At 43.2% G+C, this 184,124-nt stretch carries 150 protein-coding genes, 2 tRNA genes, 1 pseudogene and 2 riboswitches; of the genes and pseudogenes, 76 read left to right on the forward strand and 77 right to left on the reverse strand.

All coding sequences use genetic code 11. From position 1 onward, the window contains the following. Window positions 1-116 precede the first annotated feature (116 nt). The 4 genes from AAEY72_RS07660 to AAEY72_RS07675 form a co-directional block, all read right to left on the reverse strand. Window positions 117-629: an Rrf2 family transcriptional regulator gene (locus tag AAEY72_RS07660; RefSeq protein WP_352310103.1), complete on the reverse strand. Its 513-nt coding sequence runs from the start codon at window positions 627-629 to the stop codon at window positions 117-119. Between the two features lie 70 nt (window positions 630-699). Next, complete coding sequence (locus tag AAEY72_RS07665; protein WP_352310104.1) at window positions 700-1,941, reverse strand: NnrS family protein; 1,242 nt, start codon at window positions 1,939-1,941, stop codon at window positions 700-702. 304 nt (window positions 1,942-2,245) lie between these two features. Next, window positions 2,246-2,683 (reverse strand): DUF3429 domain-containing protein, encoded by a 438-nt coding sequence (locus AAEY72_RS07670; RefSeq protein WP_352310105.1) that lies wholly within the window; start codon window positions 2,681-2,683, stop codon window positions 2,246-2,248. A 69-nt stretch (window positions 2,684-2,752) separates the two neighbouring features. Continuing rightward, window positions 2,753-4,120: a DASH family cryptochrome gene (locus AAEY72_RS07675; RefSeq protein WP_352310106.1), complete on the reverse strand. Its 1,368-nt coding sequence runs from the start codon at window positions 4,118-4,120 to the stop codon at window positions 2,753-2,755. 198 nt (window positions 4,121-4,318) lie between these two features. On the opposite strand from AAEY72_RS07675, the gene AAEY72_RS07680 reads away from it, so the two are divergent. Beyond that, the gene (locus AAEY72_RS07680) at window positions 4,319-4,567 is read left to right on the forward strand and encodes a hypothetical protein (RefSeq protein ID WP_010201084.1); all 249 of its coding nucleotides are present in this window, start codon (window positions 4,319-4,321) and stop codon (window positions 4,565-4,567) included. A 124-nt stretch (window positions 4,568-4,691) separates the two neighbouring features. Here the strand turns inward: AAEY72_RS07680 and AAEY72_RS07685 are convergent, their stop codons facing one another. After that, window positions 4,692-6,176: an aldehyde dehydrogenase family protein gene (locus AAEY72_RS07685; protein ID WP_352310107.1), complete on the reverse strand. Its 1,485-nt coding sequence runs from the start codon at window positions 6,174-6,176 to the stop codon at window positions 4,692-4,694. A gap of 377 nt (window positions 6,177-6,553) precedes the next feature. On the opposite strand from AAEY72_RS07685, the gene AAEY72_RS07690 reads away from it, so the two are divergent. From AAEY72_RS07690 to AAEY72_RS07720, 7 genes are all read left to right on the forward strand, one after another. Continuing rightward, complete coding sequence (locus AAEY72_RS07690) at window positions 6,554-7,156, forward strand: TetR/AcrR family transcriptional regulator (protein ID WP_189584752.1); 603 nt, start codon at window positions 6,554-6,556, stop codon at window positions 7,154-7,156. 259 nt (window positions 7,157-7,415) lie between these two features. Further along, window positions 7,416-8,627: an iron-containing alcohol dehydrogenase gene (locus tag AAEY72_RS07695; RefSeq protein WP_352310108.1), complete on the forward strand. Its 1,212-nt coding sequence runs from the start codon at window positions 7,416-7,418 to the stop codon at window positions 8,625-8,627. Between the two features lie 336 nt (window positions 8,628-8,963). Then, window positions 8,964-10,013: an NADPH-dependent curcumin/dihydrocurcumin reductase gene (curA, locus tag AAEY72_RS07700; protein WP_352310109.1), complete on the forward strand. Its 1,050-nt coding sequence runs from the start codon at window positions 8,964-8,966 to the stop codon at window positions 10,011-10,013. A gap of 174 nt (window positions 10,014-10,187) precedes the next feature. Continuing rightward, window positions 10,188-10,865: a type 1 glutamine amidotransferase domain-containing protein gene (locus AAEY72_RS07705; protein ID WP_010201076.1), complete on the forward strand. Its 678-nt coding sequence runs from the start codon at window positions 10,188-10,190 to the stop codon at window positions 10,863-10,865. Window positions 10,866-10,895: 30 nt separating this feature from the next. After that, window positions 10,896-11,531: a glutathione S-transferase family protein gene (locus AAEY72_RS07710; protein ID WP_201592867.1), complete on the forward strand. Its 636-nt coding sequence runs from the start codon at window positions 10,896-10,898 to the stop codon at window positions 11,529-11,531. Window positions 11,532-11,724: 193 nt separating this feature from the next. Beyond that, window positions 11,725-13,413: an MFS transporter gene (locus AAEY72_RS07715; protein ID WP_352310110.1), complete on the forward strand. Its 1,689-nt coding sequence runs from the start codon at window positions 11,725-11,727 to the stop codon at window positions 13,411-13,413. An 89-nt stretch (window positions 13,414-13,502) separates the two neighbouring features. Continuing rightward, window positions 13,503-14,780: an HlyD family secretion protein gene (locus AAEY72_RS07720; RefSeq protein ID WP_352310111.1), complete on the forward strand. Its 1,278-nt coding sequence runs from the start codon at window positions 13,503-13,505 to the stop codon at window positions 14,778-14,780. 298 nt (window positions 14,781-15,078) lie between these two features. Here AAEY72_RS07720 and pdxH read toward each other — a convergent pair whose 3' ends face one another. The 5 genes from pdxH to cysS form a co-directional block, all read right to left on the reverse strand. After that, the gene (gene pdxH, locus AAEY72_RS07725; RefSeq protein ID WP_352310195.1) at window positions 15,079-15,732 is read right to left on the reverse strand and encodes a pyridoxamine 5'-phosphate oxidase; all 654 of its coding nucleotides are present in this window, start codon (window positions 15,730-15,732) and stop codon (window positions 15,079-15,081) included. 239 nt (window positions 15,733-15,971) lie between these two features. Continuing rightward, entirely contained in the window at window positions 15,972-17,339 is a 1,368-nt protein-coding gene (gene glmM, locus AAEY72_RS07730) for a phosphoglucosamine mutase (protein WP_352310112.1), read from the reverse strand. A 196-nt stretch (window positions 17,340-17,535) separates the two neighbouring features. Next, the gene (gene guaB, locus AAEY72_RS07735; protein WP_352310113.1) at window positions 17,536-19,008 is read right to left on the reverse strand and encodes an IMP dehydrogenase; all 1,473 of its coding nucleotides are present in this window, start codon (window positions 19,006-19,008) and stop codon (window positions 17,536-17,538) included. A 697-nt stretch (window positions 19,009-19,705) separates the two neighbouring features. Further along, on the reverse strand, window positions 19,706-21,700 hold the full coding sequence (locus AAEY72_RS07740; protein WP_352310114.1) for a mechanosensitive ion channel family protein: 1,995 nt from the start codon (window positions 21,698-21,700) through the stop codon (window positions 19,706-19,708). Between the two features lie 183 nt (window positions 21,701-21,883). After that, window positions 21,884-23,320: a cysteine--tRNA ligase gene (gene cysS / locus AAEY72_RS07745; protein ID WP_502945358.1), complete on the reverse strand. Its 1,437-nt coding sequence runs from the start codon at window positions 23,318-23,320 to the stop codon at window positions 21,884-21,886. Window positions 23,321-23,583: 263 nt separating this feature from the next. Here cysS and AAEY72_RS07750 point away from each other — a divergent pair, with 263 nt between their 5' ends. Then, window positions 23,584-24,225 carry a cob(I)yrinic acid a,c-diamide adenosyltransferase gene (locus tag AAEY72_RS07750; RefSeq protein ID WP_194619959.1) on the forward strand — a complete coding sequence of 214 codons (642 nt, stop codon included), beginning with the start codon at window positions 23,584-23,586 and terminating at the stop codon, window positions 24,223-24,225. Window positions 24,226-24,387: 162 nt separating this feature from the next. Here the strand turns inward: AAEY72_RS07750 and AAEY72_RS07755 are convergent, their stop codons facing one another. Then, window positions 24,388-25,356 carry a hypothetical protein gene (locus AAEY72_RS07755; RefSeq protein WP_194619961.1) on the reverse strand — a complete coding sequence of 323 codons (969 nt, stop codon included), beginning with the start codon at window positions 25,354-25,356 and terminating at the stop codon, window positions 24,388-24,390. A gap of 425 nt (window positions 25,357-25,781) precedes the next feature. On the opposite strand from AAEY72_RS07755, the gene AAEY72_RS07760 reads away from it, so the two are divergent. From AAEY72_RS07760 to AAEY72_RS07790, 7 genes are all read left to right on the forward strand, one after another. Then, window positions 25,782-26,510: a glycerophosphodiester phosphodiesterase gene (locus tag AAEY72_RS07760; protein WP_352310115.1), complete on the forward strand. Its 729-nt coding sequence runs from the start codon at window positions 25,782-25,784 to the stop codon at window positions 26,508-26,510. A 450-nt stretch (window positions 26,511-26,960) separates the two neighbouring features. Beyond that, entirely contained in the window at window positions 26,961-28,139 is a 1,179-nt protein-coding gene (locus AAEY72_RS07765; protein ID WP_352310196.1) for an acyl-CoA desaturase, read from the forward strand. 280 nt (window positions 28,140-28,419) lie between these two features. Then, window positions 28,420-29,886, forward strand: coding sequence for a protein adenylyltransferase SelO (locus AAEY72_RS07770; protein WP_352310116.1), 1,467 nt, complete (start codon window positions 28,420-28,422; stop codon window positions 29,884-29,886). Between the two features lie 352 nt (window positions 29,887-30,238). Beyond that, a complete protein-coding gene (locus AAEY72_RS07775) occupies window positions 30,239-32,563 on the forward strand; it encodes an NADP-dependent malic enzyme (RefSeq protein WP_352310117.1) in 2,325 nt (774 codons plus the stop codon). 164 nt (window positions 32,564-32,727) lie between these two features. Beyond that, window positions 32,728-33,930, forward strand: coding sequence for a tRNA nucleotidyltransferase/poly(A) polymerase-related protein (locus AAEY72_RS07780; RefSeq protein WP_352310118.1), 1,203 nt, complete (start codon window positions 32,728-32,730; stop codon window positions 33,928-33,930). 33 nt (window positions 33,931-33,963) lie between these two features. After that, window positions 33,964-34,770: a pteridine reductase gene (locus tag AAEY72_RS07785; RefSeq protein WP_352310119.1), complete on the forward strand. Its 807-nt coding sequence runs from the start codon at window positions 33,964-33,966 to the stop codon at window positions 34,768-34,770. An 83-nt stretch (window positions 34,771-34,853) separates the two neighbouring features. After that, window positions 34,854-34,930 (forward strand) — tRNA-Ile (locus AAEY72_RS07790). A 115-nt stretch (window positions 34,931-35,045) separates the two neighbouring features. Here the strand turns inward: AAEY72_RS07790 and AAEY72_RS07795 are convergent. Together AAEY72_RS07795 and AAEY72_RS07800 are read right to left on the reverse strand one after the other, a co-directional pair. Further along, window positions 35,046-35,207, reverse strand: a pseudogene (locus tag AAEY72_RS07795) (IS1595 family transposase); the annotation flags it as partial. A gap of 80 nt (window positions 35,208-35,287) precedes the next feature. Then, window positions 35,288-35,719, reverse strand: a complete 432-nt coding sequence (locus tag AAEY72_RS07800) for an Lrp/AsnC family transcriptional regulator (RefSeq protein WP_010199089.1) — start codon at window positions 35,717-35,719, stop codon at window positions 35,288-35,290. Between the two features lie 168 nt (window positions 35,720-35,887). Here AAEY72_RS07800 and ocd point away from each other — a divergent pair, with 168 nt between their 5' ends. The 3 genes from ocd (at window position 35,888) to AAEY72_RS07815 (ending at window position 39,673) form a co-directional block, all read left to right on the forward strand. Beyond that, window positions 35,888-36,988, forward strand: coding sequence for an ornithine cyclodeaminase (gene ocd, locus AAEY72_RS07805; protein WP_352310120.1), 1,101 nt, complete (start codon window positions 35,888-35,890; stop codon window positions 36,986-36,988). Between the two features lie 225 nt (window positions 36,989-37,213). Continuing rightward, complete coding sequence (locus AAEY72_RS07810) at window positions 37,214-38,173, forward strand: arginase (RefSeq protein ID WP_352310121.1); 960 nt, start codon at window positions 37,214-37,216, stop codon at window positions 38,171-38,173. Between the two features lie 96 nt (window positions 38,174-38,269). After that, on the forward strand, window positions 38,270-39,673 hold the full coding sequence (locus tag AAEY72_RS07815; protein WP_352310122.1) for a YjiH family protein: 1,404 nt from the start codon (window positions 38,270-38,272) through the stop codon (window positions 39,671-39,673). A gap of 396 nt (window positions 39,674-40,069) precedes the next feature. Here AAEY72_RS07815 and AAEY72_RS07820 read toward each other — a convergent pair whose 3' ends face one another. Beyond that, window positions 40,070-41,752 carry an NAD-dependent malic enzyme gene (locus AAEY72_RS07820; RefSeq protein WP_352310123.1) on the reverse strand — a complete coding sequence of 561 codons (1,683 nt, stop codon included), beginning with the start codon at window positions 41,750-41,752 and terminating at the stop codon, window positions 40,070-40,072. A gap of 270 nt (window positions 41,753-42,022) precedes the next feature. Between AAEY72_RS07820 and AAEY72_RS07825 the strand changes: the two genes are divergently transcribed. After that, entirely contained in the window at window positions 42,023-42,187 is a 165-nt protein-coding gene (locus tag AAEY72_RS07825) for a hypothetical protein (protein ID WP_352310124.1), read from the forward strand. 252 nt (window positions 42,188-42,439) lie between these two features. Here the strand turns inward: AAEY72_RS07825 and AAEY72_RS07830 are convergent, their stop codons facing one another. From AAEY72_RS07830 to AAEY72_RS07855, 6 genes are all read right to left on the reverse strand, one after another. After that, window positions 42,440-43,471: a DcaP family trimeric outer membrane transporter gene (locus tag AAEY72_RS07830; RefSeq protein ID WP_352310125.1), complete on the reverse strand. Its 1,032-nt coding sequence runs from the start codon at window positions 43,469-43,471 to the stop codon at window positions 42,440-42,442. Between the two features lie 195 nt (window positions 43,472-43,666). Then, window positions 43,667-44,137: an acyl-CoA thioesterase gene (locus AAEY72_RS07835; protein WP_352310126.1), complete on the reverse strand. Its 471-nt coding sequence runs from the start codon at window positions 44,135-44,137 to the stop codon at window positions 43,667-43,669. Window positions 44,138-44,259: 122 nt separating this feature from the next. Further along, window positions 44,260-45,966 carry a fatty acid--CoA ligase gene (locus AAEY72_RS07840; RefSeq protein WP_352310127.1) on the reverse strand — a complete coding sequence of 569 codons (1,707 nt, stop codon included), beginning with the start codon at window positions 45,964-45,966 and terminating at the stop codon, window positions 44,260-44,262. 168 nt (window positions 45,967-46,134) lie between these two features. Then, entirely contained in the window at window positions 46,135-47,337 is a 1,203-nt protein-coding gene (locus AAEY72_RS07845; RefSeq protein ID WP_352310128.1) for a 3-oxoadipyl-CoA thiolase, read from the reverse strand. Between the two features lie 69 nt (window positions 47,338-47,406). Further along, a complete protein-coding gene (locus AAEY72_RS07850) occupies window positions 47,407-49,020 on the reverse strand; it encodes a 3-hydroxyacyl-CoA dehydrogenase (RefSeq protein ID WP_352310129.1) in 1,614 nt (537 codons plus the stop codon). A gap of 143 nt (window positions 49,021-49,163) precedes the next feature. Next, entirely contained in the window at window positions 49,164-49,940 is a 777-nt protein-coding gene (locus tag AAEY72_RS07855; protein WP_352310130.1) for an enoyl-CoA hydratase, read from the reverse strand. Window positions 49,941-50,255: 315 nt separating this feature from the next. Here AAEY72_RS07855 and AAEY72_RS07860 point away from each other — a divergent pair, with 315 nt between their 5' ends. From AAEY72_RS07860 to AAEY72_RS07870, 3 genes are all read left to right on the forward strand, one after another. Next, window positions 50,256-51,410, forward strand: a complete 1,155-nt coding sequence (locus AAEY72_RS07860) for an acyl-CoA dehydrogenase family protein (RefSeq protein WP_352310131.1) — start codon at window positions 50,256-50,258, stop codon at window positions 51,408-51,410. A gap of 147 nt (window positions 51,411-51,557) precedes the next feature. Beyond that, on the forward strand, window positions 51,558-52,823 hold the full coding sequence (locus tag AAEY72_RS07865; protein ID WP_189584682.1) for an MFS transporter: 1,266 nt from the start codon (window positions 51,558-51,560) through the stop codon (window positions 52,821-52,823). 491 nt (window positions 52,824-53,314) lie between these two features. Then, window positions 53,315-54,160 (forward strand): IclR family transcriptional regulator, encoded by an 846-nt coding sequence (locus tag AAEY72_RS07870; RefSeq protein WP_010199717.1) that lies wholly within the window; start codon window positions 53,315-53,317, stop codon window positions 54,158-54,160. Between the two features lie 147 nt (window positions 54,161-54,307). Here the strand turns inward: AAEY72_RS07870 and AAEY72_RS07875 are convergent, their stop codons facing one another. From AAEY72_RS07875 to speB, 5 genes are all read right to left on the reverse strand, one after another. After that, a complete protein-coding gene (locus tag AAEY72_RS07875; protein WP_352310132.1) occupies window positions 54,308-55,819 on the reverse strand; it encodes an aldehyde dehydrogenase family protein in 1,512 nt (503 codons plus the stop codon). A gap of 158 nt (window positions 55,820-55,977) precedes the next feature. After that, complete coding sequence (locus AAEY72_RS07880; protein WP_352310133.1) at window positions 55,978-57,384, reverse strand: YjiH family protein; 1,407 nt, start codon at window positions 57,382-57,384, stop codon at window positions 55,978-55,980. Further along, window positions 57,365-59,179 (reverse strand): D-lactate dehydrogenase, encoded by a 1,815-nt coding sequence (gene dld, locus AAEY72_RS07885; protein ID WP_352310134.1) that lies wholly within the window; start codon window positions 59,177-59,179, stop codon window positions 57,365-57,367. The genes AAEY72_RS07880 and dld overlap by 20 nt, the downstream gene beginning before the upstream one ends. A 53-nt stretch (window positions 59,180-59,232) precedes the next feature. Continuing rightward, window positions 59,233-60,966 carry a 5-guanidino-2-oxopentanoate decarboxylase gene (locus AAEY72_RS07890; RefSeq protein WP_352310135.1) on the reverse strand — a complete coding sequence of 578 codons (1,734 nt, stop codon included), beginning with the start codon at window positions 60,964-60,966 and terminating at the stop codon, window positions 59,233-59,235. 110 nt (window positions 60,967-61,076) lie between these two features. Beyond that, window positions 61,077-62,045: an agmatinase gene (gene speB / locus AAEY72_RS07895; protein WP_010199708.1), complete on the reverse strand. Its 969-nt coding sequence runs from the start codon at window positions 62,043-62,045 to the stop codon at window positions 61,077-61,079. A 247-nt stretch (window positions 62,046-62,292) separates the two neighbouring features. Between speB and AAEY72_RS07900 the strand changes: the two genes are divergently transcribed. Then, entirely contained in the window at window positions 62,293-63,213 is a 921-nt protein-coding gene (locus tag AAEY72_RS07900) for a LysR family transcriptional regulator (protein WP_010199705.1), read from the forward strand. A 191-nt stretch (window positions 63,214-63,404) separates the two neighbouring features. On the opposite strand, the gene AAEY72_RS07905 is transcribed toward AAEY72_RS07900, so the two are convergent. From AAEY72_RS07905 to AAEY72_RS07915, 3 genes are all read right to left on the reverse strand, one after another. Then, window positions 63,405-65,189 (reverse strand): potassium/proton antiporter, encoded by a 1,785-nt coding sequence (locus tag AAEY72_RS07905; protein ID WP_352310136.1) that lies wholly within the window; start codon window positions 65,187-65,189, stop codon window positions 63,405-63,407. Window positions 65,190-65,463: 274 nt separating this feature from the next. Then, window positions 65,464-65,799: a GlpM family protein gene (locus tag AAEY72_RS07910; protein WP_240215896.1), complete on the reverse strand. Its 336-nt coding sequence runs from the start codon at window positions 65,797-65,799 to the stop codon at window positions 65,464-65,466. A 194-nt stretch (window positions 65,800-65,993) separates the two neighbouring features. Beyond that, the gene (locus AAEY72_RS07915; RefSeq protein WP_352310137.1) at window positions 65,994-67,664 is read right to left on the reverse strand and encodes an alpha-keto acid decarboxylase family protein; all 1,671 of its coding nucleotides are present in this window, start codon (window positions 67,662-67,664) and stop codon (window positions 65,994-65,996) included. 260 nt (window positions 67,665-67,924) lie between these two features. Here AAEY72_RS07915 and AAEY72_RS07920 point away from each other — a divergent pair. Next, a tRNA-Gly gene (locus tag AAEY72_RS07920) sits at window positions 67,925-67,999 on the forward strand. 97 nt (window positions 68,000-68,096) lie between these two features. Here AAEY72_RS07920 and AAEY72_RS07925 read toward each other — a convergent pair. Next, complete coding sequence (locus AAEY72_RS07925) at window positions 68,097-69,149, reverse strand: TRAP transporter substrate-binding protein (RefSeq protein ID WP_194619999.1); 1,053 nt, start codon at window positions 69,147-69,149, stop codon at window positions 68,097-68,099. A gap of 478 nt (window positions 69,150-69,627) precedes the next feature. Between AAEY72_RS07925 and AAEY72_RS07930 the strand changes: the two genes are divergently transcribed. Then, on the forward strand, window positions 69,628-69,939 hold the full coding sequence (locus tag AAEY72_RS07930; protein ID WP_352310138.1) for a DUF1244 domain-containing protein: 312 nt from the start codon (window positions 69,628-69,630) through the stop codon (window positions 69,937-69,939). An 87-nt stretch (window positions 69,940-70,026) separates the two neighbouring features. Here the strand turns inward: AAEY72_RS07930 and AAEY72_RS07935 are convergent, their stop codons facing one another. Both AAEY72_RS07935 and rluF read right to left on the reverse strand, forming a co-directional pair. After that, window positions 70,027-70,470, reverse strand: a complete 444-nt coding sequence (locus AAEY72_RS07935; RefSeq protein WP_240215895.1) for an SRPBCC family protein — start codon at window positions 70,468-70,470, stop codon at window positions 70,027-70,029. 101 nt (window positions 70,471-70,571) lie between these two features. Further along, complete coding sequence (rluF, locus tag AAEY72_RS07940) at window positions 70,572-71,576, reverse strand: 23S rRNA pseudouridine(2604) synthase RluF (protein WP_352310139.1); 1,005 nt, start codon at window positions 71,574-71,576, stop codon at window positions 70,572-70,574. Between the two features lie 303 nt (window positions 71,577-71,879). Between rluF and AAEY72_RS07945 the strand changes: the two genes are divergently transcribed. Continuing rightward, on the forward strand, window positions 71,880-73,682 hold the full coding sequence (locus AAEY72_RS07945; RefSeq protein WP_352310140.1) for an FMN-binding glutamate synthase family protein: 1,803 nt from the start codon (window positions 71,880-71,882) through the stop codon (window positions 73,680-73,682). Window positions 73,683-73,765: 83 nt separating this feature from the next. Next, window positions 73,766-74,587, forward strand: a complete 822-nt coding sequence (locus AAEY72_RS07950; RefSeq protein WP_352310141.1) for a phosphodiester glycosidase family protein — start codon at window positions 73,766-73,768, stop codon at window positions 74,585-74,587. A 198-nt stretch (window positions 74,588-74,785) separates the two neighbouring features. Here AAEY72_RS07950 and AAEY72_RS07955 read toward each other — a convergent pair whose 3' ends face one another. The 5 genes from AAEY72_RS07955 to AAEY72_RS07975 form a co-directional block, all read right to left on the reverse strand. Further along, a complete protein-coding gene (locus tag AAEY72_RS07955) occupies window positions 74,786-75,982 on the reverse strand; it encodes a globin domain-containing protein (RefSeq protein ID WP_352310142.1) in 1,197 nt (398 codons plus the stop codon). A 309-nt stretch (window positions 75,983-76,291) separates the two neighbouring features. Then, entirely contained in the window at window positions 76,292-77,515 is a 1,224-nt protein-coding gene (locus AAEY72_RS07960; RefSeq protein WP_352310143.1) for a vWA domain-containing protein, read from the reverse strand. An 81-nt stretch (window positions 77,516-77,596) separates the two neighbouring features. Next, entirely contained in the window at window positions 77,597-78,460 is an 864-nt protein-coding gene (locus AAEY72_RS07965) for an AAA family ATPase (RefSeq protein ID WP_352310144.1), read from the reverse strand. A gap of 354 nt (window positions 78,461-78,814) precedes the next feature. Further along, window positions 78,815-79,459, reverse strand: coding sequence for a hypothetical protein (locus AAEY72_RS07970; RefSeq protein ID WP_201593495.1), 645 nt, complete (start codon window positions 79,457-79,459; stop codon window positions 78,815-78,817). Between the two features lie 270 nt (window positions 79,460-79,729). Continuing rightward, the gene (locus AAEY72_RS07975; RefSeq protein ID WP_010199666.1) at window positions 79,730-80,050 is read right to left on the reverse strand and encodes a YcgL domain-containing protein; all 321 of its coding nucleotides are present in this window, start codon (window positions 80,048-80,050) and stop codon (window positions 79,730-79,732) included. A 237-nt stretch (window positions 80,051-80,287) separates the two neighbouring features. Continuing rightward, window positions 80,288-80,459, forward strand: a riboswitch (glycine riboswitch). A gap of 54 nt (window positions 80,460-80,513) precedes the next feature. Next, window positions 80,514-80,677: riboswitch (glycine riboswitch) on the forward strand. A 168-nt stretch (window positions 80,678-80,845) separates the two neighbouring features. Here AAEY72_RS07975 and gcvT point away from each other — a divergent pair. The 5 genes from gcvT to AAEY72_RS08000 all read left to right on the forward strand — a co-directional run bounded on the left by gcvT (window position 80,846) and on the right by AAEY72_RS08000 (window position 87,392). Next, on the forward strand, window positions 80,846-82,018 hold the full coding sequence (gene gcvT, locus AAEY72_RS07980) for a glycine cleavage system aminomethyltransferase GcvT (protein ID WP_352310145.1): 1,173 nt from the start codon (window positions 80,846-80,848) through the stop codon (window positions 82,016-82,018). A 69-nt stretch (window positions 82,019-82,087) separates the two neighbouring features. Continuing rightward, window positions 82,088-82,468, forward strand: coding sequence for a glycine cleavage system protein GcvH (gene gcvH / locus AAEY72_RS07985; protein ID WP_010199661.1), 381 nt, complete (start codon window positions 82,088-82,090; stop codon window positions 82,466-82,468). Window positions 82,469-82,763: 295 nt separating this feature from the next. Beyond that, window positions 82,764-83,522: a nitroreductase family protein gene (locus AAEY72_RS07990; protein ID WP_189584601.1), complete on the forward strand. Its 759-nt coding sequence runs from the start codon at window positions 82,764-82,766 to the stop codon at window positions 83,520-83,522. Window positions 83,523-83,584: 62 nt separating this feature from the next. Next, window positions 83,585-86,482 (forward strand): aminomethyl-transferring glycine dehydrogenase, encoded by a 2,898-nt coding sequence (gene gcvP / locus AAEY72_RS07995; RefSeq protein WP_352310146.1) that lies wholly within the window; start codon window positions 83,585-83,587, stop codon window positions 86,480-86,482. Window positions 86,483-86,702: 220 nt separating this feature from the next. Beyond that, complete coding sequence (locus tag AAEY72_RS08000; protein ID WP_352310147.1) at window positions 86,703-87,392, forward strand: esterase/lipase family protein; 690 nt, start codon at window positions 86,703-86,705, stop codon at window positions 87,390-87,392. On the opposite strand, the gene AAEY72_RS08005 is transcribed toward AAEY72_RS08000, so the two are convergent. From AAEY72_RS08005 to AAEY72_RS08020, 4 genes are all read right to left on the reverse strand, one after another. Further along, window positions 87,382-88,707: a ribonuclease D gene (locus AAEY72_RS08005; RefSeq protein WP_352310148.1), complete on the reverse strand. Its 1,326-nt coding sequence runs from the start codon at window positions 88,705-88,707 to the stop codon at window positions 87,382-87,384. The genes AAEY72_RS08000 and AAEY72_RS08005 overlap by 11 nt on opposite strands. Window positions 88,708-88,858: 151 nt before the next feature. Further along, entirely contained in the window at window positions 88,859-89,452 is a 594-nt protein-coding gene (recR, locus tag AAEY72_RS08010) for a recombination mediator RecR (protein WP_010199654.1), read from the reverse strand. Window positions 89,453-89,569: 117 nt separating this feature from the next. Next, on the reverse strand, window positions 89,570-89,899 hold the full coding sequence (locus AAEY72_RS08015) for a YbaB/EbfC family nucleoid-associated protein (protein WP_189584573.1): 330 nt from the start codon (window positions 89,897-89,899) through the stop codon (window positions 89,570-89,572). Window positions 89,900-90,008: 109 nt separating this feature from the next. Next, window positions 90,009-91,283 (reverse strand): O-succinylhomoserine sulfhydrylase, encoded by a 1,275-nt coding sequence (locus AAEY72_RS08020; protein ID WP_352310149.1) that lies wholly within the window; start codon window positions 91,281-91,283, stop codon window positions 90,009-90,011. Window positions 91,284-91,692: 409 nt separating this feature from the next. Here AAEY72_RS08020 and AAEY72_RS08025 point away from each other — a divergent pair, with 409 nt between their 5' ends. From AAEY72_RS08025 to dusA, 3 genes are all read left to right on the forward strand, one after another. Further along, entirely contained in the window at window positions 91,693-93,336 is a 1,644-nt protein-coding gene (locus AAEY72_RS08025; protein ID WP_352310150.1) for a phospholipase D family protein, read from the forward strand. A gap of 225 nt (window positions 93,337-93,561) precedes the next feature. Further along, the gene (locus AAEY72_RS08030; protein WP_352310151.1) at window positions 93,562-94,866 is read left to right on the forward strand and encodes an MFS transporter; all 1,305 of its coding nucleotides are present in this window, start codon (window positions 93,562-93,564) and stop codon (window positions 94,864-94,866) included. Window positions 94,867-94,974: 108 nt separating this feature from the next. Then, window positions 94,975-95,946 carry a tRNA dihydrouridine(20/20a) synthase DusA gene (dusA, locus tag AAEY72_RS08035; protein ID WP_352310152.1) on the forward strand — a complete coding sequence of 324 codons (972 nt, stop codon included), beginning with the start codon at window positions 94,975-94,977 and terminating at the stop codon, window positions 95,944-95,946. 68 nt (window positions 95,947-96,014) lie between these two features. Here dusA and AAEY72_RS08040 read toward each other — a convergent pair whose 3' ends face one another. The 4 genes from AAEY72_RS08040 to AAEY72_RS08055 form a co-directional block, all read right to left on the reverse strand. Continuing rightward, window positions 96,015-96,806 carry a CPBP family intramembrane glutamic endopeptidase gene (locus AAEY72_RS08040; protein WP_352310153.1) on the reverse strand — a complete coding sequence of 264 codons (792 nt, stop codon included), beginning with the start codon at window positions 96,804-96,806 and terminating at the stop codon, window positions 96,015-96,017. Window positions 96,807-96,897: 91 nt separating this feature from the next. Next, window positions 96,898-97,788, reverse strand: coding sequence for an alpha/beta fold hydrolase (locus AAEY72_RS08045; RefSeq protein ID WP_010199629.1), 891 nt, complete (start codon window positions 97,786-97,788; stop codon window positions 96,898-96,900). Between the two features lie 243 nt (window positions 97,789-98,031). Next, window positions 98,032-99,087, reverse strand: a complete 1,056-nt coding sequence (sppA, locus tag AAEY72_RS08050; protein ID WP_352310154.1) for a signal peptide peptidase SppA — start codon at window positions 99,085-99,087, stop codon at window positions 98,032-98,034. 250 nt (window positions 99,088-99,337) lie between these two features. After that, complete coding sequence (locus tag AAEY72_RS08055) at window positions 99,338-102,364, reverse strand: ComEC/Rec2 family competence protein (protein WP_352310155.1); 3,027 nt, start codon at window positions 102,362-102,364, stop codon at window positions 99,338-99,340. A 305-nt stretch (window positions 102,365-102,669) separates the two neighbouring features. On the opposite strand from AAEY72_RS08055, the gene AAEY72_RS08060 reads away from it, so the two are divergent. Then, window positions 102,670-103,245: a DUF2062 domain-containing protein gene (locus AAEY72_RS08060; protein ID WP_227679593.1), complete on the forward strand. Its 576-nt coding sequence runs from the start codon at window positions 102,670-102,672 to the stop codon at window positions 103,243-103,245. A 36-nt stretch (window positions 103,246-103,281) separates the two neighbouring features. Here the strand turns inward: AAEY72_RS08060 and AAEY72_RS08065 are convergent, their stop codons facing one another. From AAEY72_RS08065 to AAEY72_RS08075, 3 genes are all read right to left on the reverse strand, one after another. Next, window positions 103,282-103,590: a hypothetical protein gene (locus AAEY72_RS08065; RefSeq protein WP_010199620.1), complete on the reverse strand. Its 309-nt coding sequence runs from the start codon at window positions 103,588-103,590 to the stop codon at window positions 103,282-103,284. A 379-nt stretch (window positions 103,591-103,969) separates the two neighbouring features. Next, window positions 103,970-104,650: a lipoprotein-releasing ABC transporter ATP-binding protein LolD gene (gene lolD, locus AAEY72_RS08070; RefSeq protein WP_010199619.1), complete on the reverse strand. Its 681-nt coding sequence runs from the start codon at window positions 104,648-104,650 to the stop codon at window positions 103,970-103,972. Window positions 104,651-104,766: 116 nt separating this feature from the next. Next, the gene (locus tag AAEY72_RS08075; RefSeq protein WP_010199617.1) at window positions 104,767-106,002 is read right to left on the reverse strand and encodes a lipoprotein-releasing ABC transporter permease subunit; all 1,236 of its coding nucleotides are present in this window, start codon (window positions 106,000-106,002) and stop codon (window positions 104,767-104,769) included. A 447-nt stretch (window positions 106,003-106,449) separates the two neighbouring features. Here AAEY72_RS08075 and AAEY72_RS08080 point away from each other — a divergent pair, with 447 nt between their 5' ends. Continuing rightward, window positions 106,450-107,430 (forward strand): hypothetical protein, encoded by a 981-nt coding sequence (locus AAEY72_RS08080; RefSeq protein ID WP_189584545.1) that lies wholly within the window; start codon window positions 106,450-106,452, stop codon window positions 107,428-107,430. A 158-nt stretch (window positions 107,431-107,588) separates the two neighbouring features. Here the strand turns inward: AAEY72_RS08080 and AAEY72_RS08085 are convergent, their stop codons facing one another. Continuing rightward, the gene (locus tag AAEY72_RS08085; RefSeq protein ID WP_010199611.1) at window positions 107,589-107,978 is read right to left on the reverse strand and encodes a hypothetical protein; all 390 of its coding nucleotides are present in this window, start codon (window positions 107,976-107,978) and stop codon (window positions 107,589-107,591) included. A gap of 865 nt (window positions 107,979-108,843) precedes the next feature. Here AAEY72_RS08085 and ccoN point away from each other — a divergent pair. From ccoN to AAEY72_RS08115, 6 genes are all read left to right on the forward strand, one after another. Continuing rightward, entirely contained in the window at window positions 108,844-110,322 is a 1,479-nt protein-coding gene (gene ccoN, locus AAEY72_RS08090) for a cytochrome-c oxidase, cbb3-type subunit I (RefSeq protein ID WP_010199609.1), read from the forward strand. 9 nt (window positions 110,323-110,331) lie between these two features. Then, entirely contained in the window at window positions 110,332-110,970 is a 639-nt protein-coding gene (ccoO, locus tag AAEY72_RS08095) for a cytochrome-c oxidase, cbb3-type subunit II (protein ID WP_010199607.1), read from the forward strand. After that, complete coding sequence (locus tag AAEY72_RS08100; protein WP_010199605.1) at window positions 110,970-111,152, forward strand: CcoQ/FixQ family Cbb3-type cytochrome c oxidase assembly chaperone; 183 nt, start codon at window positions 110,970-110,972, stop codon at window positions 111,150-111,152. Before ccoO ends, AAEY72_RS08100 begins: the two co-directional genes overlap by 1 nt. After that, window positions 111,149-112,297, forward strand: a complete 1,149-nt coding sequence (gene ccoP / locus AAEY72_RS08105; RefSeq protein ID WP_352310156.1) for a cytochrome-c oxidase, cbb3-type subunit III — start codon at window positions 111,149-111,151, stop codon at window positions 112,295-112,297. The genes AAEY72_RS08100 and ccoP overlap by 4 nt, the downstream gene beginning before the upstream one ends. Before the next feature lie 489 nt (window positions 112,298-112,786). After that, a complete protein-coding gene (gene ccoG / locus AAEY72_RS08110; protein ID WP_194620049.1) occupies window positions 112,787-114,196 on the forward strand; it encodes a cytochrome c oxidase accessory protein CcoG in 1,410 nt (469 codons plus the stop codon). A 175-nt stretch (window positions 114,197-114,371) separates the two neighbouring features. Next, the gene (locus AAEY72_RS08115; protein WP_010199599.1) at window positions 114,372-114,953 is read left to right on the forward strand and encodes a FixH family protein; all 582 of its coding nucleotides are present in this window, start codon (window positions 114,372-114,374) and stop codon (window positions 114,951-114,953) included. Window positions 114,954-115,216: 263 nt separating this feature from the next. Here AAEY72_RS08115 and ttcA read toward each other — a convergent pair whose 3' ends face one another. Next, the gene (ttcA, locus tag AAEY72_RS08120) at window positions 115,217-116,293 is read right to left on the reverse strand and encodes a tRNA 2-thiocytidine(32) synthetase TtcA (protein WP_413191369.1); all 1,077 of its coding nucleotides are present in this window, start codon (window positions 116,291-116,293) and stop codon (window positions 115,217-115,219) included. 342 nt (window positions 116,294-116,635) lie between these two features. On the opposite strand from ttcA, the gene queC reads away from it, so the two are divergent. The 12 genes from queC to AAEY72_RS08180 all read left to right on the forward strand — a co-directional run bounded on the left by queC (window position 116,636) and on the right by AAEY72_RS08180 (window position 130,404). Continuing rightward, on the forward strand, window positions 116,636-117,352 hold the full coding sequence (queC, locus tag AAEY72_RS08125) for a 7-cyano-7-deazaguanine synthase QueC (protein WP_265087668.1): 717 nt from the start codon (window positions 116,636-116,638) through the stop codon (window positions 117,350-117,352). Window positions 117,353-117,581: 229 nt separating this feature from the next. Further along, a complete protein-coding gene (locus AAEY72_RS08130) occupies window positions 117,582-117,911 on the forward strand; it encodes a hypothetical protein (RefSeq protein ID WP_189584517.1) in 330 nt (109 codons plus the stop codon). Between the two features lie 158 nt (window positions 117,912-118,069). Next, the gene (locus tag AAEY72_RS08135; protein ID WP_194620064.1) at window positions 118,070-118,567 is read left to right on the forward strand and encodes a peroxiredoxin; all 498 of its coding nucleotides are present in this window, start codon (window positions 118,070-118,072) and stop codon (window positions 118,565-118,567) included. A 132-nt stretch (window positions 118,568-118,699) separates the two neighbouring features. Continuing rightward, window positions 118,700-120,196, forward strand: a complete 1,497-nt coding sequence (locus AAEY72_RS08140; RefSeq protein WP_352310157.1) for a dihydrolipoyl dehydrogenase — start codon at window positions 118,700-118,702, stop codon at window positions 120,194-120,196. A gap of 151 nt (window positions 120,197-120,347) precedes the next feature. Further along, window positions 120,348-121,535: a mechanosensitive ion channel family protein gene (locus AAEY72_RS08145; RefSeq protein WP_227669940.1), complete on the forward strand. Its 1,188-nt coding sequence runs from the start codon at window positions 120,348-120,350 to the stop codon at window positions 121,533-121,535. A gap of 401 nt (window positions 121,536-121,936) precedes the next feature. After that, the gene (locus AAEY72_RS08150) at window positions 121,937-122,464 is read left to right on the forward strand and encodes a peroxiredoxin (RefSeq protein WP_194620071.1); all 528 of its coding nucleotides are present in this window, start codon (window positions 121,937-121,939) and stop codon (window positions 122,462-122,464) included. A 599-nt stretch (window positions 122,465-123,063) separates the two neighbouring features. After that, window positions 123,064-125,406 carry a bifunctional 23S rRNA (guanine(2069)-N(7))-methyltransferase RlmK/23S rRNA (guanine(2445)-N(2))-methyltransferase RlmL gene (gene rlmKL, locus AAEY72_RS08155; RefSeq protein ID WP_194620073.1) on the forward strand — a complete coding sequence of 781 codons (2,343 nt, stop codon included), beginning with the start codon at window positions 123,064-123,066 and terminating at the stop codon, window positions 125,404-125,406. 254 nt (window positions 125,407-125,660) lie between these two features. Beyond that, window positions 125,661-126,236, forward strand: coding sequence for a TerD family protein (locus tag AAEY72_RS08160; protein WP_189584499.1), 576 nt, complete (start codon window positions 125,661-125,663; stop codon window positions 126,234-126,236). A 294-nt stretch (window positions 126,237-126,530) separates the two neighbouring features. Continuing rightward, window positions 126,531-127,595: a DUF475 domain-containing protein gene (locus tag AAEY72_RS08165; protein WP_352310158.1), complete on the forward strand. Its 1,065-nt coding sequence runs from the start codon at window positions 126,531-126,533 to the stop codon at window positions 127,593-127,595. A gap of 480 nt (window positions 127,596-128,075) precedes the next feature. After that, window positions 128,076-128,651, forward strand: coding sequence for a TerD family protein (locus AAEY72_RS08170; protein ID WP_110922674.1), 576 nt, complete (start codon window positions 128,076-128,078; stop codon window positions 128,649-128,651). 222 nt (window positions 128,652-128,873) lie between these two features. Beyond that, window positions 128,874-129,626, forward strand: coding sequence for a TIGR00266 family protein (locus AAEY72_RS08175; RefSeq protein WP_189584490.1), 753 nt, complete (start codon window positions 128,874-128,876; stop codon window positions 129,624-129,626). A gap of 169 nt (window positions 129,627-129,795) precedes the next feature. Continuing rightward, complete coding sequence (locus AAEY72_RS08180; protein ID WP_010199561.1) at window positions 129,796-130,404, forward strand: TerD family protein; 609 nt, start codon at window positions 129,796-129,798, stop codon at window positions 130,402-130,404. Between the two features lie 139 nt (window positions 130,405-130,543). On the opposite strand, the gene AAEY72_RS08185 is transcribed toward AAEY72_RS08180, so the two are convergent. Next, entirely contained in the window at window positions 130,544-131,842 is a 1,299-nt protein-coding gene (locus tag AAEY72_RS08185; protein WP_352310159.1) for a TerD family protein, read from the reverse strand. Window positions 131,843-132,387: 545 nt separating this feature from the next. On the opposite strand from AAEY72_RS08185, the gene AAEY72_RS08190 reads away from it, so the two are divergent. Further along, window positions 132,388-133,530 carry an ATP-grasp domain-containing protein gene (locus AAEY72_RS08190; protein ID WP_352310160.1) on the forward strand — a complete coding sequence of 381 codons (1,143 nt, stop codon included), beginning with the start codon at window positions 132,388-132,390 and terminating at the stop codon, window positions 133,528-133,530. A 251-nt stretch (window positions 133,531-133,781) separates the two neighbouring features. On the opposite strand, the gene AAEY72_RS08195 is transcribed toward AAEY72_RS08190, so the two are convergent. Both AAEY72_RS08195 and AAEY72_RS08200 read right to left on the reverse strand, forming a co-directional pair. After that, window positions 133,782-134,522: an MHYT domain-containing protein gene (locus AAEY72_RS08195; protein ID WP_352310161.1), complete on the reverse strand. Its 741-nt coding sequence runs from the start codon at window positions 134,520-134,522 to the stop codon at window positions 133,782-133,784. A gap of 121 nt (window positions 134,523-134,643) precedes the next feature. After that, on the reverse strand, window positions 134,644-135,351 hold the full coding sequence (locus tag AAEY72_RS08200) for a hypothetical protein (protein WP_352310162.1): 708 nt from the start codon (window positions 135,349-135,351) through the stop codon (window positions 134,644-134,646). Between the two features lie 859 nt (window positions 135,352-136,210). Between AAEY72_RS08200 and AAEY72_RS08205 the strand changes: the two genes are divergently transcribed. The 6 genes from AAEY72_RS08205 (at window position 136,211) to AAEY72_RS08230 (ending at window position 143,768) form a co-directional block, all read left to right on the forward strand. Continuing rightward, the gene (locus tag AAEY72_RS08205; RefSeq protein WP_352310163.1) at window positions 136,211-137,443 is read left to right on the forward strand and encodes a S1 family peptidase; all 1,233 of its coding nucleotides are present in this window, start codon (window positions 136,211-136,213) and stop codon (window positions 137,441-137,443) included. A gap of 55 nt (window positions 137,444-137,498) precedes the next feature. Continuing rightward, window positions 137,499-139,142: an NYN domain-containing protein gene (locus AAEY72_RS08210; RefSeq protein ID WP_352310164.1), complete on the forward strand. Its 1,644-nt coding sequence runs from the start codon at window positions 137,499-137,501 to the stop codon at window positions 139,140-139,142. After that, window positions 139,135-140,481, forward strand: a complete 1,347-nt coding sequence (locus tag AAEY72_RS08215) for a phosphoribosyltransferase domain-containing protein (RefSeq protein WP_352310165.1) — start codon at window positions 139,135-139,137, stop codon at window positions 140,479-140,481. Before AAEY72_RS08210 ends, AAEY72_RS08215 begins: the two co-directional genes overlap by 8 nt. Window positions 140,482-140,523: 42 nt before the next feature. Further along, window positions 140,524-141,348: an HAD hydrolase family protein gene (locus AAEY72_RS08220; protein WP_352310166.1), complete on the forward strand. Its 825-nt coding sequence runs from the start codon at window positions 140,524-140,526 to the stop codon at window positions 141,346-141,348. Between the two features lie 32 nt (window positions 141,349-141,380). After that, window positions 141,381-142,607: a cysteine protease StiP domain-containing protein gene (locus AAEY72_RS08225; RefSeq protein WP_194620087.1), complete on the forward strand. Its 1,227-nt coding sequence runs from the start codon at window positions 141,381-141,383 to the stop codon at window positions 142,605-142,607. Window positions 142,608-142,676: 69 nt separating this feature from the next. After that, on the forward strand, window positions 142,677-143,768 hold the full coding sequence (locus AAEY72_RS08230) for an HpcH/HpaI aldolase/citrate lyase family protein (protein WP_194620089.1): 1,092 nt from the start codon (window positions 142,677-142,679) through the stop codon (window positions 143,766-143,768). A gap of 112 nt (window positions 143,769-143,880) precedes the next feature. Here AAEY72_RS08230 and AAEY72_RS08235 read toward each other — a convergent pair whose 3' ends face one another. Next, window positions 143,881-144,693 (reverse strand): alpha/beta fold hydrolase, encoded by an 813-nt coding sequence (locus AAEY72_RS08235; protein ID WP_194620091.1) that lies wholly within the window; start codon window positions 144,691-144,693, stop codon window positions 143,881-143,883. A gap of 369 nt (window positions 144,694-145,062) precedes the next feature. On the opposite strand from AAEY72_RS08235, the gene AAEY72_RS08240 reads away from it, so the two are divergent. Continuing rightward, entirely contained in the window at window positions 145,063-145,860 is a 798-nt protein-coding gene (locus AAEY72_RS08240; RefSeq protein ID WP_240215857.1) for an enoyl-CoA hydratase/isomerase family protein, read from the forward strand. Between the two features lie 119 nt (window positions 145,861-145,979). Here AAEY72_RS08240 and AAEY72_RS08245 read toward each other — a convergent pair whose 3' ends face one another. The 4 genes from AAEY72_RS08245 to acnB form a co-directional block, all read right to left on the reverse strand. Beyond that, on the reverse strand, window positions 145,980-146,423 hold the full coding sequence (locus tag AAEY72_RS08245; protein WP_194620095.1) for a PACE efflux transporter: 444 nt from the start codon (window positions 146,421-146,423) through the stop codon (window positions 145,980-145,982). Window positions 146,424-146,539: 116 nt separating this feature from the next. After that, entirely contained in the window at window positions 146,540-147,502 is a 963-nt protein-coding gene (gene kwaB / locus AAEY72_RS08250) for an anti-phage protein KwaB (RefSeq protein ID WP_352310167.1), read from the reverse strand. A 4-nt stretch (window positions 147,503-147,506) separates the two neighbouring features. Then, entirely contained in the window at window positions 147,507-148,085 is a 579-nt protein-coding gene (gene kwaA, locus AAEY72_RS08255; RefSeq protein ID WP_352310168.1) for an anti-phage protein KwaA, read from the reverse strand. Window positions 148,086-148,337: 252 nt separating this feature from the next. After that, the gene (gene acnB, locus AAEY72_RS08260) at window positions 148,338-150,941 is read right to left on the reverse strand and encodes a bifunctional aconitate hydratase 2/2-methylisocitrate dehydratase (protein WP_240215855.1); all 2,604 of its coding nucleotides are present in this window, start codon (window positions 150,939-150,941) and stop codon (window positions 148,338-148,340) included. A 368-nt stretch (window positions 150,942-151,309) separates the two neighbouring features. Between acnB and lipA the strand changes: the two genes are divergently transcribed. Next, entirely contained in the window at window positions 151,310-152,356 is a 1,047-nt protein-coding gene (gene lipA / locus AAEY72_RS08265; protein WP_189584448.1) for a lipoyl synthase, read from the forward strand. A gap of 144 nt (window positions 152,357-152,500) precedes the next feature. Here lipA and AAEY72_RS08270 read toward each other — a convergent pair whose 3' ends face one another. From AAEY72_RS08270 to AAEY72_RS08280, 3 genes are read right to left on the reverse strand one after another with little or no spacing between them, the layout of a single operon-like run. Continuing rightward, the gene (locus AAEY72_RS08270; RefSeq protein ID WP_352310169.1) at window positions 152,501-154,543 is read right to left on the reverse strand and encodes a TRAP transporter permease; all 2,043 of its coding nucleotides are present in this window, start codon (window positions 154,541-154,543) and stop codon (window positions 152,501-152,503) included. Beyond that, window positions 154,515-155,060: a DUF1850 domain-containing protein gene (locus AAEY72_RS08275; protein ID WP_352310170.1), complete on the reverse strand. Its 546-nt coding sequence runs from the start codon at window positions 155,058-155,060 to the stop codon at window positions 154,515-154,517. The genes AAEY72_RS08270 and AAEY72_RS08275 overlap by 29 nt, the downstream gene beginning before the upstream one ends. Next, complete coding sequence (locus AAEY72_RS08280; protein ID WP_201591607.1) at window positions 155,038-156,063, reverse strand: TAXI family TRAP transporter solute-binding subunit; 1,026 nt, start codon at window positions 156,061-156,063, stop codon at window positions 155,038-155,040. The genes AAEY72_RS08275 and AAEY72_RS08280 overlap by 23 nt, the downstream gene beginning before the upstream one ends. 496 nt (window positions 156,064-156,559) lie before the next feature. Here AAEY72_RS08280 and AAEY72_RS08285 point away from each other — a divergent pair, with 496 nt between their 5' ends. Then, entirely contained in the window at window positions 156,560-157,033 is a 474-nt protein-coding gene (locus AAEY72_RS08285) for a GFA family protein (RefSeq protein WP_352310171.1), read from the forward strand. Between the two features lie 133 nt (window positions 157,034-157,166). Next, on the forward strand, window positions 157,167-158,060 hold the full coding sequence (mtnP, locus tag AAEY72_RS08290; protein ID WP_352310172.1) for an S-methyl-5'-thioadenosine phosphorylase: 894 nt from the start codon (window positions 157,167-157,169) through the stop codon (window positions 158,058-158,060). A gap of 312 nt (window positions 158,061-158,372) precedes the next feature. Here the strand turns inward: mtnP and AAEY72_RS08295 are convergent, their stop codons facing one another. The 6 genes from AAEY72_RS08295 to AAEY72_RS08320 form a co-directional block, all read right to left on the reverse strand. Beyond that, window positions 158,373-159,416, reverse strand: a complete 1,044-nt coding sequence (locus tag AAEY72_RS08295; protein ID WP_194620101.1) for a methyltransferase domain-containing protein — start codon at window positions 159,414-159,416, stop codon at window positions 158,373-158,375. A 98-nt stretch (window positions 159,417-159,514) separates the two neighbouring features. Next, a complete protein-coding gene (locus tag AAEY72_RS08300) occupies window positions 159,515-160,162 on the reverse strand; it encodes a TIGR04282 family arsenosugar biosynthesis glycosyltransferase (RefSeq protein WP_352310173.1) in 648 nt (215 codons plus the stop codon). Between the two features lie 17 nt (window positions 160,163-160,179). Further along, entirely contained in the window at window positions 160,180-160,893 is a 714-nt protein-coding gene (locus tag AAEY72_RS08305; protein WP_352310174.1) for a TIGR04283 family arsenosugar biosynthesis glycosyltransferase, read from the reverse strand. A 14-nt stretch (window positions 160,894-160,907) separates the two neighbouring features. Beyond that, complete coding sequence (locus tag AAEY72_RS08310) at window positions 160,908-161,753, reverse strand: DUF547 domain-containing protein (RefSeq protein ID WP_352310175.1); 846 nt, start codon at window positions 161,751-161,753, stop codon at window positions 160,908-160,910. A 12-nt stretch (window positions 161,754-161,765) separates the two neighbouring features. After that, entirely contained in the window at window positions 161,766-162,764 is a 999-nt protein-coding gene (gene arsS / locus AAEY72_RS08315; RefSeq protein ID WP_352310176.1) for an arsenosugar biosynthesis radical SAM (seleno)protein ArsS, read from the reverse strand. Window positions 162,765-163,034: 270 nt separating this feature from the next. After that, window positions 163,035-164,150, reverse strand: coding sequence for an FAD-dependent oxidoreductase (locus AAEY72_RS08320; protein ID WP_352310177.1), 1,116 nt, complete (start codon window positions 164,148-164,150; stop codon window positions 163,035-163,037). A gap of 302 nt (window positions 164,151-164,452) precedes the next feature. On the opposite strand from AAEY72_RS08320, the gene AAEY72_RS08325 reads away from it, so the two are divergent. From AAEY72_RS08325 to AAEY72_RS08350, 6 genes are all read left to right on the forward strand, one after another. After that, entirely contained in the window at window positions 164,453-165,394 is a 942-nt protein-coding gene (locus tag AAEY72_RS08325) for an alpha/beta fold hydrolase (RefSeq protein ID WP_352310178.1), read from the forward strand. 165 nt (window positions 165,395-165,559) lie between these two features. Continuing rightward, complete coding sequence (gene dapD, locus AAEY72_RS08330; protein WP_010199491.1) at window positions 165,560-166,381, forward strand: 2,3,4,5-tetrahydropyridine-2,6-dicarboxylate N-succinyltransferase; 822 nt, start codon at window positions 165,560-165,562, stop codon at window positions 166,379-166,381. Between the two features lie 226 nt (window positions 166,382-166,607). Then, window positions 166,608-167,339, forward strand: coding sequence for a 7-carboxy-7-deazaguanine synthase QueE (gene queE, locus AAEY72_RS08335; protein WP_352310179.1), 732 nt, complete (start codon window positions 166,608-166,610; stop codon window positions 167,337-167,339). A gap of 178 nt (window positions 167,340-167,517) precedes the next feature. After that, window positions 167,518-168,654, forward strand: coding sequence for a multidrug resistance efflux transporter family protein (locus AAEY72_RS08340; RefSeq protein ID WP_352310180.1), 1,137 nt, complete (start codon window positions 167,518-167,520; stop codon window positions 168,652-168,654). Between the two features lie 14 nt (window positions 168,655-168,668). After that, window positions 168,669-169,304 carry a trimeric intracellular cation channel family protein gene (locus tag AAEY72_RS08345; protein ID WP_352310181.1) on the forward strand — a complete coding sequence of 212 codons (636 nt, stop codon included), beginning with the start codon at window positions 168,669-168,671 and terminating at the stop codon, window positions 169,302-169,304. An 89-nt stretch (window positions 169,305-169,393) separates the two neighbouring features. Beyond that, a complete protein-coding gene (locus AAEY72_RS08350) occupies window positions 169,394-170,059 on the forward strand; it encodes a trimeric intracellular cation channel family protein (protein WP_010199481.1) in 666 nt (221 codons plus the stop codon). A 93-nt stretch (window positions 170,060-170,152) separates the two neighbouring features. Here the strand turns inward: AAEY72_RS08350 and recJ are convergent, their stop codons facing one another. Continuing rightward, complete coding sequence (gene recJ / locus AAEY72_RS08355; RefSeq protein WP_352310182.1) at window positions 170,153-171,964, reverse strand: single-stranded-DNA-specific exonuclease RecJ; 1,812 nt, start codon at window positions 171,962-171,964, stop codon at window positions 170,153-170,155. A gap of 320 nt (window positions 171,965-172,284) precedes the next feature. Here recJ and AAEY72_RS08360 point away from each other — a divergent pair, with 320 nt between their 5' ends. From AAEY72_RS08360 to AAEY72_RS08370, 3 genes are all read left to right on the forward strand, one after another. Next, a complete protein-coding gene (locus AAEY72_RS08360; RefSeq protein ID WP_010199475.1) occupies window positions 172,285-172,800 on the forward strand; it encodes a hypothetical protein in 516 nt (171 codons plus the stop codon). 179 nt (window positions 172,801-172,979) lie between these two features. After that, entirely contained in the window at window positions 172,980-173,369 is a 390-nt protein-coding gene (locus tag AAEY72_RS08365; protein WP_352310183.1) for a hypothetical protein, read from the forward strand. A gap of 114 nt (window positions 173,370-173,483) precedes the next feature. Then, window positions 173,484-175,145 carry an alkaline phosphatase D family protein gene (locus AAEY72_RS08370; protein WP_352310184.1) on the forward strand — a complete coding sequence of 554 codons (1,662 nt, stop codon included), beginning with the start codon at window positions 173,484-173,486 and terminating at the stop codon, window positions 175,143-175,145. A 136-nt stretch (window positions 175,146-175,281) separates the two neighbouring features. On the opposite strand, the gene AAEY72_RS08375 is transcribed toward AAEY72_RS08370, so the two are convergent. The 10 genes from AAEY72_RS08375 to AAEY72_RS08420 form a co-directional block, all read right to left on the reverse strand. Then, window positions 175,282-175,656 carry a hypothetical protein gene (locus AAEY72_RS08375; RefSeq protein WP_352310185.1) on the reverse strand — a complete coding sequence of 125 codons (375 nt, stop codon included), beginning with the start codon at window positions 175,654-175,656 and terminating at the stop codon, window positions 175,282-175,284. Window positions 175,657-176,673: 1,017 nt separating this feature from the next. Further along, window positions 176,674-177,702 (reverse strand): sialidase family protein, encoded by a 1,029-nt coding sequence (locus AAEY72_RS08380; protein WP_352310186.1) that lies wholly within the window; start codon window positions 177,700-177,702, stop codon window positions 176,674-176,676. Window positions 177,703-178,725: 1,023 nt separating this feature from the next. After that, entirely contained in the window at window positions 178,726-180,492 is a 1,767-nt protein-coding gene (locus tag AAEY72_RS08385; RefSeq protein WP_352310187.1) for a DUF927 domain-containing protein, read from the reverse strand. A 154-nt stretch (window positions 180,493-180,646) separates the two neighbouring features. Next, complete coding sequence (locus AAEY72_RS08390) at window positions 180,647-181,276, reverse strand: hypothetical protein (protein ID WP_352310188.1); 630 nt, start codon at window positions 181,274-181,276, stop codon at window positions 180,647-180,649. A 109-nt stretch (window positions 181,277-181,385) separates the two neighbouring features. Next, window positions 181,386-181,994, reverse strand: a complete 609-nt coding sequence (locus tag AAEY72_RS08395; RefSeq protein ID WP_352310189.1) for a hypothetical protein — start codon at window positions 181,992-181,994, stop codon at window positions 181,386-181,388. Window positions 181,995-182,159: 165 nt separating this feature from the next. Further along, window positions 182,160-182,501, reverse strand: coding sequence for a hypothetical protein (locus AAEY72_RS08400; RefSeq protein WP_352310190.1), 342 nt, complete (start codon window positions 182,499-182,501; stop codon window positions 182,160-182,162). Further along, a complete protein-coding gene (locus AAEY72_RS08405) occupies window positions 182,494-182,769 on the reverse strand; it encodes a hypothetical protein (RefSeq protein ID WP_352310191.1) in 276 nt (91 codons plus the stop codon). Before AAEY72_RS08405 ends, AAEY72_RS08400 begins: the two co-directional genes overlap by 8 nt. Continuing rightward, a complete protein-coding gene (locus AAEY72_RS08410) occupies window positions 182,759-183,292 on the reverse strand; it encodes a KilA-N domain-containing protein (protein ID WP_352310192.1) in 534 nt (177 codons plus the stop codon). The genes AAEY72_RS08405 and AAEY72_RS08410 overlap by 11 nt, the downstream gene beginning before the upstream one ends. Window positions 183,293-183,294: 2 nt before the next feature. Continuing rightward, window positions 183,295-183,585 carry a helix-turn-helix transcriptional regulator gene (locus AAEY72_RS08415; protein WP_352310193.1) on the reverse strand — a complete coding sequence of 97 codons (291 nt, stop codon included), beginning with the start codon at window positions 183,583-183,585 and terminating at the stop codon, window positions 183,295-183,297. Window positions 183,586-183,721: 136 nt separating this feature from the next. After that, a complete protein-coding gene (locus AAEY72_RS08420) occupies window positions 183,722-183,922 on the reverse strand; it encodes a hypothetical protein (protein ID WP_352310194.1) in 201 nt (66 codons plus the stop codon). Window positions 183,923-184,124: the final 202 nt, after the last annotated feature.

Raw genomic sequence — 184,124 nt, forward strand, 5'->3', positions numbered from 1 at the left:
AAAGGACTGAGCCCTGTACAATACAGAGCTCAGTCCTATCTTTAATTAAACCGTCCAAGTTTCGGGGGTCAGTTCATTTTGGTAGCCCTTTTTTATGTTTTGAGGTAGCTACAACCTTATCTAGATAACAAGGTCGCCAGCTCGTCCTCATTATTGATGATATCTGCCAACGTATAGCGTTCAAGTACGGTGATAAAAGCAGTGAGCGCTTCAAAAAACACCCCTTTTAATTGGCAGACTGGACTAATTACACAGCCCAAAGTAGGCGGCGGCGCTGATTCCGCTATCAAGGTGATGGGTAAGCCTGTTGAATGAGGTTTTGTCTCGGTATTGGGCAACTGCGCGGCAAAACATTCTACCAACGCAAAATCTGGTTCGATTTGTTTAATCAGTACGCCTAAGTTGATATCTTTTGGGGCGTAAGCCAACCGAATACCACCATTTTTGCCACGAACGCTATCAATGTACCCAAGCTGACCCAGCTGATGAATAATCTTAGTTAAGTGGCTCTTAGAAATATGATAGCTGTCTGCTATGTCACTGATATTAGACAGTGAGTGCTGATCTGGCTTCACTGCTAAATAAATTAATGAGCGCAGTGCGTAGTCACTATAATTGGTTAATCGCATTGATTCACGCTCCTGTCTGATTTGAGAGTATTAAAATTTTACGGTTTCAACATTGATGAGCTAAAGCACGTTACCCAAATAAGCCGTCTGGTCTCGGTCGTGTCAGCATCGGCAAATAACTGATGCAAAATAATACAAAGCAAGCAATCCACGCGCTTTGAGCCACCATAATCCATGCTAGATAATGACTCATATCAACCAGCGGTAATAACACTCGGCTGATAAATACTAAGACCATCAAACCGTACATAACGTTTACCGTTTTTGGTGGCTGATGAATACTGCGACCCGTGTGTCCAAGCGATACTCTAGTCATCATCGCCACGGTCATCATACCAACACCAGCAATTGCCAGTCCATGCATAGCAATGCTGTGCGGATAACCGAGCCAAGGCTGTAATGCATACAATAAGAAACTCAGACACATTCCTAAAAACGCAATATACAATGACCACAACAATGGCTTTTGCCAAATACCGTGATTATACCATCCTAGCAAACGAATGATATTGACCATGGCTACGCCAAGTGCCGTGATCGTCAGCAAGTACTTATTAGGATAAAACAAATCAGCCATAAAAAAAGCGAAGAAAAAAGCCAAGCTGGCAATATCTTGAATTTTACTATTTCGTAGCGTTACATTGTCTGTACCACCCCCACTTAATCCGCGCTCAATAAAGAAAGGAACTACCCGTCGACCAATCGTCAGCACTAACCCGATGATCAAATAGAACCCAAGATAAATGCCTATCTTGGTAATGGCCATATCAGCACTAATAATGCCCCAGTAGTACAGCCCATTGCCCAATGTTAATAGCGCCAGCTTTGCCAAAATCCCCATTTGTTTGTATTGCTTGACTTGTAGCACTGCACGACATATGACAAAGGCCATCGCTCCGATGAATAACATATCAAATAGTGCCGCTGCATATAATAGCCATGCACTACTTCCTGCAATGGTGACGCCAATCCCAAAAGCCAACCATGCTAAACGCGCTAGCAACCAACAAGTAAAGATTGCCAGTAGCTTATAACCATGCGGCATCATCACCCCTGTCCAAGTCTTCACCGCTGTTAGCAAAAACCCAGCAATCACTGCGAGTGCATAACCATAAATCATCTCGTGACCATGCCAATACAACGGATTCAATACCTGTGCATCGATATCCGTGTGACCAGTAAACACAAAAGCCCATAGCAGCATCGTTGCCACAGCAAATAGCGCAGCAGCGCTGAAAAATATGCGAAAGCTCAAATTAAGGATAGGATGCGGAGAGCTTGGTGGTTTGCTAGGTAACTTGATAGATTGCATAGCCATCTTCTTAGAGAATATAGATGGCTTTAACTATAACATTCATTTTAAATGAATGTTATAGTTATTTAGTCTGATTATTGAAATATTCTATCCATTAAAGTGCAGCGCCTACGGAAATCTCTAGAAGCAAAATCTCAAGTATAGTTGAATTCAAATAATTTCGATACAAGGAAACCGAGCGCAAGTTATACATTAGTATGCTTAGCTAGGATGACGATGTAGCGGATTTATATGGATTTGACTATATAAAAATAGAGAAAGCCAACTGACTATTATTTGGCCATGACTTAGTTAATACCACTTACAACTGTAATGCTGCAACGACTAACGACATGACCACTATCGCCGTGACATACTGCCTAATTTTAAAGTAAGCATGACTGATAATCTGAGCTCGATGCAGACTATAATCGATAACTAGCAGGCTTATAAAACCAATCACTAATAGCCAAATAAAACTACTGGTTGATAAGCTCAAAAAACCAAGCCAAAGGCCAAGCGCAATGGCATTGCTGTAGATAGGAAGTTTAACAGCCCACTTATGGTCATCAGCCAAGTTCAAATGATTACCCCAATGCGCGCCTGCCATAAACGATGCAATTACTAGACCATAAGCACTTAATATATTGGCTACTGAGCCAAGTATAGGCACGGTAACAACCTCTACCATCAATAAAAATGCACAGGCTATAAATGGAATCGTACCTGCAAAAGTTAGATAAGGACTGGGCTTTTTCATCGTTTAAACCTATCTTATGATTAGTCTAATAATAGTTGTCACCTGTTGAGTGGAAGTTTTCAACATACATTAATCACTCTTTTGAGTGTTGCCTTGCCACTGACGAATAAATTCACCGTTTGGATCATATTGCTGGGTTTGCTTGTCGAGATTAAATTGTCTGCATCCTCTTGGGTCAGCGCCCACGCCTGCCAGATATTGCCAATTGCCCCAATTACTGCCAACATCATGATCAACCAAATGTTGCTCAAAGTAAGCTGCCCCGTAACGCCAATCAAGCCCTAGCTCATGGATAAAGCAGCTAGCAACCAGTTGTCGCCCGCGATTCGACATATAGCCTGTCGTGCGCAATTGGTTCATGCAAGCGTTGACGATAGGATACGATGTTGTACCGTTTTTCCATTGCGCTAACAGATTTTTGTCCAATTGAGTTAAAGGCGCGTGCTGACCGATACCTTTAAACCAAAATAACTTTTCCTGATGGGTGACAGCATACCAATAGAAATACTCACGCCATAGCAGCTCAAACCAAATCCAGTAGGTAGAGTCATTTGCGATAATATCGCGCTCATAGCGACGTAGACGATTCAATATTGTGTTTACAGATAGTGAGCCGTTTGCCAGCCATGCGGAGAACTTCGTAGAATGTGTCCAGTCATCTAACGCGTTTCGGGTGGTTTTATAAGTGCTAGGTGCATCGGAGTCAAAATAAGCATCTAAATGCTTCAAGCCGCTTGACTCACCACCTTTAAAATTAGATTGTTGCTGTACTTGCTTATCAAATACCTGTGCTGCAAAAAAGTATTCGCTTCTGTTTAGCATGGCCTTAGGCATTGGCGAGAGCGATTCTGGCGTTGGATAAGTAGCTATATCTTTCTTTGCATGCAGCAAATCATAATCGGCTTCGATTTGTTTACGAAACTGTGTAAAGCTTTTGGGTAAGTGCTCTAGAGGTAACTCGTCAAACAAAGTCGCTGTTGTTTGAATGTGCCACTGTATCTCTGGATATTTCGCCTGTAAAAGGTCATATACTTTGTTTTGATTATAATCTGCCGTTTGACTGATGCAGATATCTGTCACTTGTTGCTGCGCTATTAGATTACTCAACTGAGTAAAGACGTTCAATGCTTCATCGCCTTTCTGTAAATACAGCAATCTATTACCACGCTGTATCAGTGACGCATTTAAATCAGCCAAGCTCTCATGCAAAAACTGCTGGCGGGCTTGGCCAATACTGTCGTAACGATAGGCATCGTAATGGTCTTTATCATCTAATATATCTGTCAACGATGACGCGTAAACCAATAGCAGCTTTCCATTAATGGATATCTTAGATGCTTTCAATAAAGTGGCATTGTCCGCCACTCTCAAGTCATTATGAAATAGTACCAATGTGACATTGTTGTTCTCTGAGTTGTTCGCTGCCTGATTTGACATACCCTATCCTTCTGGCTGTTTAACGCTTATTTTAGTCTTTAACCTTGAAATATCGTATACAGTGTAAAACATACTTAGCATTCAACTTTGATGCTAACCTAATACTTGTAAGGCAATGCGCTCAGCCCCAGAAACCACTTATAAGCATTGACTCTCATGTGTCTGACTGCTTAAATGGCTTACCTCTAGGAGAACATCATGACTCAAAATAATACTACGACTGAAGAAAATAAATCAGATGAAAAGCGTAAACTTATTAATCGATTTTTGATGAGACTGACAAAAGAGCAGCCTCAAATGTATTACGCGACTACCTCTGAGATATCGCGGAGTATTCATACGATGATAAAAGAACATACCAATCGCTTGTCGGTAGAAGAACAAGCACTGGTGAGACGTATGACTATTGAAGAGATTGAAGGATTACTGGGCTTTCATGCCAGATGAGTTATTGACTAACTTCAGATACATCATTCTCAGTAAGTTGCCAAATATCACACAAAAAAAGACCGCTATCAAAGCGGTCTTTTTTATTAGCTATCAGCTAGATTTAATAGCTAATTTAAGACAATTAGAACGGATATTCACGTGGCTCATTTTGCATTGAGATCCAATGTGTTCTGGTGAACTCTTCAAGTACCCACTCGCCATTAAAGCGGCCAATACCTGAGTTTTTCTCACCACCGAATGGCGTATTGCTCTCATCATTGACTGAGATGTCATTGATGTGAGTCATGCCAGCTCTGATACCGCGAGCGAAACGCAGACCTTTTTGCATATCAGCAGTGAACACGGCACTAGACAAACCATACATAGAATCATTGGCGATTGATAGTGCATCGTCTTCATCTTTAGCACGGATGATACCGACCAGTGGTCCAAACACTTCATTACGTGATAGATCCATTTCGCGAGTCACTTCAGTAAAGATATGCGGTGGTACTACTTGGCCTTCAATCTCGCCACTTAGTATCATTTTTGCGCCTTCTTCCTGCGCTTTAGCAATTTTTTCTTTGAGTGATTTAACTTGCTTGGCATTGATAATCGGACCAACAGCAGTGTCTTGCTTATTAGGATCACCGACGTTCAATGTTTTGACATGCGCTAAGAAACGCGCTACGAAGTCATCATATATCTCGTCTTCAACAATCACTCTGTTAATCGCGATACAGATTTGACCTTGATGCAAAAACTTACCAAAGGCAGCCGCTTTTACTGCTTGCTCGATATCAGCATCTTTTAATACCACAAATGGGCTGTTACCGCCAAGCTCTAGTGCCACTTGTTTGATGTATTCACCACCATTTGCTAGCTCACCGATACGTTTGCCCACTGAGGTCGAACCTGTAAACGACACTAGGCTTGGCGCTTTGTGTTCAACGATGGCATCGCCTATCTCGCTACCTGAGCCGACCACCACGTTTAATAGACCTTTTGGCAGACCTGCTTCTTCAAATACTTTGGCCAATAGCAAACCACCTGTCACTGGCGTATCGCTAGCAGGCTTAAGTACCACTGCGTTACCAAGCGCTAGGGCTGGTGCGATAGAGCGCTGAGTCAAATGTAGCGGAAAGTTCCATGGGCTAATAACTGCTACCACACCGATAGGCTCACGATAAATAAAGTTCTCTTTACCAGGAGTATTCGATGGGCGAATCTCACCATGGACACGATTAGGGAATGTCGCTGCTTCAAGCGTAATCGCACGCGTCGCACTGAATTCGACCATCGCTTTGATACGGGTGCTGCCCGACTCTTTGATTAGCCAATCAACGATTTCTTCTTGGCGCTGATCTAGTATGTTGACCACTTTATATAACACTGCGGCTCGCGTTGCAGGCGTTTGCTTAGCCCATGCTTCTTGAGTTTGGCTCGCAGCATCGTATGCTTCATTAAGCTGATCCTTGGTCGCTTGCTGAATTTCTACGAGCGTATCGCCATTATAGGGATTGGTATTAGTATTGCTGCTATCGTCCTTACCTGTTTGCCATTCACCAGCGATGAACTGCAAATGGAAGTCAGTATATGCACTGGTAGTTGTATTATTGGTTGACATAATTAGCCTTATTTTTGGTTTGTTGTGCTGAATGTTTATTTTCGATTATTTGAATAAAATTATTAAGTCGGAGATATCTCAATTAAAAGCATATCTTATAAGTAGTAAGTCTGAAGTTATGGTTAAACCATTAATTAAAAGCCATCATTTAAAATAGAGACGCTGTGATAACGGATAACAACAAAACCTACCTTGCTAGACGACTGGTCTAATGCTACCATAGCTATCAATAAAACAAGACTATTTTGTCAGTAAATATTGTTGATAAAACGTAACACCTATAAATATATCCTATTACAATACGCTATCAACATGACGTTCAAATGAACGCTGACTATCTTATATAAATACTGCTACTAAAGGAGAACATCCTACCTATGTCTAACATAACAGACACTACTACACCCGATACCAAAGCTCATTTACTTGCGACTGGCTACCAATTAATAGCCAAAAAAGGCTTTACCGCTGTTGGTATCAAGCAAATATTGGATACTGCAGGGGTACCCAAAGGCTCGTTTTATCATTACTTTGCCTCAAAGGAAGCCTTTGGCGAGTCGATTATCAGTCACTATTTTGTCAATTATAAGAATCGTTTAGAAGCGATCGGCGGGCAAGATGTGAGTGCGCAGCAAAAACTGTATAACTATTTTCAGAATTGGTACGACACCCAACAGAATGGCTGTGACCACGAGAAATGCTTGGTCGTCAAGCTCAGCGCCGAGGTGGCAGACATGTCAGAGACGATGCGTGAGGCGTTAAATGCTGGCTATCAGCAGACCGTCACTTGGCTAGCCACACAAATAAAAGCGGGCTGGGTCGATGGTTCTGTACCACAGCCTGACAATATCGCTGCCGAGAGTATGGCTAAGCGCTGGTATTTTGCATGGCTCGGAGCCAGCTTAATCGCTAAGACCAGTCAAACCAATACGCCGCTTGCGGAAGTTTGGCAAATGACGACTTCACAAATGGGGCGCTAACGGTCGTTATCTATTCTCAGTCGCTGGTCTCAATCACTAGGTGTTTTCAATGTAAAGCGCCTTAAGTGAAAAGCACCTTAATAGTAAATAACAGTTCATTGGATTCATATCATTTGGTTTACGATACTTTTGTAATTATTTACAGAAAATACTAGACGACCGGTCTAATTAATGTACAATGCCTGCAGATGTTTAAAACAAGCATCACGAATTTTAGCTTTTAATTTCAGACATACACTCTACAACTTTTAGGAAAATTATGAATAACTTTCAATATTACAACCCAGTACGTATCGTTTTTGGTGAAGGTCAAATTGAGCAATTATCAGATCTAGTTCCTACTGATGCCCGTGTTCTTATTACTTACGGTGGCGGTTCAGCACAGCGCACTGGTACATTAGACGAAGTAAAAGATGCTTTGTCTGCGAGCGGAAACCGTACTGTCTTTGAGTTTGGTGGTATTGAGCCAAATCCAGAATTTGTCACACTATTAAAAGCTGCTGACATGGTTAACGAGCACAATATTGATTTCTTATTAGCAGTCGGTGGCGGTTCGGTCATTGATGGTAGTAAGTTCGTGGCACTTGTGGCTTCATTAACAGAAGAAGACGGTACTGTCTCACGCGATCAAGCATGGGATGCCTTGACAAGCTATTGCAGAAATATCGACTCTGCCGTTGACCTAGGTGCAGTCTTGACTATCCCAGCGACTGGTTCAGAGATGAACTCTGGCGGCGTTGTTAACTATAGCGAACGCCAAGCAAAACTACCGTTTGGTAACCCACTTGCCTTTCCTAAGTTCTCAATCTTAGATCCTACTAAGACATTGACTTTGCCTGAGCGTCAAGTAATGAACGGCGTTGCCGATGCCTTCGTCCATGTGATGGAGCAATACTTAACGTATCCAGTCAATGCAAAAGTGCAAGATGCCTTTGCTGAGAGCTTGCTGAAAATTCTGATTGAAGAAGGTCCAGCAGTCAAAAAAGACCCAGAAAACATGGAAACGCGTAAAAACATTATGTGGACAGCGACCATGGCACTGAATGGTCTGATTGGTACTGGTGTGCCACAGGATTGGACGACGCATATGGTTGGTCATGAACTGACTTCATTGCACGCTATCGATCATGCACGTACATTGACCATCGTTTTACCATCAGTGATGCGCGAGCTAAAAGAAAGCAAAAAAGAGAAATTGCTTCAGTATGCACGCAACGTATGGAACCTCATCGATACTGACCAAGATGATGACACCATCATTGAGACAGCGATTGTCAACACTGAAAACTTCTTCCGCGAGCTTGGCTTGCCAGTAAGCTTAGAAGATGTTGATTTAGACAATGCTGCCATTGATCCTATTATCAAACAACTTGAAGCTCATAACATGGTCAAGCTGGGTGAGCACGGCAAAAACGATCTTGATGTATCACGTCGCATCTTGGACCGTGCGGTTACTAGCAAGGCTTCGTAAACAATGAATACAGCAGACAAATGCGATGTTAGGTTAAATAGTATTTGTTTGTGATTGTCCTCCTTTAAATGACACTATCCGAAATGATATTGTCGTGAAAATAAAAGTACCGTCAAAATAAAATTACCATGAAAATAACAGTATCGTGAAAATAAAAGTAACTATTCAACAGTGAGTAGTTACTGCCCTCTTAATCAGTCATTAGTTTTCAATCAGTAATTAGCCAATAACTATTAAAAAATGGCTATGCAATACCCAATGATTAAACAGTTAACTTTCTAAGTATTAGTCATTAACTGACAATCAACACTCAATAAATAAAAAAGGAGCTTTACTATGAGCTTTGAAAAACAACAAAACCAACAAAAAAATCGTCAAATCAAACTGGCCAGTCGTCCTACTGGTGAGCCAAAAGCTGAAAATTTTGACATGGCTACTAGCGACATCCCAACACCCAATAACAATGAGATGCTACTGCGTACGGTCTATCTATCATTAGACCCGTATATGCGCGGACGTATGAGCGATGCCAAAAGCTACGCTGATCCCTTAGAAGTTGGTGATGTCATGATGGGCGGCACAGTCGCTCAAGTCGTTGAATCCAATGTCGATGGTTTCTCTAAAGGCGATTTAGTGGTCTCAAACTCAGGCTGGCAGGATTACAGCGTCAGCGATGGCGAAGGTGTGCTTAAACTAGACAAAAATATGTCAAACCCTTCTTACGGCTTAGGCGTGTTAGGTATGCCAGGCTTTACTGGTTATATGGGTTTGACCGATATCGGCAAACCACAAAAAGGCGAAACTTTGGTTGTCGCAGCGGCTACTGGTCCTGTCGGTGCAACTGTCGGTCAAGTGGGTAATAAATATGGTCTGCGCACTGTCGGTGTCGCAGGCGGCAAAGAAAAATGTGATTTTGCGATCAACGAGCTTGGCTTTGATGTCTGTATCGATCACAAAGCCGATGATTTCGCTGAGCAACTAAAAGCAGCATGTCCAGATGGTATCGACATCTATTACGAAAATGTTGGCGGTAAAGTGTTCGATGCAGTATTACCACTATTGAACGCGCATGCCCGTATCCCAGTATGTGGTCTAGTATCACAATATAACGCCACTGACTTACCTGACGGCAAAGACCGCTTGGGTATGCTAATGGGTCAAGTATTGGCCAACCGTTTAACCGTCAAAGGCTTCATCATCTTTGAAGAGTATGGCGATCACTTCCCAGAATTTTTAGAAACCATGAGCAAATGGGTAGAATCAGGTGATGTCAAAACCAAAGAATATATTGCTGATGGCTTAGATAATGCACCAAATGCCTTCGTTGACATGCTCAATGGTGATAACTTTGGTAAGACCGTCGTAAAAGTATCTGATGTCGAATAAATCGATTGGATAACGAGTTAACAACATAATTTGTTAAGACAACCACTGAAAATGACATCTTAACCATGAATACTGTTGGCAGTCATCGCTATTATTGACTAAGTACGATTGGTTAAAGATGGCTGCTAACAATAAATCATTTAAAAACAACGTTAATAATAAATAAGGACAATCATGAATATTTTAATGGTACTAACTTCACACGATAAATTGGGCGATACTGGTAAGAAAACAGGTTTTTGGCTAGAAGAATTTGCCGCACCTTACTATGCTTTTCTTGATGCTGGCGCCAATGTCACGATCGCCTCTCCTGCTGGTGGTCAGCCACCGCTAGATCCTAGTAGCGACACACCAGATGCGCAAACAAAAGATACCACCCGTTTTAAAGATGATAAAGACGCTCAAGAGCATTTAGCCAACACCAAAAAACTGGCTGATATGAAAGCTGAAGACTTTGATTCAGTCTTTTACCCTGGTGGTCACGGCCCATTGTGGGATTTGGCAGTTGATGAAAACTCTATCAATCTGATCGAGACCTTTGTAAAACAAGATAAGCCTGTTGCTTTTGTTTGTCACTCTCCTGCCGCGCTTAAAAACGTCAAAGTTGATGGTGAGTACCTAGTGAAAGGCAAAACCGTTACTGGTTTTACCAATTCAGAAGAAGACGCAGTTGGCCTTACAGATGTAGTGCCTTTCTTAGTAGAAGATGCGCTTAAAGCCAATGGCGGTAATTACGAAAAAGCGGCTGATTGGGAATCGTTTGTGGTAGAAGATGGCTTGTTAATCACAGGTCAAAACCCAGCATCGTCAGAAGAAGCAGCTAAGCGTCTAATGGCAAAGCTTAACGGTTGATCTAATTAACAAAGTAAAAAGGCTACTATTATGATTCGTTTACACCATCTCAACCAATCACGGTCGCTACGTACTTTATGGCTTTTAGAAGAGCTTGGCGTCCCTTATGAGATCGTCAGTCATCAGCGCGATGCTAAAACGCATCTGGCACCTGATAGCTTAAAAGCTGTGCATCCTCTTGGTAAATCACCGGTCATTGAAATGGATGGTGAAATATACTCGGAGTCAGGGGCCATTACTGAGCTCTTGATCGAACGCTTTGCGCCAGATCGTCTACGCCCTGCTCCTGATAGCACCGATTACGGGCATTATCTACAGTGGATTGACTTTGCTGAAAGCTCGCTGATGTTGCCATTGATGCTTGAATTGTTTACCAAAAAAGCAGGTATCAATGACAATGAGTTTTTGAACGGTTATATAGAGATAGAAAAAACCCGACTGTTCAAATATCTGGACACCTCAGTTGAGGGTAAGTCGTTTATTGTGGGTGATAAATTGAGCGGTGCTGATTTTATGCTGTCGTTTGACTTGATTATTCTTGCTCAACGTCAAAAACTAGACGCTTATCCACATATTAAACAATATGCTGAAAAGCTGGCCAGTCTTGATAGCTATCAACGTGCGATGAATCTTGAAGCTGAGCATGACGAGTCAAAGCAAGCGTAAACACGCTTCATAATAAATGCTCAATAAAAAATATGATAAAATAGCCCAAGTCTATCTTGGGCTATTTTTGTGGTTTTATTCCATTAATAACTGTACTAAGATCAGTTACTGACACGCTCAGCTAGCGCCGCCAATCATAGGGGAGCTGTACCATGTCCTTACTCTATTCACTCACACAAATCATCATACGACCATGAGTACTGAATACCAGTTTAAGCCCCACGAACAACCAATGATGGTGGGCTCTCCAGCCAACCCTGACCATCCTGTACGCCGTAAAGTATTTTATTTACTGATTGGAATTTTCGTTGGTCTCACAGCCAGCTTCCAAAATGGTCTACTTGTCGCAAATCTTACTCAAATTCAAGGCCAATTGGGATTAACGCCTGCGGAAGGTGGTTGGATATCTGTCAGCTACAATATGACCAATGCCTGTATTACCGTTCTACTGTACAAAATTCGCCAACAATTTGGCATGTCACTGTTTAGTAAAATCACCCTATTTTTTCTGTTAGCCGCCACGAGTCTACAGTGGCTGATCAGTAGTCACTTATTAGATACGCCTAACATTGGCATCGAGCCCTATTACCTAGAGATTGTCGCAAGGGGACTTAGCGGTATGGTGGCCAGTGGCATGACCATATTGGGCTTATTTTATTGCTTGCAAGGTATGCCAACTGTCAAACGTACTAGTGGCCTAATATTGGGCTTTGGCTTGGTACAGTTCGGTATTCCATTATCCCGCATCATCTCGCCCTACCTCACCATCGATGGTCAGCTCGAAAACTTGTTTTTATTCCAATTTGGTTTGGCACTGATTTGCTTTGGGCTGATTAACATCTTAGAGCTACCACCAGGTAATACAGAAAAAGTATTTGAGAAACTCGATTTTCTCAGCTTTGGGTTTTTTGCCAGTGGTCTGGCTGCATTAGCGGTCATTTTGGTGCAAGGTAGGATTCTGTGGTGGACGACACCTTGGCTTGTCTATCCACTGATGATTGCCATTATTGGAATCAGCATCGCCTTATGGATTGAAACGCATCGCAAAAACCCAATGCTGCAAGTTCGCTGGATGCGTAGCCGCAATATTATCGCTTTTATGATTACGGGCGCTGTCATGCGAATTTTGCTATCTGAGCAAAATGTCGGTGCGGCAGGATTACTTGCCAACTTAGGCTATGGTAATGATCAGCTCATTACTTTTTATGCGGTCATATTGGCTGCCAGTGTGTTGGCTTTGGTGATTAGTATTTTTAGCACCAATCCGATGGATTTACGTCGACCCGTTATTTTTGCAGTGGCATTGATTGCATTAGGCTCTTGGATGGATGTGGGTGTGTCTATTAATTCTGCACCCTATATGTTTTATCTCAGCCAATTTTTGATTGCATTTGCCGCGGTGTATTTTATGGGGCCTCTGGTTTTTGAAGGATTTTTGCGTGCGATTGCCAGTGGTCCTGCTTATATTATTAGTTTTTCCGTTATTTTTGGTATTTCACAAACGGTGGGCGGCTTGGCAGGTGCAGCGGCAATTCAGGCATTTACAACCATTCGTACGCAAGTGCATTATGCCGATATGGTCAGCTCACTGAATTTGGGTGATCCTACGTTCAGTGCTCAAATTGCTGGTACTCGTAGTGTATTGTCAAACCAAACGACGGACGCAGCGCAAGCGAATGTAGTTGCAATAAGCCAAGTTTTGCAAGGGATTCAGCGCCAAGCAACGGTCTCCGCTTATGGTGATTTGTTTTTTATCATGGCCATTCTATCAACTGTGGCTACTGCTATGTTATTACTCAATTATTTTTACTATCGTTATCACAAACGCAATCCTCTGGCCAAAGAGCTTGCTGTTATTGCAAAAATGCGTGAACCAAAATAATGCCTTTTATTGCATGAGTGATTTTTCACTTTGTTGATTTATCGCCACACCGTTTAAGTATTTGCTAATTAAACATTTAGGAGCGCGTCATGAGCCAAAAGAAACCCAGTGAACTGAATCAAACACCTCAGACGTCAACTGATGCTCCCATAACAGACGCACGTATTGCGTCAAATACCGATACCAATCAGGCCGAAAATCCTACAATAGAGCAAACGGATACCTCTGAGACAAATCCAGCTACTGACATACAAAAAGGCTCACGTGATGAGACGCCTATGCCACCAAAAGAACCTATCGCAGCGGCTACTGGCTGGTCGCCAAAGAAAAAATCCTATCTGAATTTAGGATTATTGGTTGTAATGATTGTCATTGGTGTGGCATTGATTTTATATGCATGGAAGCTGCCACCCTTCACGCCTACTGTGCAGCAAACCAACAATGCCTTTGTAAAAGGACAAACCACCATTATTAGCCCGCAAGTATCCGGCTACGTCACCGAAGTAGCCGTACAGGATTTTGCCAACGTAAAAGCGGGTGACTTACTAGTAAAAATTGATGATCGTAGCTTCCGTCAACAGCTTGAGCAAGCGCAGGCCAATATAGAAGTGGCCGTTACTAACCGCTCTAGTAACACTCAAGATACTCAATCAAGCCAAGCACAAATTGAAGCACGTGAAGCCGATTTATATAGTGCCAAAGTGAGTGTTGAAAGTGCTCGTGAAGATGTCAATCGATATCAAGGTTTGGATGCTATCGGCGCAGTATCAAAGGCAGAAGTTGCTCATACAAAAGCACAACTTGCGCAAGCACAGGCAGGCGTCCAGCAAGCTGAAGCTAACTTACAAGCAGCTCGCGAAAACCGCAAAAAAACCAGTGGCAGCCGCTCCTCTTTGGACGCGAACATAAAAAATGCTGAAGCAGGTCTCAAGCAAGCACAAATTAATGTAGACAATACCATCATCACCGCGCCTGAAGCGGGACAGTTGAGTCAGGTCAGTGTCAAAGAAGGTCAATACGTTAGTGCTGGCACCCAGCTGATGTATATCGTTCCTAAAGGCGTTTGGATTATCGCGAATTTTAAGGAAACGCAAGTCGCTAATATGGCAGTTGGTGAACCTGCAACCATCCATGTTGACGCGCTTGGTGGTGCCAAATTCAGTGGTCATGTCAGCAATATCTCACCAGCGACTGGTAGTGAATTTAGTGCAGGGGCAGCCAACCCTGCGACTGGCAACTATATTAAAATAGCCCAGCGTATCCCCGTGCGCATTGACTTAGACCAAAATCAGGCTGAGCTTGCTCAATTACGTCCTGGTATGTCGGTCTCTGTCGATGTAGATACTAATATCAAAGTAAAAAGCTAGATTAAAGCGAAAAACTATAGTCAGTGAAAAATAATATCGATACATCACGCACTGATGATATAAATTTTTCTTGCTTGCTGTGCCTGTGCAGACAGAGGCTACAAAAAATTGATATCATCAGTATCGTCGCGTTTTTGGGGTATCTTGACTATAGATTAAAGCAAAAAACTGAGGCATATTAAGTACGCCTCTGCATAAAAAAACCCTTTAAATACCAATATAAAGGGATTTAAAGGGTTTTTTGTTTAGCGTTAAAACAAGCTGACATCTATCAGCCTTACACCTATTAATTTAACGTCTAAGGTAATAAGCGCTTAGTTGTCCAACCTGCATTGTCCTCGTTGCTATCTTGGGTGTACACAATACGGTCATGCATGCGATTGGCACGACCTTGCCAAAATTCAATTTGTTGAATCGTAATCTCATAGCCACCCCAAAACGCTGGTGTTGGCACTTGGCTGTTTTCGGGATAATCAGCTTGTAGCTGGCCAAAGGTCTGTTCCATAACTTCTCGGTTAGCAACTTCACCGCTTTGTGGTTGGCTGACCCATGCGCCTACTTGGCTGTCGTGTGGACGCTTTTGGAAGTACGTAGCTGACTTATTGGCATCTATTTTTGCAATGCTACCACTGATACGGACTTGCCGCTCAAGCTCATGCCAAAAGAACAGCACTTCTGCATTGGGGTTCTCAGCGATATCTTGACCTTTAGCACTTTCATAGTTGGTATAAAATACCACACCAGTCTCAGTAATCTCACGCATTAATACAATACGCACGCTGGGCTTGTTGTCTGCCCCGCAAGTAGCAAGACTCATCGCATAAGGCTCTTGCACTTTTTGCTCGGTCGCATCGCTAATCCAACTTTTTAATAGCTCAAATGGTGATGTAGGAATCGACTGCTGGTCAAGAGCGCCTTTTTCGTACGATAAACGTTGATCGGTAAAGTCCATACTCATAACTATTCCTTGATTGCGTTATATTATTAAGCCCTTTTTAATGACCCATTTATCGAGACTATTAAGGCGTATCTTCATTTCAAAAATGGTGATAAAAATGAGATAAATTGCCGTCAAACAAGAAAAATAGTGCAGATAATATCGGGATATTAACCAGCTATTTGACGATGTTTGGCAAGATTTAGCCATTTTTAGCCCATTTAGATGACTATCGAGTGAATTGAAGACACGCCCTAGCCCAATACTGCCTTAATCTGCTCAGCCAAATCATTGGCCATCACATCACACTCTATCTCATCATCTGACTCGACCATCACTCGAATCATCGGCTCAGTGCCCGATTGACGAATCAAAAGACGACCACGACCCTCTAGAGTAGCACGTGCTTTATCAAAAGCGGTGACTAACTCTTTATGCTCAAAAGGATCTTGCATGGTAGATAAGCGTACATTGACCAGCTTCTGCGGCAATACTTCAAAGCCTTCTGTAAGGTCACTTAGGGCTTTATTTTGCGCTTGCATAACGGCCAATACTTGTAAGCTTGCAATGATCGCATCGCCCGTACGGCTCTTGTCTAAGCATAATATATGCCCAGATGGTTCACCACCTAGTATCCAGTCGTGAGCGGCAAGCTCTTGCATGACATAACGATCGCCTACTTTTGCACGAGTAAAGGCAATACCTGCCTCCTTCAATGCCAACTCTAGACCCATGTTAGTCATGAGCGTACCAACCACTCCTACCGCAGGCGTTTTGCCTTGGGTGGCAAGCACGTATAAAATGCCATCGCCATCGACCAGTTTACCCATCTCATCGACCATCACGATACGATCACCGTCACCATCTAAGGCAATACCGACATCCGCTTCATGCTCAAGTACGGCTTTTTGCAAGCTCTCTGGATGGGTCGAGCCGCAGTCAGCATTGATATTGATACCATCTGGCGTATTATTAATAGCAATCACGTTGGCACCAAGCTCACGCATGACTCTTGGAGCAACGCTATAGCCTGCGCCATTGGCACAATCGACAACGATTGTTAAGTGAGCTAGGTCGTACTGATAAGGGAAGCTGCCTTTACAGAATTCAATATAGCGACCTTTAGCATCATTAATTCGGTTATTTTTACCCAATTGTGCTGGATCAAGAATAGGCATGAGCACATCGCTGCCACTAGAGTCGCTCATAATGGCTTTTAATTTGTCATTAATCGCCGTTTGCATCTCATCGGTGAGTTTTTTCCCGTCAGCTGAAAAAAACTTAATGCCGTTATCATAGTATGGATTATGAGATGCTGAGATAACAACGCCTGCATCTGCATGAAAGCTGCGAGTTAAGTGAGCGATAGCTGGCGTTGGTAATGGGCCAAGCATGTTTACATCGACCCCTGCTGCGTTAAAACCGGCCTGTAGCGCCCCTTCGATCACATAGCCTGAGAGACGAGTATCTTTACCAATGACCACGCTCGGCTTACGGCTAGGATTGTCATTATTTTCTATGAGCACCAGTCCAGTCACATAACCTAACTTTAGAATAAAATCAGGGGTGATCGGTAACTCACCAAATTTTCCGCGAATACCATCAGTGCCAAAGTAGCTCATTACAAATGTTCCTCAAGTCTAAAAATGAAACGCCAGACGTACGCGCAGGCAAGGCAATAGTTATTATAATCTATTGGTGTATTTTACAAAAAAAACAGCCAACAATGACGAGGCATTGTTGACTGTTTGTATCCTGATGTCACTGTCATACTGTCTGTTAGTGACTATCGACGTTCTTAGGACTACAGTGTTTTAATTAATCCACTCGATAGTTCGGTGCTTCTTTGATGATTTGCACATCATGCACATGCGACTCTTTCATGCCCGCAGACGTCACCTTGATGAACTGTGGTTTGGTACGCATATCTTCGATAGTCGCACAGCCAGTATAGCCCATTGATGAACGTAAACCGCCTACCAATTGATTCACGATACCTGCCACTGGTCCTTTATAAGGAACACGACCTTCGATGCCCTCTGGAACCAGTTTTTCTACGCCATCTTTGGCATCTTGGAAATAGCGATCTGATGAGCCATTCTGACCTGACATCGCACCTAAGCTACCCATACCGCGATACGCTTTATAATAACGACCTTGGAACAGCTCAACTTCGCCTGGGGCTTCTTCAGTACCAGCCATTAATGAGCCGACCATGATACAAGAAGCACCAGCTGCGATGGCTTTTGCCATGTCACCTGAGAAGCGAATACCACCATCAGCAATCAATGGGATACTGTCTTTCAGGGCGCTGGCCACATTATCAATGGCTGAGATTTGTGGTACACCAATACCCGCGATGATACGTGTGGTACAGATAGAGCCAGGACCGATACCAACTTTTACCGCATCAGCGCCCGCATCACGTAACGCTAGAGCTGCATCACCGGTAGCAATGTTGCCACCGATAACTTGTACATGAGGGAAGTTTTTCTTGATCCAAGAGACTTTTTCGATCACGCCCTTTGAATGACCATGTGCCGTATCGACCACGATAATATCGACATCAGCTGCAATCAATGCTTCAACGCGCGCTTGCGTATCTGCACCCGTACCGACAGCAGCGCCGACACGTAAGCGGCCTTGCTCATCTTTACAAGCATTTGGGTTGTTTTCAGCTTTGGCAAAGTCATTGACCGTAATCAGACCGCGCAGACGAAATTCTTCATCAATCACGATTACTTTTTCGATACGGTGCTCATGCAGCAATTTTTTGATGTTTTCATTGCTTTCACCTTCTTGCACGGTGACTAGCTGCTCTTTTGGCGTCATGATATGGCTAACTGGTAATGACAGATTGGTCTCAAAACGCCAGTCACGATGTGTGACGATGCCGACGACTTTATCCGTGCCCTTCTCTACTACAGGCACACCTGAGATATTGTTGCTTTGGGTCAATCTTAATAATTCACCAATCGTCATTTCAGGATGCACAGTGATAGGATCGACTACCGTTCCTGCTTCAAATTTTTTGACGCGGCGTACTTGTGTGGCCTGCTTATCGATATCCATGCTCTTATGCAAGATACCCAAACCACCCAGCTGTGCCATGGTGATAGCCATTTCAGATTCAGTGACGGTATCCATAGCAGCCGAGATTAGCGGCAGATTCAGTGTGATACTTTTGGTCAAACGCGTGGACAGATCGGCAGATTTTGGCAAGATTTCAGAGTAGGCTGGTAACAATAAAACGTCATCAAAGGTGAAGGCTTCATCGACAATTCGTAACATACAGACCCCTAGTGGTGGTTATTTTGATGGGTGGGATTTTCGCATTAAGACAATCAATCAAGATCACCATTATGACTTTACGACGTTCAACCCTTGTTTGTTAAAGGCTTTGAATCATAGAGCTTTAGATAATAAGCAATGTACCAGTCGTTATTTATAATCAAACATTATTTGTCATCAAATAAAGACACTAGAAAACTGCTATTGATTTATCAGTGGTAAGAAAACGCAAATACTGCGCAGCCTTATCTTTAATCGCTCAGTTATCCCTTAAAAATAACGCCATATTATAACAAATAAGCAAGCAAATCGCATGTTATATTTGTCAGTGGGTTTTACTCACAGCTGTCTATCGATAGTGACGCTGTGCATTCAATTTTTTTAAGCGTCAAACTAGGGTCTGTTGAACATTAAGATGTGGAACTGGCAGTGGCTATTTTTTAGACAATACGCAGTGAAATTTTTGACGCCTAGTCATTCTAGGTTAGACAATTTCGCCATGTATTGGCAAAAAATAGCCCTGCCCCTGCTTGTATACTTGGGACTGATACTAAAATCAACCCAAACGTTGTTATAAACCTAGCTAAGGTCTAGACATTATCGTCGGTTTGCGCCTGATTTGATAAAAGGTTTGGTGCGATTTTAGCGATCAGCAGTCCTAATATTTGAATGTTCAACAGACCCTAATAGACATTGACTACTTTTGTCTCAATACAAGGTGCTCAGCTGGTAAATAGTGCTTTTGTTCACGGTACAAATAATCAAGCATCTGCTCACGTATCTCACAGGCCAGTGTCCATGCTTCTACAGGGCCTACCGCTGAAACAGCGCCACGCAGTTGAATAGTCTTTTCAGTCACCTCAACGACAAATATTTCAGGCTCAGTCTTGTTGTCCCAAAGCTTGTTGTCTTTCACCACCGAAATAAACTGCTGCCGAATGGCATCAATATCTGCGCCGTAATCGATATATAAGAACACAGGACAGGTCTGATGTACTTCTGTATGCGACCAGTTCTCTACCATTTCGGTGATCAATTCGCGCATCGGCACGATTAATCGACGTTCATCCCATGTTTTTAGTACCGCATAAGTGTAACGCAGGTCTTCAACGGTACTAAAGTTGCCATCCATTATCACACTGTCGCCAATTCGTACGGGCTGGGTCACTGCTACCTGTACTCCAGCAATGATGTTACCCAGTATTGGTTGAGCAGCGATACCAATGACCACGCCAGCAATGCCAGCCGAAGTCACTAAGGTTTTGCCAAAGCCTTCCATGTTGGCAAACTCACTCAGACCTATCCAAATACTGCCCAACACCATGACAAATACGAAGACGCGGCGAAATATCGATACATAAGTTCGACGACGGCGCACTTTGTCAAACTGCTCCTCTCCTAGGTTTTCAATCTGCATATCTTGATAGCGGTTGGCAAAAAAGTTGATAACACGTATACCGAGCCACATGGCGCTAAAGACCAATCCAATCCAAATAATCGGACGTATAGAGGAAGCGACTGCATCCAAGTAAGGAAAGCCACCCGACACCAAAGTAAATACCGATGAGAAGCTGATGGTAAAGGTTAGCGGTACTGTCAGCTTATTGACCAAATCTTCCACGCTATTATGGTGGAGCGTACTCAGCCGATTGCCGGCTTTATCTTTGACATACCAATTGAGAAGCTTGCCAGCACCTTTACTGAGTAACCAGCCCACTCCCATGGTAAAAGAGAAGAAAACAAGTAATGCTAAAAACTCCCAGATGGCGATACTAAACAACTGTAATTTTGTCCACGCTGGTAAATAACGCTCAAACTTTGCAGGATGATATTGCTCATAGAGGTTATCGATATTACCAACCGTTTGGGCAGAAAATATCCAAAAAGGCGCACTATCATCAACGCGCACACGCTCTAGATGTATGGGTACACGGCGCTCACGATAATCGATATAACCAAGCTGGATAGAGCGTCTAGGAATGCCTTGAATACTGTTCGTGCTACCAAGCGGTGGCTCAATCAAACCGTCAGGACGATCTGGCAATTCATCAAAAACATAGAGCTTTTTTTCAATCAACAGAAAATCAAGTTGTTTAGCCAGATCTATCGCCCGACTACGCTGCAACTTACCATCAATCAAATTCATATTGAGCGCGTAAGCGGCCAAATCATACTGCTGCTTCATGACGGCTGACTGAAAAAATTCTAAGGTGGCAAGCGGCGTGGATAAATTTGGCGGTTCAGCGAGCGGTGGCAATCCTGCATTTAGTTTGTTTAAGGAATAATAGCTTTCGTTATAATCACCAGTGAGACCCGCATCTCCTTGCAGTACACCTGCTTGTTGTACTGCATCCTTATCTAAAGGATTGACGACCTCATCTGCAATTTCCGAGACACTAATGCCTTCTTTTTTAAACTGTTCAATTTTCTGTGCCGTGTAATTCGCCAAGTTTTCTGGCTTCGCAAGCACAGTATTTAGTGCATCGCTTTGATTTTCGACTGCCGTATCGTTGTTGGTAGCCGCTGTCGCAGGAAGATAAAACACACTGCATACCATAACCAGCATGCTGAGTAAAAGTGTCAGTCTACTATGATGGCGCACAGCACTGCCACCAACATCGTAAATAGTGTTAGGTTTATCATTGACGTTGTTAACGTGCGTAGTGTCTAGAGAATGAAGGAAATTTTGCATAAGAGAAATCTTGGCCTCAGTGTGTTTCTAACCTAATGCAGTCTACAAAAAAAAGCCAGCGCAATGCTGACTTAATTTATTAGGGCGTGTCCTCATTTTAAAAATGAGGATAAAAGTGAGGTAAGTTGACGTAGTTTATGGTTGATACCATCTATGTTGAGCAAAGCACTATTAAGCACAGCATTAGGCACGGCGCCAAGTCGTACCAGCACGGCTATCTTCAAGCTCAATGCCTGCCGCTTTTAATTGCTCACGCACCTCATCGGCACGCGCAAAATCTTTATTGGCTTTAGCCTCTGCTCGCTCAATGATTAGACCATCAATAACCGCATCAGTTAACCCGTCATCTGCTTGATCACCGACGACTGCTTGTAAGAACTGTGACACTGGTTGCTGTAGTACATTTAATACCTGTGCCAAGGCTTTGAGCTGCTGCGCCCATTGCCAAACACTCGCCACGTCTTCAGCTTTGATGGCTTTATTGATATCACGGGCCAGCCCAAACAACACGCTAATTGCCGTCGAGCTATTAAAGTCATCATTCATGGCTTTAATGAAGTCTTGGCCAGCCGTGCTACTGTAAGCGTCGTTTATTAACGCCTCATTGATTACCAATGCTTCACCTTTTTGCTGTTCAGCCAGCTTTAAGGTATTGTATAATCTGCTTAGGCTATTATGCGCTTCTTCCAAGGCACTATCAGAGAAATTTACCTGACTGCGGTAATGGCTGGATAATAAGAAAAAGCGCAACGTTTCAGGATGGAAGTGCGCAATGACATCACGAATGGTGGAAAAGTTATCTAATGACTTAGACATTTTTTCGCCATCGACATTGATAAAACCAACATGCATCCAATTACGTGCATACTCACAGCCAGTCGCTGCTTCAGACTGCGCAATCTCGTTTTCATGATGCGGGAACTGTAAGTCATGACCACCGCCATGAATGTCAAAAGTATTGCCCAAGCACTTGGTCGACATCGCCGAACATTCAATATGCCAGCCTGGACGCCCTTGACCCCATGGTGACGCCCATTGTGGCTCATCAGGTTTTGCTGCTTTCCATAATACAAAATCAAACGGATTGCGCTTATCGTTCTCGACATCGACGCGCGAGCCTGCCTGCATATCATCAAGATTGCGCTTGGACAATTTGCCATAGTCAGCAAAACTATCCACGGCATAATAAACATCGCCATTGTCGCCAGCATACGCGTAGTCACCAGTAACCAACGTCTCAATCATTTGCTGCATCTCGTCGATGTGGTCAGTTGCCCGCGGCTCGGCATCAGGCGTCAAGCAGCCAAGTGCAGAGAAGTCTTCGTGCATCGCTTTAATAAAACGCTCAGTCAATACACCAATCTCTTCGCCATTTTCGGCAGCGCGCGTGATAATTTTGTCATCGATATCGGTGATATTACGCACATAATTGACGTCATAGCCCAATTGCGTCAGCCAGCGTACTGCCATATCAAAGCCAATCATCATGCGTGCATGACCAATATGACAATAATCATAAACAGTCATGCCACATACATACATACCTACTTGCCCGGCTTTGAGTGGTACAAACTGACGTTTACCGCCAGTCAGTGAATCATAAATGGCAAGCTGAGACATCGCATCGGCAAGAGGTGTGGTCATGGTATAAAAGCCTTTTAATTAGAACAAGATAGATAAATTGAGATGACGATAAAATATGAGTACCGTACTATTAGCCACCAACCGCGACTAATGAGATGATAAATTTAAAAGTTACCGCTTTATAAAAAATAATCACTTTATAAAACTTAACCCATTATCTTAGCGAAATCAGCCGGAAAATACTACAATGAGCGCACAACTAACCCTATTCAATGATAAAAACCGCTAAGGATGTAGAAATGGCCAATCGCTTGAGCAAAATATATACACGCACCGGAGATGATGGTAGTACCGGTATGGCAGATGGCAGCCGCGTGAGTAAAGCCGACAACCTATTTAGCGTGATGGGTGATATCGATGAGCTCAACTCACACATCGGTCTGGTACGCGCGCACTTGGCACAAGCTGCCCATAATAATGAAAACGCAAATCAACAGCAGTTGCCTGAACGCTTACAACAGCAAAAGGAATTAGACTTTGCTCAAGCCTTAGTCATTATTCAGCATTTATTATTTAATATCGGTGGCGAGTTGGCCATGCCAGAATATGAAGGTGTCAATGCCACTCATATCGAATGGTTGGAGCAACAAATTGACGCGATGAACACGACCTTACCACCGTTAAAAGACTTTATTCTACCGACAGGCTCACTATTGGTCAGTCAGCTGCATATAGCGCGTACTGTTTGTCGCCGTGCTGAGCGCCAAGCGGTACTCTTACAGCAACAACGTCCACCAGCCATTCGCGGTACTGCGATTAGCTTTATAAATCGCTTATCTGATTGGTTATTCGTCGCGGCGCGTTTTTGCACCGATCCTGCCCAAGTCTCTGAAGTGCTGTGGGACAGTCAGGTCTTGCAAAATTTCACTAATGATAAATAATCACTCACAACACAACACAACACAGCACAGCACAGCACAGCACAGCGATATGAGGCTATATGCCACTCTATCGATAAGCCAATAGCTCATATAGAAAAGCCCGCAGCGTAAAAGTTGCGGGCTTTTTTGAGATGCTATTAGCAACTGCTTCGTCTTGACGACTTAATATGTAGCGCTATCATCTTCGACGATGACCATATCAATGCTGTCATCATTAGGCACTAACTTTGGCGTTGTTTGTGTTGCTGGCTTTTTGGCGTCAGCACTTGCCGCGGCGGCTTGGTTGTTTTCTGTAGCGCTACTCTGACTGTTGCTTTGGCTACTGCTTGGATTATTAATGGTCGGCGGCGTAGCAGGCTCTACTGGACGAACAGGGGCGGTTGGCGTCACTATTCTTGGCTGACGGGTTGGCGCTGATTGATCGTTGTTATTGTTCTGTGCAGCGTCACGGCGACTTTCAGCCTGTTGAGCGCGCTGCTCATCAACCGCTGACTTAAACACCGAGCCTGCCATCACATCTGCCACAACAGTCAATAGTGCCGGTTGTCCAGCAATACGGGTACGAACTTGACCACCTTGAGTGCCGACGACATACGTAAAAGCGTCGTCAACGAGCATATTATTATTGATACGAATATTGTTTTGCGCTAATCGAGACTGCAAGCTTGGTTGGTTACCAGCCGCTTGTACTTGACTTGCTTGATATAAGTCTTCGCTTGGCAAAGTCATACTAACGCTTGCCTGACAAGTCGTCATACCATTGTTATTGGCTTCTTGTAAGATCGCAGCATTTTGCACATCGATAATAATGCCATTGATTTTGTCAGTGACAACACCACCGTTTAGACTGATTTCTGCCTCATTGGCATAATTGGCAGCCAACGTTTGGGCTTGCTGATTGAGCGTGTTTTTCAGCGTGGATTTCAAGCGATCTTGTACCAGCGGATCATCACAACTGACGGCAGGAGCGATTACGTTATCGTCAGTCACTGGTTGATCTGCCGTTGCTGCTGTCGTTTCAGCGCTATCGTCCTTATCTGAGCGATCACAACCTGTCACGGCCAAACCACATATCAGACTAATACCCGCAACGTGCTGCCATTTGATCCACTTGCTTTTTGCTACGCTCATACTCAATTTACTCCCAATTTACTAATGCTTACCGCCTGCGATGGACGGTATTTGACATTCAGATCGCAACATTTGCCGCGATAGATTTGAAAATCAGATTATTATACGGTGTTTGAATAGGATGGTCATTAGTGTAACTCCCTACTGTACAAATAATGTCCAACATTGTACCCAAAAGCCGCGTTTGGTTGCAAAAACATAACAAATACATACTTATATCATCAGTACAGAATTTTTAATGAGAATTAAGCAGTAGCAAAGATGATTAAAAACCTTCTTTGCAGTATCTATTAGACACACACTTATTTTTTATATTGCCACTCTCTACGGCAACGCCTGAGCAAAAACTATTTTGCAAATTTCGTTAGATTCTGTTGGTTGGACGCTATATCATTACTCGTAAAAATAGCCGACAGTTCCTCATTATGATAAATCTTAACAACACGCTTTTGCTCGGTCATCGCGGTGCACGCGGTGAAGCAGTCGAGAACACCTCGGCAGGTTTTGAGCATGCACAGCATTTACGAGCACGGGGTTTAGCGGGGGTTGAGTTTGATGTTCAGCTAAGTGCTGATGGACAATTGGTTGTGTTCCATGACGATAACTTAGAACGCATGTGTGGTCAGCAATCGCATATCGACCAGTTAACGCTCGCTGAGATTAAACGCTATCGGCAGTATGGATATCCAGTCATGACTTTAGCGTGCGCTTATGATGTACTGACCAATTTTCGCTATATCGAGCTTGAGATAAAGACCCATGAGCGCACCAATTATACGCAGTTGGTTAACGCGCTAGCACACAACCTCATTGACACGCCACTTGCCAGCTTACCTATTGTCCTTACTAGCTTTGATGTCGAGCTGCATGCTCGCTTGCAACGTCATCCGCTATTGATGCATACCCCACGCGGCTTGCTTATTCGCACACCTGACGCCTTGGCAACGGCGCCCAATACCGCATTGCAACTGGGCTGTAGTCGACTGGGTATCCACTACCCGCTCCTAACCCAGTCCGTCATTAAAAATAGCCATCGTTATGGTTTACCTGTTAGTGCGTGGACGGTCAACGACATCGATACCATTAAATCACTAATAACGTGGCAGGTTGATGTAATTATTACGGATTTTCCAACCTACCTATTGGTACACTAACGGCCCGATACCCCTCTTGAAAAAACCTCACACCCCCTACATATCTGTCATGCTACTTACACTTTTACGCTATGCCTGATAAGTCACCGGTTATTTACAGCAATGAATACTATAATTGATACAAGTTATTGTTATTTAGCAATATTTTTATAGTGTATAAGTGTTCACTTTACTTAGTTTTTAAGGTACTATGGTGTCTTAAATTAATACCGTTAGGGATATTATATGATTGCAAAAAAAGCACTTGGCTTACCGCTTAAAGGCTTACGTTTCGCTATCAAATCTGGCGACACGCTTGTAAAAACTGCCAGCACTCAAGTAACGCGTTTTAAAACTCGTTTTGACGAAAAAAAGGCGCAAGCTGCTTTTGATGAGCAACCTGTAGCAAAACGCAACTATGCGACAGATTCTGCACAAACTGACGTTTCTACAGAAGAGCAAAGCATTGATATGCGTGAGTTTGAGTTCACAAAAGCGCCGATCAACTGGATTCCAGCGACTATCTTGGTAGCCACACCAATTGCTGCCGCCATTATTACGCCATGGTACTTATTTACGCATGACGTGAGCGCGCCTGTTTGGGGCGTATTTGGTGCCTTTATGGTATGGACGGGTATGAGCATCACAACCGGTTACCATCGCCTATTGGCACATCGTGCTTATAAAGCTCATCCAATTGTCAAAAACTTCCTATTGCTTGGTTCTACTTTAGCGGTACAAGGCTCTGCATTTGACTGGGTATCAGGTCACCGTACTCATCATCGTCATGTAGACGATCGTTTGGATGATCCATATTCAGCAAAACGCGGTTTTTGGTTCAGCCATATTGGTTGGATGCTACGCAACTACCCTAGCGGCAAGTTTGACTATAAAAACATTCCTGACTTGACCAAAGACAGAACGTTACAGATTCAGCATAAATACTACGGTCTATGGGTCGTTGCCTTGAACGTTGGTATGGTCGCTGCTATTGGTTGGTTATTGGGTGATGTCTGGGGTACGCTGGTTATAGCTGGTTTGCTACGTTTGGTATTGACGCATCACTTTACGTTCTTTATCAACTCGTTATGCCACATGTTTGGTAGCCGTCCTTATACGGATACTAATACAGCCCGTGATAACTTCTTCTTGGCCATATTTACATGGGGTGAGGGTTATCATAACTATCATCACTTCTTCCAATACGATTATCGTAATGGCGTGAAATGGTGGCAGTATGATCCAACCAAATGGTTGATTGTAGGTTTATCGAAACTTGGTCTGACAACAGATCTACGTACAGTAGATGACACGACCATCAAGCATGCTGAAGTGCAAATGCAGTTTAAGGCAGCACAACAGAAAATTGATACAGCAACCGTTGGCGGCATTGATCTACCTCATGCAATGAAGAGCTTCCAAGATCGTATCAAGTTTGAATATGATGCGTTCACCCAGACAGTAGAAGAATGGCAGGCACTAAAAGCCAAGACGATTGAGATGAAAAAGACAGAGTTTGCGGATCGCTTGCATGAAGCTGAAGATATACTGAAAAATGACTATGCCAAGATTGAACAAAAAATCCTTGAGCATAATAGCAATTTAAAGACGGCATTTCGCTCTATTGGTCATAACGCCAAAGCGGCTTAAACGTTAACAGTAATCTGACTTTTCTATTTTGACTTTTTTCCTTCCCTTTATCTGTAATAGATAGAGGGATTTTTTTATCTAACGTTTATTCACAGCACTTATTTATTTATGAGATTTATGGAATCGGACAGGATTCATTAGACAGTCTTGAGAGGCGCAGATTACAAGAGATGGACAGAGTGAAACGCTGCAATGGTAAGGCTATGCTATAGTAAGCAAGTCACTCAAATAAGTCACTTAATTTATAATTCGATTATATCATTCGATGGGAAAGCCTTGCATGCGCTATCAAAACACCTACGTCAATCTAGACACACGTCTTTATCATAAACAGCCTCCTACGCCACTAGACAATCCACGGATTGGTCACTTCAATATACAGGTGGCACAGCAATTGGGCTGGGCAGACGATGAAGACTTAATGGCACGCTGGGTTGAGATACTCGGTGGTCAATACCTGCCAGCAGATTTTAAACCGTTAGCCATGGCTTATGCGGGTCATCAGTTCGGGCAATGGGCTGGTCAATTGGGTGATGGGCGCGGATTATTGATGGCGCAAGTGCTCGATAATAACGACCAACCACAAGACTTACATCTTAAGGGTGCTGGCCTGACGCCCTACTCGCGGATGGGAGATGGACGGGCAGTGTTGCGCAGTACCATTCGTGAGTATTTATGCGGTCATGCGCTTACGCAATTGGGTATTCCCTCCTCTAACGCTTTAGGATTTGTGGTCTCTGATACCAGAGTACGCCGTGAGCGCATAGAAGCTGGTGCGGCATTGATGCGCGTGGCTGACAGTCATATTCGATTGGGTCATGTCGAGTGGATTGCCAGCTTCGCTCCTGATGTACTCAGTGAATTTACTGACTATATGATTGACACTTACTACCCAGAGTGCCGCCAAAGTGAGACACCAGTATTGGCGTTTTTGACCGCAGTGGTTGAGCGTACCGCACGGATGATTGCCGACTGGCAGCTGATTGGCTTCGCCCATGGCGTGATGAATACAGATAACTTATCTATCACGGGCAGTACCTTGGACTTTGGGCCGTTTGGCTTTATGGAGCGCTTCAATCCTGCATGGATTAATAATCACTCAGACCATATTGGGCGTTACGCTTATCAGAATCAGCCCGCTATCGGACATTGGAATCTAAATACTTGGCTACCACACTTCATGCGCTTAGAGGGAGTAACGCGTGAGACGCTGGCTGACTGTTTGGCACCTTACGAGGCGACCTTTATGCAGCACTATCAGCAGGGGCTATGCCGTAAACTTGGATTGCCGCATCAAAGAGACAGTCTCAGCTTAGCCTTTGAATGGCTCACTTTTCTCGAAGACAATTTACTCGACTATACCAATAGCTTTCGGGCGTTATTGGCTCTCGTAGCGCCAAACGATTATCCTTATGAGCAGCAACTACTGTCTACCATGATGGCAGAGCTCAACGACGAAGCAAATAAAGTTTGGCAAGACTGGTCAGCACGTTATCTGGCGCAATTACAGCCCTTGTCTATGGAACAAGCGTTCAATGACATGCAAGCGAACAATCCTGCTTATGTATTGCGTAACAGCATGGCTCAGCGTGCGATCACTGCTGCAGAACAAGGTCAATTCGAGGAAGTTAATCGTGTATTCGAGCTACTTGCCAATCCTTATGATGTCCAAGCTATCGCTACCGATCTAGATAGTGCGCCGCCTGCACCTCACGCACCGCAAATGCCCATTAGCTGCTCGTCTTAATACATCTACTGTTCGATAGTATTTTAAAACATTATAAAATTAAGGTTGATATTTGGCTCTGTTCTTTGGCATTATCAACCAGCTAAATAATGAATATCATTTTATTATATTGTTCGGACAATTCACGGCTATTGACTAGGCGCGAATTGTCAATAGTGCTAGAATAACTATTTTGCAAAATTGCTTTTTTCGCTGCAATCTAAGCGCCAATCATTACCTTTTTATCGATCATTACCTTTTTTAGTGTAACTGTGCCCTCTTCTTATCATATCTCATGGTTTTTTGAGGGTTCGGCGTTAGTTTTTTATCACCATTTAATCTATTCCAATTTATTCCAACCATGGCAATTATTATGAATGACGATATCACTTTGAATACGGATAACCCTAATACGGAAAAAGAGCAGTTTGAACAAGCTGCCCTCCATTACCATGAGTTTCCAAGACCAGGTAAAATCTCAGTTACCCCTATCAAGCAATTGGCCAACCAACGCGATCTAGCACTTGCCTACTCTCCAGGTGTTGCTGTACCGTGTCTTGAAATTCAAAGAGACCCAGCATTAGCGGCCAAATATACAGCGCGTAGCAACTTGGTCGGTGTCATCACCAATGGTACTGCCGTACTAGGTTTAGGTAATATCGGCCCGTTGGCGTCAAAACCAGTCATGGAAGGTAAAGGGGTTCTGTTCAAAAAGTTTGCGGGTATTGATGTTTTTGATATTGAAATTGCACAAAATGATCCAGACAAATTCATTGAAGCCGTCGCTTCTCTTGAGCCAACATTTGGCGGTATCAACCTAGAAGATATCAAAGCACCAGAATGTTTCAAAATCGAACGTGAATTGCGTAAGCGCATGAACATTCCCGTATTCCATGACGATCAACATGGTACCTCAATCATTGTTGCCGCAGCCATGCTAAACGCTCTGTTGATTACTGGCAAAAAAATCGAAGAGATTAAAATTGTTTGTTCAGGCGCTGGCGCAGCAGCCATTTCTTGCTTAGATATCATTTGCGCCCTTGGTGTTAATAAAAACAACATCATTGTTTCAGATTCACGCGGTATTATCAGTACTAACCGTGAAAACCTTGATGAAACCAAACAGCGCTATGCTCGTGATATCACAGCTACTTCTATCGAAGAAGTCATGGACGATGTCGATATGTTCCTAGGTCTATCAATGCCAGGCACACTATCAGAAGATATGGTACGCCGTATGGCAAAAGACCCTATCGTCTTTGCACTTGCCAACCCAACACCTGAAATCATGCCAGAATTGGCACATGCGGTACGTCCAGACGTCATCATGGCAACTGGTCGCTCAGACTATCCAAACCAAGTAAACAACGCGCTATGCTTTCCATACATCTTCCGCGGTGCATTAGATGTTGGTGCAACAACTGTCAACGAAGAGATGAAAGTCGCTTGCGTAAAAGCAATCGCTGCGATGGCACACGTCGAAGCTACTCCAACTACCAGCGCTAGAAACATCGAAAAGATGCAGAGTTTTGGTCGTGACTACTTAATCCCAGGCCCTTTAGAGCCAAATCTAATCATTGAGATTGCCTCTGCTGTTGCCAAAGCAGCAATGGATTCAGGCGTTGCCACGCTACCTATCGATGATATGCAAGCATATCGTCAGCGTCTGTCTGAGTTTGTTTATAACTCAGCGTTTGTGATGAAGCCAATCTTTGCTCGTGCTAAAGCTGATCCAAAACGTATTGTGTATTGTGAAGGTGAAGACAACAATATCTTGCTCGCTGTGCAAGTCGTCGTGGATGAGAAGCTAGCACAACCTATCTTGGTTGGTCGCCCTTCAGTTATCGAAGCCAATATCAAAAAACTGGGCCTACGTCTAAAAGATGGCGAGAATATTACCATCGTCAACATTGATGACGATCCTCGCTACAAAGACTACTGGCAGGGCTACTACGAGAAGAACAAACGCCGCGGTGTGAGCATTGAGCTTGCTCGTCGTGATGTTCGCCGTAAGACGACTTTGATTGGTTCTTTACTGGTCGAAAATGGTGCGGCAGATGGCATGGTATGTGGTACGTTTGGTCATTACCAGTTGCATTTAAAATACGTTGAAAGCGTCATTGGTAAAAAAGAAGGTATGAACGACTTTTATGCGATGAATGCCGTATTGATGCAAGATCGTAACATTTTCATCGCGGATACCTATATCCACGAAGATCCAACGGCTGAACAGTTGGCTGAAATGACGGTCTTGGCAACTGATCAGTTACGTCGTTTTGGTATCACGCCACGTGTCGCGCTAGTTTCTCATGCTAACTTTGGTGCTTCAAACCGTGCCAGCGCTGTCAAAATGCGTAAGGTTCATGAGCTACTAACCAATATGAATGTCGACTTTGAATTCGAAGGCGAAATGCAAGGTGATGCCGCGCTTAACGAACATATTCGTCTAAACGATATGCCATCAAGCCCATTGAAAGGTGCAGCTAACCTGCTTATCTTGCCAACACTTGATGCATCAAACATTGCTTTCAACCTACTTAAAACCGCAACTGGCAGTGCTTCTATTGGCCCTATCCTATTAGGTACTAATAAGCCAGTACATATTTTGACGCCATCAGCGACAGCACGTGGTATCGTCAACATGACTGCACTGACCGTTACTGAAGCTCAAGATTTAGAGAACGAAGCTCAGAAATAGCTCAACGATAGTATGAGTGTGTTATTAGCACCATCACTGTAATTTATTTATGAAGATGGTCTGCTATACTAAAACCAGTCAGTGCTTTATTAAAAGCGCTGACTGGTTTTTTTTGTCAATCACCCTTTCATTAGTGTCAATTAAGTCAATAAATAGGAGCTATTATGCAAGTTTATCTCGTCGGCGGCGCAGTACGTGATCGACTGCTAGATCGTCCTATTAAAGACAAAGACTTCGTCGTCGTTGGGGCGACAGTAGCAGAGATGATTGCTGCTGGATTTCAACAAGTGGGCGCTGACTTTCCTGTGTTTTTGCATCCTACCAGTCATGAAGAGTATGCGCTAGCACGTACCGAACGCAAGCAAGGACGAGGCTATCAGGGCTTTAGTGTCCATGCCAGCCCTGAAGTGACGCTGTTGGAAGATTTGCAACGACGCGACTTAACCGTCAATGCCATGGCAATCGAAGTCACGAGCCTCACTGACGACACTCCTATCAGTGGCGAAGTGGTCGATTATTATGGTGGACTGAGTGACATAAAAAGCAAAACCCTACGCCATGTCTCCAGCGCTTTTAACGAAGATCCATTACGAGTGCTTAGAACGGCGCGCTTTTATGGGCGTTATTATGACTTAGGCTTTACGATTGCTGATGAGACCTTGGCATTGATGCGCCAGTTGGTCAGCTCAGGCGAACTGTCACATTTGAGTAGTGAGCGCATTTGGCAAGAATCGAGCCGTGCAATGATGCAGGTCTCTCCTCAGGTATACTGGCAGCAGCTGTTCGAAATCGATGCTTTAACAGAATACTTTGCGCCCTTACATCAGACGTGGAGCGCTAATGGTCACATACGAGAGACTGTACAGACCGCGCTGTATTTCGCGGGTCAAATGCAATTGAACTTGTCACAACGCTGGGCGTTATTACTGTCCAGTCTTAATCCAGCGTTATTTGGTTTAACACCCCGTGAAACGATGCCTGCCACAAAAGCTATTATTGAAATAGGCAATACCGCCAAAGTACCAAAGGCTCAAACTCAGTTTGCGACTTTATTCGTGCAGCAAGGCGAAAAATTAAAGCGTATAAATGAGCTTAGCGCGAGTGAAAAAATAGACCTTATCCAATCCTGTAGCGCCCATAAAGAGCCTGATAAGCTCTCGCAACTGCTAGTGACCAGCCACGTGTTACAGCTTGCCTCTCAGCACCGTGAGATGATGCTAGCCTTAGGCAGCTTCCATGCTATCGGTGTCAAAGATATCGAATCAGACCTCAAAGGCCCAGCGATTGGTGCGGCATTGCGACAAGCCAGAATTGAACATTTACAAGCGCACGATATGTCTTTAACACCCTCTGAAAAGATGGCTTAAAAATCACTCTCAAATGTCTACTAAAACTTAACTATGAATCAAAAAATTAACACCTCTTTAGCAGAAAGTACCGTTGCACCAGTGATGCTCGTGACTGGCAGCGCCAAGCGTATTGGTGCCGCTATTATTCGTGCCGCACACTATAAGGGCTACCGTGTCATTATCCATTGTCATCATAGTGAGCAAGAAGCCAATGCCCTAGCCGATGAGCTTAATGAAAATCGAGCCGATAGTGCCGTGGTAATCGTCGCTGATTTAGCAATCGTTAATGACAGCTCAGCTCTTAGCCAGTTCATCCAAAATATCATGGAAAGTTTTGGTCAGCTTGATGTGCTAGTACATAATGCGTCACGGTTTTATCCGAGTGCGCTTGGTAGTATCGAAAAAGCACAATGGGACGAATTGTTTTTGACCAATGCAAAAGCGCCCTTACTATTAAGCCAAGCGTTATATCCGTATCTGAAAGCACGGCAAGGTTGCATCATTAGCCTACTCGATATCCATGCGCACAATAAACCATTCAGCACTTATACCGTCTATAACATGGCAAAGGCTGCACATCGGATGATGGTACAATCTCTCGCACTCGATATGGCACCTGATGTGCGCGTCAATGGTGTTGCCCCTGGGGTCAATATTTTACCTGAGACTGATAGCGACCAAGCGCTTGATAATGAGCAACAACACAGCATTATCGACTCTATTCCTATGCAAAGAATAGGCAAACCAGCTGACATTGCCCATTGCGTGCTCTATTTGGCTGAGGCAAGTTATGTGACTGGCGAGATTATCGCGGTTGATGGCGGGCGTAGTTTGACCTTGGCTGGTGGCAGTTATTAACAAGCCATCAAATACTCTGCGCTACTTGTTAACTTTTACTTGAAAAATTCAAAAAATAAGGTATCATTGTCCGTCTAGCGTTAGGGCCCATAGCTCAGTTGGTTAGAGCAGAGGACTCATAATCCTTTGGTCGTAGGTTCAAGTCCTACTGGGCCCACCAAATTCAAACCCCGTAAATGCACTGTTTACGGGGTTTTTTGTTGTCTAAAATTCAGAAAAATATAATATATAGTTAGTTCAATATAAAATCGATACAGTCCATGTCAGATAACCATTTATCTAGGGGCTACCCTAGATAAATGGTTCAGTTCCTTTTTAACCCACTTTTTTAGCTGATGTAATTGACGTTTTGGATTACTGTCGTTAAAACGCCTCTCACATTCCTTTAAAAATAGATGGAAATGCTCTTTTGGTATGCCATTATATTTACGCATATGTCACTTGGCTTGGTTCCTCCAACAGTGCTGAACGTATTTTTCTAGATAGTTCTGAACATATTTGTCTTAATATAATTACCTTACAAACTCGAAAGCAGAACACTGGTTTCACTATTCAGAATGCCGTCAATTTCTCTTACTTGACGCAGTACTTCATCAAACTCTCTCAAGCTTGTCGTGTGTATTTCTGCTACCAAGTCCCATGCCCCATTGGTCGTATGTAGCTTAATCAGTTGCGGGATACCTCGTAACTTCCTAATCACCTGTGACGTAGACTTTCCTGTTACTTCAATCATCATCATCGCTTTGACGGTTTCTTTGTCTAGTGCCTCATGCACTCGAATCGTAAATCCTAAAATAGCGCCGTTATGCATCAGTCTGTCCAATCTGTTTTGGACAGTGGCACGAGAGACTTTGAGTTTTTTAGCAAGGTTTGAGATGGTTGCTCGACCATCTTGTCGAAGTTCAGATATCAGTTCGCTATCTAAAGAATCATAAGTGTAATACGCCATAAAAACGCTTCCTTCATTGAATTTTGACATTATGCTAAGTAGTACTTAACAATATGTCAAAAATACGTCCATATTTAATAACTTATTGACATTTTAACTGACAATTATAGTTGGTAGGATATTAATTGTCGGTTCAACAAACAATATTCATGAAAAGGAACAGCATTAGTGTCTAAATTTATCGTACCACCCAAGGAAGGGGTTCCATTCGTTAGTGTACAAGCGATGGCTAAAATGATTCATGATTATGGCGTTGAGCAATGTATTACAGATTTAGTAGATGCTTTAGAGCAAGACTTTCTTCGTTGGGATCAATTTGAAAAATCTTCCCGCTTTGCTTCGCATTCCAAAGACGGTGTCATCGAGTTGATGCCAGTCAGCGATGGAGAGATGTTTGCCTGCAAATATGTCAATGGTCATCCGATTAATACCACACGAAATTTGCAGACCGTAGCGGCGATGGGTATCTTGTCTGACGTCGAAAATGGCTATCCTATTTTACTGACAGAGATGTGTATCCTGACGGCATTACGTACGGCTGCCACATCAGCTATGTTGGCCAAGCATTGTGCGCCAAAAGGCGTTACAAAACTGGCGTTAATAGGAAACGGCGCTCAGTCTGAATTTCAAGCGTTGGGTATGAAAGCCATCATGGGTATTTCTGAAGTTCGTTTGTATGATGTTGATCCAGCGGCCTCGCAGAAAACCGCTGATAACCTTGCAGACTCAGGTTTGAAAGTGATTATTTGTCGCACTTTAGAAGAAGCTGTTTTAGGTGCAGAGATCATTACTACCTGTACGGCTGATAAAACCAATGCCACTATTTTACGCGACGATATCATCACAAAAGGTGTTTATATCAATGCGATAGGCGGTGATTGTCCTGGTAAGACAGAGCTGGATAGCAATATATTAATGCGCGCAGATCGTGTGATTGTAGAGTTTGAGCCTCAGACACGCGTTGAGGGTGAGATCCAAAATCTATCAAGCGACTTCCCTGTTATTGAGTTTCATCGCATTCTTAAAGGCGAAGTGCAGGCTCGAACGTCAGATGATGATCTAGTAGTGTTTGATGGTGTTGGTTTTGCATCAGAAGACTTTACGGCTTTGGTATTTTTACGTGACTTGATCAAAAAGCAGGGAGGGTATGAGATTTTAGATCTAATACCTCAGCAAGCTGACCCTAAAAACCTATATTCGGTAGTGAAAGAGCATAGCAAAGATCGCAGCACAGTGACGAATGAAGCTGAAACTGTGGCTATGTCGTAAGTAAGCAATACAAAAAAAATAAGCGCTTCTTATTTTGTGTAACGTTTAAAACCAACATCGTTTTTTAAATTTTATCTATATTTAGCAAGGCTCTTGGACAGTTACGGATATGTTTATTATTTAAATCTATCTACTGATCTTCAAGAGCTTTAATATATAAAAATGAATTTAATTTAAAATTTAAATGATGTAAAAAATATTTTATTTAATTTAATAGAGAAAAAAATGACTGATATGATGAAAAATATAAGAATAGTAGAAGTTTATTCAGATATTGCAGGATATAAAAAAGGCGCCTCTTTAGGAATTGATGCACTAAAAGCGTCATCAAAAGAACTCAATGCAGATTATTTTGAAAAATTGCAATTCGACAGTATTGAGGATGACAGTAATAGTGAAGGGGAATCACAATTTACGCACGCAAAATATGCTGATGTGATTGAACCAATTATCTCTAAGTTAGCACATAAAGTAAGAGATATAAGAAATGAGAATAAATTCCCCATTGTTTTAGCTGGAGATCATTCTAGTTGTGCAGGAACGATGCATGGCCTTAAGATGGCGCATCCTGATTCTGAAATTGGTGTGGTCTATATAGACGCACACGCTGATTTTCATTCACCATATACCAGTGGATCAGGAAATATGCATGGCATGCCTTTAGCGATGGCTTGTGCGATTGACAATCTGGAATGCCAGCGTAATGAGCTTTCTGAAAAAGAAAAAGAGTATTGGGAAAAATTAAAATTCATGGCATCTGATGAACCATCTATCAAGCCAGAAAATGTGGTCTTTTGTGCCGTTAGAGATTATCAAGAAGAAGAAATGGATTTAATTAGAAGACATAAAATCCCTTTATATAGCGTTGCTGAAATCACTCAAAAAGGCATCAGTTCCACAGTAGAGGAAATCTTTAAGAAGCTAGAATATTGTGATCATATCTATGTCTCATTTGATGTTGATAGCGTTGACCCTTTGTATGTGCCAGGAACCGGTACGCCTGCAATGAATGGCCTGTCATACGAACAAGCAATGCAACTTAATATAGAGCTAATCAAAAATAAGAAAGTATGCTGTTGGGAAATGGCAGAAATCAATCCTTTGTATAACAACTCAAAAGATGACTCGACCAGAATATTTAAAATTTTAGAAAAAGTGACGCAGTCCCTTTTAAAGAATTACTAATATTAAATATTAAAATGAGTTAAAGCATCTAGCCTAAATGTATTGATTGCGAATATTTTTAGGCTAGTTAAAAAATGGACTGCGAGTAACAATAATATGGACATTATTAAATCTAGTTCTTCAAGTCAAGATGTTAGCAGTATCAATATCAGACAGTTTTTAAAATTCTTTATACCCTCTATAATAGGTTTGATGCTCTTTGTATTTCCAATTCCCTATGTAGATGGGAAGTTTGTATCATATGCAGAAGGGTTTACCATTCCTATCTCTGTGTTAAAGGATTATATACAAGGTTACATGGGTGATATTTTACCATTGCTTGTTGTAATCTCAATTATGATTACACTGTGTTGTACGTTGTATACTAAAATCATGAAACCTTCATTGATTTTGAATAATGCATTTTTAAACAACTTACTGAACGTCACAACACCTTGGCTTATTATTAGAATGCTTGGTGCATTTTTTGTTGTCGTTACCTATTTCAAATTTGGGTTTGAGGCAATATATTCAGACAATATTGGCGGCTTAATATTATATGAGTTAATGCCAATACTTTTTATCGTATTTTTCTTAGCTGGATTATTGCTACCGTTATTGCTCGATTTTGGCTTGTTAGAATTTTTTGGTGTTCTATTGAGTAAAGTAATGCGACCTCTATTTGGCTTACCCGGTAGGTCATCTGTAGATTGTTTAACATCGTGGTTGGGTGATGGAACTATCGGCGTATTGCTAACTGATAAACAGTTGGAAGGTGGGTTTTATACCAAAAAAGAAGCAGCCGTTATTGCTACCAGCTTTTCAGCAGTTTCGATTACATTCTGTTTGGTTGTCATCTCTCAAGTTAAACTAGAAAGCTATTTTCTTAATATGATTGGGGTCGTGGCTTTATGCGGGATCGTTTGTGCTTTAATAGTACCAAGATTACTGCCTTTATCTAGAATTGAAGATACGTATGTAGTAGAAAACAGTGATAGAGATCATGAGACTATCCCTGAAGGAAAAACATTATTTACCCATAGTCTACATAAAGCCGTTCACAAAGCAGAAAAAAGTCCAAGCTTTTCTACTTTCTTAAAGGATGGGTTAAAGAATATTTTGGATATGTGGATCGGAATATTACCTGTCGTTATGGCAATCGGGACGATGGGCTTAATCGTTGCAGAAGAAACACCTGTATTTGATTATTTAGGTATGCCGTTTATCCCATTCTTAGAGTTATTGAATATACCTTTTGCAGCAGAAATGTCAAAAACGATCATGGTAGGTTTTGCCGATATGTTTTTACCTGCTATTATCGGCTCTTCAATAGAATCAGAATTAACTCGGTTTGTCATCGCTTGCTTGTCAGTTTCTCAATTGATCTATATGTCAGAAGTAGGTGGACTAATTTTAGGCACAAAAATTCCAGTAAGCTTCTTACAGTTATTAGTAATCTTTCTATTAAGAACTATTATCTCATTACCGATTATTGCATTATGTGCGCATATGATTTTTTAATAATATTAAATTGCAATTTTTGCTTCGCAAGAGGATTTTCTGAAAGCCTGATACACCGATTCTGAACAAAAGATCAGCAGCAAAAAACCACCTTGACAGGTGGTTTTTTATTGCTGATATCAATCTACTCACAAGATTGTCGGTTTGCAAAACCAACTACCCTCTCCGACATAATAGGCTCATCAACTGCCTTTTTTCATTTAGTATTTTACTTAGGTGATGTGCTTAATATAGTCAAAATACCCCAAAAACGCTACGATACTGCTGATATCAATTTTTTGTAGCCTCTGTCTGCACAGGCACAGCAAGCAAGAAAAATTGATATCAGCAGCGCGTGATGTATCGATTTTACTTTTCACTGACTATATTAGGATTTGTTATATCTAATTTATAAAACTAAAAAGAAGTACGACGATAGTTGCGGTATTTAGGCAACCAAAAATTGGCTTTTAATTGACGTTCTAAGTTCTCTGCCGTGACAGGTAGTGCCAATTTATCTTCAATCGCTTGTCGTGCGACTGCATAGGCTATTTTTTCACTGATCTCTCTAATGACTCTAATGGGCGGTAATATTGCACCTGGTGCTTTTTCATATTCCATTGATATATCGGCAAGTGCTTGGCTTGCCGCCATTAGCATATTATCGCTGATGCCCGTCGCACGCGATGCTAAAACACCTAGACCAATACCAGGGAAAATATAGCTGTTATTACACTGCGACACTTCGAAAGTCTGTCCTTCAAAAGTAGTATGAGGAAAAGGACTTCCGGTTGCCACGATTGCCTTACCACGACTCCAGTTTGTTACTTCTTGCGGTGTTGCTTCAACACGAGATGTTGGGTTTGAAAGCGGTAAGACAATCGGATGCTCAGTATTCACACATAAAGCTTCGATCACCTCTTGGGTGAACAGACCTTTTTGTCCACTGACGCCGAATAATACGGTTATTTTTGCTTGTTTAACCACTTGCGCCAAACCAAGTTTTTTACTTCTATCCCAGCTTGCAATAGCCGATTCTTTTTGTACTAACGGTTCTTGGAATTTTTGTAGCTCTGTCATGCCATCAGTAAGCAAGCCATAACGGTCCACCATAAATACTTGGCTGCGAGCCTGCGCCTCCGTTAAGCCTTCACGCTGCATTTGGCGAATGATATGCTCAGCAATACCGCAACCAGCAGATCCTGCACCTAAAAACGCGATATTCTGTTGGCTAAGCTTTTGACCTTTATTCAAGCACGCTGCAATCAAGGTACCGACTGACACAGCAGCGGTGCCTTGAATGTCATCATTGAAACAGCATAATTGGTCACGATATTTATTCAATAATGGTGTCGCATTCTCTTGGGCAAAATCTTCAAACTGTAATAATGCCTCAGGCCAACGACGTTTAACGGCTTGAATAAACAAGTCTACAAACTCATTATATTCGTCACCCGAGATGCGTGGATTTCTCCAGCCCATGTACATAGGGTCGTCAAGCAATTGCTGATTATTGGTGCCGACATCTAATAAGATCGGTAGGCAATAAGCGGGGCTAATACCACCACAAGCCGTATATAACGACAATTTACCAATGGGAATACCCATACCGCCAATGCCTTGATCCCCTAGGCCTAATATACGTTCACCATCGGTGACAACGATTACCTTGACGTTTTGTTTGGTGGCATTTTGCAGCATGTCATCGATTTTGTGACGCTCAGGATAAGAGACAAACAAACCCCGTTTGCGGCGATAAATCTGAGAGAATTTTTCACATGCTTGGCCAACGGTTGGGGTATATATGAGCGGCATGACTTCTTCAATATGCTGCTCAATCAAATGATGAAACAAGGTTTCATTAGTATCTTGAATATTACGCAGATAAATATGCTTATCCATATCATTAGTGAATGAACGTAGTTGATGATAAGCACGTAATGACTGCTCTTCAATCGTCTCAATGTTATGAGGCAGTAGGCCTGTTAAATTAAAGCTATCGCGCTCTTCTGATGAAAAAGCGCTACCCTTATTTAGTAAAGGGGTTTCTAATAATGCAGGGCCTGCAAAGGGAATATATAACGGACGTTTGGTTTGCATAATAAAATCTTCTTGTTAGAGGCGTATGAGTGAAAAAATTAATGGGTTAAATATTTTACTTATTCATTAAATTCACAGTCATTATTTACATTTATTGAGCGATGCTGAAAAAATCATGGCAGTAAACTTGATCAAGCAACCACTCGACGATAAGTGTATCATGACCAAGAAAATACAGAGCGATAATACGGAATTCAAAGTAGAATCGGTCAAAAGATAGCAAATAATAATGCTAACTAGATTGCAACTGCTCAGCAATTAGGAAAAGCGATGCAAAAGCTACCCAATTGGCAGAACAAAACCAATCGAAGCAATATTGTCGCCACAGAACCCTATTATACTGGAGTTGTGGTAGCTCTTGAAGGAATCAAGCAACTCAAACGCCAATTAAAAATAGCTGAAGAAGAACAAGAGATATTAAATAAGGAAAGATGAAGCGAGGCACAGCTTTGTCTCTACATAAGATGAAAGCTGTGCTCGCATTGGAATTCAGAAGGGTTTGGGCTTTAAAGCACCAAGGCAGAGGTGGTTTGCTTATTATCTCTCAACATATTACAGTCAAAATACCCCAAAAACGCGACGATACTGCTGATATCAATTTTTTGTAGCCTCTGTCTGCACAGCAAGCAAGTAATATTGATATCATCAGTGCATGATGTGTCCATATTACTTTTCACTGACTATAATTTAGAAGTTATATTTGGCCATTACTTCAACTTGCTGACCTTTTTTTACCTGTGATAGCGTTTTGTCGCTACGATCTCTCCACTCGATACCAATGTCTAGATCTGGTAGATACTCATAGACAAGGTTGATACTTTTTACATTTACAGAAGTATCTGCCTCATCATCCACCATAATTTCACCATAGCGCATGTTGCTTATCAGTTTCTCTGTGAACTTGTGCCTGTAACCGACCGTGTAGCCCGTTTGCGAGACAAGCTTACCGTCTTCCGCATCGCAATCTAAATCGCCCGTCGTGCCAAGGGCTCTTCCAACACAGACGGTAGAATAGACGCCCATCCCTTTACCGTTATATACGCTCGCATGTAGCGAGTCATTGCCCAGTTTCAGTTTACCTGCCAAAGAGACACCGACGCCTATATCCAAATCATCTCCATTTTTGGCCTCACGAGCAGTGACCGCCACGTTATAGCTAAGATCAGATATATTATTCTTGTAGCTAACAACCATGTCAGGCAGATTAGCTTCGTCATAAACAGGGTCTTGAGCGGTAAAACGAAATCCTTTATGAGTGTAGTGCACCGTCAAATCTGGACGAATATCAGCGCCACCACCAGATATAGTACCCAATCCCGTGCCCCGAAAGTCAAGCTGATCAGTCAAAAGTGGATAGACCGCTAAGAACTGACCATTCCACGTTTTACCGATGGTCAAATCATCGACCTGAACATAAGCATGGCGGAGCCGCAAGTCTGAACCGCCGTTTGCGGCATTGCCATAAAAGTCGCCTTCAATAAAACCCGTTAGCTTTTTATCCTCTACATTCTTTGTGGTTTTAACATTAATCCGAGATTGTCGTCCACTTCCTTTGAACTCAGACTCCCCTTCATCGGGAGAATAAAATATGCCTTCCGCTTTAACATAACCACCGATACTTAAAGTAGTATCACCATTGGTGACAAGATCTATCGCTTGTGCCTGTACGCATGCTCCAAGAACAGCCAAACCAAAAGACAACTTTTTGATATAAAGCATAACCTACACATTCCTTGTGTTGTTTTAAAATCCATTTAAGTTAATTTAAATTCATTAAAATCTCTGCTGCTACCGTATTTTTCAATCTTATAAATACCAGCACCACCTCCTTATATAAAAAACTGCCTCCTAACTTAGGGCGTGTCATCCATTAGCACATTGATATATTTAGTGGTCTTAAAATGATGACGTACCCTAGTTAAAACTTTCAAAAGCAGTAATCGCAGCTTTTTTGGTGTCATCGATGTTTTTTTTCTGCCCACTCGCTTTATCAAGATACACCAGTACGGACTCACCCTTAGCAACAATGGTATTCAACACCGTACTATAATAGGTATATTCATGAATCAAACTGGCATTGCCGATTTTCTTGACTCGGACACCGATCCATAAGGTATCGGGGTGAGTCACGGGTTTAAAGTATTGACAGGATGATGCTGCCATGACGGAAAAAGTGTTTTCATTAAATAGATTTAATTGACTGTTATAGTAAATCCGAGCGTTTTGAGCATAAGTGTAATAGACCACATTGTTGACGTGACCAAAAGCATCCATATCGCCCCACGCTACTTGTTGAGAGTAGATAACCGCAAAGCCGTGCATAGGATGATGTTTGTCTTTATTAAGCGTCTCTTGTATTTCCGGTAATATCGCTAAAGCCTTCATAGTTTTCTCGTCTCGTCATGCCAATGAACGTACGTGTTATTGACACATACGTTAAAATTATCAGTAAATTCAGGTGATTTTTTTGCAGTTATCTTTTGCAGTCATCGATAGAATTTTTTGGGTTAAATCAAATTTTCTGCGCACATCATCCGCATTCTTTTCTTATCGAGCTTACCCACACTGGTTCTTGGCATTTCTACTAAAAACTTGATTTCGCTTGGCACGCCATACTTTGGTAAATGGCCTTTCTCTACCGCTTGATGACCTAAGGCTAAAATATCATCCGCTTTAGTATCAGCATATTCAGGTTTTAGAACCACTAATGCTAAAGGACATTCGCCCCATCTTTCATCTGGCACCCCAATGACGGCAACATCAGCGACGCTTGGATGAAAGGATAAAATAGTTTCGACCTCAAGCGAAGACACCCACTCACCACCAGACTTAATAACGTCTTTAAGTCTATCCGTAATGCTGAGAGTGCCGTCAGAGGTAATACAGGCAATATCTTGAGTATGCATCCAGCCACCGCTCCATAACTCATTGCCAGCATCTGGGTTTTTAAAATAACTCTGGGTCAGCCAAGGCGCTCGAATCACAAGCTCCCCTGTCGATTCACCATCCATTGGTAGTGGCTTGCCGTTTTCATCCCAAATTTCCATTGAAACCAGCATAATGGGTGAGCCAGACAAACAGCGATAATTGAGCTGATCCTTCATCTCCATTGAATCAGTTTTATCATCGAATACCGCTCTCGATAACACAGGGCAAGATTCTGACATCCCAAACCCAGACATAAACTCAATACCGCTTTCAATGGCCGCTTTGGCCAAGCCTTCATTGAGCTTTGAGCCACCGAGTAACAACTTCAGACCATCAAACTTACGTCCTCGTGCTGCCATCTCTTTTAATAGCATCTGTAATATCGCTGGAACGCCATGTGAAAGCGTGACTTTGTGCTGCTCGATTAAATCCACTAACGTGGGAGCTAGATAGCGCCCCGGATATACTTGCTTAAGCCCTATCATGGTTGCGCCATACGGCCAACACCAAGCATGCACATGGAATAATGGCGTCATTGGCATGTAGACATCATTGTAGCGCGCGCCTTGACCTTCGGCATTCAGCGCAGATGCTAGCGTACTTGCCAGCGTCTGCAATACGATCTGTCGATGGGTAAAGAAAACCCCTTTTGGGTCGCCTGTTGTGCCACTGGTATAAAATGTGGTGGCGATGGTGTTTTCGTCGAAATCTGGAAAATCAAACGCATCACTGGCCGCGGCTAGCATCACTTCATACTCACCTTCGACATAATCTGGCATGCTAACTTGCTCAGTTTTTGTATCGTTTTTTGTATTGTCTTCGCCGTACTGCGTGTCATCGAGCCAAACAATTTTCTCGATAGAAGGAGCTTCATGACGATAATTTTTTGCCATTGGCTCAAATTCAGCATTTAGGAGCAAGGCTTTGGGTTTGGCGTGGTTGATTGTGTATAACACTTTGTCTTCAGCCAAACGCACATTGACCGTTTGCAAAATCATGCCAGACATCGGCACGGCAAAATACGCTTCAAGGTAGCGATGACTGTCCCAATCCATAACCGCGACTACATCACCTGCTTGCAACCCCATATTTTTAAGTACGTTTGCCAAGCGATTAACGCGCTTAAAAAATTCAGCATACGTATAAGTGACCTTATCCGCATAACTAATGGTTTGATCCGTAGAGGCAATTTTTGCACGGTTTAGCAGCTGTTTGATAATCAAAGGAAAACCATACGCTTCTTGAGCTTGCTGGTAGTCCTCATGTTGGTTGAGTATAGAAGTCATTATTGTCGTCCTTGATAATAAACGTGATACTAAAATAATATGGCGAGGGTATATATGGTCGGTTCAATATAATTTGGATACAACGAAGCCGAGTGAAAGTACTACAAATAGTAGACTAAGCGAGACTGACACCGTATCTAATTTATAATGGATTGACTATAGAAAGGGTTAGACTCGTTCAATCACCATGGCAAGCCCTTGCCCAATGCCAATACATAAACTGACTACCGCGTATTTTTCGCCCGTGCGCTGTAGCTCTCGTGCCGTACTTAACGCAAGTCTTGCCCCTGATGCGCCAAGCGGATGACCGACAGCAATTGCTCCGCCATTAGGGTTGACGCGCTTGTCCTCAAAGTCTATGTCCAGACCTTTTAAGCAACCGAGTACTTGCGAGGCAAATGCTTCATTAATCTCGATGATGGACATATCATCAAGGGTCAAATTGGCACGTTTCAATGCCAATTTAATGGCTTCAACAGGGCCTACGCCCATAATATTTGGCTCAACACCCATCGCACCAGATGAGAGAATTTTGGCAATAGGTTTAAAGCCTAGCTTCTCTTCTGCTTGTTTTGAGCCAATAATAAGCGCCGCAGCGCCATCATTGATACCTGACGCATTACCTGCTGTGACCACCCCATTTTCATTTAAAGGTTTCAGTTTTTGTAGCGCCTCCACAGTAGAGTTGGCGCGAGGATGCTCATCTTCTACTATCGCCTTTTCTGGCAACTTTCTACCTTGCGATACCATAATTGGCGTTATCTCATCATCAAAAAAGCCAGCTTGTTTGGCCGCTTGATATTTAGCTTGCGAGGCTGCTGCGAATTTATCCGCCTCTTCACGAGTGATATCGTATTTGCGCGCAACATTATCACCCGTTTGCGGCATGGTATCGCTACCAAACTGTTTTTCGATGATAGGATTGGGGAATCGGCTGCCAATAGTGGTATCAAACACTTTAAATTCACGACTAAAAGGCTGCTCGGTCTTAGCAAATACAAAGGGCGCGCGGGTCATTGACTCAACGCCACCTGCTAAAAATATGTCACCCTCGTTACAAGTAATACTACGAGCAGCATCGATGACGGTAGACAGTCCTGAGGCACATAACCGGTTGACGGTTTGTCCAGGGGTTTTTACATCTAGTCCTGCTAGCAATGCGGCATTGCGGGCAATGTTGCGTGAGTCTTCACCTGCTTGATTGGTATTACCGATCAGTACTTCATCAAAGATATCATTGGGTAATTGGTGTTTTTCGACCAAATTCTTTATTACTGTGCCAATCATGTCATCAGGTCGTACGGTTGCTAATGCGCCACCATGGCGACCAAAAGGGCTTCTTAATCCGTCATAAATATAGGCATCTAACATAACTGTTCCTTGTTGTGTTTTGAGAATTTGCATTATTGAAACATAGGGTTTATTAAATTGGTCTAGCTCTTAGCGTTGACAATTGCTTTGTTGAGTAAATAATGAGACGCCTAACTTGGCACGGCGCTGTAACCACGGGCTTGGACGGTAACGTGGATCACCTGTTAACCCATAGATACGCTCTAAGATAAGTAAAATACGCTCGGCACCAAGCTCGTCCCCCCATGAGATAGGACCATACGGATAACCCAATCCAAGCTTAACGGCATTGTCGATATCCTTTGGTGTGGCAATACCTTGCATCGCAATATCACAGCCTAAATTAATCACCATCGCCACGACTCGCTGCGCCACAAAGCCAGTACTTTCGGCAATTAGCGTGGCATCGACAGCAACCTCTGAGTCCTCATCTGAGCTTTTACCGAGCTTATTATTTCTACCAAATAGGGCATAAGCTTGCGCCACAAAATTATCCTCTGTGACGATACTTGGCATGAGAGTACGATGCTTGGATAAGTCAGTCAGCATATCAATGGCGACCGCTTGTTTAGGATTCACCTGATAGCGAATAGCCGCATTGGTGGTATCTTCGCCATAAATTGACAGTAATATTAAACTGTCAGAATTTGGCTGATCATTATCGTCGATAGTAATACCATTAGCGTTTAGATGATCAATCAGCTGTTGTTTGTCTGTTGCTAAATCTGCACCAATCCAAACTGAGAGGCTTGAGGTATCAGCATCGACCACTTTTTGAGAAAATTTAGCTTTAGAAACTGATGCTTCAAACGATGACTGTTGATTTGTATTTGATGTCACTTTTTGACCGTTTTTGTACTGGTAGAAGCCTTCACCAACTTTACGACCAAGCTTGTTACCCGTTAGCATTTGACGGGTCAAGGGGTGCGGACGATAGCGAGGCTCGAAGTAATATTGATTATAAATCGACTCCATCACTGGATGAGAGACATCGATACCAGTGAGATCAAGCAGCTCGAATGGCCCCATGCGAAAGCCAGCGCCATCACGTAAAATACGATCGATACCCTCAAAACTAGCGATCCCCTCGCCTAATATCTTTAAGGCCTCTGTACCAAAAGCTCTACCGCCATGATTGACGATAAATCCTGGGGTATCTTTTGCCACTACCCCTAAATGTCCCATGCGTTTGGCTAGAGTTGTAAGCGTTTCTACTACTGAAAGTTTGGTAGAAATTCCCGGAATTACTTCAACGATTTTCATTAAGGGTACTGGATTAAAAAAGTGAAATCCTGCCACGCGCTCTGGGTGCTCGCAATCGGAGGCTATCGCCGTCACCGCTAGCGATGAAGTGTTGGTTGCCAAAATCGTCTCGGCAGGGACAAGGCTTTCTAACTGTTTAAAAAGCTGTTTTTTTATGTCTAAATTTTCAATGATTGCTTCAATAACGACATCAACCTTGGCAATTTTGGCTATATCTTCAATCACGGTTAGATTAGATAAAGTAGACTGTAGCTGCTCATCGGTGAATTTGCCTTTAGCCGCTAGCTTCTCTAACATAGCTTGAAGCGATTGACGTCCTTGCTCGGCAGCGCCTGCTTTGGAATCAAATAAAAGCACTTGAATGCCTGCTTGGGCGGCGATTTGGGCAATACCCATACCCATAATACCGGTGCCAATAATGGCTAATGATTTAACAGTCATGATAATCCTTTATATGGTCTTGTTAATTTATATGCTCTTATCGAATAGTCTCGTTTTCAAAGTATATGTGCTGTTTCTTTCTATGCTTTAAGAAATCTATGCTTTGAGAAGTCTATGTTTCGAAAAGTCTATGCTTTGACAAGCTACTGACCTTTATAGTTCGCGTCACGTTTTTCCAAAAAGGCTTTCGCGCCTTCTTTTTGATCTTCGGTATCAAATAAAATCTGAAAGGCTTTACGCTCCAAAGCTAAGGCAGCTTGTAGCGGCATATCCACCCCAAGATTGGCGACTTCTTTAATTTGGGTTAAAGCAATAGGCGAGTAACCTGCGAGTTGTTCAGCAATCTCGATGGCTCGATTAATAGTCGCCTCATCTTCGACCACTTCAGAGACCAGCCCCATTTGATCCGCTGCATCAGCGCTTATCATGTCGCCTGTTAGTATCAACTTCATGGCTTTATGCTTGCCAATCACGCGAAACAAACGCTGTGTGCCCCCTGCTCCGGGCATCAGTCCGATTTTTATTTCTGGTTGTCCAAACTTAGCAGACTTGCCAGCGACGATGATGTCGGCATGCATAGCAAGCTCACAGCCGCCGCCAAGCGCATAGCCATTGACCGCTGCGATAATAGGCTTGCGACAATGGGTGATGGCATCCCAATATCGTTCGCTGTGACGGACATACATATCAACCGTTTTCGCGGTCAAGAAATCATTAATATCAGCACCAGCTGCAAACACCTTATCACCACCCGTCAGCACGATAGCTTTGGTCTTTGGGTCATCATTTAATTTGATAAAAATCTCTGCCATTTTTTCGCGTAGTTCAGTGTTTAAGGCATTGCGAACTTTAGGACGATTGAGTGTTATCAAACTCACGCCATTGTCTAACGTTTCACAAATAATGATTTGCTCTTCCATGATGCTGTCCTTTAAGTAATGTCCTTAGGTAAACTGCCCACCCTTAAAACACACTAACAATTATGATTTTTAATACCGCATAGCGATATTCAGTACCAATATATACTGTTTATTTTCTTTTGTGAAGAGTAAAATCCAGTTAAATTGATAAATAATTAGTTCATTAATATGTCACTTCTTTTATAAATACCGCATTGCGGTTTTTTAAACCAAAAGTATTGTAATTTAATAAACTATCGATTATGCTGTTTGTTCGAATTAACCATAAAGTCCCTATTAGCACTATTAGATATCATTTCAACAAGGAAGAACTACATGATTAGAGATAAGGAAGTACTCGACCATATCGTCCAAACCATTCGTCAATTTGTGGATAACCAACTCATACCAAAAGAAGATTGGGTGGCAGAAAATGACCGCCTGCCAGAAGAGATTATTAGTCAAATGCGTGAGTTGGGTCTATTTGGACTGACCATTCCCGAAGAGTACGGCGGGCTTGGCGTTACGATGGAAGAAGAGGTCACACTGGCATTTGAGTTAGGGCGCACCTCGCCTGCTTTTCGCTCATTAATAGGCACTAATAACGGTATTGGTTCTTCTGGCCTTGTCATCGATGGTACTGAAGCGCAAAAACAAAAATATCTACCAAGGCTCGCCAGTGGTGAAATCATTGGCTCTTTTTGCTTGACCGAACCTGAGTCAGGCTCCGATGCCGCATCGCTGCGAACCACTGCAATCAAAGACGGCGATACTTACGTACTCAATGGCACCAAGCGTTATATCACCAATGCCCCTCAAGCCGGTATCTTTACGGTGATGGCACGCACTGACCCTGAAAACAAAAGATCGGGCGGTATTTCAGCATTCATCGTTGAAAGCGACACCCCTGGTATTACGCTTGGTAAAATCGACAAAAAAATGGGTCAAAAAGGCGCACATACTTGCGATGTGATTTTTGACAATTGCGTCGTACCTGCTGATGCGTTGATCGGTGGTGTAGAAGGCGTAGGTTTCAAAACCGCCATGAAAGTATTGGATAAAGGCCGCTTACATATCGCTGCAGCGAGTACAGGCGCAGCGACTCGCATGTTAGACGATGCCCTACGCTATGCCGTTGAGCGTAAACAGTTTGGTCAACCCATTGCCAATTTTCAGCTGATTCAAGCGATGCTTGCTGACTCAAAAGCAGAGATTTATGCGGCAAAATCTATGGTATTAGATGCTTCACGCCTGCGTGATGACGGCAAAGATGTCGTTACCGAGTCGTCATGTGCCAAGATGTTTGCCACCGAAATGTGTGGCCGTGTTGCTGATAGAGCTGTACAAATTCATGGTGGCGCTGGTTATATCGCTGACTATGGCATTGAGCGTTTTTATCGTGATGTGCGCTTATATCGTTTGTATGAAGGCACGACCCAAATCCAGCAGATCATCATTGCCCGCAATATGATTAAAGAAGTTAGTGAGTAGTTGTCATTTATTTGAGTGCTATTTGTTTGAATAGTAAAAGATATTCACACTATTAAAACGTATCGAGGTATTTGCTAGGACGCAGATACCTGACTTATGTCGCTATTACTATAAAATTTCTTTCTCACAACAATAAGGATATAAATTGTGAAAAGTGCCGCTATAACGTCAAATCCAAGCTCAGATTCTACCCAAAAGCAACCTTGGAAATTGGCCTTCTTTTTTTGTTTTCTAGTGCTGTTATGTGATGGGGCTGATATTGGGATTCTCGCCTTTACTCTATCAAGTCTCAAGCTAGAGTTTGGATTGACCAACATACAAGCTGGCGCTTTGGGCAGTTGGTCATTATTTGGCATGGCAATCGGTGGATTTTTCGGTGGTTGGGCTTGTGATCGTTTTGGCAGAGTACGTGTTATCGTGATTGCAACAGCGCTCTTCTCCGTGCTATCTGGATTTAGTGGCTTTGTACAGAGCTACGAGCAGTTTATAGCATTACGGTTCACCGCGTGTTTGGGTCTTGGCAGTTTATATATTGCCACTAACACCCTGATGTCTGAAATGGTACCTACCAAACATCGAACGACGGTACTCGCAGCATTGATGACAGGTTTTACCTTAGGGTCTTTAGTGATCACGAGCATTTCAGCTTGGATTATTCCCGTCTATGGTTGGCGCACCTTATATCTTTTAACGTTCCTACCTATCATTCTCTCGATATCGATGTATTTCCTTATCCCTGAACCACAGTCTTGGAAAGAGGCTCGTGCCCTCAAACTTAGCGGCGCGAAGAACTCACTCACAAAACCTGAAAATCCTTATAAAGCCATATTTGAAAACCCCAAACATCGCATTATGTTCATTTTATGGTCGATGAGTTCAGGGCTGTTACTATTTGGCTATTTTGGCGTAAGCAACTGGCTACCGTCTTATCTAGAAACTGAACTGGGTATCAAGTTTAAGGAGATGGCACTATATATGGCAGGTACTTACTTGACGATGATGTTTGCTAAAGTCGTGGCAGGTTTAGTGGCTGATAGAATTGGTCGCAAAATAGTATTTGCCTTCGGTACTATGGGCACAGCGCTATTCATTCCAGTGTTAGTCTATATGCATACCCCAGAAAACATCGGTTGGTTGATGATAACCTTTGGTTTCTTATACGGCATCCCTTATGCTATCAATGCCACCTACTTGACGGAAAGCTTTCCTACCGCTATTCGAGGTACGGCTATTGGCGGTGCGTTCAATATTGGACGACTGGGCTCAGTTATTGCACCGGTTGCCATTGGTTATATGGCCATGCAAAACTCTATCGGTGCAGGTTTGTTGCTTATGGCAGGCGCGTATTTCTTATGTGGCCTTATTCCAACGTTGTTCATCAAAGAGCAGCAATATGATCCACAAAAGGCGTGATACTATTAGATACATATATACCGCATAGCGAAATCCTTTATATTTATAATAGCTGATATTTATAATAGCTATGTTAATAGTTTCAATGTACATTAATAGAGTGTTATTAAAAGCAACAAATTATTATAGTCGATTCAATTTACAAGTAGTACAAGGCAACCGAGTGTAGATGTATATGTGATACTTCAAGCGAGGTTAACGCTGTAATACTTTTATAGTGGAATGACTATATCAGCGTACGACTATTGGCTTACAAAGTACTAGGGCGTGTCTTCATTTCAAAAATGGTGATAAAAATGAGATAAATTGCCGTCAAACAAGAAAAATAGTGCAGATAATATCGGGATATTAACCAGCTATTTGACGATGTTTGGCAAGATTTAGCCATTTTCAGCCCATTTAGATGACTATCGAGTGAATTGAAGACACGCCCTAAAAGTAGTGAATTTTATGCTATTTAAATTAACGTAATTGAGAGCAATAAATCTTATATGACAACTAATATCCTTGATGATGAAGACTCTAATAAATCAACACACATTGAGCTGTTAGAGCCGATTAGTGACATGAGAGATAAAAACGATAGGCAGTTTATTACCGCTTTGGCACGCGGCTTAGAGCTGCTGCGTTGTTTTACCCCGCAGCGCCCTTATTTGGGTAATCAAGACTTAAGTCAATTGACTGGCCTGCCTAAAGGGACGATCACGCGACTGACTTATACTTTAGTCAAGTTAGGATATCTAAAGCAATCGACCAACAGTAGTAAATATCAGCTTTCTGCCGGTGTGTTGGGGTTTGGCTATACGATGATGGCAAATATCTCTATCAACAATTTAGTCACTCCGTATATGGAAGAACTGGCAGATTATGCCAATAGTGCGGTCGCTATGGCAACCCGTGACCGCCTGAGAATGGTATATCTAAACGTCGTGCAAGGGTCTGGCACGACGACCATGCGACGTAATGTCGGCTCATACCTCCCCATTCATTTGAGTTCGATGGGACGCGCATGCTTAGCCAGTATGCCCGCTGCTGAGCAAGAATTTATCCTTGATGCCATTCGCAGTAAGTATAAAGATGATTGGTTAAAGATTAGACGCGGACTGGATAAAGCCTTTAGAGATTATGACGACTATGGTTATTGCTTCTCGATTAGTGAATGGCAAAAAGACGTCAACGCTGTCGCTACCGCCATCATGCACCCGACCGAGGGCTTACTGACTTTTAATTGCGGCGCACCAAGTTTTGTTCTTAGTCGTACTAAGCTAGAAGAAGACATTGCCCCTCGGTTACTTCATATGAAGAATAATATTGAGAGTAATATTTACATCAGCTAAGGCGGATGACCCATTAACGTGGCAAAAATTGAAAACTCAATCGTACTACTGTCGTTCATTATCCAAAGTTAATCGTTTTTGAAACCCCTTTAAAATTTAAAGGGGTTTTTTAATGGGTAATCGATAAGCTTAAAATATTAGACATATTTAGTCAGATAACAATACATGCTTGCTCTTTTGGTAAGCGGACAGACCGCCCCCACCTAACTCACGACCGATGCCGCTTTGCTTAAAGCCGCCCCACCCTGACTCAGGCAGCACGATTTGTTGTTCATTGATCCAAACATGACCCGCTTCAATCTGTAATGCCATCGCCAATGCGACCTTTTCATCAGTACTGACAATGGTCGCTGCCAACGCATATTTGTTGTCATTGGCCAAACGAATGGCTTCTGCATCGTCTTTGAAGGTTTTGCTAACCAATACTGGTCCGAACACTTCTTCGAGCCACAATTGGCTGGTTTCAGGAACATCGATATAAATAGTGGGCGCGGCAAAATACCCTTGACTAGCTGATATTTCTCCACCAGTCAGGCAAGTAAGGTTTTCGGCAGTCGCAATATCACAGTATTTTTTTACTTGCTTAAGCTGTTGCTCGCTGACCATTGGACCCATCTGAGTGCCTGTATCAAAACCATCACCAACTTGCAGGCTTGCGGTTTTCACTTTCAACGCTTCAAATAAAGTCGGTGCGATATCTTCATGAACAAGCAATCTAGAGGTCGCTGAACATATTTGACCAGCATTGGTAAATACACCGCCAATGATAAGGTCACAAGCGTAATCGATATCGGCATCCGCGCGCACCACAATAGCAGACTTGCCACCAAGCTCAAGACTGACGTCTTTGATGCTCTTTGCCGCTTGGGTCATTACCTTTTCACCCACCACATTACTACCCGTAAAAGAGACTTTATCAATCAGCGGATGACTGGTCATGGCAGCACCAACTTCGGCAGCACCGGGCAAAATATTAACCACGCCTTTTGGCAGCTCGATACCAGACAATACATTGCCCAGCATCAATTCTGGCAATAAGGTCACCTCAGAAGGCTTTAATACCACTGTGCAGCCTGCTGCTAGCGCTGGTGCCAACTTCCAAGAGGTCGTCACCATTGGAAAGTTCCAAGGTACAATCAATGCGCACACGCCAACGGGCGCAAAAGTCTTTAGCAGACGAATGCCAGATTCATTCGTGGATACTTCCGACCACGTTTCTTGATCTGTTATCAGGTTGGCATAATAGCGATAACAAGCGATAGCATCACCGACGTCTATTTTTGCCTCTTCGATGGGCTTACCATTGTTTAAAACAGACAATCCAACCAATTTATCAAATTGCTGCTCCATAGCGTCAGCAATCGCATGCAGATAATGCGCACGCACGCTTACTGGGGTTTGCGACCAATTTGCATAGGCGTCAGAGGCAGCATTGACCGCTGTTTCTACATGGGCACTGGTACATAAGCGTGTCGATGCTAACACCTCACCAGTATTTGGGTCATATAGATTCTGCATATCAGTGTCTTCGCTATCAACCGATGATGCTTCGATGGCAGTCCATTTACCATTGATATAGGCCGCATTTAATACCACTTCATTTTGCATTGTCTCTTTTGCAATTTGTCTGGTTATATCAGTAGCATTTGTCGTTTCCATGATGGTATGTCCTCTCTCATTGTTTATTCGTAGCGTATTTATTGATAATGATTACGGGTGATTGACGCTACTGCCTACCTACGCTGTCATTGTCATCAATCACCCGCCAAAAATCACTGTCGTTTACCCTATCCTACCTTTGTCACGGGGTCTTCTGATTAATACAGGAGATGCGCTACTGAGGTAATAATCACTAGGCTAATCAAAGTACGAAGGATGAAAATCATGAACAGCTCTAGAACATTAAGCTTAATGTTTGACTTCAAAATCAGCGCACCCACTTCAGACATATAAATAATCTGCGTAATAGAGCATGCCCCAACGATGAATCGTGTCATTTCGCTCTCAATACTCTTACCGACCAACGCTGGTAAGTACATATCAGCAAAGCCCATAATCATGGCAGGCGCCGCTTCTGCCGCTTCTGGAATTTGTAGCAATTCAAGCAAAGGCACGAGGGGCGCAGATATCCAGTTAAATACTGGCGTGTACTCTGCCAGCCCTAGACCAATGGTGCCAATAGCAAAAATAACAGGAATCAGACCAAAGTAAATATCAAATAAATTCTTTAGGCTGTGTTTGAACACACTTGCCAGACTTGGCATAGAATACGCACGCGTCACAGCACGATTTAGCGCCCACTGCGGCATACTATACTGAGTAGGAATCTCTTCATCTAGCATACATTTGCCAGAATGATAGGTGTCTGCTTTCAGTGATAATGGCGGGATGCGTGGCATGATAATGGCTGCTATAAAACCAGTCAACGCGATGGTCAGATAAAAGAAGACAAAGTTGTTGTCTACGCCAATTGTTTTCGCTACGACATAAGTAAAAGCGATTGAAGTTACCGAAAAAGTTGTGGCAATAACCGCCGCTTCACGCTGGCTATAATAACTTTTGTCATACTCTTGCATGGTCACTAGCAAGCCGATAGAGGCCGCGCCAAACCAAGAAGACATCGCATCTACCGCTGAGCGTCCGGGTAGTTTAAATAGTTTGATAAAGACTTTGCTGGCTAACGTTCCCAAAAACTCCATCAAACCAAAATCTGTTAAGAACGGCAAGGATAAGATAGCGAAGAAAAATAAAGGAATCAAAATCGGAATCAAATCTTCAAAAATAACGCCGCCGGTATTACGGTTAATAATAAACTCGGGGCCTACTTGTAAAAATATCATCCAGATAAATACTGCGCCCAAAAAACGGGCACCAAACCACAGCCACTCAACATCGAAGAGCTTCTTTATCATAGAGTCTTCGTGCAAGGTAGGTCGTAACAGCTTGACTGAGAGTGCGCCAACAAAAGAGATGGTAACGATCACCAGTGCCACGTAAGCCACATAACCGCCTATCCAGCCTTGTAGTGCATCGGTCAATACGCCCAATAAAATAGTAACCTTGCCATCCCATTGAAAGGGAATGATAAATAGCGCGATACCAAGGGCTGAAAATAAGAGAAATTTCCACAATGACGCTCGCCATTGCTCGCCCTGTGGTGTTTTTGGATCGACAGCATTATTACCTAAGACTGGCTGCTGTGACTTACTGATATGACTCGTCATTTAATTCCTCCATGATAGGCGACGACCGCCAATTTTTCCATTTTGCTGTCTGACCAATGCCTGGGTTTAGCGAATTGGTCGGATCTAGTTTTTTATAAAAATTATGTAGTGCAGGTTTTGCGGTATAGACATGTCCCACGTTGTGCTCAGCAGGGTACTCTATACGACGTCGATCATAAAACGCCAATAGGTCATCCTTGAATTTTTTTGCATCCACTTCAGGGTATAACAGATAGTCTTGGTGCATGACATGACAGAAAAAATGCCCCAAATAAAAGGTTTTACTTACCTGCTTTTGCAAGTCAGTAGGTAGCACCTCATCCCAATCTACGGCATTCCTTGGTAAGGCAATATCAGTCGCTAATAGCTCGCCAAACTTTGTGTGGTTAAGATTGTGATAACGAAACATGGCAGCGGTTGCCGCACTGCGAAACACCAATAATGCTTGGGATTCTTCGGCTGTACAAAGATGTACGACGCCTTGATGCTGCTGCATATGGGACTGTAGAAATGCTTGAGCAGCGGCAATATGCTGATTACTAGCCTTAGCACTGTGATTATCATCGTCACTATCACTATCACTGGCATTCGCGACTTTTATGATCAAATGATAACGGTACGAGAACGCTTGCGTGCTTAAAGGCGCAGGCAATGACGGTGGCATGAAGACACCAGTCATTTGTAGCACCCGATCTGGTAAAGTCTGAGGCAGTCGCCATTTATCCAAATAATAGCCAATCTTGGCTTGTAACCGATACAACGCGCCTATCTTACTGGCTGGCAGTTTGCGCATACTTAAACAAGTATCGCGGCCATAGCGCATGGTTATATCGTTATAGTCTTTGTGCATGTATTCTGCCAAAACAGGCAGGTTCAGCTCGCTTTTTAACCACTGCTGCCTGAGTGTGGTCAAGGTATCAGCGTCATTGGTAGAGATATAGAATGTTTGCTCTTGCGCTGGTTTGGCAAATGTCGCGACTCGAACCGCAAAGACGATGACTTTGCCTGCTGAACCAGAGGCTTCATACAATCCGTTAGGGTCATTGTTAAATCTGGCAGGTGTGTCTGCCTCGCAATCACGCACTTTGTGTTGATAATGATGGTTTGTACAGGACTTACTGTTGGCACTATCTGGATTTTTATTGAACGTGCCAGCTTGTAGGTTTCCAAGCATCTCTTCTGGATCGACACCTAAATCAATGCCTAAGTGATTGATTAATTCAAACTCACCCATAGCATTACGTTTGGCAAATAGTGACATCTCGGTATACGCCGGACCACGCTGCACCAACATACCGCCAGAGCTGTTGCAAATACCGCCAATCACCGAAGCACCAACACAACTAGAGCCCAGCACTGAATGCGGCTCACGCCCCAAAGGTGCAAGCTTGTATTCTAATTGCTGAAGGGTCGCCGCTGGCAAGGCAATAAGCTCTGCTGCGTCATTGAGCAGATGAACACCGCCCAATAGTTGCGTAGAAATAACGATGACTGGTCTGTCATACTTCCCATACGGCGTGGAGCCTCCGGTCAACCCTGTGTTAGCAGCCTGAGCGATAATGATCACATCAGATGCTGCACAGAGGTTAATGACGCGCCATAGTGCCACAAGAGAATGAGGGGTCACCACTGCCAAGATAGCATCTGTGATAGCAGCAATCGCCCCTTGTATATACGACTGCTGCTGACTCGGCTTGGTCAATACATTGGGCGCGCCAGCAACGGCTGCTAAGTCTGCTAACAAACTCGCCTGCGACGCATTCCAACTATTAGACGAGTGGTTAGAATTTAGCATTGCAGACATTTTTCCTTGAGTGACCAGCCTTTAGTACAGTTAAGTAATTATCATCAGCTGAAACAGGTAAAGTCCTTACCTATCTCAATCAGAAAATCATCGGCTTCATCAACTTCATAAATGAAAGGCTGCTTGCCGTTGATATCGTTTTGCAAGGCATCTAGCAGTTGCTGCTTTTCGGTAATTCGGCGATAACCTGCACCAAATCCTGCTGCTAATGGCTCAAAATGTGGCGTCTTAATATTGACCCCAATCAGTGGTAGACCACCCTCTTCCATATAACGACGAATCTCGCCATAGCCTTGGTTGTTCCACAGCAGCACAATCAATGGTAGCTCAAGCTCGGCAGCGCAGATGAGTTCTGCAATCGTAAACTGAATACCGCCATCGCCAATAAGACTAATAACTGGCGATTTTGAGCCAATCATGGCACCTATCGCGGCAGGCAAACCGTAACCTAACGTGCCAAACCCAGTCGACGAGTTAAACCATTTTCGGGTTGCCAGTGCTTCAAAACCAAGATTGCCACTATAGACAGGCTGCGTTGAATCTCCAACAAATATGACGTCTTTTACTTCATCTCGAATCAGCTGAAGTAGTGCATTTTGACCCGCAAAATCTGGTGTCATTTCTGCTAACAATGCCTGTTTTGCCTCGGCGACTCGTGACACCGCTTTATGATTTAACGCTTGGTTTTCTAGACGTGTGCAAAGGCCACTTACAGCCATTTGCGCATCGGATAATACGGCGATATCCGCTCTAAAAGGACGCTGCAATTGCTGAGCATCGCAGTCGATACGAATCAGCTTACCGTTGATTTTAAACTCGCCATTAAAAAACACATCATAATCAGTCTCACCAAGCTCAGTACCAATCGCCAATACCAAATCGGCTTCAGTAATAACGGCTCGACCTGCTGCTAATGATTGATTGCTGCCCAAACTTAACGGATGAGCGGGTGGTAGCAGACCTTTGGCATTAATGGTCAAAAATGTCGGCGCATCGATCAGCTCTGCCAGTTTTTGCGCATCTTGATTGACATCGACGCAGCCACCACCATAGAGCAATACTGGGTTTTTTGCGGTTTTGAGAGATTCGATAATTAAATCAAGCTGTGCAGGATTGGGCAGCGGTCTCATTACTCGCGGCAGCGTTGAACTATTTGCATCAGTTTGGCTGGTTGCCGGACTATTCAAATAAGGCGTTAAATCAGGCGGCTTGGCAACATGACTGGCATCAGCAGTGATCACATCGATTGGCAGCTGGATATGCACTGGCCCCGGACGTGCACCATTGAATAAGGCAAAAGCTTCTGCGATGACCTTGGGTAGCGACTCAGGCTTCCAGATGGTTTTGCTCGTGAGTGCCACCTTGCTGACCATACCTTGCTGATCATGCAATTCATGCAAGTGCCCTTCACCGCTGCCCGTATCTGCTACTTTATTGACACTAGAGATCACCAGCATCGGTATAGAATCAGCCAATGCTTGTGCCATGGCAGTCATAATATTGGTCATGCCAGGGCCGGTAATGATAAAGCAAACGCCAATCTTGCCCGAAGCGCGGTAATAGCCGTCCGCCATAAACCCAGCGCCTTGCTCGTGACGCGGCGTCACATGGCGGATATTGGTGTTTGGCAGACCACGATATAGCTCGACCGTGTGCACACCGGGTATGCCAAACACGGTCTCTACGCCATAGTATTCTAACCACTTTACCAACAGCTCACCGCATGTCAGAGATGGGGTTGCAGGTAATGAAGAAGACGCTTGCGTCAATTGGGTCATGAGTCAGTTATCCTAAAAAAGTTCAATCGCGTTTAAATAAGTTGTTTAGCAGTATACTCAAACTACCCTTTCCCTAAAGGGTAAATCACTATTCGTATCATGAGTGATTATTAGTAAACAGCTTTGACCTTATCGTCATAGCGCACACCCGGTAAAATACATAGCATCTCAAACAATAAGTTCGCTGCCAGTACTGAGGTGTTACCGAATGGGTCATACGGAGGTGACACTTCTACCAAATCGCCACCGACTACTTCCAGTCCGCGCATACCGCGAATGATTTCTATGGCTTGAGTTGAGGTCAGACCACCGATTTCAGCAGTACCCGTACCCGGTGCAAACGCTGGGTCAATACCATCGATATCGAAACTTAAATAGACAGGTCCATCGCCTAGCTTTTCGCGCACTTCTGCCATTAATGGTGTTAGCGACTTGTACCAGCATTCCTCAGCAGGTACAACGCGAAAGCCTTGCTGGGTTGACCAGTCAAACTCTTCGGCGCTATAGCCTGTACCACGTAAGCCAATCTGTACCACACGGTTGCCATCGATTAAGTTCTCTTCGACAGCACGGCGGAACGGTGTACCATGAGCGATTTTTTCGCCAAACATATCATCGTTGATATCTGCATGCGCATCGATATGCACCATACCGACAGGGCCATGTTTTTTGGCAAGCGCACGCAAAATAGGCAAGGCAATGGTATGATCGCCGCCTAGTGTTAGAGGAATCGCGCCATGTTTGACGACTTTTTCTGTATAGAATTTTTCGATGATATCAACGCTTTTCAGCAGGTTGAAAGTATTGATAGGTACATCGCCAATATCAGCAACTTGTAAGGATTCAAAAGGCGCAGCACGAGTGGCCACATTGTAGGGACGAATCATGCGTGATTCATCGCGTATCTGTCTTGGTCCCAATCTAGCACCACTACGGTTTGATGCACCGATGTCCAAAGGTACACCAACGAAAGCCACATCTAATCCTTCTGCATCAGCCTGAGTCGGCAGGCGCATCATAGAAGCAAAGCCGCCAAATCTTGGCATGTCGTTGCCGCTTAATGGTTGATTGAATTTCATAAATCACATCCTTGTTTTAGTGTGTCGGTATAGCCAATTTGTTATATGTCACTTTTTATATGACTCTGACAATACCTAAATAATTGAATACAAACCATGGTAAAATTTAGAAGTAAACTTCTGGTTTTTCGTAGTAAGTTAGATTTAACCGTTATTATCAGAAGTTTGATATAAATTTTATGCTAAAAAAGTGATGAATAGAAAATTCATTTTGATAAACATCACAAGTGCTGAGGGATATTTACTGATGCTAGATGAATTGATAAAAATAGACATCAAAACCTTGCGTAGCTTTATGGCGATTGTAGAGTGTCAGGGCGTGACAGCCGCCCAGTCGCGCTTAAATGTGACGACGTCTGTCATTAGTGGTCATTTGACCCATTTAGAAGACCGCTTGGGTATGACGCTTTGTCATCGTGGACGTGCGGGTTTTAAGCTGACAGAAGATGGTGCAGCAGTATATGAAGCCTGCTTGAGTTTTACCGAAGCGGTTGCCAGCTTTCAACATCAACTGCACTACATTCGTCAATTAGACTCCGTGCATGGCGGTCATATTCGACTGTGTCTCATTGATCAAATGCCGACATTTTTTTATGATGCCTTGCGCCAATGCTTGGCTGCTAGCTATCGTGACAATCCCCTTATCCACTTTTCTATCGACGTGCAAAGCCCTGAAAGCATGTTAGAGAAGCTACTAAGCAACGAGAGTGATATTGGTGTGGGATATTTTGGCAGTTTTCCACCGCTACTAACGTTCCAGCCAGCATTTATTGAAAAGCAGGTAGTTTGCTGTGGGCGCGAGCATCGATTATTTTATGAATCAGAAGGGCTAACTTTTGAGGATTTGGAACAAAACTATCCATGGATAAAACGAGGCTATATTACTGATTTGAGTATCAATCATGTCCGCCCAAAAACTTTGAGTGCCACCACTTATCATATGGAGGCGACCGCGCAGCTGATTTTGGCAGGTCATCATGTTGGTTATCTGCCCAATGACTTAGCCAAGCGTTATGAAGAGATGGGACTGATGAAAATACTACTGCCCACCGAGGCCAGTTATGAGGTCAAGCATCATTGGGCTTACCGAGAAAACTTGCACAAACAGGTCGCTGATTTTTTAAGTCAAATGATGCGTCTATTATCAAAAAGCTCGCCAAAGCTGTAAATGACTAAGGCGTTTCCTAGTATGAGCCAGCTAATATAAGCCAGCTTAAATCATGGCTCATCACCAGCGACGATAAGTGGCTATATCGCTATAGTCGGTTCAATTTAAAAGTGGTACAAGGCAACCGAGTGTAGATGTATATTTAATACTTCAAGCGAGGTTAACGCTGTAACGCTTTTATAATGGATTGACTAGATTGGTTGCTCCTGACGCTTTAAGCCAATGGTTCTTAGCTTGCCTTTATCATCCATTTCTTTGATGACCAATGACCACTTATCATTAATGGCAACGGTATCTCCTGAGACCAGTGCTGTACCTAGATTTCCTGTCACATATTCAGCGACCGTTTGTTCCCACATGCTTTTTGGGCTGTCATTAGGATCAGACTGTAGGCTGTCTACCAGTGATTCAGATTGCATCATAGCCGTAAAGAAGGGTAAATCTCCAAGCTTGACGCTAGGTGATAGTAGCCAGTCGCCATAAAAATCATCGATGGCTTTACGATCCAATGTCGTATCATTAAAAATTTTAGCGATTTTTCTGGCATGATCGCCGCGCATGGCGTACCAGACACCGTCACCAAATTTCAGCTTCGTGTCTTCGTCAATGACCACGATTCTCTGCCTACGTACCAGCGCAAACACACTAATCTCATCAGAGCTAATGCGTTTAGAGATATCCATCGGATGACGACCAATCGCAAATGCCCCTGATTGAACTTCGAATTCATACAAAGTAATACTTGCCTTATCCGACACCCAAACCTCATGCTCCTCTTTTGGATCATCATTGGTCGGAATCCGCACCTTAAACAAATTGGCCATGATAGGAATGGTTGTACCTTGCAAAATCAAGGACAAAACCACGACCCCAAAGGCAATATCAAACAGCATGAAGGCGTTATCTATCCCTGCCATAACAGGCAATATCGCAAGGGTAATAGGTACTGCCCCGCGCAAGCCAACCCAAGAGATAAAGCCTATCTCTCTGTCTTTAAACTTAAAAGGCTTAACGCTGGTATAGACGGCGATAGGACGGGCAACGAAGATCATAAAGGCGGCAATCGCGACTGAATAATGCCAGACATTGATGACGTTTGATGGGGTGACCAATAGTCCTAACACTACGAAAAGCACCGCTTGTGATAACCAAGCAAAGCTGTCCATCACTCGCATCACATGCTCGGTGGAGCGTACCTTGTGATTGCCAATCATCACACCCGTGAGATAAACCGCTAAAAATCCACTACCGCCAATTAGATTGGTCGCGGCAAAGACGGACAAGCCAGCAGATAGTATCAAAATAGCATACATGCCTTCTGCTAAATGTATCTTGGGCAATAATCGAGATAGCAAATAACCGAATAGCAAGCCCATCCCTAGCCCAAAGCTCAACTGCTGGAACAGTAATATCAAAAAGCCAAATACTGTCTGTCCCGCTGGATCAACATTTAGAGCGATAAGACCCGTAACCAATAAAATAGCCAAGGGATCGTTGGCACCAGACTCTAATTCGAGTGTGGCTTGGACGCGATCATTGAGCTTGACACCGCCATTACGCAATAGTGAAAATACCGCTGCCGCATCGGTTGAGCCAACGATAGCTGCCATCAATAGCCCAAAGCGCCAATCGACATCGAGTAGCCAAGTCACGAATACGCCCAGTATCATGACAGTAGCGAGGACACCCCAAGTAGCGAGTGTAACGGCAGGCTTAAGACCAACCCGAAACGATTTAAAAGAGGTGCGCAAACCACCATCTAACAAGATACAAGCCAAAGCTGCCTGCCCAACGAAATTGGCAATACCATATTGAGAAAACTCAATACCTAAAATACCCTGCTCACCTGCCAACATCCCTACCATCAAAAACAACAGCAATAATGGAACGCCCAAACGCGCGGATAACGTACTGGCCATGATACTGGCAAAAATCAACAATGCCCCTACGAGGTATAGGATATTTAAGGTATCCATCTTTTTTAAGCCCTATTTTTATCAATGGTAATGAATTAAGTTGGTGCGAAAATATTACAATTTAATCTTTTATCTTTACCAGTAGACGCCACATCTGAATATTAAAAATATCATTAAGAATAACATCTACTATCATTTCTACAAAAACTATCTATAAAGATTTTTACTAATACTTGCTCTCATTTTAGTCATGATGATACAAGTGAGTTTGATGACATGCCCTCAGTCCTATAAATACAGTTGAAACTGTTTGGCATACTCTTTTCAATACTGACTAAGCCTGAATGTATTGCCAAGTAAGGACTAAAATTGCCGCCGCTATTGTCCAAGCGACAACGCCGAGCAGTAGTGCCTTATATAAACTGATATAGCTGATGCTAAAGAACACCACAAAGGTATAAATAAGGTGCGGGATAACGCCAAGCATACTAAATATCAATGCGACCCTTAAATCAGCAGGACTACGCTCAGTGCCGACGATGAAGTGACTGATTAATGTAAAAGTAGGGAAAAGTGGCGCAAGTGCCGCCAAATAAAAAAATCGAGTTTGCGCAAATAATTGAATTGCCAGTACCATTAAAGCGCCAATAAGCATTTTTAACCAAATCACGACGGGATCATCTCCTGTTGAATGCTAAGGGCTGAACATAGCCCAATCCACCATGATACTAAAGTCTGCAAAGCGATATAAGAGGAACAACAGCTTAATTGACTTACATCATAAAAAGGCTCAAAAAAACCCCACCTAGCAATGGTGCTAAATGGGGCGATGACTGATAATTGTTGATGCTGTTTGCGAACTAATTAATCATTTTTTGGCTTTAGCGCGGCACTGATATCTGCAAGTAATGGCGGGATATCATGCTTATCCGCGATCACCTCGATCATCACTAATTTATCCGTGGTAGCAGCGGCCTTGTCGAGGGCAGATTTTAGCTCACCTGCCGTTTCTACTTTGAGTATGAGACTGTTCTCTTTGTTGGCACCAAAGGCTTGTGGCATGATCTGCCAGTCGCATTTAGGAATATCATTGTAGTATTGGTTTTCGCCATGAATCGCACGCTCCACGGTATATCCATCGTTGTTAATTAAGACGATGACTGGATTGATACGCTCCTGAATCATGACTGCCAGTTCTTGAATAGTCAATAATGCTGAGCCATCACCAATCAATAAAACACTGCGCTTGTCTGGCGATGCGATAGCAGCACCTAAGCTGGCTGGCAACGTATAGCCAATCGACCCCCACATTGGTTGCCCATAAGAGGTAACCCCTTCTGGCAGACGCACATCACTGATACCAAAATAGGCCGTTCCTTGTTCTGAAAAAACCAAATTATTATGATCTAAGCGCGCAGCGATGATATGCCACAGATCGTCTTGGCGGATAGCCTCATCATCTTTGCCATTTTGTTCATGAGGATTAACCGGCTCACAGAAAGATTTTGGTACGATATTGATGCCAGAGGTCATCACTTCATGTAACGCTTGCAGCGCATCTTTTAGCGCAATCGGTGCAAAGTTTTGACCGCTGATAGAAGCCCGTTCATAATGCAAGTCTACGACCACATCCTCATTGATATCTTGGCTGAATCCTGCGGTAGTCGTATCGGTATACTGCACCCCTACTTTGATCAGGCATTCACAGTTTTCTACCGCATCTTTGACCACAGGACGCGAGGCAACACCTGCATAAGTTCCTGCCCAACGCTCACTATTTTCATCAAGCAGCGTTTTGCCCCAAGACAGCGTTGTATAAGGAATGTCAGTATCAGCGATAAGTGCTTTGAGCTGATTTTGCAATCCTAAACGATGCACCATCAAATCTGCCATAAGCATCATGGTTTTGTTTGGCAAAAACTCCGTCAATGCTTGTTTGAAATCTGCCAGTGCCGCTTGACTGGTGATATCTTCTTGGCTGTCAATCAGCTTGGTGGTTGGTGGATAGATAGGCTGACGCGCAACATCAGGCGATAGTAACAGATAGCCGGGGCGATGCTTTTTAAGGATTAAACGAATGACACGGTCAATCTCTGAAGCCGCGTTTTCTGGTGTAATTTGCGCCCGTGCCACGGTCACAGGCTCGACCATTTTAATAAAGTGATTGAATACACCATCACCAAGCGAGTGATGAATACGGCGCTTTGAGTCTTGTAGAGCGGTACTTGGTGCTCCTACGATATGCAATACAGGCGCGTACTCAGCAAAAGAGCCTGCCGTCGCGTTAATCGCTGATAACTCGCCCACACCAAAGGTCGTCACCATCGCAGCAAATCCACGCTCGCGTGCATAACCATCAGCAGCATAGCCGGCATTTAGCTCATTAGTATTACCTACCCAGCGCAGCTTATCAGATGCGAGAACATTGTCTAAAAAAGTTAGATTAAAATCACCAGGTACGCCAAATATCTCAGATGCGCCCGCTTCTGCGACACGATCAAACAAATAATCGGCGATGGTATAGTGTTGACTCATTGTATATCCCTATGACTTATCTTTATAAGTATTGATAACTGTGAATGTAATTGAGGTTAAATTATAAAGTGCATCCCAGCTTATTTATGTAATGCAAAGCTTTTGGAATACATATTATAATAAACTGTTATAACATACATTTATGGCTAGAAGACACGCCTATTTTACTAACTTTGGTTTTTTTCGTCATGGGTGTTGACACACCAAAAAAACTGCGTATAATACGCCATCATCAACTGACGATAGTTAATTGATAATTAGCGGGAATAGCTCAGTGGTAGAGCATAACCTTGCCAAGGTTGGGGTCGAGAGTTCGAATCTCTTTTCCCGCTCCAAATACTTAAAAATCCTCACTTAACAGTGAGGATTTTTTTTGTCTAATTTTTGGGCTTTATAGGAGATTTTATGACACGCCCTAATATTAAAAAATAATTAGACCTTACAGGCTACACTAGCAGCTTTTGCTTTTTCATAGACACTTTCAGCATCGAGTCCTAATGCGCTTACATCGTCTAAGTATTTCTGTGTTCCTTTTAGCAGAGGTCCTTTCCAATCTGGATCATTAAGTGGATCTGGAATATCAATGATCTCATCACCTCTATCTTTAGCAGCTTGCAAACCTAATAAATCAGTTCTATCCCACATCTCACCAACTTTCTTAGTAAGAGCCATACCTGAGTTATCATCAATGACCTTTTTTAAATCATCAGGCAAACTTTCATATTTATCTTTATTCATAGTCATCATCAGAGCAGAACTATAAAATGGGATATTGGTATGATATTTGGTTAACTCATCAAGCTTGAAAGTTGTGATCGCCTCCCATGGAAAGCTTAATCCATCAACCACACCGCGCTGTAGAGACGTATATATATCATTGGCAGGTAAACCCACAGGAGAGGCACCCATACTTTCGATAATATCACCTGCTACAGCAGATGGCCTGCGGATACGCATCCCTTTCATATCTTCGGGAGTTCGAATAAGCTTATCAGCACTATGTAATGTACCAGGGCCGGTAGCGAACATAAAAAGGAGATGTGAATCTTCATATTCGCTAGATATAGTGCCATTTTCATAAAGGGTTTGCAGCATACAACCTGTCTGTGTTGATGAATTAGACAAACCGGGAAGCTCTGCAATCTGGGTCAGTGGAAAGCGACCACTAGTATAACCCTGTACTTGAGAACCGATGTCAATCGTTCCCTTTACTGTGGATTCATAAGCGGTATCTGCTTTACTGAGTGTTGCCGATGGATATACCTCAACCTTAAGACGACCATTAGAATCTTCTCCAATTTTTTTGGCCCATGGCTCAAAGATTTCTTTATTAACATCAGCAGTGGCGGGATAAAAATGGGAGAAACGTAGAACGGTAACTTCTTGATTTGAGGCAACTTCGCTACTGTTATCAGATTGGCCAGAACAACCAAAAAGGCTAATAGCTGCTAGTGCACCTATCGAAAAAAAAGGTGCTAATTTCATTATCAATTCCTTTTGATAGCGATTATTTTTTTGACATTTGATTGATATTAAGACTTAATTAATCTGCTTCAATAGACATAAGCACTTTAAATTAAAACTGCTTAATATTCAAAACGCTACTTAAAATTAACAGCTAAAATGATAACAGTCAAATCATTTAACGACGATTCTCTAGAAGTGATGATATAGCTGATACTACGTAAAATGGGTACACGACATTATGATGCGTGACTGGCAAAAAAATTATTCATGAATTCAAAGAAGAAACTTAGCTCACGATTGACCAACGAGCAGATAGGAATGAAGCGTGATTTAATATCATGATTAAAAGGCTTTAAGTTGATAAACCTTACTATGATAAGTTTGCCAAGTTTGCTTGTGCGATTTTTTAATATAGATCATGACAGGTTGCGCAATATTTATATCGTTAGTATCATCTCAGTTTTGAGATGACTCAATTACAATTAGGAAAAACCTTATGGCAAAATTAGAATCAAACATCGAATTAGAAGCAGCGGCATTTCGTCGCTTACTAGCTCATTTAGACGAGCGTAAAGATGTACAAAATATCGAACTGATGAACCTTGCCGACTTTTGTCGTAACTGCTTATCCAAATGGTATAAAGCGGCTGGTGAGGAGCGTGGTATTGAAATCGAATACGAGGATGCGCGCGAGCTTGTTTATGGTATGCCTTATGCTGAGTGGAAAGAAAAGTATCAACAAAAAGCAACACCAGAGCAATTAGCGCGCTTTAACGAGATTGAAGCTGTTAAGAAAAAATCGGATTAAAACTAACAGTGATGGCTCAAATAAAATAAACCATCACTAGGGCGTGTCCTAAATAATTATATCAAAAAACCCAACATTGCCGCTAGATTAGCGGCTTTCTATAGATTTGAGTATGCTGCTAAACCCTATGGTTCCTTGTTTCTGCATTTGACGGTCAAATAGGCGACCGATTAATGGCAATGGTACCGTCAATCGACCCTCAGATATCCAAGTCACGTGTGTGGTGCCATCGCCCAAGTCTTTTAAATCAATGACGCCTTTATCATGTTGCATTTTTATAGGTTTAGCTTTTTCGATTTGGTATTGCATATGAGTAGGACGCTCAAACGCCGTAATTCGCTCCCAAAACTTAACAGGTCCCGTTTGAATGCTACGTAAAGCCCCAACGCCATTGCGCTCCTCGTCACCTTCATTCACCAACTTAGCTACACCTACTGCTTTAAATGAGCCATAACTGGCGTGGTCACTCAGTGCTTCAAACACCTCATCAATCGGTTTTTTGACAATGCGTTCTACTTTTATTTTAAACATAATATTATCCCGTTAAGATCAAAGTTGAAATTATTTAGCTTACTGACATTTAAAACATGAATAAAGCAGTCGCACGTCAAAAACTTATGATCGCGAAACTACTACCGTTTAGACCCTCGGCCTTTTGAAGGACGCCTGCCATTTGTAGCAGGTTTGCCATTGCCTCCAGACTTACCATTACCCCCTGACGGCTTACCACGACCAGCAGGACGCCCATCCCTACCTTTAGAACCCGCTGGTTTTCTAGCATCATCCTTGGAGTATTTTTTATTTCCCTTTGCTGCACCCGCTGGTTTTGAAGACGACTTTGCTTTTGACGAGTCATCGGCACGAGGGTTTTTGCGTGGTACATTACGAGATTTTTTAGCCGGTTTACTGTCTTGCGAAGAAGAATCTTCTACAGATTTAAGTAAAACAGATAGCTCTTTTGGCGTCAAATCTCGCCAGTCTCCAACGGGTGTACCCTTGAGACTGACATTCATAATCCGCGTACGCTCAAGTTTCACGACTTCATAGCCAAAGTGCTCACACATACGGCGAATTTGACGGTTCAGACCTTGCACTAGCGTGATGTTGAATACGTTGGGCGCTACTTTAGTTACTGGGCATTTTTTCGTCATTTTGCCAAGCATCGGCACACCGCCCGCCAAACCCTCAATAACACTGTCGGTTAACGGCTTATTGACCGTGACCAGATACTCTTTTTCATGGTTATTACCAGCACGCAACACTTTATTAACCAAATCGCCATTATTGGTCAGAAAGATTAAACCTTGAGAATCTTTATCCAAACGACCAATGGGGAAAATACGTAAGCTGTGTCTCACAAAGTCGACAATGTTATTTTTCTCAGAGCTTTCTGTGGTGCTCACAATGCCCACTGGCTTATTCAAAACAATAAACACAAAATCATCTGCCTCTCGTGGCTCGATGAGCTGCCCGTTAACTTTCACCGCATCTCCAGCAACCACTTGCGCGCCTACTTGAGCACGCTTGCCATTGACGTACACATTACCTTGCTCAATAAAGCGGTCAGCGTCGCGCCTAGAGCAAATGCCGCTTTCGCTGATGTATTTATTTAAACGAGTCGAGGAAGCGTTAAACATAAAGCACCGTTTTACCTGATAAGAAGCCTTTTTTACTAAGAAAAAAGCCTAAATTGAATGGATCGTCAACAACGAAATAGCTCACATTATATAGGAAATTCAATGTCCCTTTGAGGAGAGATGGGTAAGAACCTATAAACATATCCAGAATCGTATAAATCGCAGCGGTTGACTCAATAAAGCCAACGTTAGCACACCGTTACTCAATAATCATTAAGCCATGATATTATTGGCGTATGATATACACGATAAATTTGAGCATCTTATCTATACTATATTTAACCATTACTATTGAGCCTCGTTATGCCCCAATCTCGTACCAATCTAAACCCTGAACCCAAAACCAACTCGCCTTATTTAGTCGGTGTGCTGTTACGTTACAGTACTTTTGCCGCTGCTGTTTTGCTGTTTTTAGCAGGGCTATTATTGATGAATTGGTGGCTGATTATTCTTGGCGGGTTTGGGGTATGTTTGGGGATTTATGACGTTATACAGTCAAAGCATGCCATCTTGAGAAACTATCCAGTGGCTGGGCATATCCGCTACGTACTTGAAGACTTCCGTCCTGAGATTCGTCAGTATTTGTTAGAAAACGATAAAGAGCAAGTACCGTTTTCACGCCAGCAGCGTGCCTTGGTTTATCAACGCGCCAAGAACGTTAGTGATACCAATGCTTTTGGCACACTAGACAATCTCTACACCCATGGTAAAGAATGGTTTTTGCAATCCGCCATCAGCCAGCCTTTAGAAAACCAAGACTTTCGCATTATGGTGGGCGGTGAGCGTTGTCAGCAGCCGCATGATATGTCGGTATTTAATATCTCGGCGATGAGTTTCGGCAGTCTGTCAGCAAACGCTATCATGGCGCTTAATCAAGGCGCAAAAATAGGCGGTTTTACTCATGACACGGGTGAAGGTGCCATCAGTCCTTATCATCGCAAGTTCGGTGGTGATTTGATTTGGGAGCTAGGTACGGGTTACTTTGGTTGCCGCGATGAAAACGGTGATTTTAGTCCGCAATCCTTTACCGAAAAAGCCGTCGATCCACAAGTGAAAATGATTGAGATTAAGCTATCTCAAGGCGCAAAGCCTGGTAAAGGTGGCGTCTTACCATCCAGCAAAATCACTCAAGAAATCGCTGATACACGTCAAGTGCCGATGGGGCAAGACTGCGTTTCACCCTCTTCGCATACGGCATTTAGCACACCGCGTGAGCTAGTCGCCTTCTGGCAACAACTGCGCGAGTTATCTGGTGGCAAGCCGGTTGGCTTTAAGCTATGTATTGGCCAACCTTGGCAGTTTATGGCCATCGTCAAAGCCATGATAGAGACGGACAATTATCCTGATTTTATCGTTATCGATGGCGCAGAAGGTGGTACGGGTGCCGCCCCTGTCGAGTTTATGGACAATGTTGGCATGCCAATGGTCGAAGGGTTTTTATTGGTACACAATACCTTGGTCGGTGCAGGCATTCGCGATAAAATCAAACTTGGCGTGAGCGGTAAAATCGTCTCTGGCTTCGATATTGCCCGTATGATTGCGTTGGGCGCAGACTGGTGTAATTCAGCGCGCGGCTTTATGTTTGCCGTTGGCTGTATTCAATCACGCTCGTGTCATACCAACACTTGCCCGACTGGCGTTGCCACCCAAGACCCGTATCGTCAAAAGGCGTTGGATGTACCGAGCAAAGCTGAGCGTGTTGCAAGTTTCCATAAAAACACCCTAAAATCGCTTGCCAGTATCGTGGGTGCGGTCGGCTTACAACACCCAAGCCAATTACAACCTTATCATATCGCTCGACGCCTCGATGACGGGCAGATAAAGCTATTATCGAAATTCTTTTATTTCACTGATAGAGGTGCCTTGCTTAATAGTAGTGCCCGCGCGGACGTGTTCAATCAGATGTGGGTAATGGCGAACCCTGATAGCTTTTTAGCCAATGATGATGCCCTCATTGCTTATAATAAAGACTCACGAGATAAAGGTAGAGAAACCACCACATCAGCGGAACAGAGTCTTGGGAACTTTGCGAGTATCAGTGGCGGTGGGCAGTTAATCGGCAACGTCAACAATACTTTTCGTGAATTTCCACCTAGCAATGACTGAAAATAGTATTGAAAAATAGTGATGAGTATTTCACTATCCGTGAGCGTTTATATTTTACTCTTTATCAAAAAGACAGATGATTGATGCCAAGTTCCGTTTTCACCTTACCGCACACTCTACTGACAGCAGCGCTTATTACGTTAAGCGTTAGTGCTTGCCAGCCCATTACCAAACAAGATTCTGATAGTAATACAGGAATTTGGTCATGCCAGACGCAAAACTCACCGTTTACTTACAGCGTCTGTCGTGTTGATGCTGATGCGTTAAATAGCGAACGCTCTTCTCTACAGCTTTTTTGGCAGCCCTCTGATAGCAGTCAGCCGCTACTGACCTTTGACAATTTATTAGCGACTTTGCCAGCCAACCAAACACTTACCTTTGCCATGAATGCGGGCATGTATAACGACAATTATGCACCGATTGGCTATACTGTCATCGACGGTAAAGAGATTCGCGCGTTAAATACCAAAGAAGGTGGCGGCAATTTTCATTTACTGCCCAATGGTGTGCTGTGGTGGGATAAAACGGGTAAAGTACAAATCACAGAAAGCAATGCTTTAAATGAGCAGCTTAAAAATGATGAGGCAGAGCCTAGGTATGCCACTCAATCAGGTCCTATGCTGGTCATCAATAACGAGATACACCCGCAATTTAACCCTGATAGTACCTCACTCAAGATTCGTAATGGCGCAGGTGTTTGTGACGACGGTAGCATACAGTTTGTTAATAGCGATGAACCAGTCACGTTTTATCAATTTGCATCGTTGTTTAAGGATGACTTAAGCTGTCCAAACGCGCTCTTTTTAGATGGTGGGATTGCGTCAGCGTTATATGCGCACAGCATTGATAAGCACGATAAAAAAGAGATGGGCGTGATGATTGGATTGGTTAAAAGTAAAGATTAATTTGCCTTTATATTTCAAAGTTAATATCTAATCAACTGCCTGCCCTCATATAGTTATGTCAATATAAAAGAGATACAGCATGGTGTCCTGTATGCATTTTATTTAGTATCGACTATAGTATGTCGCATAAAAAGCACTTGAGACGACTTTGTCATCCAAGTGCTTTTTTTATTATTAGCAACAGTCAATAGCTAAAAACTAGCCGCCCAGACTCATCTTGGGACCAAACGGTTCGTAATGGACACTATCGACACCGTGATCTAACGTCACTAGCCCATCGATCATACTTTCCATAAATGGCATCGAGCCACAGACATAAATATCAGCAGGCTCAGGCAAGGTAACAAGCCATGCCTCATCTAATAATTGTCCCGACTCAAAATAGAAGACATGCTTTTCTACAGTCTCAGCCTTTTTTAATAGCTTATTTACTTCGGTATTAAAAGCATGATGCGCTTCACTTTGGCAAGCATAAACCCAGATAATAGGACGTTTTGGATTGGCTAATACTTGTGCCTCTAACATAGATAGCACAGGGGTTATACCAACACCCGCACTCATCAATACCAGCGGAATCTCACTCTGCTGTACCAAATCTTGCTTGAGCGCAAAGTCGCCCGCTGGTGCCGATAATAGAACTGTGTCACCCACTTCTAATTGGTCGTGCATATAGTTAGAGACCAAACCATGATGCTCATTGCGATTGTCGCGTCTGACTGCAAACTGAATGCCTGTATCGGTACTAGCGGAATACAAAGAGTAATGACGTAGCGCAACATGGTCACTGTCTTTTGGGTCTGTTTTCACCGTGATGTACTGACCTGCGGTTAAAGTCAATTTGCTCAGGTCGATCTCTTGATGATTTTCTGCATTATCATTGACTGGCACAACTGTAAAAGCAGCAATATCCGTAGCGGCTGCTATCTTTTTAGTCACTGTAAAAGGCGCAAAACCCTGCCACATCGCCTCTTTATACATGCCATGTTCAATCTGAATAAATACTGAGGCAATCTCATCATAAGCTTCTGTCCAAGCATCGATGATATCGTCATTGGCAGCCTCGCCCAATACTTCCTTGATTGCACCGATTAAGTGCTTACCAACGATGGGATAATGCTCGGGCAAAATTTGTAAAGCACGATGCTTATGGCTGATTTGGGTGACTTGTGGCAATAATGTCGCCAATTTATCCAAGTGCTTAGCAGCGGCTAATACGGTCGTCGCCAGAGCCGTCTGTTGACGGCCCAATTTTTGATTGGTTTCGTTAAATATATCCAACAGCTCGGGATGCTCTTCAAACATGTTTTTATAAAATACCGTGGTGATTGCCGTTCCATGCTCTTCAAGGACGGGAACAGTTGCGGTGACGATTTCTAACGTTTTTGGTGAGGCCATGTTATTTCTCTTAATAAATGATGGTATTGATCAGTTTAAAAATGGAAGATAGAGATTTTAAAATAAAGGACTTAAATAAGTGGCGCCAACAAAGTTTAAAATTCTGTCGTCAAGCTTTGTTAAAGCCATCAACCTATCTATAACATTCATTTTAAATGAATCTTATCATATTTTACTGAGCATACCAATGCCGCATTGCTATAAAGCTGATTTTTAGCCAAAAAAGCAGCCGTTATGCTGTCATAACGGCTGCTATTATCCAAAAACATAGGAATCAATAGGTTTTACAAGTTGGTGAAAACGCCAAAATTACCGCGCTAAATAATTGGTCATCTCTTCTACGCCATGCAACGTCATCGGATACATCTTATGATCCACTAATTTTTTGATCTCAACGATGGTTTGGGTATATTGCCAGTAAGAAGGCGCTTCAGGATTCAGCCAAGCCACTTTATCAAAATGATCAAGTACCCGCTTCAACCAAACAATACCCGCCTCATTATTCATATACTCAACGCTACCGCCTACTGTCATCAGCTCATATGGCGACATTGAGGCATCACCGACGAAGATAACACGATACTCGCGACCGTATTTGTTGAGCAGCTCATACGTTGGCATCGGCGCACTGTGGCGACGGTTATTGTCCTTCCAGACATAGTCATACAGACAGTTATGAAAGTAAAAAAACTCTAAAGTTTTAAATTCATTTCTGGCCGCCGAAAACAGCTTTTCTAGAGCTTCGACATGAATATCCATACTGCCGCCAACATCAAACAGCATCAATACTTTGACGCGATTGCGACGCTCCGCTTGCATATGGATATCGAGCACGCCTTTTTTGGCGGTGCGTTTGATAGTCTCATGAATGTCTAGCTCATCCGCGCTACCAGTACGAGCAAACTGGCGCAAATTCCGTAACGCCATCTGAATCTGACGGGTGCCAAGCTGACTGTCGTCATCGAGATTACGATATTTACGCTGCTCCCAGACTTTAGCCGCGCTACGCTTACGCGACTCACCGCCAACGCGCACCCCTTCTGGATGGTCACCATAGGCACCAAATGGTGACGTACCGCCAGTGCCAACCCATTTACTGCCACCCTGATGACGCTCTTTTTGCTCCTTGAGACGCTCTTCTAAGGCTTTCATCAGCTCCTCTAACGAGCCGTATTTTTTCAGCAATCGGCGCTGCTCTTCGGTCAGATTTTTTGGATCGAGCTTTAAATCTAACCATTCTTTGGGCACGTCTGTGAGCTTAGACAATAGCTCATCCATATCCAGACTGTCGACACCCTCGAAATAATCTGCCATTGCCCGATCAAACTTATCAAAATGGCGCTCGTCTTTGACCATGCACAATCGAATCAACCGATACATGTCTTCGCGACTGGCAAAGGTAGTCAATGCTGGATCTTCAGGATGCGGGTGCATCATCAGCCCTTTATCTAGCGCAGCATTTAGATCAAGCAGCTCGCGCGTACTGACTGGCACACCGTAAGTACGTAAGGTATAGAACAATTTGATAAACATAAGAGTCGCATCGCTTATTGGCTGATATGGTGACGAATGAAGCCGTCTTATTAACTTCAATCATGACAAATGGTCTGTTGCTTAACGACGCATCATATTAGCAAAGCGTTGCAACAAGCTCACATCGGCTTCATTTTTGAGCAGCGCACCATATAACGGCGGAATAGATTTTTCACCGCGTAAGTTTTCTTCCAGCTCTGCTTGTGCCATATCATCAGCCAGTAGCAAAGTTAACCAATCGACAAGCTCAGACGTTGATGGCGGCTTTTTAAGCCCTTGAACATTACGCAGCTTATAAAAAATATCGAGCGCATCATTGACCAGTTTTTCTTGGATATTAGGGAAATGAACGTCGATGATTTGACGCATGGTTTCTTCTTCTGGGAAGTCAATATAATGGAAGAAGCAACGACGCAAGAAAGCATCAGGCAGCTCTTTTTCATTGTTCGAGGTGATGATAACCACTGGACGCTGTGCCGCGGTAATGGTCTCACCTGTCTCATAGACATAAAAAGACATTTTGTCCAGCTCATGTAGCAAGTCATTTGGGAACTCGATATCGGCTTTATCAATTTCATCAATCAATAGCACACTACGCTCGTTACTGGTAAAGGCCTCCCATAGCTTACCGGGCTTGATATAGTTGCCAATCTCATACACCTTATCATCACCCAACTGCGAATCACGTAAGCGCGAGACCGCATCATATTCATACAGACCTTGCTCCGCCTTGGTGGTTGATTTGATATGCCACGTAATCAGCGGCATACCCAAACTCTCAGCCACTTCTTCTGCCAATAACGTCTTACCAGTACCCGGCTCACCTTTAATCAGGAGAGGCTTTTGTAACGTCATCGCTGCGTTAACCGCCAGCTGCAAATCGTCAGTGGCTATATAGTTTTGCGTACCGGTAAAGCTTTTCTTCGTTTTATCAGTCGTGGTCATAATCAAGTCTCAGTTATTGTTATAGATTAAGGCTATCAAGAGCCTAAAAGCAATCGATGGCAAATAAATAATCATTTAGATTAGCACAGCATGATTGATTGCCAAAATACTCATGCGTTCGCAATTGCTAATAAACAATATATATAGGAAGCGCCTTTTAACTATTTATTCTCTCAATCATAAAACGTTTTTTCATAAAAAAAGACACGCATGGTGTCTTTTTTTATTCATAATATCTTTTATCTATTAACAGTGTCTCTTATTCATAGCGGCTTTGATTGTACTTACCATAAGCCTAAAGCAAAGACCCAATCACCTCTAGCAAAATTTTGATATCACTTTTCTGATATCACTTTACCGCTTATCAAGCTTTTCAACATCGGGTTGCTTAGCTAAGCTGCTGTCTTTTTTTAAGCTAATATCTGCTTTAGGATTAGCCGCTAAAGGCGTTTTATTAGACTGCTCAGCGACAGTAGGCGGATCCATCAAAGTCGCGTTTTCTGTCAAATAACTGCCCGTCGTCAGCTGCATGGTCGCTTGCGTATCTTCTGCGGTACGACTGCGCGCTTTGTCTAGACTTGACTCAAACGCACCGCGAATAAGCTGCCAAACAAAGCCAATAAACAAGCCTGATACCAAGACAACCAATATCGGTAACATGTTGGTAATCGCGCCAGCTGTGTCTTTCATCATAATCGCATAGACCACAGAGATACTGGCCGGTGCAATCACACTTGGGTCGCTAAGGGCAGTGCCAGGTGCCAACAACACGGCAAACAACATCATCCAACTCATACCACCCAACGGTCGCGGCAGCATACGAGCGACCAACAACCACAATACCAACACAATAACGACACCACCAAGATACGCATACATTGGTAAGTCTGCGGGTGGCACGTCTTTTACCAGCTGTCCCCACCAAATAGCAATCTCACCGAGAATATCGCTAATGGCTTCCAGCGGTAAGCTGTTTATAATACCTTTTAACCAGTCCATGCGTGTGTAATTACCTGCGTTTATAAATTGTGCGTCGCGTTGTTGCGCTTAATGATAGACAGTGTGCTATTTCAACGAACCATAATATCGAAAGAAGCCTTGGAGACAAAACTACTCACCTTGCCATTCATCACTCATTGATAGCCTGCTAGTTTATCATGACTTTCTACCAAAATGCATGAGCGCAAATGTGTCGTAAACTTTTTCTTAGTGGCTTTTATTCAACATATCAAAGAGATAGCTATCAAGAAAATTTTTCAAAAAAACGTATCAATCGTAAATGTTGTCTTGTGCCTCGCGCGCACGTAATTCCGCTTGGCGGCGCATAACGTCTTGCGGTGGCATTTGTACAAAATACCCTTGCGACTGTAATTTTGCGAGCACCTCTTCTTTATCAACACGTGCAAGCGTTGGCGTGGTTGCCAAATCCAGATGCATCACAAATTTACTGCGACCTAAGCTTGCGCGGAAGTCTTTTGGTAGCACACCCAGCCAGTCCTTAATCTCGTCAGTGTCATCAGGATAATCAGGGCGGGCAATATAGACATACATGCCGTCATGTTTAGAAAATTTATAAATATCACAATGCATAAAAACCACCTGTCAGAAACTATAGGCGTAGGTTAGCATAATTTAGCCAAATTTCAGTAGTTGCTTTACGTTTTGATATAAGCAACCGCTCTAAAACTCAGATGATAAAACAGCAATAAAGGTACTCGGTTTATCGCGGAAGTGCATAATTATCCTCACAAACAGGCACTTTTGCCGAAATTATCCATTTTAATGGCGTTGATGACTTGTAAAAGCGCCCTGAACCTTTCATAATAAAAGCGTTTTTCAGGAGAGAGTTTGTGAGCATAGTTATACTATAATATATAGTTATAACATAAAAAATATCGTATCAAACCGCATTGGTCATACGACGTATATAATTGCTACACGACCACCGAAGGCGCATCCACCCTGCCAATCGCTCAGGTAAAAGGACTGAAAAACGCATGTCACGACTGTTTCGCTGTCTACCGTCAATCGCGTAGCACATCCAAACATAGGGCATAACAAATCTGGAGAGCGGTAAGGACGGACGACGTCTTACCCACCGAAGGGGAGAAAATGCGACATCATTTGATTTGATTTGATTTTTTGAAGCTTATGCTTTAGAAACTAACAGTGATGGTTCGTGTTGAAAATCTCAGGTTACAGGACAGATAGGGCTTTTGCTTAAACTGACGTTCAGCGTCTGTTTGGCTGGCGGCTTTATCTTTTTTTTCTGTGCTACCCTTGGTTGCAATGCTTGCACCCTGCAACGTTGCTTCTCGCTACTATGATACTGCGCATCGCTCATTACTCTACCGAGTATGACTAATGTACACATAAGGATTTGTTATGACCGACTCTCAAAACATCAATACCTCAGCCCCTAAACGCACGCCCCTTTACCAGTCTCACGTTGATAGTGAAGGCAAGTTAGTGGATTTTTCTGGTTGGGAATTGCCGATTCATTATGGTTCACAAATCGAAGAGCACGAAGCGGTACGTACTGACGCCGGTATGTTTGATGTCTCACATATGGTTGTCGCAGATATTAAAGGCGCTGACACTAAGGCATGGCTACAAAAACTGCTCGCTAATGATGTCAATAAACTCAAGACTGCTGGCAAAGCGCTGTATTCTGGCATGCTAAACGAGCAAGGCAGCGTTATCGATGATTTGATCGTTTATCTTATGAATGCAGATGAAACCGAATATCGTATTGTCTCAAACGCCGCCACTCGCGATAAAGATATGGCGCAGTTCAATAAAGTCGCAGAAGGTTTTGACATCACCATCACTGAGCGTCCAGAGCTTGCTATGCTGGCAGTTCAAGGGCCACATGCGGTCGAAAAACTGGCACAAGCCAAACCAAGCTGGGCAGAAACGTTAGCTGAACTCAAACCTTTCGTCGGTGCTGACTTGACTGATATCGAAGGCGCTGATTGGTTCGTCGCTCGTACTGGCTACACTGGTGAAGATGGTGTCGAAGTGATCATGCATGGCGATGATGCACCAGCGTTCTTTGAGCTATTAAAAGCCAATGGTGTAAAACCAGCGGGTCTTGGCGCTCGTGATACCTTGCGTATGGAAGCGGGCATGAACCTCTATGGTCACGATATGGACGAAACCATTAGCCCTTACGAATGTAATATGGGCTGGACGCTCGCGCTAAAAGATGAGCGCGACTTCGTTGGTCGTGCAGCGTTGGTTAGCAAACGCCAGCAGTCAAAAGACGACAATACGGCCATGAAGCAAGTGGGTCTCCTATTGACGACGCGCGGTGTGTTGCGTGAAGGCATGACGGTCACCATCAATCAAGGCTCAGACAATGAGCAGACTGGCATTATTACCAGTGGTACATTCTCCCCTAGTCTAAAAAACTCGATTGCGATTGCCCGTGTTCCTGCCAGCGTATCAGAGGATGATAATGTCCAAGTTGATCTACGTGGCAAAGGCAAGTTCGTTGATGTACGCGTTCTCAAGTTACCGTTTGTCCGTAATGGCAAGCAGCAGTTTGACTCATAGGCATTATAAACTCTATTATTAGCTTTCACTTTTTTTGTTAACCATCCTCTATCACTTAGGAGAGAGACCATGAGTAATATCCCAGCAGAACTAAAATACATTGCCAGCCACGAATGGCTACGTCTAGAAGACGACGGTACAATCACTGTCGGTATCACAGACCATGCTCAAGACTTGCTTGGTGACGTGGTGTTTGTTGAACTTCCTGACGTGGGTGACATCATCGCCGTTGATGACGAAATCTCAGTCGTTGAGTCGGTAAAAGCCGCCTCTGACGTTTATGCCCCGATCTCAGGTGAAGTGGTTGAGATTAACGAAGCGCTAGAAGAAGATCCAGAAATTATCAACTCTGACCCATATGGCGAAGGTTGGTTCTTTAGAATGAAGCCTGACAACATCGCTGACTACGAAGCACTAATGACGGCTGATGAGTACGAAAACGATCTATAGTCCAAGCTTTATTTTGTAATCAATATTTAGCTTATATTCGATAGTCATATGACATGAAAACATGACAGATACTGGTGCTAACTGGTATCTGTACGCTTTATTTTAGACGCACTTATCATTTCAAAATATCCAGCAACTGTGCTAAATACGCATACTGCCATGAAAGATTGTTACTCAATGTTATTACCCCATACGCTCGTTAATGTATTTGCCTTATCTATTTGACTTGGTCTACAAAAAATCTGCCATCGGTAATAAGCAAATTAATCACTTAATCCCCAGCATGGATCTTAATATGACTTCCAACTCTGATAACAACGATAACATTGCCACACCCGAACACACACCGCAGTTGCAAGCGTTTCGTGAGGTGGTCGAGTCACGTCGTTCAGTCCGTCGTTTTACTGACACGCCGATACCTGACGATGTGTTAGCAGATTGTCTGCGTTTGGCCATGCTAGCGCCGAACTCAAGCAATCTACAGCCGTGGGAATTTTATGTGATTGACAATGCTGATAAGCGCAAACGTACCGTCAAAAACTGCATGAATCAAAACGCAGCAAAAACAGCAGCGCGCTTGATCGCAGTCGTCGCCCGTACTGACATTTGGCACGACCACGCTCAGCAGATCTTACGTGAGTATCCTGAGACGCCAGTACCAAAGAAAGTTAAAGACTATTATACCAAAGTCGTTGCCATGGACTTTTTACGTGGACCTGCGAACGTCGTATCAGCGGCTAAATGGAGCGCAACTCAAGTCGTCAGACGGGTAAAAGGGCCTATTAAATCGCCTTACTATACTTTTGAAGACACCAAAAACTGGGCGACCAACAATACCGCACTTGCTGCCGAAAATCTTATGCTAGCACTACGCGCGCACGGCTTTGATAGCTGTCCGATGGGTGGCTTCGATGAGCCTGCCATGAAGCGCTTGTTAGGCTTAAGCAATGATCAGCACATTATCATGATGATTGGTGCTGGCGAACGCGCCGACAATGGCATTTACAACAGCCAGTTCCGCTTTGATCAAAAGCAATTTGTACATTACGTTTAATGCATCGCCATATTACTCTATTTAAATAAACCCTTTTATTACTCCCTTAACCAAGGATTGTCATGACTATTTCTCAAAACCCGACGTTTGATACCTTTCAAGGTTTATTCAACGAAGCTGAATTTGTCTATCGTCATTTAGGCTCAAATGAGACCAAACAAGCTGATTTACTCAGCAAAATTGGTTATAAAGACATGGCGAGTTTTATCAATGATACGGTGCCTGAGCCCGTACGCTTGCACAAAGACTTAGATTTGCCATTGGCAATGAGTGAGCATGCAGCGTTGGCTAAATTGCGCGCCATGGCAGATAATATCACCGTTAATAAAAGCTACATCGGCCAAGGCTATTCGCCTGTGCGTATGCCTGCGGTCATTCAGCGTAATGTCCTTGAAAATCCAGGTTGGTATACGGCTTATACGCCGTATCAAGCTGAAATCGCCCAAGGTCGTCTAGAAGCTTTGCTTAACTTCCAGCAAGTTTGTATCGATTTAACGGGTCTAGAAATGGCTGGCGCATCGTTACTTGACGAAGCAACAGCCGCCGCTGAAGCCATGGCGATGTCTAAGCGGGTAAGCAAAAGTAAATCAACGCAGTTTTTCGTTGATGATCGTGTTTATCCACAAACGTTAGACGTTATCAATACTCGTGCTAAGTACTTTGGTTGGGAAATCGTCGTTGGTGATTTTGAAACCGCCAAATCTGGTGATTATTTTGGCGCTCTCTTCCAGTACGTCGGTGTTGAAGGCGATGTTAAAGATTTAACTGACGTTATCGCTGCAGTTAAGAAAAACAAAACTTATGTCAGCGTCGTCAGCGACATCATGAGCTTGGTGCTGTTAAAATCACCAGCGGATATGGGCGCAGATGTCGCGTTAGGTAGCACTCAGCGCTTTGGTATCCCAATGGGCTTTGGTGGTCCTCATGCCGCCTACTTTGCATTCTCTGATAAAGCCAAGCGCTCAGCACCTGGTCGTATCATTGGTGTCTCAAAAGATTCGCAAGGTAATACCGCCCTACGTATGGCATTACAAACCCGCGAGCAGCATATCCGCCGCGAAAAAGCCAACTCAAATATCTGTACGTCACAAGTATTGCTGGCTAACCTCGCTGGTATGTATGCCGTTTATCATGGTCCAGGTGGCGTAAAGCGTATTGCCACTCGTATCCATGCTTTTGCCACAGCGTTTGCTAATGTCATTACAGAAGCCAACGATAGCAGTCTAAGCGTAGTACATGATCAGTTCTTTGATACCGTCGTTGTCGATTGCGGTTCAGAAAAACTGGCGACGCAAATTTTTGCAAATGCCGATAATGTTGGTTATAACTTATGGCGTCTAGATGATAACAAACTGGGTGTCGCTTTTAGTGAAATCAGCGACCAGCATGACTTTACGGTGTTAACCCAGCTATTCGTCAGTAAATCACATGACTTGCCTGAGACTGCCAGCCTGTCACTTGATAGCGCACATTTGCGTACCGATGACATCTTAACCCATCCAGTATTTAACTCGCATCATACCGAGCATGAGATGCTGCGCTATTTAAAGTCGCTTGAAGACAAAGATTTGGCGATGAATCGCAGTATGATTTCATTGGGTAGCTGTACCATGAAATTGAACGCAACCAGTGAAATGATACCGATTACGTGGCCCGAGTTTGCCAATGTGCATCCTTTTGCACCGCGCGATCAAGTCACTGGCTACATTGCGATGATTGATAGTCTACAAGATCAACTTAAAGCCATCACTGGTTTTGATGATGTGTCGATGCAGCCAAACTCTGGCGCTTCAGGTGAATATGCTGGTCTGCTAGCGATTCGCCGCTATCATGAATCATTGGGCGAGACCAACCGTGATGTTTGTCTCATTCCAATGTCAGCGCATGGTACCAACCCTGCGACTGCCATGATGATGGGTATGAAAGTCGTCGTGGTTAAAACCGATGAAAACGGTAACGTCGACATCGAAGATTTGACCGCTAAATGTGAAGAGCATAGCGAGCACCTAGGTGCCTTGATGATCACCTACCCGTCGACGCATGGCGTGTTCGAAGAAGGCATCCGTCATATTTGTGATTTGATTCATAAGCATGGCGGCCAAGTCTATATGGATGGCGCGAATATGAATGCGCAGGTCGGCATGATGCAGCCTGCGGATGTTGGTGCAGATGTATTACACATGAACTTGCACAAAACCTTCTGTATCCCACACGGTGGTGGCGGTCCTGGCATGGGTCCTATCGGTATGAAGGCACATTTAGCACCATTTATGGCCAACCATACCTTAAGCCCTGTGCATAATGCGCAAAAAGACTGTTCAGCTGTATCGGCAGCGCCTTATGGCTCAGCCAGCATCTTGCCAATCTCGTGGATGTATATTGCCATGATGGGCCGTGATGGTTTGCTTAAAGCCACTGAACTGGCGCTGTTAAATGCCAACTACGTCGCCGCTCAGCTAAAAGATCACTACCCTGTTTTATACGCTGGTAAAAACGGCCGCGTCGCGCACGAATGTATCATCGATATTCGTCCATTAAAGGATGAAACTGGTATCAGCGAAAGCGATATTGCCAAGCGCTTAATGGATTATGGTTTCCACTCACCAACCATGAGCTTCCCAGTTTCAGGTACGTTGATGATTGAGCCAACTGAGTCTGAGTCAAAAGAAGAGTTAGATCGTTTTATCAGTGCGCTAAAATCTATCAAAGCCGAAGCGATGAAAGCCAAAGCAGGCGAAGACAATTGGACGCTAGAAGACAATCCACTAGTCAATGCACCGCACACCGCTTCTATGATCACCAGCAGCGAGTGGACGCATCCATACAGCCGTGATGTTGCCGCATTCCCATTGCCTTATGTACGCGCTCATAAATTCTGGCCAAGCGTTGCTCGTATCGATGATGCTTATGGTGATAAAAATCTGATGTGTTCGTGCCCAAGTATCGAAAACTATCTGTAATCGAAGTCTTCGATAAATCATAAGTAGCTTTTTATAGAAAAACAAACCTCCAAGTCAGTAGCTGATTTGGAGGTTTTTATTTTGCTTACTTTTTATCTATCAAATTAACAGGTAACATTATTAATGGATAAGTGATAAATAAAGGCTTATACCGATAACAAAATATTTATCTTAAATCTTTGAAGCCGTAAATTTTTGAAGCAATTACTTGGATCTTACTATGCAACAAAAAAACCGCGTTATTCTGATTCATGGTCTGCATCAAACCGCTTGGATCATGCGACCACTGGCAAAGCGCCTGCAAGCAGCAGGCTTCGATACCCATCAATATAGCTACCGCAGTATGCGTGATGGCATCAAAACCAATAGCGCAGGCCTTAATACTTGGCTAGAAAAGCATCATCAGCCTGATCAGCCGATAGATTTGGTCGGTCATAGTTTGGGTGGTTTGATTATTCGTGATTTCGTCACTCAGTATCCCAAGTGGCAGATTGGACGTTGCGTGACGCTTGGGACACCGCATGTAGGAAGTGTTTGTGCAGATTATATCTGGCGCTTAAGCCCCGCTGTAGTAGGACGCTCATATGTCGATGCTTTAGATGGAACAGTCCCACCATTACCAGCACATATTACCTTGGGCGTGATTGCAGGAAATCGTCCGTATGGATTGGGGCAGTTATTTTTGCAGTATCATAACCGTAAACTGCGTAAAGCAGACAATATGCCATCAGCAGAACATCTGCTACACGATGGCACAGTATATATAGAAGAAACCAAAATAGAGGCAGCCACTGATCATATTGTTTTACCAGTTTCGCATACTGGGATGCTGGTCGATAAAGGTGTCACCACACAAGTGATATATTTTTTACAACATGGACAGTTTGAGCATAAAAAACTTAAACATTGATACCCATACCCTGCTGCAATTCGGTTTTGTGCTTGTTAATTACAGGTATCAAAGTCTGTATCACCCACTCATTGCGCCAGCCTTTTAAGCCTTCTGGTAGCTCGCTTAGGTCTTTATCAAACGCAATCACTTCATACAGCTGCCCTAGCCATTTTTTGCGCATCAATACATTAGCAGGTACACCAATAGCTTCTGATTGCTCATCAATCGCTTGTTGCACGGCTTTTGACAGCACTTTATTTTTTGAGCGATACGGCGGCAATAGACAGTCTGGATATTCAGCAGGATGCAGGTTTTTTGCCTCTTTTATTACCTTAAGCAGCTCTTCGCCGTATAGGCGCAACATACTGCGATGCATCGTGGTTTTGTGCGCAAGCTCTCGCATATTGCTCGGTTTTTCAGTGATAATCTCACGTACGGCTTGTTTTTTAATCACAAAAGTACGCGGCTGATTGGTCGAACGCGCTAGCTCTTCTCGCCACGTCGCCACTCCTTTGAGTATCGCCATTTGCTGCGAGTTATAGCGATAATCAGCCATCGTTAGGTACATCGCTTCGTCTTCAACATGCTGAGCGTCGTACAAATCGCTGGCATAAAGCTGGCAATCCGCCCATACATATTCAAACAGTCCTTGCTTTTTTAGCTCGTATTCGAGGCTCAAGTAAAGCGCTGGCAAAAAGCGTACATCATCAATCGCATATTGCTCTTGCTCATCTGAGAGCGGACGCTGTAACCAATCTGATTGGCTTTGTTCTTTATCGATATGCATATCTAACTGATCATCAAGCGCCTGCTGATAGCCCATTTGCAACTGTCCCGTCAAATAAGACAACGCAATTTGCGTATCAAAAATATTGGTCAACGGTGGGCAACCAGACAATAGATAAAAAATCCCTAAATCTTCACCACAAGCATGCCAAATCGCCACGTCAACTTCACTGAGCGCTTGCCAAAAATCACCCAGTTGCAACTGTGGGGCATCTAGTAAATAGATGTGATTGCCTGTATTTAGCTGTACCAGTGCCAAGCGCGGGTAATAAGTATCGCGCTTGATAAACTCGGTATCTAATGCCACTCGTCCGCAAATCGCCAATGCATCGATAACTTCAGCCAAACCATCTTGCTCACGCACCCACGTGATGGCAACTTCATCCGCAATATCCAATAATGCATCGATATTTGGTTCAGGCGGCACAGCTGCTGACGCTATTTCAGTATTAACTGATTGCTTTGATGAATCGTCAATAGCAGCAGCGTTGTCTGCAAGGTTTGATTGGGTGGCAGCGCTTGAAGCGGTTGGAACATGGTTAGACACGGGCAGATACCTGCATAAATAGGGGGAAAGAAAACGCCAAACTGCGTTTTAATAAAAAAAAACGAGAAAAATAGTGGCAATTAAGCAATTATAACAAGTTCATAAAATAAAATGGGCAAGATTTGGGTTTTATAGAGAACTTATAAAATTGCTATAGGAATGAACGATTTTGCATCGCTTGTCCAAGGGTCATACTATCAAGGTATTCCAGCTCGCCACCCATCGGTACGCCTTGCGCCAAACGTGTGACTTTATTGACATGACGACTGACCGCTTCGCTGATAAAGTGTGCGGTGGTCTGCCCTTCGACAGTTGTACCAGTCGCTAATATTAACTCTTCAACAGGCTCTTGCTTAACCCGCCATACTAGCTGATCGATGTTTAAGTCGTCGGCACTAATCCCATCAATCGGTGATAAGTGACCACCTAAAACAAAGTAGCGTCCACGATAACCTGCCGTTTGCTCGATAGCCATCACATCTGCCGCCGTTTCGACCACGCATAATAGGCCATCATCACGCCTTGGATCTTGACACAGCGGACAAACGACCTCATCACTAAAGCTGTGACAACGCTGGCATTCGACGATATCACGCATCGCCTCATCAAGTGCTTGGGCGAGTGCCATGCCTTGTGGGCGCTTTTTGGTAAGCAAATGCAGCGCCATACGTTGGGCACTTTTTTGACCCACACCCGGCAAAATACGCAGCTGTTTGACCAGCTGATCAAATTTGGCTGTCAGCAAAGCATCTTCCTTTATTTAACTTAATTTAACTTAATTTATAAACCGTAGCTATAAAAATGGGGTCGTATCGTGTCGATAACAACCCCATTTTTGTCTTAAGTATGAAGTATTTAACGCTTAAAACATACCTTGCATACCTGGTGGCAGACCCATACCTGAGGTCGCGCCAGCCATGGTTTCTTCGTATAGCTCATCCGCTTGACGCACCGCATCATTGATAGCAGCAGCGATTAAGTCTTCGATCATATCTGGCTCATCTTCAAGCAAACTTGGATCAATGGTCAAACGCTTAACCACATGGCGACCCGTCATGGTGACTTTTACCAGACCACTACCCGCTTCTGCGTGAACTTCTTTATTGCCTAGCTCTTTTTTAGCATTTTCAACGTTTGCTTCGACTTTCTTTTGCATCGTTTGGGCTTGTTGCATCAATGCTTGAATATTCATAATTGCCTCTTTGTCTTTTATAGTAATGAGTAATATAGTAATGAGTAATTTTTATTAACGTAAATCATAACGTAAATTTTATGCGTTAACGGTGATTATACCGTTATCTTTACAAACTGTCTAAACCACGCGCCAAATCTTTAATGATATCTTCTACATCTTCCAAACCGACAGACAGACGAATAAGACCATCTTTGACGCCTGCTTCTGCCCTCGCCTCAGCGGTCAAGCGAAAGTGGGTAGTCGTCGCTGGATGGGTAATCGTGGTTTTGGCATCGCCCAAATTATTAGTAATAGAAACCATTTGCGTTGAGTCTATCACATGCCATGCAGCGGCTTTTGAATCAAGGCTAGCAGATGGCTTGACTTCAAAACCCATGATAGCACCATAACCACCTTTCATATGATGTTGATGCGTCGCCAGTTCATGAGCCGGATGATCGCTCAACCCTGAGAAATGCACGGTACTGACATTGGGGTGATTGACCAAGAAATCCGCCACTTGATTGGCATTTTGACAATGCGCTTGCATACGCAATTTCAGTGTCTCAAGCCCTTTGGTAAACACCCACGCATTAAACGGACTCATGCTAATACCGCCTGAGCGTACCACGGTAAACGCTTCTTGCATGAGCGCATCGCTACCAACCAAGGCACCGCCTAATACTCGACCCTGACCATCCAAATACTTGGTTGCAGAATGAATCACCACATCAGCACCCAAGTCGAGTGGACGCTGCAAGGCTGGCGTGGCAAAGCAATTATCTACCACCAATAAGATGTCATTGGCTTTGCACAGCTTACTTAAATACTCAATATCACAAATCTGCGCCAATGGATTGCTAGGGCTTTCGCAATAAATAACCTTGGTATTCGGCTGAACCGCTTTTGCCCAAGCGTCATTGTCGAAGCAATCAACGTAGCTGACCTCAACATCAAACTTGGCCATATAATTATTGAATAGACCGATGGATGAACCAAACAGCTGATTGGCAGCCAGCAGATGATCGCCTGCTTTTAGATACGCCAAGCACATGGTCAAAATCGCACCCATACCCGAAGCTGTCGCAACAGCGCGCTCACCATTTTCAAGCGCTGCCAAACGACGCTCAAAGGTACGCACGCTCGGATTGGTATGCCGCGAGTAGACGTTGCCCGTCTTATCTCCGTTAAAATGAGCGGCGGCATCTGCCGCTGAGGTATAAACATACGAGCTGGTAGTAAAGATAGCCTCTGAGTGCTCACCTTCATCCGTGCGATGTTGCCCTGCTCGTACAGCGATGGTCTGCATGCCATAATCAAGCCCTAAATCTAGGGCGTCGTTACGCCAGTTTGGATCTAACTTACTCACCTTGCTCTCATTCTGCGTTTGCGACTGACTCATAAATCTTCCGTTACTTTTGTTAATAGTAAAATGTGTTGGTAATAGAATGGCTGCTTGTTTTTAATTATGGATACCATTTGTCAGCGTTATCATAGCATGTCAACTTATTCCAAACATCTGGTTTCAGAGCCCTACTAAACATTATTTTTGAATACGTCTTGATATAACCACCAAGTCTATAATCAGAATAAAACGCGAGATTAGTCAAGCGCATAAACTAAAAAAATAACGTATTTATAATAGGCAGATAGGACGACAGCTGCTAAGCTTAGCGACCATTTAGGCTTTGTCCTACGCTTTGTCTCGAGTGTTATTTTTATAAGCATTATAATCATCGCTATTGTTTGAAAATAAACGAAAATACTCAGCAAAATTTCAATAAATCAAGGCTTATTAGGGTTAATCAGTTATGTCGATGCTAAATATAGAACCAAGCAGTTTATCGCTGAGCCTAACACTCGGGTTGACCTTAGGACTGAGTGGATGTCAGATTTTGCCCGAACAGCCCCATTTGCCTGAAAGCCAAGCCTTGTCAGCGCGAGTGAATGCTTTATATCAGCAAGAAAGCAACCAACAGCCTAAACAAATTGCAGCGACTGACACCAGTAATATCGATTTGGTATCCGCTATCAGTGCGCAGAATGACATTCACCCTGATTTGTCAGGCTATCACCCGATAGTGACTGGGGCAAATGCCTTTGCCGCGCGCAGTATCTTGACAGATATGGCCACACGTAACATCGATGCACAGTATTATATTTGGCATAATGACCAAGCCGGTCAACTACTGTTGAAAGACCTTTGGGATGCAGCTGAACGCGGCGTTATCGTGCGCTTGTTGCTCGATGATTTTAATAATAGCGCGAAGTTCGATCAGCATTTATTACGTTTTGCCAGCCATCCAAACATTGCGGTGCGCATTATTAATCCGTTGATGCATCGTAAATTTCAAACCTTGAACTTTGTCACAGGATTGCCGCGTATCAATCGGCGTATGCATAATAAAAGCATGACCTTTGACAAGCAAATCACCATCATTGGTGGTCGTAATATTGGTAACGAATACCTGAGTAATGATCAGAGCAGTCAATTTGCGGATTTGGATGTGTTACTTATTGGCAAAGTCGTCGCAGATATCGACAACAGTTTTGCCAGTTACTGGTCATCACCTTTATCATTTGATATCGAAACGTTGGCAAAATTTGATGATGATGTGACACCTGATTTTCTATCCGCATTGGATAAGCTCGGTCTCGACGAAGACAATAACGAAGGCAGCAGTTTGACGGTCTATAAAGCGGCGATCAAAGACTCTACTATAGACAGTGATCTGATCAATAAACGGGTACCCTTTCGTTGGACAGATATGCAGTTTTTGAGTGATGATGTCGGTAAACTGAGCAAAACGGTTCCTACTGACACCAATTTGGTACATCAGCTACGCACTTTGCTCGGTAGCCCAACCAAAAAGCTGACTATCATCTCTTCTTATTTCGTGCCGACTAAAGATGGTGTCGATACCTTGGTCAAGCTGGCCAAATCTGGTGTTGATATTAAGATTTTGACCAATTCATTTGATGCGACGGACGTCACTGCCGTTCACTCTGGCTATAGTCAATGGCGACCCAACTTGCTTCGCTCAGGCGTCAAAATATACGAGCTAAAATCAACGGCTGCCGAAGAAGAACGTGAAAACAAGCTGTGGCGAGCGCGTAGCCAATCATCAACCAGCTTACATGCCAAGACTTTTGCCGTGGATGATTATCAAGTCTTTATTGGCTCATACAATGTCGATCCGCGCTCTGCCAATATCAATACCGAAATGGGTGTCATTATTAACGATGAGGAACTAGCAAGCCAGCTGCACGGTGCACTCAGCGATGATTTGTTAAATCAAGCTTATGAAGTCAAGTTGCTAGAGAGCGGCGCTTTGCAATGGCATACCATGGAAGATGGTAAAAAAGTGATTTATAATTCGGAGCCACGCGTTGATATGAGTGATCACATTTGGCTCACCATCATGTCATGGTTACCAATCGACTGGCTGCTATAAAGACGTAAGACCTTTTACTCACTGACCCTTAAAATTTCAGGATTTCGGATTTAGTTTCTGTTAAATCAAACCCCTGCAACCAAAATTATTAACACAAAATACCCAAACCTACTGTTTCGGCAAATCATTATCTATCTACGTTGATTTGCCGGTTTTTATGATGAGCGGTTATCCAAACGATGACCGTCTTAATGACCACTTTACTCTGTGGATGCGTGATCTATTATGCCGTCTCGTTCTCAATATGCGTTAATGTCTGCTAGAGACAAAAATGTAGTGCTGTTTATTAGCTTTACCAGCGCTGTGGTGTTTTTTGATTTTTTGATTTATTTGTACATGGCAGATATCATCTCGGCTGCATTTTTTCCTGCGAACACCAACCCTCAAATTGTTAAACTACAAGGGCTGGGACTTTTTGCTGTTGGTTATTTAGCACGTCCAATTGGTGGTATCCTCTTTGGTCGATACGGCGATATAAAAGGTCGAAAGCCCATATTGTTGCTAAGTCTGATAGTGACCGCTGCAAGTTTATTGGCGATGGCGTTTCTGCCCAATTATGCACAGTGGGGATGGATTGCGCCCGCTTTATTTATTTTCCTAAGGCTTATACAGGGTATGGCATATGGCCTTTATGTCCCCTTGGCCTGGGTTTTTGTGGCAGAGCATGTACCACGGCAATATTTATCAGTAGCCTGTAGCTATGTCACTGCCAGCTTTTTAGTAGGTGTGCTATTTTCAAATGCATTCTTTATGTGGCTCTCTACCTTTATGACGACGGATCAGTTGACTGATTATGGATGGCGTTTGCCATTCTTAGTTGCCGCTGTATTAAGCTTTTTGCCATTATTGATGTGGCGACTCGTCGGAGAGACACCATTCTTTCTTGCACTGGACAAGTCAAAAATTGGCACTAGCGCGAGCGAACCATTTACCATACTTTTTAAACATTGTAAGCATTCTATATTTGTTGGTATGGTACTGACGTTGGTCATTTCTAGCATTACCTCTGTTGTCATTCTACTGCTACCAGACTTAATAGAGATAAACTTTACTTTAGATAGTGACCTATTTGGGTTTTCTCATAGTTTGGCCATCATATTTATGATTTTTGGCTGCATATTTTATGGCATGGTGTCTAACCATGAGAACTTTGGTAAAATTTTAGTTGTTGGTTCTGTTCTACTCATTGCTCAAATGCTGGCCTTCTTTTACCATTTGCAGGCAGGTGGTGATTACATATTAATCATGTATGCGCTATTAGGCTTCTGCGCTGGCATCGTCGGTATGGTACCTGCTATCCTTGTGCAATTGTTTCCGACCAATGTGCGCCTCACAGGAATGGCTTTTTGCTATAATATTACCTACGGTATCGTGGGCGTATTAGTACCTTTCGGTCTAGGCTATGCCACTACTCTAATAAGCTTCTCACCAGCACTATACATTACGTTTATCGGCTTTATTGGTATTATCATGGGGCTTTATTTTTATAATCTGCCTGAATACAAAAAAATTGATCACGTGATCTCGTAAATAGCTGACCAGTATCCACATCAAGATTGAAACTAAGGTGCAATGGTATGTCTCATCCATTGCACCTTATCCATTTATTTAAGACACAAATATTAAGGCTTAATACCCATGGTTGATATGACCAATAAGCGACTGTCCGTTGCCCCGATGATTGATTGGACGACCACCGACTACCGTTATTTTGCACGGCTGTTTAATCCACATACGTATCTATATACCGAAATGATCAGTACTGGTGCGCTCATACATGGCAATCGAGCTCGGCATTTACGCTTTGATACACTTGAGCACCCACTTGTCCTGCAACTTGGCGGTGCAGATATTGGTGAGATGACCCAGTGTGCTGAATTCGCCCAGCAGCATGGCTATGATGAAGTCAATATCAATGTTGGTTGCCCATCAGATCGGGTACAGCATAACAAAATTGGCGCTTGTCTCATGGCCGAGCCAAACACTGTCGCCGATTTAGTCAAACATATGCAAGCGGCTGTCGATATCCCAGTGACGGTTAAACACCGCATTGGTATCGATGATTTTGACAGTTATGAGTTTATGGCAGATTTTGTGCAGAAAGTCGCTGCTGCAGGTTGTAGCCGTTTTATCGTTCATGCCCGTACTGCGTGGCTAAAGGGTCTTAGTCCCAAGCAAAATCGCGACATTCCGCCACTGCGCTATGAGGATGTGTATCGTCTCAAACAAGACTTTCCACAACTCGATATCGAGATAAACGGTGGTATTGAGACAGTTGCAGATATTCAAGCGCACTTACAGCATATAGACGGTGTGATGATTGGCCGCGCGTTTTATCACAACCCTTATCTACTGGCAGAAGCCAACAGCTTATGGGGTGAGCCAGCACCTAAGCGCTCAGACATTTTGACGCAGCTTTATCCTTATCTAGAAGAAAAAGTCGCCAAAGGTGAGGCACTACCCACGATGACGCGTCATTATTTAGGATTGTTTCAAGGGCTGACAGGTGCTCGAAAATGGCGTCAATCACTGAGTGGCAAACCTCAACTAACGCTTGATGATATTAAACGAGCGGCAGATGAGGTGTTATCGTTAAATTCTGACGCATAGCCAAATCCTGATATACCAATAGTTTGATAGAGTTCACATACTAGCCATCGGTATGGCGCTCATGTCAGCTAAGCTGTTTGCGCTAAATACTGCCACATCGCTGCGCCATTATTCACAATATGTAGCAGCATTGGTAGTAACAGCGAGCCAGACTTGACACGTGCGTAGCAGAATATCAATGCCAACACCACGATAGTGCTGATTTCATAAACGCCATATTGCAAGTGAATCACCGCAAATATCAAACTGGTGATAATACTGGCAATGATCGCCCCACGCTGCTCTTGACTTGGTGAGGCAACGAATTGCTCAGCAATGGCAGACCATACTATGCCGCGAAAGACCAGCTCTTCGTATAATGGCGCAACGATCACCATCGCAAACACCAGTAGCCACACTGAGCTGACTGACTGATACAGCGGGTCTACAAATACCAATGGTGATTTATCGAGCCAGTAAGTCAATGCCTGACTGCCAATCATAAATATCAATAGCAAGCCCAGCATACCGACACCCACCGTTACCGAAAACGGTTTGAGCGCTAGATACTGTTGCCAATTACCACCTCTTAATTGAATCAGCATAACGATGAGGGCGACTAGCAAGATACCGCCAATCATGATCGACACACTCACGACCGTACCATTATTACTGCCAAAGAAAAATACATCAGCCACGCTTGAGCTTTTAGCTGCTGGTAATAACAGCTTGCCTGCAACATATACTCCTAACAATTGACTGATAAAAAACGATATGACCATTCCTACGGTCATTGAAAATGCACCGAAGCGTGAAAATAACGGCAAACGCTCGGGCGCATTTATAGACGGGTCATTAGTAGCACTAGGTTGGTTTGGCATAAGGCGGTGACTCAAAAAAATAAACGAGCAATGCTCCTGACAGCTTCATATAGTTATTCATATAAGCCGTTAAATAAGTAGCGAGCATCATTCATGTTGGGAGTTGTTGCTTGATTAAATCCAATACTTGCCGTGACACAGACTCTGGATGCTCAAGCGGGAACATATGACCACCCGCATGGGTTGCATAAGGAATATTGAGTCGGGATTTGATTTGCTGCGGGAAGCGGCGTTTCAGAAAGATACTGTCTTGACCAATAATCAATGTGACAGGTACTTTGGGCCCTCGATTTGGTGCCAGCCAATACCATGATGGATTGGTTCGAAAGACCGCCACTTCGCTTGCTTTCGGAATCGCCAATGTTACCTTGCCATCCGCACGCTCATGTAAGCCGTGCTCGATATATCCTTGAAAACTACGCTCATCAAAGTTTTTAAAAAAACCTTTATGCCGCATTTTTTCATACGCGTCGGCTCGGCTGTCCCACACATCGCGGCGATGCTTAGACACGCCAGCTGGTGACAGCTTGTCCATCAAACGATTATTCATAAGAGGCAATCTGTCTGCTGTCTTTGCCAAATGCCACAAAAAACTGACTTTGCCATAAATCCAAGGCGGATCCATTAATACCGCCTGAGCAAAATGCTGAGGCGCACGGTACAGCGCCTGTAACGTACACATAGCACCCAGCGAGTGCCCAACAGCCACGACTTGCGAGATGCCATGCTTCTCACAGGTGCTTTTTACACTGTCGATAATCTGTTGAGTCAGTCGACGCCAATGATCATCCACTGGATAATCAGGCGTATTGCCTAACATCGGGATATATTCAATGGTAAAAAACTCTGCTAAATGCTCAAAAAACGGCTGATAAACGGCACTTGGCATCCCATTGGCATGGGCAAAATGTATAACGGGCTTATTGGTTTTTTTGGAGACAGGTAGCGCTGCAAAGGTCTGCAAATTTATTTCATCTCTCATAACAGGCTCTCGTGGGATGGTTTATGTTATATATTATTTTTAATGATTGAACCTTATAGCATTCTTAAGCTAAATATCACCAATATAGCAAAATTGATAGCTATCGCGACATTGATAACGACTTAGTCTTAAAGATTTAGTCTTAAATAAGATATTTATTTAGCATTACATACAATTGAGGCTGAGCATAATTACATGCCCAGCCTCAACAATCATACACAGTATATCTAAAACATTAAACGCTTAACGCATCTTTACGTTACCTTCTTCTTGTGGTAAAAAACCATCAAGACTAACGCTAGAGCCAATGCCTGCACCCAGTTGCACGGCAAAACGATCCATAAACATTTGGAACGGATCAGTTGGGCTATAGCTAATCACAGTATCAAGATCTAGTTGCTTACTCAGGCTTGTGATACTACCTGTCTTGTCTGCCAAACCTAGCTCAATAGACTGCTCGCCTGTCCAAAACAACCCTGAGAACAGTTTGTTTTGCTCAGGGTTTTTCAAGCGGTCTCCGCGACCTTCTTTTACAGCATTAATAAAATGCTTATGCGTATTTGCCAGTACTTTTTCGACATGATTTTCTTCATAATCAGTCAATGGGCGCGACAAGCTTAAAATGTCTTTGTACTCACCAGCCGTAATAGTACGATCTTCTACACCGACCTTGTCCATCAAACCTTTGACATTGTAGCTTGGCATAATGACACCGATAGAGCCAACCAAACTTGATGGATTGACATAAATCTCATCTGCCGCAGAAGCGATGTAATAAGCACCTGAAGCACCAATATCACCGATAACAGCATAAAGCTTTTTATCTGGGTACTCTTTGCGCAACTCCATCATAGTCTGCCAGATTTCATCAGACTGTACAGGTGAGCCGCCAGGTGAGTTGATATCTAATGCCACCGCTTTGGAATTACTATTCGCAAAAGCATCTCTCAAAGCTTCATTGACATCATAAGCATTGGCAACATCGTCATTACTGATGACGCCTTGCAGCTCAACCACGGCCAAATGCGGCGCGCTGGTATCGACTGCATCCATACCCGTTGGCGAACTACTACACCCACGACCAAGGGTCAAAAATATCAATAAGATATAACCAAAGGTCAATAATTTAAAGAAAATACTCCAGCGACGAGCGCGGCGCTGCTCAACCACACTAGCCAATAAGGTATTTTCAATCAGGCGCCATTCTTGTCCGCTTGGCTGGCTTGACTGTGGCATCTGTGTTGGCTGATTTGCCGAATTGTCAGAACGTTTGTTAGGGTCTGGTGGCCAGTTGGGCATATAACTTCCTAAGTCAGAAACAGTCTAAAACGATAAAAGAGATGATATAGAAAATAAATACAGCGAGAAATCAAATTTTCTCACTGTAGGGGTCATCTATATTAATAGAGTACTAAGTATGGTGCTATTTCGGTTATGGTTCAAGAGTGTAACCGTGAAATATCACCATATTATAACGCTGCTACGGTTAAGATGATTTTTAGAATGTATTGTCAAAATAAGATGTCGCGTCCAAATATTATTCTAAGACTCAATGAGCATTCAGAGACAGTGCCGCCTCAAGTGCATTATCATCATAAGTAATGACCTCATTGATACGCTGGCGCTTAATATCATCGGTCGCTAGGTGTGAGGCGCTGTGCCCAAGCCAAGTATGATGACCATAGGCTCTATTATCAAATGGTTCAGCTTGGCAGAGCAGTGACCACAGTTGCCAAACGCGCTGATGGGTATCGGCATCAACAACGATACGTGATGGCAAAGACTGAGCTTGCATAGTAAGTTCTTGGTTATTTGGTTGCGTATTTTTTGCTGTAGAGGGAATTGCCGTTAGTAGTTGAGAGGTGGCCAGCGGTGAATTAAGTGGATCAGCTGCATTATACTGCAATATTTGTATCGGCAACCTGCTATCGATGGCAATTGTACAGTCCCACACACTGGCATCATCTATCTTACTCCAGCCCGTCATTGCTTGTAATGATAAATCCCCGTTGGGGAGCTGCCATGAGTCATTTTGCTCACAGCTTTTAGGGCTGATATACGTTTTGGTGGTGACATGCGCTGCATTGTTAGCACTGTTAGATTCGCTTGTTTCTCTATAAAGTTTTTCTCGCTTAAACCAACGATCACTACGCCCTGCTTGCCAATACTGGTTGGTCGGTAGGCGCTGACTTATTCTGGCAACAGTCATCGGCAACAACTCTGAGGCGTTAGGTTTAAATGTATTGCTGGCATCGTTAGTCGTGAGCGTATCGGTCAATCCTGCACTGCTGGTCTGTACTACGAGCCCTTCTAAGCGTTTAATCGATAAGGTGCGTAATTGCTGCTCTAATATCGCGGACAGCTTCTCTGCCGTCAAGGTGCTTGGCATGGTACGCGTAGCACTAGGCCTGTGGTCTGCCAAAAACAACCAACTCACGCTTCCCTTCGCGGACTGCGCCTGATTGTCCTTAGCCCCAACCTCGTTATCCATTATAGGATATTGCAGCACCGCCGCGCTTATATAGCGATCTCCAGTGGGTAATATATATAAAGTTGGTGACGTGGCTAATGACTGCTGGTTGGCATATACCGTCATCATTAATAGCGTCAAAGGCGGTAGTGCCAGCCAACGACTGATAAGTCCACGTGGTAATAACCAAGGCAACATCGCTAGCAATACCATCAGTAATATTGCCATATTCACTGGCGTATACAGCCACGCCTCTGACAGCGCTGGTAATGACGTCAGCCACGTAATCAAATCATGTAAATTACCGATGATTGCGCTGACCAACACCCAAATGCTATCAGCAAGCGCAGGCCATAATAAGTAGCAAAGCCCAGCTAGTAGATTGAGTGGTACGATAACCCAGCCAAATAAACCAATGGCAAATAAATTGATGACTAGACCCCATAGTGAAGCTTTGCCAAACAATAACAACGTAATGGGTAGCAACGAGATAAATAACCAGAACTGCAACTTAAAGACACGCTTAGCTATGAGCCATACTTTTATAAGTAAAATACGGCTATATTTAATATCATGCTGAGAGAGAGGTTTCTCTGATTGTGATAACACTGAGTTATTTTGCGACTGTGAAGCACTATCGTATTTTAGCAACAGCGCCACAGCGATAAAGGACAACCAATAACCAGCTTGCCAGAGCACATAAGGATCAAACCATGCCATCAAGACTGCCAGAGCTAACAATACTCGCATCGTACTAATCGGTAGCAAGGTTAATCGTACTAGACCTATCGCCAATAACATCCAGGCAGTACGAGCAGCGGGTACATCGAAACCAGTGAATAGCGCATAAATAAAAGCGGCACTGATCATCACCCACCAGCGCACTTGCCAACGTGGTATGTGCCGATATAAGGCTGGATACAGACGATTGAGCAAGAATACAACTGCCCCTGCCAGCATAATCGCTAAAAACAACACATGAGTGCCCGAGATAGCCAGCAAATGTGAAATACCAGCCAATTGATACAGATCTTTGGTATCGCGATTGATTAAGCTGCGATCGCCTGTGAGCAAACTTAGAGTCACCGCTTTTGCTTGCTGCGTGGCTGTAGTTTGTCCCGCCCACTTTTGATAAAAATGCTGTCGCAATTGCCAACGCCCTTGGTCAATCCGAGTACGAAAGCGCTTAAGATAGGAGCGAGAATCAGCTTCCAATGCAGACGACTCATCGAGCGCAAAAGACGACGTGCTGGTCGTCACTATATTTGCCACCCCATCGATATGACGACCTCGCAACCAGCGATAACTGTCAAACCCAGAGGGATTATTAAGAGCTTGCTCAGAGGTAGCAAGCGGTGCGAGCGTTAACGTCATAAACAGTTGATTACCCGGTCGCAACTGATTTAGATCAGCGACCTGAGCGCTTTTAGAGCCTTTTTTTGGATAAGCATTGAGTAGCACTCGATATTCAATATTGCTGTCACTACTTTCATTTGAAGTATCATTAAAGAAATTATTGCTTAGGCTATTTTCCATACTTGTGAAATAATTGACCTTAGCACTATCTAATTCTTGAGCCGTCAACTCAGATATTAAGGGCGATATATGACTGACGGTAGCGACTTGTCGATAACCGCTATTGGTGACCCCATCGTAAACGCTATCACTAATACCCTCGATAGTGACCAAAGCCTGTACACGCATAGATTCAGTAATTTTGGTCGCTTCAGCCTGCTGATAACCCATCAAGGCTTGCAATGCGCTACCCATCACCAGCCCCATGGCCAGTATCATTATCAGCAAATAATTGACAATTCGAATGGGAAATTTAGAGGAAGAAGAAAAATATTTAGACGTGTCTTGAGAAAAAAAAGGTTGAGAAGGTTGGTGTTTAGAAGAAAGCTTTTGGACGTTAACTGATTTTATAGACAGCGCTTGACGCTGATTAATAGCTATCAAGACAATAGCAATAATGACTAATAATAGCAGCCAACTGTTAGCGTTATGCAGCTCTATTAATGAGTTGATTGGTATCGCCAGACTATCCGCGACTGCCAAAACGCCCATCATAGCGATAATCACCAGACTACCAAGTAACCAGTACACCAGCGCTCCTTGCTTAATGAGCTGACTGTTTAAATACAGTCAATTTTAACGGATTATTGTTGCTCACAAAAATGGGCGTGAGTATATCGTTTCACTCTAGCAATGACGACTGTCTCATTGGTCAAGCGATAGCATTTATTTTAGTATTGCCCTATACTGATGAGAGGTATTACAATAATAATTATTCGACACTATTACCCTTTTTTTCTGATACTATTCCCACCCGTATTTTATTCCTAATATCTCTTTATATCAGCCCATCAATATGATTGAGCCTGCGGTTGATAACGATTAAAGGCGATACTGTGCCCCAAAAACGTCTTAAAGACTTGCTGCCCACACCAGAGAAAATTCTAGAAAGCCGCATTTTGAAATTATTTGCACCGCATTTGGCTGATCCGCGTTTATGGCATTTTAACCGGCACAGCTTAAATAAAGCGGTCTATATCGGTGTACTCAGTGCATTTTTTCCACTGCCCGGACAGATGCTATTGGCATTAATTGGTTCGCTAATTTTTCGTGCCAATGTCCCTATGGCGCTTGGTTTGACGTGGATCACCAACCCCGTCACTAGCCTGCCTATCTTTTATGCTGGTTACTACATCGGTGCCAAAATTATTGATGTGCCGATGATCAGTTTACGACTTATCGGCAGGATGATTGCTGATTTTAGCTTGTGGGTACTATCTGATGGCGCTAACCCCTTTATCACTTATCACGGTACTGTTTCATTAACCGCGTTTTGTGTGGGAAGCGCCATACTCGCTATTATTACCAGCATCATTTGCGGATTGGCATTTAAAGCTATTTGGCGTTATAAAACCGTGTCAAGCTGGCAAAAACGTCAGCACACTGCTCAAGAGAAACCGCCTAAACGATAATCTGCAACCTCAACACATACGGCTCATTGAATCCAATTACTCGTCTTCTTTGTCTTTTTCTATCGCTGCTAGGACATTGTCTGTAAAGCTGCTATCCATCACAAAGATATCGACCACTTTTTCGTCTTTGAGCAGCGTATAGCGTTTGCCAGTGGCGCTATCCTGCGCTTTTAAATCGTAATCAACACCTGCCAGCGTAATAGAATCAAAAACTGAAGTAAGTAGTTCAATCTGTGCATCTTTGTCGACGGTGTCAAACAACGTTGGATCAATATACGGTTTCAATGGCTCATTGCCTTCTTCGGCACTGCCAAAAGCAGCGATTGGATCTTCATCTTCATTCATTGTCATTATCCTTGTTCTATTAAATAAGGCTACTACAGCCGATTCTATATAAAAAATACATCAGATACATTGTTAGGATTACTCTGTCTGCACTACTCTTTACTGCATCCAATTATACTCAGCAAACTATAGTTGGCAACCTATTTTTTATACTCTACTTCATGGTATTTCTTCTAAAGCGTGTCATCATTTTAAGCAGGGTGATAAAAATGAGCCACATTGTAGCCAAACAAGAAAAAAAGCGAAGATAATATCGAGGTATTAACTGGATATTATCTTCGCTGTTTGGCAAAATTTAGCCATTGTTAGCTTATCTATATGACTGTTGATTGAATTGAGAACATACCTTAATACTTAGGATACCTCATACTTAAGCCATTTAGTATTGTTCCCAATGACCATTACGCAGTAACAGCTGACGATCCGCTAATGCCGCCAAGTTACGGTCATGCGTCACCATCAGTAGTGCCGTTTGCATGGTACTTTGCAGCTCTGATAGTAGGCCAAAAACGCTTTGCGCATTGTCATAATCCAAGTTGCCCGTTGGCTCATCTGCCAATATGAGCGAAGGTTTGGTGACGAGCGCACGAGCAATGGCCACGCGTTGACGCTCACCACCTGATAGCTCGCCAGGTCTATGCGCCAAACGATGCTCTAGACCAACGCTCTCTAATATCGCTATTGCTTGATCTCTCGCCTCAGTCGTTGATACTTTTGGGCGTAGTAGTAATGGCATGGCGACGTTTTCAATCGCTGTGAACTCTGCCAATAGATGATGAAATTGATAAATAAACCCCAAGTGCTTGTTGCGCATCGCACCGCGTTCGGTTTCATTCATACTGTTTAATAGCTGACCATGCAACCAGACTTCACCACTGGTTGGCGTATCCAGTCCACCCAGCAAATGCAGCAAGGTGCTTTTGCCCGAGCCGCTGGTACCAACGATAGCGATGCGTTCACCCGCGTGGACGGTCAAATCCAATCCTGTCAATACTTGGGTGCTAACTGCACCTTCATCATATATCTTATTAATATTGGTCGCCTTTAGAATGGCAGACATAGCGCTTCCTTTATTTTATTTATACCGATATTCATGATTTTTTTAAACCTGACTAAACATTCTAGCCTTGAGCGCGCAAGCAAATCCGCGGCTCAATCCCTCGCTTACGGCTTCAATTATTCATAGCGCAGTGTTTGTGCAGGCTGAATTTTAGCCGCTCGGCGTGCTGGATAAATCGTGGCCAAAAAGCTCAATACAAACGATGCACCAGTAATCAATACCACGTCCGTCAAGCGCAGCTGTGATGGTAGGTAATTGACAAAGTAAGCATCAAAAAGGTTGAGACCGAAGGCTTGATTAATAAAGCCTAGAATGTCGCTAACCGTGAGCGCAAATATAACGCCCAGTATCGTACCCGCAATCGTACCGATGACGCCGATGACCACGCCTTGTACCATAAATACTTGGGTAATCAGACGAGGTGACGCGCCAAAGGTTTTGAGAATCGCAATGTCTGCTTTTTTATCCGTGACCAGCATCACCAAACTTGAGACAATATTAAATGCTGCCACTAGGATGATTAAGAACAGTAGCAATCCTACCATGGCTTTTTCCATTTGGATCGCCCCAAATAGATTGCCATGCGTTTGCGTCCAGTCATTCGGATAGAGTCGATCAGGGGCAATGGCAGCCGCTTTTTGAGCAGCGATGGGCGCGGTAAAGATATCATTTAGCTTCATACGGATACCTTGAGCACCAGCTGGCAGACGTAACAATTTGCCAGCATCACTCATCGGAATAAAGGCCATGAGGCTGTCCACTTCTGGACTGATACTAAAAATACCCGTGAGGGTAAAACGCTTAAAGCGCGGTATCACACCAGCAGGTGATGGCGATGCTTCTGGCAATACCAAAGTCACCTTATCACCGATACTTAAGCCCAGCGATTGCACCATCTCTTCACCCAGTACAATACTAAAATCACCAGCTTGTAGCGTATCGATACTGCCTTCAGTCATGTGATCGTTGATGATCGAGACATTTTTTTCGTACTGAGGGTCGACACCAGTGACCATAATGCCTGCCACTTGGCCATTCGACGTCAGCATGCCTTGTAATTGAATGAAGGGTGCCACAGCAGCCACTTCTGGATCTTCTTTGATACGATCTGCCAATTGTTCCCAATCGCCAATCACCTCACTTGAGATGACCGTTGCTTGCGGCACCATGCCCAAAATACGGGTTTTTAGCTCGCGGTCAAAACCATTCATGACCGACAGTACCGTAATCAATACGGCAACCCCAAGGGTCAAACCTATCATCGAGATCAGCGATATAAAGGAAATAAAACCATTACTACGCTCTGCTCGGGTGTATCGTAAGCCGATAAATAACGCTAAAGGACGAAACATATTCAAACTCTTTATCTTATCTACGTGCGACTTTTATATGCGCCAAAACGAGCAGCGACAAACGCCTTATATATGGCGTCTGCCATACCAACATATAAATCGAACACAAAAATAGGGTTTAAAATAGGCCAGATTTGGCCATCAAAAGGGAGCTAGTTTGACACAATTTGGCAGATATGTGCCAGTCATTAGCAAAAACTGCGCGTATTTTTTAATAAAAACAGGGTTTTGTTATTATTTTTTATGAGGGGCTTGCTATTACTTGCGTCTATACCTATATATTGTATGCTAAGGACAATTGTCACTAACCCCTCATTGTTGTTTGCTGACCCTGTGCTGCTGACATTGCTGTCTATCATAGACCAATAATTGTAAATATTGGATGCTAGATAAGCAATCACAGCGTTAGGTCCAAACTTCATCGCTGACTTAAGTTTGAGTATTTTCATGACCATTAATTATCAGTATAAAAACATCCAATCTCCTACCAAAATCACATTATCCGACGAGCAAGCTGCGGGTCATGCCGATCATTGGCGTATTTTAACCGATGACATGAGTCAGGACGTGCCAGAGTGGCTACAAAAAATGATCGAAAAGGCGGCCATGCCCAAAGGTCTTAACCCCAACGTCAGCGCCAAAGACAGTTGTTTGTTGTTGTCTGAAGATCAGCCTTGTCACATCAACCAAGTACTGGCAATGAAAGACGGCAAACCAGAACGTTTTATCAACGCCTACCCTTGTGTTGACAGTCCTTATGGGCTGCATTGCAAAATAGAGCGTATCATCGCCAATGACAACTCGCACGACGCAGTACTGCGCCTACGTACGGCTGATGGCAGTATTATTTATGCCTTTGACCAGCTTTATACCGCCAATCGCCACTTATACCAACGCGACAGTTCGTATTTTGCGAATTTCAGTGCTTGGGCGCATGAAATTAAGCTGAGCGAACAGCAAGAAGTCATTATGGTAGAAGATCAAGAAGCCATCCGCTATCACCGCGCGTTTAATGACATCGTCGCTGCCAATGATGGTCAGATACCAGACGATCTACAAGAGCAGATCAAAGAATGGAAGCCTGAAACCAAAGAACAAATGGCTCCTGTAGAGATTAACTTGGGTCATATGTGTGCGTATCTGTTCGGTGATACTTTGGGACAAGAAGACGAAGCATGGTGCCAAGGTCAAGTGCTTGGCAAGCAAGAAACTCTCTTTAATGGCAAATCAATTATCTTGTTTGATGTGGTAATACTACGTGAGCAAGATGCCGATCCATTCGTGGTACGTATTGGCGCGCTCAATACAATAGAGACCGCTTCTATCAAAGTACATGACTACATTCAGGCAAATGTTTGGCTACAAGCCGCCATTTACAAAGAAAATCAAAAGTCACAAGACGCGACGGCGCAATCAAAAGCCAGCTAAGCAATTTAACAACTCTCCTTAACTATACGTCATCGTGACAGTCACCGATCATAAAAAATCCCCTAACATAGCATTAGGGGATTTTTTTATGGTCAGTGTGAATGAGATTGATCAAAACTAACCGATTGGGAGAATCTAGAGAATACAGGCTTAAGCCGTTAAGCCATCGTCGTCATTGATTTGATACGCTTGTACAATTCTTTCTGCTCAGCACTTGGACGCGCAGTTTGTACCGCCATCAGTTGTGACATGTCACCTTCGACACGAATTTTGCCACCCATAAACGCACCCATAATTTCATTAGTGTCGAAATCAGTGATGATAGATTGCAAGATACTACGGTCAAGCAAGAGTGTCGTGGTCGCATTATCATTCAAGCCGCGATGCAACAAGCCATCAGCAAAGTTGGCTTCGATGTCTTTGTCCGTGTCGGACACTTTTAGGTTAATAATCATATTAGCCAGCGCTGGCGGCAAATTTAGCTCACCGGCTTCACTACCTAACTTCTCAACGTCATCGAACCATGCATCTGTCAAAAAAACTGCCATCTTATTATCCTTAATGAATGGGGTACTGGGGTCACCTTATGGATTACCGCCGCCCAATTGTGTCCAAATGATTAAAATCGTTATTTTGTCATTGTTGTCATAACAATGGATAGGAAATCTACTATCGATATTCTTCAGCCTCATTATAAGGGGCGATTTGATGATAAGTAAAACCTATTTATAAGGCTAATGTTGCCATTGTTACAAAAATTTCTCTAGAGTTTGTCCTTGTACCCTGCAATTCGTATCATTTAACCCTCTAGAATAGTCTTAAAATTGGGTATAAAATAGGCTCCTAGCATAACTACAAAGAGTTGCCTGCCTATATTTTTACCAAAGAGTTTGTATTTTGCCGCATAGTTCTGATGATATTTGATTAGGATTGCGTTACAATACCCTTAAACAGAGTCGGGAGTTTTAACTAAACATTACGTTAATCTGTTTTTTTGTCAGCCGCCGCTAGCATACATCAATGGTCAATAATATTTTATTACCAGATGGATACCAGTATCTATCTTCGTTAGTGCTGTTATTTTCAGTAGTAATTAAGATAAATCCTTAGCATCGCTAGATGTTTGATGCTTAATTATACGGCGCCACTCCTTATTCCCCTTAACGAGTTATTAACAATCCTACTATCAACTGGTTGTAAGCGAGATATTTTTCTAGCGCTTCCCCCTTCCTCTTTGCATCAGTAGATACCAAGTGGAAGCTTAGCTTGATAGTTAATAACCTTAAGATGATAAATGAGTCAAAAAACAGCATGTACCGCAGTCACTATTTGCTTGCATCAATTTATTTGATACAGATAGCGCGGAGAGTTAGTTAATTCTGTTGATAATTCGGGCTGTAAAGGAATCATCCAATGAGTTTACAAAACACAGCAGTCGCCCCAGTTGACCGTGAGTACGAAATTACTGTCGTAAGATTTTTTACGATAATGGCCGTTGTATGGGGCATCGTCGGCATGAGTCTTGGCGTGTTCATTGCTTCACAGTTGGCATGGCCAGCACTCAACTTTGACATCCCATGGCTGACCTTTAGCCGTCTAAGACCGCTACATACCAATGCGGTTATTTTTGCGTTCGGTGGCTCTGCCCTGTTCGCAACGTCTTACTACATCGTCCAGCGTACCTGTAAGACACGCTTGTTCGCACCGTATTTGGCTTGGTTTACCTTTTGGGGTTGGCAGGCTGTTATCGTTTCTGCTGTCATTACATTACCACTAGGTTTGACCTCGAGTAAAGAATACGCTGAGCTTGAGTGGCCCATCGACATATTGATTGCGTTGGTGTGGATATCTTATGCCATTGTTTTCTTCGGAACACTCATCAAACGCAAAACCTCACATATCTATGTGGCTAACTGGTTCTTTGCCGCTTTTATTATTACGATTGCGTTACTACACATCGTAAATAGCATGGCGATTCCGGTTAGTGCGTTTAAATCATACTCGTTATTTGGCGGTGCAACCGATGCCATGGTGCAGTGGTGGTACGGACATAACGCGGTCGGTTTTTACTTGACGGCAGCTTTCCTTGGGATGATGTATTACTTTGTCCCAGTACAGATTGGTCGTCCTATTTATTCGTATCGTTTGTCTATTGTTCACTTTTGGGCATTGATCGCGTCTTATATGTGGGCTGGTGGTCACCATTTGCATTATTCGGCGCTTCCTGATTGGACGCAGTCATTGGCAATGGTGTTCTCCATCATCTTATTCGCGCCTTCTTGGGGTGGTATGATTAATGGTGTCTTGACGCTATCTGGTAGTTGGGATAAGTTACGTACCGATCCGATCATTCGCTTTATGATTGTGGCACTGTCATTCTATGCCATGTCGACATTCGAAGGCCCAATGATGTCTATCAAAACCGTTAATGCGCTATCGCATAATACGGATTGGACAATTGGTCACGTACACTCAGGTGCACTTGGTTGGGTGGGCATGATTACTATTGGTTCGCTATATGTACTGTTGCCTCGTATTTATAATAAGCCAAAAATGTACTCTATCAGCTTAATCACCACGCATTTCTGGCTAGCGACGGCAGGAACTATCTTTTACATCGTATCAATGTGGATCTCAGGTATTGGCCAAGGCATGATGTGGCTGGCTACTAACCCAGATGGTACTTTGGTATATAGCTTCGTTGATACCGTTGAGTTCTCACATTTCCCATATATTGGTCGTGCTTTTGGTGGCTTCTTATATGTGTCGGGCATGTTTGTGATGGCATATAACGTTTATAAAACACTTAAGATGCCTGAAGGTAAGCCTGTAGATGTTGCTGATCCTACGGATCACGAATCTAGTGTCAATACCTCGACAGCTAAAGTATAAGGAGCGATCATGGCTGGTACACCGCATGAAATTATTGAAAAAAATACAGGCTTGTTGGTCATCGGTATCGTTATTGCGATTAGTTTTGCAACGTTAGTTGAAATCGTACCGCTGATTTATGATAACAAGGGTCCAGAAGAAGGTGGCGTGAACGCCCCACTACCTTCTATGGAGCCATGGACTGCGCTTGAATTTGAAGGTCGTGATATTTATATTCGTGAAGGTTGTCACGTCTGTCACACGCAGATGGTTCGCCCATTGCGTGCTGAAGTTGAACGTTATGGGCCGTATTCACGTGCCGCTGAATCAACATGGGATCATCCATTCTTATGGGGTTCAAAACGTACAGGGCCTGACCTAGCACGTGTTGGTGGACGCTATTCAGAAGACTGGCAAAAACAACATCTCATTGCGCCACGGTCACTAGTACCTGAGTCAGTGATGCCAGGTTTCCCTTGGCTTGCGACTAACGAAGTCAACGGTACGAACGTACAAGCGAAAATGCGTCTATTCCGCGATCGTTTTGGCGTACCTTACACTGAAGAAGATATTGAAGGTGCTCCTGATGCTGTGCTTGGTGCAACTGAGCTTGATGCTTTAGTCGCCTACCTTCAGCAGTTAGGCACCGCAATGGAAGGACAGCGCTAATGGGTATTGGTGAATTACAAACAATTGCGACCGTCTCTGCCTTTGTTGCCTTCGTAGGCGTTGCATGGTGGGCGTATTCGCCAAAAAACAAAAAACGCTTCGAAGAAGATGCACAACTTGCGCTTGATGACGAGGATATAAAGTCTCTGTCTGAAGAGCAGCGCAATAAGGATAAACGATGACATTTTTTTGGAGTTCTTGGATCACGCTATTCAGTTTCGGCTGCTGGCTTTTTATTCTTGGCGTTCTACTGTTTGTATTAAAATACAAGCCAGACGTTGAGGAAGACGGTACCACTGGTCATGAATATGATGGTATCCGAGAATACGACAAACCACTCCCTAAGTGGTGGTTAGTGATATTTTTTGGCTCAATCGTTTGGGGTGTCGCTTACTGGGTATTTTTCCCAGCAATGTTCCCAGCACACTGGGAAGGCATCGCCACCGTAGAAGTCGATGGCGAAACCGTACCATGGACCTCTAAGAACGAGCTATTCAGTGAGCTTGAAAGCAATAATAGAATCTTTACCGATAATTTTGAGCAAAGCATCTTGGTAAAAGCAGATGCAGCGGGCGCGACTGCGACATTGGGCACACTTAATGAGTTGCAAGCAACCATGCGTCGTAGTGAGACACCACCTGCAGATTTGCAAACACAAATTGACGGAAAAATTGCTGAGCTTGCCCCTTATATTGAAAAGCTGTCTGAAAATCCGAACGCACTAAAAGTCGGTAGCCGTTTGTTCTTACAGAACTGTTCGGTATGTCATGGCTCGAATGCGAAAGGTGCCACGGGCTACCCTAACCTAACTGATAATGATTGGTTATATGGCGGCGAAGCACAAAATATTTTGACCACGCTACACAATGGCCGCGTTGGTGGTATGCCAGCATGGCGCGATCAGATCGGTGAAGACGGTGTGCGTGCAGCATCAGAATATGTATTATCGTTGTCGTCAAATAACGGTAGTAAAAGCAACGGCAAGCTTGATCAGACATTGGTTGCTCAAGGTTCAGCTATCTTCCAACAAAATTGTGCGTTATGCCATGATAAAGATGGCAAAGGTATGATTTCAGCGGGTGCGCCAAACTTAACTGATACCATTTGGTTATATGGCGGCGAGCGCGAAACGGTACGTAATACTTTACGTTACGGACGCGCAGGTGTGATGCCGCAGTGGGAAACGAAGCTAGGTAATGAGCGTATTATGCTACTTGCTGCTTATATTTACTCTTTGTCAGACAAGCCAGCTAAGGCCACTCAAGCCCTACCTGTTACTGCTACTGCGCCAAAAGCAGCAGCACCGGCAGCAGCTACCGTTAACTAAGACTACTCTAGTCAGTCGTTATAGGATAAATGGATAAGATCGAAAAAAGGGAGAACTGTTATTGCAGTTCTCCCTTTTGTTTGGCAATTTGGCTGAAGATTTTAGTTTAAGCGCTTTCATGTCTTTGTCATGATACTTATTTACTCTGCAAAGCCAGCTGTGCAGGCGACTCGACGACAACTAGTCGGTCAATATAATTTGGATACAATGATTGTTTTTGAGCATTATTACCCCATTTATAGTAGGGATAATGCTAAAATAGCACGATTTGAAAACCACGAATCGATCGCCATTTTTAGTATGAATGGTTCAATCGTAATTGGCTATTTACAATCGCTCATTTGGTAGCAGGGTTCGCTGTTTTTTACAGTGATTATCCTACTCAGCTACTTACTGACATTGATAACATCGCACATCCCGACATCTTTTTATTATAGGTGTTTGTTCATCATGCCAGCAGACTGATTCTTTTTTTAAAGAGGCACGTTTATGTCAGCACCACAACCCAATAAAATCCCTGTACAGCAGATTGATCTTGATGCCACCAAGCATCGTATTCATCCTCGATTTATCACGGGTTTTTATCAAAATATCCGCGTCGTTAGTATGTATGCGTTTTTGGCGCTGTTTTTGTTACTGCCATGGCTGCGTTATAATGATAGGCAGGCAATATGGTTTGATGTGCCCTCGCAACATTACTATATTTTTGGCATGACTTTTTTGACTCAGGATTTTTATTTCATTGCCGCCTTTGCGTTGATTGCCGCTTTTACCTTATTTATGGTAACGGTATACGCTGGTCGGGTATGGTGCGGCTATGCGTGTCCCCAAACGATCTGGACGCATCTATATCAGTACGTTGAAAAATGGGTGATTGGTGACCGTAATAAGCGCATGAAGTTCGATAAAGAACCAATGAGTGCAAAAAAAGCCTTTAAACGTGGTTTGGTATATTTTATTTGGTTTGTTTTTTCAATGATTACGGCGACTACATTCGTCAGCTACGTCTCCGGCACTGATAGCTTATATCATAGTTGGCAGATGATAGGCGTTATACCTTTCCCTGATTGGCCTACGTGGATTTGGGTATCTGTCTTTATCTTTGCTTTTTCTACCTATGTGAATGCCGGCTACATGCGTGAGCAGATGTGTGTTCAGATCTGTCCTTACGGGCGTTTCCAAAGCGTTATGTTTGATAAAGATACACTGATTGTCTCCTATGATTATGAGCGCGGTGAGCCACGAGGCGCGCGCAAAAAAGGGACCAATCCGGAGCATTTAGGCGACTGTATCGAATGTCAGATGTGTGTGCAAGTATGCCCTACTGGTATCGACATTCGTGATGGCTTACAAGTGGCCTGTATTCAATGTGCCGCGTGCGTCGATGCCTGTAATGAAGTCATGGATAAAGTGGGTTATCCCCGTGGTTTGATTCGCTATACGACAGAACGGCAACTGGCAGAAAAAGAGAAAAGCCGAGTATTTCGCCCACGGTTTTTTGCCTATTTAGCGCTACTGACCGTGCTTTGCGGTGGTGTCGTTTATGCCTTGACCGATCGTGTCCCCTTAGAGATTGACATTCGCCGTGACCGTAATCAGTTGTCATCGATCAATACTCAAGGCATGATTGAAAACAGCTATATCGTCAAGCTGACCAATAAAACCCAAGAGCCGCATACCTACAAGATAACCCTTGCCCCGCAAGAAGGTCTGAGTTTGGAATTGCGTTTTAATGATGTACCATTAGAAGCGGGTGAAAGCTTTGATATGCCCGTCAGTATTTATGGTGATCCTGATGTCATTGAATCTGGTCAAACACTTGTTACCCTAAATGTGAACAGCAATGATGGTCAGTACATGGTCAGCAAACAAAACGTCTTTACCACCCAAGGTCAGTAAACGCTTGCGTGTGGCAAGTGTAGACTCATATATTTCACCCGTTAGTCATCGACGAGCGGGTTATAGATTATCATTAAACTGACAGCCGTTAGCCGTCAATTTATCCGTCGATACCACTGTATAGATATCCGATAACTGGATATCTATAAACAGCTATTTGATTAACAGGTATTTTATGTCTACTCCAGCACCAAATTTTAAGCACCAAGATAGCCAGCCATGGTATAAAAACTATATGGTGGTTATCTTTGTGATTGGCATGCCAGCCTTTGTGGTGATTGCTTGCCTCTGGTTTGTTTATTACTCCTATCAGATCCGTGACAGTGTGGTTCGTGACGATTGGTATATGGATGGCAAGACGCTTTATCATGATGTGTCCCGTGACAAGCTGACTTATGACTTAGACCTGCATGGCGAGATGCAGTTTGCCGATGACGGTAATATTGTGTTTTATTTGAATTATCCTGAGCAAAGCTTACAATCGGGCAAATTACTTAATGGCACCCCGCTTACTTATCCTGATAAATTAGATTTATCAATCTCCCATGCGACCGACATTAAAAAAGATCGTGATGTGGTGTTACAGCACCAAGAAGGTAATAAATATAGCGCTAAGGTAGATATTGACCCCGTAAAAGCCAAGTACTATTTGCAAGTGAGCAATGAAGGCAAAGATGATTGGCGTATGCAAGATGTGGCAAAATTGCCACGTTCAAAGGTTAGTTTTGACCCGCTACCAGTATTTGCTGAGAGTTAACTTATACAAATATAGACTTCGTAGATTCAGCGAATAATCAATTCATTAAGACATAAAAAAACCAGCCATTAATAAGCTGGTTTTTTTTGGCTATTATTTGGCTATAGTGAGTAAAAAGTGATATCGAACCATCACGCACTGCTGATATCCATTTTTCTTGCTTGCTGTGCCTGCACAGACAGAGGCGACAAAAAATTAATATCAGCAAAATTTAGCCATTTTTAGCCCATTTATATATTCATCGATTGAGTTGGAGACACGCCCTAGATAACAGGATTAATTGTTGGAATCTTCTGTGTGGGTCGACTGCTTTCTATCGTTTTATCTGACTGTTGCTTACTGGCAAACTTTGGATTAAAAGTTTGCGTTTGTGGCGCTATTGGTAAGCCAATTTCAGCCAAGCTATCGGTCTGCCCTGCCTGAATATTATCCCCTTCAAACAAACGCTTATTATCATCACGATCGAGACTTAATCGCTCAAAATCAAACAATTCACGGTCTGCTAGTTGCGACGGTGCCACGTTTTGCATCGCCTTAAAGATAGAAGCCAAACGCTGTGGATGAGCATCGTCCCATTCGCGTAGCATGTCATTAATAATAGCGCGCTGTAGATTGGTCTGGCTACCACATAAATTGCACGGGATAATCGGAAAATCTTTTAGGTGTGCATATTCAATGATGTCTTTTTCTTCAACGTATGCCAATGGACGAATGAGCATGTTTTGCTTGTCATCGCTGAGCAGTTTCGGTGGCATGGATTTTAGCGTGCCACCATGGAACAAGTTTAAAAAGAAAGTCGCGAGCATGTCATCACGGTGATGACCAAGAGCAATTTTAGTCGCGCCAATTTGTTTGGCAAAACCATATAATGAGCCACGACGCAAACGCGAACATGCCGAACAATATGTCTTACCTTCCGGCACCACGCTTTTGACGATACTATAAGTGTCTTTTTCTAAAATATAGTGGGCAATGCCCTGCTCGTTTAGATACGCTGGCAAAATGTCTTCTGGATAGCCGGGTTGTTTTTGATCCAAATTAACCGCGACGATATCAAAATTAATCGGTGCAATACGTTTTAGCAGCAATAGAATATCCAATAAGGTATAGCTGTCTTTGCCTCCTGAAACACAGACCATCACCACATCACCCTCTTCGATCATATTAAAATCACGAATCGCCCAAGATACTTGTCTACGCAGTTTCTTCTGTAGCTTGCGAAACTGTGCTGATTGAGTAGGTGATAACTGCTCAGCCATCAAATCATCCTCAGCGGCATCATCATCTTCCATACTATCAATCTCTAAAGTATAGTCAGCCATACCTGCATCAGCAGACATCTCATCAAACTCTGGCGTAATTTTTGGTGTAAACAAGGTCGCTGCGGTCATAAGTTACTCAATATCTTTACAAGGGTGATTTTGCTATACAGCAAACTGCTATTACAGTGCTGTCATACATGATGGGCAAGCGTTAACACTGATGCTTTAAAAGCAGGGATTATAACAAAATTTGCTAACAGTTTGAAAAGAGGACATTAAATAATGGCTGCATGGTTCTGTAATGGTTGGATTTTTGCTAAAATAACCGTTTTTCGTAAACCAATAATAGATAACACTATGACTAACGTTACTTCGCAAAGCACCTCCAATAATCAAGCCTCCGATACTGACTTAAATGCTCTGCATAAAAGCCAAAATGCCGTTGTGCTACTGTCGGGCGGGCTTGATTCGGTGACTTGTTTGTATTGGGCCAAGGCACGTTATGCATCGGTGACTGCGGTCAGCTTCAACTATGGTCAACGCCATAATAGTGAGCTTGTCGCCGCAAAAAATATCGCCGAAACGGCAGCGGTCAACCATCGCATTATCGATATTGATATCGCTCAGCTTGGTGGCTCATCATTGACGGATCACAGTATGATGGTTCCTGATGGGGATGCGGAGAAGTTCCCTAATAAAAACCGTGATGAGATTGATAACGATGCCATCCCAAACACCTATGTACCGGCTCGTAATACCATATTTTTATCTTATGCCTTAGCCGTCGCTGAAGTGACCGACGCCAACCATATCGTTATTGGCGTCAGCTCAGTCGATTATTCAGGTTATCCAGATTGTCGTCCTGAATACATTGCCGCTTTTGAGCACATGGCAAACTTGGCGACAAAAGCGGGCGTTACTGGCCATCATTTATCCATTCAGACACCATTACAGCAGCTGTCAAAAGCAAAAACCATCGAGCTTGGGCTGTCATTGGGTGTCGATTATGGTCAGACGATTTCTTGCTATCAAGCCGATGCAAATGGTCTTGCCTGCGGTGTTTGCGATAGCTGTACCTTGCGTCGCCAAGGATTCGCCCAAGCAGGTATCGCTGATCCTACTCATTATCAACCTTAACAGTTTAAGTACTCATAGCGACAGACAGTATAACTAAACATTAGCGAAACATTCGCTTGCATTAACACAGCACGCCGCCGTTGTATTTTAATTACGATACTTGCTATGGTATGGACGATTCTCTCTGTCATCAGATAGACAACTGATAGAGAAATACCCTTATTTACCTCAGTAATTTAATTTTTGAGTAAAAATCTACAAAATTGACGCTACCCTTGAGAGGATGTTTATGAAGTTTTTGCCAGTATTACCCCTAGCCTTAGCGGCTCTTTTTGCCATACCACAGGCCAATGCTACCGATATCGAGCAAGACAATATTAATACCTGTGTGAGCGGGGCCGTCAAATATAAAGTTGCTGATAAAAATAACGCGACCAAACTGTGCAATTGCACCATTGGCGTTCGTAGCAACATGACGATCGGTCAAATGTGGGAAATTGAAAGCTACGCCCAAGACAAGAAAGACCCGTCAGGCCTATCTTACGTGAAGGAAATGCAAAAAGACTTGCAGCAATGCACCGTCGGCTTAGATCTAAAGAAACCACAAAAACCGGCATAATTGATAAAAGGTTCAACACAAAAAAGACTGGTCATTACCAGTCTTTTTTGTTGCCAATGAATAAGTGAAGTGTAAAACTGAGTATTTATTTCTGCTAATCTGCCTATAATAAGACAATCATAACTCAAACAAACATTAAAATGACTAAGGACTTTACCATGGCTAAACCAACCACAGAAACTATCGCCCTGCCCGACTTTCCAGTGACGATGGTGCGTGAGCTCGATGGTCACTTTATTCATGATGACATTGACCTAAAAGACTTGGTTGCGCATACCGACAAAGGACTGATCCTTTATTTTTATCCAAAAGACAGCACTCCAGGCTGCACCACACAAGCGACAGAATTCACGGCGCGTCTTAGTGAGTTTGATGATTTGGGCTATGATATTGTCGGGGTCTCCCGTGATAGTGTCGAATCTCATGAAAGGTTTATCGCGAAATATGATCTACAGATTCCACTGATCAGTGATAGCGACGAAAAACTATGCCAGTACTTTGAGGTCATAAAAGAAAAAAACATGTACGGTAAGATAACGCTAGGTCTGGTACGCTCAGCTTTCGTATTCGATAAAGACGGCAATCTCACGCATGCGCAGCGCAATCTACGCGCCAAAGATTATACTGAGCGTTTACTGACGATATTGGCACCATAACTTTTATTATAATTAGTGGCACTAATTATTGGTCATAAAATAGCGTTTATTGAGTCGCTGAGCACAAACGATTAAAAGCCAACGTCTTATCAGTCACTCACATCCTATAAAATATAACTACTTGAGAACAATATGAAAAACCAGTCCGACACCGCTGTCGATAGCACAAACCATCAAGTCACCCGTAAAGTCTCTGTTGCCATCATTGGTGCAGGTACAGCAGGACAAAACGCCTTTCGCCAAGCCAGTAAAATCAAAGACGATGTTGTCATTATTAACGAAGGCTTTTGGACGACGACTTGTGTCACTGTAGGCTGTATGCCTAGCAAACTATTGATCGCAGCGGCTGACCGTGCACATGATGCCAACCATTCTGCTGAATTCGGTATTCACACAACTGTGCAAATAGATGGCAAACAAGTGATGGGGCGCGTACGCGACGAACGCAGTCATTTCGAAAGCTATCTCGAAGAGCAAGTAGATAGCTGGCCTGATCACAAAAAAATAGCGGGTCACGCTCATATCAATAAACAAGGTATGATTGAGGTCAATGACGAGGTGATTGAAGCAGAAAAAATCATCGTGGCCACAGGTAGCTCCCCTTTTATTCCAGAAGGTTGGGCGGACAAGCTTGGTGATACCTTGCTCACCTCTGATACCGTTTTTGAGCTGCCAGACTTACCAAAATCTATGGCGGTCGTTGGTGCAGGTGCCATTGGCTTGGAGCTCGCACTAGCATTTAATCGCTTGGGTGTGGATGTGACATTATTTAATCGCGTCAAAAAGGTGGCTGGACTGAAAGATCCAGACATTAGCAATAAGGCCATCGACTGCTTAAGCCGCGAGCTGATGATGCACTTAGGTAGTAAAATTAACGATGTCGGTGTACAAACGGCTGAAGGCAATAAAGGTTCACTCGCTTTTATTGACTATGAAGACAGCGCAGGTGAGACACAGCAGTGGCAAGGGGAATACGTACTGGTCGCGACAGGTCGCCGTAACAATATTGACGAGCTAGGCGTTGAAAACCTAGGCGTTGTACTCGATGAAAAAAACCGCCCAAAAGATCTGAGCAAGAAAACCGGTCAAATTGGTGATTTGAATGTCTTTATTGTTGGCGATGCCAATGCCAATATTCCACTGTTACATGTGGCCAGTGATGAAGGTTTTAGTGCAGGTAATATGGTCTGTGACAATAAAGACGCTGCCTATATCCGTCCACCAGCAGTGCCCTTTTCTATCGTGTTTTGTTCGCCCCAAATCGTTAATGTCGGTATGTCTCTACCAGAAATACAACAAGATCCAGAATTGGAGTATGTCATTGGTCGCGTCAGTTTTGATAACCAAGGTCGCAGTCGTGTGATGGGTGTCAACTGTGGTCTGTTGCATATCTATGGATGCAAAAAAACCGATAGAATCTTAGGCGCTAGCATGGTAGGTCCTGATGCCGAGTATATCGGTCATATACTCGCTATGGCAATTACCAATGACTTGAGTATCAAAGCCATGCTCGATACTCCTTTCTATCATCCAACGATACTAGAAGGTTTGCGTACCGCGCTACGTGATGTCCAGTATAAGATGGAGATACCTTTCCAATCTCAAGACACACAAAAAGATAACTCTTAATGGATACCTCAGTCACACTTTCCAAGAAGTGAGGGCTTAGTCTCAATCACCACTCATGTTATGTTTGATTGCTTTGATAACTTGAGGTAGTTTATAGCCAAGCATCTCGTGTACAAAACTTTGTACAAACACACCCTGCATGGACGAAAAAATGCCAATCGCCAGTGTTACCGACTTTTTTAAAGAGATTATTCGTGACCTGCACACCAGCCTTTACCTCGCTTTGGGCGGCTCTATAGACGAAGAGTCATTCGATTGGACATCGCAAGCAGTAGAGTTGGTTAGCACTGGTATCAAAATCCTAATACTGCTTGCGGTATTGGGGTTTTGTTATTGGTTGGCTATTTATATTGTCAAAAAAAGCAAATCTCGCATTCGACTGAATGAGCGCCGTGCCAAAATCGTCCGTTCCGTTTTGCGTTATATCTGGATAGTTACCAGCTTGATTGCCATTATGAGCCAAATTTACTTTGAGCCAGAGACTATCAAGGCCACTGCAAAAGCCAGTACATGGGCGGGTATTTATTACGTACTTTGGACGTCATCTGGACAGATTATTCACAGAGTGCTACAGCATTATGGTCTCAACGCTTCTATAGAGCAGCTGCTTCAAAACATCTTGTCAGTGCTGCTATTGGTACTCGGACTTGCCAGCGTCATGGCGCAATTTGGTTTTGATATTGTCTCATTGGTCGCAGGTTTAGGGATTGTGGGCTTGGCAGTCGGTTTTGCTGCCCAATCAACCCTTGCTAATTTCATTGCGGGTATCACCATTTTGCTCGAACAATCTTTTCAGGTTGGCGACTGGATTCATATCAATGACAATGAAGGTCGTGTCGTACTCATTGCATTACGCACCACCCATATTTTGACTCGAGACAACATCACCGTCATTATTCCCAACTCTAACGTTGCCTCTTCTGAAGTTACCAATTTAACCTCCAAGAACTTTATTCGCTTCGATATTCGTGTGCGTATCGCTTTTGAAGATGATGTCGACACTGCTCGCAAGGAAATTTTGCAAGTCCTTGCTGATACTGAAGTGGTGCTCAATCGTCCTGAATGCTCAGCTACCGTGGATGAAATTGGTGAGTACGGAGTGTTTTTTATCGTGCGTTTTTGGGTCAAGCCTGCCGCTGTCGCGCGCATGCCCAAAATCAAGGAAGGTCTAAAAGAGGATATCAAGCGTGCCTTTGATGCCGCCAATATCTCCACCCCTTACCCGCATATGCGCTTACTGATGCCAAAAGACGTCGATTATCCTATCGCTACCAAACCCTTTGCGACCACAACGCAGGTCGTATCAGAAAAACGGCCGCTAACCAAGGATAATAAATAACGTTTATTAAGGAATGCCCCTAATCTGGAAAAGTAAATTCAAAAATCTTAAGCGACAGAGACTACTTCAAACATAGCTCTCTATGATATGGCCAAAGCAGCTAGCGTAGCTTGTAAGGTCTAAAAAAAGCTCATATATTTTGATAGCTTATATAGTCAGTCCGATATGAAAAAGATACAGCGGGACTGGGATGAATTTTTTGCAGCCTCTGTCGGCATAGGCACAGCAAGCCAGAAAAATTTATAACAGTTTCGCGTTATTAAATAACTTATCCATTTTATTTAGTATTAACTATATAGTGAATATAAGCCTAAAGATTTGCTTATGGATTACTATAACTATTATCATATAAATGCAGCATTTTGAAAACAAAAAGACAATAACCCAAATCGGAGTAAATAATGATTACCCATGTACCTGATGTGACTTTCAAAACTCGTGTTCGTGATGAATCTATTGGAGGAGATAACCCATTCACATGGTATGACCTCACCACAGATGAGTTATTTGCCAATAAAAAAGTGGTTGTGTTCTCACTACCAGGTGCCTTTACGCCAACTTGTTCGACCAGCCACCTACCTCGTTATGAAGAGCTTTACAATGAGTTTAAGGCGTTAGGCGTAGATGAAATCGTTTGTATTTCTGTCAATGATGCCTTCGTCATGTATCAGTGGGGCCTAAAGCAAAACCGCGAAAACGTTTTTTTGCTGCCTGATGGCAATGGTGAGTTCACTCGTAAAATGGGCATGCTGGTTGATAAGAGTAATCTTGGCTTTGGTATGCGCTCATGGCGTTATTCGATGCTTGTCGACAACAAAGCCATCAAAAAAGTGTTTAAGGAACCTGATTTTGGCGACAACTGTCCAATAGACCCATTTGAAGTATCAGATGCAGACACTATGTTAGATTATTTGAAAAGTAAGGCTTAATCACAATGCTTAAGTACATTGGCTCTTGACTGGTATTATCAGGCGTCGATAGATGCTTAAGTACTGAGGCTCAAATACTGCCAAACTGCCAAACTGCATAGTCCTTGAACATAAGGGCTACGCAGTTTTTTTATGTTTTTTACAAGAACCTCTATCTCTGAGCTTTGTTATTTTCCTTGTTTGACTGTAATTTATCTCATTTGTATTACCATTTTAAAATGAGGACACGCCTTAGATTAAAAACCAATAATGAGCCATTTTTTTAATCTGACGCTATAGCCAAAATATCCTAAAAATGCGACGGTATTGCTGATATCAATTTTTTGTAGCCTCTGTCTGTGCAGGCACAGCAAGCAAGAAAAATGGATATCAGCATTGCGTGGTGTATCTGTACTACTTTTCACTCACTATAGTTTTCACTCACTATAGATAGCAGTAGTTTTAATAACACCTTAACGCCAAAATTTTAAACGCCGTCTTTTAATCAAAGCCACTTAAACCATCCATAGCGTAATTATGGTAAAATTGACGGTTAAACATCTTATCTTATGATGTGCCTTATTTATCATTACTTATCAATTTAGCCCACAGGTATCCGTATGACCGAAACAACCGCGCCAGCCCTTGCCGCCGCATCTTCACCAGCGTTGTCAGAAGCACTTTCACCAGCGATCTCAGCAGAGTTGTCACTTGAGCTGATTATCACTTGTGCCGATGGGCTTGAGGCACCACTACAGACTGAGCTGACGAGTTTTGGTATTGCAAGCGATATCAAAAGTACGGGGCGTCTGACCGTTACGGGTACGTTGCGTGACTTATATACTATTTGCCTATGGTCGCGGGTAGCGTCACGGGTATTGATGTTAATCAAACGCAGAAACATCAATGCTGAGTATGATGTGGCCGAGCAGCTTTATGGTTTGGCAAAATCGGTCAATTGGACGGAGCAATTCAACTTAGAGCAAACCTTTGCCATCCGTCTATCCGTCGACAAACGCGTCGCTGTCAGTCAACAGTTTGCGATGCTACGTATCAAAGATGCCATTGCTGATACCTTTAATGAAGTTTATGACAGTCGCCCTAACGTCGATAGCAAACATCCGGATTTTGCTATTTTTGCGACGGTTAATGACAAGCAAGCTGAACTGTATTTAGATTTGTCAGGCACCAGTTTACACCGCCGTGGCTATCGCGTGGCGATGACCGAAGCACCATTAAAAGAAAACTTAGCAGCAGCTTTGCTTTATAGCGCAGGCTGGCATAAGAAAAATGATGCTGGCGACGCGCCTTTTTATAATGCCTTAGTCGATCCAATGTGTGGCTCTGGCACCTTTATCATTGAAGCGCTACTCATGCATTGTGATTATGCGGTGGGTATCGACAAAGCCGCCAATCAATTTGGTTTTTACCAATGGCAGCATCATGACGAGACGCTATGGCAGCAGATGATTGATGATGCCCAGACACGTTTCCGTGAAGGCTTAGCAATCGCTAACGAGCAGCCAGATACCCTACCGCTCATTTTGGGTTTTGATGCCGATAGTGGCGCGATTATCGCCACAGAAAAAAACCTTATTGCCGCTGGTTTACAGGACTTGCTACCGTTACTCGACATTGAAACCCGCGCCCTTGACCAGCTAAGCAGTGTGCTAAAGCCGTTGGTCGATGATGGTCGATTGAGCAATCCTCTAATTATCACCAACCCACCTTACGGCGAGCGTTTGGGTGATGAAGAGATGATTAAGCCCTTGTATCAAGCGATTGGGCTTATATTGCAAGACAGCTTTGCTGGTAGTGGTGTCGATCCGATGCTTGGTATATTGGCCTCTCATGTCGAGCAAGTCGATATCTTACCAATTAAAGAACCAAAAACCTTACGCTGTCATAATGGTGCCATTACCGTTTATTTCCGCTATGGCAAGTTGATTGCAGGGCAAACAGGTAATCTTGTGAGCCGTTTTGAAAAGCGTGAGATTGAAGTAGAAGACGGTCAAGACTTTATCAATCGCCTGCAAAAAAATCTTGCCAAACTCAAGAAACTGGCCAAAAAAGACAATGTGAGTAATGTGCGTGTCTACGATGCCGATTTGCCTGATTTTAAAGTGGCTATCGACTTATACGGTGACTATGCGCACGTGCAAGAATATGCACCACCAAAAACCATTCCACCCGAGACCGCCAAAAAACGCTTTAATCTAGCTTTGATGGGTATTCGTGAAGTGTTTGATATTAATCGCGAACAAATCTTTATCAAAACTCGGGCACGCCAGTCTGGTAATGATCAGTATAGTAAGCAGAACACCACAGAAAAGCGTGGCAAGTTTCATGTTGCTCGCGAAGATGGCGCGTATTTCTACGTCAACTTTACCGACTATCTCGATACCGGTTTATTTATTGACCATCGTAATATGCGCGCTCGGATTAAAGACAACAGTCGTAATAAATCAGTATTGAATTTATTTGCTTATACCTGTACGGCAAGTGTACATGCGGCATTGGCTGGCGCGAAAAAAGTCACCAGCGTTGACTTGTCGCAGAACTATCTCGATTGGGGCAAGCAAAACTTTGTCCTAAATGGTTTGGATGTCAGCCGCAATAAATATCAATTCGTTGCTGCCGATATTTTTGAGTGGATTAAGGAAAATACCGAGCAATTCGATATCATCTTCATTGATCCACCGACCTTTTCAAACTCGAAAAAGTTCCAAGGTACTTTTGATGTGCAGCGAGATCATGCCGCTATTATTAACCGCGCGATGAACCGCTTGACCGCTGATGGCGTCTTATACTTCTCAAACAACTTTACCCGTTTTGAGCTCGATGAGCAGTTAATCGAGCGCTATGACATCGTTGATATCACCCAAAAAACCATTGGCTTCGATTTTAATATCAAAAAACCAATCCATCAAAGTTTTGAGATTCGTCACCGTCAAAGCCTGTAATCAAGCGCTTATCGATACAAAAGTGCTAGACAAATAGAGAAATTCATCTCAGCAGTCTAGCTCCTCAAAATTTGGGTTTTTTGCCCAATGACGATGAAACACAATAATGACCCAATCTACTTTGATTGGGTCATTTTTTGTTGTTATGATAGAGCGTTATCAAGCGATGGTCTTGCACCAATTTTGGTTCAACATCGCTTTTATTTTCATTACTTCATACCAAAAATTTTTACGCTAACAACAGGGACAATCTCATGGCATTATCACTTAATAAAGGCGGTAATTTATCGCTAACCAAAACGGACCCAAATTTAACCAAGCTACTTATCGGTCTTGGCTGGGATGAGCGTGCTACTTCTGGTGCCGAGTTCGACCTTGATGCCAGCGTATTTTTATTAAACACCGCTGGCAAAGTACGCGGCGATCATGACTTTATCTTTTACAACCAACTCAAATCTGACAATGGCGCGGTTGAGCATACTGGTGACAACCGTACTGGCGAAGGTGACGGTGATGATGAAGTCGTCAAAGTAAACCTAACCCAAGTACCTGCCGATGTCGATAAAATCGTCGTCACTGTCACCATTCACGATGCAGCAGCTCGCAGCCAAAACTTTGGGCAAGTAGCCAATGCTTTCATCCGTGTCGTCAATGAAGATACTGGCACCGAAGTAGTACGTTTTGATTTGGCAGAAGACTACTCTGTTGAGACCGCAATGGTATTTGGTGAAGTCTATCGTCATAACGGCGAATGGAAATTCCGCGCCGTTGGTCAGGGCTACTCTGGCGGCTTGCAAGCCATGTGTCAGCAATACGGCGTTGATATCTAAACCTGTGTTTAGATTATATCATTATCGTAATTGGGGTGATAAGCACTGCTAAAACTAGCATTCAAAGTACCTTTATTAGTTAGCTATGCTAAGTAGCTTTGTAGAGTTCTGAATAAGCTAATGAATAACGTACTTTTAGTTGCAAAATAGCCACAATTATTGATAGCTAAACAACCAATAATGCTTTATGTTTCGTTTAGAATTATGCATAAAAAAGTGGTTAGCGATAACCGCTTTTTTATGCTTTGTCTATAATAGACAACCTTAGCTTTACGCAACTAGACAGGATGTGTCATGAGACATTTTTATTTAGACTTTATCTTCACGGCCATTGCCTTAGCAGTCGCGGCGTGGTGGGGATATTCACATGGTGGTATGGGCGGTTTGATAACCACCCTATCTATTACTGCTATTTTGGCCGTCATGGAGATTTCATTATCCTTTGACAACGCAGTGGTCAATGCCTCAGTCCTAAAGGGCTGGGACGAATTTTGGAAAAAGATATTTTTAACGGTTGGTATTTTAATCGCCGTATTTGGTATGCGCTTGGTGTTCCCCATTGTCATCGTCGCGGTCACCGCTGACCTTGGTATGATGCAAGTTATAGATTTGGCATTGAACGATCCTAAAGAATACTCAGCAAGACTAATGGCACATCATGCTGAAATTTCAGCATTTGGCGGTATTTTCTTACTACTGGTCTTCTTGAACTTTATATTCGATGAAAAAGAAGTGCATTGGTTTGACTGGCTTGAAAGTCGTCTTGCAAAGCTAGGTAAAGTGGATGCCATGAGCGTCTTCGTTGCGCTTATTGTCTTGATGATTTCAGTATCTTGGGCTACCGCTGAACAAGCTTCTGCTGTATTGATTGCGGGTGTTTGGGGTATCTTGGTTTATCTAGGTGTACAGGTAGTCTCTGGTATGCTTGAAGGTGATCTTGAAGAAGAACTAGACACTCAAGGTAACAGTACTGGTGCTGCAACTAGCGCGATTATGAAAGGTGGTATTATTGGTTTCTTATACTTAGAAGTCCTTGATGCCTCATTCAGTTTCGATGGTGTGATTGGCGCATTTGCGATTACCAATGACGTCATCGTCATCATGCTAGGTCTTGCTATTGGTGCGATGTTCGTGCGTTCGATGACTATCTTCTTGGTCGATAAAGGCACACTTGATGAATATGTCTATCTTGAGCATGGCGCCCATTATGCCATCGGTGCTTTAGCCATTATTATGCTGCTATCGGTGAAGTTTCATGTACCAGAGCTTATCACTGGCCTTATCGGTATTACCTTTATTGGCTGGGCGTTTGTCGCGTCACTCAATTATCGTAAGCGAGAAGCAAAATCTATTAACTGATAAACAGTGAGTTTGAAGCGTAGTAAGCATCAAACGTCATACATTTTGTTTAGCATAATACGTTTTAATGACAGGTTATACCAAGATGTTGGTATAACCTGTTTTCGTTTATGAGCATTTTTTATTTACGGTATGCAACTTTTACAAAGTTTTTCAGCTGCTTATTATCTGACCCTTTAGCCAACTTCTGAAGACTCATAAAATACTTTGCGATAACAATATCTTAACCACTGTTACTAGGTTTGTTAAAAAGTATCAGAGTTGCAGCACTGATATGTCCCTTAGTAACCATCTGGTAAGTGCACAAAATACGCCTTGCTTACTGAGCAAACGCTTAGTATAGTAAAACGTAATGATATGCAGGGTATGGCATACAGGTAGTTTTTTTATGATTTACCCACATATATCAGTCACTGCATAATTTTAGTTCATTTATTTCACAACCCAATCCACTTAATTATTAATCTAAAGGATATCTATATGGCTATTAGCTTAACAAAAGGCGGCAACGTAAACTTATCAAAAGAAGCACCAGGTTTGACCAATATTACGGTCGGTCTTGGCTGGGATCCACGCGCCACTGACGGTCAAGAATTTGACTTGGATGCGATTGGCTTCTTGGTCAATGAAGCAGGTAAAGTTCGTAACGACCAAGATTTTATCTTCTTCAATAACTTAAAATCAGACAATGGCGCGGTCGAGCATACTGGCGATAACCGCACTGGTGAAGGCGATGGCGATGATGAAGCGATCAAAGTAAACCTAGCGAGCATTCCAGCTGACGTTAATAAAGTAGCACTTTGCGCCATCATTTATGAAGGCCAAGCCCGTAATCAAAACTTTGGTCAAGTAGGCGAAGCTTATATCCGTATCGTCAATGACAATGGCGGCAGTGAAATTGCACGCTATGACCTATCAGAAGACGGTAGCACTGAAACTGCGATGATCTTTGGCGAGTTGTATCGTCACAGCGGTGATTGGAAATTCCGCGCCGTTGGTCAAGGCTTCAGCGGTGGTCTTGGACCATTAGCCGGCTCTTATGGCGTCAACGTTTAGACGTTTATTAATAGCAACGTTAATCACTCAAACAGTTAATAGCGGCAGTCAGACACCTGATTGTCGGCTATCTACATAAGCCATCAAGTATGCCCTTTTAAAGCATTTGATGGCTTTAAATTTAATAGCGTCTCCAAAATCAATCAAGTTAATGATTTAGAATCACAGATGTCATATTAAAAAAGCATATTTCAACTGTATTAGAATAAGGATTTACACCCCATGGCCGCAACGTTTAGCTTAATCGGTACCATCGAGCCTTTTTTACATTGCAATCTCAAAAAAGGCGACTCGATCTATTGTGAAGCCAATGCGATGGTCATGATGGAATCTAATCTTGAGCTTAAAGGTAAGTTGCAAGGTGGCCTCATGCAATCATTGATGCGCCGTTTTGCGAACGATGAATCATTGTTTCAGCAGCAGATTGAAGCGGTGAATGGTGAAGGCGATTGTTTACTTGCGCCAACCTTAGATGGTGATATGCAAATCATTGATGTCGGTAATCAGCAATATACCTTGAGCGATGGCGCTTTCGTCGCTGCACAAACGGGTGTCGATATCAGAGCCAATATTCAACGTAACCTTGGCGGCGCAGTGTTTGGTGATACTGGTGGCTTTATGGTTATGCAGACGCAAGGTCAAGGTCAGGTCGTGGTATCTGGCTTTGGCTCGTTGTTTGAGATTGATGTCACCCCAGAAAAAGACGTCATCATCGATAATGGTCATGTGGTCTGTTGGGACTCGAATCTTGAATACAAGCTGTCGGTCTCAACCAGTAAGAAGAAAGGTATCATGAGCAGCATCATCAATTCAGTCACTAGTGGCGAAGGCATGGTGTTGAACTTCTCAGGCAATGGTAAAGTCATTATCTGCTCACGCAATCGTGACAGCTATCAAGGCTGGCTACAAAGTATCTTGGGCAGTAGCTCCGGAGGTCGTGGCGGCGGTGGTGGTTTTTTAGATAATATCTTATAACTTAATTTTTCAAGACAATTTTACTCACAATTTATCACCCACAATTATTATAATATCATGTACAAAAATCTGATTAGTAAGGAAAATGAGTGCAAGTACTACGCCTTGTAGACTAAGCGAGTTTGACACAGCTAATCGTATTTTTTGAGAGTGATATAAGGATTTTATCATGGCAGTTAGTTTACAGAAGGGACAAAAAATATCCCTAAGCAAAGAAGCCGGCGGCGATCTGACTCAAGTAAAATTGGGTCTAGGTTGGGACGTGGCACAAGGACCGCAAGAGAAAAAAGGTGGCTTCTTAGGCAAATTATTTGGCGGCGGTAGTGGCGGCGATTCTATCGATTTGGATGCTTCGTGCATCATGTTCGATAGCAACAAGCAAGCAGTCGATGCCATTTGGTTCAGCCAGCTCAAATCAAAAGATGGCAGCATCGTACACACAGGCGACAATCGCACGGGTGATGGTGATGGCGATGACGAAGTTATCAACGTCGATCTTTCAAGAATCCCTGCTAATGTCGTCTCTCTGGTATTTACCGTCAATAGCTTTACCGGACAGACCTTTGAGACAGTAGAAAACGCCTTTTGCCGTATCGTAAATGCCAATAATAACCAAGAGGTCGCGCGCTATAACTTATCAGCGCAAGGCAGTCATACAGCGATGGTAATGGCAAAAGTCTATCGTCATAATAACGAATGGAAAATGCATGCCATTGGCGAAACTGCCTCAGGTCGTACTTTCCATGATTTGATGCCTGCTATTACGCCACATGCTTAATGGCTTATAAAGTCTAAATAGTTTTTGCTCGTAACGCTTGAAAATCAGCATTTTAAAACGTTAACGCTCAAAAGCAATCAGCCCGTCTATTTATAATAGACGGGCTGATTTTTTGTATTAAGGGGTGCTATTCAAGCACTTACTTACTACCACGTTTCCAGCTAAAGCCCCAATTAAAGGCTTTATCCATTTCTTGATGGCCTTTAAAGTATTGATTGATACGTTCAACGTTGATACTGCCTTGTTGATTGACCAAACGCGCAATGGCACACATTGGCAAGTTGCCTGTACCTTCTGTTAAGCGCGTCTCAATCGGCGACTGATCGGGCACATGAATGGTCACTACCCCATCCGTTTTTGCCCAGTTCGGCGCACCTTCGTAGATGAAGGCAAAGATAAATACTTCCTCAATTTGCGACCACTGCTGACCATTGATATCGAGCCACTCACCGCCACTCACTTGTCCTGTCCTATCGTCGGCGCGCAGACAAACGTAAGGTGCTGATTGCAAACTACCAAAGCGATTGCCTAAAGCTTGAATCAGGGTTTTTTCGCCATTTTTTAGATGAATCATCGCCCCTACGTCAAGGTCAATACCGCCCGCTTTATGCTGCTTGAACAGATCACCCAACAAGCCTTTTTTCGGTGCTTGCTTATCCATATCTGGACGTTGGTTCCAGTTTAGGTTGACAGAGATTTTGCCAAAGTCATCGCGTTTCTTAAGATTGATACTGGATTGATTTTTGGTTAAGGTGATTTTGCTCAAATTGATAGCAGGATTGGCTGGAATAGGTGGCGGCGTGCTTGCTTGAGAGGCACTGCCCGCCTTTTGCGTATTGATTGGACGTTGAGTATTGATAGGTTGAGCCTGACCCTGTGACTGGTTTTGAGCCTGATTGTTGTTTTGAGATGGCGGCTGAGCTGGTGCTTCATCGGCGATTTCAACACCGAAATGCTCAGACAACGGCTTCAGACCGCCTTCAAAACCTTGGGCAATAAATCGAAACTTCCAGCTGCCCTGCCGACGATAGCATTCTGCAAGGATAATGGCTTTTTCATTACGCCCAGCACTGCTAAGCTGACAAGTCATCAGCACTTGACTGCCTTGCAATACTTGGATATCAACATCACCGATTTGCGCCAAGGCTTGCGCGCTAGAAAATGCCAAGGCAATTTTATCAATATTCGCCGGTTGCGCTGCTAAATTAATATCAAAAAATCCGTCACTATCGTGACCTCGGAAGCTGACATTGCCGTCATCACTACGCGTCTGCCCATAAAATATCATATCGCCATCACCGCGCACTTTACCGTCAGTGGTCAGACGATAAGCAGCACAATCGATGGCATTTTGACTTAAAATGCGAATACTAATATTGTCCGTCGGTAGTGGCGCATTGGCACCAGCAATCAGTTTTTGAAGTTGGTTCTGGCTCATCATATGTCCTTTGAGTTATTTATTATATTAGCGTTTCTTATGTTCACTATCGTCGTATAGTAGCATGGATAATGTCAGATTTTTAATCAGCACACTAAGGCGTGCTCTCAATTCAATCGATGGTCATCGAAATGGGCTAAAAATAGTTAAATCTTGCCAAACAATGTCAAATATAGTCAAGGAATTTTAGAATCGCTACAAGGCGACCGACCGCAGGTAGTACACTGAATACATCTAGGACGGATAACACCGTAGCGGTTTAAAAGTGCTCTGACTATAGCTAACTAATATCTCGATATCATCTGCGTTATTTTCCTTGTCTGACTGCAACTTATCTCATTTTTATCGCCATTTTTTAAATGAGGACACGCCCTAGAGCGTAGCATTTCTATATAATAGACTTTGCTATAAGCGACGGCGCAGCGTGGCTTTTTTGGCAACGGATGAGTATTGACCATCTTGACAAGAAACGTGCGACAATCACACCCGGTTATCTAATACCTATAACACTTACCTATAACATTGATAATAATGCTGAGAGAATTATGAGTAACCTTGCTAACGATAGCCTTTCTATGACCCCCGTTGCCGCTTGGTTGGCAGAAGGTCAGTCTAGCCAGCGTGATATGTTAGCCAGCCTGCAAGCCCTAAAAACACAAGCGCACTCGCCCTTTAATGTTATAGCGTCACACCGCCATGACAGACCTGAAATTTTTGAGTTTGCCGACAGCACATATATTGAGCCATCCAAAACCCTACTCGACAGTAATGAGCAAATCATACCTGAACCCGTCACACCGCGCTGGCAATTTGTCTTAGAGCAAGCCAAACAACACAACGTAAAAGTATTGCTGACTGGTCGTAATGGTATCGACTATGAAGCGCAGCGTGAGGCATTTAGTGCCGCTGGCATTCGATTATTGACAGGAGCAACCAGCGTCGCAGCATTAGAGTGTATCGATGATAAATTTGCCTTTATGCAGCAGTGCCATGCCCATAACATTCCGGTGGCAGACGCTTGGCGCTTTGACAATACTGCTGAGCTTGAAGCTTTACTTAGCGAGCATGGTCATCAGCCTTTATGCGTCAAACCGGTCACTGGTATTTTTGCACAAGGCTTTTGGCGGCTGGATCTGGCCAAAGACGATGGCGTGCATTACGATAGCTTTGAGCATTTATACTTTACCGAAGAGAAAAAAATCAATACCGCGCAGTTTGTGAATGCCTATACTCATAGCCAAATGGTACATGAGCGCCCTATTCCGATGCTGCTGATGCCTTACTTATCAGGGCAAGAGTATTCTATCGATGTTGTCTGTGAATATGGTGAAGTATTGGCAGCCGTTACTCGTCATAAAACTGGCAAAATCCAGCATGTCGGCTACGAGCAGGACGTTATGGATGTGGTGATTCCATTAATTAAAGCCTTTGGTTGCGATGGTATCGTCAGCGTACAGACCAAGGCAGATGATGACGGTCAACACCGTGTCCTTGAGATTAATAGTCGCCCTTCTGGCGGCATCGGTTATACAGCGCATAGCGGTATCGATCTCACACAAGTCGGATTTGCTTATTGGCTAGGATTAACGGCAAAGCCACAGTTAGAGGACATTGCTCAAAAAATTAAGCCTTGTCAGGTGCGCTCGCTGATGATGAGTGTCAAAATTGAAGAGACAGACGCTGAGTAACTTACTAAGTGAGGATATAGTCATTCCACTATAAAAGTATTACAGCGTTAACCTCGCTTGAAGTATCACATATACATCTACACTCGGTTGCCTTGTACTACTTTTAAATTGAATCGACTATAGGCCTCATTGACTATAAGCCTAATTGATAGTCAAGATCGTCAAGCACAAAAAAGGTTTTTAGATAGCAATCTAAAAACCTTTTTTACTGTTTACATCATACATTAACGATGAAAAACAACGGCTGAGAATTACTCGCCAAATACTAGTGTTGCTTTCTTAGGGGCATTCTTAGATGCAAGAACCCACAACAAGCTCAATACGATCGCTGAGCCAATAAAAATAATGATCGCTGAAGAGATTGCACTATCATGCGTATAACTCATAGACATCATATGGTTAGTAGCATCCATCTCCATAGCCGCCATACCAGTATAGTGCATACCACAAACGGCAAGACCCATAATGAACGCACTACCGAAACGCTGTAAGGTACCGCGTAGGTTAAATGCCAACCATAATGCCGCGATAGCAGCTACAATGGCAATAATCACTGAGGTGATCAGAAGTGGAATATTGTATGACATCGTAGCTTCCATCTGCATTGAAGCCATACCAGTATAGTGCATGGCTGCAACGCCAAGTCCAGTCAAGACACCACCGCCAATCAGTTTACTCATGCTAGACGCACCGCGCCCTACGATCATGATACCAATAGCCACAAAACCAACAGCAAGCAGCATCGAAACAATTGTCATGCCCAGATTATAGGTAACTGGCATTTTCATATCGACTGCCATCATACCAATATAATGCATTGACCAAATAGCACCACCAATGGCAATCGAAGATAGCGCGACCCAAAAATATAGGTCTGATCCTGGCTTAGCAGATGGCACTCGAATGGCAAGATTTAGACCCACATAAGAGCCGAACACTGCGATGGCATATGAAACCAACACCAAAAGCAGGTTATATTCAACTTCAATCATTTTTTCGCCTTTTGTATTTAATGAGAATTGAGCCTTTTAGCGTAGACTTGAATAAGCCCTTACACACCATGCGCTCACTATTGTTTTATATAGACATTGAGTCGTCTATGATTAATTTTGTTTACCCGATGGTAAATTCACAAATATTGGTACTACCAGCACCGCAGCTGGTTTCCTCAACTTGGACTGTCTCTATAGCAGGATTACTCGCCAAAAATCCTTCGATATAACCGATGACAAAATGACATCCTGAATGATTGCTGTCTGATGACTTACAGAATGGACATTTAATTAAAGAAACCACGTTATTCTTCGCTTTGACCTTACAAAACCCTTTCAAGGCTGGTACGAGTTCTCGGCTGATTGTCGTTGGCATTTTTAGTGGACTACCAAGTGAATAATCACGTTGATAAATACCACCGCCAACCTTTCGTCCTAACTGATGCAGTGCAGCGGCACGCTGATCGCTAGGCAAGCTAACCTCGTATTGGCTGACGATATCTGTTATTTTGGGGTATTGAGCACCAATAGCGGCTAACGTCGTTTTTTCATCCTCGCCTGTTTGCACAGGTGCTGATGATGAGATACCTTCTTCATCAATTTCGAGTTTAAACAAGGTACAACCATCAATAGAGGACAAGTCGTCGATCAAATCCGCTTGCGTCTTAGCGCCTATACTTCTCGCAATGACATGAATGATGTTGCCACCACTGCCTGATGATTCTTGTCTCTGGGAGACGAGCTGATAACCTGCTTTGATAAGTGGTGAAATAACATTAACCAAACGAATGCGTTCAGAAGACGTCTCTAATGCACAAGAAAATTTCAAAAGTCATTCCTTTTCTAAAATACTGCTAAGCTTTTATACCAAACCATTTGTATAAATCAGACAGCGAGCTTCTATCTCGTTAACTGTTATGTCGTATAAATATGATGGGAAGGCAATATGTAAAATTCTTTTCTAACTATGCGATTAAACATAGAGTGACTAAACCGTCTTACTTGTAATAACTGATAAATTTATAAGCATAGTTATCAAACACAGCATTACTCGCAGCTATGCAATTCTTAGCTTTTTGTATATTTAAAAATAAAAAGTGAGCGCTAAAATAAGACAGGAACGGTGGTCTCAGATACGGGGTTACTTTTGAAATCTCTTTACGAGCAGCAGGCTACAGTAAAGTTTCTAAACAGTAATGAATTTTTATCGCATTATCACGATATTCTTATGGTCTAGCAATACTTCACAAGCCATTGTCCGATAGGTGGTGACATTATCCGATAGATGGCTCAAGGCATAATACAGAATATAAGTTTACTAATTTATAGACATCTTATTTCTTTAAAGCCATGATTTGGATAAGGTTTTACTCAACTCAATAGAGTTTCTATCGAATCATATTAAAACTATGTGACGTTATTAATAGATTTTCTTTAGCTTCTATCATTCTTATTAATAGCGAAAGCTTGTCAGTAAAACATTGTGACGAGTACACGTTTTTTACTTTAAACTGACGCTATGCTTTTCACTTACTATTTACCCCATAGCATATTCATTTTTCTAAAATCACTGATATAACATCTGAGTTAAACTCTTAGCATAGCTAAATATGGTTTCTATCGCAGTCATACGAATAAAGCCTCCGCGCGAGTACGACTACACGAAAATATCAATTAGGATACATACGATGACAGCACAGACCACATTAGTGTTAGGCGCAAACACAGTGATCACTCAAGAACGCTGTACTGTTGAATTTACGACCTCAGATTCGCTTAGGTTTGGGCAGCAACTTGGACTATTATGGCTACCTCTAAATGAGCAGCGCAAAGCGGTCTGTAGTCCCGCCTATTTGCACGAGCCTAAAGACTGGGCAAAGCTGGACAATAGCGATACGCCACGCGAATGGCAGCTTGATTTACCTGATTTATTTGATGTGCAAGGGGTTAGCTTCTTACAACTAATCGCTTATACTTATCAAGAGCCAACACTTAATTTACCCGCTGTCGAATTACACAAGGTAAGTTTGACGTTAAACGGTGGCGCTATTCACTATGACTTCATAGCAAGCGAGCGCCATGTCAAAGCCGCTATCGTGTTTGAGATTTACAAACGCAATGGGCAATTTAAATGCCGAGCGCTCGGTGAAAGCTCGACCCAAGGACTGGCAAGCCTTGAGCAACGAGTACAAGTCAGTCTAGATATTCGTCCGCCAGATACTCATGCGCTCATTCAAGAGGCGCAGCAGCAGCAGCGTAATTCTCCCAATAGTGACACTCGCACGCCTCGCCAAGTTCAAGCTGGTGAAACATGGACAGGTACGGCTTTTGCGATTGATGAGTATCACCTGCTGACTTGTTATCATGTCATTGAATCGGCGGCGATGATTGGTGTACGCCAGCAAGGTCAGCCTGACCGTGAGGCGCAAGTGGTACTCAGTGATGTCGGTAGCGATTCAGCCATTATTAGAGTGAGCGACCCTTTACCTTGCCACCTGCCATTGGCGCAGCAGTGTTCGGATATTTTGGGCGAGACTATCACCACTTTGGGCTTCCCGCTATCAGGACTGAGTAGTCAACTACAAGTCACGCAGGGCTGTATTTCAGGACTAACAGGCTTAAGCGATGACATTCGTTACATGCAATTTACCGCACCAATTCAGCCCGGCTCTAGTGGCAGTCCACTGTTACTGCCAACAGGCGAGGTAATCGGCATGGTGACTGCCAGCCTCGTCCATGAGCATGCACAAAATATGAACTATGCGGTAAAATTTCAGTTATTATCTGCCCTACTTGCGAGCGCTGGTATCAATTTGGATAGCGCTGCTCACGGATCTAACGCCACAACTGCTCCACTGACTACCCCGCAACTCAGTAAACAAAGTCGCGGGGCGCTTTGGCTGGTGGGCTGTCAAGGTTAAGAAACAATGAAAAATATAAAGTAATTAGTTTAAAAAAATATATTAAGGAATATGAATGCCAGCTAAGCTCCATAATATTGCCGTGCTTATCGATGCCGATAATGCCTCGGCAAATAATATTGGCTATATTTTGCAAAAGATAGAGACGTTTGGACGTATCACTTGCAAGAACATTTATGGTGACTGGGGTAATGCTCATATTAAAAGCTGGCAGGACGCAATGCTAAGATATGCCATCAATCCTATGCAACAATTTGCTTATGCTAAAGGTAAGAATGCTACTGATATTGGCATGGTCATCGAGGCAATGGACTTGCTCTACAGTGATGTTTACGACGGCTTCTGCCTGATTTCAAGTGACAGTGACTTTACTTCATTAGCACTACGTATACGCAAAAATGGTGTCAAAGTATTTGGCTTTGGTAAACATAGCACTGTCATTGCTTTCACTCAAGCTTGTGATGAGTTCTACTATGTAGAAACACTGTCAGCAATTACGCTACAAACGAAAAGTAAAGCTGAAGAAAAACTCGTTAAATCGAATAATCCAAATACCTCTAAAAACCTCACTAGTAATACAACAATGCGATGGACGACAGAGAGTCTGCAAACGCAGACACATTTCATCACTATATTAAATAAAGTTATTCAGAACAATCCTAACTCCAATAAAGGTTGGTCGCATTTATCTTATATTGCTGGTCAACTCAAACAACATCATCAAAATGTCAAATTAGATAAATACGGCTATGCAAAGTTTTCGGACTTGATTAGAGCAATAGCATTGTATGACGTATACACTGTGAATAAAGTGCTTTCTATTAAACTAAAAGATGATAGATTGCCAATCTCAACTGCTGAGTCAAGCTCTAATACCATATCAGTGTGGGATGAAAATCGTCTAAAATGTGATACCAAGCTAATCAACAGCTTACGCGCTTCTATCATTGACCACCCTAAAGCAGAAGATGGCCACTGGGTGAACTTTGCTTTGGTAGGCAGTGGAATAAAGAAAAATTACTCTTCTTTTGATCCCAAGTATTATGGATATTCTAAACTTGCCGATATTATTAATAAAATTGATTTATTTGAAACAAAGTTTATAAACTCCACACTATATGTACGTGATAAGAATTACTCAAAGATAAGTGTACAATCGAATGCAAGTACTATAGATAAAGATATGGACAATACTAAATCTTATCCAGTTTTTATGAATTCTAACATTGAAGTATCTTTACGAAGTCCAGGTTCCGCACATGTAGATTACATCGCTTTCAGATTGACCAATGAAAACGTAGTTAGAGGTGACCAAGATATGGTTTTCTATGGTCAGAACGAGAGTCCTGATGCTAGTCTTATACTCAAAGACCTTCAATTAGCACCTTCTTCACGAGCAACTTACTTTAGCTGTAAGCTTGCAGAGCAAGATAAACAAATCACTCAGATAGTTTTCGTTGCCACCGCACAAGATAGTAACTTAAAGTCCGCCCATCCAATAAAAGTCAGCATTAGAAACTCTAAAAAAATTATATATGAAGGAGAGTTTGGTACAAACTTAAAAAGTGCTCAAACTCGTAAGCTTTTTGTCTTAGTTAAAAAAAGCAATGAATGGCATATGCACCCTCAAAACAGCGTTATAAAAGGCGATTTACGATTTTTATGCGAAAAATATGGAGTAGAACTAAGCGATGATTGATATTGAAAATAATATGACGGCTAATAATATGTATAAACACAGCATCACCCTACCACGCGGCACCCTTGATCTGACCTATAAGATTAATTCTGCAACTCATAATAATAACTTAGAAAAAAACGATAGCTATCAATTAAAAGACTTGCTTGGCTTTGCTCAGCGCATTAATCCCAAACGTGCATTTTTATTTGTCTCAAAAGTGCTAGGTCGCCATATTCCAGTCGCGCCCAGTACCATGCGACATGCTTTTACGGATTTGGCAAACTTAGTGCCTAATAAATTGCCAACGCCAATTCTGGTCATTGGTATGGCAGAGACCGCTGTTGGTCTATCTGCTGGTGTCCATCAAGCATTACAAACGCGCTATTCTCAAGCGCTACTATTGAACTCTACTCGTCATGCACAACATGATGAAAGTAGTGATGCTAATGGTGCCAATTCTTTACTGACGACTTTTTGTGAAGACCACAGTCATGCTAGCCAGCATTTGATTTATCAAAGCTCTGATAAGGTCACTCAAGAGCAGTTACTTGCTAGTAAAACGCTGATTATGGTCGATGATGAGGCATCAACGGGTAATACATGCGTCAATGTCGTCACTGCCCTACGCAATGCAGGGCTGACACAATTAAAGCAAGTACATCTCACCACTTTGGTGGATTGGTCATTAGATCAAGAAAACACAAACAAGCAGACAGAGGATGCCAAGCCTGCGCGGATGGCGGATCGTTTGACGGGTATTGAATTTCATCGTCATCACTTATTGTCTGGCGCATGGCAATGGACAGATGCACCCAATCCTGAACCCATCACTATGCCATCAGTTGATACCACTGCTGCTGGTAGTCAAGCGCTTGGTCATACGGGCAACTGGGGGCGTTTTCCAACGCTAGACAGTACAGAGGGGTTTGATAAGTATCTTTCAAGTTTTCAGGCTGCATTTGCACGATTTAATGACCAAGAAAGCTTTAATGATCAAAAAATCTTTGATGTTACTCAGTTGCCAAAAAGAATCTTGGTATTGGGCAGCAATGAGTTTGTTTGGTTGCCATTTTTATTGGCGGAATGGCTTGAGGCAGCGTCTCAAAAGTCAGATTCAGACACAGATGCTATCGTTAAATTTAGTGCGTTGACCCGCTCACCGATTGCGCTTGGTGGTGCGATTACGACGATGCTGAGCTTTGGCGATAATTATGGGCTTGGTATGACCAATTTTGCTTATAATGTTGAGCCTAGTGATTGGGACTTGATCGTATTGTGTGTGGAAACCTCAAGCAATAGTGTTGATGACCTGTGGCAAAATTTAGATAATGTACTGGTGGTGAGTCCTACGCTGTAAGTTATTCAATGATTTTTAAACCCATGATTTACGGACATTTCTATGACTACGCCATTTTTCCAAGCCAATCCCGACATTATTAAACCTTACGCACTTATGGATTTGGACGATACCTTATTTCAAACCCAGCGTAAAATCGACGCATGGGATTTGCCCACTACTGAACCTGAAAATTTGGTCTGCGCCACGGTCAATAAGCAAGGCGAACCGTTAAGCTTTATGAGTCAGCGCCAAGCCTCGCTCTTTAATTGGCTATTGGCTAGTACCGAATTGATAGTAGTGACGGCACGTGACCGTGATGAAATCAAACGTGTTAAATTGCCTTTTTACAGTTGGCAAGTCTTAACCCATGGCGCGATTATTTTAACGGCTGAGGGTGAGTTGTTAAGCGCATGGCAGCAGTATATGCATGAGCAGCTTGCACCATTACAAGGCAAACTAAAGCAGTTGACTGACTTGATTGGTAATCATAATCAAGAAGACGTTGGGGCTAATAATGGCTTAAAACTTACCCCACATAGCGATGTTTTTATTGACAGTGAACTCACTATTTATTTGGCGATTAAACACGCGCAAAAAGATCATCAAGCATTAGCTGATTTAGCCAAGCAGCTACCCACACTCATACCAAATTTTGATCAAGATTTTTATGTCCATGTGAATGCCAATAACTTAGCGATACTGCCGCATGCGGTTCACAAGCGCCATGCAGTACAGTTTTTATTAGAGAATTATTTAGACAGCCAGCGCCCCAGTTTTGGTTTTGGTGATAGCTTAGCCGACTTGCCTTTTCTACAGCTATTGGACTGGTACGGTATGCCCAACCATGGTCAGCTACATGACCATCTTAGTTCTCAACAATTATAACAACAGTAGCTTATACGAGTAAAAGACCTTCTATGACTAACCTTTATATTCAAAAACTAGAGAAATACGGCTCAGGCAGCTATCTTGCCAGCGATGTGACCGTGCTGCTCGATATTGTCGATAAAGACGCGGTCGCTGATGTACCTGTTAGCCAAAAAGAAGCGCTGATCCAAAGTGGGCAACGGCACTATTCAGATATGCTGACCTTAGAGGTCGCGCCAACTGCGATGCATGAGCAGCTATATTCTCAGGCGCTAAAGCAAGGCACAACGAGGACTGCGACTGATATTGCCAACTTGGCTTACACATTGCACAATACTTTTGAGCAAGCGGTTAACGCTGAACGCCCATTAGTATTGGTCAGCTTGGTGCGAGCTGGTTTGCCGATTGGGGTATTATTGCAGCGTGCTTTAACAGATATCGATAGCAGCTACACATTGCCATGTGTGCATTATGGCATCAGCATCATTCGAGATCGCGGGCTTGATCCAGTCGCTTTGCAAATGCTGCTGGATGCTTATCCAAACAGTCCGATAGTATTCGTCGATGGCTGGACAGGAAAAGGTGCCATTTATCAAGAATTGGCGCGGAGTCTTGAAGCCTTTAGCGACCCTAGTCATGCACATTTTGCCAATATTTTTCATCAAAGCACTTTTGGTCAAGATACTTTTGATCAAAGCACTTCTGATCAAGGTACTGTCAATAACACTACCGTCATACCCCTCTTAACACTCGCTGATCCCGCTGGTGTTGCTTGGCTGTCGGCTAGTGAAGAAGATTGGTTGATACCATCGGGACTGCTAAACAGTACCGTCTCGGGTTTGATTTCGCGTAGCTTATATACCGAGCCGCAATCAGGTCTCCATCGCAGCGTCTTTTATGATAATTTGGTCGCGGTAGATCATAGCTTAGCATTTATCAATCATATTGATGCGGCACGGCGTTCATTGAGCACACCCCCACAGTGCTTGCCAACCTACCAGCAGCCGCGCTACCAAACTGCTGAATTAATCAATAAGCTGGCAGCGGACTACGCTATCACCAATCGTAACCGTATTAAGCCAACGATTGCGGAGGCAACACGGGCGATATTGCGCCGTGACCCTGAGCGCATCCTATTAGCCACTGCTGAGCATCCTGATACTGTATTGTTGCGACATTTATGTGCGCAGCGAAATATCAATATCAGTGTATTAGGTGATAAAATACTACCCTATCAAGCCATCACTCTTATCAAGCAGCGTAGCAAAGACAGTTGAATCAACGATATAAGCTGTCTGTTATGACCATGTATAACCACTCATTTATCACTATTTACGATGCCAATTATGTCAAACAACGAATCAAACCTTTATAACTATACTCAGTCTTATGCGCATCTCATCACTGAACGGCATGTGATGGTCAAGCCCAGTACTCATCATCCGTATCAGCTAGGTGCAAGCCTTTATATGCCTGCTACTCGCCAAGATATTTGGCAAGTTATTAAGCGTGATAAATTACCAACGATTAATAGTATTATTATCTGCCTAGAAGATGCCGTTAGTCACAGCGATGTCGAGCTGGCACTGACACGACTGCAAACCCTGCTCAATACTTGGGCGATACACGTCGATAGTATCAATGATCCATCAAGAGAATCTGGCATTCAATCAGAGCAGCAGTCAGATCAGCAATCAGAGCAAAAAAACCAGCATCCGACGCGTCCACTGGTCTTTATACGTCCGCGCAATCCGATGATGTTGCAACAACTGGCAGACTATACTCATATAGATCTTATCGACGGCTTCGTCATGCCCAAAGTCGATATGTATAGCTTATCCGACTGGCGGATGGCCTGTCAGAATCTCAGCATCGATCAGTTGCTCATGCCCACGCTTGAGACCGCTGCGCTATTTAACCCGCATCACAATCAAGAACTGGCCATTGGTTTTAAAGAAGCCTTTAGCCAGCCAGTCTTTGCTCTACGTATCGGCGGCAATGACTTGTTTGCCGCGCTGCGCTTGCGCCGTCCGAAAAACAGTATTGTCTATGACACCCCTATCGGTACTCTTGTTTATCAGCTGCTTGGCTGCTTTGTGCCGCATGGCTTTTACCTCACTGCGCCGGTCTTTGAGTATTTAGATCAGCCAACGCTGTTTATGCAAGAGCTGACCCGAGATGTCAGCTTGGGCTTAGTCGGTAAAACAGTCATCCATCCTAGCCAAATCGCTTTAGTCCAACAGGCCTACTGTGTGCCGATGAGCACGTTAGATGAGGCACAAGCCATATTGCATAGCGAAGCCAAAGCGGTGTTTAAATACAACAACACCATGCTAGAGCCTGCCACGCATCGTGCATGGGCAACCGAAATCGTCAATCGTGCCGACGTATTCGGCACCATCAATGATGGTCATAGTGACTATGCATCGCGACTGTAGCTTTAGCTACACATCACGCCTAGAGCTCTAGCTTAGTTAGCATTAAAACCAAAGACACCGTTATCAAATCAATGATAACGGCGTCTTTATTATTATGAGTTAGCAGTATTTATCATACACAGCTCGTCAAAAAATGACTGAGCACTTTATTGACCTGTTCAGGCTCTTCTACCGTTGAAGTATGTCCAGAGCCTTTTATTATCGCAAGCTTAGAGCCATCGATGGCGAAGTGCATACGCTCAGCTTTGTCGTAAGGAGTAGCGACATCCTCATCACCAACGATGATTAAAGTAGGCGTCGTGATGCTATCAAGCTGATCATAGACAGCGTCACGTTCGATGACTCCCATCGTGGCTTTGACGACGCCACCTTTGCGATTACCGTTGAGCATCGCCAACCATTCTTTTTGATCGGTTTTACGGGCTTTGTCTGTCAAAAAAGTGCTGCCAAACATAATAGGCATGACTTTTTTACTCACCCTTTTCATACCCAACCAACGAATAGCCGTAATGAGCTTTTTGTAGCCAGGAATATTATCAGGGTCTTCAGCATCAGCCGAAGTATCTATTAGGGTTAATGAGTTTAGCAGCTCTGGTTTTTTGATAGCGATGCGTTGTCCAACGAAGCCGCCCATCGATAGACCGACATAATGACAGCTGTCTATATCGAGCGCTGCTAGTAGACCAATAGCATCATCTGCCAAGGTGTCCATGTCGTAGCCGTCTTTGGTAATTTGCGACTGACCTTGTCCGCGAAAGTCAAAAGCGATGCAGCGATAGCTGTCCTGAAAATGCTCAACTTGTTTGTCATAGATTCTAGTGTTCCAAAGTAGCCCGTGAGCAAAGACCATGACTGGTTTTTGCGTATCGTTTGGGGCGCTATCTTCGTAATAGATATTGGCGTTATTGATTTTTATCTTTGGCATAACAACTTCCTTGTGTAATCGATTAAAAAATTAATGTTCAACAGACCCTAAGCATATGACTGTCTTTTCTTTTTAGCCCTGTCTTTCTAACACTTTACTTTTTCCACTGTTCTTTTAGCATAATTCACCAGCCACTCAGTTAATAGTCTTATTTCTGAATGGGCCGTTTTTATCGGGGCCTCCTAAGGAATTAGCACAGCGAGATAAATTAAACCACACTGTCGATTTGTCCTAAGCGCCCACAAAACCTGCTTTTATAATCATAGCAAGCTGCTATAGTAATCAATAGTGAATTATTTGTTACAAAACCTGCTCAGCTTCTATTTTGAATCCTCTATTACCCAGCTAATTTAACTAAGGAAAGCCAAGATGTCACCATCTCTAGTCGAGTATCAAAGCGAAAATCATATCGCTACCATCACCATGAACGATCCTAAGACCCTGAACGCCTTTAGCACGCCATTAAAAAACGCAATGATAGATGCGCTTGATAAAGCGGATAAAGACGCAGACGTACGCGTGATTGTGCTACAAGGGTCAAACAATAACTTTTCTAGTGGTGGTCATATCGGTGAAATGCTAGAGAACGGTATGGAGTCTGAGGCATTAGTCGCAAAGCTTGATTTTATGCTACGTGAAGTCGCTGAAGTGAGTTTAAAACTGCGTAATATTCATAAGCCAATTATTGCTAAATTGGAAGGTGCGGTCGCTGGTGCAGGCATGAATCTGGCACTGACTTGCGATTTCCGTATCGCCGCTGACAATGCAAAATTCGTCCAAGCCTTTGTCAATATCGGTCTGATTCCAGATGCTGGTGGTATTTATCTACTAAATCAATTAATCGGTGCTGCCAAGACCACTGAGCTGGTGATGCTAGGTGATAAGCTCAAAGCAGACGATGTGGCACGTTTAGACTTAGTAAATAGTGTCGTCAGCGCAGATGAATTAGACGCAAGCGTGCAGGCTCTTGCCACTCGTTTGAGTCAATTACCGGGTAAAGCATTGGCATCAATGAAACATATGATCAATGTTCACGCTTTTTCTGGATTAAACGAAGCGCTTGATATGGAAGTTGAACAACAAAACATGATGGCAGTCACGGATGACTTTAAAGAAGGCATTACCGCTTTTATGGAAAAGCGCAAGCCAGTTTATCAGGGAAAATAACTGGGTAATAGGCTGTTCAATTTGGCGGCTGAACCTATTCTTAACCAGATAATTCACTATTCATAGCATCAAAAAAAGGGCTGCCAATATGGTAGCCCTTTTTTCGTTTATATCTGTGGTTAAGAAGCAGATGCTGACTTATAGTGATAAGGTAAGGTAAATACCTTGTCAAAAATAAAGGTAAACACAAAATTATAAATCAAGAAAAATACGAGTAAAGCGGCTTCCATTATAAATGCTTGGAGCAAACCAACCTGATACCAAAACATATATAACGGCAAACAGATCAAAACCAAACCGATTTCAAATATCAATGCATGGACACTACGAATCAGTAGCGTGCGCTCTGCTATCTGCCTGCGCTCCTCCCAAGTCTCAAAAGCGGTGTTGTATACAAAGTTCCAAATGATTGCAGCCAGAGATACCATCATTGCAACGGGTAGAGAGTCTGCTGCATCGCTATTGCTTAGTTTCATCAATACAAAGGTAGAGGAAATAATTGCGATAATCTCAAACACAATCACGTAGACGATACGACGTTTGAGTGGGGATAAAGTAATCAACCAAGACTCCAAAGCACCTAAGTGCATATCAAAGTATCGGTCCGTCCCGAGAAAAAAAGATAGATTCAGTGCAGAGCCACGGTTTCCGCCTGCCCTTATATTATACAGAAGATAAACTAGTCAACACTATCTTTCGCCTGACTTTCATAGTGCAGTGTAGTTAACTCAGAAGTTAGATGATCATCTAAAAAAAGCTTTAAAATTAATCTCATAGCTACCTTTGTATGTAAAACAATTTGAGTTTCACTATTGTTAAATTTTATTTTATTCCGGAGCGAAGGATAACTTTTGCAGAATGCAATAATAGTTGGATGAGGTATGTTGTTCTTAATAACTGGTGAATGCTCAACAATTCTACTTAACTTTCTAGCTAATGAATTGTCTCCTTCAATTAGATCTTCATAATAACTTACATTCTCGATACAACCAAAAGCAGTGAGCGACGCACATGCAGACAGGGCTTTTTCTCGAATAACTTGCTTATAGCCTGCATGTTGCTCAATAAAATTTATATTAGTTACTACTATATTTCCATCTACTTGAATAGCTTGAAAATTATTATTAATTAATAATAATGGATTATCAATTTTTCTTAGTCTATTGTCTATCACACTTACTATAAATCTTTTTTTGCCAAGAATTTCAGTTGGATATATATGGTTATATATTTGCATTTTTTTGCCTGCAGCATCAACATCTACGACTAATGCACGTATATTTTTAAGATCGTTCTCTAAGTCTAGAACATCATAGTTATCACCATGATTTTCATTCAATTCAACAAAGCAAGCTAATTCTCCTCCAATCTCCATGTCTAACTTGCAAACTACATTTCTTCTATCATCACATTCGGAAAGATTTTTTAAAATGACGTCTTCACCAAATAAATTACTCTCCTTTATAGAAACTTCCATATGCTCTTTTAAAGTCTTAGTAAGATTACCGTCAAAGCTAACCCTTTTGATAACGAAGCTACCGTCAATTTTGATAATAGCATATAAGTTCAGCGTACAATTTTCTACAGAAAAAACATCATTTAATCTAGTTCTTAAGTCCTCTAAAGTGTAACCATCTTCCATTTAACTATCTCACCTTACCAATATAAACGTTATCAGTTATTCTGATATAAGATACATGATTGCCATTAATTATACTATCTTTAGATAGTATAATTATCGACTTAATTTCATTACCTCTAAATTCCGCTTCTATTTTATAGATTGAATAACCCAATATAGCCAATGAAGGATTGGAAAAATACATATCTGTTTTAGCGTACATATATCCTATTACAACTAATAAGGTTACAAAAAGTATTTGATATCTATAGCTATTAAAATCAAAAGCGACTAAAGGAATTATATATGTGACTAAAAATATTAGATGTTCATAACTGTCATTACTTATTGATTTTACTATAAATGGTGGATGATTATTGGCTCCTAATTTATAATTTAGTTTGAATATTAATAAAAGAGAGTATAGAAATAGCACTAAATTAACTATGCTAAATAAGTGATTTGAAAACAATTCGCTTGTTCCCACAAAACTACACTCGTTACTCCAACAGACTGGTAAAGTCAGAAAGAATACGAATAAAAAAAGCATTGATAATGAAATTAAATACAACTCATACTTTTTCACTGTTTCCTCCACCCACACTATTTTAAATCTATTGTATAGAAAAACCTTATAGAAAAGCTTTAAATTTTTCCAGTCAGCGACATCTATTGTCGTCTTATGTGAGCCTATATAACATCTTTTGTAGTAATTTGAAGGCTTTAGATTTAAGGCTTATGAAAAGACACTTATCTCTCATTCTTAACTGGTTCTTAACACATAAAAAACCCCGCATCATCACGATACAGGGTTTTTTTATAACTTAAAAATCTTTAACTTAAGATTTAAACAAAATTAGGTCAACTGAGCAACGTTAATTTTATCTGCTTCTTCAGTATAATCAGTCATACGGTCGAAGTTCATGTACTGATACACTTCCTCGCCCATGCTATCAAGCATGCCAGCATACTGCTGATATTCGTCGTTAGTCGGTAATTTACCAAGTACCGCTGCTACCGCTGCAAGCTCTGCAGAAGCAAGGTATACGTTAGCGCCTTGACCTAGACGGTTCGGGAAGTTACGAGTTGAAGTCGATACGGCAGTAGACTTCGGTGCGATACGTGCTTGGTTACCCATACATAGTGAACAACCTGGCATCTCAGTACGAGCGCCGGCTTGTGCATAGATGTTGTAATAGCCTTCTTCCATCAATTGACGCGCATCCATCTTAGTTGGTGGCGCAATCCATAGACGAGTTTTTAAGCTACCTGCTGGTACATCTTGTAGCAGTTTACCAGCGGCACGGAAATGACCAATGTTGGTCATACATGAACCAATGAATACTTCATCAATGGTATCACCAGCGACGTCAGCTAGTGTCTTAGCATCATCTGGATCATTCGGGCAGCAAAGAATCGGCTCTTTAATCGTGCTCATATCGATAGTCATATCGATCGTGTATTCAGCATCGTCATCAGCACGCATCAGGCTTGGGTTAGCTAGCCAATCTTGCATCTGCTCAACACGACGGCTGATAGTACGTGCATCGCCATAGCCTTCTGAGATCATCCACTTAAGTAGCGTGATGTTTGAGTTTAGGTACTCAGTCACTGACGCTTCAGACAAGGTGATGGTACAACCAGCAGCACTACGCTCAGCTGATGCATCAGACAATTCGAACGCCTGCTCAGCAGTCAAGTCTTCTAGACCTTCGATCTCTAAGATACGACCGTTGAACTCGTTGATTTTGCCTTTCTTATCGACAGTCAATAGACCTTCTTTGATGGCTTGATAAGGAATAGCATGCACTAAGTCACGTAGCGTGATACCAGGCTGACGTTCGCCAACGAAGCGTACACGGACAGACTCAGGCATATCAAGTGGCATAACACCAGTGGCTGCTGCGAATGCAACCAGACCAGAACCCGCTGGGAACGAGATACCCATTGGGAAACGCGTATGTGAATCACCACCAGTACCAACGGTATCTGGAAGTAACATACGGTTCAACCATGAGTGGATAATACCATCGCCCGGACGTAAGCTTACGCCGCCACGGTTCATGATAAAGTCAGGTAGTGTGTGCTGAGTCTCAACGTCAACTGGCTTTGGATAAGCAGCTGTATGGCAGAATGACTGCATCACTAGATCCGCTTGGAAACCTAGGCATGCCAAATCTTTTAGCTCATCACGCGTCATTGGACCAGTGGTATCCTGACTTCCTACGGTAGTCATTTTAGGCTCACAGTACATACCAGGACGTACGCCCTCTAGACCACAAGCTTTACCAACCATTTTTTGCGCTAGAGTAAAGCCTTTACCAGTATCAACTGGCTCTTCTGGCTTAGCAAAGATGTCTGAATGACCAAGACCCATGTATTCACGAGCACGGTTGGTCAAACCACGACCAACGATCAATGGAATACGGCCACCAGCGCGAACTTCATCAAGCAAAGTTGGCGAGTTTAGCTTGAACGTAGACAATACTTCATCAGAGTCATGCTTAGTGATTTTGCCTTCGTACGGATAGATGTCAAATACATCACCCATGTTTAGGTTATCAACATTCACTTTTTCGATTGGCAATGCGCCAGAATCTTCCATGGTGTTAAAGAAGATAGGAGCGATGTTGTTACCAAGTACTAGACCGCCGCCACGTTTGTTTGGCACGTTAGGGATATCATCACCCATTAACCAAAGTACTGAGTTGGTCGCAGACTTACGGCTAGAACCAGTACCGACGACATCACCAACATAAGCCAATTGATGGCCTATTTTTTTCAGCTCTTCGATCTGCTTCATTGGGCCAACAACGCCTTCGTCATCAGCATTGATGCCGTCACGAGAGTTTTTGTGCATGGCTAGTGAATGCAATGGGATATCTGGACGACTCCATGCATCTTGCGCAGGTGACAAGTCATCGGTGTTGGTTTCGCCAGTTACTTTGAACGTCGTGTAAGTGGTCTTTTCTGGTACGGCAGCACGGTTCAAGAACCATTCAGCGTCAGCCCAAGATTGAACAACTTCTTTTGCGATGGTATTGCCAGCTTCCGATTTTTCAGTCACGTCATTGAACGCATCAAATACGAGCAACGTTTTTTTCAGTGCTTCAGCTGCGTCTTGTGCAACTTCTTTATCATCTAATGCAGCAACCAATGGCTGAACGTTGTAGCCACCTTGCATGGTGCCTAGAATTTCAACAGCTTTTTGCTTGCTGATAAGTGGTGAAGATGTTTCACCCTTAAGGATTGCCGCTAAAAACGCCGCTTTAACGTAAGCCGCTTGGTCAACACCAGCAGGAATACGGTTTTCTAGCAAGTTCATCAAGAACGCATCTTCGCCTGCAGGTGGCGTTTTTAAAAGTTCAACCAACTCTGCTACTTGTTTTTCGTTCAGTGGTAGCGGAACCGTTCCTAGCTCAGCACGTTCTTCGACATGTTTACGATAAGCTTCTAACACAATAGTCGTCCTCGTTAGTTGGGGATTAGCACAATACGTGGGTAGTCAGCATGACAGCCTGCGCCTATGTACCAAATGGAATAATTATCCCCGCTAATATAGCTTAAAATGGGCAAAATGTTAACCAGCAAAGCGCTTTCCCGCCTCCATAGTCAATATTTATTAAAAAAATATAAGGTATTTTTATACGGTTACTTGGCCTGTTTCAATGCTGAAAAATCAATAACAGTATTATAAAACGGTTGGATGAAATTTAGACTGAGATTTGTTATAATCCTTATACGAATTTTACGACCTATTCTTAGAAAATAATAAACAAAACCCTTATCCTACAAAGGTTTAGGATTATCAGGGTTTAGGATAAGACTATGAGCTCATTAGCCGTACAAACACACGTTCCTGCTGCCAAAGCTAAACCCAAAAAAGCAGTTCAGGGAGAAAAACTACGTGGCTACGATAAAGTTGCCCGTATCCCAATTAAAGTAATCCCAACCATCGAGGCGAAGAAAAAGCCAGATTGGATTCGGGTCAAAATGTCATCACCTGCTGAAGTGGCTCGCATCAAAGCAACGCTACGCGAGCAAAAGCTCTATACCGTCTGTGAAGAAGCGGCTTGTCCAAACTTACCACAGTGCTTCGCTGATGGTACGGCCACCTTTATGATTATGGGTGATATCTGTACCCGTCGCTGTCCATTCTGTGATGTCGGACATGGTCGCCCTAACAATCTCGATGCCGACGAACCTCGTCATACGGCTGAGACGATCTTAGGTCTAAAACTGAAGTATGCGGTTATTACCTCAGTCGATCGCGATGATTTAAAAGATGGCGGTGCCGCTCATTTTGTTGAAGTGCTTAATGAAGCCAGAGCGCTCAGCCCAAATTGCTTGATTGAGATATTGGTTCCTGATTTCCGTGGTCGTATGGAAGTAGCATTAGACTTGCTAACTGAAACGCCGCCAGATGTCTTTAACCACAATATCGAAACCGTGCCACGCCTATATAAAGCGTTCCGTCCGGGTTCTGATTATCAGCACTCACTCGACTTGCTCAAGCTGTATAAAGAGCGTCGTCCGGACATCGCTACCAAATGTGGCTTTATGGTCGGCCTTGGTGAAACTGAAGAAGAGATTTATGCACTACTTGATGATCTAAAAGCTCATGACGTAGACATGATTACGGTTGGTCAGTATCTACAGCCTAGTAAAAATCATGCGCCCGTTGATCGTTATGTCCATCCAGATGAGTTCCAACGTTATATGGACTACGGCAAAAAAATTGGCTTCTTTAGCATTTGGGCAGGCCCAATGGTACGCTCAAGCTATTTTGCAGATCGTCAATACTATGGCGAAGATTGCCCTGCACCAATTCGCAGCAAAAAAGCATTAGAAGCTGAAGGCAAACTTGGCTGCTAATTTAGCAATAAAGTAATGTGAGAGTAGTCGCTAAGACAATTGCTAAGACATCTCCTAAGAACAGAAAAAGGGTGAATAACAGATTTGTTATTCACCCTTTTTTTGTGACTTTAATAAACTTGTAAATCCTTCAAACACAAAGCTTTAAACAGTTAAAGTTGGTGTTGGCTTTCCGTTCGTTTTTATATTCAACACAGCAATACCAAGCACAATAATCCCACCTGCGATACCAGTCGTAATCTCAGGATAAATCAATAGTAAAGCACCAATAGCCAAGATGACACGAGTCAGTGTATTCATACCGCCTCTGAAGTATCCTTCGAGTGCCGAGCTTAACGCGATGACACCCGTCACTGAAGTCACTACCACCGTGATGATATCGATAATAGGCGGCAGTGGGAAATCTTTCGCCGTAACTGCCAGACCCGTTGGATCTATCATCAGCATCGTTGGATTGTAGATAAACATAAACGGTACGATGAATCCAGCCAAAGCTAATTTCAGCGACAAGAATCCTGTTTTCATCGGATCGCCACCGGATATACCCGCACCAGCAAAGGCTGCCAGACATACAGGCGGTGTGATATTGGCAAAGATACCAAAATAGAAAACAAACATGTGCGCTGACAAAATCGGAATATCAAAACCTGCTAATGCAGGCGCTGCCATCGTTGCAGTAATGATATAGGCAGGAATAGACGGTAGCCCCATGCCTAAGACCATTGAGGCAAGCATCGTTAAAATAAGCGTAAAGAATAACGACCCTGCGCCTAATGTTACGATAGAGGAGGTCATCACTGTCCCGAAGCTGGTCAGACTCACGACCCCGATGATAATACCGACGACCGCACAAGCAGCCATCACGGCGAGCGACTGGCGAGCGCCATCTTCTAATGCCCCCAAAATGTCGGAAAAGCCCATTCTAGTCTCTTTTCGCAGCATACTAACCACGACTGTAAAACCAATGGTATAAGCCGCTGCATAGCCGACAGGGACATTTCTGATTAATAAGAAAACCAAAAAGACGATCGGTAATAGCATATGACCGCGCGCTTTTAGCACCTCTTTTACTGCTGGCAAGTTCTCTTTAGCGATGCCTTTTAAATCACGACGTCCAGCGCGAAAATGCACCTGCGCAATGACGCCCAAGTAATACAAAATCGCTGGTAGTAATGCGGCCAACGCAATCGTGCTATACGGCAGTCCTGTTGTCTCCGCCATAATAAACGCACTCGCGCCCATAATCGGTGGCAATATCTGCCCGCCTACAGAAGCACTTGCCTCAACGGCACCCGCAAAATCTTTATGATAGCCGACCTTTTTCATTAACGGAATGGTAAAGGCACCGGTACTGACCACGTTCGATAACGCAGAGCCATTAATACTGCCCATAAAACCACTAGAGATGACTGCTACTTTTGCAGGCCCACCCTTTTTATGACCAGCGATTGCCAGTGCCAAATCATTAAATAACTGTCCCATTCCTGAGCGTGCTAAGAACGCACCAAAGAGAATGAACAAGAAAATGAACGTTACCGATGCACCAATCGCAACCGAATATAAGCCTTCCGTTTTTAGAAATAATTGACCAAAGATATCACCCATGTCATAAGGACGAGTTAATAATCTATCAGGCATAAAGTCCAAATGACTGACAAACGGATAGGCCAAAAATATCCCTGCTAATATCGGCAAAATCCAACCAGTGATTCGGCGACTGCCTTCTAGTACACAGACCACGGTAATTAGTGAAAATATCACATCAACCTGATTTGCCATACCGCCACGCGAGGTCACAATATCTTGATACTCATAAATCAGATAGCCCATGCCAGATAACGACAGCGCAAACCAAATCCAGTCGTACCATGCCACACTTTTTCGGCTACTTTTTTTGCTAGCAGGGAAAATCAAGAATATTAATGCAAAACCAACGCCCACGTGTACAGAGCGTTGTAGCAATGCTGGCATCGGATTAAAAGTAATATATAAGTGAAAAAGGGAATAGAGTATACAAATTCCAGCGATGAGATACTTCACTGGTCCTTGGGTAATATGACGCGTGATTGACTCTCGATCATATTTTTCCAATACCGCTTTGTTGATTGCCGCAGCTTCAGCGTCGGTATCAACATGAGCGTCTGGCTTGGTAGTTACGCTACCGTGATCCGTCACTTGGGAGTTCATGACACAAGTCCTTTTTAAATCTATCAATTAAACCATACGTCTTAGGCATGATCACCACTTCAGAATAGTCCGGCACCATCTGGTGAATCAAAACACGGTGGTCGCCATAATCAATCTCGCCTTTGGTCAGTCTGGATACGATCCAATTTAGGTTAGGGAGCTTTTCATTGATTTGATAACCCAGATAGCCAGGTTTTTGTATGGGAGCAAGCGCTTCGGTTGAGGGTGTACCTGCGCCAAAGGCTTCAAAATACGTGGTGGTCAGCAGCAAGCCATCGCTCTCACGTTGGTATTGCTCCTCCCACCATTGCTTTTCTACAGAATGTATCCAGCGTAGCTGAAAATCAGGCTCGACGAAGTAACACACCTTATCGTCAGACCCCTCTAACCCTTTGATCCGCACTTCGACCACAGGCTGGATAATAAGCCCCATCCATAGCGTAAAAAAAACCAGCGCGGCAATAAATGCTGCGCCAGTTGATAGCCATAATGAATTATTTGGCTGCTTGTTCGTCATAGTACTTTTTAGCGCCAGGATGGATTGGGGCGACCATGCCTTCACGGGCAGTCTCTAAGCTGATATCATTTGCCGCTTGGTGTGCTGTTTTTAGACCTTCCAAGTTCTCAAATAATGTTTTGGTTAACTTATAACCATCAGCTTCAGATAGATCAGAGCTAACCAACAGAGCATTCATGATTGCTGCGGTTGGAATGGCAGTTTCGTTGCCATACGTGCCAGCAGGAATCTCAAAGGTTTTGAAGTAAGGCTTGGTCGCAATGATTTCTTTTAGCTTGTCTTGGTTGATGGTAATCAATTGCAAGTCTAAGCCCTGCTCTAGCTCCATCAATGAAGAGTTTGGAAGACCACTGCTAAAGAAAGCCGCTTCAATTTTACCTGCTTTCATACCATCAGCCGCTTCAGAAAATCCTAAATAATCAACCGTGACATCATCATACGTGATGCCAAACCCTTCTAATAAAGTTCGCGCATTTACTTCCGTTCCAGATCCTTGATCGCCTACAGCGATGCGCTTGCCACGTAAGTCTTCAATACTTTTGATGCCGGATTTTTTGGTGGTGACGATTTGTACCACATTGGGATACAAAACGGCAATCTGTTGAATGTTAGCGATCGGCTTATCAAAGTTATTTTTACCTTCGACTGCGTCCGTGACCACATCACTGAGCGCCAATACCATATCGACTTTACCTTGGGTCAATAGATTGACGTTTTCGACTGATGCGCCCGTGGTTTGTGTCTTTGAATTGACCCCAAAGGTTTTGACATAGATTTCGGACAATGACGTCCCAATGATGTTATAAGGACCAGATGCCCCGCCTGTGGCGATGGTAAGAAATTTGGTATCTAGCTTATCGGCGGCAGTAGCATCAGCAGTGGCAGCACTATCTGTTTCCGTACTGTCAGTGCTTTCTGAGCTTGGCGATGAGCATGCGGTTAGGCCTAGAGTGGCACTTAACATCGCTGATAAAAATAACGGAGATTTTGTGAATTTGAGCATTGCATTCATCCTTGAAATAATCAGTTTAATACATCTAACGGCATCAACATTTAAATGTTAATGCGTTACAGACCTGTAATAGTATAGTAATTTCTGTCATAAATAAACCGTAGCCTACCTTCTCTCAAAACCTTACAAATAAAGCGTTTTGAGTCAAAAATAGTAATTTGTCTAATTGATGGGCATTTAGCATGTTCTGCCATGCGGAACAAAGTTTCATTAGTTAAACTATTTAAACAAAAATTAGACCGAGTGTAAACCTTTATCATTACCCAAACAGAAATAAGGGTATTTATGATTACCCGTAGCAATACTTATAGTGCAGTCAATCCTATACAAATTGGACAAGGGGTCAGGCTTGCTCAGTCTACTATGTGTAGTATTTTCACACGCCTTTCTTGTATCTAAATCATCTTGAACCGACTATAGTAAGCTAAGATAGTGCTATATTTTGAATATGATAAATAATGACAACTTTGTTGATAAGGATTGACCAATGAGCAGCGAATTTATACCACAGGAAGGCTCTTGCTCCTGTTCTAGCAACACCTATACTATCAATAATAAGCCCATCGGCCGCTTTATCTGCCACTGTACTATCTGCCAAGAATTCACTGGCCAAGCGTATAATGATGTGACGATTTTACTCAAATCGGATGTGAGTGCGTTAAACCTGATTAGAACCAAATTCCGCCGTTGGAAACTTCCGCCGAATATTAGCCGCGGGCTGTGTACGCGCTGCAATAAACCCAGTATAGAAACAGCAGTGGGCGGAAACCTCATATTAATACCCACGACAAATCTCCCTAATGTCGCCGCGCTACCTGAACCTAGCATGCATCTATTTTATAATCGCCGTGTCCAAGATATGGATGATGACTTGCCCAAGTGCAATGGCTTTTTACAAAGTCAGGTGATGACAGTTAAAGCCCTTGCTCAAGGTATGTATAAGAGAATCAGTAAACGTTAGTGGCTATATTTAGAATGTAAAACCCCTTATAAAAAATCCGTTTACCAAGACCTTTGTTATTATCTATATTTTGAGGAAAAAGCGAGTAACACCAGCTTTTACGACTTTTACTAGCTATCATTTGGAACCTGATATGACTTCAATTGCAGTAGAAAACACGCAAAAACACTCTGCCCACATTGCTGTCATTGGCGGCAGTGGTCTCTATCAAATGCAATCACTCACCAATAGACACAACGTTACCATACAGACGCCTTATGGTAGCCCTTCTGATGATATTGTCCTTGGTGAATTAGAGGGTGTGACGGTTGCTTTTTTGACACGGCATGGTCAAGGTCATAAACTCATCCCGTCCGAAGTTCCTTATCGCGCCAATATTTATGCACTAAAAACATTAGGCGTGCGCTATATCGTATCAGTATCCGCAGTCGGTTCTTTGCAAGAGCATATTGAGCCGCTAGATATGGTCGTACCCGATCAAATGATTGACATGACCAAGCAGCGAGTCAGTACGTTTTTTGGTGAAGGCGCAGTTGCTCATGTATCGATGGCAGACCCGCTATGTCCTGCCCTAGCAGATATCCTAAAGCGAGCCTACGACAAAGCAGATATTTGCGAGGGAGCATGTCACTCACAGGCAACCTATGTCTGTATCGAGGGACCACAGTTCTCAACTCGTGCAGAGTCCCAGTGGTATCGGCAAATGCAGGCAGGTATTATCGGCATGACCAATATGCCAGAAGCCAAACTGGCACGTGAAGCCAGCATTGCTTATGCTACGTTGGCCTTGGTGACAGATTTTGACTGTTGGCATCCTACCGAAGAAGCAGTCAGTGCAGATTACGCCATAAAAAACCTGATGAAAAATGCTGAAAACGCTCAGAAAGTAATCAAGGAAGCGGTCGCTTTGATTGCCGCTGAGCTGCCAGATTCAATCGCACATGATGCCTTGGCACAAGCACTGATAACGCCTGTGAACGTAATGGACGAGCAGACCAAAACCAGACTTGCTGCATTACTGTACTAAATATTTAAAAGTGTATCGATAGATGCTTGTCTGAAATAATGACAGACAGCAAAGTGTTAAATTTCCATACACATACAAACATGCACATACAAAAAGGCCATTAACTTGAATTAATGGCCTTTTTTAGGATTTTAGCTCGTATATTTGCAACGTACGCTAACTATAGTCAAAGTATCCTAAAAACGCTACGGTATTGCTGATATCAATTTTTTGTAGCCTCTGTCTGCGCAGGCACAGTAAGCAAGAAAAATTGATATCAGCAGTACGTCATGTGTCGATATTACTTTTCACTGACTATACACAGCTTTGACACTAACAACAGCCGCCCAGCTCAGGTGCTAGCGTTACAGACTGATTAAATGGCATCAGTTCGCCGCAACCTGCAAAAATACCGTAGTGGCGACTGTCATCACCGATAAATTCAAAATGCGGTGCAAAGCGAGATTCTTGTAGCATTCGAAACGTATTGCCACAGACAGGGAACACTCGACCCGCCTCAATAGCATGGTGCTTATCCAGATCAAAACGATGAGGTGACTGTTCAATAGATCCTTTGTATATCACTGCTTGTCCATGATCTTCGCAGGCGTCTTCAAGCGCGGCAATCTTAAACAAACGATAAGTAGCAGAGAAAAACTGAATGTCACCGATTTTAGCCGCCAGTGCGGGATCAGTAATCTCAAGTGGGCGATCCTCGACCAGACGCGGGTCTAAAAATCCTGCGCCTCTTGCCAAACGGGTAAAGTCCTTCCAGTACAAGGCACCACTCAAGCACTCGCCATAAAGGACAGGATCTTCGATTAGATGTTGTGGAATACGGCGATCAGCATAGACGTCAGAAAAATAAAACTCTCCACCGGGCTTAAGTAAGCGCTGCACACTCGCCATCACTGCGGCTTTATCAGTGGATAAATTGATGACGCAATTTGAGACGATAATATCAAAGCTATTATCTGCTAACGCTAGCTCATCTAACTTTTCAAGATAGCCTTTTATAAAAGTCACATTATCATAGCCAAACTTGTCGACATGATAGTCTTGATGCTGTTTTGCGATTGCCAATTGCTCATCGGTCATATCAACACCGACCACATGCCCCGTCTCGCCAACCAATTGCGCTAGTGCATAGACATCGCGGCCCGAACCACTTCCTAAGTCTAAAATGCGGCAGCCTTCAAGTAACGCCGGACAAACCAATCCGCAACCATAATAACGACTCAAGACGTCATCATGGATATTAGCCAGCAGCGGTTTGAGCCATTCAGGCATATTACTAATATCGCAACACGCCGAGGTCTTTAAATCAGCAGTACTTTGTAGCTGTTTACCATAATAATCCTGAACCACGTCCTGCATAACAATATCCTTATTGAATGTACAATCCAGTTGAAAGTCTTAGTGATGACTTTGATAAATATAGCCGCACTATTTTAGCCAATTTATTAAAACGCTTATCAGCTGTCATCGACCTTGATATTGACGTGAGAATCCAGCCAGCCATTTGGCAAATACTGCAAATCTTCAGGCTCATCAATATCATGTAAAGGTGATAATAGTGCGAGTGTCCAATCTAATGTTGCAAAGCGCTGCCTAGTCACCGCAGCCACGCTAGCCGTACTCCAGCTGATATTTGAGAAAAGACTTCTATCCGCTTGTTTAAATCCAAGCAACACATAACCACCATCTGATGCAGGAATCATGACTGCATCATGCTGATCTAACTGCTGTACTGCTAGTTGAATACGCGCTGCCGTGAGGCTAGGACAATCCGTACCAATTAATAAAACCTTTTCAAAACGTTGCAATACTCGCTGACTGGCTCCCAGCATACGAAAACCCAAGTCACCCTCCACTTGCACTGACCATTGCAGTGAGTCAGGCAAATCAAGCGCTTGCCAGCAAGGATCACTTGGCGCAGGACTAACACATAGCTCAACCGTAAAACCAGTAGCGACGGCCTCTTCTATGCTATGCAGCAGCAGTTGCCGTGCCATTTGCGCGGCACCTTCAATGCCAAGCGCTGGTTGCAGACGGGTCTTTGCCATACCCTGTGCGGGAAATTTGGCAAAAAGAATGATGCAAGTTTGTGATTTTTGATTCATGGTAAGCGTTTATTCTTTTATTTATAATAGCGCGCTTTAATATTATCAGCCGACACGCCACGCCAATAATCAAAACGTAAATGCCACATTAAGACAATCGTCCGCCAAGTACCATATTGTTGCCAGCGTCTGGCCGAGGTGACGACTTTCCTTTTCAAACAAGCAGGTTTGGCGACACCTTTTAGCTGCTTGCATAATTCGACATCTTCCATCAGCGACTGTTTAGGATAACCACCGATTTGTTCGAAAAGCTTACGCTTGATAAAAATAGCTTGGTCACCCGTAGCGATTCTGCTCAATCGTGAGCGCCAGTTAATCATTCGACTCACTAACCAAAGCATCGGCTGACGGCTATTCAGCTGCACATCGAAACGACCCCATTCTGAAGATTTTATAGCAGTCGTTACTTCCGCAATAGCTTGAGTTGGCAATTGCGTATCGGCATGTAAAAATAGCAAGACATCACCAGTTGCTAATGCTGCACCTGCATTCATTTGCTGCGCACGCCCTGCTCTGGACTCAATCATTTGCCAATCCACTTTACGATAATTATCGAGCGTTGACTCTTTAATAAAGCTTTGCATTATGCCAATAGAATCATCGTTTGAGCCACCATCGACCAAGATAGCTTGCTGCGGTATGGGATTTAGGCTGTCTATATTTGCAAACAAATGAGGCAAATTATCTGCCTCATTGAGTACTGGAATAATGATAGAAACCGTCGCTGTCATAGTTGGCCGTATTCTTACTTTTTATTCAAATTCCAATTGTAATCGGTATAGCCAATCTTCGTTTTACCTGCTTTTAGATCAGCCGTTTGCGATTTATCCAGACTTAAAGATGAGCTATAGCGAGCTAAAAATCCTTCTAAATCTTTGGTGCCGCGCCAATTCGACTCAAAGTCTTCTTTATACCATTTAAAGATTGGCGATACCTCAAGTGTGCCTCCTTTGAGACGATTGCGGCTGCTATCGGCTAAGAACTTACTGGTTACTTGCTCTAATTGCTTATCCAATTTGCTGCCTGTAAAAGCATCATCTAACAAGGCTGGACAGCCAATGCTAGCACAGTTCACCGCAAAGTGAATACGTGGTTCATTGTAGCGTTTGGAGCCACGGATTAGATTGTGTTCGATGTCATCGAGCGAGCGCTTTTTGCCTAGTAGCGTGACAAAATCTTGTTTCCATGGCGAGCCAAATATCCCACCGATATCTTTAATCGACTTAATGCTAGGATACTTGGTCAACACTAGCTCTACCGTACCTGCGTTATAGACATTGATCAAAAATGCCAATTGCTCGTCTTTGCTCCAGCGATTGAATTCTGACTGGCTGACTTTGCTAGTGGCCGCCATATAGCTATCAAGCTTGCTCTTATCCGCTTTCATGCCATTATAATTAACGACAGAGGCTTTACCACCATTGGTCATAGTGACGTTTTTGTTGAGTAAGCTGTCCCAAGTGCTATGATTGAAATCAGCATAACTGGCGACACTGGCCAATAATATAGAAGTGGCCAATGCCGTTTTGATCATTAAACGACTGCTTGAAAAACTGCTTGTGCTCTTACTGATGCTATCAAAAATATTCATAAGTAACTCCGTTTAAATCGATGAGGTGTTTTCTATCGTCTGGTCTGCTGTCTCTTCTTCTAGCGCGCCACCGCAACTACTCCCCTGTCCTGCTGTGCAACCATAACAATGGTCAGCAATAGCGATGACGTCACCAGAAGGGTTTTGAGTCAGCAAATCGCTTAGGTGCTGACGTGACTTATTGGGTACAGGAATCTCTAACTGCTGATTGAAGTCGCAATCGAACAATTCACCCAACCAGTTGACACTGATGGTCGAGCGGCACATGACTTCCGCTAAGTTGGCAGCCACGTAATTTTCTTTGAGCAAATCCATATACGGGTGGAATTGGTTTTTGGCCAACAGCACCGCGCCAAAACGCTGAATCGGCATATTGGTCAAAGCGAACAACTGATTAAACTCAATATCGAAATGTTCTTTTAGCTCGCGCTTATAGTCCGCTTCAAGCTGCTGTTGATTGGGCGGCAGCGTGGCACCTTGTGGGTTATAGACCAAATTCAATGTCAAATCTGAATCAGGCTTGCCATAACCTAATGCATTAAGCTTTTGCAGTCCCAATATACTGTCATCAAAAGCGCCCTTACCGCGCTGTTTGTCTACATTTTCTAAGGAATAACAAGGTAAGGATGCCACCACTTCAACTTGATTGTCTGCTAAAAACTGCGCCATGTCCTCATACCCATCTTCCATGAGGATAGTCAGATTACAGCGATCTATTACTTTGACACCTAGGGCGCGAGCCGCCTTTACCAAATACTTAAAGTCCTCATGCATCTCAGGTGCACCGCCCGTCAAATCGAGCGTATCGATATTTTGCGCTTGCAGCACTTTGGGTATCATCTCAACCAACTCACGTGACATCATCTCTGTCCGGTAAGGACTGGCAGCCACATGACAATGGACGCAAGACATATTGCATAAGTAGCCCATATTGACTTGTAATATCGTCAGATGACGGCGCTTGATAGCGGGAAAATCGGTAAATTCGAGTAGTTCAATGGTAGATTTCATAAATTATTGAATCCATTCAGTAGCATTTTATTAGCAGATTAAGTCAGTTTTGACTCAGTCTCAGAAGTCATACAAACTCATTGATAATAAAAAATCTTGAGTATCATCATTAAACCACAATAGAAATCATAGCTATTATTGACAAGTTGCTAATCAATTTATGCTTTCTTTCCAGTTTAACTAATCAATGATACCGTATTATGTCCCTAATATTTTTATTAAAAAGGAAATATCATGGTCAAATGTAAATTATAAAGCGGGTCAAAAGCGTTATTTTGCATTTATAAAGCGCTTGTCGATTTGCCGCTTTAGATACCAAACCCAGCGACCTTGCACGCTAAACTTGCCCCAACTGCCGATAGCGTATTTATCACCGCAAGACAATAAATATAGCGTACGTGTTTTGGGCTGATAGTTCTGCATAGGCTCACCTCTCAGATATGCTAGCAAATTATCAGCTTCTATAGCACCGCCACGTACCGCATGAACTCCCGAATGTGCCATGTCTTCATCTACTCGCGTGGCTACATCGCCGACAGCAAACACATTCGGATGGGAAACGCTCTGTTGCAGGGCATTGACAGCGATAAAACCATTATCAATGGTTTGCAAGTCAGTAGCGGCTGTCCATGCTGACCCCATCACACCAGTAGCAGCAATGACAGAATCCATTGGCAGCGAGTCATGTGTGGTCGATAAGTGACCATCGTGATAATCTGTCGCACGCTGTCGAACCGTATTGATGTTATGACGATATAGCTGCTTCATAACACGCTGTTGAAAACGCGGATTAAATCCCGATAAAAGATGCTCACCGCACACCAGTGTCACTTGATGGTTAGTATTGATTTGCTGTAGCGCGACTTGAGCAGCCATGACCAACTCTATCGCTGCCGCTCCAGCCCCAATGATAGCCAGTTGATACTTTTTAGATTGTCGAGCATCCGTCAGAATCTGCTGCCAATGTGTGATAAATTCTGATAATGGCCTAATAGCAATAACACTACTCGTTTCAGCATTATGTAACCAGCGCATATCAGTATCTGCACCGGTGTTTAATGACAATACATCATAGCTATAATGCCTATCGTCAGCGGTCATGACTTGCTGAGATTTAGCGTCTATTTTTACGATTGGCTGCTGAATAAAGCGCACACCTGCTTGAGAGCAGAGTGACTTTATATCGATACGGATATTATCTAAAGTATAGTGTCCCGCCATCCAACCAGGCAACATACCAGAGTAAACAAACTGCGGCTGTGCGCTGATTAATGTGATATCTAATTTGATGGAAGGTGTCATACAGCGTCGACGCAACAAGCCAATATGCGCATGACCAGCACCTGCCAACAGCAGTTTTTTTACAGGCGTTTTTTTTGTGGGCATCTCATCGCTCAGTGTCTTTGATAGTTTTTGAATGGTTTGGCAATAGAAATTAAAACATAAGTTAAAAGCATTTAAAGCAAGACTATTGTACGATAACGACGATTCAGTAAATAATATTGACCTGCTAAGGCTTTGTGATTAAATTGGTGGCAGCAATCATCTATCGTGATAATACAACCTGACTGACGGCTTATTCTCTAGCAAAGCCATATTGACAATACGTTTAGTGCTCGTCGTTAAACACTTAAAAACCATAAAAACAGTTTGTTTTTATCCTCTAACCATGCAAGGATTCTACGCTTATGAGTAATTCTGACCAGATCACCTCCTCTGATAATACCCACTATCTGCATCATACCTTTTTTGAGCCGCGCGATAGCGACAAAAAGATTACAGCCACGCTACTGATCGTCCATTGCATGTCAGAGCATAGCGGTCGCTATGCGGACTTTGCCCAGTTTTTGGCTGATAATGGTATTGCAGTAGCAACTTACGATCAGCTTGGTCATGGTCAAACGGTAAAAACACACGCTGATTTGGGGTTTTTTGGCAGCGAGCATCCGGTGCAGTCGTTGTTAAAAGACGTCATCGTTATGGCTGATAGCTTAAAGGCTCGTCATCCTCATGTGCCGCACTTTGTCATGGGACACTCTATGGGCTCATTTATTGTCCGTAATGTCCTAAAGCACCATGCTCAAGACTTTGCCGGTGCTATCTTGATGGGCACTGCTGATGCCAATCCGTTGACCAAAGTGCTACTACCAATCAATAAACTATTGGCAAAAGCTGCACCAAGAAAGCCAAACGCCGTATTTGCCAAGGTAATGAACAAGGTACTTAACAGCAAGCTTAATAACCGTACTTCTGATTCACAGTTTGCTTGGATCAGTGAAAACCCAGCCAATATCGCCGCTTATGAAGCCGATCCACTCACAGGTTTTGACTTTACCAATAATGGTTTTATGACGTTGTTTACCTTGATGGCAACTAGCTTGCATAAAGGCTGGGCCACGACAATTGCCAAAGACTTTCCGATGCTTTTTGCCAGTGGAAAAAGCGACCCCATCGGTGACATGGGCAGCGGCATTCGCAATATTGTCAGCCGCCTAAAGAAACAAAATTTTAATAACGTGAGTGTAAAGCTCTATCCAAACATGCGCCATGAGCCCCTACATGAGCAGGCTAATAAAGTGGTCTATCACGATATCTTAGAATGGATAGACGATAATAGCTCAACGGTCTAGACGGCATTATTTATTATAAGCAATGACCATTACGCCCAACTTATTTGCTAAAAGCTGCCAAATTAGCGACAATGTGGCAGGCAATATTTTTAGTCGATTCTTTACGATATAGTTAACGATAAAATCTTTTTATTTACCTTTCATCCATCTTAGGAATTTTTATCCATGTCATTACAACAAACCATCGAACAAGCCTTTGAAAACCGCAATGAATACAGCCCAAGCACTATGCCACAAGACGTACGTGATGCTATTAATCAAGTCCTTGAGCAACTAGACAATGGTAGCTTGCGCGTTGCCGAAAAGAAAGACGGCGAATGGGTCGTCAATCAATGGGCAAAAAAAGCGGTATTACTATCATTCCGCTTAAACGACAACTACGTTCAAGCAGCTGGCGAACATGTACAGTTTTATGACAAAGTACCGACTAAATTTGCTAACTGGACTGAAGCACAGTTTAAAGAAGCAGGCGTACGCGTTGTACCACCGGCAGTCGCTCGTAAAGGCTCATTCATCGCGGCAGGCGCAGTATTAATGCCGTCGTATGTCAACATCGGCGCATATGTCGATCAAGGCGCGATGGTCGACACGTGGGCAACGGTCGGTTCATGTGCCCAAATCGGTAAAAACGTGCATCTATCAGGCGGCGTTGGTATCGGCGGTGTATTGGAGCCATTGCAAGCAAATCCAACGATCATCGAAGACAACTGCTTCATCGGTGCGCGTTCTGAAATCGTTGAAGGCGTGATCGTCGAAGAAGGCTCAGTCATCTCGATGGGTGTATTTATCGGTCAGTCAACGCGTATCTATGATCGCGAGACTGGCGAGATTCATCGCGGCCGTGTACCAGCAGGTTCTGTTGTCGTACCGGGTAGCTTACCGTCAGAAGATGGCACACACAGCTTGTACGCTGCTATCATCGTGAAAAAAGTCGACGCGCAAACTCGTGCAAAAACATCGGTAAATGAGCTATTACGCTTAGCCTAAATATTTAGCACGTACTATTAGTTGTTAAATAATATTGTTTTATATAAAGATGCTGGAGGATGACTCCAGCATCTTTTTTGCAGCTTAATATAAGGCGTTACGTTATAATCCTTTGTTGGTTTGGCTTTATGCAAACATAAAAACATCCACACAACCACCTGCCTTTTTTATTATGATTGATAAGTGCCTGATCGCCTTATCAACCTTTAACTGTATTTGACATATTATGAGTGAATCACCATTACGCACCGCCGCTATTCCTGTCACTGATCCTGAAGCAGGATTACGTCTGACTGAAATTTTTTACTCTTTGCAAGGTGAGGCGATAACGTCAGGCTTGCCGACAATATTTGTGCGTCTGACTGGCTGCCCGCTGCGCTGTGTCTATTGTGATACCGAATATGCCTTTACGGGCGGCGAACGTCAGTCGTTAGAGACCATTATAGAAACCATCAAAGCTTATCCTTGCAAGCGTATTTGTCTGACAGGCGGCGAGCCATTAGCACAGCCGAATGCCATTGAATTGATGAAACGTTTGCTGAGCGATGGTTATGAGATATCCCTTGAAACCGCAGGCGCGCTCACGGTAGAAAACGTACCAACAGCGGTCAGCAAGGTGATGGATCTTAAAACGCCAAGCTCAGGCGAGGTCGATAAAAACTTATGGTCAAATTTGGACCATCTTACTCAGCATGACCAAATCAAGTTTGTCATCATGAACCGTAAAGATTACGACTGGGCGCAAGCTATGTTGATCGAGCATAAGCTAAATGAATTGGTCGGAACCGTTTGGTTTTCTCCGATGTTTAACGTCGCCGATGATATCGATGAACAGTTTAGCCCTGACGTACCTGTGTTAGCACGAGAACTTGCTGAATGGATGCTGGCTGATGCCTTGCCTGTCCGCTTTCAATTACAATTGCACAAAATCATTTGGGCAGATGCTAAAGGTAAATAGAAAAGCCCACAAAAAAGCAGGTAAAAATCACTAAACGAACGGACATATAGTCGGTTCAGTATAATTTGGATACAAGGAAGGCGAGTGAAAGTACTACAAGTAGTAGACTGAGCAAGCTTGACACCGTATCCAATTTATAGAGGATTGACTCTATATAGCCAACGGTAAGGATTCAGGGATGGTCAAACTCATTTTACTCGGCTTGTTGGCGGGTGCGTTCTTTAGTTCCACTTTTATTTTAAACGAGCTGATGAGTGATGCAGGCGGTCACTGGTTTTGGTCAGCCAGTCTCCGCTATGTCTTTATGTGGTTGATTATTACCGCTGTTATCGTGATGCAACATGGTTTTGGTCGTATTAAAGCGCTGACAGCGATTTTTTTTCAGCACTGGGGTTTTTGGTGCATGACTGGCAGTATCGGGTTCGGGCTATTTTATACGGGTATTTGCTATGCCGCTGACCATGTCGCCGGTTGGGTGGTAGCAGCTACCTTTATGTTTACCGTCGTGACTAGCCTGCTCGTCTTACTGGCATTTGGCCAACGTTTTGATAAAAAGTTCATCGTCTATGCCGTTATTGTCTTTATCGGTGTGGTACTGGTCAATGTCAGCGAAGGATTGCACGCGGCGGCCATAGTCGATGCTGACGCCGTCCCCATGTCTGATATGCTGCTCTATGGCGCATTACCTGCTCTCATCGCCGCTTTTAGCTATCCCATTGGCAATCAATTGGTTTGGCAAGCGTCTCATAATGCTCGCCAGCGTAATACTCATCTACAAGAATCAGCGGCGTTAAAGGCTAAACGAGACAATCTCAATAATAATGAGCCACTTATATCTGAAGCCTATGATTTACCAGCTGCCACATATGATGCTACCGATATCGATAATACATATAAAAGTGAGACGGCAACATCATCCTTACAAAACCTAATTGCTCGTATTCCCTCTATCGAAACCACGCTGCTGCAAAATGCCTTTAATAAAGTATGGCTAATGACGCTCGGGAGTTTGCCCTTTTGGATGTTTTTAGGCATTATAGTGCGCCCTGATCAACCACAAGTCTCACAAATATTTAATACGTTGCTCGTTGCTCTATTGGCGGGTGTGGCAGCGACCACCATATTTTTGTATGCACGTGAGCAAGCGGTTACCTCAAGTGAGGTTGCGGGCGTTGATTCTACTCAAGCCAGCGAGGTGATATTTGCCTTGATAGGCGGTATATTATTGCTCAACAACGAGATACCTTCCACATTGGGGTTGGTCGGTATTGGGCTGATTATGTTGGGACTGGTACTGTTTGCCAAAGATGGGTGAGACCAAATAACGCTATGATGAATAATTTTATTTTTCCTGATATTCTGCTGTATTTACTCGATATGGTTGGTGTGATTGCTTGTGCTATCGCCGGTACTTTGCTCGCCCAACATAAAGGCTTCGATATTGCTGGCTGCATCTTAGTTTCGATGGTCAATGCCATTGGCGGTGGTACGCTACGCGATATGGCGCTAGATCGCCATCCGCTATTTTGGATGACCGATCTTAACTATGTGGTTGTCATCACCGTCACCTCCCTTATCCTACAGATATTTTTTCATCTGTATCACAAGATTGATAACGCCCTCAAACTCTTTGATGCCATTGGACTAGCCGCCTTTAGCGTTATTGGTTTTAAAATAGCATTGACCCAAGATATGTCGCCCGTGATTGCCATTATGATGGGTGTTTGGACAGCCATTATTGGCGGTATGCTACGTGATATTATTTGTAATGAGATACCGCTGGTGCTCCAGCGCGAGATTTATATCTCTGCTAGTATTGTAGGCTCGGTCACTTATTTGCTGCTTGACAGTTTGGGTATGGATGCCGGATTGAATGAATTTGTTATGCTGGGCGTTATCTTTGCAGTGCGAATGTTAGCGTTGCGCTTTGATTGGCACCTGCCTTCTATTCGCTTGGTTAAATAAGACGGATTTGGATTGTTTAAAAAGCAACCTCTCTTATATTCGCTTATAATGCTTAGCCAAGCATCATAAAAACTTACTGAGATTCGCACATGTTGGCTATCGCATTGGACCCTACGGTACTGATCACGACGTTCGACCCGCGTTCTTTGCTCTACTTGTTTGACATGATCGGCATTGTGGCTTGTAGTATCTCAGGGACTATCTTAGCAAAACATAAAAAATTTGACGTTTTTGGCTGCTTGTTGGTATCAATCGTGACCGCTATCGGCGGCGGCACCGTCCGTGATGTAATTTTGGATCGTCATCCACTGTTTTGGATGGTGGATATGAGCTACTTGACCGTCATCACCTTCTGCTCATTAGCGACACAAATATTTTTTCGTCCTAATTCAAGACGCGTCGATAGATTTCTCAAGCTCTCCGACACCATTGGTCTGTCTGCCTTTACCTTGATTGGTATCAAGGTTGCCGATAGTATGGGTGCCAATGTGCCTGTGGCCTTATTACTTGGGGTGATTACTATTATTGTCGGCGGTATTATCCGCGATATGATCTGCAATGAGATTCCGCTGGTGCTACAGCAAGAGATTTATATCACCGCAGCCTTAACAGGCGGCATTCTATACTTTGCCCTGCACAATTTAGGCGTGGCGGATTGGATTGCTGACATCTCTGCCATGACTACGATTTTTACGTTAAGAATGCTCGCCATTCGCTACGATTGGCAATTCCCTGCTCTTGAATGGAAGTATTAAACCCTACAATGCCAATATTAAAAAAGCGTCAACCTTAAACACAGTTGACGCCTTATCATTGTTTTTTCGTAGCCTTAGAATAAGGTAACATCCTTATTCGTTAACGACTGCTAAGTCCCTTACCATCAGTTGCAGACTTTGTTTGCCATTCCATTCATTAATATCCAATTGAAATAACACGTGCACTTTTTCGGCACGATAGTCCCATGCCTCGCTATCGAAGTTAAAATAAATCGCTTCAATCGGATACTGCACATCAGGATAACGCAGTGATAGTTTAAGGTGCTTGTCTTTTAATACCTTAAAGCTTAATACTTCGAATACCCCATCAAATATCGGCGGTGCAAAGCCATGACCCCAAATACTGGCATTGGCCAAATGCTCAGCGAACCATAAGCTAAAGTCGCTCGCCTGCAACGCTCCATCAGTGAACTTCTGCTCTGCAAATACGTCATCCTCCATCTCTGCCATGACGTCATTAAACGCTGTGGCAAATGCCTCAAAGTTACGACGCTTCAAGGTCAGACCTGCTGCCATCGCATGACCACCAAAATGGCTGATTAAGTCAGGATAGCGTTCAGCAACTTGTTCAATCGCATCACGAATATGCACGCCAGCGATAGACCGCGCAGAACCTTTAATGGCATCGTCGTCACCTGTACGCTCTGTATCTGCTGGCGCAAAAACGATACTGGGCAAATAATGACTTTCTTTTAAACGTCCAGCGACGATACCGATAACACCTTGATGCCAGTCATCTTGATACAAAATAATGCTGCGATCTTGATTATTAACAGCCTGTCTCTCAGTGTTATGCTGAATAATAGTATCGCCGCTTTCGTCAGCATCATTATCGTTATTAGTAGCAGCTAATGCTTGTACGATGCTATCCGCTTGCGCGCGCATCTCACCTTCTACGTGACGACGGGTACGGTTTAGCTGCTCAAGCTCTTGCGCCAAGCGCTGCGCCGTACTCCAGTCTTCGGTCAATAGACACTCGATACCGATGCGCATATTGTCCATACGTCCGGCAGCATTGATACGAGGTCCTAATACAAAACCAAAATCTTGCGCCTGCATCTTTTGGGGATCACGGCCCGCTTGCTCAAGCAATGCCAATATACCCAGACAGCAGCGTCCTTGCTGGATAGCCGCCAGTCCATGATGCACTAAGATGCGATTATTTTTATCCAGTACACCAACGTCTGCAATCGTCCCAAGCGCCACCAAATCCAAATACTGACTGACTTGCACGGTAGATTTATCGGCTTCACGGCGCAGCTTAGCTAAGCGTCCGAGCACATAAAATGCCACGCCGACCCCTACGAGCGCTTTGCTGGTAAAGTTGCAGTCGAGCTGGTTGGGATTGACCACCGCTTCAGCAGGTGGTGTCTCTTTGGTAGTCAGATGATGATCCGTAATGATCACAGTGATGCCGTCGGCCTGCGCACGTGCCACGCCTTCATGACTTGATATACCGTTGTCTACCGTGACAATCAACTCTGGCTGATACGTCTTAATGCCTAATTCGACAATCTCTGGCGTCAAACCATAGCCGTATTTAAAGCGATCTGGTACTAGGAAGTCGACAACTGCGCCCATTTTTTTGAGTGCACGCATCATCAGCGCGGTACTGGTCGCGCCATCACAGTCAAAATCGCCCACGATAAGGATACGCTGACCGTCATCGATGGCAACGTCTAATAGACGCACTGCTTCTGTGACGCCATGCAGCATCTCTGCGGGCAACAGACCTGACAGGCCAGTCTCAAGCTCATCGGGCTGGGTAATACCGCGAGCTGCATATAAGCGAGCGAGCGTTAATGATTGGGCGGCAAGTGGTTGCAACGCGGTGGGCAACTCGTCGATGCGAGTGCTGGTATAACGGGGGGTTAAATTTAGCATGAGGCTATTCTACTGGCTTTAGCAGAGGGTCACAATGGTAATTTATAATGCCTCGGTATATCGTTTTTGATTGCATTACATTGTAATAAATCATACTTTACTGCCTGCATAAAACAAGTTATCCATGCTTACCTGCCTAGCGCACATAACTGCGCATTTACAAAAACGGTGCATAGTGACCGTATTTTTCTGCATTTTGCTACAAAGCAATGATTGTATGCCTCTTATAAATCCATAAAATAGTAACCAACTGAGAGACTTGCTATCTATTGAGATTTTTAATCTGATTTTTTTATTTTAACTATTTATGAGGATGCGTTATGAAAACCACACCAACCGCTGAAAAACTACCAAATACCATCGATCCTAGCTTAGATTTGGAAACAGTCAAAAAAGAGTGCCAAAAGCTGGTCAAAAAACGCGCCAAATATTCTGCCGGTGTCGCCATCATTCCTGTGCCATTTTTTGATGTCGCTGTGGATGCGGGCATGCTTACTCAGCTATTGCCAGAAATCAGTGAACGCTTTGGCTTGATTGAAGGACGTCAATCAGCAGTTGACCTAGAGTCACGCGCGATTCATTGGGGCGCTCTAAAAGATCGTACTGTCGATTTTGCAGGATTAATGGCGACGCGCGGTATCGTCAAAAAGACCGTACAAGGCTTCGGCGGTCGTATCGCTGCCAAGCAAGTGACGAAATTCATCCCGTTAGGTGGCCAAATGGTTGCTGCTACGATGGGCTATATGATTTTCAAAAAAATCGCGAATGATCATATCGAAGAGTGCTACAAATTGGCAAAAGACATTCAGCAAAAGCAACACGGTAAGAATGTCTAAGACAAATTGAGCAATCTCGTTTACATCTATATCAAGCCAGTTAAGTAACTACTTAGCTGGCTTTTTTATGAACCATATAATTGGAAGTTAAAATAAGCCAGTTGGTTAATGGTGTCATTATTAGGTTTTGCTGATAATATACAGTTTTAGATGGCACCGACACTTTAAAGGACTAACCCATGAAAAAAATCTTAATCTCAACAGCTATGCTCGCTACTTTTGCCATAGCAGGTTGCACAACGACTGACGGTATGAATACTAATGCTGGCAATGCGATTGGCACAGCAAATAATATCGGTATGAACGTATTTAAAGCCGCGGTTGATAATCAGTGCCGTAGTCAGATTGAAAATCAAAGTGCTTGGCGCATTGCCAGTGTAGCCATGACTGAAACGCAAGAAGAAGCCATAAAAAGCAATGTCTGTGGCTGTGTCAGTGAGCAAGCCCCGCAGCAAGTGACCATCGTTGAATTAGGTAATGCGGCGATAGATACACAGTATCGCACACAGTTGGTTACTAGAGTCGTCGCCAAATCTCTACAAACGTGTTATGCAAATTTCGCCAAATAAATTAAAACGCTTTGTATTTTTAGAGTGAACATAAGCTGGGTTAGCGATTGCTTAACCAAGCCTACTCGTATAAATTAGGTGTAAATGAAATTCACTTTATATCAAGGATGATAGATGAAAAGACGTGAGTTTATAAAACTAGGCGGTCAGGTGACCGTAGCAGGTACTTTGTTGACCCAGCTAAGTGCTTGCTCATCAGACGATGACTCCACCAATTCGAATACCTTAGATAAGGTAGACGATTTAGGTTATCAAGGTGCAGCACCTTTCGTACATGGAATCGCCAGCGGTGACCCTTGGCATGATCGAGTGATACTGTGGACACGAATTACCAATGACGGCAGTATCAGTGCCACTAGCATTCCAGTCGGATATGTCATCGCGACAGATCCAGAGCTCAAAAACATTGTCGCTAGCGGCAGAGCATTGGCCACCTCAGAGTCTGACTTTACGGTCAAAGTCGACCCAAAGCTTCCCCAACCTAATACCACTTACTATTACGCTTTTGAAGCTTTAGGCTATACATCCCCTATCGGTCGCACGCGCACGATACCCAATGCAAACTTGCCAGCCAGCGAAGTAGATCGCGTGCGCTTAGCAGTGGTTTCCTGCTCTAATTATGGTTATGGCTATTTTAATGGCTATGCAGATATCGCTAAACAAGCAGATATATCAGCCGTATTGCATTTGGGTGACTATATTTATGAGTATCCAGAGGGCTTTTATCGCGATCAATCCTTGATAGAAGAGCGTCCGATAGACCCAAAGAATGAAATCATTAGCTTAGAAGATTATCGCCGTCGCTATGCCTGCTATCGCACTGATATTGACTTGCAAGAATGTCATCGCCAACATCCCTTTATCGCCGTTTGGGATGATCATGAGATTGCAGACAACTCATGGAAGGATGGTGCTCGGTTCCATACTGATAGTAAAGGCAGCTATATAGAGCGCAAAATGTCAGCGGTTCGCGCCTATCACGAGTGGATGCCTATCCGTGACGATAGCAGCAACGAGCTCGACAGTCAGCTGCGGATTTATCGACGCTTTGAGTTTGGTAAGTTGTTTGATCTAAATATGCTAGACACGCGTATATTTGGCCGTGAAAAGCTAGATGCGACAGCCAGTAATGAGCCTGAGCGCCAACTGCTAGGACTTGAGCAAGAAAACTGGCTCTATCTAAATATGCTAGAGGGAAAGCGCCGCGATGCGACATGGCAAATACTGGGACAACAAGTCATTTTAGCGCCGTTCAAAGGTGCATCTGCGACCAACTCCGGAGATATTTGGAATGGCTACGCCAGTGCGCGCGATCGTCTGCTCAATTTTATTGAAGACAACAATATCGATAACACCGTCGTGCTGACTGGCGATTACCATGCTTCCTTCGCTTTTGATGTCTGTAAAAACCCATTCGATGCTAGCAGCTACAACCCAAATACTGGTGCAGGGTCGCTGGCTGTCGAGTTCGTTTGCCCTGCTCTGACGTCCCTTGCCTTCCCTGAAAATAACAATGGAGCAGAGGCTAATCCCCATCAGAAGTTTAACAATCAAACCGATCATGGATATATGCTACTCGACATCACCGAGCAGGCCTGCCAGTGCGACTGGTATTATACCGACACGCTGACTAAGCGCGATGACAGTACTCGCTTTGCCAAAGGGCTGTACACTCAGACGAAGACCAATCACTTGGTTGAAGGCAGTCAATCTCGTCCTATCACCAAAGTCGCTGCTTTAGCTGCTGCAAATAAAGCCGTCGGGATGAAAATATAAGTATCGTTAAGTGCTACAGATATTTAAAGCATCAAAGTAATGTTCGTTGAGAATACAAAACAACAAAAAGGGTGCGTTATAAATAACGCACCCTTTTTGTTGCTGAGCCTTTGTACCATCCACTCTTCTCAGCTTATTACTTGTTTTTGTCAACTGGACTCTGTGACAGAGCTGCTGTAAAAGGCAGTATTTTACTGCTACTAAAATACTTAGAAGAGCCATCGATAATCTTGTCTACTTCTTTGATCAAATCATTAATAACGTCATCATAAACACCATGATATAGTTCGGTTTCGAATGCCGTAAAGGGATGCTTACGCGATGCCGAGCTGACCTCTGTCACGCCTTGCTTACTATAAAAAATATCGACTCGACCATCACTGTTGAGTACACAATTTAATAATCCGTCCTCCAGCTCCATCTCTACTCGCTCAGGCATAAAAATATAATCGTCTACATTGATGAGTTTTTTCTCTACTTCTCTTTTAAAAAATGATTTGATATCAAACATGGATATATCCCTGACCTCAATTATAATATGCGTTAGCACGCCTGACTTTATGACCATCACCCAGCATTCATTTGCATGCTTGGTAGGTCGTGCTTTGTTAATGTATCCTATAAGATAGAGGGCTATTTTTTAAGACAGGAAATGTAAAACTGCGTGTGCGGTTGGTAATAGTGAGACGGTATATAGATTTAAAATCTGAGCCAGCATGAAAAATGTCCATTACACCGAATCAATTAAACTCATCCAAGTAACTATTATCTATAGTTGATATGGTTAAGCTTATATATGCTAATCAGGAAAGCTAATAACAAAAAAATTGCCATAAAAAAAGCCAGCCACCTAAGTGACTGACTTTATTTAAAATATTTGGTGGGGATGGCGGAAACTAAACTATAAGTATAAGTATAAGTATAAGTATTTGATAATAAAACATATTAGTATTTTTAAAATAGACGATACCAACCATAATACCAACAATCGTTTTTTATTTTTCTGTTATTCAGTGCCTACCTTATCAACTAAAGATTATTTTGTAATTGATTGTATTATTAAAGTTCTGCTGAAAGTGCTAGCAACTTAGAAATATTATTTCTTACTTGCAAATTTCTTGCATGGGGTTAAATCGCTCTAAACACTATAGCTATGTTTGGGTGCCTATGTAATGCCTACACGATGGGCACCACGCCCACCAGTACCGATAACCGCCATAGTTACATTGAGTCTTTAATAGCTCGATGTTATAGCGGTATACCTTGAGCTCATTGCCATGCTGTGGGCTTTGTAGCTGTTACGGTAGGCTTTAATGCTTAGATGTATATAGTCGCTCAATGTGCGCATGGTCGCTATCTCTAAATGTTATCTAAATCATTAGGTGATTTTACTTTGTCCTATCTTAGCTTAATTATTTCGTGCTCTTTTTATGGACATCAAAAACTATCTCAAACTTGCCAAGGTTAGAATAACTTGTGTATCAATTTATACTCACTTTCACGACAATCTTGCTTTTTCTATTCCTTTTCACAAGTTATTAATATCAATAGTGCAGCTATTAATTGATGGCTTACCCTTTGTTGTCTTGCGTGCATACCATACGATAAATATTTTTCCTCTGCCCAAATCAACCACAAAAGGCTGACCACCATCAGTACTATAAATTGGGCTTACTCTTTTTCTAATTGACCATGTTTTGCCATTGTCTGTACTTCTAAAGATGGTTATACCTGTCGTATCGTTGCCATAAACTATATCGCCTGATCCACCTGCGTAACCTGATTTGCCTGTTCGATCACCTGTGATTAGAATCATCGATCCATCATCTAGTTTAGTCAAATTTGGTTGACGGCCATTGATAAGCTTAGGGTCTAAAGCTGTAGGAATTGACCACGTATTACCATTATTGGTAGAAATTGAGCTATAAAGATTATTACTCTTGCCCTTATCTTCACGAATATAAGCAATCCAGTTGTTTGAATGTGTGTTGACAATGTCAGCCTCACTAAACTGCCTACCTGCTGTCGCGGGAGCTATGACACTCTTAAATCTCCATGTAATACCACCATCTAATGACTCAAGCAACGCGGTTTGCCAAGTTTTAGCGTTATAACCAGTACGATAGAGCCTAGCCCCTGCATTCTTAGGTGTTGACCAGATAGAATACCCATCAGCTTTACTCGTAGTTGTTGCTTTAACTAAACCTGCATTTTTTCTCAAGTTCCAAACTTTCAAATCAACCGATTTCCCCTCGCTTAGTAAATCAGCTATTAGGCTAAAATCATAAGTTTGGTCGTCATTGATAAAAAAGTCTTTGAGTCTAAATGTGTCACCGCCGTCATCTGATCTAAACATAACCTGTTTATCTGATTTTGCGTGCGCAGTACCAGTGCTAAAAATACCGACAATACTGTTGCCTATTTTGGTTGCGTAAGGAAATGCATCGTAATTCTCGTTGTAGATAATTTTACTGCGATAGCTATTTGAGCCTAAGTGTGACGCATCATTAAAACTTACGCACAAATCTTGATTTTTTTCATCTGCTAAAACTGTCATTGATGAAAACCCAAGAAATAGTACTATTAGCAACTTACTTAGCAAGATAACACCTCATTGTTTAAGCGATAGAACATTTTATCATCTACTGTTGAAAGCATATTGTTTATAATTGATATCGCTTACTTATTTCATGCTCTTTTTATGGACTCGCAAAAAGTCCCATTTTATGGATTCCAAGTATTATTTTAATTACCCTCTAAGATGTCCGAAAACTAGCCAGCATTGGTATAAGCTGCACCTGTGTGCGTACTGTGTCCATAACCCTAACGTGTGTAATAACCTCCCTCGTTACTTGTCGCAAAACTACCCCTTTTTATGGACTCTAAAAACTCCTTTGTACATGCGCGTACTGTTCGCAAAAGTCCCCTGTAATTAGTGCTTGCTTCGCGCGTGTGCGTACTGTTCCATAAACTCTTTTTTAACCCTGCTTACGATGTCCGAAAATTGCCCCTTTTATGGACTCCGAAAACTAAATAACCCCAAACTTAGGGGTATCTATTCCAGCATTGCGCGGTGTGTGATTTGGTTTTGAATGTGAGGTTTTATGAGGTTTTACTATGTGAGGGTTCAGGTTTTATTAGGTTCTCAATGTTAGCATTTGTCAGCAATAACAGGTTTTGACAGGTTCTAGCCTTGTGGTGATCTTGGGGTAGTCAGTGCTGACAATGTTAACAAATGACAACATGCAAGGTGGTGCAAATTGATTTTGAATGTACGGTTTTGACAGGTTCACTACTTCGTATTTTCATTTTGAATGTTGGGTTTTGTCAGGTTCTAAGATGTCCGAAAACCTAGGGGAAACCTTAGGGTATCTTTACACTATAAAAAAGGTTTGTCTGTCTAATGAGTACCAATTATTTAATTTTAAACCTTAACATTTATTAACATGCTGCCGGTGCTCAAACTGATCTCACGATAAACATTTATAAACATCAAGCACAAAAAAAGGCAGACGCTAAACGCCCACCTTAGATTATTTTTGTCTGCATCTACTTTTTTGCTTGGGACACTTGGGACAGATTAACAAATTGAGCTATTTTGTCCCAGCTGTCCCAGTGGTGTTTTAATGCTTGGGACAGGTTCTATCCCTTGCGGTGTATGAGTTGTCCCAGCTGTCCCAGTGCTTTTTGTAGTTTCACAACTTAATACCTCACTTTTGACCGCATAAACACGCTGGCGGTTCTTTTTGAATGGTAAAGCGACTTTGCACGTTTTACGGTTACTCTCAGTCACATTCAACAATCCAGCTTCATCTAACACTTGTAGTACTTTGCTTTTGCTAAATGGTGAACACACATCATCAAACGTACTGGTAGAGAAATAATATTCCCCTGTGTCGTAATTGTGATAGCCAACGCGGTTATTGATTTTAGGCTCAAAATCTTGGTATGTGTGAATGTGACAAGGTTGAAAGCGACTTGATCCGTGCTGTTCAATAAACGCCTTAATATGATCTATGATTTGGCGCTGCTCATGCTCACCATCACGCCCGTAGTTATCAAGCCAATTATCAAGGCACGTCATAACGGCTGTGGTTGCTTGTCCTGCTTGCCACCCTGTTATACCTGCCTGTGTTGCTATCTCACCAGCAGCAGCCACGATAGCGAACCGTTTAGCTACTCTATGCGCCTGTGCTGTCAGGTCGCTGTACTGGTTCATAAAGTCACTGACAAGTTGCCCAGCGTTGGCGGTGGTCGCTGCTTTGTCACTGGTGATATGTTCTAGCCATGCAATGCCAGCTGATCCATAGTAAGCGTGTGACAGCTCTTTTATCCTATCGGCTTGTGCTTCGCTTGTTTTTGCCAGTACCAAACTATCAAAGGTCTTTAAGCCTTTGCCAGCATCAGCCTCTATATGCGCTACTCGAACCTCAATACCTGCATTGGTTTTCTGTCCTGCTTGCGCCATAAAGTTCTGTAGCGACTCCTCACCATTGGACAAAAAGATAATGCGCCATGTTTTGGCTATGCGATTGTGTCCAGTGGTGGTGCTGCGCCCTTTACCTTGACCATTCGCCAGCATGTAAACGGTTTTACCTACTATTTTGGGATCACATTCGCTGATCTCATCAAGTGGTAGAAAACTGTCATTGTGCTCGCTTGCTGTGCCTTCTAGCGCGTTGTCAGTGCTGCGCCATGTCTTAACGTACCTGTCAGGGTTGCCCCATACACTAGCAGCCAATTTAAGCGATAATGACTTGCCCATGCTTGATGAGCCTAAGAGGTGAAAACCGCCCCCGTCATACTCCAATAGCTCGAGTAATTGACCAGCGAACGCGCAAGCAATCGAGAAAACAAAACGGCTTTGTTCTGCTAGTGGTTTGCACAATTTATCACGCCACTGTGCTAGCTCTCCTTGCTGGGTTAGGGTGCTGTTAATGCTATTTGCAGACTGATAGACGATAAGCTGTTTACCATCACTGCCTATGGCTCTGTCAGGTAATATATATTGCTTATAGTGCCAGCCTAACTCATCCACGCATAACGCCCGTTTGTGAATAGGGTAGTTTTGAATATAGGTGTCTAAGTAGCTGCGCTGTTTGGGGTTGGTGGTAATATTCAAGCCTTGACTAGCCAGCTCACGGCGGTATTCACGGGCATCGCCTTGTAGTAGTGATAAAGGCATTGACCATTGATGCAATACGCTGTCATCATCACGCCACTGCGGTAACCGCCCCCATGTACCGCTACTTGTGTCCCGTGTCTTAGCGATAACCTCTATCGGTGAACAAACAAACGCCTTAGACTTGAAAGTAATGTTTGCTGGGTCATAATCGTTATACTTCACGAAAAACAACCCATCGTGATAGAGTTCAAAACGCCCATCACTATAGATCATTGGTTCATTCAGCTGGGGATCATCGCGCCATTCAGGATAATAGGCAGTATCTTGTAAGTTGATTAGCTTGGTATCATCGGCTGCCAGTATTGCTTAATAGCTGTCAGCTTGCAGCATGCAGCATGGTGACGATATGAGCCACTGTAACCAATGCTCGCGCCTTTACACCTGCTAATAGGTTGATTAAGCCCTTACCATCAAGCGTCATAGGTACGGTAACCTGTGATCCGCTGCTCCAGTGCTGCACCATCTTTTTAAGGCATTGCTTGGTTTTTTGAGGGCTAACAATGATTGTTTTATCACTGCTCATCAGGTAGCTGTAAACCTCGATACCATCATCTAGATCATTAAAGGCTATCACCTCATAGGCTTTGTTAGTGTCACCAATGACGATAGCGCCATACCCTGTAGGATCAATGACAATGGGCTTTACTTTGCTGTTTGGTGTGTAGAATACCGCGCCTACTATATCGCCTGGTTTATCGGTCAATGCTAAGCCTATGATGTTGGCTGTTGGTTCGGTTTTGCCAATTTGTTCACCATAATATATAGTGGTGTCACCTGTAACAAATAGCAGCCGTTCAGGTTCTAGCATGTCATTGAGTTTGATTAAAAATGGATCGTTTGCCAGCTGTTCCTCTGTAGGTGGCTTGCAATCTTGTAAGAGAGTATGAGCGCCCGTGTTGTCCGCATGGGCTTTTTTATTGTCTATCGTTTGTGGTGTGGTGGTCATCTAGTCCCCCTTGCTTGTGACTGGTTTGGCTGGCGCGTGGCTCTGTACTTCTTGTAGTAGCTTTTGCGCTTGGCGTGCTTACGGCTCTGCTTTGGTGGGTAGGTTTTCACTATTTACCCTCCTTGCCGTAACGAGTCATTGCTATTGCTAGGGTTTCTTTGATTGAGCTTACCTGTCTTTGTAATAAGTCGTCCCACGTTACAGTGGCATCATGTGTCAATCGCGCCATTGATATAGCGGTGTTAGTATCTATTTTTTCGTAGTGAATGAGTGCTAACAGCTTGCCCATGTCGCTTATGACAGTAGCAGCACTTTCAATGTCACAGACAATATCTGATAGCTCAAAGGCAGATATTAAGATCACTTCGTCATCGTCTGCTTCGGTGGTGTCTATTACTGTGCGTTGGTTGGTTTGGCTGCCACTGTATAGCGTGGCTATCGCTTGGCGGTTTGCTGGCGTGTCATGAAATAGTGACGGCTGATAATCGCCTGTTTGTTTATCACATGCTGGGACAAAATAGCCCTGCTTGTCATAGTACAAGTGGCTGTCATCGTGAGTAAGTGCCAATAGTTTGCGCTTGCCGTATGGGTCATTATGAAGTACAAACGGGATAAGGCTCAATGACGGGCATAGCACGCTGTCACCTGCCTTGAATGTGGCTGGTGTGCTGTTGGTAGTGGTTTGGGTGTGTGAGGTCGTACGGATTGAATTACCCATGATGGATAGCTCCTAGTAAGTTTTGAGTTAATGCCACGCTATACAGTAAAGATATAGGGTGACGGGTCTTACTCTCGGTCTTACTAGAAACCGCCCTGCATATTCGCCTTTCGGCTATTTTATTTTGCAACGTCAACCCGTCATAGTCGGTTAGCAAGTGATTTGCTATAGATATGATGGTTTGCCCCCTTGTGGGGCTGTGTCTGTTTGTTTGGTTGAGGATTGAGAGTCCATACCAATGACAGGCACAAAAAAAGCCAAGATGTCACGGCTGGCTTGTCCGCTAGTAAGTTTTGAGAGGTCTATATAGTAACCATTGTTGGTATTGGTTGCAATCGGTTTTGGTTGTACTGGCTGGCACGCGATTAGTGACAGTAGCAAGCCAATACCTGCCACCCATGCCATAAAAATAATAAATCTAAGTAGTAAGCTACGTTTGTGAGGCTGGCTGTCGCTGTGCTGCCCGTGGTGAGCTGCTAGATTGGGTTTGGTATGGTTATCACTCATGGTCTGTTACCTCCAGCTTAGGCAATAAGATAAGTCCGTCCATTTGTTTGCTCAAAATGGTTGCTAGTTCACTGTTAGCGAGTAAGGCAGACCTTACAGCGACTATCACGCCCTTACTTGTGTCATCATCGGTACTGATCGCACTAAGCGCCATTGCTAGGCTTTCTGCATCGTTTGATAGGTCTTGTATGCGGTCATTGATGATAGACAAGTAATAGCTATCTACTGCCACTAGGCGCGGTTCTAGAAATTCACTATCATTTTTCACTGTCAGCACCTCCTACAAGTTCAAGGCTAGGTTGCATCTGTTTCAGCGTGCTATCAATGTCTTGCTTTATTTGTGGCTTAATCTGTTTACCACCAATGTTTAGGAAACGCCCTGCGCGACTCAAGTTGTTATTTACTGTGTTGTACTCTCTGCACAGTTCATTGAATTGCTGACTAAGTGTATTTTGCTGGCTCGTCATCGAGTCAAAAGCACGTATCACTAATAATTGAAAACGTGGATTTATCCACATTGCGTAACTATAGACAAGCTCATGGCATACAAATGTACCTTGTGGTGCTCCGTCTAACTGAACACCCTCTACAACCCTTACTGGCTCTAAGATCCTCATTTCTGAGGAGCTAGAGTTTTCCGTCTTTATTTCAGTTATTAATTCTTGAGTCTGTTTTCTACGAATAAAGTTACTTGGTTGATGTCGTTTAAGTCCGCCACTCGCTCTGTGTAGATCATTGAGCGAGTAAAGCCCGTCTTTCATACCTATGTTACTGTTTGAAATAATAAGCATGATCACACCTCGCTAGTGGTTGAGGTGTGGCTGTTAAGCCAATGATGTACTTCGGCATAGCTCCATGCGGTCATCGTTGGTGATAACTTTCTGCCAGCTGGAAAACGTCCATCTTTTGACCATTCAAACAAGGTGGTTTTGCTAAAAGGTAGGAACGGCAAAATGTCCTTAGCTCTACCCATGCCCGTAGTAGGCAGTTGCATAGCTGGACTGTTTGCAGTAGTTGATTCGGTATCGTGAGGGGTGTTATCAGTAAAAGGAATTACTGGCGTGTTTTGGGTGGGGTGTGTCATCGTGTGCAGCTCCACTAAATGACGCTACGTTATGTAACGTCCAGTGGTTACTACTTTATGAGGTGAGGCGGACTAAGAAAATTCCCTGTACACCGTGTTTATTGACATAAACAGGAATTTTACGCGTTTAGGGACATTACTTTTTCATGATTAGGGATATTTCACTAGGGGCATCTTTTGGAGTTTTACCCGCTTTCTTTGCATAGTCTGGTGCAATACCTGATAGCCATTCTCTTATAGCTTTGTCATCAGGTAACAATTTAGGTGCTACATTGTGCATAACGTGTCTTACTTGCTGCACCATGTCACCCGTTCTAATCGCCTTTTCAGTGTCCATACTCCATATATAACTAGCAAATGCTTGGCTTGTAGAAATAATAAATGATTTATCAGCGTTATATTTAGCAATACCATTTAATTGTACGTCATCGGCTTGCGAGGTTTCTTGGCTTTGTAACTGTTTGAACCGCCCCGGGATTGTCGGAGACTTAATATTCTGAGAGAATACGACAATGAAAAGACAAACCTACACTCCTGAG

The organism is Psychrobacter sp. W2-37-MNA-CIBAN-0211 (genome assembly GCF_040309405.1).
In the GTDB taxonomy this organism is placed as follows: domain Bacteria; phylum Pseudomonadota; class Gammaproteobacteria; order Pseudomonadales; family Moraxellaceae; genus Psychrobacter; species Psychrobacter glaciei.

Coding starts and splice junctions, on each gene's coding strand:
- AAEY72_RS08180 (WP_010199561.1), top strand. CDS start 129,796: ATGGCAGTTAGTTTACAGAAGGGACAAAAAATATCCCTAAGCAAAGAA.
- lipA (WP_189584448.1), top strand. CDS start 151,310: ATGAGCTCATTAGCCGTACAAACACACGTTCCTGCTGCCAAAGCTAAA.
- AAEY72_RS08390 (WP_352310188.1), bottom strand. CDS start 181,276: ATGACCACCACACCACAAACGATAGACAATAAAAAAGCCCATGCGGAC.
- AAEY72_RS08165 (WP_352310158.1), top strand. CDS start 126,531: ATGAGACATTTTTATTTAGACTTTATCTTCACGGCCATTGCCTTAGCA.
- AAEY72_RS07680 (WP_010201084.1), top strand. CDS start 4,319: ATGACTCAAAATAATACTACGACTGAAGAAAATAAATCAGATGAAAAG.
- AAEY72_RS07670 (WP_352310105.1), bottom strand. CDS start 2,683: ATGAAAAAGCCCAGTCCTTATCTAACTTTTGCAGGTACGATTCCATTT.
- AAEY72_RS08190 (WP_352310160.1), top strand. CDS start 132,388: ATGAGTAACCTTGCTAACGATAGCCTTTCTATGACCCCCGTTGCCGCT.
- AAEY72_RS08325 (WP_352310178.1), top strand. CDS start 164,453: ATGAGTAATTCTGACCAGATCACCTCCTCTGATAATACCCACTATCTG.
- glmM (WP_352310112.1), bottom strand. CDS start 17,339: ATGAGCTACTTTGGCACTGATGGTATTCGCGGAAAATTTGGTGAGTTA.
- AAEY72_RS08175 (WP_189584490.1), top strand. CDS start 128,874: ATGGCCGCAACGTTTAGCTTAATCGGTACCATCGAGCCTTTTTTACAT.
- AAEY72_RS07975 (WP_010199666.1), bottom strand. CDS start 80,050: ATGCATTGTGATATTTATAAATTTTCTAAACATGACGGCATGTATGTC.
- ccoN (WP_010199609.1), top strand. CDS start 108,844: ATGAGTTTACAAAACACAGCAGTCGCCCCAGTTGACCGTGAGTACGAA.
- AAEY72_RS08065 (WP_010199620.1), bottom strand. CDS start 103,590: ATGAATGAAGATGAAGATCCAATCGCTGCTTTTGGCAGTGCCGAAGAA.
- AAEY72_RS08300 (WP_352310173.1), bottom strand. CDS start 160,162: ATGAATCAAAAATCACAAACTTGCATCATTCTTTTTGCCAAATTTCCC.
- AAEY72_RS07675 (WP_352310106.1), bottom strand. CDS start 4,120: ATGTCAAATCAGGCAGCGAACAACTCAGAGAACAACAATGTCACATTG.
- ccoO (WP_010199607.1), top strand. CDS start 110,332: ATGGCTGGTACACCGCATGAAATTATTGAAAAAAATACAGGCTTGTTG.
- AAEY72_RS08275 (WP_352310170.1), bottom strand. CDS start 155,060: ATGACGAACAAGCAGCCAAATAATTCATTATGGCTATCAACTGGCGCA.
- AAEY72_RS07755 (WP_194619961.1), bottom strand. CDS start 25,356: ATGAGCGTAGCAAAAAGCAAGTGGATCAAATGGCAGCACGTTGCGGGT.
- dusA (WP_352310152.1), top strand. CDS start 94,975: ATGGTTGATATGACCAATAAGCGACTGTCCGTTGCCCCGATGATTGAT.
- AAEY72_RS07710 (WP_201592867.1), top strand. CDS start 10,896: ATGATTCGTTTACACCATCTCAACCAATCACGGTCGCTACGTACTTTA.
- AAEY72_RS08420 (WP_352310194.1), bottom strand. CDS start 183,922: ATGGACACTGAAAAGGCGATTAGAACGGGTGACATGGTGCAGCAAGTA.
- AAEY72_RS07815 (WP_352310122.1), top strand. CDS start 38,270: ATGGACATTATTAAATCTAGTTCTTCAAGTCAAGATGTTAGCAGTATC.
- AAEY72_RS08085 (WP_010199611.1), bottom strand. CDS start 107,978: ATGGCAGTTTTTTTGACAGATGCATGGTTCGATGACGTTGAGAAGTTA.
- AAEY72_RS08080 (WP_189584545.1), top strand. CDS start 106,450: ATGACCATTAATTATCAGTATAAAAACATCCAATCTCCTACCAAAATC.
- AAEY72_RS08375 (WP_352310185.1), bottom strand. CDS start 175,656: ATGTTTGATATCAAATCATTTTTTAAAAGAGAAGTAGAGAAAAAACTC.
- pdxH (WP_352310195.1), bottom strand. CDS start 15,732: ATGGACTTTACCGATCAACGTTTATCGTACGAAAAAGGCGCTCTTGAC.
- AAEY72_RS07860 (WP_352310131.1), top strand. CDS start 50,256: ATGATTAGAGATAAGGAAGTACTCGACCATATCGTCCAAACCATTCGT.
- AAEY72_RS08020 (WP_352310149.1), bottom strand. CDS start 91,283: ATGAGTCAGTCGCAAACGCAGAATGAGAGCAAGGTGAGTAAGTTAGAT.
- speB (WP_010199708.1), bottom strand. CDS start 62,045: ATGAAATTCAATCAACCATTAAGCGGCAACGACATGCCAAGATTTGGC.
- lolD (WP_010199619.1), bottom strand. CDS start 104,650: ATGTCTGCCATTCTAAAGGCGACCAATATTAATAAGATATATGATGAA.
- gcvT (WP_352310145.1), top strand. CDS start 80,846: ATGACCGACTCTCAAAACATCAATACCTCAGCCCCTAAACGCACGCCC.
- AAEY72_RS08000 (WP_352310147.1), top strand. CDS start 86,703: ATGCAACAAAAAAACCGCGTTATTCTGATTCATGGTCTGCATCAAACC.
- AAEY72_RS08380 (WP_352310186.1), bottom strand. CDS start 177,702: ATGACAGTTTTAGCAGATGAAAAAAATCAAGATTTGTGCGTAAGTTTT.
- AAEY72_RS07830 (WP_352310125.1), bottom strand. CDS start 43,471: ATGCTTTATATCAAAAAGTTGTCTTTTGGTTTGGCTGTTCTTGGAGCA.
- AAEY72_RS08270 (WP_352310169.1), bottom strand. CDS start 154,543: ATGAACTCCCAAGTGACGGATCACGGTAGCGTAACTACCAAGCCAGAC.
- AAEY72_RS07870 (WP_010199717.1), top strand. CDS start 53,315: ATGACAACTAATATCCTTGATGATGAAGACTCTAATAAATCAACACAC.
- mtnP (WP_352310172.1), top strand. CDS start 157,167: ATGACTTCAATTGCAGTAGAAAACACGCAAAAACACTCTGCCCACATT.
- AAEY72_RS08030 (WP_352310151.1), top strand. CDS start 93,562: ATGCCGTCTCGTTCTCAATATGCGTTAATGTCTGCTAGAGACAAAAAT.
- AAEY72_RS08280 (WP_201591607.1), bottom strand. CDS start 156,063: ATGCTCAAATTCACAAAATCTCCGTTATTTTTATCAGCGATGTTAAGT.
- AAEY72_RS08295 (WP_194620101.1), bottom strand. CDS start 159,416: ATGCAGGACGTGGTTCAGGATTATTATGGTAAACAGCTACAAAGTACT.
- AAEY72_RS07925 (WP_194619999.1), bottom strand. CDS start 69,149: ATGAAATTAGCACCTTTTTTTTCGATAGGTGCACTAGCAGCTATTAGC.
- AAEY72_RS08230 (WP_194620089.1), top strand. CDS start 142,677: ATGTCAAACAACGAATCAAACCTTTATAACTATACTCAGTCTTATGCG.
- AAEY72_RS07775 (WP_352310117.1), top strand. CDS start 30,239: ATGAATGACGATATCACTTTGAATACGGATAACCCTAATACGGAAAAA.
- AAEY72_RS08150 (WP_194620071.1), top strand. CDS start 121,937: ATGATTACCCATGTACCTGATGTGACTTTCAAAACTCGTGTTCGTGAT.
- AAEY72_RS07720 (WP_352310111.1), top strand. CDS start 13,503: ATGAGCCAAAAGAAACCCAGTGAACTGAATCAAACACCTCAGACGTCA.
- AAEY72_RS08195 (WP_352310161.1), bottom strand. CDS start 134,522: ATGATTGAAGTTGAATATAACCTGCTTTTGGTGTTGGTTTCATATGCC.
- guaB (WP_352310113.1), bottom strand. CDS start 19,008: ATGTTACGAATTGTCGATGAAGCCTTCACCTTTGATGACGTTTTATTG.
- AAEY72_RS08170 (WP_110922674.1), top strand. CDS start 128,076: ATGGCTATTAGCTTAACAAAAGGCGGCAACGTAAACTTATCAAAAGAA.
- AAEY72_RS07945 (WP_352310140.1), top strand. CDS start 71,880: ATGCCCCAATCTCGTACCAATCTAAACCCTGAACCCAAAACCAACTCG.
- AAEY72_RS07810 (WP_352310121.1), top strand. CDS start 37,214: ATGACTGATATGATGAAAAATATAAGAATAGTAGAAGTTTATTCAGAT.
- dapD (WP_010199491.1), top strand. CDS start 165,560: ATGTCATTACAACAAACCATCGAACAAGCCTTTGAAAACCGCAATGAA.
- AAEY72_RS08130 (WP_189584517.1), top strand. CDS start 117,582: ATGAAGTTTTTGCCAGTATTACCCCTAGCCTTAGCGGCTCTTTTTGCC.
- AAEY72_RS07770 (WP_352310116.1), top strand. CDS start 28,420: ATGCGCTATCAAAACACCTACGTCAATCTAGACACACGTCTTTATCAT.
- AAEY72_RS07990 (WP_189584601.1), top strand. CDS start 82,764: ATGACTTCCAACTCTGATAACAACGATAACATTGCCACACCCGAACAC.
- AAEY72_RS08160 (WP_189584499.1), top strand. CDS start 125,661: ATGGCATTATCACTTAATAAAGGCGGTAATTTATCGCTAACCAAAACG.
- AAEY72_RS08135 (WP_194620064.1), top strand. CDS start 118,070: ATGGCTAAACCAACCACAGAAACTATCGCCCTGCCCGACTTTCCAGTG.
- AAEY72_RS07750 (WP_194619959.1), top strand. CDS start 23,584: ATGGCCAATCGCTTGAGCAAAATATATACACGCACCGGAGATGATGGT.
- AAEY72_RS08410 (WP_352310192.1), bottom strand. CDS start 183,292: ATGCTTATTATTTCAAACAGTAACATAGGTATGAAAGACGGGCTTTAC.
- AAEY72_RS07780 (WP_352310118.1), top strand. CDS start 32,728: ATGCAAGTTTATCTCGTCGGCGGCGCAGTACGTGATCGACTGCTAGAT.
- AAEY72_RS08115 (WP_010199599.1), top strand. CDS start 114,372: ATGTCTACTCCAGCACCAAATTTTAAGCACCAAGATAGCCAGCCATGG.
- ttcA (WP_413191369.1), bottom strand. CDS start 116,293: ATGTCTGCTGATGCAGGTATGGCTGACTATACTTTAGAGATTGATAGT.
- AAEY72_RS08205 (WP_352310163.1), top strand. CDS start 136,211: ATGACAGCACAGACCACATTAGTGTTAGGCGCAAACACAGTGATCACT.
- kwaB (WP_352310167.1), bottom strand. CDS start 147,502: ATGGAAGATGGTTACACTTTAGAGGACTTAAGAACTAGATTAAATGAT.
- rlmKL (WP_194620073.1), top strand. CDS start 123,064: ATGACCGAAACAACCGCGCCAGCCCTTGCCGCCGCATCTTCACCAGCG.
- AAEY72_RS07740 (WP_352310114.1), bottom strand. CDS start 21,700: ATGCAAAATTTCCTTCATTCTCTAGACACTACGCACGTTAACAACGTC.
- curA (WP_352310109.1), top strand. CDS start 8,964: ATGAGCTTTGAAAAACAACAAAACCAACAAAAAAATCGTCAAATCAAA.
- AAEY72_RS07760 (WP_352310115.1), top strand. CDS start 25,782: ATGATAAATCTTAACAACACGCTTTTGCTCGGTCATCGCGGTGCACGC.
- AAEY72_RS08045 (WP_010199629.1), bottom strand. CDS start 97,788: ATGAGAGATGAAATAAATTTGCAGACCTTTGCAGCGCTACCTGTCTCC.
- AAEY72_RS08185 (WP_352310159.1), bottom strand. CDS start 131,842: ATGAGCCAGAACCAACTTCAAAAACTGATTGCTGGTGCCAATGCGCCA.
- rluF (WP_352310139.1), bottom strand. CDS start 71,576: ATGTTTAACGCTTCCTCGACTCGTTTAAATAAATACATCAGCGAAAGC.
- AAEY72_RS07715 (WP_352310110.1), top strand. CDS start 11,725: ATGAGTACTGAATACCAGTTTAAGCCCCACGAACAACCAATGATGGTG.
- AAEY72_RS08225 (WP_194620087.1), top strand. CDS start 141,381: ATGACTAACCTTTATATTCAAAAACTAGAGAAATACGGCTCAGGCAGC.
- AAEY72_RS07800 (WP_010199089.1), bottom strand. CDS start 35,719: ATGGCGTATTACACTTATGATTCTTTAGATAGCGAACTGATATCTGAA.
- ccoG (WP_194620049.1), top strand. CDS start 112,787: ATGTCAGCACCACAACCCAATAAAATCCCTGTACAGCAGATTGATCTT.
- AAEY72_RS08100 (WP_010199605.1), top strand. CDS start 110,970: ATGGGTATTGGTGAATTACAAACAATTGCGACCGTCTCTGCCTTTGTT.
- AAEY72_RS07955 (WP_352310142.1), bottom strand. CDS start 75,982: ATGGCCTCACCAAAAACGTTAGAAATCGTCACCGCAACTGTTCCCGTC.
- sppA (WP_352310154.1), bottom strand. CDS start 99,087: ATGCCCAACTGGCCACCAGACCCTAACAAACGTTCTGACAATTCGGCA.
- AAEY72_RS07855 (WP_352310130.1), bottom strand. CDS start 49,940: ATGGAAGAGCAAATCATTATTTGTGAAACGTTAGACAATGGCGTGAGT.
- AAEY72_RS07970 (WP_201593495.1), bottom strand. CDS start 79,459: ATGGACTGGTTAAAAGGTATTATAAACAGCTTACCGCTGGAAGCCATT.
- AAEY72_RS07915 (WP_352310137.1), bottom strand. CDS start 67,664: ATGAGTCAACACTATACCATCGCCGATTATTTGTTTGATCGTGTCGCA.
- AAEY72_RS08145 (WP_227669940.1), top strand. CDS start 120,348: ATGCCAATCGCCAGTGTTACCGACTTTTTTAAAGAGATTATTCGTGAC.
- AAEY72_RS08320 (WP_352310177.1), bottom strand. CDS start 164,150: ATGCCCACAAAAAAAACGCCTGTAAAAAAACTGCTGTTGGCAGGTGCT.
- AAEY72_RS07950 (WP_352310141.1), top strand. CDS start 73,766: ATGCCAAGTTCCGTTTTCACCTTACCGCACACTCTACTGACAGCAGCG.
- AAEY72_RS08350 (WP_010199481.1), top strand. CDS start 169,394: ATGTTGGCTATCGCATTGGACCCTACGGTACTGATCACGACGTTCGAC.
- AAEY72_RS07960 (WP_352310143.1), bottom strand. CDS start 77,515: ATGTTTATCAAATTGTTCTATACCTTACGTACTTACGGTGTGCCAGTC.
- AAEY72_RS07660 (WP_352310103.1), bottom strand. CDS start 629: ATGCGATTAACCAATTATAGTGACTACGCACTGCGCTCATTAATTTAT.
- AAEY72_RS07840 (WP_352310127.1), bottom strand. CDS start 45,966: ATGACTTCTATACTCAACCAACATGAGGACTACCAGCAAGCTCAAGAA.
- AAEY72_RS08400 (WP_352310190.1), bottom strand. CDS start 182,501: ATGAGTGATAACCATACCAAACCCAATCTAGCAGCTCACCACGGGCAG.
- AAEY72_RS08240 (WP_240215857.1), top strand. CDS start 145,063: ATGTCACCATCTCTAGTCGAGTATCAAAGCGAAAATCATATCGCTACC.
- AAEY72_RS08215 (WP_352310165.1), top strand. CDS start 139,135: ATGATTGATATTGAAAATAATATGACGGCTAATAATATGTATAAACAC.
- AAEY72_RS08285 (WP_352310171.1), top strand. CDS start 156,560: ATGAGCAGCGAATTTATACCACAGGAAGGCTCTTGCTCCTGTTCTAGC.
- AAEY72_RS08140 (WP_352310157.1), top strand. CDS start 118,700: ATGAAAAACCAGTCCGACACCGCTGTCGATAGCACAAACCATCAAGTC.
- AAEY72_RS08360 (WP_010199475.1), top strand. CDS start 172,285: ATGAAAACCACACCAACCGCTGAAAAACTACCAAATACCATCGATCCT.
- AAEY72_RS08015 (WP_189584573.1), bottom strand. CDS start 89,899: ATGAATATTCAAGCATTGATGCAACAAGCCCAAACGATGCAAAAGAAA.
- AAEY72_RS08340 (WP_352310180.1), top strand. CDS start 167,518: ATGGTCAAACTCATTTTACTCGGCTTGTTGGCGGGTGCGTTCTTTAGT.
- AAEY72_RS07685 (WP_352310107.1), bottom strand. CDS start 6,176: ATGTCAACCAATAATACAACTACCAGTGCATATACTGACTTCCATTTG.
- AAEY72_RS07935 (WP_240215895.1), bottom strand. CDS start 70,470: ATGTTTAAAATAAAAGTAGAACGCATTGTCAAAAAACCGATTGATGAG.
- gcvH (WP_010199661.1), top strand. CDS start 82,088: ATGAGTAATATCCCAGCAGAACTAAAATACATTGCCAGCCACGAATGG.
- AAEY72_RS07825 (WP_352310124.1), top strand. CDS start 42,023: ATGCAAAAGCTACCCAATTGGCAGAACAAAACCAATCGAAGCAATATT.
- cysS (WP_502945358.1), bottom strand. CDS start 23,320: ATGTCTCAGCTTGCCATTTATGATTCACTGACTGGCGGTAAACGTCAG.
- arsS (WP_352310176.1), bottom strand. CDS start 162,764: ATGAAATCTACCATTGAACTACTCGAATTTACCGATTTTCCCGCTATC.
- dld (WP_352310134.1), bottom strand. CDS start 59,179: ATGCTAAATTCTAACCACTCGTCTAATAGTTGGAATGCGTCGCAGGCG.
- AAEY72_RS08395 (WP_352310189.1), bottom strand. CDS start 181,994: ATGGGTAATTCAATCCGTACGACCTCACACACCCAAACCACTACCAAC.
- AAEY72_RS07850 (WP_352310129.1), bottom strand. CDS start 49,020: ATGACTGTTAAATCATTAGCCATTATTGGCACCGGTATTATGGGTATG.
- AAEY72_RS08220 (WP_352310166.1), top strand. CDS start 140,524: ATGACTACGCCATTTTTCCAAGCCAATCCCGACATTATTAAACCTTAC.
- AAEY72_RS07965 (WP_352310144.1), bottom strand. CDS start 78,460: ATGACCACGACTGATAAAACGAAGAAAAGCTTTACCGGTACGCAAAAC.
- AAEY72_RS07765 (WP_352310196.1), top strand. CDS start 26,961: ATGCGTGAGTTTGAGTTCACAAAAGCGCCGATCAACTGGATTCCAGCG.
- AAEY72_RS08345 (WP_352310181.1), top strand. CDS start 168,669: ATGATGAATAATTTTATTTTTCCTGATATTCTGCTGTATTTACTCGAT.
- AAEY72_RS08365 (WP_352310183.1), top strand. CDS start 172,980: ATGAAAAAAATCTTAATCTCAACAGCTATGCTCGCTACTTTTGCCATA.
- AAEY72_RS08040 (WP_352310153.1), bottom strand. CDS start 96,806: ATGCCAAACCAACCTAGTGCTACTAATGACCCGTCTATAAATGCGCCC.
- AAEY72_RS08235 (WP_194620091.1), bottom strand. CDS start 144,693: ATGCCAAAGATAAAAATCAATAACGCCAATATCTATTACGAAGATAGC.
- AAEY72_RS07930 (WP_352310138.1), top strand. CDS start 69,628: ATGGCAAAATTAGAATCAAACATCGAATTAGAAGCAGCGGCATTTCGT.
- AAEY72_RS07835 (WP_352310126.1), bottom strand. CDS start 44,137: ATGAAGGCTTTAGCGATATTACCGGAAATACAAGAGACGCTTAATAAA.
- AAEY72_RS08210 (WP_352310164.1), top strand. CDS start 137,499: ATGCCAGCTAAGCTCCATAATATTGCCGTGCTTATCGATGCCGATAAT.
- AAEY72_RS07875 (WP_352310132.1), bottom strand. CDS start 55,819: ATGGAAACGACAAATGCTACTGATATAACCAGACAAATTGCAAAAGAG.
- AAEY72_RS07845 (WP_352310128.1), bottom strand. CDS start 47,337: ATGTTAGATGCCTATATTTATGACGGATTAAGAAGCCCTTTTGGTCGC.
- AAEY72_RS07665 (WP_352310104.1), bottom strand. CDS start 1,941: ATGCAATCTATCAAGTTACCTAGCAAACCACCAAGCTCTCCGCATCCT.
- AAEY72_RS07820 (WP_352310123.1), bottom strand. CDS start 41,752: ATGCAAACCAAACGTCCGTTATATATTCCCTTTGCAGGCCCTGCATTA.
- AAEY72_RS08025 (WP_352310150.1), top strand. CDS start 91,693: ATGTCGATGCTAAATATAGAACCAAGCAGTTTATCGCTGAGCCTAACA.
- gcvP (WP_352310146.1), top strand. CDS start 83,585: ATGACTATTTCTCAAAACCCGACGTTTGATACCTTTCAAGGTTTATTC.
- AAEY72_RS08075 (WP_010199617.1), bottom strand. CDS start 106,002: ATGTTTCGTCCTTTAGCGTTATTTATCGGCTTACGATACACCCGAGCA.
- AAEY72_RS08370 (WP_352310184.1), top strand. CDS start 173,484: ATGAAAAGACGTGAGTTTATAAAACTAGGCGGTCAGGTGACCGTAGCA.
- AAEY72_RS08310 (WP_352310175.1), bottom strand. CDS start 161,753: ATGAATATTTTTGATAGCATCAGTAAGAGCACAAGCAGTTTTTCAAGC.
- AAEY72_RS07785 (WP_352310119.1), top strand. CDS start 33,964: ATGAATCAAAAAATTAACACCTCTTTAGCAGAAAGTACCGTTGCACCA.
- AAEY72_RS07690 (WP_189584752.1), top strand. CDS start 6,554: ATGTCTAACATAACAGACACTACTACACCCGATACCAAAGCTCATTTA.
- AAEY72_RS08305 (WP_352310174.1), bottom strand. CDS start 160,893: ATGACAGCGACGGTTTCTATCATTATTCCAGTACTCAATGAGGCAGAT.
- queE (WP_352310179.1), top strand. CDS start 166,608: ATGAGTGAATCACCATTACGCACCGCCGCTATTCCTGTCACTGATCCT.
- ccoP (WP_352310156.1), top strand. CDS start 111,149: ATGACATTTTTTTGGAGTTCTTGGATCACGCTATTCAGTTTCGGCTGC.
- AAEY72_RS07880 (WP_352310133.1), bottom strand. CDS start 57,384: ATGACGAGTCATATCAGTAAGTCACAGCAGCCAGTCTTAGGTAATAAT.
- AAEY72_RS08415 (WP_352310193.1), bottom strand. CDS start 183,585: ATGACACACCCCACCCAAAACACGCCAGTAATTCCTTTTACTGATAAC.
- AAEY72_RS07900 (WP_010199705.1), top strand. CDS start 62,293: ATGCTAGATGAATTGATAAAAATAGACATCAAAACCTTGCGTAGCTTT.
- AAEY72_RS07695 (WP_352310108.1), top strand. CDS start 7,416: ATGAATAACTTTCAATATTACAACCCAGTACGTATCGTTTTTGGTGAA.
- AAEY72_RS07905 (WP_352310136.1), bottom strand. CDS start 65,189: ATGGATACCTTAAATATCCTATACCTCGTAGGGGCATTGTTGATTTTT.
- AAEY72_RS07705 (WP_010201076.1), top strand. CDS start 10,188: ATGAATATTTTAATGGTACTAACTTCACACGATAAATTGGGCGATACT.
- AAEY72_RS07890 (WP_352310135.1), bottom strand. CDS start 60,966: ATGACCCAATTGACGCAAGCGTCTTCTTCATTACCTGCAACCCCATCT.
- recJ (WP_352310182.1), bottom strand. CDS start 171,964: ATGCTAAATTTAACCCCCCGTTATACCAGCACTCGCATCGACGAGTTG.